General features: G+C 31.2%; 225 protein-coding genes, 1 pseudogene and 1 other annotated feature (2 of these 227 cut by a window edge). Of the genes and pseudogenes, 192 read left to right on the top strand and 34 right to left on the bottom strand.

All coding sequences use genetic code 11. From position 1 onward, the window contains the following. The 46 genes from DY249_RS07815 to DY249_RS07600 form a co-directional block, all read left to right on the top strand. Positions 1 to 764, top strand: the 3' portion of a protein-coding gene (locus DY249_RS07815) for a CinA family nicotinamide mononucleotide deamidase-related protein (RefSeq protein WP_115595770.1). The gene continues 457 nt to the left of window position 1, outside the view; 764 of the gene's 1,221 nt are visible here — the last part of the coding sequence; its start codon lies off the left edge, out of view; its stop codon occupies positions 762 to 764. After that, positions 742 to 1,710, top strand: coding sequence for a ParA family protein (locus DY249_RS07810; protein ID WP_115595769.1), 969 nt, complete (start codon positions 742 to 744; stop codon positions 1,708 to 1,710). Before DY249_RS07815 ends, DY249_RS07810 begins: the two co-directional genes overlap by 23 nt. Continuing rightward, entirely contained in the window at positions 1,711 to 2,682 is a 972-nt protein-coding gene (locus DY249_RS07805) for a ParB/RepB/Spo0J family partition protein (protein WP_115595768.1), read from the top strand. Then, on the top strand, positions 2,669 to 3,226 hold the full coding sequence (locus DY249_RS07800; protein ID WP_115595767.1) for a cyclodeaminase/cyclohydrolase family protein: 558 nt from the start codon (positions 2,669 to 2,671) through the stop codon (positions 3,224 to 3,226). Before DY249_RS07805 ends, DY249_RS07800 begins: the two co-directional genes overlap by 14 nt. After that, positions 3,226 to 3,699, top strand: a complete 474-nt coding sequence (locus DY249_RS07795; RefSeq protein ID WP_101539724.1) for a DUF4446 family protein — start codon at positions 3,226 to 3,228, stop codon at positions 3,697 to 3,699. The genes DY249_RS07800 and DY249_RS07795 overlap by 1 nt, the downstream gene beginning before the upstream one ends. Positions 3,700 to 3,833: 134 nt before the next feature. Then, positions 3,834 to 4,832 carry a phosphate acetyltransferase gene (pta, locus tag DY249_RS07790; protein WP_101539723.1) on the top strand — a complete coding sequence of 333 codons (999 nt, stop codon included), beginning with the start codon at positions 3,834 to 3,836 and terminating at the stop codon, positions 4,830 to 4,832. Positions 4,833 to 5,123: 291 nt separating this feature from the next. After that, the gene (locus tag DY249_RS07785; RefSeq protein WP_281269044.1) at positions 5,124 to 6,221 is read left to right on the top strand and encodes a DUF1538 domain-containing protein; all 1,098 of its coding nucleotides are present in this window, start codon (positions 5,124 to 5,126) and stop codon (positions 6,219 to 6,221) included. Beyond that, positions 6,197 to 6,313 carry a DUF1538 family protein gene (locus DY249_RS09540; protein ID WP_316126150.1) on the top strand — a complete coding sequence of 39 codons (117 nt, stop codon included), beginning with the start codon at positions 6,197 to 6,199 and terminating at the stop codon, positions 6,311 to 6,313. The genes DY249_RS07785 and DY249_RS09540 overlap by 25 nt, the downstream gene beginning before the upstream one ends. Continuing rightward, the gene (locus tag DY249_RS07780) at positions 6,313 to 6,588 is read left to right on the top strand and encodes a hypothetical protein (protein WP_115595766.1); all 276 of its coding nucleotides are present in this window, start codon (positions 6,313 to 6,315) and stop codon (positions 6,586 to 6,588) included. The genes DY249_RS09540 and DY249_RS07780 overlap by 1 nt, the downstream gene beginning before the upstream one ends. A gap of 9 nt (positions 6,589 to 6,597) precedes the next feature. Beyond that, positions 6,598 to 6,741, top strand: a complete 144-nt coding sequence (locus DY249_RS09355; protein ID WP_245943555.1) for a hypothetical protein — start codon at positions 6,598 to 6,600, stop codon at positions 6,739 to 6,741. 34 nt (positions 6,742 to 6,775) lie between these two features. Beyond that, positions 6,776 to 6,910 carry a hypothetical protein gene (locus DY249_RS09435; RefSeq protein ID WP_281269043.1) on the top strand — a complete coding sequence of 45 codons (135 nt, stop codon included), beginning with the start codon at positions 6,776 to 6,778 and terminating at the stop codon, positions 6,908 to 6,910. 91 nt (positions 6,911 to 7,001) lie between these two features. Then, complete coding sequence (gene trxA / locus DY249_RS07770) at positions 7,002 to 7,310, top strand: thioredoxin (RefSeq protein WP_101539722.1); 309 nt, start codon at positions 7,002 to 7,004, stop codon at positions 7,308 to 7,310. Next, the gene (locus DY249_RS07765) at positions 7,310 to 8,194 is read left to right on the top strand and encodes an NAD(P)/FAD-dependent oxidoreductase (protein ID WP_115595765.1); all 885 of its coding nucleotides are present in this window, start codon (positions 7,310 to 7,312) and stop codon (positions 8,192 to 8,194) included. Before trxA ends, DY249_RS07765 begins: the two co-directional genes overlap by 1 nt. A 124-nt stretch (positions 8,195 to 8,318) precedes the next feature. After that, positions 8,319 to 8,789 carry a MarR family winged helix-turn-helix transcriptional regulator gene (locus DY249_RS07760; RefSeq protein WP_101539720.1) on the top strand — a complete coding sequence of 157 codons (471 nt, stop codon included), beginning with the start codon at positions 8,319 to 8,321 and terminating at the stop codon, positions 8,787 to 8,789. Next, positions 8,790 to 10,799: an ATP-dependent zinc metalloprotease FtsH gene (ftsH, locus tag DY249_RS07755; RefSeq protein ID WP_115595764.1), complete on the top strand. Its 2,010-nt coding sequence runs from the start codon at positions 8,790 to 8,792 to the stop codon at positions 10,797 to 10,799. It abuts the gene before it with no gap. Positions 10,800 to 11,017: 218 nt separating this feature from the next. Beyond that, positions 11,018 to 12,007 (top strand): signal peptide peptidase SppA, encoded by a 990-nt coding sequence (sppA, locus tag DY249_RS07750; protein ID WP_115595763.1) that lies wholly within the window; start codon positions 11,018 to 11,020, stop codon positions 12,005 to 12,007. Beyond that, positions 12,000 to 12,473 carry an RDD family protein gene (locus tag DY249_RS07745; RefSeq protein WP_115595762.1) on the top strand — a complete coding sequence of 158 codons (474 nt, stop codon included), beginning with the start codon at positions 12,000 to 12,002 and terminating at the stop codon, positions 12,471 to 12,473. The genes sppA and DY249_RS07745 overlap by 8 nt, the downstream gene beginning before the upstream one ends. Positions 12,474 to 12,680: 207 nt before the next feature. After that, complete coding sequence (locus tag DY249_RS07740) at positions 12,681 to 15,209, top strand: ribonucleoside-diphosphate reductase subunit alpha (RefSeq protein WP_115595761.1); 2,529 nt, start codon at positions 12,681 to 12,683, stop codon at positions 15,207 to 15,209. Positions 15,210 to 15,608: 399 nt separating this feature from the next. Continuing rightward, the gene (locus tag DY249_RS07735; protein WP_115595760.1) at positions 15,609 to 18,641 is read left to right on the top strand and encodes a C1 family peptidase; all 3,033 of its coding nucleotides are present in this window, start codon (positions 15,609 to 15,611) and stop codon (positions 18,639 to 18,641) included. Between the two features lie 31 nt (positions 18,642 to 18,672). After that, the gene (locus DY249_RS07730; RefSeq protein ID WP_115595759.1) at positions 18,673 to 20,052 is read left to right on the top strand and encodes a CAMP factor family pore-forming toxin; all 1,380 of its coding nucleotides are present in this window, start codon (positions 18,673 to 18,675) and stop codon (positions 20,050 to 20,052) included. A gap of 46 nt (positions 20,053 to 20,098) precedes the next feature. Then, on the top strand, positions 20,099 to 21,478 hold the full coding sequence (locus tag DY249_RS07725) for a CAMP factor family pore-forming toxin (protein ID WP_115595758.1): 1,380 nt from the start codon (positions 20,099 to 20,101) through the stop codon (positions 21,476 to 21,478). Positions 21,479 to 21,549: 71 nt separating this feature from the next. Beyond that, entirely contained in the window at positions 21,550 to 29,463 is a 7,914-nt protein-coding gene (locus tag DY249_RS07720; RefSeq protein WP_115595757.1) for a lectin like domain-containing protein, read from the top strand. A 114-nt stretch (positions 29,464 to 29,577) separates the two neighbouring features. Further along, positions 29,578 to 30,636, top strand: a complete 1,059-nt coding sequence (locus DY249_RS07715) for a ribonucleotide-diphosphate reductase subunit beta (protein ID WP_101539711.1) — start codon at positions 29,578 to 29,580, stop codon at positions 30,634 to 30,636. A gap of 106 nt (positions 30,637 to 30,742) precedes the next feature. Then, positions 30,743 to 30,958: a helix-turn-helix domain-containing protein gene (locus tag DY249_RS07710; RefSeq protein ID WP_115595756.1), complete on the top strand. Its 216-nt coding sequence runs from the start codon at positions 30,743 to 30,745 to the stop codon at positions 30,956 to 30,958. A 483-nt stretch (positions 30,959 to 31,441) separates the two neighbouring features. After that, positions 31,442 to 31,579, top strand: coding sequence for a hypothetical protein (locus DY249_RS09535; RefSeq protein ID WP_115595755.1), 138 nt, complete (start codon positions 31,442 to 31,444; stop codon positions 31,577 to 31,579). A gap of 18 nt (positions 31,580 to 31,597) precedes the next feature. Next, positions 31,598 to 31,942: a DDE-type integrase/transposase/recombinase gene (locus tag DY249_RS09530; RefSeq protein ID WP_410050819.1), complete on the top strand. Its 345-nt coding sequence runs from the start codon at positions 31,598 to 31,600 to the stop codon at positions 31,940 to 31,942. Further along, a complete protein-coding gene (locus DY249_RS09525; RefSeq protein ID WP_115595754.1) occupies positions 31,914 to 32,060 on the top strand; it encodes an IS3 family transposase in 147 nt (48 codons plus the stop codon). Before DY249_RS09530 ends, DY249_RS09525 begins: the two co-directional genes overlap by 29 nt. Positions 32,061 to 32,376: 316 nt before the next feature. Beyond that, positions 32,377 to 32,976, top strand: coding sequence for a TetR/AcrR family transcriptional regulator (locus tag DY249_RS07695; RefSeq protein ID WP_101539705.1), 600 nt, complete (start codon positions 32,377 to 32,379; stop codon positions 32,974 to 32,976). Next, entirely contained in the window at positions 32,973 to 35,027 is a 2,055-nt protein-coding gene (locus tag DY249_RS07690; protein WP_115595753.1) for an efflux RND transporter permease subunit, read from the top strand. Before DY249_RS07695 ends, DY249_RS07690 begins: the two co-directional genes overlap by 4 nt. A 9-nt stretch (positions 35,028 to 35,036) precedes the next feature. Beyond that, positions 35,037 to 37,346 carry a coiled-coil domain-containing protein gene (locus DY249_RS07685; RefSeq protein WP_115595752.1) on the top strand — a complete coding sequence of 770 codons (2,310 nt, stop codon included), beginning with the start codon at positions 35,037 to 35,039 and terminating at the stop codon, positions 37,344 to 37,346. 242 nt (positions 37,347 to 37,588) lie between these two features. Next, on the top strand, positions 37,589 to 37,912 hold the full coding sequence (locus DY249_RS07680) for an ATP synthase subunit B family protein (RefSeq protein ID WP_101539702.1): 324 nt from the start codon (positions 37,589 to 37,591) through the stop codon (positions 37,910 to 37,912). After that, entirely contained in the window at positions 37,899 to 39,833 is a 1,935-nt protein-coding gene (locus DY249_RS07675; RefSeq protein WP_115595751.1) for a V-type ATP synthase subunit I, read from the top strand. Before DY249_RS07680 ends, DY249_RS07675 begins: the two co-directional genes overlap by 14 nt. Further along, positions 39,833 to 40,306, top strand: coding sequence for a V-type ATP synthase subunit K (locus DY249_RS07670; RefSeq protein ID WP_101539700.1), 474 nt, complete (start codon positions 39,833 to 39,835; stop codon positions 40,304 to 40,306). The genes DY249_RS07675 and DY249_RS07670 overlap by 1 nt, the downstream gene beginning before the upstream one ends. A gap of 15 nt (positions 40,307 to 40,321) precedes the next feature. Continuing rightward, positions 40,322 to 40,873: a V-type ATP synthase subunit E gene (locus DY249_RS07665; protein WP_115595750.1), complete on the top strand. Its 552-nt coding sequence runs from the start codon at positions 40,322 to 40,324 to the stop codon at positions 40,871 to 40,873. A 9-nt stretch (positions 40,874 to 40,882) separates the two neighbouring features. Continuing rightward, positions 40,883 to 41,944 (top strand): V-type ATPase subunit, encoded by a 1,062-nt coding sequence (locus tag DY249_RS07660; RefSeq protein WP_115595749.1) that lies wholly within the window; start codon positions 40,883 to 40,885, stop codon positions 41,942 to 41,944. Continuing rightward, on the top strand, positions 41,937 to 42,248 hold the full coding sequence (locus DY249_RS07655) for a V-type ATP synthase subunit F (protein ID WP_115595748.1): 312 nt from the start codon (positions 41,937 to 41,939) through the stop codon (positions 42,246 to 42,248). The genes DY249_RS07660 and DY249_RS07655 overlap by 8 nt, the downstream gene beginning before the upstream one ends. Before the next feature lie 11 nt (positions 42,249 to 42,259). Continuing rightward, complete coding sequence (locus DY249_RS07650) at positions 42,260 to 44,017, top strand: V-type ATP synthase subunit A (protein WP_115595747.1); 1,758 nt, start codon at positions 42,260 to 42,262, stop codon at positions 44,015 to 44,017. Continuing rightward, entirely contained in the window at positions 44,017 to 45,384 is a 1,368-nt protein-coding gene (locus DY249_RS07645) for a V-type ATP synthase subunit B (protein ID WP_115595746.1), read from the top strand. The genes DY249_RS07650 and DY249_RS07645 overlap by 1 nt, the downstream gene beginning before the upstream one ends. Before the next feature lie 9 nt (positions 45,385 to 45,393). Beyond that, positions 45,394 to 46,122 (top strand): V-type ATP synthase subunit D, encoded by a 729-nt coding sequence (locus DY249_RS07640; protein ID WP_115595745.1) that lies wholly within the window; start codon positions 45,394 to 45,396, stop codon positions 46,120 to 46,122. A gap of 409 nt (positions 46,123 to 46,531) precedes the next feature. Further along, positions 46,532 to 48,136 (top strand): Na+/H+ antiporter NhaC family protein, encoded by a 1,605-nt coding sequence (locus tag DY249_RS07630; RefSeq protein WP_101539693.1) that lies wholly within the window; start codon positions 46,532 to 46,534, stop codon positions 48,134 to 48,136. A gap of 98 nt (positions 48,137 to 48,234) precedes the next feature. After that, a complete protein-coding gene (locus DY249_RS07625) occupies positions 48,235 to 49,587 on the top strand; it encodes a hemolysin family protein (protein ID WP_115595743.1) in 1,353 nt (450 codons plus the stop codon). A gap of 217 nt (positions 49,588 to 49,804) precedes the next feature. Next, complete coding sequence (locus tag DY249_RS07620; RefSeq protein WP_115595742.1) at positions 49,805 to 51,550, top strand: peptide ABC transporter substrate-binding protein; 1,746 nt, start codon at positions 49,805 to 49,807, stop codon at positions 51,548 to 51,550. A 153-nt stretch (positions 51,551 to 51,703) separates the two neighbouring features. Further along, entirely contained in the window at positions 51,704 to 52,627 is a 924-nt protein-coding gene (locus tag DY249_RS07615; protein ID WP_101539690.1) for an ABC transporter permease, read from the top strand. Between the two features lie 2 nt (positions 52,628 to 52,629). Then, entirely contained in the window at positions 52,630 to 53,577 is a 948-nt protein-coding gene (locus tag DY249_RS07610; protein WP_101539689.1) for an ABC transporter permease, read from the top strand. A 6-nt stretch (positions 53,578 to 53,583) separates the two neighbouring features. Next, positions 53,584 to 54,573, top strand: coding sequence for an ABC transporter ATP-binding protein (locus DY249_RS07605; RefSeq protein WP_115595741.1), 990 nt, complete (start codon positions 53,584 to 53,586; stop codon positions 54,571 to 54,573). Positions 54,574 to 54,577: 4 nt separating this feature from the next. Continuing rightward, positions 54,578 to 55,684, top strand: coding sequence for an ABC transporter ATP-binding protein (locus DY249_RS07600; RefSeq protein WP_115595740.1), 1,107 nt, complete (start codon positions 54,578 to 54,580; stop codon positions 55,682 to 55,684). Between the two features lie 48 nt (positions 55,685 to 55,732). Here DY249_RS07600 and DY249_RS07595 read toward each other — a convergent pair whose 3' ends face one another. Beyond that, positions 55,733 to 57,391, bottom strand: coding sequence for an FAD-dependent oxidoreductase (locus DY249_RS07595; RefSeq protein WP_115595739.1), 1,659 nt, complete (start codon positions 57,389 to 57,391; stop codon positions 55,733 to 55,735). A 430-nt stretch (positions 57,392 to 57,821) separates the two neighbouring features. On the opposite strand from DY249_RS07595, the gene DY249_RS07590 reads away from it, so the two are divergent. The 8 genes from DY249_RS07590 to DY249_RS07555 all read left to right on the top strand — a co-directional run bounded on the left by DY249_RS07590 (position 57,822) and on the right by DY249_RS07555 (position 69,091). Beyond that, a complete protein-coding gene (locus DY249_RS07590; protein ID WP_115595738.1) occupies positions 57,822 to 59,567 on the top strand; it encodes an ABC transporter ATP-binding protein in 1,746 nt (581 codons plus the stop codon). Further along, the gene (locus DY249_RS07585; protein WP_115595737.1) at positions 59,567 to 61,288 is read left to right on the top strand and encodes an ABC transporter ATP-binding protein; all 1,722 of its coding nucleotides are present in this window, start codon (positions 59,567 to 59,569) and stop codon (positions 61,286 to 61,288) included. The genes DY249_RS07590 and DY249_RS07585 overlap by 1 nt, the downstream gene beginning before the upstream one ends. Positions 61,289 to 61,303: 15 nt before the next feature. After that, the gene (locus tag DY249_RS07580; protein WP_115595736.1) at positions 61,304 to 61,885 is read left to right on the top strand and encodes an MptD family putative ECF transporter S component; all 582 of its coding nucleotides are present in this window, start codon (positions 61,304 to 61,306) and stop codon (positions 61,883 to 61,885) included. Next, positions 61,886 to 62,587, top strand: a complete 702-nt coding sequence (locus tag DY249_RS07575) for an energy-coupling factor transporter transmembrane component T (protein ID WP_115595735.1) — start codon at positions 61,886 to 61,888, stop codon at positions 62,585 to 62,587. Then, positions 62,574 to 63,980: an ATP-binding cassette domain-containing protein gene (locus tag DY249_RS07570; RefSeq protein ID WP_115595734.1), complete on the top strand. Its 1,407-nt coding sequence runs from the start codon at positions 62,574 to 62,576 to the stop codon at positions 63,978 to 63,980. Before DY249_RS07575 ends, DY249_RS07570 begins: the two co-directional genes overlap by 14 nt. Next, the gene (locus DY249_RS07565) at positions 63,970 to 64,896 is read left to right on the top strand and encodes a helix-turn-helix domain-containing protein (protein WP_115595733.1); all 927 of its coding nucleotides are present in this window, start codon (positions 63,970 to 63,972) and stop codon (positions 64,894 to 64,896) included. The genes DY249_RS07570 and DY249_RS07565 overlap by 11 nt, the downstream gene beginning before the upstream one ends. 537 nt (positions 64,897 to 65,433) lie before the next feature. Then, positions 65,434 to 65,620 (top strand) — a binding site (T-box leader). A 47-nt stretch (positions 65,621 to 65,667) separates the two neighbouring features. Continuing rightward, complete coding sequence (gene thrS, locus DY249_RS07560) at positions 65,668 to 67,590, top strand: threonine--tRNA ligase (protein WP_115595732.1); 1,923 nt, start codon at positions 65,668 to 65,670, stop codon at positions 67,588 to 67,590. A gap of 139 nt (positions 67,591 to 67,729) precedes the next feature. Beyond that, positions 67,730 to 69,091, top strand: a complete 1,362-nt coding sequence (locus DY249_RS07555; RefSeq protein ID WP_115595731.1) for an MATE family efflux transporter — start codon at positions 67,730 to 67,732, stop codon at positions 69,089 to 69,091. A gap of 104 nt (positions 69,092 to 69,195) precedes the next feature. Here the strand turns inward: DY249_RS07555 and DY249_RS07550 are convergent, their stop codons facing one another. From DY249_RS07550 to DY249_RS07540, 3 genes are all read right to left on the bottom strand, one after another. Continuing rightward, positions 69,196 to 69,636 carry a DUF7916 family protein gene (locus DY249_RS07550; RefSeq protein ID WP_115595730.1) on the bottom strand — a complete coding sequence of 147 codons (441 nt, stop codon included), beginning with the start codon at positions 69,634 to 69,636 and terminating at the stop codon, positions 69,196 to 69,198. 81 nt (positions 69,637 to 69,717) lie between these two features. Then, positions 69,718 to 71,274, bottom strand: a complete 1,557-nt coding sequence (gene nagE, locus DY249_RS07545; RefSeq protein ID WP_115595729.1) for an N-acetylglucosamine-specific PTS transporter subunit IIBC — start codon at positions 71,272 to 71,274, stop codon at positions 69,718 to 69,720. A 105-nt stretch (positions 71,275 to 71,379) separates the two neighbouring features. Beyond that, positions 71,380 to 72,243 (bottom strand): hypothetical protein, encoded by an 864-nt coding sequence (locus tag DY249_RS07540; protein WP_115595728.1) that lies wholly within the window; start codon positions 72,241 to 72,243, stop codon positions 71,380 to 71,382. Between the two features lie 67 nt (positions 72,244 to 72,310). Here DY249_RS07540 and DY249_RS07535 point away from each other — a divergent pair, with 67 nt between their 5' ends. Together DY249_RS07535 and DY249_RS07530 are read left to right on the top strand one after the other, a co-directional pair. After that, a complete protein-coding gene (locus tag DY249_RS07535; protein WP_115595727.1) occupies positions 72,311 to 72,973 on the top strand; it encodes a hypothetical protein in 663 nt (220 codons plus the stop codon). A 79-nt stretch (positions 72,974 to 73,052) separates the two neighbouring features. Next, the gene (locus DY249_RS07530) at positions 73,053 to 73,985 is read left to right on the top strand and encodes a CPBP family intramembrane glutamic endopeptidase (RefSeq protein WP_115595726.1); all 933 of its coding nucleotides are present in this window, start codon (positions 73,053 to 73,055) and stop codon (positions 73,983 to 73,985) included. A gap of 64 nt (positions 73,986 to 74,049) precedes the next feature. Here DY249_RS07530 and uraA read toward each other — a convergent pair whose 3' ends face one another. Then, complete coding sequence (uraA, locus tag DY249_RS07525) at positions 74,050 to 75,318, bottom strand: uracil permease (RefSeq protein ID WP_115595725.1); 1,269 nt, start codon at positions 75,316 to 75,318, stop codon at positions 74,050 to 74,052. Between the two features lie 221 nt (positions 75,319 to 75,539). Between uraA and DY249_RS07520 the strand changes: the two genes are divergently transcribed. The 5 genes from DY249_RS07520 (at position 75,540) to DY249_RS07500 (ending at position 81,474) form a co-directional block, all read left to right on the top strand. Continuing rightward, positions 75,540 to 75,962 carry a PTS sugar transporter subunit IIA gene (locus tag DY249_RS07520; protein ID WP_115595724.1) on the top strand — a complete coding sequence of 141 codons (423 nt, stop codon included), beginning with the start codon at positions 75,540 to 75,542 and terminating at the stop codon, positions 75,960 to 75,962. 1 nt (position 75,963) lies between these two features. After that, positions 75,964 to 76,281: a PTS fructose transporter subunit IIB gene (locus DY249_RS07515; protein WP_101539670.1), complete on the top strand. Its 318-nt coding sequence runs from the start codon at positions 75,964 to 75,966 to the stop codon at positions 76,279 to 76,281. Between the two features lie 9 nt (positions 76,282 to 76,290). After that, entirely contained in the window at positions 76,291 to 77,520 is a 1,230-nt protein-coding gene (locus tag DY249_RS07510; protein ID WP_115595723.1) for a PTS fructose transporter subunit IIC, read from the top strand. After that, positions 77,517 to 80,078 carry a glycoside hydrolase family 38 N-terminal domain-containing protein gene (locus tag DY249_RS07505; protein WP_115595722.1) on the top strand — a complete coding sequence of 854 codons (2,562 nt, stop codon included), beginning with the start codon at positions 77,517 to 77,519 and terminating at the stop codon, positions 80,076 to 80,078. The genes DY249_RS07510 and DY249_RS07505 overlap by 4 nt, the downstream gene beginning before the upstream one ends. 169 nt (positions 80,079 to 80,247) lie before the next feature. Continuing rightward, complete coding sequence (locus DY249_RS07500) at positions 80,248 to 81,474, top strand: dicarboxylate/amino acid:cation symporter (RefSeq protein WP_115595721.1); 1,227 nt, start codon at positions 80,248 to 80,250, stop codon at positions 81,472 to 81,474. Positions 81,475 to 81,531: 57 nt separating this feature from the next. Here DY249_RS07500 and DY249_RS07495 read toward each other — a convergent pair whose 3' ends face one another. After that, positions 81,532 to 82,431, bottom strand: a complete 900-nt coding sequence (locus DY249_RS07495) for a lactate/malate family dehydrogenase (protein ID WP_101539666.1) — start codon at positions 82,429 to 82,431, stop codon at positions 81,532 to 81,534. A gap of 106 nt (positions 82,432 to 82,537) precedes the next feature. After that, positions 82,538 to 83,821, bottom strand: coding sequence for a glucose-6-phosphate isomerase (locus DY249_RS07490; RefSeq protein ID WP_115595720.1), 1,284 nt, complete (start codon positions 83,819 to 83,821; stop codon positions 82,538 to 82,540). A gap of 181 nt (positions 83,822 to 84,002) precedes the next feature. On the opposite strand from DY249_RS07490, the gene galE reads away from it, so the two are divergent. The 3 genes and pseudogenes from galE (at position 84,003) to rbr (ending at position 86,720) form a co-directional block, all read left to right on the top strand. Next, entirely contained in the window at positions 84,003 to 85,037 is a 1,035-nt protein-coding gene (gene galE / locus DY249_RS07485) for a UDP-glucose 4-epimerase GalE (RefSeq protein WP_115595719.1), read from the top strand. Continuing rightward, positions 85,034 to 85,951, top strand: a complete 918-nt coding sequence (locus tag DY249_RS07480) for a nucleotidyltransferase family protein (RefSeq protein WP_115595718.1) — start codon at positions 85,034 to 85,036, stop codon at positions 85,949 to 85,951. The genes galE and DY249_RS07480 overlap by 4 nt, the downstream gene beginning before the upstream one ends. Before the next feature lie 179 nt (positions 85,952 to 86,130). Continuing rightward, positions 86,131 to 86,720: pseudogene (rbr, locus tag DY249_RS07475) on the top strand (rubrerythrin). A gap of 233 nt (positions 86,721 to 86,953) precedes the next feature. Here the strand turns inward: rbr and DY249_RS07470 are convergent. Next, positions 86,954 to 88,882, bottom strand: coding sequence for a PTS mannitol transporter subunit IICBA (locus DY249_RS07470; protein WP_115595717.1), 1,929 nt, complete (start codon positions 88,880 to 88,882; stop codon positions 86,954 to 86,956). A gap of 17 nt (positions 88,883 to 88,899) precedes the next feature. Next, positions 88,900 to 89,952, bottom strand: a complete 1,053-nt coding sequence (locus DY249_RS07465) for a glycerol-3-phosphate dehydrogenase (protein ID WP_115595716.1) — start codon at positions 89,950 to 89,952, stop codon at positions 88,900 to 88,902. 254 nt (positions 89,953 to 90,206) lie between these two features. Between DY249_RS07465 and DY249_RS07460 the strand changes: the two genes are divergently transcribed. The 4 genes from DY249_RS07460 to DY249_RS07445 all read left to right on the top strand — a co-directional run bounded on the left by DY249_RS07460 (position 90,207) and on the right by DY249_RS07445 (position 94,883). Then, positions 90,207 to 92,180 carry a PTS mannitol transporter subunit IICBA gene (locus DY249_RS07460; protein ID WP_115595715.1) on the top strand — a complete coding sequence of 658 codons (1,974 nt, stop codon included), beginning with the start codon at positions 90,207 to 90,209 and terminating at the stop codon, positions 92,178 to 92,180. 3 nt (positions 92,181 to 92,183) lie between these two features. Then, positions 92,184 to 93,338, top strand: coding sequence for a mannitol dehydrogenase family protein (locus DY249_RS07455; protein WP_115595714.1), 1,155 nt, complete (start codon positions 92,184 to 92,186; stop codon positions 93,336 to 93,338). A 15-nt stretch (positions 93,339 to 93,353) separates the two neighbouring features. Further along, positions 93,354 to 94,076 (top strand): glucosamine-6-phosphate deaminase, encoded by a 723-nt coding sequence (nagB, locus tag DY249_RS07450; protein ID WP_115595713.1) that lies wholly within the window; start codon positions 93,354 to 93,356, stop codon positions 94,074 to 94,076. An 84-nt stretch (positions 94,077 to 94,160) separates the two neighbouring features. Next, the gene (locus DY249_RS07445) at positions 94,161 to 94,883 is read left to right on the top strand and encodes a CPBP family glutamic-type intramembrane protease (RefSeq protein WP_115595712.1); all 723 of its coding nucleotides are present in this window, start codon (positions 94,161 to 94,163) and stop codon (positions 94,881 to 94,883) included. Between the two features lie 33 nt (positions 94,884 to 94,916). Here DY249_RS07445 and DY249_RS07440 read toward each other — a convergent pair whose 3' ends face one another. The 9 genes from DY249_RS07440 to DY249_RS07400 form a co-directional block, all read right to left on the bottom strand. Beyond that, on the bottom strand, positions 94,917 to 95,288 hold the full coding sequence (locus tag DY249_RS07440) for a hypothetical protein (protein WP_147291905.1): 372 nt from the start codon (positions 95,286 to 95,288) through the stop codon (positions 94,917 to 94,919). Between the two features lie 50 nt (positions 95,289 to 95,338). Continuing rightward, positions 95,339 to 96,700: a PTS galactitol transporter subunit IIC gene (locus tag DY249_RS07435; protein ID WP_101539654.1), complete on the bottom strand. Its 1,362-nt coding sequence runs from the start codon at positions 96,698 to 96,700 to the stop codon at positions 95,339 to 95,341. A gap of 10 nt (positions 96,701 to 96,710) precedes the next feature. After that, a complete protein-coding gene (locus DY249_RS07430) occupies positions 96,711 to 96,995 on the bottom strand; it encodes a PTS sugar transporter subunit IIB (RefSeq protein ID WP_115595710.1) in 285 nt (94 codons plus the stop codon). Continuing rightward, entirely contained in the window at positions 96,996 to 97,469 is a 474-nt protein-coding gene (locus DY249_RS07425) for a PTS sugar transporter subunit IIA (protein WP_115595709.1), read from the bottom strand. It abuts the gene before it with no gap. A gap of 7 nt (positions 97,470 to 97,476) precedes the next feature. Then, on the bottom strand, positions 97,477 to 97,995 hold the full coding sequence (locus tag DY249_RS07420; protein WP_115595708.1) for a YjbQ family protein: 519 nt from the start codon (positions 97,993 to 97,995) through the stop codon (positions 97,477 to 97,479). Next, positions 97,992 to 98,690 carry a triose-phosphate isomerase gene (locus tag DY249_RS07415; protein WP_115595707.1) on the bottom strand — a complete coding sequence of 233 codons (699 nt, stop codon included), beginning with the start codon at positions 98,688 to 98,690 and terminating at the stop codon, positions 97,992 to 97,994. Before DY249_RS07415 ends, DY249_RS07420 begins: the two co-directional genes overlap by 4 nt. Before the next feature lie 18 nt (positions 98,691 to 98,708). Beyond that, a complete protein-coding gene (locus DY249_RS07410) occupies positions 98,709 to 99,542 on the bottom strand; it encodes a class II fructose-bisphosphate aldolase (RefSeq protein ID WP_115595706.1) in 834 nt (277 codons plus the stop codon). A gap of 8 nt (positions 99,543 to 99,550) precedes the next feature. Continuing rightward, on the bottom strand, positions 99,551 to 101,428 hold the full coding sequence (locus DY249_RS07405) for a BglG family transcription antiterminator (protein WP_115595705.1): 1,878 nt from the start codon (positions 101,426 to 101,428) through the stop codon (positions 99,551 to 99,553). A gap of 133 nt (positions 101,429 to 101,561) precedes the next feature. Then, a complete protein-coding gene (locus DY249_RS07400; RefSeq protein WP_115595704.1) occupies positions 101,562 to 102,794 on the bottom strand; it encodes an aminopeptidase in 1,233 nt (410 codons plus the stop codon). Positions 102,795 to 102,885: 91 nt separating this feature from the next. Here DY249_RS07400 and pepF point away from each other — a divergent pair, with 91 nt between their 5' ends. The 16 genes from pepF (at position 102,886) to DY249_RS07320 (ending at position 119,984) form a co-directional block, all read left to right on the top strand. Next, positions 102,886 to 104,685 carry an oligoendopeptidase F gene (pepF, locus tag DY249_RS07395; protein ID WP_115595703.1) on the top strand — a complete coding sequence of 600 codons (1,800 nt, stop codon included), beginning with the start codon at positions 102,886 to 102,888 and terminating at the stop codon, positions 104,683 to 104,685. Further along, positions 104,685 to 105,986 carry a M20 metallopeptidase family protein gene (locus DY249_RS07390; RefSeq protein WP_115595702.1) on the top strand — a complete coding sequence of 434 codons (1,302 nt, stop codon included), beginning with the start codon at positions 104,685 to 104,687 and terminating at the stop codon, positions 105,984 to 105,986. Before pepF ends, DY249_RS07390 begins: the two co-directional genes overlap by 1 nt. Beyond that, positions 105,970 to 106,632, top strand: coding sequence for a formate/nitrite transporter family protein (locus DY249_RS07385; RefSeq protein ID WP_115595701.1), 663 nt, complete (start codon positions 105,970 to 105,972; stop codon positions 106,630 to 106,632). The genes DY249_RS07390 and DY249_RS07385 overlap by 17 nt, the downstream gene beginning before the upstream one ends. A gap of 257 nt (positions 106,633 to 106,889) precedes the next feature. Further along, positions 106,890 to 108,326, top strand: coding sequence for an alanine/glycine:cation symporter family protein (locus DY249_RS07380; RefSeq protein ID WP_101539645.1), 1,437 nt, complete (start codon positions 106,890 to 106,892; stop codon positions 108,324 to 108,326). Between the two features lie 155 nt (positions 108,327 to 108,481). Further along, the gene (gene gltX, locus DY249_RS07375; protein ID WP_115595700.1) at positions 108,482 to 109,963 is read left to right on the top strand and encodes a glutamate--tRNA ligase; all 1,482 of its coding nucleotides are present in this window, start codon (positions 108,482 to 108,484) and stop codon (positions 109,961 to 109,963) included. After that, a complete protein-coding gene (gene cysS / locus DY249_RS07370) occupies positions 109,964 to 111,385 on the top strand; it encodes a cysteine--tRNA ligase (RefSeq protein WP_115595699.1) in 1,422 nt (473 codons plus the stop codon). It begins immediately after the preceding gene. Further along, positions 111,385 to 112,089 (top strand): 23S rRNA (guanosine(2251)-2'-O)-methyltransferase RlmB, encoded by a 705-nt coding sequence (gene rlmB, locus DY249_RS07365; RefSeq protein ID WP_115595698.1) that lies wholly within the window; start codon positions 111,385 to 111,387, stop codon positions 112,087 to 112,089. The genes cysS and rlmB overlap by 1 nt, the downstream gene beginning before the upstream one ends. Continuing rightward, positions 112,076 to 112,603: an NYN domain-containing protein gene (locus tag DY249_RS07360; RefSeq protein WP_101539641.1), complete on the top strand. Its 528-nt coding sequence runs from the start codon at positions 112,076 to 112,078 to the stop codon at positions 112,601 to 112,603. The genes rlmB and DY249_RS07360 overlap by 14 nt, the downstream gene beginning before the upstream one ends. Positions 112,604 to 112,710: 107 nt before the next feature. Beyond that, positions 112,711 to 113,712, top strand: a complete 1,002-nt coding sequence (locus DY249_RS07355) for a sigma-70 family RNA polymerase sigma factor (protein ID WP_420535466.1) — start codon at positions 112,711 to 112,713, stop codon at positions 113,710 to 113,712. Between the two features lie 144 nt (positions 113,713 to 113,856). Beyond that, entirely contained in the window at positions 113,857 to 114,729 is an 873-nt protein-coding gene (locus DY249_RS07350; protein ID WP_115595696.1) for a Rossmann-like and DUF2520 domain-containing protein, read from the top strand. Between the two features lie 2 nt (positions 114,730 to 114,731). Beyond that, positions 114,732 to 115,562 (top strand): 3-methyl-2-oxobutanoate hydroxymethyltransferase, encoded by an 831-nt coding sequence (gene panB / locus DY249_RS07345; protein ID WP_115595695.1) that lies wholly within the window; start codon positions 114,732 to 114,734, stop codon positions 115,560 to 115,562. An 88-nt stretch (positions 115,563 to 115,650) separates the two neighbouring features. Next, a complete protein-coding gene (locus DY249_RS07340) occupies positions 115,651 to 116,484 on the top strand; it encodes a nucleoside hydrolase (protein WP_115595694.1) in 834 nt (277 codons plus the stop codon). Beyond that, positions 116,481 to 116,999: an FUSC family protein gene (locus DY249_RS07335; RefSeq protein WP_101539637.1), complete on the top strand. Its 519-nt coding sequence runs from the start codon at positions 116,481 to 116,483 to the stop codon at positions 116,997 to 116,999. Before DY249_RS07340 ends, DY249_RS07335 begins: the two co-directional genes overlap by 4 nt. 69 nt (positions 117,000 to 117,068) lie before the next feature. Beyond that, positions 117,069 to 118,079 carry a CAP domain-containing protein gene (locus DY249_RS07330; protein WP_172540079.1) on the top strand — a complete coding sequence of 337 codons (1,011 nt, stop codon included), beginning with the start codon at positions 117,069 to 117,071 and terminating at the stop codon, positions 118,077 to 118,079. A 105-nt stretch (positions 118,080 to 118,184) separates the two neighbouring features. Next, a complete protein-coding gene (locus tag DY249_RS07325) occupies positions 118,185 to 118,844 on the top strand; it encodes a hypothetical protein (RefSeq protein ID WP_115595692.1) in 660 nt (219 codons plus the stop codon). A gap of 123 nt (positions 118,845 to 118,967) precedes the next feature. Continuing rightward, positions 118,968 to 119,984: a hypothetical protein gene (locus DY249_RS07320; RefSeq protein ID WP_115595691.1), complete on the top strand. Its 1,017-nt coding sequence runs from the start codon at positions 118,968 to 118,970 to the stop codon at positions 119,982 to 119,984. Positions 119,985 to 120,018: 34 nt separating this feature from the next. Here the strand turns inward: DY249_RS07320 and DY249_RS07315 are convergent, their stop codons facing one another. Together DY249_RS07315 and DY249_RS07310 are read right to left on the bottom strand one after the other, a co-directional pair. Further along, positions 120,019 to 121,545, bottom strand: a complete 1,527-nt coding sequence (locus tag DY249_RS07315; protein ID WP_115595690.1) for a ClC family H(+)/Cl(-) exchange transporter — start codon at positions 121,543 to 121,545, stop codon at positions 120,019 to 120,021. 19 nt (positions 121,546 to 121,564) lie between these two features. Next, complete coding sequence (locus tag DY249_RS07310) at positions 121,565 to 122,227, bottom strand: hypothetical protein (protein WP_115595689.1); 663 nt, start codon at positions 122,225 to 122,227, stop codon at positions 121,565 to 121,567. A 67-nt stretch (positions 122,228 to 122,294) separates the two neighbouring features. On the opposite strand from DY249_RS07310, the gene DY249_RS07305 reads away from it, so the two are divergent. From DY249_RS07305 to hemZ, 4 genes are all read left to right on the top strand, one after another. Next, positions 122,295 to 122,834 carry an ECF transporter S component gene (locus DY249_RS07305; RefSeq protein WP_115595688.1) on the top strand — a complete coding sequence of 180 codons (540 nt, stop codon included), beginning with the start codon at positions 122,295 to 122,297 and terminating at the stop codon, positions 122,832 to 122,834. A 42-nt stretch (positions 122,835 to 122,876) separates the two neighbouring features. After that, on the top strand, positions 122,877 to 123,296 hold the full coding sequence (locus tag DY249_RS07300) for a PPC domain-containing DNA-binding protein (RefSeq protein WP_115595687.1): 420 nt from the start codon (positions 122,877 to 122,879) through the stop codon (positions 123,294 to 123,296). A 7-nt stretch (positions 123,297 to 123,303) separates the two neighbouring features. Beyond that, positions 123,304 to 123,936 carry a CpXC domain-containing protein gene (locus tag DY249_RS07295; protein ID WP_115595686.1) on the top strand — a complete coding sequence of 211 codons (633 nt, stop codon included), beginning with the start codon at positions 123,304 to 123,306 and terminating at the stop codon, positions 123,934 to 123,936. A gap of 67 nt (positions 123,937 to 124,003) precedes the next feature. Then, positions 124,004 to 125,290: a coproporphyrinogen dehydrogenase HemZ gene (gene hemZ / locus DY249_RS07290; protein ID WP_115595685.1), complete on the top strand. Its 1,287-nt coding sequence runs from the start codon at positions 124,004 to 124,006 to the stop codon at positions 125,288 to 125,290. A gap of 79 nt (positions 125,291 to 125,369) precedes the next feature. Here the strand turns inward: hemZ and DY249_RS07285 are convergent, their stop codons facing one another. From DY249_RS07285 to DY249_RS07275, 3 genes are all read right to left on the bottom strand, one after another. Further along, a complete protein-coding gene (locus tag DY249_RS07285; RefSeq protein ID WP_245943554.1) occupies positions 125,370 to 131,228 on the bottom strand; it encodes a S8 family serine peptidase in 5,859 nt (1,952 codons plus the stop codon). Positions 131,229 to 131,249: 21 nt separating this feature from the next. Continuing rightward, positions 131,250 to 133,343 (bottom strand): hypothetical protein, encoded by a 2,094-nt coding sequence (locus tag DY249_RS07280; protein WP_115595684.1) that lies wholly within the window; start codon positions 133,341 to 133,343, stop codon positions 131,250 to 131,252. Between the two features lie 441 nt (positions 133,344 to 133,784). Then, a complete protein-coding gene (locus DY249_RS07275; protein ID WP_101539625.1) occupies positions 133,785 to 134,645 on the bottom strand; it encodes a C39 family peptidase in 861 nt (286 codons plus the stop codon). 180 nt (positions 134,646 to 134,825) lie between these two features. Between DY249_RS07275 and pepD the strand changes: the two genes are divergently transcribed. The 7 genes from pepD (at position 134,826) to sufU (ending at position 141,617) form a co-directional block, all read left to right on the top strand. Further along, the gene (gene pepD, locus DY249_RS07270; RefSeq protein WP_115595683.1) at positions 134,826 to 136,238 is read left to right on the top strand and encodes a beta-Ala-His dipeptidase; all 1,413 of its coding nucleotides are present in this window, start codon (positions 134,826 to 134,828) and stop codon (positions 136,236 to 136,238) included. 142 nt (positions 136,239 to 136,380) lie between these two features. After that, complete coding sequence (locus tag DY249_RS07265) at positions 136,381 to 136,647, top strand: HPr family phosphocarrier protein (RefSeq protein ID WP_101539623.1); 267 nt, start codon at positions 136,381 to 136,383, stop codon at positions 136,645 to 136,647. A 139-nt stretch (positions 136,648 to 136,786) separates the two neighbouring features. Then, positions 136,787 to 137,518 (top strand): Fe-S cluster assembly ATPase SufC, encoded by a 732-nt coding sequence (sufC, locus tag DY249_RS07260; RefSeq protein WP_101539622.1) that lies wholly within the window; start codon positions 136,787 to 136,789, stop codon positions 137,516 to 137,518. A gap of 3 nt (positions 137,519 to 137,521) precedes the next feature. After that, positions 137,522 to 138,934: a Fe-S cluster assembly protein SufB gene (gene sufB / locus DY249_RS07255; RefSeq protein WP_115595682.1), complete on the top strand. Its 1,413-nt coding sequence runs from the start codon at positions 137,522 to 137,524 to the stop codon at positions 138,932 to 138,934. Continuing rightward, the gene (locus DY249_RS07250) at positions 138,934 to 139,974 is read left to right on the top strand and encodes a SufD family Fe-S cluster assembly protein (RefSeq protein ID WP_115595681.1); all 1,041 of its coding nucleotides are present in this window, start codon (positions 138,934 to 138,936) and stop codon (positions 139,972 to 139,974) included. Before sufB ends, DY249_RS07250 begins: the two co-directional genes overlap by 1 nt. A gap of 1 nt (position 139,975) precedes the next feature. Next, positions 139,976 to 141,196 (top strand): aminotransferase class V-fold PLP-dependent enzyme, encoded by a 1,221-nt coding sequence (locus tag DY249_RS07245; RefSeq protein ID WP_101539619.1) that lies wholly within the window; start codon positions 139,976 to 139,978, stop codon positions 141,194 to 141,196. A 1-nt stretch (position 141,197) separates the two neighbouring features. Next, positions 141,198 to 141,617, top strand: coding sequence for a Fe-S cluster assembly sulfur transfer protein SufU (gene sufU, locus DY249_RS07240; protein WP_101539618.1), 420 nt, complete (start codon positions 141,198 to 141,200; stop codon positions 141,615 to 141,617). 478 nt (positions 141,618 to 142,095) lie between these two features. On the opposite strand, the gene arcA is transcribed toward sufU, so the two are convergent. After that, on the bottom strand, positions 142,096 to 143,328 hold the full coding sequence (gene arcA / locus DY249_RS07230; RefSeq protein ID WP_115595679.1) for an arginine deiminase: 1,233 nt from the start codon (positions 143,326 to 143,328) through the stop codon (positions 142,096 to 142,098). 898 nt (positions 143,329 to 144,226) lie between these two features. Here arcA and DY249_RS07225 point away from each other — a divergent pair. The 17 genes from DY249_RS07225 (at position 144,227) to DY249_RS07145 (ending at position 161,899) form a co-directional block, all read left to right on the top strand. Beyond that, positions 144,227 to 146,740 (top strand): ATP-dependent Clp protease ATP-binding subunit, encoded by a 2,514-nt coding sequence (locus DY249_RS07225; protein WP_115595678.1) that lies wholly within the window; start codon positions 144,227 to 144,229, stop codon positions 146,738 to 146,740. A 2-nt stretch (positions 146,741 to 146,742) separates the two neighbouring features. Next, complete coding sequence (locus DY249_RS07220; RefSeq protein WP_115595677.1) at positions 146,743 to 147,915, top strand: putative NPN-dependent ornithine cyclodeaminase; 1,173 nt, start codon at positions 146,743 to 146,745, stop codon at positions 147,913 to 147,915. Position 147,916: 1 nt separating this feature from the next. Beyond that, positions 147,917 to 149,011: a putative NPN-dependent ornithine cyclodeaminase gene (locus DY249_RS07215; protein WP_101539613.1), complete on the top strand. Its 1,095-nt coding sequence runs from the start codon at positions 147,917 to 147,919 to the stop codon at positions 149,009 to 149,011. A gap of 304 nt (positions 149,012 to 149,315) precedes the next feature. After that, positions 149,316 to 150,191: an ATP-dependent sacrificial sulfur transferase LarE gene (gene larE / locus DY249_RS07210; RefSeq protein WP_115595676.1), complete on the top strand. Its 876-nt coding sequence runs from the start codon at positions 149,316 to 149,318 to the stop codon at positions 150,189 to 150,191. Then, positions 150,181 to 150,927 carry a nickel pincer cofactor biosynthesis protein LarB gene (gene larB / locus DY249_RS07205; protein ID WP_115595675.1) on the top strand — a complete coding sequence of 249 codons (747 nt, stop codon included), beginning with the start codon at positions 150,181 to 150,183 and terminating at the stop codon, positions 150,925 to 150,927. Before larE ends, larB begins: the two co-directional genes overlap by 11 nt. Next, positions 150,928 to 151,767, top strand: a complete 840-nt coding sequence (larC, locus tag DY249_RS09430) for a nickel pincer cofactor biosynthesis protein LarC (RefSeq protein ID WP_115595674.1) — start codon at positions 150,928 to 150,930, stop codon at positions 151,765 to 151,767. It abuts the gene before it with no gap. A gap of 2 nt (positions 151,768 to 151,769) precedes the next feature. Beyond that, positions 151,770 to 152,186 (top strand): nickel pincer cofactor biosynthesis protein LarC2, encoded by a 417-nt coding sequence (gene larC2 / locus DY249_RS09425; RefSeq protein ID WP_172540100.1) that lies wholly within the window; start codon positions 151,770 to 151,772, stop codon positions 152,184 to 152,186. Between the two features lie 9 nt (positions 152,187 to 152,195). Continuing rightward, a complete protein-coding gene (locus tag DY249_RS07190; RefSeq protein WP_115595672.1) occupies positions 152,196 to 153,431 on the top strand; it encodes an ABC transporter substrate-binding protein in 1,236 nt (411 codons plus the stop codon). Beyond that, positions 153,424 to 154,386, top strand: a complete 963-nt coding sequence (locus DY249_RS07185; protein ID WP_115595671.1) for a FecCD family ABC transporter permease — start codon at positions 153,424 to 153,426, stop codon at positions 154,384 to 154,386. Before DY249_RS07190 ends, DY249_RS07185 begins: the two co-directional genes overlap by 8 nt. Beyond that, positions 154,379 to 155,116 carry an ABC transporter ATP-binding protein gene (locus tag DY249_RS07180; RefSeq protein WP_101539606.1) on the top strand — a complete coding sequence of 246 codons (738 nt, stop codon included), beginning with the start codon at positions 154,379 to 154,381 and terminating at the stop codon, positions 155,114 to 155,116. The genes DY249_RS07185 and DY249_RS07180 overlap by 8 nt, the downstream gene beginning before the upstream one ends. A gap of 62 nt (positions 155,117 to 155,178) precedes the next feature. Then, the gene (locus tag DY249_RS07175; RefSeq protein WP_115595670.1) at positions 155,179 to 156,120 is read left to right on the top strand and encodes a DMT family transporter; all 942 of its coding nucleotides are present in this window, start codon (positions 155,179 to 155,181) and stop codon (positions 156,118 to 156,120) included. Between the two features lie 123 nt (positions 156,121 to 156,243). Further along, positions 156,244 to 157,245: a LacI family DNA-binding transcriptional regulator gene (locus DY249_RS07170; protein WP_101539604.1), complete on the top strand. Its 1,002-nt coding sequence runs from the start codon at positions 156,244 to 156,246 to the stop codon at positions 157,243 to 157,245. After that, on the top strand, positions 157,232 to 158,125 hold the full coding sequence (locus tag DY249_RS07165) for a ribokinase (protein ID WP_115595669.1): 894 nt from the start codon (positions 157,232 to 157,234) through the stop codon (positions 158,123 to 158,125). Before DY249_RS07170 ends, DY249_RS07165 begins: the two co-directional genes overlap by 14 nt. Then, positions 158,122 to 158,514 carry a D-ribose pyranase gene (gene rbsD, locus DY249_RS07160; RefSeq protein WP_115595668.1) on the top strand — a complete coding sequence of 131 codons (393 nt, stop codon included), beginning with the start codon at positions 158,122 to 158,124 and terminating at the stop codon, positions 158,512 to 158,514. The genes DY249_RS07165 and rbsD overlap by 4 nt, the downstream gene beginning before the upstream one ends. An 8-nt stretch (positions 158,515 to 158,522) precedes the next feature. After that, the gene (locus DY249_RS07155; protein WP_115595667.1) at positions 158,523 to 160,004 is read left to right on the top strand and encodes a sugar ABC transporter ATP-binding protein; all 1,482 of its coding nucleotides are present in this window, start codon (positions 158,523 to 158,525) and stop codon (positions 160,002 to 160,004) included. Beyond that, the gene (locus tag DY249_RS07150) at positions 160,001 to 160,945 is read left to right on the top strand and encodes an ABC transporter permease (protein WP_115595666.1); all 945 of its coding nucleotides are present in this window, start codon (positions 160,001 to 160,003) and stop codon (positions 160,943 to 160,945) included. The genes DY249_RS07155 and DY249_RS07150 overlap by 4 nt, the downstream gene beginning before the upstream one ends. A gap of 9 nt (positions 160,946 to 160,954) precedes the next feature. Then, on the top strand, positions 160,955 to 161,899 hold the full coding sequence (locus tag DY249_RS07145) for a D-ribose ABC transporter substrate-binding protein (protein WP_115595665.1): 945 nt from the start codon (positions 160,955 to 160,957) through the stop codon (positions 161,897 to 161,899). Positions 161,900 to 161,970: 71 nt separating this feature from the next. On the opposite strand, the gene DY249_RS07140 is transcribed toward DY249_RS07145, so the two are convergent. Together DY249_RS07140 and DY249_RS07135 are read right to left on the bottom strand one after the other, a co-directional pair. Beyond that, a complete protein-coding gene (locus tag DY249_RS07140) occupies positions 161,971 to 162,231 on the bottom strand; it encodes a hypothetical protein (protein WP_115595664.1) in 261 nt (86 codons plus the stop codon). Next, positions 162,228 to 162,710 carry a dihydrofolate reductase gene (locus DY249_RS07135; protein ID WP_115595663.1) on the bottom strand — a complete coding sequence of 161 codons (483 nt, stop codon included), beginning with the start codon at positions 162,708 to 162,710 and terminating at the stop codon, positions 162,228 to 162,230. The genes DY249_RS07140 and DY249_RS07135 overlap by 4 nt, the downstream gene beginning before the upstream one ends. Positions 162,711 to 162,774: 64 nt before the next feature. On the opposite strand from DY249_RS07135, the gene nagA reads away from it, so the two are divergent. Further along, positions 162,775 to 163,902: an N-acetylglucosamine-6-phosphate deacetylase gene (gene nagA / locus DY249_RS07130; RefSeq protein ID WP_115595662.1), complete on the top strand. Its 1,128-nt coding sequence runs from the start codon at positions 162,775 to 162,777 to the stop codon at positions 163,900 to 163,902. Between the two features lie 141 nt (positions 163,903 to 164,043). Here the strand turns inward: nagA and DY249_RS07125 are convergent, their stop codons facing one another. Continuing rightward, complete coding sequence (locus DY249_RS07125; RefSeq protein WP_101539595.1) at positions 164,044 to 164,529, bottom strand: DUF6198 family protein; 486 nt, start codon at positions 164,527 to 164,529, stop codon at positions 164,044 to 164,046. A gap of 119 nt (positions 164,530 to 164,648) precedes the next feature. On the opposite strand from DY249_RS07125, the gene DY249_RS07120 reads away from it, so the two are divergent. The 20 genes from DY249_RS07120 (at position 164,649) to DY249_RS07025 (ending at position 184,632) form a co-directional block, all read left to right on the top strand. Beyond that, complete coding sequence (locus DY249_RS07120; RefSeq protein ID WP_115595661.1) at positions 164,649 to 166,508, top strand: BglG family transcription antiterminator; 1,860 nt, start codon at positions 164,649 to 164,651, stop codon at positions 166,506 to 166,508. 9 nt (positions 166,509 to 166,517) lie between these two features. Then, positions 166,518 to 166,970: a transcriptional regulator GutM gene (locus tag DY249_RS07115; RefSeq protein WP_101539593.1), complete on the top strand. Its 453-nt coding sequence runs from the start codon at positions 166,518 to 166,520 to the stop codon at positions 166,968 to 166,970. A gap of 15 nt (positions 166,971 to 166,985) precedes the next feature. Further along, the gene (gene srlA, locus DY249_RS07110; RefSeq protein ID WP_101539592.1) at positions 166,986 to 167,537 is read left to right on the top strand and encodes a PTS glucitol/sorbitol transporter subunit IIC; all 552 of its coding nucleotides are present in this window, start codon (positions 166,986 to 166,988) and stop codon (positions 167,535 to 167,537) included. 1 nt (position 167,538) lies between these two features. Next, a complete protein-coding gene (gene srlE, locus DY249_RS07105; protein WP_115595660.1) occupies positions 167,539 to 168,585 on the top strand; it encodes a PTS glucitol/sorbitol transporter subunit IIB in 1,047 nt (348 codons plus the stop codon). A 23-nt stretch (positions 168,586 to 168,608) separates the two neighbouring features. Next, positions 168,609 to 168,971: a PTS glucitol/sorbitol transporter subunit IIA gene (locus DY249_RS07100; protein ID WP_115595659.1), complete on the top strand. Its 363-nt coding sequence runs from the start codon at positions 168,609 to 168,611 to the stop codon at positions 168,969 to 168,971. A gap of 2 nt (positions 168,972 to 168,973) precedes the next feature. Continuing rightward, positions 168,974 to 169,786 carry an SDR family oxidoreductase gene (locus DY249_RS07095; RefSeq protein WP_115595658.1) on the top strand — a complete coding sequence of 271 codons (813 nt, stop codon included), beginning with the start codon at positions 168,974 to 168,976 and terminating at the stop codon, positions 169,784 to 169,786. Position 169,787: 1 nt separating this feature from the next. Next, positions 169,788 to 170,468 carry a transaldolase family protein gene (locus tag DY249_RS07090; protein WP_115595657.1) on the top strand — a complete coding sequence of 227 codons (681 nt, stop codon included), beginning with the start codon at positions 169,788 to 169,790 and terminating at the stop codon, positions 170,466 to 170,468. A 158-nt stretch (positions 170,469 to 170,626) separates the two neighbouring features. After that, positions 170,627 to 172,651, top strand: a complete 2,025-nt coding sequence (locus tag DY249_RS07085; RefSeq protein WP_115595656.1) for a BglG family transcription antiterminator — start codon at positions 170,627 to 170,629, stop codon at positions 172,649 to 172,651. 10 nt (positions 172,652 to 172,661) lie between these two features. Next, a complete protein-coding gene (locus DY249_RS07080; RefSeq protein ID WP_101539586.1) occupies positions 172,662 to 173,129 on the top strand; it encodes a PTS sugar transporter subunit IIA in 468 nt (155 codons plus the stop codon). A gap of 2 nt (positions 173,130 to 173,131) precedes the next feature. Continuing rightward, a complete protein-coding gene (locus DY249_RS07075; RefSeq protein WP_101539585.1) occupies positions 173,132 to 173,413 on the top strand; it encodes a PTS sugar transporter subunit IIB in 282 nt (93 codons plus the stop codon). Positions 173,414 to 173,424: 11 nt separating this feature from the next. Then, positions 173,425 to 174,780 (top strand): PTS galactitol transporter subunit IIC, encoded by a 1,356-nt coding sequence (locus DY249_RS07070; protein ID WP_115595655.1) that lies wholly within the window; start codon positions 173,425 to 173,427, stop codon positions 174,778 to 174,780. A 1-nt stretch (position 174,781) separates the two neighbouring features. Next, positions 174,782 to 175,441 (top strand): class II aldolase/adducin family protein, encoded by a 660-nt coding sequence (locus tag DY249_RS07065; RefSeq protein WP_101539583.1) that lies wholly within the window; start codon positions 174,782 to 174,784, stop codon positions 175,439 to 175,441. Positions 175,442 to 175,458: 17 nt separating this feature from the next. After that, the gene (locus DY249_RS07060) at positions 175,459 to 176,466 is read left to right on the top strand and encodes a dihydroxyacetone kinase subunit DhaK (RefSeq protein ID WP_115595654.1); all 1,008 of its coding nucleotides are present in this window, start codon (positions 175,459 to 175,461) and stop codon (positions 176,464 to 176,466) included. A gap of 5 nt (positions 176,467 to 176,471) precedes the next feature. Beyond that, the gene (locus tag DY249_RS07055; RefSeq protein ID WP_101539581.1) at positions 176,472 to 177,086 is read left to right on the top strand and encodes a dihydroxyacetone kinase subunit L; all 615 of its coding nucleotides are present in this window, start codon (positions 176,472 to 176,474) and stop codon (positions 177,084 to 177,086) included. A gap of 120 nt (positions 177,087 to 177,206) precedes the next feature. Next, positions 177,207 to 177,860, top strand: coding sequence for a fructose-6-phosphate aldolase (gene fsa, locus DY249_RS07050; protein WP_101539580.1), 654 nt, complete (start codon positions 177,207 to 177,209; stop codon positions 177,858 to 177,860). A 126-nt stretch (positions 177,861 to 177,986) separates the two neighbouring features. Then, positions 177,987 to 179,975 (top strand): transketolase, encoded by a 1,989-nt coding sequence (gene tkt, locus DY249_RS07045; RefSeq protein ID WP_115595653.1) that lies wholly within the window; start codon positions 177,987 to 177,989, stop codon positions 179,973 to 179,975. A gap of 230 nt (positions 179,976 to 180,205) precedes the next feature. Then, complete coding sequence (locus DY249_RS07040) at positions 180,206 to 180,955, top strand: DeoR/GlpR family DNA-binding transcription regulator (protein ID WP_115595652.1); 750 nt, start codon at positions 180,206 to 180,208, stop codon at positions 180,953 to 180,955. 11 nt (positions 180,956 to 180,966) lie between these two features. Next, positions 180,967 to 182,247: a four-carbon acid sugar kinase family protein gene (locus tag DY249_RS07035; RefSeq protein WP_101539577.1), complete on the top strand. Its 1,281-nt coding sequence runs from the start codon at positions 180,967 to 180,969 to the stop codon at positions 182,245 to 182,247. A gap of 1 nt (position 182,248) precedes the next feature. Further along, entirely contained in the window at positions 182,249 to 183,244 is a 996-nt protein-coding gene (gene pdxA / locus DY249_RS07030) for a 4-hydroxythreonine-4-phosphate dehydrogenase PdxA (protein WP_115595651.1), read from the top strand. 8 nt (positions 183,245 to 183,252) lie between these two features. Further along, a complete protein-coding gene (locus DY249_RS07025) occupies positions 183,253 to 184,632 on the top strand; it encodes a GntP family permease (protein ID WP_115595650.1) in 1,380 nt (459 codons plus the stop codon). Positions 184,633 to 184,695: 63 nt separating this feature from the next. On the opposite strand, the gene DY249_RS07020 is transcribed toward DY249_RS07025, so the two are convergent. Further along, positions 184,696 to 184,971, bottom strand: a complete 276-nt coding sequence (locus tag DY249_RS07020; protein WP_115595649.1) for a hypothetical protein — start codon at positions 184,969 to 184,971, stop codon at positions 184,696 to 184,698. Between the two features lie 438 nt (positions 184,972 to 185,409). Next, positions 185,410 to 185,547 carry a hypothetical protein gene (locus tag DY249_RS09195; protein ID WP_172540078.1) on the bottom strand — a complete coding sequence of 46 codons (138 nt, stop codon included), beginning with the start codon at positions 185,545 to 185,547 and terminating at the stop codon, positions 185,410 to 185,412. Positions 185,548 to 185,726: 179 nt separating this feature from the next. On the opposite strand from DY249_RS09195, the gene DY249_RS09520 reads away from it, so the two are divergent. From DY249_RS09520 to DY249_RS06985, 8 genes are all read left to right on the top strand, one after another. Then, complete coding sequence (locus tag DY249_RS09520) at positions 185,727 to 185,903, top strand: sodium/glutamate symporter (protein WP_101539813.1); 177 nt, start codon at positions 185,727 to 185,729, stop codon at positions 185,901 to 185,903. Between the two features lie 84 nt (positions 185,904 to 185,987). Further along, positions 185,988 to 186,209 carry a Rossmann-fold NAD(P)-binding domain-containing protein gene (locus DY249_RS09515; protein ID WP_115595982.1) on the top strand — a complete coding sequence of 74 codons (222 nt, stop codon included), beginning with the start codon at positions 185,988 to 185,990 and terminating at the stop codon, positions 186,207 to 186,209. Between the two features lie 10 nt (positions 186,210 to 186,219). Further along, on the top strand, positions 186,220 to 186,366 hold the full coding sequence (locus DY249_RS09190; RefSeq protein ID WP_172540077.1) for a hypothetical protein: 147 nt from the start codon (positions 186,220 to 186,222) through the stop codon (positions 186,364 to 186,366). Continuing rightward, positions 186,341 to 186,904 (top strand): NAD(P)-dependent oxidoreductase, encoded by a 564-nt coding sequence (locus tag DY249_RS07005; protein WP_172540076.1) that lies wholly within the window; start codon positions 186,341 to 186,343, stop codon positions 186,902 to 186,904. Before DY249_RS09190 ends, DY249_RS07005 begins: the two co-directional genes overlap by 26 nt. A 10-nt stretch (positions 186,905 to 186,914) precedes the next feature. After that, positions 186,915 to 187,595, top strand: coding sequence for an RraA family protein (locus DY249_RS07000; RefSeq protein WP_115595647.1), 681 nt, complete (start codon positions 186,915 to 186,917; stop codon positions 187,593 to 187,595). A 329-nt stretch (positions 187,596 to 187,924) separates the two neighbouring features. Continuing rightward, complete coding sequence (locus tag DY249_RS06995) at positions 187,925 to 188,488, top strand: chromate transporter (protein ID WP_115595646.1); 564 nt, start codon at positions 187,925 to 187,927, stop codon at positions 188,486 to 188,488. Further along, positions 188,478 to 189,035: a chromate transporter gene (locus DY249_RS06990; RefSeq protein WP_115595645.1), complete on the top strand. Its 558-nt coding sequence runs from the start codon at positions 188,478 to 188,480 to the stop codon at positions 189,033 to 189,035. Before DY249_RS06995 ends, DY249_RS06990 begins: the two co-directional genes overlap by 11 nt. Before the next feature lie 9 nt (positions 189,036 to 189,044). Continuing rightward, positions 189,045 to 189,980, top strand: a complete 936-nt coding sequence (locus tag DY249_RS06985) for a DMT family transporter (protein WP_115595644.1) — start codon at positions 189,045 to 189,047, stop codon at positions 189,978 to 189,980. Here DY249_RS06985 and DY249_RS06980 read toward each other — a convergent pair. The 4 genes from DY249_RS06980 to DY249_RS06965 all read right to left on the bottom strand — a co-directional run bounded on the left by DY249_RS06980 (position 189,977) and on the right by DY249_RS06965 (position 193,604). Continuing rightward, on the bottom strand, positions 189,977 to 191,212 hold the full coding sequence (locus DY249_RS06980; RefSeq protein WP_115595643.1) for a diphosphate--fructose-6-phosphate 1-phosphotransferase: 1,236 nt from the start codon (positions 191,210 to 191,212) through the stop codon (positions 189,977 to 189,979). The two genes, DY249_RS06985 and DY249_RS06980, sit on opposite strands and share 4 nt — an antisense overlap. A 77-nt stretch (positions 191,213 to 191,289) precedes the next feature. Next, a complete protein-coding gene (locus DY249_RS06975; protein WP_115595642.1) occupies positions 191,290 to 192,237 on the bottom strand; it encodes an alpha/beta hydrolase in 948 nt (315 codons plus the stop codon). 17 nt (positions 192,238 to 192,254) lie between these two features. Beyond that, entirely contained in the window at positions 192,255 to 193,055 is an 801-nt protein-coding gene (locus DY249_RS06970; RefSeq protein WP_115595641.1) for a Cof-type HAD-IIB family hydrolase, read from the bottom strand. A gap of 42 nt (positions 193,056 to 193,097) precedes the next feature. Beyond that, the gene (locus DY249_RS06965) at positions 193,098 to 193,604 is read right to left on the bottom strand and encodes a PTS sugar transporter subunit IIA (protein ID WP_115595640.1); all 507 of its coding nucleotides are present in this window, start codon (positions 193,602 to 193,604) and stop codon (positions 193,098 to 193,100) included. Between the two features lie 172 nt (positions 193,605 to 193,776). Between DY249_RS06965 and hcp the strand changes: the two genes are divergently transcribed. The 51 genes from hcp (at position 193,777) to DY249_RS06715 (ending at position 230,088) form a co-directional block, all read left to right on the top strand. Continuing rightward, positions 193,777 to 195,396, top strand: coding sequence for a hydroxylamine reductase (hcp, locus tag DY249_RS06960; RefSeq protein WP_115595639.1), 1,620 nt, complete (start codon positions 193,777 to 193,779; stop codon positions 195,394 to 195,396). Positions 195,397 to 195,538: 142 nt separating this feature from the next. After that, the gene (locus DY249_RS06955; protein ID WP_115595638.1) at positions 195,539 to 196,837 is read left to right on the top strand and encodes an L-cysteine desulfidase family protein; all 1,299 of its coding nucleotides are present in this window, start codon (positions 195,539 to 195,541) and stop codon (positions 196,835 to 196,837) included. Between the two features lie 68 nt (positions 196,838 to 196,905). Continuing rightward, entirely contained in the window at positions 196,906 to 197,553 is a 648-nt protein-coding gene (locus DY249_RS06950; RefSeq protein ID WP_115595637.1) for a Crp/Fnr family transcriptional regulator, read from the top strand. A gap of 43 nt (positions 197,554 to 197,596) precedes the next feature. After that, positions 197,597 to 199,072, top strand: coding sequence for a hypothetical protein (locus DY249_RS06945; RefSeq protein WP_115595636.1), 1,476 nt, complete (start codon positions 197,597 to 197,599; stop codon positions 199,070 to 199,072). Between the two features lie 60 nt (positions 199,073 to 199,132). Next, positions 199,133 to 199,666 carry a DUF4367 domain-containing protein gene (locus tag DY249_RS06940; protein WP_115595635.1) on the top strand — a complete coding sequence of 178 codons (534 nt, stop codon included), beginning with the start codon at positions 199,133 to 199,135 and terminating at the stop codon, positions 199,664 to 199,666. A gap of 59 nt (positions 199,667 to 199,725) precedes the next feature. Next, on the top strand, positions 199,726 to 200,517 hold the full coding sequence (locus DY249_RS06935) for a putative ABC transporter permease (RefSeq protein WP_115595634.1): 792 nt from the start codon (positions 199,726 to 199,728) through the stop codon (positions 200,515 to 200,517). Positions 200,518 to 200,566: 49 nt separating this feature from the next. Then, the gene (locus tag DY249_RS06930) at positions 200,567 to 201,325 is read left to right on the top strand and encodes a putative ABC transporter permease (RefSeq protein ID WP_115595633.1); all 759 of its coding nucleotides are present in this window, start codon (positions 200,567 to 200,569) and stop codon (positions 201,323 to 201,325) included. Between the two features lie 88 nt (positions 201,326 to 201,413). After that, on the top strand, positions 201,414 to 202,100 hold the full coding sequence (locus DY249_RS06925) for a response regulator transcription factor (RefSeq protein ID WP_115595632.1): 687 nt from the start codon (positions 201,414 to 201,416) through the stop codon (positions 202,098 to 202,100). A 79-nt stretch (positions 202,101 to 202,179) separates the two neighbouring features. Then, positions 202,180 to 203,040, top strand: coding sequence for a sensor histidine kinase (locus tag DY249_RS06920; RefSeq protein WP_172540075.1), 861 nt, complete (start codon positions 202,180 to 202,182; stop codon positions 203,038 to 203,040). A gap of 100 nt (positions 203,041 to 203,140) precedes the next feature. Next, complete coding sequence (locus DY249_RS06915; RefSeq protein ID WP_115595630.1) at positions 203,141 to 203,899, top strand: ABC transporter ATP-binding protein; 759 nt, start codon at positions 203,141 to 203,143, stop codon at positions 203,897 to 203,899. Further along, the gene (locus DY249_RS06910; protein ID WP_115595629.1) at positions 203,896 to 205,872 is read left to right on the top strand and encodes an ABC transporter permease; all 1,977 of its coding nucleotides are present in this window, start codon (positions 203,896 to 203,898) and stop codon (positions 205,870 to 205,872) included. The genes DY249_RS06915 and DY249_RS06910 overlap by 4 nt, the downstream gene beginning before the upstream one ends. 3 nt (positions 205,873 to 205,875) lie before the next feature. Beyond that, complete coding sequence (locus DY249_RS06905) at positions 205,876 to 206,277, top strand: DUF2599 domain-containing protein (RefSeq protein ID WP_115595628.1); 402 nt, start codon at positions 205,876 to 205,878, stop codon at positions 206,275 to 206,277. Between the two features lie 404 nt (positions 206,278 to 206,681). Beyond that, on the top strand, positions 206,682 to 206,993 hold the full coding sequence (gene rpsJ / locus DY249_RS06900; RefSeq protein WP_044565289.1) for a 30S ribosomal protein S10: 312 nt from the start codon (positions 206,682 to 206,684) through the stop codon (positions 206,991 to 206,993). A gap of 55 nt (positions 206,994 to 207,048) precedes the next feature. Beyond that, positions 207,049 to 207,684, top strand: a complete 636-nt coding sequence (gene rplC / locus DY249_RS06895; RefSeq protein WP_101539552.1) for a 50S ribosomal protein L3 — start codon at positions 207,049 to 207,051, stop codon at positions 207,682 to 207,684. 11 nt (positions 207,685 to 207,695) lie between these two features. Then, positions 207,696 to 208,319: a 50S ribosomal protein L4 gene (rplD, locus tag DY249_RS06890; protein WP_115595627.1), complete on the top strand. Its 624-nt coding sequence runs from the start codon at positions 207,696 to 207,698 to the stop codon at positions 208,317 to 208,319. After that, positions 208,319 to 208,612, top strand: coding sequence for a 50S ribosomal protein L23 (rplW, locus tag DY249_RS06885; RefSeq protein WP_101539550.1), 294 nt, complete (start codon positions 208,319 to 208,321; stop codon positions 208,610 to 208,612). The genes rplD and rplW overlap by 1 nt, the downstream gene beginning before the upstream one ends. Before the next feature lie 11 nt (positions 208,613 to 208,623). After that, positions 208,624 to 209,454: a 50S ribosomal protein L2 gene (rplB, locus tag DY249_RS06880; RefSeq protein ID WP_101539549.1), complete on the top strand. Its 831-nt coding sequence runs from the start codon at positions 208,624 to 208,626 to the stop codon at positions 209,452 to 209,454. A gap of 9 nt (positions 209,455 to 209,463) precedes the next feature. Beyond that, complete coding sequence (gene rpsS, locus DY249_RS06875) at positions 209,464 to 209,751, top strand: 30S ribosomal protein S19 (protein WP_101539548.1); 288 nt, start codon at positions 209,464 to 209,466, stop codon at positions 209,749 to 209,751. Between the two features lie 9 nt (positions 209,752 to 209,760). Next, positions 209,761 to 210,099, top strand: coding sequence for a 50S ribosomal protein L22 (gene rplV, locus DY249_RS06870; protein ID WP_101539547.1), 339 nt, complete (start codon positions 209,761 to 209,763; stop codon positions 210,097 to 210,099). A 9-nt stretch (positions 210,100 to 210,108) separates the two neighbouring features. Next, positions 210,109 to 210,855: a 30S ribosomal protein S3 gene (gene rpsC, locus DY249_RS06865; protein ID WP_115595626.1), complete on the top strand. Its 747-nt coding sequence runs from the start codon at positions 210,109 to 210,111 to the stop codon at positions 210,853 to 210,855. A 22-nt stretch (positions 210,856 to 210,877) separates the two neighbouring features. Then, positions 210,878 to 211,306, top strand: a complete 429-nt coding sequence (rplP, locus tag DY249_RS06860; protein ID WP_101539545.1) for a 50S ribosomal protein L16 — start codon at positions 210,878 to 210,880, stop codon at positions 211,304 to 211,306. A gap of 2 nt (positions 211,307 to 211,308) precedes the next feature. Beyond that, positions 211,309 to 211,515 carry a 50S ribosomal protein L29 gene (gene rpmC, locus DY249_RS06855; protein WP_101539544.1) on the top strand — a complete coding sequence of 69 codons (207 nt, stop codon included), beginning with the start codon at positions 211,309 to 211,311 and terminating at the stop codon, positions 211,513 to 211,515. A 5-nt stretch (positions 211,516 to 211,520) separates the two neighbouring features. Further along, entirely contained in the window at positions 211,521 to 211,781 is a 261-nt protein-coding gene (gene rpsQ / locus DY249_RS06850) for a 30S ribosomal protein S17 (RefSeq protein WP_115595625.1), read from the top strand. 18 nt (positions 211,782 to 211,799) lie between these two features. Next, positions 211,800 to 212,168 carry a 50S ribosomal protein L14 gene (gene rplN, locus DY249_RS06845; RefSeq protein ID WP_101539542.1) on the top strand — a complete coding sequence of 123 codons (369 nt, stop codon included), beginning with the start codon at positions 211,800 to 211,802 and terminating at the stop codon, positions 212,166 to 212,168. A 9-nt stretch (positions 212,169 to 212,177) separates the two neighbouring features. Further along, the gene (rplX, locus tag DY249_RS06840; protein WP_101539541.1) at positions 212,178 to 212,486 is read left to right on the top strand and encodes a 50S ribosomal protein L24; all 309 of its coding nucleotides are present in this window, start codon (positions 212,178 to 212,180) and stop codon (positions 212,484 to 212,486) included. A 15-nt stretch (positions 212,487 to 212,501) separates the two neighbouring features. After that, positions 212,502 to 213,047 carry a 50S ribosomal protein L5 gene (rplE, locus tag DY249_RS06835; RefSeq protein ID WP_101539540.1) on the top strand — a complete coding sequence of 182 codons (546 nt, stop codon included), beginning with the start codon at positions 212,502 to 212,504 and terminating at the stop codon, positions 213,045 to 213,047. Between the two features lie 10 nt (positions 213,048 to 213,057). Continuing rightward, positions 213,058 to 213,243, top strand: coding sequence for a type Z 30S ribosomal protein S14 (locus DY249_RS06830; RefSeq protein ID WP_101539539.1), 186 nt, complete (start codon positions 213,058 to 213,060; stop codon positions 213,241 to 213,243). A 17-nt stretch (positions 213,244 to 213,260) separates the two neighbouring features. Beyond that, positions 213,261 to 213,656, top strand: a complete 396-nt coding sequence (rpsH, locus tag DY249_RS06825; RefSeq protein ID WP_101539538.1) for a 30S ribosomal protein S8 — start codon at positions 213,261 to 213,263, stop codon at positions 213,654 to 213,656. A 10-nt stretch (positions 213,657 to 213,666) separates the two neighbouring features. Beyond that, a complete protein-coding gene (rplF, locus tag DY249_RS06820; RefSeq protein ID WP_101539537.1) occupies positions 213,667 to 214,206 on the top strand; it encodes a 50S ribosomal protein L6 in 540 nt (179 codons plus the stop codon). Positions 214,207 to 214,215: 9 nt separating this feature from the next. Beyond that, a complete protein-coding gene (gene rplR / locus DY249_RS06815) occupies positions 214,216 to 214,581 on the top strand; it encodes a 50S ribosomal protein L18 (RefSeq protein ID WP_101539536.1) in 366 nt (121 codons plus the stop codon). A gap of 13 nt (positions 214,582 to 214,594) precedes the next feature. Next, the gene (rpsE, locus tag DY249_RS06810) at positions 214,595 to 215,104 is read left to right on the top strand and encodes a 30S ribosomal protein S5 (protein ID WP_101539535.1); all 510 of its coding nucleotides are present in this window, start codon (positions 214,595 to 214,597) and stop codon (positions 215,102 to 215,104) included. 9 nt (positions 215,105 to 215,113) lie between these two features. Continuing rightward, complete coding sequence (gene rpmD / locus DY249_RS06805) at positions 215,114 to 215,296, top strand: 50S ribosomal protein L30 (protein ID WP_101539534.1); 183 nt, start codon at positions 215,114 to 215,116, stop codon at positions 215,294 to 215,296. 9 nt (positions 215,297 to 215,305) lie between these two features. After that, positions 215,306 to 215,800: a 50S ribosomal protein L15 gene (gene rplO, locus DY249_RS06800; protein ID WP_101539533.1), complete on the top strand. Its 495-nt coding sequence runs from the start codon at positions 215,306 to 215,308 to the stop codon at positions 215,798 to 215,800. A gap of 11 nt (positions 215,801 to 215,811) precedes the next feature. After that, positions 215,812 to 217,086 (top strand): preprotein translocase subunit SecY, encoded by a 1,275-nt coding sequence (secY, locus tag DY249_RS06795; RefSeq protein ID WP_101539532.1) that lies wholly within the window; start codon positions 215,812 to 215,814, stop codon positions 217,084 to 217,086. 3 nt (positions 217,087 to 217,089) lie between these two features. Next, the gene (locus DY249_RS06790; protein ID WP_101539531.1) at positions 217,090 to 217,752 is read left to right on the top strand and encodes an adenylate kinase; all 663 of its coding nucleotides are present in this window, start codon (positions 217,090 to 217,092) and stop codon (positions 217,750 to 217,752) included. Positions 217,753 to 217,858: 106 nt separating this feature from the next. Further along, the gene (gene infA, locus DY249_RS06785) at positions 217,859 to 218,077 is read left to right on the top strand and encodes a translation initiation factor IF-1 (protein WP_101539530.1); all 219 of its coding nucleotides are present in this window, start codon (positions 217,859 to 217,861) and stop codon (positions 218,075 to 218,077) included. A gap of 51 nt (positions 218,078 to 218,128) precedes the next feature. Next, a complete protein-coding gene (gene rpmJ, locus DY249_RS06780; RefSeq protein WP_101539529.1) occupies positions 218,129 to 218,242 on the top strand; it encodes a 50S ribosomal protein L36 in 114 nt (37 codons plus the stop codon). Between the two features lie 9 nt (positions 218,243 to 218,251). Then, complete coding sequence (rpsM, locus tag DY249_RS06775; protein ID WP_101539528.1) at positions 218,252 to 218,596, top strand: 30S ribosomal protein S13; 345 nt, start codon at positions 218,252 to 218,254, stop codon at positions 218,594 to 218,596. Positions 218,597 to 218,604: 8 nt separating this feature from the next. Continuing rightward, entirely contained in the window at positions 218,605 to 218,997 is a 393-nt protein-coding gene (gene rpsK / locus DY249_RS06770) for a 30S ribosomal protein S11 (RefSeq protein ID WP_101539527.1), read from the top strand. 12 nt (positions 218,998 to 219,009) lie between these two features. Continuing rightward, entirely contained in the window at positions 219,010 to 219,603 is a 594-nt protein-coding gene (gene rpsD, locus DY249_RS06765; RefSeq protein WP_115595624.1) for a 30S ribosomal protein S4, read from the top strand. A 37-nt stretch (positions 219,604 to 219,640) separates the two neighbouring features. Next, a complete protein-coding gene (locus DY249_RS06760) occupies positions 219,641 to 220,597 on the top strand; it encodes a DNA-directed RNA polymerase subunit alpha (RefSeq protein ID WP_101539525.1) in 957 nt (318 codons plus the stop codon). 9 nt (positions 220,598 to 220,606) lie between these two features. After that, positions 220,607 to 220,948 carry a 50S ribosomal protein L17 gene (gene rplQ / locus DY249_RS06755; protein WP_101539524.1) on the top strand — a complete coding sequence of 114 codons (342 nt, stop codon included), beginning with the start codon at positions 220,607 to 220,609 and terminating at the stop codon, positions 220,946 to 220,948. Between the two features lie 210 nt (positions 220,949 to 221,158). Continuing rightward, entirely contained in the window at positions 221,159 to 221,803 is a 645-nt protein-coding gene (locus DY249_RS06750) for an HAD family hydrolase (protein ID WP_101539523.1), read from the top strand. A 92-nt stretch (positions 221,804 to 221,895) separates the two neighbouring features. Further along, complete coding sequence (locus DY249_RS06745) at positions 221,896 to 222,741, top strand: MurR/RpiR family transcriptional regulator (RefSeq protein ID WP_115595623.1); 846 nt, start codon at positions 221,896 to 221,898, stop codon at positions 222,739 to 222,741. Next, the gene (locus DY249_RS06740) at positions 222,742 to 223,731 is read left to right on the top strand and encodes a MupG family TIM beta-alpha barrel fold protein (protein WP_115595622.1); all 990 of its coding nucleotides are present in this window, start codon (positions 222,742 to 222,744) and stop codon (positions 223,729 to 223,731) included. It abuts the gene before it with no gap. Continuing rightward, positions 223,706 to 224,587: an N-acetylmuramic acid 6-phosphate etherase gene (murQ, locus tag DY249_RS06735; RefSeq protein WP_172540074.1), complete on the top strand. Its 882-nt coding sequence runs from the start codon at positions 223,706 to 223,708 to the stop codon at positions 224,585 to 224,587. The genes DY249_RS06740 and murQ overlap by 26 nt, the downstream gene beginning before the upstream one ends. Beyond that, positions 224,588 to 226,057, top strand: coding sequence for a PTS transporter subunit EIIC (locus DY249_RS06730; protein ID WP_115595621.1), 1,470 nt, complete (start codon positions 224,588 to 224,590; stop codon positions 226,055 to 226,057). 256 nt (positions 226,058 to 226,313) lie between these two features. Next, positions 226,314 to 227,408, top strand: a complete 1,095-nt coding sequence (locus DY249_RS09185) for a PP2C family protein-serine/threonine phosphatase (RefSeq protein ID WP_172540073.1) — start codon at positions 226,314 to 226,316, stop codon at positions 227,406 to 227,408. Then, positions 227,409 to 228,041: a deoxyribose-phosphate aldolase gene (gene deoC, locus DY249_RS09180; protein ID WP_172540072.1), complete on the top strand. Its 633-nt coding sequence runs from the start codon at positions 227,409 to 227,411 to the stop codon at positions 228,039 to 228,041. It begins immediately after the preceding gene. Between the two features lie 8 nt (positions 228,042 to 228,049). Beyond that, positions 228,050 to 229,501 (top strand): alpha-amylase, encoded by a 1,452-nt coding sequence (locus tag DY249_RS06720; RefSeq protein WP_115595620.1) that lies wholly within the window; start codon positions 228,050 to 228,052, stop codon positions 229,499 to 229,501. Next, the gene (locus tag DY249_RS06715) at positions 229,498 to 230,088 is read left to right on the top strand and encodes a ribonuclease H1 domain-containing protein (protein WP_115595619.1); all 591 of its coding nucleotides are present in this window, start codon (positions 229,498 to 229,500) and stop codon (positions 230,086 to 230,088) included. Before DY249_RS06720 ends, DY249_RS06715 begins: the two co-directional genes overlap by 4 nt. 226 nt (positions 230,089 to 230,314) lie before the next feature. Here DY249_RS06715 and DY249_RS06710 read toward each other — a convergent pair whose 3' ends face one another. After that, a protein-coding gene (locus DY249_RS06710) for a CD0519/CD1768 family membrane protein (RefSeq protein ID WP_101539517.1) crosses the window boundary here: on the bottom strand, positions 230,315 to 230,686 show its 3' portion. Its footprint extends 768 nt past the window's final position; the window shows 372 of its 1,140 coding nt (coding positions 769-1,140); the start codon falls outside the window, past its right edge; the stop codon is at positions 230,315 to 230,317.

Genomic DNA, 230,686 nt, shown 5'->3' with positions numbered 1-230,686 from the left:
GACCACCTAACGAGATGAAACGTATGTTTGAAAGCGAAGTTGCTAAACATATAAGTAAAAATGCTATACTAAAATCTAAAACTGTAAAAATAGGCTTGCTAGGCGAGTGGGACATGGCAAGACGTATCGATCTAGATAGAACAGAACCTACAATTAGTCCATATATCACTGATGAAGGACCGATTTTAAGAATAACAGCAAAAGCTGATAACGAAAAAGAAGTTGATCGACAATTAGATATAGGCCTTGAAATTGTAAATGCAAGTTTGACTCCATATGTGATCACAACTGAAGATGTAAGAAAAGAAAAAGTTCTTATAGATTTATTAGAAGAAAGAAATGAAAAAGTATCTACAGCAGAATCTATAACTGGTGGTTTAATTTCTGCTTCTATTATAGATATCCCGGGAGCATCTAATGTCATTTCTGAATCTTATGTAACTTATTCAAATGAAGTAAAAGAAAAAGTATTGGGAGTTTCACGTGAAACAATTAAAGAGTACAGTGTAGTTAGTGAAGAAGTATTATCTGAAATGTTAGTAGGTTTATATAATAAAACAAATTCTAATTTATGCATAGCTACTACAGGATATGCTCATACAGGAGAAGTATGGATAGGTGTTTTATATAATGGAATGAAATATACAAAACTCCTACAATTAAATGGTGATAGAAATAGGGTAAGGCTTCGTACAAAAATAAAAGTTATAGATACAGCTATACTTGTAATGAGAGGTGAATATGAGAACAATATCGGTATTTAATCAAAAAGGAGGAGTAGGCAAGACTACTTCGGTTGTAAACCTTGCTGTTGCTTTAAATTATCTGGATAAAAAAGTCTTGGTAATAGATATAGATCCACAAGCAAATACCACCACAGGTTTAGGACTTGATAAATATAATATTGATAAATCTTTATATGAATTATTTTATGCTAGTGAAGATGATAAAAGTGAAAAGTTAAAAGAAGAGAATAAAGATAATTCACAAGAAGAAGCTTTGCAAGACGAAAATAATAATGAAGAATTAATTGAAAATGTTTCAGAAGTGGATACTGATGATTCTGCAGATGATTTAGAAGAGAGCGAAGATATAGAAAATCATGATAAAATAAAAAAAGAATCTATTAATATAGAAGATTATATAACAAAAACTCAGTCGGGAGTAGACATCATCCCATCAGAAGCAGCTCTTTCAGGACTTGAGGTAGAATTAGTTGAACTCGATGCTCTAGAACGTACAAGACAATTAAAAAATATAATAGATTTAATTGATCAAGATGAATATGATTTTGTACTTATAGATTGTCCGCCATCATTAGGATTGCTTTCTATAAACGCACTAGTAGCAAGTAATTCAATTATAATTCCAATTCAAACAGAATATTATGCCTTAGAGGGTGTAAGTGAGCTTATGAATACATATAATATGGTTAAAAAACAGTTAAATGAAGATCTTGAAATTGAAGGTGTTCTACTTTCTATGTTTGATAAAAGAGCTGTTTTATCATATGAAGTAGTAGAAGAAGTAAAATCATATTTTAAAACAAATGTATTTAGAGTAATGATACCAAGAAATCCAAGACTAGCTGAAGCGCCAAGTCATGGATTATCTACTATAGAGTATGATTCAAAATCACAAGGTTCTGTAGCTTATATTGCTTTAGCAAATGAAATAATTAAAAACGATCAAAATAGAAAGGATGCATAGATGTCAAATAAAAGAACCTTAGGCCGTGGCTTACATTCTTTGATTCCAGAAGTTGATGATAATGATAAAAAAACTCAAGGTACAAGTCGAAATTATTCTTTAAATAAAGATTATAACTTTGCTCTTAAAGATGAAGTAAAAAAATTAGAAGAACAAAAACCAGGCGATAAAATACAAAAAATAAGTCTTGAAAAGATAAAAGCTAGATCAAGTCAGCCGAGAAAATCTTTTGATGAAGAAGCTTTGAAAGACCTGGCAGCTTCTATAAAAGAATATGGCTTATTAAATCCTATTGTGGTTTCTAAAGTGGATGATAAATATGAGATTATAGCTGGTGAGAGAAGATACCGTGCTAGCAAAATAGCTGGACTAAATGATATAGATGCTATAATTAGAGATTATAATAATAAGGAAATAGAAATCTTATCCTTAATAGAAAATGTGCAAAGGGAAGATTTAAAGACTTTAGAAGAAGCTAGAGCCTATAAAAAATTAGCTGATGATCATCATATGACTCAAGAACAAATAGCAAAAACTATGGGGAAATCTAGATCATATATTGCTAATACATTGAGATTGTTAAACTTAGAAGAAGTAGAAAAGAAAGCCTTAGATGATGGTAAAATATCTCCTAGCCAAGCTAGAACTCTTTTATCAATTTCAGATGCAAACCAAAGAAGCCTAACATTAAATGATTTTATAAATGGTAGTACAAATATTAGAAAAGTAGAAAAAAATACAAGCAAGAAAAAATCTACTGATAATAATAAAAAAGAAGATGATGAAAATAAAACTTATGGACCAGATATTGATCAAATTCTAGTTGAAGATTTGGAAGAAAAATTTATGGATGAAGTTGGTTCTAAAGTTGCTATTAAAAAAGAAGGGAAATCATATAAATTAACTATTGATTGCTATAGCATAGATGATATAGAAAAAATATACAATAGGCTCAAAAATGAAAATAATTGATATGGATGTTAAGAATTTGCTTTTGCAAACTAGAAAAGCAGAAGCAAATCCAGGTGGCGGAGCCTTGCTCATATTAATTTCAAATTTAGCTATAAATCTATCATTAATGATGGATAAAAACAATTTTGAAATTAATAAAAATCTAGCTAAAGTTTCACGTGAAACATTATTAGAAATTTCGAAATCATATGAAACATATATGCAAGATGATGTAGACAATTTTAATGAACTGATGATAAAAATCAAAGAAGGAAATTCCTGTGAAGAAGATTTTTTAAAAGCTACTGATCCTTTATTAAATATGGTAGAAAAAAATATTAAGGGCCTAGAGCATATAAATTTCTTTTTAACTTATGGAAAAAAATCCACACTCACAGATGGGCAGATTGCAAATGACCTTCTATATCAAGCTATATTATCAGCTCTACCTACTATAAAGATTAACTTAGATTGCACAAGTAATAGTTATGATTTAGAATCTATAAAAGATAAGGCTAACAAAATCTACTTAGATAATCTAAATGCTATAGAAAGAAGGAAATAATGACAGCTGTTTATGTAATATTAGGAATTTTGGCTATTTTAGTTGTAGTAGAGTTTGCCATGATTCAATCTATGAATAACAAATTAAGAAGACAGAAAAACCGCTATGATCATTTATTAAGGGGTAATAGTGATGATTTAAACTTAGAGGAATTACTTTTAGCTTTAAATGATCAAATAGAATCTTCAAACCAACAATTAAGATCTGTTGATCAAAGATCATTAGAAGCAAAAGATTCTATTATGGGTGCTATATCAAATATGTCTGTAATAAGATATAATGCCTTTGATTATGGGACTAATGAACTTTCATTTAGCCTATGTATGTTAGATAATTTTCATAATGGGATAATTTTGACTAGTATATATGGTGCAGATGGTTCTACTATATATCTAAAGGAAATAACTAATGGACAAGCAAAATTTGAATTGTCAGATCATGAAGAGGCAGCTCTAAAGAAAGCGAAAGGTTAAAAAATAACTATATTACTATAGTATTTCGATAAAAATTGAAAAATATTTATCTTTTGCATGATATCTTTGTTATATTTTAACGACTTGGGTATAATATAGTTAAAAAGTAATATAAACATTATTAAGGAGGAAAAATGGCGAACTCATCAATTTTAGAAAGTGCTAGAGAGACCATTGAAGGAAAAAACTTAAAAATAGTTTTCCCAGAAGGAAACGATAAAAGAATTTTGGAAGCTGCTATTAAACATAACGAAGAAGGACTTCTTCATCCAATTATCTTGGGCGATAAAGGAGAAATTCAAAAGGTAGCTAACGAAAATAACCTAAAACTTGGGAAACTTGAAATTATAGATCCAAACTATGACGAAAATTTCGATAAATTAGCTGACTTATTTGTAGAAGCAAGAAAAGGAAAAGCTACAAGAGTAGATGCAGACTATATGCTTAAAAAAGATCATAACTACTATGGTGTTATGATGGTTAAAGCAGGTATAGCTGATGGTATGGTATCAGGTGCTGTAGGTACAACAGGAGATACTATTAGACCAGCTCTTCAACTTATAAAAACAAAACCAGGTGTATCAAGAGTATCAGGTGTAATGGTTATGATTGGACCTAATGGTGAACAATTAGTATTTGCTGATACAGCTGTAAATATTACTCTTGAATCACAAGAAATGGCAGAAGTTGCTGTAGAATCTGCAGAAACAGCTAGAGGATTTGGTATGGATCCACGAGTAGCTTTACTATCATTCTCAACAAAAGGTTCTGCAAGACATGACCTTGTTGACAAAGTTTCAAAAGCTACTAAAAAAGCTCACGAACTTAACCCAGATCTACCACTTGATGGTGAATTACAATTTGATGCTGCTATAGATCCAGCTACAGCTAAAAACAAAGCTCCAAAATCTGATGTAGCAGGTACTGCTAATGTATTTATTTTCCCAGACCTACAAGCAGGTAATATTGGATATAAAATAGCTCAAAGACTTGGTGGATATAAAGCTTTAGGACCAATCCTTCAAGGATTAAATGCACCAGTAAATGACTTATCTCGTGGATGTTCTACACAAGATGTTTACGAAATAGCAATAATTACAGCTAGCCAATCAGTAGATAGCTCAATATCTTAAAATTATTGACAGTTGATATTTATATAAAGAGACAACCTTATTAGGCTGCCTCTTTATTTTTAAAAATTTTTAAGGAGGATCCTATATTTTTAGATTATATAAAAGAAAACACTAAGGCGGTCCTGCCTATAGTGGTTTTAGTATTAATACTTAATTTTTTTGTCGGAGTTGGAAGTTCTTTACTTATTAATTTTCTCTTGGGATCCCTAGGAGTTATACTAGGATTATCTATATTTTTATCAGGAATTGATCTTTCTATTTCAAAAATCGGATTCAAAAATCGGAACTATGATGGGTGATTTTTTAGCTAGATTTAATAAAATTTTCAAAGTAGTGCTATTTGGCATTTTTATAGGCTTTGTAATTTCTATGGCAGAACCAGATTTATTAATTTTAGCGAGTCAAGTAACATATACAGTTGGTCTATCACCATGGATAATAGTTGCCATAATATCTCTAGGTGTGGGGATTATGATTTCTATTGGTTTATATAGAATTTTTAAAGAAATAAAGATTTCAAAAATAATGTGGATTCTATATATAACTATCTTTGCTCTAATGTTTATAGCAAGTGAAACTGGACATGCAATAGCCTTTGATGCATCGGGAGCAACTACAGGAGCAATGACAACTCCGTTTATAATAGCATTAGGACTTGGGGTTGCAAATTTAAAGGGAGATTATAGTGAAGATAACTCTTTTGGGCTAGTAGGTATAGCATCAACAGGACCTATAATCGCAGGTCTTTTGATGAGCTTATCCGTTGGAGATAATCTTTTGGAAATGGAAGCTACAGCTTATACTTCAGCTATAGCAACTTGCTTTAAAAATTCAACTTTTGCTATAGTACCTATAGCCTTAGTATTTTTTATAATAAATGCTAAATACTTTAAGACAGCAAAAGATGAATTTACAGAAATTTTACTGGGTCTATTTTATACTTATATTGGGCTAATAATATTTTTAAGTTCTGTAGAAGGCGGATTTATGGAACTTGCTCGCATACTTGGTGAAGGATTAAGAGATTCTAAGTTTTTGCCATTAGTTGCCTTTATAATGGGATTAGTCGTAGTATTGGCAGAACCAGCGGTTGCAGTACTGGCAGAACAAGTGGAAGATGTTACAGGTGGTTCTATTGCTAGAAAAAGTATTTTAAAAGCTTTATCAATAGGTGTGGCTACTGCTGTAATGCTTGCAATTATTAGAATAAAATTAGAAAATATTGCCCTATGGATGGTAATTGTGCCAGGATTTTTAATTTCTTTATTGATTTCTCTAAAAATCCCACAAACATTTGCAGGAATAGCATTTGACTCAGGGGGAGTTGCATCTGGACCGATGACGGCAACATTTATCCTTGCTTTTTGCCAGGAGTTGCAGGAAATGTAGCAGATGGTTTTGGAGTAATATCATTTGTTGCTATGATGCCAGTTTTAACAATTATGATTTTGGGATACCTTTATAAGAAAGGAGCAAATTAATGCAGCTTTTAAGAGCAATTTTGCCAAGAGGTAAGGGTAGTGAATTTATGAAAACCATAAAGGATGATGGAGCAATTGTCATTACCTGCTATTATGGTTATGGATCTGCCAGTGAAAGCATACAGAGCAAGTTAAAAGTAAATAAGATAAGAAAAGAAATTGTAATGGCAATATTAGATGATGAAAATGCAAAAATAGCTATGGATGAATTAGAAGAAAAGTTAGTTAAGATAAATACAGGGGTAGCATTTACATCACAATTAGAATATAAATGAGAAAGCAATTTGCAAAACGAAAGTAATTACCAAGCTCTTTATGTTATTATAGATAGGCATGAGGGACAAAAAGCAGTTGCCATTGCACAAGAAAATGGTGCAAAAGGAGCAACATTAATTCACGGAAGAGGCTCTGCAAAAGCATATTATTAAATATGAATGTGGAACCGGAAAAAGTATAGTGATAATGCTAGTAAAAAATGACATAGCAGAAAACATTAAAGAAGCTATATATGATAATATGAATTTAAATAAAGAAAATAAGGGTATAATATATTCGCTACCAGTTATGGAAGTTAGAGGTTTAGTTGAACAAAGCTAACTTATACGAATAAAGAAAGAACTAGCACGGAGTACTTGCAAGTTGAAAATAAAAAAACATAACTAAATATAGAATTATTAAGGAGAAAAACATGCGTGAATTAGATACATTAGAATTTAGAGATGAAGTTGAAGCTGGAAAAGGAATCTGCCTTGTAGATTTTAATGCAACATGGTGTGGACCATGCAAAATGCAAGCTCCAGTTTTAGAAGAACTAGCTAGTGAAGTAGATTATCCAATCTATGGAATAGATGTAGATGAGGCAGAAGAAATTGCAAGTGAGTACAATGTAAATGCAGTTCCTAGCCTAATGATTTTTAAAGATGGTAAATTACAAGAAACACTTGTAGGTTTTCAATCAAAAGAAGTTTTAGAAGAAGCAATAGGAAAATATTTATAATGAGATATGATTTAGCAGTTATTGGCGCAGGTCCAGCAGGACTTAGTGCTGCTTTAAACGCTAGTATTAGAAATAAAAACGTTATCGTATTTGGAACTGATTCCCCTGCTATATCAAAAACAAAGTGGATTAATAACTATCTAGGTTTTGAAAAAATTAGTGGTCAAGAATTAAATGAAAATTTTAAAAGATCTTTACAAGATCAAGATGTAGAAAGATCAACAGAAAAAGTTCAACAAATCTATGCCATGGGAGATTATTTTGCTATTATCCTAAAGGGAGAAAAGATGATCGAAGCAACATCTGTTATAGTAGCTACAGGCATTGAATTAAAAAAAGATTTAATTGGCGAAGATGAGTTTTTTGGTAAGGGTGTTTCATATTGTGCTACATGCGATGCAAGTTTTTATAAGGGGAAAGAAGTTGTCTTAATAGGCTACAATGAAGAATCAGTAGAAGAAGCAAACTACACTTGTGAAGTTGTAGACAAGCTTACATATGTAAATATGTATAAAGAAAACCCAGAATTAAATGAAGATATAGAAGTGATAAATGGAGAAATCCCTGTAGAATTTTTAGGAGAAGAAAATCCAACTATACTGAAATTTAAATCTGGTAAAGAAATTACTGCTGATGGATTTTTTATAATTCGTGATTCATCAAAGCCAGAAAGACTTGTTCCATCAATAAAGACTGACGAAGAACATATTATTACAGATAAAAATGGTCGTACAAATATTAGAGGACTCTACGCTGCAGGAGATATATCTGGTAGACCATATCAAATAAATAAAGCAGCTGGTCAAGGCCAAATAGCAGCTTTAGATGCAGCAAAATATATTAGCCTAGTAAAAGAAAATAAATTTGATAAAGATATGTGGTAAAATATATATAAGGATATACAATAATTTTTCTAATTAAAGTATATTAAAAATAATATTTTTTGATTGAAAAATCTAAAATAATATGTAAAATAATCTAATAAACTATATATACCCAGGAGGAATTATGGCAACAGAACATATTGATTTTTTTGAATTTAATAATTCAATTTTCTCCATGATTAGAGAAATATCTCACAAAATTGATATATTATTGCAAGATACAGCACAAGAATTAGGTATTACTACCTTGCAATTAAAGATGCTTATAACACTTTATGCTAACAAAGATGCAGTTTCTATAGGAAACTTAGGAAAGGCAATTGGTGTGACAGGCGGAAATATTTCAAATATTTGTAAAAAATTAGAAAAACAAGGATTTGTAACAAGAATTAGATCTGACGAAGACGAAAGAGTTGTAAATGTGGAACTAACTGATAAGGGACGCGATGCAGCTGAGAGAGTAGGTATATACTTCGATGAAATTAGAGCTGACATCCCTACTGATAAGATAGATGTAAATTTACAAACAATTATAGATGAATTACAAGCCCTTGAAGAACTATTAGATAATTACATCTCAAGGAGCGGACTATAGATGAGCGATAAAAAAAATAAATCTAATAGACCCCTCTTGTACTATTGGATTATTGCAATAATAATATATATTGTAATAAGATTTGCTCTAAATCCAGTCATTAGCCAAGATGGGGCTAAGGAAGTAAGCTATAGCCAATTTGTAACTATGATCGAAAATGACCAAGTTACAGAGGTTTCAAAAGATAAGACAAAATATACATTCAAAGCTATAGAAGATGGTAAAGAAAAAACTTTTGAAACAGGCTTATGGGAAGATACTGATATAACAGATAGACTCCTAGAAGCTAAGAAGAAAAATAAAAAATTAAACTTCTCAAAAGAAATAGAAACAACTATGAATCCATGGTTGACTATATTTTTAACATCAATCCTTCCATTACTATTAATTTATGCAATATTTTACTTTGCCTCAAGATCTTTAACAAAAACCATGGGTGGTCGTGGTGGCGCAGACTTTATGAATTTTGGCAAGTCAAATGCAAAAGTATACGTAGAAAATAAAACAGGAAAAACATTTAAAGATGTAGCCGGACAAGAAGAAGCAAAAGATTCCCTATTTGAAATAGTTGACTTTTTGCATAATCCAGGAAAATATAGGGAAATAGGAGCTAAAATTCCAAAAGGAGTGCTTTTAGTAGGACCTCCAGGAACAGGTAAAACCCTTTTAGCAAAAGCAATTGCTGGTGAAGCAAGTGTGCCATTTTTCTCAATATCTGGTTCAGAATTCGTAGAAATGTTTGTAGGTATGGGTGCTAGTAAAGTACGTGACTTATTTAAACAAGCTAAAGAAAAAGCACCATGTATAGTATTTATCGATGAAATAGATGCTATTGGCAAAAAAAGGGATACTGGTGGATTTTCTGGAAACGATGAACGTGAGCAAACTTTAAACCAATTATTAAACGAAATGGATGGTTTCGATGCTACAGAAGGTGTTGTACTTTTAGCTGCAACTAACAGACCAGAAATATTGGATCCAGCTTTGACACGCCCAGGACGTTTTGATAGACAAGTAGAAGTAGAATTACCAGACAAAAAGGGCCGCGAAGATATATTAAAAGTTCATGCCAAAAATGTTAAGCGTGAAGATGATATTGACTATGTAGAAATAGCTAGTAGAACTGCAGGTACATCAGGTGCAGATCTAGCAAATATAGTAAACGAAGGTGCCCTACGTGCAGTACGTGAAGGTCGTAAAAAACTAAGCCAAGAAGACCTAGAAGAATCGATTGAAGTAGTAATTGCAGGTCAACAAAAGAAAAATGCAGTTATTTCTGATGACCAAAAGAAAATTATTGCCTACCACGAAGTAGGTCATGCCCTAGTAGCAGCAATTCAAACTCACAAGACTCCAGTTACAAAAATAACAATTGTACCAAGAACTGGTGGAGCCTTGGGCTATACAATGACAGTTGATAAGGACGAAAAATATATCATGACCAAGCAAGAACTATTTGATGAAATATGTACCCTTGCTGGCGGACGTTCTGCTGAAGAACTAATATTTAATACCAAAACAACTGGTGCAAGTAATGATATAGAGCGTGCAACATCTATGGCAAGATCAATGGTTACAATCTATGGTATGGATGATGATTTTGACTTTATGCAATTAGAACAAATCCAAGGAAGGTATCTAGGAGGAGAAAGAAGCCTAATTGTTTCCGGTGGAACAGGAAATAAAATTGACGAAAAAGTTCAATCAATTATTAGCCAGGCTCACATGAGAGCGATTGAAATATTAAAAGAAAATATTGATAAGCTTCACGAAATATCAGACTTCCTACTAAAAGAAGAAACTATCACAGGCGAACAATTTATGGAAATATTAAACCGTAAAGAAACTGAACCAGTAGATAAAGAAGAAGTGAGAGAAAATACAGACGTAGATGTAAATGATTTAGATGATGAAGAAAGTGAATTAAAAGATCTACCACCAATAAATGAAAATCAAGATGATATACCGGGCGATGACCCAGATACCAATCCTGGAAGCGATAATATCTAAAAAAAGAAAACTGCCCACGATCTTGGGCAGTTTTTTATTTTGGATATAATATTACATAGATATGTAAATAGGCCATGCGGCCTATACATTACAATTATTTAGTGTTAACGATAACTGTCATGCACTATAATTATACTGAATATTACAAAGAAAACAATTATTAACTATGTTATTATATTAACGATGGTTTTTAATAAATTATTTCCAAAGGAGGAATTATGGAAAACAAGAACAAGAAAAGGTGGCTAGCAGCAGGATTAGCATTAATAGTATTTTTAATATCTGCATTTTCAGATGGAAGCAAAGATATAAAAGAAAGGCAAGAAGCTAATTTCTACGACCAAGCCCGTCAAAGATTGATGGGTGCAGAAGATGAAGTTTTGTATGGAACAAACAAAGCTCAAAGAATAATGGTTGTAAATGTTGATGGACTAATTGCAAATGATGATTCAAATGATTACATAGTAGAAAAACTAGATGAAGCTTTAGATGATGATACCATAAAAGGAGTTATCCTACATGTAAACTCTCCAGGTGGTTCAGTATATGCAAGTGAAAAAATAGCAAAAAAAATTGAAGAAGTAAAAGAAAAAAATATACCAGTATATTCGGTTATGCAAGAACTAGCTGCAAGTGGTGGCTACTATATATCAGCTCCTTGTGATAAAATATATGCTTCCAATGAAACATTTACAGGATCTATTGGAGTTATAATGCAATCTTATTCCTTAGAAGGATTATTTGAAAAATATGGTATAAAAGAACAAAATATAAAAACTGGCAAAATGAAAGATGCTGGATCTACCGGCCGTGATATGGATAAAGAAGAAAAAGAATATTTCCAAGGACTAGTTGATAGTGCTTTTTCAAGATTTGTAAAAGTGGTAGCAGATGGACGTGATATGAGCGAAGACGAAGTAAGAAAACTAGCTGATGGTAGAGTATACGATGGTAGCCAAGCTGTCAAAAATGGATTGGTAGATGAAATCGGTGATCTCGATGATGCCGTTGCTGATATTACTGAAAAAGGTGAATTATTCGATCCAATGGTTGTAGAAAAAAATGAATTAGCAAATTCATTTTCAAAATATTTCCCTGAATTTTCTACAAACACAGAAAATCCCAAATCCGACTTAGCTATCTTAAAAGAATTTATGGAAAGCGAAGGCAATAAGCCTATGTACCTATACGGAGCTTATAATGAGTGAGATAAGAATAGAAAATAAAAAACAAAACATTGTTAATTTTTATTATGCAGGTTTTTTTATAAGACTATTAGCGTTTTGTATAGATATGGCAGTTACTAGCTCTCTCGCTAATATAGTCAAAAATTTTATAGGTGAAGATTATCAAATAATAAATAATATCAGCCTTTACGGTATAATATTTTGGCTTATCTGCCTTTTATATTTTACCTTGATGACATATTTTAATAATGGACAAACTTTAGGAAAAATGATTACGGACATAAGAGTTATACCAACAAAATCCGAAAAATTAACTTTTGGTCAAGTTGTTTCACGTGAAACATTTGGTAGATATGTACAAAACAAATTTTTGTTTTTGTATTTATTAGTGGCTTTTGTACCAAAAAAGCAATCATTAATGGATATGATTTGTGATACAGTTGTGGTTAAAAACAGTGCCTATGAGTACTACTTAGCTAGCAAATAAATTTTATAAAAATATATAAATATATATAAACAAAAGCTTATATTGTGCAAGATGGCAGAATATAAGCTTTGTTTTTGTTTTATCACAACTTTAAATACCATACTACATATGGTATAATACCAAAGGTATTATAAGGCACAATACTATATATAGTATTGTGATTTATATAAAAAGAATAGAAGAAATAAAAAATAGAAAGCGGTAATTATGGATATTATTAAAAGAGATGGGACAAAAGTTCCTTTTGAAAAAGAAAAAATAGAACTAGCTATTTCGAAAGCATTTGCATCAGTGGATAGCTTAGTAAGCGATGAAAAACTATCACAAATGAGTGATAAAATTGTAGCTACCATCGAAGAAAAATATCCAAAAGATCACGTGGTAAGTGTAGAAGAAGTTCAGGATTTAGTAGAACTTACACTTATTGATGAAAATTATTATAGGGAAGTCAAGTCATTTATTTTATATCGTGCTAAACATAACATGGATCGTAAGGTAATGACTGATTTTGAAGAGTATATTACTGATAAAGAGATTTTAGATATACTTACTAAAGTTCAAAAAGAATTTGACAATCAAAGATATCCTATTGATTCCTTATATATGAAATTTGAATCATTTACCAAGGACAATATGAGTGAGGATGAACTATTAAGTGCTTTAACTCGTGCAGCAAGTGAATTAACTAGTAAGGAAACTCCAGACTGGGAGATAATTGCTGCAAGATTTTTGATGTATGAAATTGATCTTGAAATAAAGAGAAATGAAGAAAGATATGATATAGTAGATTTTAAATCAAAAATTGACTATCTAACAAATGCTGGACTTTATGGTCCATATATCAAAGAAAACTATTCATCAAAAGATATGGATGAATTAGAAGCTTACCTTAAAAAAGAAAGAGATAATTTATTTACTTATTCTGGACTAGATTTAGTTAAAAAGCGTTATTTAATCCATACTTTTACTGGTGATATTATTGAAAGTGTTCAAGAAATGTTTATGGGCATTGCTATGCACCTAGCAATTCCGGAAAAAGATAAGGTTGCTTTTGCAAAAAGACTTTATGATATACTTTCAACATTAAAAGCAACAATGGCAACACCAACCATGACCAATTCCAGAAAGTCATTTAACCAACTTTCATCTTGCTTTATAGATACAGTTCCAGATACACTAAAAGGCATTTACCGTTCAATTACAAATTTTGCTGAAGTTTCAAAACACGGTGGTGGCATGGGTCTATATTTTGGAAAAGTTCGTGCAAATGGATCTGATATTCGTGGTTTTGAAGGAGTTGCTGGTGGAGTTATCCGCTGGATAAGACTTGCTAATGATACAGCGGTTGCAGTTGATCAATTAGGTGTTCGCCAAGGAGCTGTTGCTTGTTACCTAGATATTTGGCACAAGGATATGCCAGAATTTTTAGGACTCAAAACAAATAACGGTGACGATAGGATGAAAGCCCACGATATTTTCCCTGGGGTTTGTGTGCCAGATTATTTCTGGAAATTGTGCCGAGATGATATAAACGCTACATGGTATATGTTTGATCCACATGAAGTTTTAAAAAAATATGGCAAAGCTCTTGAAGATACTTATGGTGATGAATGGCAAGAATTTTACCTAAAACTAGTTGAAGATAAAAATATATCAAGAAGAACTATGCCAGTAAAAGAAATGGTACGTTTATTAATCAAATCTTGGACAGAAACAGGAACGCCATTTGTCTTTAACCGTGATGCTGTAAATAAAATGAATCCAAATAAACACAAGGGCATGATCTACTCATCAAACCTATGTACGGAAATTGCCCAAAATATGAGTCAGTCAGAAACAGTTTCTACAGAAATAATAGATGAAAATGGTGATACAATTATAGTTAACAAAACAAAACCGGGTGATTTTGTAGAGTGTAATCTTGCAAGTTTAACACTCGGGAAAATTGATGTTACAGATCAAGAAGAATTAGAAGAAACTGTAAGAACGATAGTTCGTGCCTTAGATAATGTTATAGATTTAAATTATTATCCAACTCCTTACGCAGAAGTTACAAATAAAAAATATCGTGCAATAGGTCTTGGAACAAGTGGCTACCACCATATGCTAGTAAAAAATGATGTAAAATGGACAAACAGAGAAGCTCACGGAGAATTTGTAGACAAAGTTTACGAAGATATAAACTATTATGCAATTTTAGAATCAATGGAAATTGCAAAAGAAAAAGGATCCTACAAAGAATTTAAAGGATCTGATTGGCAAACAGGTGCATATTTTGAATTGAGAGATTATAATAGCGATCGCTGGGAAAAATTAAAAGAAAATGTTGCTATAAATGGCCTTAGAAATGGATATTTAATGGCAATTGCTCCGACAGGATCAACATCTATTATCTCAGGAACATCTGCAGGAGTAGATCCAATTATGAGCAGATACTTTCTAGAAGAAAAAAAAGGCGCTATAGTTCCAAGAGTAGCACCAGGACTAACAACAAAAACTTTCTGGCTGTATGAAAATGCCCATGATATTGACCAAAATATTTCAATGGAAATGGCAGGTGTCAGACAAAGACATATTGACCAAGCCCAATCCATAAATATTTATATCACTAACGAATATACTATGCGCCAAATATTAAACGTTTATATAAAAGCTTGGGAATCAGGAGTAAAAAGCATCTACTATGTTAGAGGTAAAAGTCTTGAAGTAGAAGAATGTGATTCTTGTGCAAGCTAAAACTAATACTCACCTTTAAGGTGGGTTTTTTTGTGGTAAAAATTATTTTATATCCTATTGAATAAATATTCTTTTAAAAAAATTAATTAAAAAATAAATGAATTTCATATATTATTTTTATTTATAAAGTGTTTAATTGTAAACATTCATTTTGCAATGTATATATATTAAAGTAAAAATTTTATTATAATGTTTCTAAAGTATCCATCAAAAAAATTATTTATTTAAAGATATAAATTTGATAAAAAAATGAGCAAACTTTGTATAAATTGTAAGAATAATGAATTATAAGGTTAAATTATTCAGAAAATTGCAGAAAGTGTGAAATAATTGTCTTGACAAAGTGAAGAATATTTTATATAAATTTAGTAGGATAATAAATAGGTCTTGGGGGAAATTGTGGTAAAAAATAGAAAACATGTCCTTTTGATGTTATTGTTTAGTATTTCACTCGTATTTACTATAAATACTCCAAAAGCAGTAGCCAGTGAGGATATTAATCAAGCAAAAGAAGACAATGAAGGATTTTCTTTAAATGATGAAAGTCTAAATCAAGAAATTATAATAAATCAGGTTCCAATAAATCCAGATTTTAATAAGCAAAGAGCAAGTGCTGATAGCAAAAATAATGGTGTAAATGTTGATCCTTTAAAAATTTATACTGATTATGATGCTATAGATAATCCATATCCAGATAGGCAAATGGCAAATTTTTTGCCAGCTAGTTTCGATTTAAGAAATGAAGGCAGAGTAACTCCTGTTAGAAACCAAGGGCCAAATGGGTCTTGTTGGGCTTTTGCAACTTATGGATCTGCTGAATCTGTTTTATTACCACGTGAAAACAATGATTTTTCCGAGAAAAATCTTAGAAATACTCACGGCTACGATTGGGGTCCAAAAGATGGTGGATCTTGTCAAATATCTGCAGCTTATCTTGCTAGATGGTCAGGTCCTATTTCTGAAAGAGATGAGCCATATAGCCCCTATGATTTTAATTCTCCTATTAATTTCACACCTGTAAAAGAACTTCAAAGTGCTATGTATATACCAGATGTTAGAAATGCAAATGATCTTGCAACTCTAAAACGTGCAATTATGGAATATGGTGCAGCATATACTACTGTAAATGGAGATGAATCTTTTACTAATTTTTATACTATGGGCCATAATAATTACGGAAATGGCTGGGGCAATCATGCTATAACTTTAATCGGTTGGGATGATAATTATAGTGCATCAAATTTTAAATGGGGTGCACCTGGTGATGGAGCATGGCTTGCTAAAAACTCATGGGGTTCCAATTGGGGCGGCATGGGTGGTTATTATTATATTTCTTATTACGATACTATTATTGGGACTAGTAACTGTATTTTTCAATTAAAAAATAAAGAAAGAAACAAATCAATTTGGTATTACGATCCTCTTGGAATGACTAGCAATATAGGGAATGGTAGAGTAGCTTGGTTTTCAAATGTATTTGGACCAGCTAGGGAAAATTTACAAATTTCAGAAGTTGGAGTCTTTGTTCCGACTAATAATATAGATTATGAAGTTTATGTAAACACAAATATTGGTGGAAATAGTGGATTTAATAACAGAATAAAAGTTGCCAGTGGCAGTATAAGATATGCAGGCTACACAACTATTAAATTTGATCCACAGCAAATTCCTCAAGGTGCATATTTTGCACCGATTATAAAATTTACAACTACAGGTTATAATTACCCTATCCCGGTGGAAACACCAATCTGGGGATACTCATCTAGAGCAAGAGCTTCTAGTGGCGAATCATTTATTTCCTATGATGGATATAACTGGTCTGATCTAACAAATCAAATGGCTAATACAAATGTTTGTCTAAAAGCATTTACAAAGCCAGCCGGTTCCTATGTTGATCCTGATTATAAGCCTGATCCTAAGATTGTAAAAATTTCCGAGATTAACCTAGATAAAGACAATATAGAATTAAAGGTTGGCGAAAAAGAAAGTATAAAAGCAGATGTTTTGCCAATAGAAGCTACAAATAAAAAGCTTACATACAGATCATCTAATCCATATGTAGCAAGTGTAAATACAAATGGAGAAATAAGAGCTATTAGAGAAGGAAAAGCAAATATTATAGTTTCTGCAAGTGATGGTTCAGGAATAAGCAAAAATGTAAGTGTTATAGTAAAAAAAGTAGACACTAGCTCAAATAATGAATTAGTAGTTGATGTTAATTTACCAAAAGATAAGGTAAAACTAAATGAATATCTAAAAGTTCACATAAATGTAAAAGATAAAAATAAAAGATCTTTAAAAGATGCTTTAGTAGAAGCACGTTTTGCAGATGGCAAAAAAGTGTCAGTCTATACTGATGGAAATGGAAATGTAAATATGTACATTCCAACTAACCATATTAAAGAAGATGGCATATATAAACTTGATATAAAAGTATCTGGAGATTCATTTAAGGATTATGAAAAATCTTTTGATATAAGTATGGGTGATAAGGAAAAAACAAAAGATCAAGATCCGGTTTTAACTATAAGTCCATCAAAAAGTGAATACGCAAAGAATGAAAAAGTAGAACTGAAAATATCAACAAGACTTGGGAAAAAAGCACTTGCTTATACAGATTTTGATATAAAAATCACCAGTCCAAACGGGAAAATTCAAAAAGGTTCTGGAAGAACAAATGAGCAAGGAATAGCAACTTATAATTATAGCCTAGATAAAGATAATACTAGTGGGCAATACAAAGTAGAAGTGATTGCACATTCAAAATCAAGCGGAGATTTTGAAGGTGAATCTAGTTTTAAGATAAATGAAAAAGAAGAAGGCATTTCAGTAGGCTTTAGCCAAGATAAAAAATTATACTACTTAGGAGATAAGGCAAATATAAAATTAACATTTAAAGATCAAAAGGGAAATCCTTTAAAGAATTATAAGTTTAATGTAAAGGTGACAGGACCAAATAATTTTAATCATACTCTCACAAAAACTACTGATTACTCAGCAAATGCTAATTTATTTATAAAACCGACTAAAACTATAGGACCAGGTACTTACAAAATAGAAGTTAGCGAGACTAGCGAAAGCAAAGATAAAATAAATGCATCATATAAGATAGATTTTATAGATCCAAATAAAAAACCAATCAATTTAGAGATTACAGGTTTTAATGATACTTACAAAAAGTATGCAAAAGTGAGCGGAACAGTTATTGCAAAAGATGAAAAAAATTATAATTTAAAAGATGCAAATATAACTTGTTTGCTTTTGGATAGTTCAGATAAAAAAATTAACGAAAAGACTTTTAAATCTTCCTATACAGGCAAAGTTACCTACAAAGCACCTAGCCTAAAAGAAGGAGATTATATTTTAAAAGTAAAGGTTAATAAATCTTCTTATGCAGATAAAGAAGATGAAATAAAATTTTCTGTAAAGTAAAAAGCTTAAAAAATTATAAAGGGAGGTAGTAATGAGCAAAAAGTACAAGATTTTTTCTACATTAACTTTAGCAACATTTTTATTCACTTCGGTGCCATTTTACTATTGTTCTAAGTCATATGCAGAAAGTATGGAAAGTGCAAGTGAAGAATCTATGGAAGTCTCTGATATTGAAAAAATAAACGAAGACTATGATCTAAGATTAAGTGATGTAGAATTAAGACAAGAAAGTTCGGTTTTAAAAGGTGCTAGAATTGAAGGTAATAAGGCCTACGAAATACCTTTGATGAGTCAGGCAGAAAATGAACTTATAGAATTATGTGAAGATAGAAATATAAATATACCACAAGGAGTAAATCCAGAAAATCCACAACAATTTTTCTACATTGGTTCAGTTGGAGTTCGTATCCAATTACTAAGAAAAGTTAGTCAATTTATAAATCAAATGACAACGGAATATATTTATAAAATCCAAGAAGCCCACAATAAGGCTGCACAAATATCATTTGAAGCTATTATGGTTGCTATAAATCCATTTAATGGCAGAAAAGATGTTTTAAATGCTATTGAAAAATTTGATGAAAATGCAGAAAAAATTAAGGATTATCGTGATTTAACCAGTGGTGACCAAGCTACTATATATGTAAAAAGATTGATGTATAAAAATATTGGTCAAGCAAGAAGATCACAGAATAAATATTTTGGCAAGGGAACTTATGGCATGCGTGGTAAGGAAGAATATATACAAAATATTTATAAAAATGAAGTAAATGATATTAATAAACAAGTAGGACAAAAAATAACCTTTGGTCAACTAGTAGAACTAGATGCTAGACTTAAATCTGCTACATCATCTGCACTTTTATCTAGCGAAATAATTGCAAATCCAAAATGGATTAGCGAAAATATTAATCCAGAAATCAATAAGCAAAATAAATTAAAAGCCCAATACAGAAGTAAAATAAGCAAGGAAGACTATGACGCATGGCAAGGATTTGTAAAAAAACTTACCGATAGAAAAATCGAAAGAAATCCTAGATACGATCGAATAGCCGAAGCTTGCTACGATTTATGGGATTTTGATGGAGAGCTTATAGCAAAATACCCAGAAATTTTAAATAAAGAGGTATTTGGAGATTTTAATCTTTATATACCAAATTCTTACATCGAACCTTACCAAGTTGCAGATATTAAATGGATTGTATCTCCAACATTTGATAAAATCCCTCAAGGCATGCAAGCACAAAGCTCTAATATTATAATCGGTTTTGGAGCCCAACAAGCTCACTATGGCAATTATAATAGCTATGTTACAAATAGAAGCTCTTTACGTGATGAAACTATAACTACTAATATGGATGGGTCAAATCCAGAAATGATTTATCCGGATTTTACCGATCCAAATAATTAGAGATTAGTTTTCATTAGTAAGTAAAAAAATATCAGGAAGGATAATTATGAAAAACAAAATTTTAGCATCTTTACTAGCTATGCTAATGCTAGCAAATGTAGGTGCACCAGCAATTTCAAGTGCAAGTAGCGAAAGCGAAGCTTCCTTAATGGAAGAATACCAAGATAATATTCCACAACTTTCAGAATCTGAAATGCTTGAAGGCGCTACAGTCTTAGAAGAAAACAAAGTTAAAAATGTTCCTTTAATGCAAGCTTACCAAGAAGATTTGGTAACTTTAGCAGAAGATAGAGCTTTTGAACTACCACCACAAGCTCAAAGATATAACCCAGATACAATCTATGACCTAGATTCTATAGCTCCTAGAATAAAACTTTTAGGACTAACAGGTATCTTTATCCATAGATGTTCAACAGAATTAATTTATAAAGTACAAGCAGCTCACAGCAAAGCAGCTGGAGAAGTAGCTATTGCTTTAGTAACAGCTTTTAACCCATTTGCATCAGTTGATGATATAGAAGCAGCTTGCGAAAGAATTTCAAATGTTATGGATGAATTAGTACAAATGCCAGACTTAACAGCTGATGACTTTGCAACAATTTATCTTAAAAGAGTATTTAACAAAGACGTTAGAGAAGCAAAAAAATTATTAAATAAATATTATAGAGATGATTTATCTGAAGTTGGAGTTAAAGGTAAAAGAGATTTTGTAAGAACTTCACTTATGCAAGAGATAAATGATATTGCTAAAAAAGGTAACAGCCAAATTCAAGTTAAAGATTTAATAGAACTTGATGCAAGATTAAAATCAGCTTGCCAAGCAGCACTTCTTGAAAGAGATATCTATGCTTCTCCAAAATGGTTAAGTGGAACAATTGATAAAGAAATAAGAGATGCACGTAATATAAAAAATAAAACAAGCAAATATCTAACAACAGAAGAAAGAAATGCTTTCGAAAAAGAATTAAGAAAAGCAACTGATGTTAGACGTGCAAAAGATGTTTCTTATCAAAGAGCAGCAGAAGGTGTTTATATTTTAAGAGATTATATCAATGAATTAAGAGCAAAACACCCACAAGAATTTGAATCAGTACTTGCACTTAGAGAAGGCGAAGCAATTTCTTGGAGAGAATTTAATGTTCAATCTGAAATCCCTGATCCTGCAAGAATAGCAAAAATTGTTTGGTTAAATAGCCCATCATTTGATTTCTTACCAGACGGATTTACTCCAAGTGATAACGAAGAAATCATAGTTGGCTATGGAAATAACGAAAATAAATTACAATATGGTTCTTATGAAACTTATACAAATAATAGAGATAGACTAAGAGCATCTGAAGAAATAGTAGCACCTGATTTTGGTGATGAAGGTCAAGAAAATAACCAAACAGTAAATGAAGGTTATCTAATTTTCAATTTTAATTAATAAATACAAAGAGTAATGTGCTTGTAAATAATAGAGGGCTTATGCCCTCTATTATATTAAGGGAGAAAAAAATGAAAAACAAAGCTAAAATTTTTTCTGTAATCTTATCTTTATCCATGATTACGCAAATAGCTTACCCATCATTTGCGACGGGAGAAAATAATAAAAACCAAAGTAACGACTTAGTAGAATTTAATGAAGTAGACAAAAATATAAATCCAAACAAGGAAGATGCTGACTTATACGAAAAGTCAATATTAAATGATAAATTTAATAACGAAGATCAAAAAGATAATCCGATAAAAAAAGACCCTTACGATATATATACAAATTATAGTTCTATAGATAGTAAAGCAAAAAAGAAAACTTTGCCAAGAAGATATAGCAGATTTAATAACTTTTTTACGATTAGTAATAAATATGATCTAAGAGATGAAGGGAAAGTTACAAGTGTAAAAGACCAAGGACCAAATGGATCTTGTTGGGCATTTGCAACTTATGGATCTGCCGAATCAGTTTTACTACCTGATGAGAGAATGGATTTTTCTGAAAAACATATGAGAAATACTCATGGTTTTGACTGGGGTCCTAGCGAAGGTGGAACAAGAACAGTTTCTTCTGCCTACTTAGCACGTAGATCTGGTCCTGTTTTAGAAAAAGATGACCCATACGATATTTTTAACGGAAATTCTCCAGAAGATTTGCCAGTAGCAAAAGAACTTACACGTGCCTACTTTTTACCAGACAAAAGAGATGCTACCGATAATGATGTTTTAAAGAGAATGATCATGGAAAATGGCGGTATTTACTCAGCTGTAATGGGTGGAGATGATTATTTAAATAAAAAAACTATGGCTCATTATTATAACGGAGGTCAAGCTCCAAATCACGCTATAACCATTGTTGGTTGGGATGATGACTATAGTAGAAAAAATTTTAAAACAACTCCACAAGGTGATGGTGCTTGGATTTGTAAAAACTCATGGGGAACAAATTGGGGTACCCAAGGTGGTTACTACTATGTTTCATATTATGACAAAAATATAGGAACTCAGAACTCCCAATATATTCTAAAAGATTTAAATCCAAACGAAAAAATTTGGCAATACGACAAACTAGGCATGACTAGCCAAGTAGGTCTTGGGGAAGAGTCTTACTATGCAAATGTATTTGGTCCAGTGAAAGAAGATACATATTTAACAAATGTAGGCTTGTGGACATCTGCAAATAATGCCGAATACGAAGTTTTTGTAAATACAAATATAGAAAATAACGGCGGACTAACTGATAAAACAAGTATAAAAACAGGTAAAATGGAATTTGCAGGTTATGAAAAAGTAAAAGTAGAAGATACTTTTATACCAAAAGGATCTAAATTTGCAGTAATTGTCAGAATGAAAACTCCAGGATATAAATATCCTATACCAATAGAAAGACCAATCAAAGGCTTTTCTTCAAAAGTTACCGCTGATCCAGGTCAATCTTTTGTAAGTAAAGAAGGCGAAAAATGGACTGATCTTACCGATCAAATCCCAAATGCAAATGTATCACTAAAAGCTTTTACTACCGATGCTGACCATATTGATGAAAATGACGACCAAAGTCAAAAAATCGAGTCTATAAATTTTAAAGAAAAAGAAAAATTAATGAAAATCGGAGATGAAGTTTCTCTTCCAGTTGCTATAAAACCTGCAGATGTAAAAGCAAGTGATTTAAGATGGGAAAGCTCCGATAGAACGGTTTGTGAAGTAGATAAAGCTGGTAAAGTCAAAGCGATTGGCTATGGTGAATGCGTTATAACTGCAAAAGCTAAAAATTCTAGCAAAGTTTTTGATACTATGAGAATAAAAGTAGATGAATCAAATGCAGAATTTAAAGCAAATATACATTCAGAAAAGCAAAGCTACTTGCAAGGAGAACAAGTAGGTATAAATATAGGTCTAAAAGACCAAGATAATAACCAAATAGTAAATAAAGATATAGTTTGTGAAATAGTAACTAGTCACAATCAAAAATTTAAATACGATTTAAAAACAAATCTAACAGGTGAAGCTAATTTTAATGTAAGACTTGATAATAGTGCTGCCATTGGTAAATATAGAATAAATATTTATTACAAAGATAAATTAATTGGTATAAATACCTTTAATGTAGAAAGTAAAGATTTCGCTCCAAGTATAGAAAACCCATTATTTGTTACAAATAGTTTGGATAAAGATAAGATCAGACCAAATGATAGTGTAAAACTTGTTTCAAAAGTTTGCGACAAATATGGAGAAATAAAAAGATACGCAAAAGTAAATCTAACAATAACTACTCCATCAAATAAAGAAATAAAGAAAAATCTTTATACAAACAAAGACGGAGAAGCAATTTTTGATTTATCAAAAGATAATTTTACAGAGGAAGGTAACTATAATTTAAAAGTAGATGCAAGCCTAAGTGGATTTGATCCATTTACTGAAAATCTAGATCTACTAGTAGATAGAAATACAGCTGAAATGGCAAAACTTGATTTTGACATAGATATGGCAAAAGATGAGTATATGGCTGATAAAGAAAGTGTAGATATGACTTTTAAAGTTAGCCATGAAGGAAAGGCAATTTCAGATGCAAATGTTAGATTAACTATAACTGATCCAAATCAAAAATCTTACGAATTAGATTTAAAAACAGATCAAGAAGGTAAAGCAGCATTTTCTATGGACATAACAGACAAAAATGCAACTGGTATGTACAAAGTAGACGCAACTGCCTTTAAAGATGGATATTATGATATAGAAAAATCTGATACTTTCTTTGTAAAAAAAGAAGGTAAATACCTAAATATCTCCTTTGAATCAGCTAAAAAAGATTATAAGCTAAACGAATCAGCTTATATAAAAGTTCAAGTAAAGGATGAAAATAACAAGCCAAAAAGAAATGCATCTGTGGAACTAAGTATAGTAGATCCAAACCAAAAAGAAACCAAAATCAAAAAGGTTACTGATTATAATGGCTATGTATTTATTTATATGACACCAAAAGCCTATACATCAGCTGGAGAATATTCTATAAGTGCTTATGCAACTGCATATAATTATCCGTCAACAAAGTCTAATTATAAAATAAGATTTGGTGAAGACAATCCTGATTATAAAGAACTAACAGTAGATGCAAAAAATAAAAAAGACCAATACTTTGTAGACGAAAAACCAGAAATTTCATTAATAAGTTTGGATGAATTCGGCAATACTGTAAAAAATGCTGATGTAAATATTTCTATAAAAACACCAGATGGCAAGGTGATTGTAGATAGAAGTAAAACAGATGATAAGGGAAAAGCTAATTGGGCTTACAATTTAAAATTAATACCTGGAAAATATGAAGTAAGCTTTAAGGCAGAAAAATCAAATTACAAGTCTCTTGCAAAAACAGTAAGTTTTGTAGCAAAAGAAAGACCAAAACTAACAAAATTAAAAGCAAAAGTTACTACTGACAAAAAAGTCTATGAAGATTTAGCTAAGGCAAAGGTAAATCTAGATCTAGAAGATGAAAAGGGCAATAAAGTAGATGATGCATATGTTAAAGTAGCTATTGCAAGTAAAACTGGCAAAAATCAAGAAAATTTAAAAACAGACAAAGATGGTCATCTATCTTTTGATGTAAATTTAGAAAATGAAGGTAAATACATTCTTAACTTTGATATTTCAAAAGATAAATTCGAAAGTAAAAAACTTCGCCAAGTGATTTTTGTAACTAATAAATCTATTGAAAAAACTAGCGAGGAATACATTGGCAAAATAAAGGCAAATGATGTAGGTGCTTATATTGAGAAAAATAAACCATTTATTCTAGATATAAGGGCAAAATCATCCTTTGACAGAGCTCATATCAAAGATTCATTTAACCTTGACTATAATGATAAAGATTTTGATGTTTTCTTAGATAGCATTAGCAAAAACTCTAAGTTATTTGTAGTTTGCAACAAAGCAAGTAATGATGACGTTTTAAAAGAACTAAAATCAAAAGGATTTAAATCAGTCCGTGTCATTGAAGAAGGCATGGAAGAATATATCAAGATAGCTGATATAGATAATGATTCCTACAACAAAAACCTTGCTTTAACTATAAAAAGAGAAAAAGAAATTTATAATCCTAAAAATGAACTAGCTTTCCAATTAAAATCATTAGATACAAATAATAACTATATTGCAAAAGCAAATGTAGCATATAAAATTCTTGACCTTGCTAATACAGTTTTAGATAGCGGTGAAATAAAAACAGACAATTTGGGAGAAGCAAATTTAAAAATAAAACTTGCTGATAATACCTATCCAGGTAAATATAAAATTATTGCAAAAGCAAGTAAAGATGGCTATAAAGACACAAATTCAGCTGTTGTTTTCAATATAGCAAGCAAAGAAAAGGCTGATAACTTTGCACCTTACGATACTGCAAAGAAAAATGCATATTTTGACCACTTAAAGGGTGACTTAGAAAATGAAAAAATCATTAAAAACCTATACGGCAAAAATATTTTAGCAGAAAATGTAAAAGACTTTGCAGGTAAAGACCAAATGATAGGCGATAATTTTGATCTAGATAAGCCAAGCTTAGTATTATTTGCAGGAGAAAAAGACCCAAGCTTAGAAAAATTTGCAAAATTATCTCACGATTCATATAACTTTATGAGAATAAGTCCAAAATTAGATATAGACTATTTAAAAGAAAATAATTTGAAACGACTTATATCATATAGTGCTATCGATAGTGAAAACAATCTTCGCAATGGAAAATTAAAACTTGGTAAGGGAAATAAAATTTTAGTTCTAAACGAAGATGGTAGAATAGTAAATCTTATAGATGAAAAAGATTTTGATAATATTAAAGAAATCCTAGCTAAGCAAAATATAAAAATCGTAGATACAAATGTAGACCCAAATGTAGAAGTAAATAGTAACGGCAAGGCAAATATTTCTATCAGCATTCCAAGTGCTCGCATAAAACGCAAAGAAGTTGTAGAAACAAATGTAGAAATTAAAGATAGCAAAACAGGAAAAGCTCTTGCAAATAGAAATATCAAATACACCTTGGTAGATCCTTTTGGCAGGAGTGTATCCTACAATAGGCAAACGGATAAAAATGGTAGACATATTTTTAAGATAGGAACCAATGATAAAACTTCTCTAGGAAAATATAAATTAAAAGTAGAATTGTTAGATGCAGATTACAAAAATACTTTCAAATTCTTAGAATATGAAATAGTAGATGCAAATACTCCAGATCTTTTACAAATGAAGGCAGATATTTCTACTAACAAAAGCAAATACGATTTGGGAGATAGCATAAACTTAAGTATTGTTGCAAAAGATTTAAATAATTCTTTACTAGATAAAGCCACAGCAAGTGCAGTTTTAATAGATCCAAGTCAAAAAGAAATATTTAATAAATCAGCAACTTCAGATGCTAAGGGTAATATAAAAATATCATTCCCAACTTCTGATGAAAATAGCCTTGGCAAGTATAAAATAAAGGTAAGAATAAACAGAGAAGGATTTAAAGAATACAAAAAAGATTTAGAAGTACAACTTGGTGATGAGCCTATAAATCCAGATCCTGATTCAGAGCCAGACCATAAACCAGATCCAAAACCAAGTCCAGATCCTGATTCAGAGTCAGAAAAACCAAAAAATCCTATAGATGTAGAAGTAAAAGGACAAAACTTCCCACTGTCATTTGAAGGTGCGAATGCCCTAGGATTTTTCGAGACAACAGATAATCTTACTATGATAAATCTAAAAGCTAGATATGGTAATACCTACAACAATCTAGTTTTATATGACAAAGATAATAAGCCTATAAAAATAGGAGACATCATCGATAAAAAACGTCCAAGTATTTTTCTGATGGGAGATAGGATTGATAAAAACTCTAGAAAAATGTTTGAAAATTCCTCAAATATAGATAATAAGGCCTTTAACTTTGTAAATGTAGTTACAAATGCAAGTGCAAAAGACCTTGAAACTATCAGTAGCGGTAAACTTTATAAAGATTCTTTCTATAGAGGAAACTCACTAAATGGACAATTTAGATCAAATAAAAACCAAGTAGTTGTTTTAGATAAAAACGGAGCAGTAATAAATGTATTCCCATATAAATCTAATTATGAATTACTAAGAAGATTTAATATGTTAAATGGATATTATGCTGATAATGATAATTACAAGGCTTTAAGCCTAGATAATTTCTCAAATAATTATCCAATTTCTTTTGATCAAAGAAAGAAAAGAGGAGATTATAAGGGCATGAGCGATGAGGAAATGAAATTTAATAGCAAATATGCCAATGATTTTTCAAAAGCAGTTCTTATAAAATCTGACAATAGTAGAGTGAAATTAAATAAAATTTCCAAAAAAGATATAAAAATTCTTCTACTAGGTGATTATAGAAAAGATGAAACTATTAAAATGTGGGATAATGCTCAATACATTGCTGATGGTGATTATGATTTAATAAATGTTTCCTATCTAGGTAGTCAAACAGCTATAAATGCTGAAAAAGCAAGATTTAAAAGTTTATATGATGTAAAAAAAGATATTTATGTATCAGCTTCATACAATACACTATTTAATGTACAAAAACCAACAATAGTAGTAATTGATAAAAATCAAAGATTTTTATTTAGTAAAGAATATAAGTCTAACGAAGACATAAAATATGTTATAGATAGGACTTTAAATACAAGCGCAGTTAACCAAACTATAACTGATTCTTATAAAGATATTGGCAACTACGATGTGCTAAATGAAATTCCTAAAAAAGAAGATGATCCAAATAAAATTTATCCAATGTCCTTTAACCAACGTAGTGAAAGAGGGGACTATAGAATCTTTGAGCCAAACGAAAAAGATGTCAACAAAAAATACTACGGTAAGGATATGAATCTTTATATGATGAATAGTATGGATGAAGAAAATATTTATATTAAAGATTTCTTAGATAAAAAAGTAAATGTTATGTTAGTAGGATCTCCACAGGATAATAAATCTAGAATAATGTGGAAAAATTCAGCTTACCTAAATACAGATAATATAAATCTAGTTAAGATTTCAAATTATAAGGCAATCGACGATCTAAACTATATGTTTAAATCCTATGATATGAACGATATAAAAAATAATTTCTACTATGGTGGAGCAAAATTTGATTTTGATAAAGAAGTTTCATCACCATATGTAGTTGTAACTGACGAAGATGGAAAATTATTATTTGTAAAAAGATATGCTACAAATGAAGATGTAGAATCTTTAGTAAATAGAGCGCTAAAAACAAAATATTCAGCAGAAGATGGATCTGATGATTTCCCACCAATATCAAGTGAAGTAATATCAAGTGACAATAAAGATCACGAGCCACAATATATAGCTCCTGCAAATAGTGAAGAATTAGCAAGTAATTTTCCTATAACTTTTAACCAAAGAGAAAATAGGGGAGATTACGATGGACTTTCAGCTGAAGAAAAAAATCAAAATCAAAAATTTTATGGTAGAGATATAAAAAACATAAATCTTCTAAGAAATGACAGCACTTATAAAAAAATTTCTGACATAGGCGATAAAGATTTAACAATTTATCTTTTAGGAAATTACAAAGAAGAAAGTTCATTTCAAATGTGGAATAATGCTCACCAATACGTAAGTGAAGATTTTTCAATAGAACTTTTAAATTATGCAGCAAGTCCAAAAATATTAAATGACTCTATAAAAGCTCATAATTTAGATTTAGGAGATATTTATACAAATGGATCAGTACTCGCGTATTTAAATAACAGAGTTAATAATACAATTATAGCTGTTGATAAAAATTCGAAAGTTATCTTTATAAAAAAATATCAAGATAACAACGATCTAAAATATGTCTTAGATAGATGTGTAAAGACTCAATATTCAAGTGACATTAAATCTAACCAAGTACCTGCCATCTATGATGTAAATTTAGATTAAAAGTAATATTTAAAACCTCTTAGTAAAAAGCTAGGAGGTTTTTATTTTAAATTTTTACTCTTATTCCCAATAAAGGTACAGTGAAACTAGCAGACATAAAATAAGGAGAGCACAATGGAAGATAGTAAAAAAACTGAAGTTGAAAAACGTGGAATTTTTAATGAAGGTGGAGATATAGATCTCGGCAAAAGAAAAATAATCCAAGGAAATACTACAAACTTAAATGACTTTAATAATTTGAAATACATTTGGACAAGCGATTGGTACCGTCAAGCTATGAACAATTTTTGGATACCAGAAGAAATTAATCTAAACCAAGACATTAAAGATTATAGAAATCTAGATGATGCTGAAAAATTTGCCTTTGATAGGATAATTTCATTTTTGACTTATCTTGATTCAATCCAAACTGCAAATCTTCCAAATTTGCAAACATATATAACAGCAAATGAAATAAATCTTTGCCTATCAATCCAAACATATCAAGAGTCTATCCACTCACAATCATATTCATATATTTTAGATACTATTTGTTCACCAGAAGAAAGAACAAAAATTTTATATATGTGGAAAGATGATGAACATTTATTGCACAGGAATGAATATATAGGTGAGCAATACAATGACTTTTTAGAAGAAGATGACGAATTTAACTTTATGAAAGCCTTAATTGCAAATTATATCCTAGAAGGTATTTATTTTTACTCAGGATTTTCATTTTTCTATAATCTAGGACGTAATGGCAAAATGCCAGGAACAGTCCAAGAAATAAGATATATAAATAGAGATGAAAATACACACTTATGGCTATTTAGATCATTAATAAATGATTTAAGAAAAGAAAGATCTGACTTATTTACACAAGAACATATAAAATATTACACAGCTATGCTAAAAGAAGGAGTAGATCAAGAAATAGCTTGGGGAAAATACGCTATTGGTGATAATATAGTAGGATTAAATGGTAAAATGATAGAAGATTATATTAAATATTTAGGAAACCTAAGAGCAAAAGGATTAGGTTTTGGCAATCTTTATCAAGGATACGATGAAGTACCAGATTCAATGAAATGGGTAGAAGAATATGCAGATCCAAACCAAGTAAAAACAGACTTTTTCGAAGCAAAAGTTTCAGCGTATTCAAAATCTTCTATAATTGAGGATGATTTATAAAATTAAATATAATTTTAAATTACAAATAAAAAAATACGAAACAGTATTCTTGTACTGACCCCTAAAAGTTGGACTAAGAAACCAACTTAAGGAGGTCAGTTTTTTAATGACAAAATATAGTACAGAATTTAAGATTAAAGTAGTAAAAGAGTATCTTAAAGGTAATTTGGGATACATAAATTTAGCTAAAAAATATAATATTTCAAATGAATCTGTTGTTAGAAGATGGGTCAATGCTTTTAAGATTCAAGGCTATGATGGTCTCAAAGTATCAAGAAAAAACAAGAAGTACTCTTTAGATTTCAAACTAACTTGTACTTAACAGGAGAATGTCCTATCAAAGCCTTGCTAATGAACTAAAAATCAACAACCCAAGCATAATAACTAGGTGGGTAATAAATTTTAGAGAAAAAGGAGTTGAAGGACTTAAACTAAAAAAAGAGAGGAAGATCTTCAAATATGGTCAAAGATAGTAAAAAGAAATCAATTAAAAAACTAAAAGTAAAGAAGAGATAGATGAGGTAGAAAAGCTAAAAGAGGAAAACTACTATCTTAAAATGGAAGTAGAAATTCTAAAAAAAAGATTCAATTCTCTCAAATGACACAGGAAGAAATAAACGAATATCTGAAGTCATTAGATCATTAAGAGATAAATTCAAGCTAAAGACTTATTAGAATAATTCAAACTTCCTAAATCAACCTACATATATTGGCAAAAACGTTTAGATAGACCGAATAAAGATGAACAAATAAAGAAGAAAATACTAGAAAAAAAAAAGACAATCCAAACTGTGGATATAGAAGAATGACAGCTATGCTAAAAAGATTAGGGTTTGTAATAAATAAGAAGAAGGTACAAAGACTAATCCAAAAATTAAAGCTTCAAGTAACAAACATCTCAAGAAAATCACGAAAATATTCTTCATATAAAGGAACAATATGAAAAGTTAGTGATAATGAAATAAATAGAAAATTCACAGTAGATGAGCCATATACACAAATAACAACAGACACAACAGAAATTAAATATCTAGAAAAAGATACGTCTGGAAATTACCAAGTAAAGAAAGTCTATTTAAATCCATATCTAGATATGTTTAATAGCGAAATCATATCCTATGAAATATCAAAAGAACCAACACTCACACCAATAATAAAAGCCTTAGAAGGAGCCATAAAAGTAACAAGCGTGAACAAAGGTAAGAGTATATTTCATTCAGACCAGGTAAGTAAAACAATATACATCAATATTAGAAGAAAAAAGAATAACTCAATCCATGTCAAGAAAGGGAAATTGTTTAGATAATTCACCTATGGAAAACTTCTTTGAACTACTAAAACAAGAAATATACTACGGAAACAAGTTCAAGTCATATGAAGAATTAAAATCAGTTATAGACAAATTGACAATTAAGATAGAATAAAAGAAAAGTTAGGATATTTAAGTCCAGTATAATATAGAAAAAATATTCAGCATAAAAAATTCCACCCATATGGGTGGAAAGGAATAATAAAATACCAGAACTAGTATAACTACCAGTCCTGGTATTAGGTTCAACTTTATGGGATCACCTTATTTTTACCTTATACTTTTTTTTATATAATAATGCTTAAAATTGCAGAGAATCAATTAAGACAAAAAAATTTTATTTCATAGTTGAACATTGTTCATTTAGGTGTAAAATATAAAATGTAACAACAGATGAACGATGTTCATTTTTTTAAGAAAGGGGGTTTTATATGACCACTGATAAGGTTAGTGGGAAAAAAGCAGACATCATGGAGGCTGCTCTTAGAGTTTTTAAGGAAAAAGGCCCTGACAAAGCATCTGTTCGTGAGATTATGTCTGAATCTGGCTACGGCCTTGGAACTTTTTATCTGTATTACTCGGATAAAAATGACTTAAAAGAGAAAATAGTCCTCAATAAGGCTATGGACATTATTATCAATGCTGAAAATAATTGTATAGGAAAAGATCCTGTTGGAAGATATATTTCTTTTGTAGATTACATAATTGATTATCTAATTGCCAATCCTTTTGAGCTTGATCTTTTAAGTAATAATATTACTTGTGCCTTATATGCTGAAATTGAAAATGATGGAATGCTTACTGAAGCTGATTCTACTTTACAATTTATTCTTAATAAATATGAGAATTTATTTTCAAAGTCTTATAGCGAATCTCAACAGCTATACATCTTGGCAATGACATTTGATATTATGATGTCTACTTGTAAAAGCGCCTTGATGGAAGATTCGATATTATCTATTGATGAAATGAAACCAGTTTTGTTTGCTGTTATTAGAAAAATTTTTAATGGAACAGGAGAAATCAAATGAGAAAAATTGCAAAATTTATTTCATACCATCCAAAATTAGTCTTACTTATTATGACATTATTGTTAATACCTTCATGGATTGGTTATGAAAAAACTGATGTAAACTACGATATTCTCTCCTACTTACCGGCTGACCTTGAGTCTACCCAAGGACAAGATATTCTAGATAAGGATTTTAAGAATGCTGCTACTGGTATGCTGATTTTAAAAGGCGATGACCATGATGCAGAAGAGCTTAGAAAGCAAATTCTAGAAATTGATGGTGTAGAAGATGTTATTTCTAAATCTTCTATTGTGGGAGATACAATACCAAATGACTTTTTGCCTGATGAAATAAAGGACACTTTTTATGCAGAAGATTCTACACTTTTAATGGTTAAATTTAGTGAATCTTCATCTTCATTTACTACAATGGAGGCTATTGATCAAATCAAAGCAATTGAGTCTAAGGAAAAATTCTTATCAGGTATTTCATCTTTAGTAAAAGATACTAAGGATTTGATAGACCATGAAACTCCAATATATGTAGCACTTGCGGTAGTTCTTGCCCTAATAGTTTTAAGTTTTACCAATGAGTCTACAATCATACCATTTTTATTTATGTTAAATATTGGTTATGCTATCCTTTATAACTTTGGTACAAATATTTTCCTAGGGGAGATTTCATATATTACAAAAGCTATAGCAGCCGTTTTACAATTGGCTGTAACTACAGACTATTCTATATTCTTATATCATAGATATGCAGAAAAGAAACAATCAAATGAAGATAATAAAGAAGCTATGTCAAAGGCTATTACAAGCACAGTTGCATCTATTTTTGCATCTTCATTAACTACTTTTGCTGGATTTTTAGTTTTACTTTTGATGAGACTAGGTCTTGGTAAAGATATAGGTCTTGTAATGAGTAAGGGTGTGCTTTTGGGATTAGTGTCAACAGTAGTTGTTCTACCTCCAATGATATTGATTACAGAAAAATGGGTCAATAGATTTAACCACAAGGTTTTACTGCCATCCTTTGAAAAAACTTCAAACTTTACTTTAAAATACAAAAAAACTTTATTTATTGTATTTTTGGCTCTTTTCATACCAGCAGTTTATGGGTCAACTCATACAGACCTTTACTACAACTTAGATAGGTCATTACCTCAAGATTTGGACTCAATAGTGGCCTTAAATAAAATGAAAAAAGATTATAATATGGCATCTACTCACTTTATAGTTGTAAAAGATGATTTGAGTAAACAATCTATAAATGGCATGATTGATGAATTAGAAGATTTAGATGGGGTAAATAATGTATTAAGCGTAAACTCTTTAACAGGTCTTACATTGCCAAGTAGTGTTCTACCAGATAAATTACAAGATAACTTTGTAAAAAATGGCTACCAAATGGTTATGTTAAACTCCGAATATCAAACAGCATCGCCAGAGGTTAATAAGCAGATTACAGAAATAAATAAAATTATAAAAGACCATGATCCAGATGGTTATCTGACAGGGGAAGCAGTTCTTACTGATGACCTAACAGAAATATCTGACCGTGACTTTAAAATGGTAAATATTGCATCCATTGGGGTGGTATTTATAATTATAGCAATAATATTTAAATCTTTTGCCCTACCAATCGTACTAATTGCGGCAATAGAGCTAGCTATACTTATAAATATGGGGCTTCCATTTTATATGGGCCAAACCATACCATTTATCACATCAATAATAATCGGTGTAGTTCAACTAGGATCTACTATCGACTACTCTATCCTAATGACAGATAGATTTTTATTCGAATACAAGAAAAATAAAGATAAAAACAAGGCTTTAAAAGTAGCGACAAAAGAGACAGCAAAATCAATTGTTACATCAGCCCTTGCGTTTTTTGCAGCAACTATTGGTGTAGGTATTTATTCAAAAATGGAGATAGTATCTACTATATGTATATTTTTAGCAAGAGGAGCAATAATTTCTATGTTAGTAATTATTCTTTTCCTACCTGCAATAATTAGTATAACATTCCCATTTATAAAGAAAACAACAAAAGGATTAAACTAGGAGGGAAATATGAATAAAAAATTTGTAAAAGTTCTTGCAGCAGTAACTGTTGGATCAGTACTGGCTAGCAACGTATCATATGCGGCTACAGAACCTGTAAAGAAAAATGAAACCATATATGTAACTCAAGAAAATGGCAAAATTACAGACGAAACTGCTTCAATCTGGCTAAATGGTGATGAAAATATAAAAGTAAAAGATAAATCAAACTTAAAAGATATTAAAAACCTTGAAACAGATGAGTCAGTTAAAGCAGATAATGGATATATCAATTGGGATTCAAAAGATAAGGATATCTACTACCAAGGGAAAACAGATAGTGAACTTCCAGTAGATGTAAAAATAACATATTACCTAGATGGTAAAGAATTAAAAGCTAGTGAACTAGAAGGCAAATCTGGACATTTAAAAATTGTTGCAGAAGCTACAAACAAAAAAACACAAACATCTGAAATTAATGGCAAACAAACAAAGATTTATTCACCATATGCAGTGGCAACTGCCATGATATTTGATAGCGAAAAAGTTACAAATATAAGTACAGATGACGGTAAGATTGTAAAAGATGGTAAAAACGAAATAGTAACAGGTCTACTAACACCAGGTTTAAAAGAAAACTTTGATGGTATCTTAGAAAAAGATAAATTAGATAAGTTTAAAGAAAAAATGGAAGTAGAAATGGATGTTACAGATTATAAGCCAACAGAAATTTATACTTTAATAAGCAATGAATTTTTCCAAGAAGATACAAATTTAGCATCTTTAGATGAATTAAATGATGGTATAGACAAGCTAGAAGATAATATGAATAAACTTGTAGATGCTTCTGATCAATTATCAAATGGTAGCAGACAAATCAACGACGGTATTAACCAATTAAGTGCTGGTGCTGGACAATTATCAGATGGCTCTAGCCAAATATTAGCTAATTTTGAAAAACTTTCTAATGCATTTGCAGATTTACCAAACCAAGTTTCAGTAATGACAAATGCAGTAAATCAATTAAGCGATGGTTCAAATAACCTAAATGCAGGTGTAAATAAATACACAGCTGGGGTAAGTCAAGTTAATGAAAATATGCCAGCCTTAAATCAAGGTGCTAGACAATTACAAGCGGGAGCTACAGAACTTGACGATGGTATAACAAAATTAAATCAAGCAACTAGTCAATTAAAAGAAAAAACAGCAATGGATCCATCAAAAAGCGAAGAAAAAACAGCTTCACTTACAGATTCCCTAAGCCAATTACAAAGTGGTTTAGATGAATTTGGTGAAGGAATTGCTCCGTTAGAAAAAGGAGTAGGTGAATTAAATACTGGACTTGGACAACTTACTGATGCATCAGAAACAATGAATAATAGCATTGGAGAAATTAGCAAAACAGCTAGCGGTATCAATATTCAAGGAAGCTTAGAAAACATCAACGCTCAAGCAAATGCCATTGATGGTGTAATTGCAAATCTAGAAGCAAGCAATGAAGATGGTTCATTAAATGGTCAAATTGAAAATCTATCAGCAATTAGAAACGGGCTATATGCAGAAGCTGAAAATTTAAAGACAAGTGCACAACTTAGTGGTGGAGTACAAGCGGGTCTTTCACAATTAAACGAAGCATCATCTGAGCTTACTGCAGGTATAAAACAAGCAAAATCTGGTTCAAATGAAATTTCTACAAAATTATCTGAATCAAAAGAAGAATTACAAACAGCATCAACTGGACTTTCAGCAGGTGTAGAAAAAATTTCTAAAGGATTCTCACAATCTAACCTTGCAAAATTACAAGAATCAATTGCTATGTTAGATGATGCAACAAGTCAAATCAAAGAAGGATCTAGTAAATTAAAAGAAGGAACTATCCAAAACACAGCAGGAGTTGAAAAATTATCAGGTGCTATTAATCAACTTGATGAAAACTCAGCACAATTAACAGATGGTTCACAAAAACTTTCAAATGGACTAGGTGAATTTAAGAAAAGATCTCAATCATTAAATCAACTAGCAAATATAAATGAAACAGCTATAAATCCTCTAGCAGCTGCTTTAAGAAAATTAAATACAGGTCTAACACAACTTGATGAATCCACTGGCCAATTAAAAGCAGGTAGCGATAAATACCAAGCAAGTTACAATGAATTTGCTAAAGGTCTAAAAGATTATAAAGCACAAGGAATAGATGAGTTATCAAATAAAACAAAAGATGTTCAAGAAGTAAGTGACATATTAGATCAAATGTCTAAACTATCTAAAGAAAATAACTCAATTTCTGGAAGCACAGATGACTTTGAAACAAGATCAAGAATAATCCAAAAAATTAAATAATAAGATAAAAGAGTGGACCTAAATTATTAGCATTTAGGTTCGCTCAATTTTTATAGAAAATTAGTAAAAGATATTTACTTGTCATCCGTATTGGGTATTTAAAATATATGTGTAAAAAACATATAAGTTTATGCTAAAATCTCCACTGTATGATCAGTAAAAGATTGATAAAAATTTAATTATATCTATTTTTACACAATATTTATGGTATAATCTAAGTAATGTTATTTAGGGGGTGAAAAATGGCAGATGATATTTTAATAAAAATCAAGGAGGCTGAAGAATCTGCTTCTAAAGAAGTAAGTGATGCGAAAGCAAGATCACAAGAAATCATTAGAAAAGCAAAAGACGATGCCGATATTGAGTATAAGAGAATAATCTCTGATACTAACAAAAAAGCTCAAAGCCTCATTGATGAAGCAAATCGCAAGGCCAAAATTGACAAAGAACCTACTTTGCAAAAGGCACGCGAAGCTTCAAGTAATATTTTAAACACCAGTAACAAAAATGTTGAAGTCATTATAAAAACTTTGACAGAAAGGATTGTAAAAGATGGCAATAGTTAAAATGGATAAGTTTAACTTGCTAAGCTTTGACTCTGATAGAGACAATCTCCTTAACACTTTGCAAGGTTTTAACTATGTACATTTTAACGATTTGGTAAAAGAATCTGATGATAATTACCTAACTGAAGTTCGTGAAACAAAAAAATTAGCTGAAATTGATGAGTCACTAAATAAGGTTAATTATGCAATAGATGTAATTAGAGATTACACAAAAGATTTACCTGATGAATTACACGATAAAGTAAGTGACTTATCCCTTGAAGAGGTTAATAAACGTGGAGCAAACTTCACTTTTGATTTAATTTATGAGAAATTAAGAAATCTAATTACCAAACGTGAAAAGCTTGTACAAAGTAGGGATAACCTAAACCAAAAATATGATGATTTATCTCCTTGGCAAGATATAAATGTCAATGTCGGTAAACTTTATAAATCAGACAGGTTCTTCTTAGAAACAGGAACTATTTCCAATAAATTTTATGAAGATTTGCAAAAAGCCCTAGTAGAAAGAAACCTAGATGGTACTTTGGTTTATAAAATAGGTGAAAGAGATGCTAACTTATATGTAGTTGCTATTTCTACAAATAAAGAAGCTAACGAATTTTCTGATATTTTAAGAGAATTTGGATTTACCAGAGTGAAAATTGCTGCAGATAATGAAGTTAATACATATTTAACTGATTTAAGTAGCCAAAAAGATGAAATAAATGCTGAGATAGAGGCAGTAGATAAAGAAATAACTGAATTTAAAAAATACTTGCCAGACCTTTACATTTACCAATCTTATATAACTAACTGCAGGAAAAAACAAGCTTCAAGTGAAAACTTCCTTAAAACTCGTCAAATGAATATCATAGAAGGCTATGTGCCTAGTGATAGAAGTAATGAATTCAAGGCAGACCTAGATAAGGTGTTGGGAGATAGATATATATTAGATATAATTCCAGCAGAAAAAGATGATCCTAATGTGCCAATAATTCTAAAAAATAATAAATTAATAGAACCTTATGAAAGTGTTGTTGCAACCTATGCTTTGCCAAAATATAGTGAGCTAGACCCAACAGCAATAGTAGCACCTTTTTATACAATTTTTACAGGATTTATGATAGGTGACTTAGGTTATGGACTTCTTGGAGTTATTGCAATTTTACTTGCACTAAAACTAAAGGAATTCCCAAAAGAAACAGAACAAACATTAAAATTATTCTTAAGAATATCCATATCTGCATGTGTATTTGGGTTTATATTTGGTTCGGTATTTGGTGGTATAATCGATGTACCATTTGGCTGGGTAGATACAACCCAGGATATTAACCAACTTATAACTCTAAGTATTATCATCGGAGCAATAAGTTTATTCTTTGCACTAGGTGTAAAAGGATTTATGTCAATCCGTGATGGACATCCAGATGCACTAGTCTTCGATGTATTTAGTTGGTATATGGCAGTAGGTGGAGCAATAGCTCTAGCACTTACAAAAAGTCCTATAGCTAAATGGATTATGATTGCAGGAATGATAATGATAGTTTTATTTGCAGGACGTGATAAAAAATCATGGGGAGCAAGAATTGCAAGTGGTACCTATGAACTTTACGGAATTACTTCCTGGATTGGAGACTTTGTATCATTCTTAAGACTTATGGCCCTAGTTTTATCTGGTGGATTCGTAGCCTATTCTGTAAACTTAATTGTAGAAATGATGGCAGGCAGTGGTATAGGCGGACTTATTGGAGGAATTATAGTATTTATAGTGTTCCAACTATTTAACATGTTCCTTTCATACTTATCAGCTTATGTACACTCACTAAGGTTAATTTATGTAGAAATGTTTAACAAGTTCTACGAAGGTGGCGGAATTAAGTTCCGTGAGATGGTTGAAGACACAAACTTTATAAATATCATTAGAAAAGGAGAAAAATAATGAGTGAATTTTTTATTGAAAACGGTGGAACAGTATTTGCAGTATTAGCAGCAGCTCTTGCAACACTTTTAGCAGGTATGGGATCTGCAAAAGGTGTAGGTATGGCAGGTGAAGCAACAGCAGCATTAACAGTAGACGAACCAGAAAAATTTGGTAAAGCACTTGTACTACAACTTTTGCCAGGTACCCAAGGTCTTTATGGATTCGTAATTGGATTCTTTATCTACCAAAAAGTTATTGGTGGGGATGCTCTTTCATTTGAACAAGGACTTTACTTACTAATGGCAGCTCTTCCGGTAGCAATCGTTGGTTATGCTTCAGCACAAAGACAAGCTAGAGTAGCTATTGCCGGTGTAAATATCTTAGCTAAAAACGAAGATGAATTCGTTAAAGGTGTTGTTTACTCAGTAATGGTTGAGTTATACGCAATCTTAGGCTTTGTAATCTCTCTACTACTAGTACTAAACGCATAATATTAGGAAAAGATTATGAATAATCTTGAAGTAATATTAGAATCAATTATTAGTGAAGGAAAAACTGAAAGTCAAAATATATTAGATGATGCAAATGATAAAGCCCAAAGAATTCTAAGTGATAAAAAAAGCGAAGCAGATAAGAAAGCTTCTGAAATAATGGCAACAGCACAAAAAGAAGCAGAAACTATCAAAAGAAACGAAGAAGTTTCAGCAAATCGTGAATCACGTGATATAGAAATAGCAGCTAAAAATGAAGTTATAGATCAGATTGTAGGTAAATTACTAGATAATTTAAAAAAATTAGATAGCGATTCTTATAAGACATTTGTAGATAATACTCTAAAAAAAGCTGGTATTTCAAATGGAGAATTAATCTTATCTGAAACTTACAAAGATGCTCTAAAAGATGCAGACTTTGGAAACTTAAAAGTCTCAGATCAGACAGTTGAGGATGGTTTTGTAGTAAAATCTGGCAAAATCGAATATGACAACAGATTTTCTTCAATAATAAAATACAACATTGATGATATAAGAAAACAAATTTCAGATGAAATATTTAACTAAGGAGGGTTTATGAATAGAGATAACTATATAGGTGGATCTATCTCAACTAGAATACACGAAAATAACCTCCTTACTAGAAATGATCTAGAAAGATTAAATGATTATGATTCAGTAGATGAAGTCTTATCTGCATTAAATGACTCTTCCTACAGAGAAAGCATCCAAGAACTAAATCGTCCAGAAGAATACGAAAAAATCTTGGATGATGAGCTAAAAAATTCCTATGAACTTATAGAACAGACTGCAGGAGATGAAAAACTTTTACAATATTTTAGAGAACGATACAATTTTCATAATCTAAAAGTTATAGTAAGAGAAATTGTTCAAGAGGAGTCTTATGCCAATTTATATAGCGGTATAGGAAATATAGACCTAGCTTATATAAAAAGACAATTATCAAGCGATAATATAGAACTAGGATTTTTAGAAAGTCTAGATATAGAAGGATATGAACCTTTTAATAAATCTTTGAATGAAAACGACATTTATGTAGATTATGCTAAAGAAGCTTTAAATAAGTTTAGGCAAACAAATAATCCGAAAGATATTGATATTAGCCTTGATAAGTCATACTACAAGAAACTTTTAATAGATGCTGAAGATATAGATTTAGATGAGCTAAAAAAATATACAAAAGAGAGAATTGATTTAATAAATGTAAAAACTCTTTTGCGTATCAAAGCTCAAGCAAGCGAAGCTAGTGACTTGGAAGATGCTCTAATCAGTGGAGGATATATTGATCCAGAAAGATTAGTAGAACTTGCACCAGCAGATGTAAACCATATCGTGGTTAAACTCGCAAATGAAAATATAAATAAATATTTAGTGAGATCCTTGGATGATGAAAAATCTTTAGACCAGAACTTACTAGATTTAGAAAAAGCAATTGATGATCACCAAATGGATTACTCTAGACTTGCAAAATCTATGACTTACGGCCCGGAAGTTTTGATGAATTATATAATCTCAAAAGAGAGTGAAATCAAAAACTTAAGGATCATTCTAGTATCAAAACTAAATTCATTACCAAAAGAATTTACATTAGAAAGGTTGCGTGAGACTTATGCATAGGGTAGCGGTAATTGGTGATAAAGACTCAGTTCTTGCCTTTAAGGCACTCGGTGTAGAAGTATACACAGTTATAGATGGTGAAGAGGCAGTAGATACTATAAATACTCTTGCCAAAGAAGATGTTGGTGTGATATTTATAACAGAAAAATTTGCTCAAGAGATTCCATCTACAATTGACAAATATAGAGATCAAATGACTCCAGCTATCATTTTAATCCCTGGAAACAAGGGATCAATGGGTATAGGTCTTGCTGATATTAATAAATCAGTAGAAAAGGCTGTTGGAGCCAATATTCTAAATTAAAGGAGCTTAATTTGAAAGAAGGTAAAATTACTAAAGTATCAGGACCATTGATAGAAGCTAGCGGATTATCTGATGCTAATATCTATGATGTGGTTGAGGTATCAAAAGATAAGCTCATCGGCGAAATAATTGAGATGAGAGGAGATGTTGCAAGTATTCAGGTTTATGAAGAAACAACAGGAATAGGACCTGGAGACCCAGTAGTTTCTACAGGACATCCTCTATCAGTTGAACTTGGACCTGGTATGCTTCGCCACATGTACGATGGTATTCAAAGACCACTTGAAAAATTAGAAGATTTAGCTGGAAACTTCCTAAAAAGAGGGGTTACAGCACCAGCTTTAAATCGTGAAACAAAATGGGAATTCGAACCAAAAAAAAGTGTAGGCGATGAAGTTGTTGCAGGAGATATCCTAGGAACAGTAGAAGAAACAAAGGTACTAACACATAAAATCATGGTTCCATATGGAATCAAAGGAAAATTAAAAGATATAAAATCTGGAGAATTTACTGTAGAAGAAACTATTGCAGTAATTGAAACAGAAGATGGCGATAAAGAAATAAATATGATTCAAAAATGGCCAGTAAGAAATGCTCGTCCATCAAGAAATAAACTAGATCCTGATGAACCACTTATTACAGGTCAAAGAGTAATCGATACATTCTTCCCAGTTGCAAAAGGAGGTACATCTGCAATCCCTGGACCATTTGGTTCTGGTAAAACAGTAGTACAACACCAAGTAGCAAAATTTGCCGATGCAGACATGGTAGTTTATGTAGGTTGTGGTGAACGTGGTAACGAAATGACAGACGTACTTAACGAATTCCCAGAACTAATAGATCCTAGAACAGGCGAATCAATCATGGAGCGTACGGTTCTTATTGCCAACACATCTAACATGCCAGTAGCAGCCCGTGAAGCAAGTATTTATACAGGAATTACTCTTGGAGAATACTTTAGAGATATGGGTTACAATGTAGCTATGATGGCTGATTCAACAAGCCGTTGGGCAGAAGCTCTTCGTGAAATGAGTGGTCGTTTGGAAGAAATGCCTGGAGATGAAGGTTTCCCAGCATATCTTGCATCTAGAATTGCAGATTTCTACGAAAGAAGTGGTAAAGTTGAAGTTTTAGGAAATAGAGATGAAGAAGGATCATTAACAGTTATAGGAGCTGTAAGCCCTCCAGGTGGGGACCTATCAGAGCCAGTTACCCAAGCTACTCTACGTATAGTAAAGGTATTCTGGGGACTAGATTATGACCTATCTTACCAACGTCACTTCCCAGCTATTAACTGGTTGACATCCTATTCTTTATATCAAGATAAGATGGATAAATACATTGATACAAATGTCAATGAAAACTTTTCAACAATGAGAAAACGTGCAATGAGCTTGCTTGCTCAAGAATCATCTTTACAAGAGGTTGTAAGACTAGTTGGACGTGATGCACTTAGTGATGATGACAAACTAAAACTTGATGTTACAAAATCAATCAGAGAAGACTACTTACAACAAAATGCCTTCCATGATGTAGATACATTCTGTTCACTTAACAAACAAAACATCATGCTAGACTTAATCCTTCATAACTATGATAGATCATTAGAAGCTTTAGCAAATGGTGTTGAGCTTGATAAAATAGAAGGTCTACCAGTTCATGAAAAAATCACTCGTGCAAAATTTATTCACGAAGATGAAATAGGCAAATTGAAAGACATCAAAGCAGAAGTTGACGAAGAAATCAGTCAATTATCAAGGGAGGCATAATGTTAAAAGAATATAAAACAGTAACCGAAGTTGTTGGACCTCTTATGCTTGTCGAAGGTGTAGAAGGTGTCAATTTCGATGAACTTGTAGATATTGAAATGCACACTGGAGAACGCCGCCGTGGTCGTGTTATAGAAATCGAAGAAGGTCGAGCTATGGTCCAACTTTTCGAAGGATCAACAGGTATCAACCTAGAAGCTACTTCTGTGAGATTTTTAGGTCGTCCACTAGAACTTGGTGTATCAGAAGATATGGTTGGTCGTGCCTTTAATGGTTTAGGCGAACCAATCGATGATGGACCAGCTATAATTCCAGAAGAAAAACGTGATGTAAACGGTACAGCTATAAACCCTGTAAGCCGTGACTATCCATCAGAATTTATCCAAACTGGTATTTCAACGATTGACGGACTAAATACACTTGTACGTGGACAAAAACTTCCTATTTTCTCAGGAAACGGACTTCCACACAACCAAGTAGCAGCACAAATTGCCCGTCAAGCTAGAGTACTTAATGACGATGAAGGATTTGCGGTAGTATTTGCAGCTATCGGTATTACATTTGAAGAAGCACAATTTTTCCTAGATGACTTTAAAAAAACTGGGGCGCTTGATCGTTCAGTATTATTTATGAATCTTGCCGATGATCCAGCTATCGAACGTCTATCTACACCAAAAATGGCTTTAACTTGTGCAGAATACCTAGCATATGAAAAAGACATGCAAGTACTAGTAATCATGACAGACATGACAAACTACGCAGAAGCTTTACGTGAAGTATCAGCTGCTCGTAAGGAAGTACCAGGACGTCGTGGTTATCCAGGATATTTATATACAGATCTTTCTACAATTTATGAAAGAGCTGGAAAACTTCGTGGCAAACCAGGAACTATTACACAAATTCCAATTCTTTCAATGCCAGAAGATGATATTACTCACCCAATTCCTGACCTTACAGGCTATATTACAGAAGGACAAATTATCCTAAACCGTGAATTGTATAACCAAGGTGTAGAACCACCAGTATCAATTCTTCCTTCACTTTCTCGTTTGAAAGATAAGGGTATTGGTAAAGGAAAAACTCGTGAAGATCATGCTGGCACTATGAACCAAATTTATGCAGCATATGCTTCAGGTGTTGATGCCCGCGAATTACAAAAAATCTTGGGTGACTCAGCACTTTCAGACGCAGACCTTGCTTTTGCAGAATTTGCTAAACAATTTGAAGAAAGATATATTAATCAAGGATATTACACAAATAGATCCATCGAAGAAACTCTAAATCTTGGTTGGGAATTATTAAAATTAATTCCAAAATCAGAACTTAAGAGAATTGATGATACCCTAATTGAAAAATATATGGATTAGGTGATAAAAATGGCAAGACTAAAAGTAACGCCAACTAGGATGAATCTTAACACCTTAAAAGAAAGGCTTGGCACAAGTAAGCGTGGTTATAAATTATTAAAAGATAAGCAAGATGAGCTTATGCGTCAATTTATGATTTTAATCCGCGAAAACAAAACTTTAAGAGAAGAAGTAGAAAAAGAACTATCTGATTCTTTTTCTGACTTCCTTATTGCAAGTGCCTTTATGAGCCCAGAATCAATGGAAGCTAGCGTTAGCTTTCCTACACAAAAAGTTGGTGTTGATATAGGTGTTAAAAATGTCATGAGTGTTAGAATTCCAGAAATGGAATTTAAGGTAGAAGAAAATAAAGACGCAAGTATGTTTTCCTACGGTTATGCTGAAACATCAGCAGGACTAGACCAAGCTATTTCTGGTCTAAATGATGTTATGGAAAAACTTTTAAAACTTGCAGAACTTGAAAAAACTACCCAGCTTATGGCAGATGAAATAGAATCTACACGTAGACGTGTAAATGCTCTAGAATATCGTACTATTCCAGACTTGGAAGAAACTATTAAATACATTAGAGCAAAATTAGAGGAAAACGAGAGAGCTACTATCGCAAGACTAATGAAAGTTAAAGATATTATCTCAGATCCTGATGTTACAGATACTTTAGATGAACCAGGATTTAGAGAAGGCAAAGATCCAATTGGTCCAAAAGGCGATAGCAGGCCTACTCTATCTAAGGAATAGTAAGAATCCTATTTTAGTATAAAAATGTAATTACGATAGTATTTTAACAATATCAAAGGCTAGCGTAATTGCTATACTTACTGGACTTATTTTCCTAAATGCAAAAAGCTAAAAGAAATGGAAGAAGAGGACCATGGGTCTTCTTTTTTTGTGCTTATAACTCTATTGTTATAAAAGCTACAAAATTGTTAAGACAATTTTATATAATTTTAAACTTAAATATAGTTAATAAAGGCACTTTTATATACAAAAAAAATAAGTATAATATAATGCATACGTCAAAATATTTGAGTTTAATTATAAGTGATTATAACTTTAGCAAATGAACTTGTAACTTATGCGAGATCTTTTGCTAATTATATATGAAGGATATTCTTATAAATATTTAAAACTCATAGAGAGGTTTTTTATGGATACTAAAAAGTTAAAACCAGCCCTGGCAATTGCCTTGCTATCTGTAGGGCTTGCTATATATATTGCAATAACAGGAAAAACTACTGAAGCGAGTATTTGGTCACTTTTTCCACCTTTAGTAGCTATTTTTGTAGCATTATTTACAAAAGAAGTATTCTCATCTTTATTTTTAGGGATTGTTACAGGGGCAATTTTATCATCAAGCGGATCATTTGGAGTTTTTCTAAATAATTTAGTTCAAGAAGGATTTATTACTTCTATTTCAGGAAGTTCAGGAATTTTTATATTCTTAGTAGTTCTTGGAATAATGGTTGTACTTATAAATTATTCAGGAGGATCCAAAGCATTTGGAGATTGGGCTAATTCCAAAATAAAGACTAGAAAAGGCTCACAACTTGCTACATTTTGCTTGTGTATAATGCTATTTATTGATGATTATTTTAATTGTTTAACAAGTGGATCTGTTATGAAATCTATAACTGATTCCCACAAGGTATCAAGAGCAAAACTTGCTTACATAATAGATGCAACTGCGGCTCCTGTTTGTATGATAGCACCTATCTCTTCATGGGCTGCTGCTGTTTCAGGATATGCCGAAAATAGTCATATGTCAGGTATAGAGTTATTTGTAAGATCAATTCCTTTTAACTTTTACTCTCTTTTGACCTTGGTTTTTGTAATAAATATTATAGCCTTTGACAATGATTTTGGTCCAATGAAAAAATACGAACAAAGAGCTATAAAAGAAGGAAATCTAGGTATTAGTAAGGATGTTGCTACTGATGATTTAGATCAAAATTTAAATGGATCTGTAATTGATTTGGTTTTTCCTGTATTAGTTTTGATTATTTCTTGTGTGATTAGTCTAATTAATGTAGGTGGGTTTTTCGATTTAAATAGTCCTTTTTATCATGACTTTGTGAATGCTTTTGCCAACACAGATTCATCAATAGCTCTTGCTATGGGATCTATTATTGCGCTAATAATCACTATAATATTTTTTGTAGTGAAAAAATCTATAACATTTGAAAAATCGATGGATGCTATTTCTGAAGGATTTTCTTCAATGGTAGCAGCTATTTTGATCTTGACCATGGCGACAAGTTTAAAGAATATATCTAATGACCTATTGGGGTCGACTCAATATGTAGGTGGACTTATGGAAAATGTTGCAGGAAGTTTAAATTCATTTTTGCCAGTTGTAATTTTTATAGTTGCAATATTTCTTGCCTTTGCCACAGGAACAAGCTGGGGGACATTTGGAATTTTGATACCAATTGTTGTATCTATGTTTGAACCGACAGATCCAATATTCTTTATAGGCATATCAGCTACTCTTTCGGGGGCAGTATGCGGAGATCATTTATCTCCAATATCTGATACAACTATAATGTCATCCACAGGGGCAGGTTGTATTCATATTGATCATGTTAAAACTCAATTACCTTATGGTATGAGTGTTGCAGCTATATCTGCAGTAGCATATATCATAGCAGGATTTACTCATTCAGCTCTTATATCTTTATCTTTTGGTTTGATAGTAATTTTTGCCTTGATGTATATATTAAAATTAAAAAATAAAAAAGAGCTCAGCCTGTAATTTGAGGTGAACTCTTTTTTTGTATATAATTGTTTTGACAATAGCAAAAATAATGTATATAGTCATTCTTAGATAAAAAAAGAACGGAGAGAATATAAATGGATCAAGGCCCCTACCATAGCTTAATTACAATTCTTATTATAATATTATTTTTAATAATTAATGGTACTTTTACAGCCATTCACACAGGATTAATTACATTAAATCCAATGAAGTTAGAGGAAGAGAAAGAAAATGACACAAAAACTAGGACTATCTTAAAGATTGTATCGGATCAAGATAGACTAAATCAATCTTTCGACATAATAAATATAATATTATCCCTTTTAACTATTGCTTACATTTCAAAAAGATTAAGTGATATAAGTACTGATGGATTTTTCTTTAATGGAAAGTTATCTTTAAGTTGGATGACTTTTATTGAAATAGTTTTATACTCGATTATAAAAGTTATATTTGTGGATAAGATTCCACAAAGAATTGGTGTAAGATTTCCTATGAAAATAACCAGATACACTGTAGGCCTTACTATGTTTGTCATGTTTTTGACCAAACCTTTAGTTTCTATAACTATATCTGTAACAAACTTTTTTATGAATATCTTTGGTATAGAAGCAGGAACCGTCGAAAAAGAAGTTACAAGCGAGCAGATAAAATCTATATTCCAAGTTGGAGAAAATCAAGGTATCATCCGCCCTATGGAATCAAAAATGATCCATTCCATTATGGGCTTTGATGATTTAATTGCAGAAGAAATAATGACAGCAAGAACAGATGTTTTTATGATAGACGTAAATGATGATCAAAGAACTTGGTTAGACGAGTTTACAAAGATAAAACATTCTAGAATACCTGTTTATGAAGACGAAGTAGATAATATCTTGGGTATACTTTATACCAAAGATTACTTATTAGAAGCAACCAGGGTTGGGATAAAAAATGTACACCTAAAAAGTCTAGTAAAGCCTGCTTATTTTGCACCCGACAAAATTGAAACAGATAAATTATTTGCTGATATGCAAATAAAACATATTCATATGGCAGTTTTAATAGATGAATACGGTGGGTTTGCAGGAGTAGTAACCATAGACGACCTTCTAGAAGAAATAGTAGGAGATTTAGACGATGGAGTAAATCTTTCAAGCGAATTTAGAGAAAATCGTAAGGGAGTTTATGTTGTAAAAGCTTCTATGAATATCAAAGACTTAAATGAAAAAATTCCTATGGATATAGATGAGGAAAATGAAAACTTTGATTCCCTAGGTGGCTTTATAATAGATTCCCTAGGTTATATTCCAGAAGAAGGAGCAAACGAAACCCTTATTTATAATGGCTATGAAATCAAAATCCTATATATTGAGGATAATAGGATAAAAGCCTGTAGGATTAGAAAACTAAAAGATCAACAATATGCCAATGACAATGAAATATTAGAAGAATCTGATAATTAAAAATCATCCCTTGTGGGTGATTTTTTTGTACAAAAATCTATGGATTTATAAATAATACATAGCTTAAAAGAACGATTGTAAACTCAACAAGTAAATACATATTTATAATATTTTTTTAAAATAAATAAAAAAATACTTTACAAAAGGCATAACTTGTATTAGAATATCTATAACAATGTATCGCTCTAATACATTAGTAAACTAAATGGAGGAAGAGATGAAAAATCGAAAGTTAAGTTTAAGTATTCTTTTATTGTTTATGCTTGTAGCATTTACAGCCTGTGGCGGCAATAATGATCAAGCTAAAGAAAAGAATGAAGAAGTAGCAAGTACACAAAATCAAGATTCAGAAGATAAAAACCAAGCAGAATCAAAAGAAAAAGAAGAAAGTAAGGAAAATAGTGACAAAGAAGCCCAAGGAGAAAAAATACTAAGAACAAATAACTCCTCAGAACCAGCTTCTTTAGATCCAGCTCTGGCTAAAGGTACTCATGAGTCATGGATTTTACAACACGCATTTACAGGTCTTATGTCTTATGATGAAAATGGTGATTTAGCACCAGCTATGGCTGAATCATACGATGAATCAGACGATGGACTTACATATACATTCCACATAAGAGAAAATGCAAAATGGTCAAATGGAGATCCAGTAAAAGCAAGTGATTTTGAATATGCTTGGAAAAGAGTAGTAGATCCTAAACTTGCATCTGATTATGCTTACCAAATTTCAAACTATGTAGTAGGGGCTGAAGAATATCTAAACGGTGACGGATCAGCAGATGATATAGGAATCAAAAGTATAGATGATAAAACTCTAGAAGTAAAACTTAAAAAACCATCACCATACTTTTTAGGGTTAACAGCATTTTATACCTTATATCCAGTAAATCAAAATGTTGTTGAAGCAAATGCTGACTGGGCAAAAGACCCAACAAATACAGAGTTTGTATCAAATGGTCCTTTTAAGATAACAGGCTGGGATCACAATCAAAAAATCACTCTAAGAAAAAATCCAGATTGGTATAGAGCTGATGAAGTAAAACTTGATGGTATCGACTTAGATATAATTGAAGAACAAAATACACAATATACTAAATATGAAGGTGGCGAATATGACTTTATTATAAATCCACCAACAGCAGTAGTAGATAAACTTATCAAAGAAGATAATCCAGAACTAATAATTGGTGGAGATGTAGCAACATATTATTACCAATTTAATAACAAAGAAAAACCATTTAACAATGCAAAAGTTAGAAATGCCTTATCTATGGCTATTGATAGAAAAGCTATAGTTGAAAATATCACAAAAGGTGGACAAATTCCAGCAGAAGGTTTGGTACCATTCGGATTTTTAGACCCAGACGGCAAAGAATTCAGAGATAGAAATGGCAATCTAATTAAAGAAGATAAAGAAAAAGCTAAAGATCTACTTGAAGAAGGACTTGCTGAAGAAGGCATGAAATTAGAAGATTTGAATGGAACAGTTATATTATTTAATACAAACGAAGCTCACAGAAATATAGCTCAAGCTGTTCAACAAATGTGGAAACAAGCCTTTGGTGTAGACTTCCAATTAGAAAATGCTGAATTTAAAGTAGTTATCGATAGAAGAAAAAATGGTGATTATAAAATTGCTAGGGCAGGCTGGGTAGGAGATTACCTAGATCCAAATACAATGCTCGATATAATGATGACTGATAATGGAAACAATGATGTATTCTACTCCAATAAAGATTTTGATAAGTTAATGGCAGAAGTTGGTGATTCAGCTGATAATGAATTTAGATTTGAAAAAATGGCAGAAGCTGAAAAAATATTAATAGATGATATGCCAATCATACCAATTTATTTCTACACTCAACCATATATGCAAAAACCATATGTTAGTGGAGTTTACAAAACTAGCATAAACTACCCAACATTAACATTTGCAGATATTGATCTTTCTCAAAGATAAAATGATAAGAGTCTAAAAGTTATATATTTAGTAAAAAATCGATAAGATTAGCATTACTGTTCTAGGGTGGAAAAATTCACCCTAGACCTCCTCCTTGCTAAGTTCAATCGGTTTTTTATTTTAATACAAATTATTTAATGGAAGGGGATAATAATGAAAAAATTTATTGGAAAGAGACTTATACTTGCAATAATTACTATGTGGGTGATTATTACAGTAACTTTTATTATGATGCATGCTGTCCCGGGAGATCCATTTTCCAAGGAAGGTAGGATGCCAGCAGCAGTTTATGACTCATTAAATAAAAGATATGGTCTAGATCAACCTCTCAGCACTCAATATTCCATATATTTAAAAAATGTAGTTCATGGAGACCTAGGTGATTCTATGTATTCTAGTGCAGAAAATGTAAATCAAATGATAAAAAGAGGAGCACCAGTATCTGCTAGACTTGGTTTACAAGCTTTTATTATTGCTATGATTTTAGGACCACTTTTTGGTTCTATAGCAGCCCTTTATCAAAATAAGGCACCAGATTACATAATGATGATTATAGCTCTTATAGGTATTTCTGTACCGAGCTTTATTTTAGCTACTATATTTATAAAATTTATAGCTCAAGAATCAGAATTTTTCCCAATAGGTGGCTGGGGTTCGTTTAGGCATACCATCTTGCCATCTTTAGCACTTTCATTTATGCCAATGGCATCTAGTGCTAGACTTATGAGATCATCTATGCTTGAAGTTTTAGGACAAGATTATGTAAAAACAGCAAAATCAAAAGGTCTTTCTAAGATTAGGGTTATAATGAACCATGCGGTTAGAAATGCAATCTTACCTATAGTTTCTACAATGGGTACTACTCTTGCAGGACTCATTACAGGATCTTTTGTAATTGAAAAAATATTTGGTATACCAGGACTTGGTGCATTTTTTGTAACATCTATAGGAAATAGAGACTATACTCTAATAATGGGAACAACAATTTTTTATTCATTTATTCTAATAATTTTACTTCTTATAGTTGATATTCTTTATGGAATAATTGACCCTAGAATAGATATAGCGAGGAACTAAAAATGGAAAAGAATATAGAAACTTTAAAACTAACTCCTGAATCTTTTAGACCTGTAAAAAAAGATACAGATAAAGAAAAAATAACACGACCAACTATAGGTTATTGGTCAGATGTTTTTAGAAGACTTAGGCAAAATAAATTGGCTATGCTAGGAATTTTTATAATCATAGCTTTATTAATAATGGCTTTTGTAGGACCAAAGTTTACTAATGTTGATTATGCAGAGCAAAACTTTTTAAAAATTAATAGTATACCTGATGATGAGAACTGGTTTGGAACTGACGAGTTGGGTCGTGATTTATTTACTCGTGTGTGCTATGGTATAAGATACTCACTTTTAATAGGAATACTTGCAGCAGCGTTTGATTTTATTATAGGTGTAACTTATGGAGGTATAGCAGGTATGGCAAGTCCTAGAGTGGATTCCATTATGATGCGTATTGCTGAAATTATATATGCTATTCCCTATATGCTAATAGTAATACTAATTTCAGTAACTTTTTCATCCCAACAAGGTGCATCATTGCTTACCTTGGTAATAGCAATGAGTATAACTGGATGGGTTCCTATGGCACTTTTAGTACGTGGTCAAGTTTTACAACTTAAACAATCAGAATATGCTTTGGCATCACGATCTCTGGGTGCTTCACCATCATATATTCTAAGAAAACACATTTTACCAAATACACTTGGTCCAATTTTAGTAAATCTAACTCTTACTATTCCTCGTGCTATATTTTCAGAAGCAACTTTATCATTTTTAAGTTTAGGGCTTCAACCACCTCAACCTTCACTAGGAGTTTTAGCAAATGATGGTTTAGCTGTAATGGGCATAGATTTGTATTATCAAATATTCTATCCAGCATTGATTATATCTTTAATTATGTTTGCCTTTAATGTGCTAGGTGATGGATTGCGTGATGCACTAGATCCAAGGCTTAGAAAGTAGGTTAAGATGGAAAATTTATTAGAAGTTAGAGATTTAAAAGTATCATTTCAAACTTTTTTTGGTGAAGTAGAAGCTGTTAGAGGCATTTCCTATAATCTAGAAAAAGGTAAAACTTTGGCTATAGTTGGAGAATCAGGATGTGGTAAATCTGTTTCAGCAAATGCAATAATGCAACTTTTACCAAAACCTCCAGTTTTATATAAGGGTGGAGAAATAGTTTTTAAGGGTGAAAATCTTTTAGAAAAATCAGAAAAGGAAATGACAAATATCCGTGGCAATGAAATCTCCATGGTGTTTCAAGATCCTATGACCAGTCTAAATCCAACAATGAAAGTTGGAAAGCAAATAGTAGAAGGGCTAAAACGTCATAAAAAAATATCCAATAGTGAAGCTAGGCAAATAGCCATAGAAATGCTAAAAAAAGTAAGTGTTCCACAAGCGGAAAAAAGAATTGATCAGTATCCTCATGAATTTTCAGGTGGTATGAGGCAAAGAGTAATGATAGCTATAGCAATGGCTGTTAGACCGGATCTTTTAATTGCTGATGAACCTACTACAGCCCTAGATGTGACAGTCCAAGCTCAAATTTTAGACCTCATGAAAGAAATACAAAAGCAAGAAGGCAACTCAATAATAATTATCACTCACGATTTAGGAGTTGTGGCAGATATGGCTGATGATATTATTGTAATGTATGCAGGGCAAATAGTTGAAGAAGGTTCGGTAGATGAGATTTTTAACAATCCTAGCCATCCTTATACTCGCAAATTATTAGAAGCTGTACCAAAGCTAAATATGAATAGAAATGAAGCGCTAAATGCTATTGAAGGTACACCACCAGACTTATATAAACCACCTTTAGGTTGTGCATTTTTTGATAGGTGTGATGAGGCAATGGTAGTTTGTGAAAAAAATATACCTGATTTTTATAATATTAAAAAATGTCACTGCAGCAGATGTTTTAAAAAACACCCTTCTTATATAGAAATGAGATAAGCAAATGACAAAAATTAATGAAAATAAAGAAATTATTAGAGAAACTGACCACTTATCAGTAGTAAAAGTTAATGAAGAAGAAATATCTGAAAATTCTAAAGATGATCTACTAAAGGTAAAGAGTACTAATAAAAATATTTATGATAAGGATCCAATAATAAAAGTAAATTCTATTTCAAAGTTTTTTAAAGTTGACAAGGGACTTTTGCATGCTGTAGATGATTTAAGTTTTAATATATATCCAGGAGAAACTTTTGGATTAGTAGGAGAATCTGGATGTGGAAAGTCTACTGCAGGTAGGACTATCCTTAGACTCTATGAGCCAACAGGAGGAGAAGTTAACTTTAACGGTGTAGATATCTATAAGCTTAAAAACCGCCAAATGAAAGATATTCGCCAAAAAATGCAAATGATCTTTCAAGACCCTTACGCTTCCCTAGACCCTCGTATGACAGTAGAAGATATCATAGCTGAACCCCTTGAAATTTATAACATAGGAACTAAGAGTGAAAGAAAAGAAAAAGTTATTAGCCTATTAAAGCTAGTAGGACTTAGTAGCGAACATGCTCAAAGATTCCCTCATGAATTTTCAGGTGGCCAAAGACAAAGAATTGGTATTGCAAGAGCCCTAGCCCTTGATCCAGACTTTATAGTCTGTGACGAGCCAATATCAGCCCTAGATGTTTCTATCCAAGCTCAGGTTGTAAACTTACTAAAAGATTTACAAAATGAACTAGGACTTACACTTTTATTTATAGCCCATGACTTATCAATGGTAAGGTATATTTCTGATAGGGTAGGAGTAATGTATCTAGGACGCATGATGGAATTATCAGAGTCTGATGAACTTTACGAAAATCCCCTACACCCATATACCAAAGCCTTATTATCAGCAATTCCTATAGCTGATCCTGAAGTTCAAAGGAGCAAGGAAACTATAAAGCTAGAAGGAGATGTACCAAGCCCTATAAATATAGGTGGCGGATGCAGATTTGTAGATAGGTGCCCTTATGCAAAAGATAAGTGTAGGCAAGAAGATGTAGCCCTAGAAGAAGTAAAACCAGGGCATTTTGTAGCCTGCCTTAGAGTTAGAGAAATAAATAATATATAAATTTATCCCTACAAAAGTATGTTATAAACTTTTGTAGGGATATTTTTATTAACAAAGCATGTTTAATTTAAAGTAATCATCATATTTTCTAAAATAAAGTAAGCCACCATCTAACATATAAATATTATTGTAGGCAAAATTATTTAGCATTTTTATCATATTTGAGCTAGTAACCCCAGTTTCATCGTAAAATAGGATCTTCTTATCTTTAGGAAGTTTTTCGTATTCATCTCGTAATTTTTTGCCTTCAAAAAGTTTTGCTCCCTTTATGTGGCATTCTTCAAAGGCACTTTTATTTCTTATATCGATTATTTCATAATCATCCTTAGTAGTACAAAAATCAGAAAATTTTACGTGTGGCAAGCGACCTTTGCAAATATTTATAGATTGGTTAGCTATGACATTATTTATATCTTCAGTTGTAGAATAATAAGGCTGGTAGCCTAATTCTAGGTCGTGCAAATCAGTAATTGTTCCACCCATTTTTATAAGAGTACCAATGACATCGATTCTTTTATCAACAATCCCCTTGCCCACTGCTTGGGCACCATAAATTTTGCCAGTTTCCTTTTCAAAAAGTAATTTCATATAAACCATTTCTGAACTTGGCATAATCCCTACCTTATCAGAATGGGAGATAAGGGTTACATCATAGTTATAACCTAGTTTTTGCAGAGTTTTTTCATTTAACCCAGTCATACCAATATTTAAATCAAAGGATTTGATTAAAAATGTTCCTATATATTTTAAGGGTTCTTCATCTTTGCCTAATAGGTGACCTGCTAAAAATTTGGCTTGTCTATGGGCTGGCCAAGCTAATTTTAGGTTTTGCTTTTCATTTGTAATAAAGTTTGTAATATCAATAGCATCACCTATGGCATAAATACTTGGATCGGTAGTCTGATAATTTTCATCAGTTACTATTGATCCCTTGTCGGTAATTTCTAGCCCTGCATCGACAGCAAGTTTGTTATTGGCAGCCATGCCTAGGGCAAGGATTACCATATCGGCCTTTACTTTTTTACCGGAGGCAAAGACAACTTCATTATCTCTGATTTCTACTAGTTCTTTTTCATGAATGATGTTTACATTATTTTCTTTTATATTTTCTTCTATAAAAGGTGCTAGTTCATCATCTATCATCCCTAAAATCTTACTTCTGACAAACATAGATACATTTGTATCTTCTAGCTCATTTAGGGCGTGAGCGGCTTCAATAGCGATAAATCCACCACCAGCTACTAAAATATTTTTGGCATCATTTTCTTCATAATAGTTTCTGATATTTTCTACATCCATAACATTACGGATAGTAAAAACATGGTCCTTATCAGTGCCTTTTATAGATTGTGGGATATTTGGATGGGCACCTGGAGCTAAAACTAGGTAGTCGTAAGTTTCGTTAAACTCCTTATCACACCTCTTGTCTAAAACTGTGACATATTTTTCTTCGCGATTAATACTTATAACTTCATGATAATTGTAAGCATCGATATTATAGCCTTTTTTAAATTTTTCACTATCCCTGTGGACTAAAAGGCTGCTATCTTTTATTTCGTATGATAAATAATAAGGCAGCTCACAATTACCAAAACTCATATCCCTATCTTTTTCAAACATTACTATTTCAACATCTTCATCTAAGCGGCGTAGAGATGTTGCAAAAGTTGCACCGCCAGCTACCGCTCCTACAATTACTACTTTCATATGCACATCCTTCATTTTTCATTAGAAACTTTTTAGATATTTACCCAAATGTTGCAAACTTAATTTTTATTAGAGTCTAATATTTTTAATATAATTAATGCTACAACCATAAATTTTGATGGATATTTCATTTCTTAAATTTGTACTAATACTATTTCTTTAATTATCAAGTATTATAAATTTTCATTTATGATAGCTGCTAAACCCAAGCTTTTGCTAATTTTTATAGTCTATTGAGGTAAATCTGTCTTATATTAATATTTTTTAAGAACTAAAATCTCAATAATAATTTATATAAGTTATAAAATTTCATAAAAAAAACGAAGATTTTTGAATATAATACGATTTTTGGCAAGTGTAAAAGAATATTTTTGATATACTATATATTGATAACGATTATCAGTATATATTATTTATAAGGAGGTATATTTTGAAAATATATAAAAAATTATTTTCTTATATTCCAGACAAAAAAATTAATGGCGTTTTATCAGTTATTTTTACAGCTTTGGGGTGCTTAATCCAGTTTTATGCTTATTATTTGATTTGGCAAATAATTGAAAGTGTTTTTACAAAAGGAAATTTTTTAGATGTAAAATCTAGTGCATCTTTTGTATTAAATTTGTTTATAGTACAAGCTATATTATACATTGTAGGCACTTGGATGAGTCATTTAGCAGCTTTTAGTTTAGAGACGAGGCTTAGAGAAAAAGGAATTAAGAATTTAGTGAATGCTTCAAATACTTTTTTTGATACTCATCAGTCGGGAGAAGTTAGAAAAATTATAGACAACAATGTCGAGCAAACTCATATGAGTGTGGCTCATTTAATACCTGACCATACAGCGGCAATTATTACACCAATACTATTACTAATCTTGGTTTTTAATATAGATCTTTATCTAGGCATATTTTTTGTGATAATTGTGTTAATATCTATGTTTTTACTTTACAAAATGTCTGGTGAAAAAGATTTTACTATAGCTTATATGAAAAAATCTGATGAACTTAATGGACAGGCTGTTGAGTATGTCAGAGGATTGCCAGTTGTAAAGATTTTTAATGCTCCACTCATAGGCTTTAAAAAGCTATATAGGACTATTAACGACTATAGAGATATGGTTTATGAATATTCTATGTCTTGTAGGTTGCCTTTTGTAAGCTTTCAGTGGGTATTAAACATATTTATCATCACGCCTATATTTATTGCCATTTACATGGTAAAAAATGGAGCAGATCCTTATCTTTGGTCTGCCAAAATTTTGTTTTTCACATTGTTTATGGGTTTATTTTTCTCGGATTTGATGAAGATAATGTATGTAGGTTTGTACAATGTAGAGGCCAATACAGCAGTTGACAATCTTGAGAGTTTATTTGACGAGATGAAAGATAATGCGATTACTTATGGTAATGATGAATTTATAGAAAATTATTCTATAGAATTTAAAAATGTAAGTTTTTCTTATGACAAAAAGACTAAGGTTATAGACAATTTATCTTTTAAATTAGACCAGGGTAAAGTTTATGCCCTAGTAGGACCATCTGGAGGTGGCAAATCAACTATTGCAAAACTTATTTCTTCTTTATATCCTATAGATTCTGGAGAAATTTTAATTGGCAATAAGAATATTTATTCTTATAGAAGAGAAACTTTAATGGATAATATTGGCATGGTTTACCAAAATCCAAAACTATTTCAAGGAATTTCAATTTTTGAAAATGTAAAACTTGCCAAAAAAGATGCATCTGACAAGGAAGTTTATGAGGCTTTAAGACTTTCTAAGTGTGATCAATTCATAGATAAGTTTGAAGATGGATATGATTCTATAATTGGAGCAAGCGGGGTCAATTTATCTGGTGGAGAGATACAAAGAGTGTCTATAGCAAGGATATTTCTAAAAGACCCTAAGGTCATTATTTTAGATGAAGCATCAGCTGCAGCAGATCCAGAAAATGAATATGAACTTCAACAAGCTTTCAAAAGTCTAATGGAAGGCAAAACAGTTATTATGATTGCTCATAGACTGTCATCTATTCGTGGAGTTGATGAGATATTAGTAGTTGAAGACGGAAATATAATTGAGCGTGGAAGCCACGATTATTTGATGGAAAAGGAGGCTAGGTACAAACAATTTGTAGATTTGTATGATGAAGCCAACCAATGGAGGATAAGCTAATGAAAGATTATTTAAAAAATAGATTTGCCCTAACAGATGAGGGTGCAAAGGGAACGTCGATAGCTATTTTTTATTCCACCCTTAAAAACCTATCTTTTATGTTGCCTATATTTTTGCTAATGTATACAATCCAGGGTTTGTTGGGTCTTGGGGACTTTTCTCTTAAAGCTACTATAATATCCTATATTATTATAGCTTTTATAATGGTCTTGGTACTTGATAAGGATTATAAGACAACCTATAACGAGACATATAAAGAAAGTGCAAATTTAAGGGTTAGTCTTGCTGAAAAATTAAAAGATTTGCCCCTATCATTTTATGCTAGCCACGATCTTACAGATTTATCCCAAACTATAATGAAGGATGTAGAAACTATAGAACACTGTCTAAGTCATTCTATCCCAGGTTTTTATGGTTTTATAATTAGTTTTTGCATCGTTTCAATTTTGTTATTAATAGGAAATGTTAGACTAGCCTTGGCTATAATTATTCCAATTTTAGCAAGTATATTATTGACATTTTTATCTAAAAACAAGCAAAAAAAAGCTACAGGTAAATATTACAAAGATCAAAGAGAATCTGCTAGGATATTTCAAGAGCTTATAGACTCATCTACAGAAATCAAAGCTTATAATTTAAGCGAAAGCAAAGAAAAACAAGCAATTCACTTTGTTAATAAGCTTGAAAAAAACCACGTTGCTACTGAAATTTCTCAAGTTATACCAGTAACACTTTCACAAATAGTGGCAAAATTTGCCTTAGGTTTTGTCATGTATTTTGGCTTAAAAGAACTTAATGAAGGAAATATAAATATTTTATACTTTTCCGGCTACTTATTTGCTGCGGCAAGGCTAATAGATGGAGTAGATCAATTTACAACATTCTATGGAGAATTTATGTATATAGATTCACCAGTTGAGAAAATCAAAGCTATTGAATTGGCAAATATGCAAAAGGGTCACAGAAGTGATTTGAAATCTTTTGATATCTCTTGTGAAAATCTCGAATTTTCTTACAAAGATGGCAAGAAAGTAATAGATAATGTTTCCTTTAAAAGTAACCAGGATAAAGTAAGTGCCTTAGTAGGACCATCTGGTTGTGGGAAAACGACATTACTTCGACTTTTATCAAGACTTTATGATTATGATAAAGGCAAGATAACTATAGATGGCAAAGAAATTAATGCCATAGATACTAAGGATTTATTTAGCCATATATCCATGGTATTTCAGGATGTAATATTATTTAATGGAAGTGTTATGGATAATATAAGGCTTGGAGATTTATCCGCAAGTGACGATGAAGTTTTGAAAGCTGCAAGGCTTGCCAATTGCGACGAGTTTGTAAACAAACTTCCAATGGGATATAAAACTCTAATTGGAGAAAATGGGTCAAACTTATCTGGAGGAGAGAGACAGAGAATTTCAATAGCTAGGGCATTTTTAAAAAATGCAGAAATAATTTTATTAGACGAAATAGCAGCTTCTTTAGATGTAGAAAATGAAAAGTATATCCAAGAGTCTTTAAATGAACTAACAAAAAATAAGACAGTAGTGCTTATATCTCACAGAATGAAGTCAATTCAAAATGTAGATCAAATTATAGTTATGAATGAGGGGAAAATCGAAGCTTTAGGAACTCATGAATATCTTTTGGACAATAGTAAAACTTACGCAAAAATGATAGAAAGCTCAAGGCTTTCTGAGGAGTTTGTATACTGATGGAGGTTTTTATAAGTGAATAAATTTAATGTACGAGATTTAGTAAATGCAGGAGTATTTTCTCTTTTAGTCGTTATGGCAGTATGGGTTGCTGGCATGATAGGTTTTATACCTGTGCTCATGCCTCTTGTCCCTTTTGCTTGTTGTTTGTTATCAGGACCTATTTTTATGCTCTATTCAACTAAAATAGATAAATTTGGTATGATTTTGATAATGGGCATTATTTTTGGCTTGGTATTTTCTTTAAGTGGTCATGGCTCTCTTGCTTTTCCACTCATTGTTCTTATTGCTTTAGTTTCAGAATTTATAATGAAAAAAGGTAATTACAAAAGCATAAAATATGCAAGGTTAACTTATATGTTTTTTTCATTATTTTCTGCTGCTAATCTATTACCTTTATATATAGCTAGAGATTCTTATAAAGAGAATTTGATAAGCCAAGGTTATAAAGCAGACTTTGTAGAAAAGTTAATGTCAGTAATGCCTACTTGGTCATTTGTTCCAATTGTTGCTCTTGGTGTATTAGGTGCTTATTTAGGTTGTACGCTAGGAATAAAAATACTTAAAAAACACTTTATAAAAGCAGGAATGGCATAGATGAAGCTTGATTTTAGAACAAAACTACTTTTAACTATAGTAGTAGGAGTTGTTGTAATTGAAGGGAGCCTAGTACATAACTATTATTATTTAGGAATGTTCTTGTGCTTCTTACCTTATATTTTTGCCTTGGTAGATAAAAGATGGTCAATGCTTATAAAGGGAGTAGTAGTAAATACTCTCGCCATTGTAGGAAATAAATACTTATTAATACTTCCTCAAAATATACGGACTATGATATTAAACTTGTATTGTGGAATTACTATGAGCGTTCTACCAGGCTTTATGATGGGTTATTATACAATCAGCACTACTACTATGAGTGATCTAGTCTATGCTCTAAAAAAAATAAAGTTTCCTGATTATATAATAATACCTATTTCAGTTATGTTTAGATTTTTTTATTCCATAAAAGAGGACTATCAAAAAATAAATGAGGCTATCTATATGCATGGATTGACGGCTAAAAATTTCTTTAAAGATCCAGCTAGGATTTTGGAATATAAATTTGTTCCCTTGCTAATGATAACCTCACAAACAGCTGATAATGTATCAATATCTGCAATGACAAGAGGGATGAAAGTAGGATGTGAACGTTCTAGCATTTCAAATACTAGACTTAAATTTTTTGATTATGTCTTTTTAGTATTTTCCTTGCTTTTAATAATTTTATTTATAAGGGGAAAGTATGCTAGAATTTAAAGATTTTGGATTAGACTATGAAGATGTTGACAAAAAAAGTTATAAGATATTAGAAAATGTCAATATAAATTTTGAAAAAGGCTCTGTGAATGTAATAACTGGGGAATCCGGCTCTGGTAAGTCATCGATTATTAAAGCTATCAATGGAATAATTCCTGAGATTGATAAGGCAAAATTGAGTGGGAAAATTGAATTAGATGGTAAGAATCTAGTAGATATGACCATAGCAGATAGAAGTAAGTTTATATCTACGGTATTTCAAAATCCTAAAAATCAATTTTATGCAGTAAATTCTCTTGATGAGATAGCTTTTGCTTTGGAAAATAAAAATATAGAAAGAGATGAAATATTTCAAACTATTGATAGATATAGCAATATATTAGGTACAGAAAAACTTCTTGATAAGGACTTATTAAAATTATCAGGTGGACAGAAACAATTAGTGGCAATTACTTCTGTAGCAGTTTTAGATAATGATATATATGTATTTGATGAACCCTCAGCCTCTCTTGATAAAAAAGCAATTGAAAAGCTAGCAAATGTTATTAAAATCTTAAAATATATGGGTAAGATTATAATTATCGCTGAGCATAGACTTTATTATTTAAAAAATATACTAGATAAGCTTTGTATAATTAAAGAAAATAATCTTATAGAATATGATAAAGAAGAAGTAAATAATGATTTGATAAAGACTTATAATCTAAGAAGATTAGATGAAATAGGGATTAATGAAATAAAAAATGAAAAATGGACTAGAAAGTCTTTAGATGATAAGTCATATGATCATAATCATGCATTAAAATGTATTAATTTTTATTGCAAATATAAAAATAGTAAGCGAGTTTTATTTGACTTTAATATTTCTTTTGATCCTGGGATATATTTTATAATTGGTAAAAACGGCATAGGAAAAACATCCTTTATTAGGAATTTGTGTAAGCTAAATAAGAGGCAAAAGTCTTTAGTTTACTATAAAGGTCAGAAAATTAAGTCAAGTGGAGATTATATATCCCTTGTAATGCAAGATGTAAACTATCAGCTTTTTACAGAGAGCGTATATAAAGAGATTTCAATAGTTACAGAGGATGAGAAAATAAAAGATGAAAGTCTTTCTAAACTTGGCTTAATAGATAAGAAAAATATGCATCCTCAAAGCTTATCTGGCGGACAAAAACAAAGGCTTGCCTTAGCTTTAGCCTATGCAAGCCCAAAGAAAATTGTTATCTTAGATGAACCTACATCTGGTCTTTGTATGACAAATATGAAAAAGACAATTGAAATTATTAGAGATATGAAAAATATGGGCAAGATCGTAATAATTGTAACCCATGACTATGAATTTATAAAGATGGTCAATGAGAATGTAGTGGAGTTTTTAAATGGCAGTTAAGGGTATTGAAAGTTGGGGATTTAAACTTTATCCTTCAAAAGATAAAGATATTTTTGATTATGAATCTATAGAATCTCCAAAGAATAAAATGAGATCTTACTTAGTATTTCCAGGAGTTTATGTAATATATATAGACTTTAAAGAAAAATATAGTGTGGAAAATTCTATTAAAAGTGGGAACTATGGCTTTAGAATCGCCTACTCTTATGAAGGCAATTATTTTACTTATATAAATAACAACAAGGTTTTAATTAATAGGCAACTTTTTATAGGAAAGTATATCCCTAAAGCTCGTGAGTCTTATACGGATAGAGAAAAGACTACAGCTTTTAATATAGTCATTAATCCTGATCAGTTTGATATGAGTAAAGACTATTACAAAATTTTACAAGTATTTGTTAATAAGTTCAAAAATATAAGTGATGTAGGTTGCATTTTATCGGATAAGAACTTAATAGATGTTGCAAATCAGCTTATTTTATATCTTAGAGAAGAAGATAAAAATTTAATTGCAATAAAAACTTTAGAGTTGATTTGTTTAATATCCTACAGGAAAATTAGCGATAATAGAAATAGATACTATAAAAAACAAGGAGAAAGTCAGATACTTGAAATCGAAAGCTATATTAGAAAAAATTTAGCTAATGATATTAATTTGGATTTGTTAGTAGAAAAGTTTAAAATATCAAAGTCTAGCTTAAACAATAAGTTTATAAGTGAATTTCAATATACACCTATGAGATATTTAAATACAATTAGAATGATGAAAGCTCAAGAATTGCTTATAAATACAAATAAAGAAATAGGTCAGATAGCAGAAGAATTAGGATTTGCTGAACAATCAAATTTCGCTAGAAATTTCAAAATTTATTCAGGCTTGTGTCCTAGCAAATATAGAAAAGTTTATAAAAAATAAGTAGCAATGCTTTTACTAGCTATGGGCTTAAATGCTCTAAGTACAATGGCAAATTAATTTGCATCAGTTAATGATAAAAACTCAGCAGTAACTGATAAAGAAGTAAATAATAAAAATAAAGAATTAATAAAAGTAAGTGAACAAGTGGAAAAAATAACAAGAAGAAGTAGAAGAGTCAGAATCTGTACTAGATAAGGCTAATACTTCAAAAAAAGAAGCTAATCAAAAAGTAAAAGAACTTGAAAAAAATAGATGAATTAGAAAAAAATCCAATAATATATATTTCCCAAAAATTGTATTTTACTCGTAAAATTAAAAAAATATTTTAAAATTTTAAAAAATATAAAATAGAGTCAAGTAGTTAAGATTTTTATGAGCTAATGTAGAATAGTATGATTTAAAAGTTGAAAGTTCTTTTATTATAGATTAGCTTTCTTGTAAATATTTGCCGATTATGATTTAAAATAAAGAAATTTAATTGGACCATATCAATAAGGAATTTGCAAACTCTTATTTTTAGGGTAAACTATTTATAGAATATTAACTAAGATAGGGATAGTAGTAATTACAAATACTTACAGAGAAAGATGGTAGCTGAGAAGTCTTAGTCTAGTAATTTATGAAAACCACCCTTGAGTTTTTTAAGAAATTAAAACGTCAGTCGCGTTAAGACTTTAATGAGCACAAATTTTAGGTGGAACCACGGATATAACCCGTCCTTTTATCGGTAACGATAAGGGCGGTTTTTTTGTGGAATAAAAAGGAGAGATTATGATAAAAATTACATTACCAGATAATTCGGTAAAAGAATATGAAGCTGGAGTAAGTGTTGGCCAAGTTACAAAAGATATATCTGAAGGACTATATAGACAAGCCCTTGGTGCAGTTGTAAATGGTGTAACACGTGGCTATATGGAACCAATCAATGAAGATAGTGACTTTAGAGTAGTAAAATTTGATGATCCAGAAGGAAAAGAAATATTCTGGCATACATCAAGCCACGTAATGGCTGCAGCGATAGAGGCTTTATGGCCAGATACAAAATTTGCCATAGGACCTGCAATAGCTGATGGTTTTTATTATGATATGGAACTAGACCACAGATTTGTTCCAGAAGACTTTGAAAAAATTGAGAAAAAAATGCTAGAAATAGCTAAAGCTGACCACAAAATGGAAAGAATCGAAATTTCCCGCACAGAAGCTTTAAAAATGTTTGAAGAAATGGGTCAAGATTACAAAATCGAACTAATCAATGACCTACCAGAAGATGAGTTAATCACTCTTTATAAAATGGGAGATGTCTTTGTTGACCTATGCCGTGGTCCGCACTTAGAATCTACAAAAAAAATCAAGGCAGTAAAACTAAAAACTATAGCAGGTGCCTACTGGAGAGGTGACTCTGATAGACAAATGCTTCAAAGAATCTATGGAATTTCTTTTGAAAAAGCAAAACAATTAGAAGAATGGGAAGAATTACAAAAAGAAATCGAACGTCGTGATCATAGAAAGATTGGACGTGAAATGGATTTATTTAGTTTCCATGAAGAAGGACCAGGATTTCCATTCTTCCATCCAAATGGAATGATTCTTATGAACGAACTTCTTGATTGGTGGAGAGGTGTTTTAGATGAACGTGGATACGGAGAAATAAAAACTCCACTTATCATGAATGAAGAATTATGGCATAGATCAGGTCACTGGGACCACTACAAAGAAAATATGTATTTTACAAAAATAGATGAGGAAGATTATGCTATAAAACCAATGAACTGCCCAGGATCAGTTTTAACATACGCATCAAACCAACATTCTTATAGAGACCTACCAATTAGGCTTGCAGAATTTGGTCAAGTACACAGACACGAACTATCAGGTACACTTCACGGCTTATTTAGAGTAAGAACATTTACTCAAGATGATGCACATGTATATTGCTTACCTAGCCAAATCAAAGACGAAGTTTACAAAATGATAGACCTAGCTGACCTACTTTACTCAACATTTGGATTTAAATATTCATTAGAATTATCAACAAGACCAGATGACTATATGGGAGAACTCGCAGATTGGGATTTTGCAGAAGAACAACTTAAAGCCGCCCTCGAAGAACGCGGTATAGATTATGAGTTAAACCCAGGTGATGGAGCATTTTATGGTCCAAAAATTGATTTCCACCTTTTAGATGCAGCAAAAAGAGAGTGGCAATGTGGAACTATCCAATTAGATTTCCAATTACCACAAAACTTTGATTTGACATATGTTGATGAAAATGGTGAAAAACAAAGACCAGTTATGCTTCATAGAGCTTTATTAGGATCTGTAGAAAGATTTATAGGTGTACTTACAGAACACTTTGCAGGTAGATTCCCACTATGGTTAAACCCTGAACAAGTAGTAATTATTCCTGTTTCTGATAAATTCCTAGATACAGCAGAAGATCTTAGAAAAGAAATAAAAGAAGCTGGATTTAGAGTAAGCATAGATGAACGTAGCGAAGGTGTTGGATATAAAATCAGACAAGCTCAATTAATGCGTGCAAATTATATGTTAGTAGTTGGAGAAAAAGAAGAAGAATCAAAATTACTAACAGTAAGAAATAGAGATGGAGAAGAAACTCCAGAAGTATCAGTTGAAAGCTTTATAGAAAAATTAAGTGAAGAAAGAGATAATAAGTCAGTAGATTCTATTTTTTAAAAAGAAATTTATGAAAAAAGTCTAGGAAAACATTCCTAGGCTTTTTTACTTTAGCAGGTCACTATTGACAGAATTTAGCCATTCGGGTTTATTATATAAGCTTAAATATAATTTATAATTATTTTTTTAGGGAGTTTTTATGGAAGAAATAAAAATAAATGAAAATAAGTTAGGGACAATGCCTATAAATAAACTTTTGTTAGAAATGGCCATACCAATGGTAATTTCTATGCTAGTGCAATCTATTTATAACATAGTAGACTCTATGTTCGTAGCTCAAGTATCAGAAGATGCACTAACAGCGGTTTCGCTAGCATTTCCCGTACAAAATATCTTAATTGCCTTTGGAGTAGGTATAGGAGTAGGAGCATCGGCTTTATTAAGTAGATTCTTGGGAGAAAATAACCGTGAAAAGGTAGGATCAGTTGCCCTCCACGGTGTAGCAATTTCTGGAATTACATATTTAGTATTTGCAATTATTGGATTATTGTTTACTAAAGGTTATGTAAACCACCAAGGACAAAATGCAGTGGTGAGCCAATATACCAAAGAATACCTATACATAGTAACAATTTTTAGTATAGGAATATTTTTTCAAACTCTTGCTGAGAAACTTTTACAAGCTACTTCTCTTACTAAATTTACAATGATTACTCAAATGTCAGGGGCTATATTAAATATAATACTTGATCCTATACTAATATTTGGATTATTTGGTTTTCCAAGATTAGAAGTAAAGGGAGCAGCCATAGCAACTGTAATAGGACAAGTATTTGGAGCTCTAGTAGGTTTTTATTTCAACAAAACTAAAAACCATGACATAAAGTTTACATCAAAAAAATTCAAATTCCATGGAGATATAGTAAAGCAAATATTTTGGATAGGACTTCCAACTATAGTAATGAATACTATAGGATCTTTAGTAGTATTTGCCCTAAACACTATTCTTAAAAGCTTTGGATCTAGTTCAATAGCAGCCTACGGAGTAATGTTTAAATTCCAATCATTTGCATTTTTACCAGTATTTGGTATCTCAAATGCACTAACAACTATAGTTTCATATAACTATGGCGCAAGGAAAAAAGATAGGATAAAAGAATCCATAGCCCTATCTATAAAAAGTTCCTTTGTTCTAATGGCTATAGCAGTATTAATAATGTGGATATTCCCGCAACAGCTACTAGGAATGTTTAATGCAACAGACAATATGATAGAAATCGGAGTGCCAATGATGAGGATAGTTTCTCTATCATATCTTGTAGCAGTTCCAGCTATAGTTGCAGTAGGAGGAGTTTTCCAATCCTTAGGAGATTGGCAAATAGCAATACTACAATCATTTTTAAGACAATTTATAATCCTTATCCCAATATTTTACCTATTATCAAGAACGGGAAATCTTAATGTAGCATGGTGGGCATTTTTCATTGCTGAATTTACAAACTCTGTTTTATGTATGTTTATACTAAGAAAGGAAATAAGAACAAAAATAGATGTCCTATAAGAATAAAAAAAGACAGTAGCTATAAGCTGCTGTCTTTTTTTGGAAAAAACTTGATTTTTTCTATATATAAGTAGTAGATGGATAAGAGCACAATAAAATAAACTTTACTCATTCCTAATAATAGAAGAACTCATTTGATGTGTTTGCCACTTTACTCCTCTTATAGCAACTCCCATTGTGTAAATATTTTCTGGTAGTGATATGTCGTTAATTGCATCTCCTATGTGTTGGAGGAGAGTGCAGTTTGCCTTTGCTGCTAGCGCTATTTGATGAATTGTATCTTTATCGGAGGTTGTGTCTATTGAGGACATTATTAGAACTTTTTTATCTATTTCTCTATTTTGATTGTAATCCCAAACATAGTACGATATTTTTTTAAAATCTTCTTCATTAAAGTGTGGGATGGTGTAAGGGGCTGGGATAAGTAATATATTTGTGCCAGCATTTATAAATTCTTTAGCAATTTCTATATTAATTACGGGTTCATCTGTGCCTGCAGCATGTATTTTGCCTGCTATTACAAGTTCTTTGAAATATTCTTTCACCTTTTAGTTAAGTGTATGTCATAATAATACACAAAAAAATCAGCAAGCTACCGCCTGCTGATTTCGTGTTTATTTTCGATTTTATTTATCTAATAATTTTACAAATTCATCGTGTACTGCTTGTACTTGTGGACCTATTATTACTTGGACTGCTTTTGGTCCTGGTTTGATTAGGCCTGCTACTCCTGCTGCTTTGATTTTTTCTTCATCAACTTTTGCTGGGTCTTTTACTGTAAGTCTTAGTCTTGTTGTGCAATAGCTTGTTGTATCTATATTTTCCGCTCCACCTAAGCCCTCTAATATTTTTCTAGTAGTATCAGAGTATGAACCTTTTACTGTAGCATTTTGTTCTGCTTTTTCCTCAGCTTCTGTTTTATCAGCTGTTGAAACTCTGCCTTTATCTTCTGTTTCTATAACTTTTGCATTATTTGCTTTTTGAGATTTTGCTGTTCTACCAGGAGTAGCTATATCCCATTTGTCGATTAATGCTTTAAATATTAAATAGTATAAAACAAAGAATACTAGACCCATGATAATTAAAATCCACATATTATTTCTCATAGGATTTTTAGATGATAGGAAAAAGTCTATAAGTCCTGCTGAGAATCCAAATCCTGCATAGGCTTGTAGTTTAGCTGCTACAAATACTGAAATACCTGTAAGTAATGCATGGATAAAATATAATTGTGGAGCTGCAAACATAAATGCAAATTCAAGAGGCTCTGTAACTCCTGTTAGGAATGACGCTAATGCACCTGCTATCATTAGAGCCTTGATAGTTTTTTTATTTTTTTCATCAGTTCTTTGAGCCATAGCAAGGGCTGCACCTGGCAAACCAAACATCATGATTGGGAAAAATCCTGCTTGATACATACCTGGATGATAAGTTGCAGTAATAGTGTCTTGAGCGTTGTTTAAGAAGTTTGGTATATCATTTACACCAACAAGGTCAAACCAGAATACTTGGTTTAATGCGTGGTGAAGACCTGTTGGGATTAAAAGTCTATTTGCAAAACCATAAATACCTGCACCTACCGCTCCAAGACCTAGTAAGAATTCACCAAATGTTGCTAGAGCTGAGTAAATTATAGGCCATAGGAACATTAAAATAAGTGAAGCAATTAGAGCGTAAAGAGATGCCATAATTGGCACAAGTCTTCTACCTGAGAAGAATGCTAAGAAATCTGGAAGACGTGTTTCGTGGAATCTATCATAAGCCTTACCACCTAAAACACCTGATAAGATACCGATTAAAACATTACCATTTCCGATTTTACTAAAGGCTGAGAATTGGAAAGGATCATTTGCTTGCCAAGCTTCCAAATCTAGACCGCGTAGTTGGGCAACAGTTTCTGGGGATAACATTTTTGAAAGTGTCAAAAATGCCACAAGACCAGCAAGAGCACTAGCTCCGTGATTTTCTTTGGCAATACCAAATGCAACACCAACTGCAAAAAGAATACCAAGATTATCCAAGATTGCCCCACCAGCTGAGATTAAAAATGCTGCAACAGGTGAGGAAGCACCCCAGCCATCTGGGTCAATTAGATATCCTATACCAAGAAGCAAGGCAGCCAAAGGCATAACCGCAACCGGTTGCATTAAGGATTGACCTAATCTTTGTAGTTTTTCTTTCATAAACTACCTCCTAATAAAAATTAATAATCCATAAATGATAAATAAAATCGTTTACATATTTATATTATCATAATTTCAAATATATGAAAATGTTTTTCTAAGCTTTTAATGAATTCCTATAAAAAGATAATCTAAAAACTTAACCTTGATCTTGTATAAAAATTCTCCTATTATAAATGTTGAAAGTACGCCTATGATAGTAATTACGAAAGGACTTGCATTTATTGCTGATTTTAATAATACATATATAACTTTATATGGGTAAAGATAGGCAAAAAATAGGTATCTTTGTCGATTTACACATTCAACATCCAAGCTTTGTTTAAGTATTAAGTAAGTTAAGATAATTGTAGAAAGATAAAAACCTGGATAGTAGTTTAGGTAAATATATAGGTAAATTTCTCCTGCTAAGAATAAAATACCTAAAAACAATAAAAAATTATTAAATTTTACTGCAGGTTTTATTCTGGCTGCCATTACAAAAAAGAAAAAATATACTAATAGATCTTTGTAATAAAAGTCAAAGGGAATTATATCACTATTTTGCATAACATAGTAGAGTATAAGAGCTGCTACTCCAAATCCTAAGCTAGCTTTGCCACCTACTATGCGGGATAAGACAATTTCTATTACAAAAAAGCAAATTACTACAAAAATCACATCATATAAATTTGTTATTACATAAAGTAAATCATGTAATCTTTGTTTTTCAAAAACAAATTTAAAGTCACGCATAAAAAATATTAAAAATCCACTAAATAAAATGAGTGGAATAGCCATTAGTAAAACTTTTTTAGTTTCCATAAAGGAAATTAAATATGACAAATAGCCTATCAAGTAACAATTGATAAGCATTAGCAAAACTTCTCCATTTACTTTCAAACTGTTAGCTAAAAATGGTATGAAAAATGAGAAGACTAAAAGTATTGAGGCTATTAAATCCATTAAATTAATTTTAAAACTTTTCATAATTCTATCTTATCATATTTATTAAAAATGTATAATACATGGTATAATTAATGTTGAAGAGGAAATTATGGCAAAAACAGCAAAAAAAGCAAGAAGAAATCATCATAAAAGATCAAAAAAGCGTAGCCTTTTCATATTTCCTTATGTGATTATGGCTCTAATTATAATTGGCATACCTTTTTGTATATATCAAATATATGTTTCTAATATAAATAGAACTGTAGATTCTCTAGAAACTGCAATAAAAACATATGATACTGAATATATAGAAGAAAAAACTGACCGACTTCCAATTATCCTTGATGTATTGAGGACTTCTTACTCAGATGATGGGCAAAAACAAAAAGATTTTTATGACAATAATTTTGAAAACTTACAAATAGAAATAGAAAATCAAGAAAAAAGACCACACGGTAAGGAAGTAAAACTTAAAATCACTAATGTAAATTACATAGATGTCTATGAAAAAATAGATGATAGTGAAGATGACGAGAAAATCCACGCTGATTATATGGCAGCTCTTTCAGATCCTAATCAGGAGAGAAATACTAGAGAAGCTACTATATTTTTAAATAGAAAATTAAACGGCTATAGTATAAGTGAATCAAGAGATTTTATAAACGCTATTTTAGGTGGGGCTTTGGAATATGCAGATGACTTTGATAAGGATAGCAAGGATTCTTCTGCACAGCCAACAGATACTATGAATGATGCAATAAAAGATAATTGACACGGAGATTTCCGTGTTTTTCTTTGATTAAAAATATAATTTAGTTATAATTATATTATTAAATATAACGGAGAAAAGAATGTTTGAAGATAATTTATCTATAAGGGAAACTAAAAAAGTTCAAAAAAATAGGAACGCAGTACTTGTAACAATTTTTCTACTTTTTATAGTAACTTTGCCTCAAATTTTGCTAGGAGTTATAGTAATACCTGGAGTACTCCAAGGAGTAAGGCCAGGGCCAGAGGAAATTGCTAGGCATATGTCAGCAGATGCTTATATACTAAGTGTTCTTTACGGGACGATTTTAGCAAGCATTTTATTTTACTTATTTGCAAGAAAATATCTAAATAGAAATAATGCTTCACTTGGTCTAAAAAGTAATGATAAGCTAAAAAACTATATAAAAGGGGCTATTATAGGTTTGATCATGATGACTGGTGTATTTTTGCAGCTAAAAATATATGACCAAGCTCAAATAAGTTTAAACTATAAAAATGTATCACCTGCAATATTTTTTGTATTTTTAATTGGATGGATGCTCCAAGGATTTAGCGAAGAATTGATGTGTAGGTCTATACTTATGAATTATTTTGCAGCATATAATGGTGTAAAGTCTGCAATTATTTCAAATAGTCTTATATTTGCCATTATGCACATAGGAAATCCTGGATTTGGATTACTTGCCTTTATAAATCTTTTTTTAATGGGGGTAATATTTTCGCTTTTATTTTACATATCAGATGATATATTTATGCCAGCTGCTGCCCATACATTCTGGAACTTTTCCCAAGCTAATATATATGGCATAAGCGTATCTGGACTTTCCCAAACCAGCACAAACCTTATAAAGACAAAACTTGTAGGGAATTCATATTTAACAGGAGGAGCTTTTGGAGTAGAAGCTAGCTTTCTAACTTTATGGATAGAAGTAATGGTAGTTATAATTTTTATAAATGCTGCTAAGAAAAAATCAAAGGAAGAAGCAAGCAAATTTTCTTTAGAAAATAATTAAAAGACTGGCTTATAGAAGATAATTCTGTAAGCCAGTCTTTTATTGAAATATAAATATTTATATTTTATTCCAAATTAGACCATCCAGCTTTTTTTATCAAATGTATTAGTAATGATAATATAACAGCAACGACTGAGGAAAGTACCATTCCGCTTAATTCTATAGATCCAAACTGAATTGCTAGTCCACTAAGTCCTGCAATAAATATTACAGACGTTAATATTAAATTATCACTTTTTGAATAATCAACCTTTTGATCAACTAAAAGTCTTATCCCACTTGTACCAATCATCCCATAAAGTAAAAATGTAACTCCACCTATAACATTGCCTGGGATGGTAGAAATAAGGGCGGATAGGGGCCCTATAAATGCCATTAAAATTGAAATTACAGCAGCAGTTCCTATTACCTTTATAGAATAAACTCCAGTTATGGCCATAACTCCAATATTTTCACCATAAGTTGTAGTTGGAACACCACCAATTAATCCGGAAAGTGCAGTGGAAAAGTTATCTGCAAATATAGAACGATGAAGACCTGGGTCTTTTAATAAATCCTCACCAATAATATTGCTAGTAACAACTTGGTGGCTAATATGCTCAGCGGCAATTACAAGTAAGACAGGGAGCATAGCAAAAATTGCTTCTGGTGAGAATTTGGCCAGCTGAAATTGTGGGAGAGTAAAAAAGCTTGCTTCACGAACAGGAGTTAAGTCTACTTGACCGTTAAAATAAGCTACGATGTAGCCGACAATAATTGCAATTAATATAGGAATAGTAGACATAAAACCTTTAAACATTATCGAGCCCAAGATTGCTGTAAGAAGGGTGACTAAAAACACTAGCCAATCAGCACTTGTAACAGTATCAGTCATAAGATTTGCACCGATAGTCCCGCCAGAAACAGTATTTGCCGCAAGCTCAAAACCAATTAGAGCTACAACCGCACCCATAGCAGCTGGTGGCAGCACTACATCTATCCAAGATGTGCCAAATTTATAAATTATATAAGAAAGCAAACACCCTAAAATACCAACAGCTACAAAAGCCCCTTGGGCATATTCAAATCCTTGAGACTCTATAATAGCAATACCTGGTGCAAGAAAAGCAAAAGAAGATCCCAAATATGCTGGAGCCTTGCCCTTAGTTATCAAAATAAAAAGTAAAGTACCAATACCATTCATCAAAAGAACAATGCCGGGATTGATGCCAAATAATATAGGAACCAAAACAGATGCACCAAACATAGCAAAAGTATGCTGCAAGCCTAAAGGAATTAGCATCTTTTTAGGGACATCATCACTGACATTATAAATTCTCTTTTTATCATTCATCAAAAACCTCCTTATTTTATTCCAAATCTTCAATATTTTAGAACACTTTTGGAAAAATGTCAAATTTTTTATATAATGTAAATAAAAAAACATTGCTAATTATTTGAGCAAACGTTGTTTTTGAGTTATATTTTCTTTTTTGGATAATATAAAAAATACTTGAAAAGTAATTTCAATTTAGATAAATCAATATGCTATAATATATTCAGAAAGGAGAAAATATGGATAGAAAAAACGTTATCATAAACTTAGATTTAAAAAATCAAGATGATGTCTTAGATTATTTATCTAAAAAAGCGTGTGAGTTAGATATAGCTATTGATGCAGAAAGTATTAAAACTGATTTGATTAATAGAGAAAAAGTAATGAGCACTGCTTTAATAGAACCTCTTGCCATACCACATTCTAAAAGTAAAAATGTCTTAAAAAATACAATTATATTTTTAAGATTAAATGACTTTATTGATTGGTCTGATTCTAAGGTTAATATTATAATTGGTATTTTTAGTAAAGAAGAAGGTGGAGAGCATATCAATACTTTAGCAAATCTATCAAGAAAATTAATTGATAAAGAATTTTTAAAATTTTTACAGACAGCAAGTAAGGACGAAATTTACGAAAATTTAAAGGAAGTAGGGGAATAATATGAAAAAATTTGTTGGTTTATGTGCTTGTACAATGGGACTTGCTCACACATTTATGGCAGCTCAATCAATGGAGGATGAAGCTAAAAAAAGAGGATATGAAACAAAAGTTGAAACTCAAGGATCAGATGGGATTCAAAATGAATTGACAGCAGAAGATATTGCTAATGCAGATATAATTTTATTATCCACAGCTATTACTCCACAAAATATGGAAAGATTTGAAGGATATGAAATATATGAAGTTCCTTTAGCTGAAGCTATTAAAGATATTAAAACAGTTTTTGATGATATAGAAGAAGATTTATCTATAAATTAGGAGGATGATATGCCGGTTACTAAAAGAACGGTTGGAGATAGCAATGGCACAGTAAAAAAATCAACAGTTACAAGTAAAAATTCTAATTCAAAGTTTAGTCAATTTCAAAAACATCTAATGACAGGTATTAGCTATATGATTCCTGTTTTGATAATGGGTGGGTTATTGGGAGCCTTATCACAGTTAATACCTTATATGTTTATGGGAATTGATCCTTCAATGTCTATAGTAGATGCTATTAATACTGGTTCTTATACTGTTAGTTCAGAAAACTTACTGAAATTTGCTTACATACTGCAAACATTTGGCTTTACATTATTTGGATTTGCTATACCTATATTTGCAGCTTTTGCAGCCCAATCTATCGGAGGTAAAACTGCTCTTATTTGCGGATTTATTGGTGGTGTAGTTGCAAATAATCCTATAGAAACATTAACTATGGTAGATGGAGCTTATGAACCAGTAGCACCAGCACCATCAGGATTTTTTGGAGGTTTATTAATAGCCTTTCTAATAGGATATTTTGTTAGATTTCTAAATAATCATATAAAAGTAAGTCATAACTGGATGGCATTTAAAACAACATTTTTAATACCTTTAATATCAGTATTGGTTACAATGATACTAATGATTTATGTAATTACCCCTATAGGATCTTCATTAAATCAATCTGTGGAAAGTTTATTAACCAGTGCTGGAAAAAGTGGAGGAATAGTCTATGCAATATTACTTTCTCTAACTACCGCATTTGACCTAGGAGGTGCAGTTAATAAGGCTGCAGGTTTTGTTGCTACAGGTCTTGCTGTAGACAGAATAATGCCACTTACAGCCAGAGTTATTGCAATAGTAACTCCATCAATTGGTCTTGGTTTAAGTGCTCTTTTAGATAAATACATTGTAAAAAGAAGAGTTTACGATAGGCAACTACGAGAAGCAGCTAAAACATCTATATTTTTAGCTTTTATGGGCATAAGTGAGGGTGCTATTCCCTTTGCCTTAGAAAATCCTGCATTTACTGTTCCTTTATATATGATTGGTGCTTTAATTGGAGCTTTAGTTGGTGTTGGCTTTGGGGCTGTACAATGGTTCCCAGAATCGGCTATTTGGGCGTGGCCACTAGTTGAAAATATAGTTCCATATGTAGCAGGGATTTTGGTTGGATCTATGTTTATTGCTATTGTCAATATTTTTTATAGAAACAATCAAATTAAAAAAGGTAAATTGGTGGTTCAAGAATGACTGATATAAAAGTAATAGCTCACACCCATTGGGACAAGGAATGGTATTTTACAGATAATAGATCAATGGTTTTTTCACTAATTGATTTTGACGAAATAATTGATTACTTATCTAATCATGATGATATCAGCACATTTTTACTTGATGGTCAGACATCTATAATCGAAGATTATTTACGCTATAGATCTGAAAATAAAGATCAACTTAAAGAACTTATATCTAAAGGTAAAATTATTACAGGACCATGGTACACACAAAGTGACACTTTAGTCATATCTGGAGAAAGTTTGATAAGAAATTTACAAATTGGTATGAAACAAGCTACAGATTTAGGAGGCTATCAGTCTATAGGTTATCTTCCAGATAGCTTTGGTATGAGTGAACAAATGCCATTATTATATAATCAAATGGGTTTAAAATATGCTTTTTTTAGAAGAGGTATAGCTGATCATTTGATTAAAGATAGAGAATTTAATTGGATTAGTCCAAGTGGTGAAAGTGTTAAAGCATTTAATTTATACCACTATGGAATTATGGCATATCCACCAAATGAAGATGATGGATCATATATTGAGGAACTTGTAGATAAATTAAAAAAATTTGGGAATAGAAAACCATATATTTTATTTAACGGTGAAGATCAAAAACCAATCAGAAAAAATATAGCAAAAATAATCCAAAATAGTGATTATGATATAGAGATAGATTCTCTAGAAAATTCACTAGATGAAGTTTTTGCAAATGCAAATGATTTGGCAGACTACACTGGAGAGTTTACCTTTGGACAACATTCAAGAATCCATAAAAGTATATTTTCTACAAGAGCAGACTTAAAAATTAAACATAACAGACTAGAAAGATATTTATCAGAGTTTATTGAGCCTTTAAGTGCCATAAGTTATAAACTTGGCTTAAGATATGAAAAAGAACTGATAGAAGAATGTTTTAAGTTAATGTTGCTTAACTCGGCTCATGATAGTATTGGCATGTGTAACTCTGATAAGACTAATAATTTTATAGAGAATAGGTACGATAAAGTTAATGATATTTCAAGCAATCTTGCTGATTCTATAATGAGAAGGATTGGAGATGGAGTAAGTTTAAGTCCATTTAGTTTTCAAGTATATAACACTCTTCCATATGAAAGAGAAGAGTATATAAAATGTGACATTTTAACACCATTTAAAGATTTTATAATTAAAAGAGATGGGAAAGATATTGCTTTTGAATTAATAAACATACAAGAAGATCAAACAAATTTGGATAAGTCTATTAAAGAAATAGGTGTAAATAATAAAATATCAAGTGGTTTAAACTTATATGATAAAATTTATCGTGCTAAAATCTTGATAAAAGATAGGATAATTCCTATGGGCTACCAAACTTATGAGATAAAAAATAGTTCTAAAAATCAACTAAAAGATTTATTTTCCTATGATAAATTTATAGAAAACGAGTTTTATAAGATACATGTAAATGACAATGGTCAAATTATTATTGATGGAGATTCAAATATAAATAAAATATACCTTGAAGATAATGCAGACGAAGGTGATAGCTACGATTATTCTTCAGTTGACAAAGACTTATTTATTTCAGAAGGTAAGGTTTTAGATATAAAAGTTAAAAAAAGTGATATGTACCAAAATATAAGTTATAAATTAATAAGAAAAGTTCCTTATGATTTAAAAAATAGACAATCAAGAATTTTAGATAATGAACTTATATCTTACCTATCAATAACTCTTTATAAGTCTAAAAAATATATAGAATTAAATTATAAAACAAATAATAACGTTATAGAACATAGAGATAGGGTAGTTGTAGATACAAAAATAAAAACTACTAGTTCAATTGCTGACCAACAATTTGGGACTATTGTTAGAGAAACTGATTATAGTAAATACAAAAATTGGCTAAAAGAAGGCTGGGATGAAAAACCTAGAGGAATTGAACCTATGATTTCTTTTGCTGCGCTTGACTCAAATCAAACTGTTTGCGGTGTATCAGATGGTGTAAGAGAATATGAAATTTTAGATAATAATAAAATTGCTTTTACTATGTTTAGGTCAGTTCCTTATTTAGGAAAAGCAAATTTAAATGATAGACCAGGTAGAGCTTCAGGAGTCCACGAGATACAAATGGGTCACGCTTTATTAGACACAGAAATAGAAACAACACTTTATATATGTGATATAGAAAATGATTACTTTAAAATGCATGATTTTTCTAAAAAAGTTTTAAATAAAGCTATTTCTTATCAAGCAGGAGAAATATATGATAATACAGACCATTTTGTAATCAGTAAAAATTATAATTTCCAAAGCAATTACTCACTATTAGAAGTTGATGGCGCTATTTTTTCTAGCTTAAAGCAAGCTACTAATGATAATGATTTAATACTAAGATTATATAATCCATATAGAGATAAGGATATTAATTTTAAAACTAATATTGATAAATTAGACTTTGTTAAAGCTGATGAAACAAGTAAAGATCAAGCAAATAATTTCATCAGACCATGTGGGATAAAGACTATAAAAATAAAAAATCAGTAGTATAAAAATAAATAAAATTGATTAAAAAATCGACTTTCAAAAGCTAATTTGAAGTTTTTGAAGTCGTTTTTTTTCAATTAAAAATTTAATTTTTTAATTAAAATATCTTTACAAAATAGAGAATTGACAGTAACATATATATAATTTATGAAAAGATAAGGAGATTTTTATGGAAAAACAAACTCACAAAAAATCGCACTTGACTAGGAATATTTTTATCGCCTTAGTCGCTGCAATTGTTCTTGGTTTGCTACTACAAAGTCAAGCTGAATTTTTAAACACTTATATTAAACCAATCGGAGATATTTTTCTAAACTTATTAAAATTTATTGTTACACCTATTGTTTTATTTTCTATTATGGGTGGAATTATCTCTATGAAAGATATTAAAAAAGTTGGCGAAGTAGGTGTTTTTACTATTATTTATTATTTTTTCACCACTGCTTTTGCAATCACAATTGGTCTTGTTTCTGCTAATATCGCAAAAAGATTTTTCCCTATTATTGCTACAACAAATCTTGAGTATTCTCTTGAGAATGAAGTGTCTTTGATGGATACTTTTGTAAATATTTTCCCAAATAACTTTTTAGCTCCTATTGTCGAGGCAAATATGCTTCAAATCATTGTTATGGCTATTATTCTTGGTTTTTCTATACTTTTAATTGATAAAAACAAACAAGCTAAAGCTATAGATGCTATAGATATTGTAAATGACATCAATATGAAAGCTATGGAACTTATTTTAAAACTTTCTCCAATTGGAGTTCTTACTTTATTAATGCCTGTAATTGCTGAAAATGGACCTATGATTATCGGTTCTCTTGCAAGCGTGCTTTTAGTTGCATACTTAGCTTATATTTTCCATGCTGCTATTGTCTACTCATTTACAGTAAAGACTATGGCAGGTATTAGTCCTATAGAGTTTTACAAAACTATGGCTTCAGCTATGATGTTTGCTTTTTCATCTGCATCTAGTATGGGTACTTTGCCAATAAATATGAAATGCTGCGAAGAACTTGGCGCAGACCATGATGTAACAAGTTTTGTATTGCCTTTAGGTGCTACAATAAATATGGATGGCACTGCAATTTATCAAGGTGTTTGTGCAGTGTTTATTGCTTCTTGCTATGGTATTGATATTACTTTAGGACAAATTATTACTATAGTTTTAACAGCTACTCTTGCATCAATTGGTACAGCTGGTGTTCCAGGATCTGGTATGATTATGCTTGCTATGGTTTTACAATCAGTTGGACTTCCTGTTGAAGGTATTGCTCTTGTTGCAGGTATTGATAGAATATTTGATATGGGTAGAACTACTTTAAATATCACAGGAGATGCTACTGCAGCTTTAATCAACTCAGCAAGACTTAGAAGAAAAGGGAAAATAGCATAAAATTTTATAAATAAAAAACAAGCCCCAAAAAAGGGCTTGTTTTTTGTTTGATAATTATTATGGTCTTGTATTTTTAATAGTTTCTACTGAGTGATTCCATTTTTCTTGTTCTATTTCGTTAAGCTCTAATAAAACTTCTCTTATTATTCCATCTTTACCAACTACTGCTGGATGTCCTATATAACAACCTGCTTCGCTAGAGTATGAGGAAACCGGTAGGATTGTTTTACTATCATTGAAGATAGTTTCTACTATGATTGCAGCAGCATTTGCTATACCATATGATGTATACCCCTTGCCTTTTATAATTTCGAAAGCTTTCATTCTTGAAGCTTCTTCTATTTGATCAAAAGTTTTTTCATCTAGGATTTTATTTATAGATTTAGACGCTATAGAAACTTTTGACCAAGCTATAAATTGGCTATTACCATGTTCTCCAATTACATATCCATCTATAGAATTTGGGTCAAGTCCTACATACTTTGCTACTGCATTTTTCATTCTAGCAGTATCAATAACTGTACCGGTTCCTATAACTCTTTCTTTTGGTAGATCTGTTAGTTTCTGCATGTATTCAGCTATGACATCGCATGGATTTGTTATGGAGACAATAATACCTTTAAATCCAGAATCTTTAATGATAGGAGCCCATTCTTCTACACAAGTTTTTGTATATTTGAATTCTTCCAGTCTATCGCTATTATTTTGTAAGATAGTAATATCACCAGGAGCAAAGATTATTATGTCACTATCAACTAAATCTGATTTTTCTCCAGCTAATAATTCTATATTTCCGTTACGTCTTACCATGCCATCTCTAAGATCGTTTATTTCTGCATTAACTAGTCCATCTTTTTTATCAAATAGAGCAATTTCATCACATAGCTTTCTCTCGACTAGGGTGTGGGCTACAGTAGCTCCAACATTTCCTAAACCGATAATTGATACTTTTTTCATTATTCCTTCTTTCTATCTTTTCATAAATTATATATATTATTTATTATAGAACAAATTTAAAAAGATTAACAGTGTAAATTTACACGGTTAACCCTTTTTTTAAAAATTATTTGTTTTCGTAACCAGGTTTACCAAGTAGCTTAAACATTTGTGCCTTGTATTCTTCAACACCTGGTTGATTAAATGGATTTATACCCATCATGTATCCACTTACACCAACTGTTATTTCAAAGAAATAAAATAATTCTGCAAGAGTTTTTGCACTTACATTTTCTATTTTGATTCTAATATTTGGAACATTTCCTTTTACGTGAGCAATAGTTGTTCCTTCCATAGCTTGAGTATTTACATAATTCATGGTTTTGCCAGCCAGGTAGTTTAAGCCATCTAAATTATCGATATCTTCTTTTATCTCAATATCATTATCGTAATTTTCAATTTCTAGAACTGTTTCAAAAAGATTTCTTCTGCCATCTTGGATCATTTGTCCTAAAGAATGGAGATCTGTTGAGTTATTTACTGAAACTGGGAATAGACCCTCTCCGTCTTTTCCTTCTGATTCAGCAAATAATTGCTTCCACCATTCTGCAATGTATTGGAGTTTTGGTTCGTAATTTACTAAAACTTCGATAGCTTTGCCATCTTCATAAAGCATATTTCTAATTGCTGCATATTTTATGGCATCGTTATTTTCAAAATCGGCTTTGGTGTATTTTTCTCGTCCAGCTTTAAATCCAGCCATAAATTCGTCAATATCGATCCCGTTTGCTGCTAGGGGCAAAAGTCCAACTGCAGAAATGACTGAAAATCTACCACCTATATCATCTGGCACTACAAAAGTTTGGTAACCTTCTTTTGTTGCGAGGTCTTTTAAAGCACCTTTTTTTCTATCAGTTGTAGCATAAATACGGTCTTTTGCTTCTTCTTTGCCGTATTTCTCTTCTAAGGCCTCTTTCAAAAATCTAAAGGCAATAGCTGGCTCTGTTGTTGTACCTGATTTTGAAATTACATTTAATGAGTAATCTTTATCTTTTAGATAATCCAAAAGTTCTGCCATATATTGACCGGAAATTTGGTTGCCGGCATAGATTAGCTTTACTTTTTTGTTTGATTCAAAATAATTATCTAAAGCAAAATCTATAGCCTTAATTCCAAGATATGATCCGCCGATGCCGATTGAAACCAAAACATCGCTATCGGATTGGATTTTTTCTGCTGCTTTTTTTATTCTATCAAATTCTTCTTTGTCATAGTCAACCGGTCTATCAATCCAGCCTAAAAAATCTGCTCCTTCACCTGATTCATCCATAAGTGTATCAAAGGCATCTAAAGCTTTTTGCTTATAGTTATCCAGTTTATCAAGATTTACATTTGTGTAATCAACTTTCATTATTATCCTCCGTAAAAACTATATTCTTCTTTATTATATACCCATAGCCATAATAGTTAAAATTTTTATAAAAAAGTATCTTATGATAATATATGAAAGGATTTAGACTTTGTTGACATAAAAATTTATAATATCTATAATAATGATAAGTTAGGCAAATATGCAAAAATGGGAAGGATTTATGAAAAAACGTGTTTTATTAACAGGAGGAGCAGGATATATCGGCAGCCATACAGCCGTAGAACTTTTGGAAAACGGCTATGAAGTTATTGTCTACGATAATTTATCTAATTCTTCAAAAATAGCCCTAGATAGGGTAGAAGAAATAACTGGAAAAACTTTAACTTTCTATAAGGCTGATATACTTGATACAGAGTTTTTAAAAAAAGTTTTAATAGATGAAAAAATAGATGTTGTAATCCACTTTGCAGCTTTAAAAGCTGTAGGTGAGTCAGTAAAAAAACCACTAAAATATTACCACAACAACCTTACAGGTACTTTAAGCTTACTAATGGCCATGGAAGAAGTAGGATGTAAAAATATTATATTTAGCTCATCTGCAACAGTATATGGTGATCCTGAAAAGACGCCGATTACTGAAGATCAGCCAAAAGGATTTTGTACTAACCCTTACGGATGGAGTAAGTCTTTTATGGAGCAAATAATGATAGACTTGCACACAGCTAATCCAGATTTTAAAGTTGTTTTGTTGCGCTACTTTAATCCTATCGGTGCTCACAAATCAGGATTAATTGGTGAAGATCCACAAGGCATACCAAATAATTTATTGCCATATATTTCTCAAGTTGCAGTGGGAGAACTAGAATATGTTCATATCTTTGGAGATGATTATAAAACCCACGATGGAACAGGAGTTCGTGACTATATCCACGTTGTAGACCTAGCTAGAGGACATGTAAAAGCAGTAGAAAATATTGAAACTCTAAATGGAGTTGAGATTATAAATCTAGCAACAGGCAAGGGATACTCAGTATTTGATGTTATAAAAGCTTTTGAAAAAGTAATAGGAAAAGAAATTCCTTATAAAGTTGAAGATAGACGCCAGGGAGACATAGATGAGTCATTTGCAGATGCATCAAAAGCTAAGAAAGTTTTAGGCTGGCAAGCAGAATACGACATAGAAAGAATGTGCGAAGATGCATGGAGATGGCAAAAAAATAACCCCCATGGTTATCAGAGAAAGGAAAAAATATGAAAACTACCCTAGTAGTCATGGCAGCAGGAATTGGCTCGAGATATGGGGCAGGTATAAAACAACTTGCGAAAATGGATGAAAATGGCTATACAATTATAGACTATTCCATTTATGATGCCAAAGAAGCTGGTTTTGACAAAGTAGTCTTTATAATTAGACCAGATATAAAAAAAGATTTCAAAGAGATAATAGGCGATAGGATTTCAAAAATTATAGAAGTAGACTACGCTTATCAAACACTAGACTTAGGAGAAAAATACCAAGTACCATCAGACCGTAAAAAACCTTGGGGAACAGTTCATGCAGTTTTGGCAGCCAAAGATTTAGTAGATGAACCATTTTTAATAATAAACGCAGATGATTATTATGGTAAAAATGTATTTAAAGATTTTCACAAATTTTTAACAGATACCAATAATCAAAAAAAAGGTAAGCTACAAATTGCCATGGCCGGTTATAAATTAAAAAATACACTTTCAGATAACGGTTCAGTCACTCGTGGAGTATCTGTGGGTAACAAAGACAATAAATTAGTAAAAATTATCGAAACCCATGAAATAGCTTTAGAAAAAAATGGCAAAATATCTAGCAAAGAAAACTTAGACAGTGATCTATTAAATTTAGAAACAATAGTTTCAATGAATATGTGGGCAACCTTCCCAAGATTTATAGACCTTTGCCAAGAATATTTTGAAAAATATTTAGAAAAAAACAAAAACAATTTAGAAGAAGCAGAATATGTCTTACCAGAAATGATAGGTGAATTTTTACAAGAAGATATTGCACAAATAACTATATTGCCAACAAATGATAAATGGATAGGCATCACCTATAAAGAAGACCTAGAACCTGCTCAAGAAGAATTCAAAAAAATGTTAATAAATAAAGACTATCCAGAAAATATTTGGAAGTAAAATTAGAAAAAAGTCCTTTAAATAGGACTTTTTTTATTTAGTGTAGAAAAAGGATTAGTAATGATAATCATTATTCATCATACTAAAATATTTAGAATAAAATTTGACAAAGTTTTCTTCTAATTATATAATCATTATAGAAATTACATAGTAAAAAATTATTCCAGGAGGAAATACATATGAGTTTAAAAGGTACAAAAACAGCACAAAACTTAATAACATCATTTGCAGGTGAAAGCCAAGCAAACATGAGATATACATTAGCAGCAAAAGTTGCTAAAAAAGAAGGATACGTTCAAATTTCAAGAATTTTTGAAGAAACAGCAATGAATGAAAGAGAACATGCTGCAAGATTTTTTAAATTCTTAAGAGAAGAATACAAACTAGAAGAAATCGAATTAAACGAAAACTATACAAAATGGCCAGTAGTATGGCATGATACATTAACAAACCTTCAAGGTGCAATCGATGGAGAAAATGACGAAGCAGAAAATATGTATCCATCATTTGCAGATGTTGCAGAAGAAGAAGGTTTCCCAGAAATCGCAAGTGCATTTAGAAACATTGCAAAAGTAGAAGAAGCACACAGAAATAGATATCAAAAATTACATGATAATGTAGAAAATGGTACAGTATTCAAAAAGACGAAAAAGTTATTTGGATGTGTGGAAACTGTGGTTTCTTAGTAGAAGCAAAAGAAGCTCCAAAAATCTGCCCAGCATGTGCACACCCACAAGAATACTTCGAAGTAGCAAGATTTAATTACTAAAATAAATAAAAAAGCAAGCCTGTTTTATTTGGGTTTGCTTTTTTTGATTTAATTTTAACTGCTATTATCCAAGCAATAAAAATATAAGATATTTTATATAATAAGTTAAATAGTATAATAATAAGATAAAGTTAAGCGGAATGTTTCTATAATAGTATATAAATTACATTCCGCTTAAAATAATATTCAATTTGTTTAAGTTTTACAAGCTTATTTTTAAATTAACTTAATGTTTAATTTTCTAAATCTTCCAAAACATTTTTCATTTTTTCTTTATCATCTAAGGCTATAAATTCATTTACTTTTTCTTCTGTGTCAAATTCTGTAGCTAATTTTGCCAGAATATCTAAGTGTTCGTCTCCTTTTCCAGCAATACCGATGATTAATTTTACATTTTCGTCATTCCACTTTACACCGTTTTTGCAAACTAAAATTACAAGTCCTGTTTTTAGAATCTCGTTTTTATATTCAAATGCTCCATGAGGGATAGCAAGACCATTGCCCATGTTGGTGTGGAATTCTTTTTCCTTTTCAATCATACCATCTAAATATCTCGGTGTAGTATAAGCACCATCTACGAAGAGTTTATTAATTAATCTTAAAGCCTCCTCACGTGTTTTAATATCATCTGAAATTATGATATTTTCTAATGGAAGTACATTAGCTTTTTTACTATCTGTAGCTTGATTATTATTTTTGCTTGGCTCATAATTTACACTTTCATCTTCTGATATATATTTTTTGTTTACATCATTGTTTTCTTTTACAACCTTCACTACATCATTAAATTCTGGTGGGTTAATGTAGGAAGAAATAGACATATGATATTTTTCTGGCTTTGCTTTCATAGCAAGCTGTGTAAGCTCTTTGTGAGTTACAACTATATCTGCATCATTTGGAATATTTTGTAAAGCAGTGTGAACAACTTCGATATTATATCCAGCTTCTTTTAATTTCTTTTTAAGGGATGATGCACTCATTGCAGAAGAACCCATACCCGCATCACAAGCTACAACTATTTTTCTAATAGGACCGTTAATTGTATTATTATTTTCAATTACATTTATACTTGAAGTGGATCCGTCAGAATTTACAACTACTTCTTCTTCCACATAATTTTTGTAATATTTTTTTACAAAAATAGAAGCAACTAGGAAAGTTACTAAAGCACTAACACCTACCGTTAAAATGGCACCCAGGTATTTGCCTTTTGGGGTAAGAGCAAAGACTGAAATAATTGATCCCGGAGATGGGGTATATACTGGTCCATAATTTGTAATTTGCATGGTAATTATAGCTGCAATACCACCTGCTATATCTGCAAGGATTAAAAGTGGGTTAGCTAGTACATAGGGGAAGAATATTTCGTGGATTCCACCTAAAAAGTGGATTATCAAAGCTCCAGGTACTGTTTCTTTCATTTCTCCTTTACCAAAAAACCAATAAGCAAGTAGGATTCCAAGACCGATTCCAGGATTTGGTATAATCATAAATAGTGGTGAAAAACCTTGACTAGCTACTTGTTCAAGTCCGATTGGAGCAAGTATTCCGTGGTCAATTACGTTATTTAAAAATAATACTCTGGCAGGTTCTATAAATATTGCGGATAGTGGTAACAATTTGTGATCCATTACCCAAAGTACACCGTTTGAAAGGCCTGTAGTAATTCCTTCCATAATAGGCTCAATAAATAAAAAAGATAGGATACAGAAAATTCCACCAATGATACCTAGAGAAAAGTTATCTACTATCATTTCAAAACCTGCATGGACTTTACCATCTATGGCTTGGTCAAATTTTTTGATAATCCAACCGCCAAGAGGTCCCACAATCATAGCGCCCAAAAACATTGCAACGTCAGCACCAACTATTAATCCAAAAGTAGCAAGTGCTCCTGCGACACCACCTCTTTTGCCATAAACTAATTCTCCACCTGAGTAACCGATTAAAATTGGTAAAAGATTTTGTAAAAGTGGATCTTTTAATTGGATGATTTTTTCGTTTGGATGCCAGCCAGTATCTAAAAATATAGCGGTGATAAGACCAAAGGCTATAAAAGCACCTATATTTGGTATTACCATACGGGATAAGTAACCCCCAAACTTCTGGAATTTAGCTTGAAATCCTGAAGCTTTTTTTGTATTTACTTGTGTGTTTTCCATACTCTTCCTCAGTAGCCTTAATTATCTAAATCTTCTTGGTTAAATTTATTCCATGGAATATTTAACTTTGCACCATTTGCAATCATGTTATAAATGTGCATTAAAAGTGGGAATTTATCTTTTTTAACTTCGTCTTTATCAGCTAAAACTGTAATAGCTTCTCCCATTCTTTTTGCAATCACAACTGATTCTAATGTTACTCCAGCAAGTTCCTCCATAGCTTTTTCATAAGAATAGCCACGACCTAAAAGTGTACCGATTCTTCTGGTTCTACCACCAAAAATTGTTACATATAAGTCACCAACACCAAGTTCAAGTTGATTTTTATCCCCATTAACAAGTTCTAATAGATCACCCATTTCGCGAGTTGATTGAGCAAATAAAGCTGCTTGTGGATTATAGTGGTTTACTCCTTCTTTGCCTTCTTCAGTTTCTGCAATGCCAACTGCAAGAGAAACTGCTAGGGCATAAGCATTTTTAAGGGCAACAGAAAGTTCTACTGCGCGTACATCTTTGCTGATTGAAACGTGGTAATAATCATTGGCAAAGGTATCTCTAAAGAATTTTAAATCGTCAATATTTGTCCCGCAAAAACCTACTAGAGAATGGTGTTTGTCTGCTAGCTCATAGGAAGTACATGGGCCACCTACTGCACAAATATCTCTTTTTATACCTTTTTTAGCAAGTTCTTCTTCCCAATATTCTGGATAAGACAAAAGTGAACCGTCTTCTTTGTTTATCATTCCTTTAGTAACTGATAAGACTGGAAGTTTTGGGTCTAATTTTGGATATATTTCTTCTAAAAACCAATCTACACCGAAAGAAGAAACTCCACAGATAACTGCATCTGCACCGTCTAAACCTTCTTCTAATTCATCATAGTAATACCATTTAAATCCATCTGGTAATTGTCTTTTCATATTTAAATGGTAACCATCTTCTTTGGCTCTTTTTACTATTTCATCATCTAAGTGGGTACCTACTATTCTTATTTCGTGTCCATTATCATAAGCTGGAACAGCTAAGGCTGATGCCATCATTCCAGCACCTATAAATGTTAAAGTTGTCATAAATCCTCCTAAAATATTGTTAAAAGTTAAAATAGATACTTATTGAAAATTGCCTATTTTATACCTTTTATTAAAAAATATTATAACAAAATGTAAATGCCTAAGCAAACATTTTCATGATAAGTTGTGGTTATTTGATGTTATATTTATAGTTATTTTAATATATTTATAACAATAAAAAATATCGTAGTAAAGGTATAAAGCAGAACTTAAAAAGGTATAATATAAGTAAATATCTTTAAGAGGAGGATAAGATGACAGAGAAAAAATCTGCTAGATCTAAAGTTCAAAATTTTGGATCATTTTTATCGAGCATGGTAATGCCGAATATAGCAGCCTTTATAGCGTGGGGCTTTTTAACCGCACTTTTCATACCAGATGGATGGATTCCAAATGAAAATTTTGCGACCTTAGTAGACCCTATACTAATTTATGCTATACCAATGCTTATTGCTTATACTGGAGGAAATATCGTTAACCCACGTATGGGTGGTGTTGTTGGAGCTATTGCAACTATGGGAGCAATAGTTGGGAGTGAGCAAAAAATGCTTGTTGCTGCTATGGTTTTAGGACCACTTTCAGCATGGCTTCTTAAAAAAATCCAAGATGCCTACGACGGACATGTAAAAAGTGGTTTTGAAATGCTTGTTAACAATTTTGTTGCAGGATTTCTAGCTCTTGGACTTTCACTTTTTGCTTATGTGGCTATAGCACCGGTTATGGAAGGATTACTAAATATACTTTCAACTGGAGTAGATTGGTTAGTTCAGAGACGTTTATTGCCATTAGTTCACATATTTGTAGAACCAGCAAAAATTTTGTTTTTAAATAATGCTATTAACCATGGTATTTTTACACCAATAGGATTGAATCAAGTAGAAAAGGCTGGTAAGTCAATGCTATTTATGATTGAATCAAACCCAGGACCTGGTTTTGGAGTTTTGCTTGCCTATATGATTGCAGGTAAGAAAAATGAGAAAGCATCAGCATTTGGTGCTTCAATTATCCAAGTATTTGGCGGTATCCATGAAATATATTTCCCATATATACTTATGAATCCAAAACTTTTAATTGCTACAATTTTAGGTGGTATGAGCTCTACATTCCTATTAGAATTGCTTAATGGTGGGCTTGTAGCATCACCATCTCCAGGATCACTTATATCTTGGATATTACTAACCCCTAAAGGATCATATTTACCAACAATAATTGCCTTTGCCGTTTCAACAGTAGTTTCTATGATTGTTGCTCTTCCTATAATCAGAAATGCCAAAGATACTGGTAAATCATTGGATGAAGCAACAAATGACATAAAAGATACAAAAGCAAACAAAACTGTAGCAAAAAGACCAGCAAATACAAACCTTGCTGATACAAAGAAAATTATTTTTGCATGTGATGCTGGAATGGGATCATCCGCTATGGGAGCTAGTATCTTAAAGAAAAAAGTTAAGGAAGCGGGACTTGATGATATAGAAGTAAGAAATGTAGCTATTCCACAAATCCCAGATGATGCTGATGTAGTAATCACACACGAAGATTTAACAGAACGTGCTAAACAAAAAAATAATAATGCTTACCATGTTTCAGTTAAAAACTTTATGCAAGCTCCAGAATATGATCAGCTAGTTACTGATATTAAAGAAGCCAGAGCCAATGGAGAAGCTAAAACAAAATCAACAGAAAAAATAGAAAATCAAACGGTAAGTCCTGATAAAGAGGAAGTAGAAACTGTAGTTTACAGTGCAGATGGCAAAAAAATATCAGATAAAAAAATAGAAGAGAAAACTAATAATAATTCCTCAGTTCTTAAAAAAGAAAACATTCTTTTAAATCAAAAATTTAATTCAAAAGAAGAAGTTATCAAAAAAGTGGGTAAGATTATGCAAGAATCAGGATATGTAGATAGTGAGTATACAAAAGGTATGCTTCAAAGAGAAAACGAAGCTCCAACCCACTTTGGAATAGGACTTGCTATCCCTCATGGTACAAATGAAACAAAATCAGCAATTAAAAAATCTGGCTTAGTAGTATTTACCATTCCAGAGGGTGTAAAATGGGATGATGAAACCGTAAAATTAGTGATAGGTATTGCAGGTGTCGGTGATGAGCACCTAAGTATCTTATCAAATGTAGCTACAAAAATAGATAATGAAGAAATAGTAAATGACATTGTAGAAAATAAATCACAAGATGAAATTTATGAAATTCTAACAAGTGAGGTTTAAAAAATGAAATTAGCCATACAATTTGGAGCAGGAGCAATCGGTAGGGGACTTTTAGGAAAAGTCCTCCACGATTCTGATTATCATGTGCTTTTTGTAGATGTTTACCAACCAATAGTTGATAGAATAAATGAAGACGGATATTACACAGTAGAATTATCTGATCATGATTTTGAAAGTAAAAAGATTGATAATGTTTCAGCTCTATGCTCTACAAATGATGAAGATTTAGAAAAAATTTATGAAAAAATAACCGAAGCAGAGATAATCACAACATCAGTTAGGGTAGAAAACCTAGATTCTACTTCAAAGATAATTGCAAAAGGGCTAGAGAGAAAATATCCAGATGACAAAAAAGTAAACATTATGGCCTTTGAAAATGCTTATAGAGCAAGTGATATTTTAAAAGAAGATATTATAAAAAACTCTACCTTAAGTGCTGAACAAATTGAAGAAATAGCAACCTTTCCAAATACTGTAACAGATAGAATTGTTCAAAATAAAGAAGTGGATGGCAAGCCAGTTGTAGAAATTTCCGATGATTTTGAAGCTGTAATTGAGCAAACAAAACTTTCTGATCCAAACTCAAAACCAGTAAAAGATGCAGAATATACAGATGACATCGATAAAATGCTAGAAAGAAAATTATTTCTAGTAAATGGAGCCCATGCGGCAACAAGTTATTTTGGTTACAACAAAGGCTATGAGATGATGAATGAAGCTTTTGATGACCCAGAAATTTTAGCGGATGTAAAAAATCTTATGACAGAATCTGGCGATGTTTTAGTAAAAGAACACGGCCTTGATAAGGATGAGCTAGAAAAATTTAAAGAAAGCAAATTAAATAGATTTTTAAAAACAGCCTCCCATGATACTATTGAAAGGGTGGGACGTGATCCAGTTAGAAAACTAGGAGAAAAAGATAGACTGGTAGCACCAGCAATAAAAGCATATGATAATAATATGCCATTTGAGAACTTGGCAAAAGCAATAGCTTATGCTTTCAAATATGATGAAGCAACTGATGAAAAAGCTCAAGAGATAAATGAATTTATAAAAGAAAATTCAATTAAAGATGCTATTGAAAAATATACAGGTATTAAAGAAGACAAAAGAAAAGAATTATTTGATAAAATAGTCTCAGAATATGAAAAGATATAATATATAGGGGGAAAAATGAGAGTAATAGTAGCAAAAGATTACGATGAAATGAGCAGAAAAGCAGCAGATTTAGTAATTAGTCTTATGCAAGAAAAACCACAACTTAAATTTGGTCTTGCAACAGGCTCAACACCAGAAGGTCTTTATAAAAATCTTATAAAAGCAAACAAAGAAGGTGAAATCAACTTTAAATACGCAAGCTCAGTAAATCTTGACGAATATGTAGGAATTGATAAACAAAACGATCAATCATATCAATATTTCATGAACGATAGACTATTTGACCATGTAGATATTGATAAAAGTAAGACACATCTACCATTTGCACCAGAAGCAGATGAAAAATATGCAAAAGAATATGATGAACTTTTAGATAACTTTGGACCACGTGATATTCAAGTTTTAGGAATAGGACCAAATGGACATGTGGCATTCAATGAACCAGATGAGAAACTAAATCAAAGAACATCAATTATAAAATTAACAGATGAAACAATAAAAGCAAATTCAAGATTTTTTGATAGCGAAGATGAGGTACCAAAATACGCAGTATCAATGGGGATGGGAGATGCATTCAATGCTAAAACACTAGTAGTAATGGCAAGTGGAAAAAATAAACACGATGCAGTAAAAAGATTACTAGAAGAAGATAAGATTTACCCACAATTCCCTGCAAGCTTCCTTAAACTACATCCAAATGTATATTTATTTGTTGATGAAGAAGCTTATAATGGCTAAGAAATAAATCCTACCAGCCCACTACTTTATGGGCTGGTATTTTTTTGCTAAAATGTAGGTGAAAAATGTTTTGGAGGTTATTTGGTGAAAAGTCAGAGATTAAAATTATTTTTTATTACAATTATTTTTATACTTTTAAGCTCTTTTGCTGTAAAATTTTTTGCTCCCTTATTTTTAGGGATAATTATTGCTGCAATTTATTTATTGATTAAAAATAAGGATAAACTGACAAAAAAAGATTTAATAGTAGCAGCAATTATGTCATCCCTTGGTTCACTTAACATCATTTTTATAGAAAAATCTTTGCTTGCCATTGCCTTATTTGTCATTATTTTTATTACATATTTAGGAGCTGTAACAGTTTTTAAAAACTTTTTAGGATGGGATAAACTTTTAAGTAAAAATTGGAAAAAAAGTTTGATAATTGCAATAGCACTTGGCCTAATTCTAGGATTTATAAATTTAGGTGGAGCGGAAATTAAAATAAAGGACCCAACAATCACCCCACTTCTCATTGGCCTACAAGCAGGAATCATGGAAGAAATCAGCTTTAGATTTATTTTATATGCCCTTAGCATTTATATTTTAAGAGATAAGGAAAAAAATATTGTAGATAAAATTTTGATTTACGCACTAATGACCCTTCCACACGCAATAGCCCATGGATTTGATATAAGAAACTTGATTGGAGCTTGGATTGTTTTTGCAATGCCACTAGCAATCCTTCAAAAAAAATTAGACCTAACAAGTTCAATTACAACACACTTTATAATTGATTTGATTAGATTTGTTTGTCTTGGGGGATAAAAAAAGCAAGGAATATTTTTCCTTGCTTTTTTGTTAGTTAGTTTTTAATTTTAATAACTCCTCTAATAGTTGATTATTATTTTCAAATTTTGATAAGTTAATATAAAACTTATATTTTTGATTATCAATAGTTTGAATCCACAAATAAGTTTCAACATCTATTGAATATTGTTTTAAATAGAATTTTTTTATATTTTTATACTCAAAACTAGTCATCTTATCTTTTGAATAAAACTCTATAGACTTATCATTAAAGCAGATTTTATATGGATGTTTTTTGCCAATGATTCTATTATTAAAATTATATATTGATACAATGAAAGCTAATATGGCTAGAATTGTGTAAGTTTGCTTGATAATTAAAAATGAAGATATTATAGCAAAAGCTAGATAAATATATCCCATAATATAAATATCAAAATTATAACTTTTGGAATTATAACTATAACACATAATTAATTATTTTCTAATTCATTAGCTTCTTTGATGATTCTTTTTCTATTCCATAAGGCTAATGCTATAGCAAATATTGAAACAAGAACTATACCTATTGTTCCAAATCTATTTACATTTACTAGTGCCCATGTTAGAGGACTTGCTCCATCACTGATACATGAAATCATATTAGCACCTTCTGGCATTTGAAAGCCAACGTTCATAGCTGCTTGCGTTATTAGCGGAGCTAGGTCTGTTGAAATATATAATCCAAATATTAAGAAAATTATACCAATAAGTAAGGTTCTAAATCCATTATTATTTACAATTGGAGCTATTAAAAGAATCATAAATGGTAGTACAGATAAATCTGTAAATGGCATAACTTTATTGCCTGGTAAAGCTATTGCAAGAATAAGGGCAAGAGGCATCAATAAATAAGCTATAGTTAAAGTTACTGGATGACCAACTCCTATTGCTGAGTCAAGACCTATATACATTTTTCCCCTATTAGAAAAACGTTTTTTTATAAATTCACCAGCAGCTTCGCTGATTGGTTCTAGACCCTCCATTAACATTGCTGCCATTTTTGGAATTAGAACTAAAACTGCTCCAAGTGATACTCCAAGTCCTAATACTCCTGCAACATCATAACCAGCAACGATTCCTATTACTAAACCAATAATAGATCCTATCATCATTGGTTCTCCAAGAATACCAATTTTTTCTCTTAAATTTTCAAAATTAAAATCAATATCACGAACTCCTGGAATTTTATCTATAAGCCAGTTAAAAGCCATAGCAATTGGTGCATATGCGGTAGAGAAACCATGTGGTAATGATACTCCTGGTATGCCCAAAGACTCTTCTACTTTTCCCGCGGTAATATCTGCTAAGACCATTATTATAATCATATTTATTATTGCAGCTATCATTCCAACAGCAAAACTTCCTGTATAGATTGCTGTTAGTGCTCCTGTAAAAGCGAAGTGCCAGTAGTTCCATATATCGACGTTAAGAGTTTGAGTTGTATTTGTTAAAAGCATTAGAAAATTAACTAAAACTCCGACTGGTATAATTAGAACCCCTATTTGAGATCCTAAAGCAATGGCAGCAGCAGCTGGCCAGCCAACATCTATTACTGACAAGGCTAAGTTATATTTTTCTACCATTGCTTGAACGGCTGGTGATAAAGAAGTACCTAATAACTGATTGATTACAAGGTTTAATCCAACAAAACCAATGCCTACTGTAAGTCCTGCTTTTAAACTTTTAGAAAATCCTAATCCAAAAATCAAACCTAAAACGAGGATTACAAGTGGCATAAATACTGAAACTCCAAGACCTTGGAGCCGGTCGAAAAATCCAACTATATAACTCATATATGCTCCTTTATTTTTTCATTAAATCTAATATCTCTTTTTCTGTGGCTTCTTTTCCCATTCCTGTTAAAAAAGGAACACCAGAAATAAAATCACAATTTAAGTTGCTAGGTTTAGCGGTGGTTGCTATTAGAAAATCCGCATTATCAGATAAGCTTGGTGTTTCACTGATTTTACATTGTTTGATTGTATATTGATTTTCATATCCATTTTGATCTAATAGATTTTTAATCTTTGTAATTACTGCTGTTGATGTTGCTATTCCTGCTCCACATGCTACTAATATTTTTTTCATTTATATGCTCTCCTTTAAATATTTATTAAATGTTTCTTCTATTATATCATCATTCTTACATTCTAAGAGTGTGTTGACTTTCTCTTTATCTTGAAAAAGCTCTATCAATGCTTGTAAATATGGTACTTGGTTTTCCTTGTTCTTAATTGCAAGCATAACAATTATATTTACATCTGTGTATAATCCTTCTGATGCCATCTGCTCAAATTTAACTGGCTTTTCTAAAATGTTTATAAGTATTGCTTCATTAATTACATGTTCAGGGTCGGTATGGGGGATTGCTATCCCATAATTTTCAAATTTTAATCCAGTAGGAAAAGATTCTTCACGTTTCTTTATTGCTTCAATATATGATTCTTTAACTAAGCCTTTGTTTAATAATATTTTTGCTGTTTGATTTATTGCATCATAATTATCAATAAATTCTTTGTCTGTTTTTTCTCCTATGATTTTTAAACTATCTTCATTTAACATTTTTATTTTAATCCCCTAATATTACAATTTTACATTTTCTATCTCTAGGTCTTGTTGTATCAAAGTCTACAAAATAAATATATCCTGTAGTCCCTACTCCTAATTTTCCATCTTCTACTACAAATGTTTCACTTGATCCTAATATTGTTGACTTTAAATGTGCGTCTCCATTCCATAATGCTGACCTATCTCCATTTGGGAGGTATTTTTCTGCATTTGACCATGATTCTACTGCTTTATAGTGATCTTCTCCTGGATAAATATATTTATCTGCACTATCATGATCTGGTATTATTTTTCTTAAAACATTATTTAGGTCTTCTTGGAGGGATTCTAGCCCGTTTTCATTTACATCATGGGCATATTCTTCAAAAAATACTGAGCAGGTTGTATGTGGACTTACTACTACGCATATTCCATTTTCTATTTTGCTATAAGCTATGGCTTCTTTTACTTCTTCAGTGATATTTAGATAGGTGGGTTCATTGCCTTTTGACTGTAGGTCTATTGTTTTTATATAAGTCATTGTCTCTCCTCATATGCTTTTACACACGCTTCTATCATATCTTTTAGCATTTGTTTTGGATTTTCTGCTTTTACTATGCCACTTGTACATCCTGTCCCGTCTGCACCTAGAGAAATTGTTCTATATACATCATCCGCTGTGCTTATGCCTGCTGCTTGCATTACCAAAATTTCTTCGTTTACTTCTCTTATTGCTGTATTTGTTTTTTTAATGTAGCTTTCATCACTAACTTTGCCTGTTCCTATTAGTTCACTTGGTTCACAAAGTATAACTTCTGGGTCTAATTTTGCTATTGCTTTTGCTTCTTCTAGACTATCTGCACAAACTATTGTTGATATATTATTTTCTTTTGATCTTTTTATAGATTTTGATAATTCAGAAAGTGTTTGTTGGTGTTCTGCATGGTTTAGGAATGTTGCTTTAACTCCTATATTAGCTAGTGATTCTGCTGTTATATATCCCATACCTCTTCCAAGTTCTATTCCGTCCATATGTTGAGCTGATATTTTTACTTTTTCTGTAATCTTTACCATATTTGAAAGATCTGCAAAAGGGCCTGTGACTAATATTGATATTTTTTCTTCATATTCTCTTGCTAATTCTTCTGCAACTTCTACTAAATCGTATAATTCTTTTCCATATAGATATGATTTTGGATTGAATATGAAAAATGGTTTTTTTATTTTCTCATTCATTTTTTTCTCCGTATCTTTTTATATGCTTTTTGTTTCGAATACTTCGTAGTAGTGTTCCAAGACTTTCTTCATTGCTTTATCTGCTGCATATTTCATTTCAATATAGTTTTTAAAGCTTCCTTCTTTTATTGTATTGTAGGCTGCTGTTACGAAGTCTGTATATATATTTATTTTGGATATTCCATTTCTTGCACATTTATTTAGGTTTTCATCTCCAGAGGAAGATCCTCCATGTAAAACTAATGGTATATCTACTAATTCGTCTATTTCTTTTAATCTTTCAAAGTTTATTTTTGGTTCACCTTTGTAAAGACCATGTGCGGTTCCTATTGATATTGCTAAGGAATCTACTCCTGTTATTTCAGCAAATTCTTTTACGTCTTTGGTTTCTGTGTATATTGAATCTGTTATTTGGGAAGCTTCTGATTTATCGTTTGCGCCAACATGGCCTAACTCTGCTTCTACTGTTATATTATGTTTATGTGCATAATCTACTATTTCTTTGGTGATTGTAATATTTTCTTCAAATGGCTTTTCTGATGCATCTATCATTACTGAACTAAATCCTAAATCTATGGCTTTGTACACTGTCTCTTTATCTTGACCATGATCTAGATGTAGTATTACTGGTGCTTTAGATTCTTCTGCTAAATATTTTCCGAATGTAGCAGCTTCTTCTAATGATAGGATATCAGCATGGGATTGAGCATAAGATAGTATCAATGGGAGATTTTTTTCTTCTGCTGTATTTACATATACTCTTGCTGAGTTATTATCGATAAAATTAGTTGATGGTATTGCAAATTTTTCTTTTTTTGCTTTTTCTAATGCTTTTTTTGAATTAACTAACATTTTTACCTCTAACTTTCTAGGAATATATTTTTAAATTCTTCTATATTATTTGATTTTGTAGATTTTTCAATTAACTCTGCATTGTTTAAAAATCTACCCAAATTATCTAAAAATTTCGATTCAAAGTTTAAATCATTGCCAAAAAAGATTGATATTACTAGATTGACATTTACTTCACCCCACGAAATCTTATTTTTAGGAATTAGTATTATACAAAAGCTTTCCTTGCTATATTTATCTAAAATATGCGGTATAGCTACATTTATATATGCTGTTGGACCTAACTCTTCTCTTTTTTTAAACTGATCAATCAAATAATTTTTTTCTAGTTTGCTTTTCTTAAAAGCATAATCTGCTAGTATATTAATTGTTTGATCAATGCTATCAACATCAATATCTTTTAAAAATATTGAATTTGAAAATAACTTGTCAATTTCATTTAAAGTTTGCCTATTAAAGATATTATCAATATTTTCAAAATCTCTTTGCTTGAATATTACATCAACATATACAATGGGGGTTGTTGTTTTTTCTTTTATATCTACAGATGAGACTATAAAGTCAAAGTTATCAAGCTTATATAATTTTAATCTGGATAAATTTGTTAAAGTTAGATTTTCGATTTGATCTTTATATTTTCTTTCTAGCTGACTTTTCATCATCTGTGCAGATGAATTCCCAGATCCGCATACAACCAATATGTTTCTTTTTATACCAACGTTATAATCCATTGCACTAGCAATATGCAGAGCGATATATCCTATTTCATCATCTGAAAGCTTAGTTTTTAGTCTTTTATTAACAGGCTGAACAGCAATTGTTGCAAGCATGAAAGCAACCTGATTTTCTTTTATATCATCTAAGATAGGGTTTTTCATGTTTAAACCGTATCTTATTCTTTCAATTAGAGGACCTAGGTGTAAGGATAAGGCAAAAAATAAATCTATGTTGGATCTAAAATCATATTTTGTAACATCATAAACTTCATCAATCATTTGCTGAGCGATTTCAGAGATTTCAGGGGATACTTTCTCATAATTAGTAACAGAGTTTTTAGTAATCATATGCATTGTTAAATATAGGATTTCATCTTTTGGAAAATCTAAGTCTAATTGACTACTAAGTTTTGCAACTATGAGATTTGCCATGCTAAACTCTTCATATGATATTACTCTCGTGGAAAGTTCTTCAGGTACTTTTACATATTTACCTTCGCTTATACGCAAGATAGAAATATAAATGTGAACAACCAAATTTTTAAAATTCGCATAGGGCATATAAAATGTTTGTGGAAATTCTATCCCATTAATAACTTCTTGAATGGTATTAAATAATAATTCATCCTCATCATTTCTAAATAAATTTGGATCTTCTCCAATTTCATGTCTTAAAGCGAGTCTAATATTTTTTTCTTCTCCAACTACTTTCATACCATAATAGGGTTTGCTAATCAGCTTTAGATTATAATTTCTTAGGATATCTCTAACTTCTTTAATGTCTTTATTAATTTGCGAATGAGAGACGTAGTACATATCTGCAAGTTCTTGTTGTTTCAAATAAGAATTTGAAAAAAGCATTAATTTTATTATGCTCTCAATTCTTAACTTCTTATTACCGCTCTCATGGTGATAGTAAGCGTATTTATACCAATCAGTCTTTAAAAAACTTTTAAAAGTTGAGTTGTTTGTTATTTTAAACTGGTATCCTTTTCCTGGCTCCGATTTAATTATCGCCCCTTCATCACATATAATAGAGTTTAAAGTATTAATTTCTTTTTGAGCACTTTTTGAACTCAAACCCACTGATTTCCCTATATCTTCAGAAGTATGGAACTTATAATCTGTTGTAAGAAAATCCAGAATCTGTTTTGCTCTAGTTTCGATCATATTAATCACCTTTTAATACAGTATAACAAATAGATATAAAACATCCACACAAACATTTTCCTTAAGTTAGAAAAAATTAGTGGTATGAAATAAATTGGCTTAGAATTTTCTAAGCCAATTTATAAAATCATTATTAAATTGCCCAGTTTCCATTTTCAAATATTGGAAAGGCTTCATCGTTTTTGTAGCCTGTGATTTTTAAATCACTTGCGCCAACCATAAAGTCTTCGTGGATTAGGGAATCATTTATTCCGCGATTTTTTAATTCGTTTTCTTCTAAATCTGCTCCTCCTACTACATTTGTTGGGTAAGCCTTACCTAGAGCAAAGTGGCAGGATGCGTTTTCGTCAAAAAGGGTGTTATAAAATAATATATTTGAATTGCTAATTGGACTATCATATGGTACTAAGGCTATTTCTCCTAAGTATTTACTACCTTCATCACTTTCTAGCATTTTTGCTAGAGTATCTTTGCCTTTTTTAGCATCAAAATCGATTACTTTTCCATTTTCAAAAGTAAAGTTAAATTCATCTATTATTACACCATTATAAACTAATGGCTTTGTTGCAAATAATTTTCCATCCACTGCGTCAAACTGTGGTGCAGTAAATACTTCTTCTGTTGGCATATTTGGAATAAATTGATCATTTTTTTCATTTTTTGAACTAGCAGACATCCAAATATGATCTTTAGGAAGTTTTACCCAAAGATCTGTACCATTTGCTGACTTATAATGTACCTTGTCAAATTGGTGGTCATTTAAATATTTTGCTTTTTCTTCTAGGGAGTTTATGTGATATTCCCAGTTTGTTTTTGTTTCTTCCCATGATTCTTCTACACGGCTGACATCTAGGATTGTATCCCATAGTTTTTCGTAAGCCTCTTTTTCATTTAAATCTGGAAAGACTTTTGCTGCCCATTTTTTGGTTGGAACTGATATTACCAGCCAGCTAACTATATCATTCATAGAATATTTGACAAATTCTTTTGTCTTTTTAGAGTTTTCTTTAATAGCTTCTGAAATTTTGGCTTCATCTAGACCGTTTAATAGGTCTGGGTCTTCGGCATATATTGAAATTCTATTTGATTTTTTATTTGCTATTTGGTATCTTAATTTTTCTATTTTCCAGTCTGGAACTTCGTTTAAAGTTTCTTGGTCTTGATTTTCATAGCTTAGTCTTGTGATGGCATCATCACGCCAGTCAATTGATACATTTCTTGCCCCTTTTTCGTAGGCTGCTTTTGTGATTAATCTTGCAAGTTCTGGATTTTCTACTGGTGCATTAATTACCACATCTTCTCCAGCTTGAACATTTACTCCAAAATCTACTGCAAGTTTTGCAAAATTTTCTATTCTGTTTTTCATAAATCCCTCCTTTTGTCATTATACCTTTAGGATTTTTATGGTAAAATAAAATACATATAAATGTATAAATAATTATTTAAGGAAGGTTATCATGAAAAAAAGATATGAAGTTGATATAGATGAAACTTGGGCTATAGAGGAACTTTTTGAAAGTGATGAAGTTTTTTTAGATAGCCTTGAAGAACTAAAGAAATTATCTAATGATTTTGCAAATAAATACAAATCTTTAAATTCAACTGAAGAAATTTTTGAAGCTTTAAAAGCTTATGGAGAAATTGCAGCTTTAACAGATAGATTAGGAACTTTTGCAAGTATTACAACGGAAGTTGATACAAGTGATGCGAATGTTATGAAAAGATTTGCAAACTTTGTTAATGAAATGAGCAAAATTGATGCTAACTTAAGTTTTTTCGAATCTATGCTTGCAAAAACAGATACAAGTTTATTAGAAGAGGCAAAGAAGAATCACTCAGAATATAAATATTATCTAGAAAGAGTAATTGCTAATTCAAAATATTTACTTTCTGATGAAAGTGAAAAAGTTTTGGCAAATCTTCTGCCAACTTTTGATGCACCATACAAATCTTACAGCGATATCCGCTATGGAGATATGGATTTTGAAGATTTTGAATATGAAGGTGAAAAAATTGTTTTAAACCATAATACCTTTGAAGAATTTTTAGAAGCTGACCCACGCGATGATTTGCGTAGAGAAGCTTTTGATAGATACCATAAAGAACTTGGAAAATACCAAAATTCAGATGCTTCTGTATATATAAATCATGTTGAAAATGAAAAAAGATTAGCAGATATTCGAGGCTATGATTCGGTTTTTGATTATTTATTAAGCCGTCAAGATGTGGATAGAGAAATTTACGAAAATCATATTAATATTATTATGGATGAACTTGCTCCTCATATGAGAAAGTATGCAAAAATCATCCAAAAAGTATACGGACTAGATGAAATGACCTATGCTGACCTAAAACTATCTATAGATCCAGAATATGAACCAGAAGTTTCTATAAAGCAGGCTCGCGCTTATATTGTAGAAGGGCTTTCAAATCTTGGAGAAGAATATGTAAGTGTTTTAAATCGTGCTTTTGATGAAAGATGGATTGATTATGCTCAAAATATAGGCAAACGCACAGGGGCTTTCGCCACTGGACCTTATGGTTCACATCCGTTTATAATGACAACTTACAATAATAAAATGAGCCAAGTAATGACTTTAGCCCACGAACTAGGACATGCTGGTCAATTTTACTATTCAAATAGCAATCAAAACGCATTAAATAACGATATGTCTATGTATTTTGTAGAAGCACCATCAACTGCCAATGAAATTACCATGGAAAGATTTTTACTAAATAAAGCTAAAGATGATCGCGAAAAGCTTTGGGTTCTTGCTACAATGATTTCAAAAACATACTACCACAACTTTGTAACTCATTTTATAGAAGCTGCCTTCCAAAGAGAAGTTTATAGGAAAGTAGAAGCAGGGGAAAACTTAAGTACAGATGATTTAAGCCAATTATTTACTGAAACTTTAGAAGAATTTTGGGGAGATTCTGTAAAACTTATAGATGGAGCAGAGCTAACTTGGATGCGCCAACCACACTATTACATGGGACTTTATCCTTACACCTATTCTGCAGGACTTTCTGTAGGAACAATTATTTCAGATAAGATTGTAAATGGAGATGACAAAGACCGTAAAAATTGGATAGAAGTTTTAAAACTTGGTGGATCAGTAAGCCCAATTGATCTAGCCCATGCTGCTGGAGTTGATATGACTACAACTAAACCAATTTCTGAAACTATTGAGTTTATAGGATCATTAATTGACCAAATAGACGAACTAGCAGAAAAACTAGGAATGTACAAATAATGTATAAGAAAAAAGCAGAAGAACTTTTCGATTATACCGTAGATATCAGACGCAGGATGCATGAAAATCCAGAATTGTCTAGCCAGGAAGATGAAACAGTAGAACTTGTAATAAAGGAACTGGAAAAAATCGGCATCGACTATGTAGAAGTTAAAAACGGTGGGGTATTAGCTTTTGTAGAAGGGAATAGAAAAACTGATGACCCAAAGACAATAATCATAAGAGCGGACCTAGATGCCTTGCCTTTTAATGAACCAGAAAAAAATTTAAAAAATAAACGTCTAGTAAGAAGTAATAAAAAAGGTGTCATGCATGCTTGTGGTCATGATGGTCATACAGCTATGGCACTTACTAGTGCAAAGATCCTATATGAAAACAGAGATGATTTTTCCGGTAAAGTTATATTTTGTTTTGAAAGATCTGAAGAAACAGGTGAAAATTGTAAATATATAATGGCTTATTTGGGTAAGAATGAAATAAATATCGATACTAGTTTTGCCATACATGTTGCTTCAGAATACGAATCTGGTGTAATGGCAATCAAATCTGGTGGGATAAATGCTGGTCCTATGATGTTTGATATAACTATAAAAGGAGAAAGTGGACACGGATCACGACCATATTTAGCAAATAATCCCTTAGATTGTTTTGTAGATATTTACGAAGGATTAAAGTCACTTCGCATGGACAAATTCTCTCCTTTTGAACCAATGACATATTCTATAGGTGTAGTTGAAATGGGTAATCAATTTAATCAAATACCAGATAAGCTTAGATTTAAAGGAAGTGTTAGGTTCTTTGATAGAAAAGAAGTTGGCTATAAATTTTATAGAGAATTTCAATCACTAATTATAAATAAAGTTAAAGCCCACAATTGTAGGGTGGTTTTTAATACTTATTCAAGACCACACTTTCCAATTATAAACGATGAAGATTTAACTGGTCTTGCCAATGAAGTGATTAAAGATGAACTAGGAGAAGGATTTGTCACTCGTGCAAATCCATCTATGGGTTCAGATTCATTTGCAGTTTATACTGCTCAATGGCCAGGATTATATCTAATGCTAGGCATAAGAAATGAAGAATTAGGATCGGGTGCTGCCTTGCATAGCACTATGTTTGATTTGGATGAAGAAGCTTTAAAAAATGGAGTGGCAGCTACAGTAAGATATGTCGTAGAATACTTAAATAGTGGTATCAAAGTAGAAGATGGTCCTTATAAAAATAATATAAAGGGCTTATTTATAGAAGAAAGCAGGTCTCAAGAAGAAATCGAGGAGATTTATGACACAATCGCGTAAACGAACTTATAGACATAAAACTATTATTTATGGCATAATGGCTGGAGTAATGGTTGGTTTTGGAGGTATAGCTTTACTTTCGGTAGATAATCCATACCTGGGAGCTTTTTTATTTGCAGGAGCACTTTTTATAATTTTAAGCTTACAATATAACTTATTTACTGGTATGGTTGGATATTATTTCTATAATGAAAAGAAAGCATACTTTAAAAAGCTACTTATAGTATTAATAGGAAACTTAATTGGAACTTTTGTAATTGCTATGCTTATTAGAGCTACTAGATTTGGACCGGAATTAATGGAGCAAGCTCAGCTAAAAACACAAGTTAAATTAAATGATAGTCCTTTATCATTATTTATACTGGCATTTTTCTGTAATATGTTTGTTACAAATGCAGTTCATCAATTTAAGTATAACCGCTATCAAGTAGGCAAATATTTAGCAATATTTATTTCGATAATGACATTTGTACTATCAGGTTTTGAACATAGCATTGCAGATAGCTTTTTTTTCTTTTTAGCAGGTGAATTTAACCTATTAGCTCTTAGAGATTTCTTCATAATCCTAATAGCAAATATTTTAGGTGGGCTAATAATACCAACCATAAACTTGCTATATGATGATTCATTTAGATTAGCAGGTTAAAAATCAAATAAAAATGAATTTTAAATATAAAACTCATAAAATCTGTTTTGGATTTATGAGTTTTTCTTTGGGAAAAAATATAATAATACTAGATTTGGATTTATAATAATTATAGCTTATCAAAAAATTAATAAATATTTTGCTTGTAAAAAATATATTTGTATTGGTATAATATTAGCTAATATAATTGAAAAAATAATAAACTTTATTAATGGTATAAAATATAGGTATATTGTTAATAAAAATAGGAGGAAATTATGGAAACTTTTGGAAGAATTACCAGTTTTCTAAGTGATTTTATTTACACTTGGATGCTTATTCCCTTGTTACTGGGCCTTGGCCTATATTTTACAATAAAAATAAAAGCGGGACAGATTACAAATATTGGTCATGCTAATAGATTAATAACTGCAAAGCCAAAAGATGAAAAGTCTATATCCCCCTTTAAAGCGTTTACAATTTCTGCGGCCAGTCATATTGGTACAGGAAATGTTGTAGGAGTTGCTGCTGCAATTTCTGTTGGAGGTCCAGGTGCTGTTTTTTGGATGTGGATTACTGCTTTAATTGGTGGTGCATCTGCCTTTGTAGAAAATACTTTGGGTCAAATTTTTAAAGAAAAAAATGAAGATGGTACTTTTAAAGGTGGGCCAGCTTTTTACATAAATAAAACTATGAAAAAACCAGCTTTGGCAAATTTATTTTCTGTTATAATCTGTATAGTTTATGGTTTTATGTTTAATGCCATGCAATCAAATACTATTGCATCTGGTTTTGCAAATTCTTTTAATACTAGATCTTGGATAATAGGTCTTATTATAATTATATTAACAGGATTTGTAATTTTTGGAGGACTTCAAAGAATATCTGATATTACTTCATTAATAGTGCCAGTTATGGCAGTTGCTTATTTAGCTCTTGTACTTTTTATTTTAATTACAAATATAACAAAAGTCCCACATATGTTTAATCTTATTTTTAGTGAAGCTTTTAATATGCGTGCAGGATTTGGTGGACTTTTTGGAACAGCCATTTTAAATGGTGTAAAACGTGGACTATTTTCAAATGAGGCTGGTATGGGTGCTGTACCAAATGCTTCATCAGTTGCTGATGTCTCTCATCCAGCTAAACAAGGACTTATCCAAGCTTTAGGTGTATATCTTGATACAATTTTGATTTGCTCTGCAACTGCTTTTGTAATTATAATTTCTGGTGAAGGTATTTATCTAAATCCAGACCTTCAAGGACTTGAAATAACTCAAGCAGCACTTGCAAACGAGATAGGACCTTGGGCTCAACACTTTTTAACTATTTGTGTTCTTATGTTTGCTTTCTCTTCTATAATAGGAAACTATTATTACGGAGAAAATAATATAAAAGCTATGGATCTTGGAAATAAGGGACTTACGGTTTACAGAATTTTGGTATTAATGTTTGTATTTTTAGGCTCAATAGGAGATTTTTCTATTGTTTGGAATACAGGCGATGTTTTTATGGGTATCATGGCAGTAATAAATCTTATTATACTAATGATAGTAGGAAAATGTGCCGTGGCAAGCTACTATGATTATAAAAAGCAATTAAACGAAGGTAAAGATCCAGTATTTAATCCGAGAAATATAAAGGAACTTCATCCATATTTAGATGAAATTACTGCTTGGGATGATCCGGAAACTAATATAAATAATAGAATATAGGACTTATTAAAAATCTTATTGACAAAGTTGATTTTTGGAGTATACCGTGTTATACTTAAATAAGTTAAGTAGGGAAGGGAGTGTTTTGCACTCCCTTTCATTATCTAAAATAAATAAAAGAATATGATTAAAAATTGAGAAAAGAAGGAGTTAACATGAGCGATGTTAGAGTAAGATTTGCTCCATCTCCAACCGGTTATCTACACATCGGTGGGCTTAGAACTGCATTATTTAATTATTTATATGCAAGACATACAGATGGGACAATGATTTTAAGAATAGAAGATACCGATAGAACCAGATTTGTAGAAGGAGCTTTAGAAAATTTATTAAAAGCCCTTGACTGGTCAGGTGTAGAAATTGATGAAGGTGTAATGCTTGATGAAAATGACCAAGTAACTGAAAAAGGAGAATATGGTCCATATATCCAATCAGATAGGGTAAAAGCAGGCATTTATAACAAATATATAGAAAAATTAATCGAAGAAGATAAGGCGTATTACTGCTTCTGCTCTCAAGAAAGAATCGATAAAGTGCGTGATAGACAAAAAGCTGATGGACTTACACCAAAATATGATGGACTTTGCAGATCCATTCCATTAGAAGAAGCAAAAGAAAGAATTGCTAATGGTGAAGAATATACAGTTAGATTAAAACTTCCAAAAAATCGTGAAATCTCATTTGAAGATAGAATTAAAGGAAAAATCACATTTAATACAGACGATATGGATGATCAAGTTCTTATCAAACGCGATGGCTTCCCAACATATCACTTTGCAGTAGTTGTAGATGACCATTTAATGAAAATAACTCACGTAGTTCGTGGTGATGAATGGATATCATCAACTCCAAAACACGTTTATCTATACGAAGCTTTTGGCTGGGATGCTCCAGAATATATCCATCTACCAACCGTATTAAATGAAGACCACAAAAAATATTCAAAACGTAATGGCGATGGTATGGTAGAAGACTTTATAGCAGAAGGATATACACCAGAAGGACTTATTAACTTTCTAGCTTTACTAGGATGGTCACCAGACAGTGAAGAAGAAATCTTTACTATGGAGGAACTAGCAAAACAATTTGATTTTGATAGAGTAAATAAAACTGGTGCTGTTTTTGATAAGAGAAAGCTAGACTGGGTAAACGGTCATTATGTACGTGATCTATCAGTTGAACAACTTGCAAAAGAAATCAAACCATTTATGGTAGAATCTGGAATGATCGATGAGAATTATTCAGATGAAAATTTAAATTTACTTGCAGAAACATGGCAATCAGCAATTGATAAATTCTCTGATGCACCAAAACTATCTAAAAATTATTTCTTAGATGAAAGTGAAATAGAATGGGATGAAGAAGCAAGCGAAGTATTAAAAGAAGAAAATACTAAAAAATTAGTTGATGCATATTTAGAGAAACTAGGCGAAGCTGATGAAATCGACGAAGAATTTGCAAAAACTATTATGAAAACTATTCAAAAAGAAACAGGTATTAAAGGAAAAAACCTTTGGTTCCCAATTAGAGCAGCAATAACAGGATCAGTACACGGCCCAGATTTATCAAATGTAATGTTATTAATGGGCAAAGAAAAAATTGAAAAAAGATTAAATTACGTAAAGGAAAATTTTTAAATGAAAATTCATAACACGCTCACAAGAAAAACAGAAGAATTTGTCCCAATAGAAGAAAACAAAATCAGAATGTATGTCTGTGGGCCCACTGTTTATGATTATATGCATATAGGAAACGCTAGACCTTTAGTAGTATTTGATACCTTTAGAAGATATGCAAGATTTAGAGGCTATGACGTTACTTATGTAGTAAACTTTACAGATGTTGATGATAAAATTATAAAAAAATCTATCGAAGAAAATATTACTACAAAGGAAGTTACAGATAGATATATAGCTGCATTTATGGAAGATGCCAATGATTTAAATCTTGATGAAGAACACACGATCCATCCACGTGCTACAGAAGTGATGGATGATATTATAAAATTTGTAAGTGATCTTATAGATAAAGGTGCAGCTTACGAGTCAGATGGGGATGTATATTTTAGAGTAGAAAAAGCAAATGATTATGGCAAACTTTCTGGCAAAAATGTAGAAGATTTAATTCATGGGGCAAGCAATAGATTAGATAATGCTGAAGCTAGCAAAAAAGAAAGTCCACTAGACTTTGCCCTGTGGAAGAAAACTAAAATAGACGGTGAAGTATCTTGGGATTCTCCATGGGGAGCTGGTCGCCCAGGTTGGCATATAGAATGCTCAACTATGAATAAAAAAATATTGGGGGAAACAATCGACATCCATGCAGGGGGAGAAGACTTAGAATTCCCTCACCATGAAAATGAAATAGCCCAATCAGAAACACTAAATGAAAAAACATTTGCAAACTATTGGATGCACAATGGCATGATCCAAGTAGATGGTACCAAAATGAGTAAGTCACTTGGAAACTTCTTTACCCTTCATGATATCAAAAAAGAATACGACCTAATGGTCATTCGTTTTTGGCTACTTACAACCAATTACCGTCAACCAATCAATTTTACTCGTGAAATTATTGAAGGTGCTTCAAATTCATTAGATAGAATAAATAACGCAGTATTTAGGCTAGAAGATTTGGATAAAAATGCTAGTCAAGATGAAATTTTGGATGATGAACAAATTTTATTAAATGAGCTAAAGGAATTTGAAAATAGATTTATAGAAGTAATGGACAATGATTTAAATACAGCAGATGCCATTACAGTATTATTTGAATTAGTTAAATTTGCCAATATTAAAGTTTCATCAGAAAATAGCAAGCAATTAATAAAAGCAGTTTTAGATGAAATATTATCATTAGAAGAAGTTTTAGGTATACAAAACCGCCAAAAAGTAAATGCAAATGTGGATGAAGAAAAAATCTTAAATTTAATCGAAGAAAGAAATCAAGCTAAAAAAGCAAAAGATTATGCAAAAGCAGATGACATCCGTGATGAATTGGCACAAATGGGAGTAGCTATTAAAGATACCCGTGAGGGCGTAAAATGGGAGCTGCTCTAATGGATAAAATTTACGGTAGAAAACCAGTTTTAGAAACCATAGATGCAGGGCTAAATATACACAAAGCCTATATTATGGATCAAAAAACTCCAATTGTAGCAAAAATTGTTGATAAGCTTACTAAAAACAATGTGCCAATCAAATACGTTGACAAAAATTTTTTTGAAAATGTAGATATGAACCACCAAGGTGTGATGATTGAGGTGGATTCATACAAATACGCTGATCGTAGTGAATTAGAAAATGCAAATAGACTTATACTTTTAGATAAAATAGAAGATCCACACAATTTGGGAGCTATAATCAGATCTGCAGAAAGTTTTGGTTTTGATGGTGTAATCATCCCAGAACATAGATCTGCTAAAGTTACTCCAACAGTGTATAAAACAAGTGCAGGTGCAATTAATAATATAAAAGTAGTTATGGTAACTAACTTAAATCAAACAATTGAAAACCTAAAGGAAAATGGATTTTGGATTTATGGTCTAGCTGGAGAGGCTAGTGAAAATATTGCTCAAACAAATTTAACTGGAAAAGTTGGCCTAGTTGTTGGAAATGAGGGAGACGGACTAAGCAGATTAGTAAGAGAAAACTGTGATGTCTTAGTAAAAATTCCTATGCTAGGTAAAGTAAATTCTCTAAATGCATCTGTAGCATCAGCTTTAAGTATGTATGAGGTTTTAAGGCAAAATGGCTTTAAATAGAAGAAATATCACAATAATTGATGGCTATAATGTTATAAATGCTTGGCCAAATTTATCTGATATTTCAAAAACATCCCTAGAAACAGCAAGAGTTAAGCTGATAGATGAACTTGCGGAATATAAATCTATGTCCGGTGAAGAGATTGTCATAGTTTTTGATGCCTATAATTTAGATAGACCAAAAGAAACTATCACAGAAAAATATGGGATGAAGATTGTATACACCAAAAGATACCAAACAGCAGATACCTATATAGAAAAACAAATTCTAACAATAGGTCACAAGCACAATTTAAAAGTGGTTACAGATGATGCACAAATCCAAGTACTTGCTTCAAACAAAGGAGCAACAAGGATAACATCCAGAGAACTTAAGGCAGAGATATTTAATAATAGAAGAAAAATAAATCGAAGCAAAAAGCAAGATTTTAATAGAAATTTCGATTCATTTCCCTTATCCAAAGAAATGATAGAAAAAATTGACCAAATCAAAAAGGATTTGGATAAAGATTAAGACATAAAGGTAAAATAAATTCAAAATAAGGGTGACATATGGATAAAATAAATTTAAAAGACGAAAGGGTAGTTGAAAGGATACGCTCTTTCTTTAACTCAGAAGATATGGGTAAAGAAGAAATAGCTAGTGTCCTAGAAGAACTATCCGATGATGAAAGAGAAGAGTTAATAGACTTTATCGAGCAAGAGGAAATAGTAGAAGATGAAGTTTACGATGAAAAAGATGATATAGATGAAGACGATGATATAGATGAGGATGACGATGAGGAAGAAAGCAAAGTAAAAAGAATCGAATCAACTGCCATCACACCAATAACTCGTAGTGACATGATGAAAATGTCAGATTTAACAAACGAGGAAATCGTAGAACAATTTCAACTAGGCAATCAAAACGCTCTTGCAGCTTTAGTAGAAAAGAACCAAGGTCTAGTTAGAAGTCGTGCTTCATATTTTTATAGGTCACATGGAAATGATTTAGACTTAGAAGACTTAGTCCAATCAGGAATGCTCGGCATGATAAGAGCTGCAGAAAAATTTGACCTTTCACTTGGATATAAATTTACAACATATGCCTACAAATGGATAGATAAGGCTATCAGAAAGGCCATCAATAAAGAAGGTCACACCATAAGAATACCAGCAGGAAAATATCTAAAACTTAACAAATTAAAGCAAATATTAAAGGCCAATCCAGAAGCAAGTGATGAAGAAATTTACAAAATTTTAGAAAAAGAAGGTATAGATAAAAAGCAAGCCGATGATTTGTTTTTAATCAACCGTAACCAAGTAAATTCTACATCATTAAATATCAACTTAGATAGTGAAGACTCTACCGGAGATGAGCTAATGGATATGGTAGGGGATGAATCAACCCCAGTTGATGTTTTAATTTTAGAGCGTGATATGGAAAATTTCCTAATGCAAGCCCTAGACCAACTTACAGAACGTGAGCGACAAATAATTATTTATCGCTACGGTCTAGATAACGAAAAACCAAAAACCCTAGAAGAAATAGGATCTATCTATGACTTATCCAGAGAAAGAATAAGACAAATAGAAAACCAAGCCCTAGGTAAATTAAAAGAATATTCAGATGCTGAAAACTAGAAGGTGCGAGATTAATCGCATCTTTTTTTATTTACAAGTATGATAAATTTATATCAATATTTTAAAATTTATGTTACTATAATAAGTAAATAGGTTTTTAAATATAATTTTACTTATTTATTATAAAAGGAAAGGAGGGGTTATATGTATAAAGCGGCAATCATAGGCGCTGGGAAGGTTGGCACTTCTTTAGGACTTTATTTTTTTGATAACAATCATATAAGTCTTGAGGGATATTATAGCAAAAGTAAAAAAAGTGCAGACTATAGCGCAGGACTAACCAATACTAAGTCTTTTAAAAATTTAAAGGAATTAGTTGATAACTGTAATATTATTTTTATAACCACTACAGATGATCAGATTCTAAATGTATGGGAAAATTTAAAAAAATATAATATAGCAGGCAAGATAATTTGTCACTGTAGTGGGAGTCTAAATTCTCAGATATTTTCAAGAAATAAGTTGGATTTTCACCCTATTTCTATGCATCCTATGCTTGCATTTTCTAGTAAAGAAAATTCTTATAAGGATTTAGATGGATCCTTTTTTACATTAGAAGGTGATAAGAAGGCTCTAGAGATATTTACTAAAAACCTTGATAGACTGGGTAATCCTTATAAAATAATAACTACGAAAGATAAAAGTGGCTATCATTTATCTACTGTTTGTATAAGTAATATGGTAGTAGGTCTTTCTTATATGGCTGAGAAAATATTAAGATTTTATGGATTTACAGATAAAGAATCATTAGAAGCCTTAGAGAGCTTGGCTAAAAAGAACATGGATAATATATTTGCTAAAGGAGTAGTTAATTCACTAACTGGCCCTATAGAAAGAGCTGATATAAACACTATTAGTTCTCACATAAAATATCTTAAAGAAAATGATATCTATATAGAGAAAGAAGTTTATCTTGATATAAGTTTATTATTGATTGAAATAGCAAAAGAAAAAAATCCAAATAGAAACTATGATAATTTAAGGTCTAAATTAGAAAAAGAAAAAGGAGAAAATTAAAATTGAAAAATACTGCATTGACTTTTAAAAAAGCAAAAGAAGATGGCGAAAAATTAACTATGATAACTGCTTATGACTACACAACAGCTAAGCTAGTAGAAAAGTCTAATATAAATTCAATCCTAGTAGGTGATAGTTTAGGGATGACCATGCTTGGACTTGAGGATACCCTTAGTGTAACAGTGGAAGATATGATTCATCATAGTAAGGCTGTAGCTCGTGGAGTAAAGGATACTATGGTTATTTGTGATATGCCATTTATGTCATATACCAATACAGATATTGCAAAAGCTGTAGAAAATGCGGGTAGGCTTATGAGTGAAGGTAGAGCAAATTGTGTAAAACTAGAGGGTGGAACAGAAGTAAAAGAAATAATAAAAGCTATTGTAGATGCCAAGATACCAGTATGTGCTCATATAGGATTGACTCCTCAATCTATCAACTCTCTAGGTGGGTTTAAGGTTCAAGGTAAGGATATAGAAACTGCTAAAAAGTTGATTGCAGATGCTAAGGCAGTAGAAGAAGCAGGGGCCTTTGCTGTAGTTTTAGAATGTGTACCAAAAGGATTAGCAACTAAGATAAGCAAAATGCTCAGTATACCAACTATAGGAATAGGTGCAGGTGATGGATGCGATGGGCAAGTTTTAGTTTATCAAGATATGCTTGGAATGTACGATGACTTTACACCCAAATTTGTAAAGCACTTCGCTAATATAGGGGAGGATATAGTAGAGGCATTCAATCGATATGATAAAGAAGTAAAAGAAGGTATTTTTCCAACAGATGATCACAGTTTTAAAATAAAAGAAGATGTACTTAATCAAATTATATAAATGATAATTATGTTATAAATTGATTCAGTTAGGTCCACAATATGGTAAAAATTTATAGCCTTAGTATAGTAAAAAAAAGTGAGGTATTATGGATTACGAAAAACCATTTATTTTTATAGATACAAATTTTGGACTTGATGAAGCTTTAATGATAAAAATGGCATTTAATTCTTTTGATTTTGAAATTCTTGGTATGTCTACATCTGATGGTAAGATGAATCCAGTTTTAGCGGCAGAAAATATTGTAGGACTTTCAACTGAAGAAGGACTATTTTTGCCAGTTGCTGCTGGCAAGCCTTTTAGTGATTACCATCATTTAGATAAGGAAATTTTTTCTACAACAAAGGACTATATAGAAAAAATGCCAGCCTATGAAAATATAATTGATAAGGCAGAAGATTGCGGTAGACTTGATATAATCGCCACATCAGGACTTACAAATATTGCAAAAGCCCTAGAAGAAGCTCCAGAAATAGAAGATTATATCTCCCATATTTTTATTCTGGGTGGAGAAACAGATGAAGAAGTTTCAGGTACTTTCATCGAAGATCCCGAAGCTGTTGATAAAATATTAAATACAAGCATAGATTTATTTTTATTGCCTTTAGGGATAGCAAATGAGCCACTTCTTTCAGATGATATGATTGCTAAACTTTATGGTAAAGATAAAAATCTAGACACTATTTTAGATGAATTTAAAAATGAACCTTTAGAAAATAGACTACTAAAAGCTCCGCTGCTTTTATACCTAACCCAAGCACCAGAGGCCTTTATTTTTGAAGAATCCGGTTTTGGTGTTATTACTAGTGATCTTGAGGGAGAAGTGGGTAGTCTTTATAGAACAAATAGTCGTAAAAAAAATTATAGAGTTACCAGGGTAAATGAAGAAGTCTTTTACGATTTTCTTCTAGGTAGTCTATGAGTTTTAAACCACCGGGCTTAAGAATAATAAAGACCTTTGTTGCAGTTACTATGGCTATGCTTATTTCTGCTCATAGACCTGGCGATGGACTTCCTTTTTATAGTGCAATAGCTGCTATTATTTGCTTAAAATCAGATGTAGAAGGTTCGAGAGAAATAGGTGTAAACAGAATAATTGGTACATTTTTAGGTGGTTTTTGTGGACTTATTTACCTTTTATTAGTTCCAGCAAATAGCTTACCTAAAAATTTAGAAATACTTTTAATAAGTTTTATAGCATCATTTATAATCTGGATAATGGCCCTTGCCAATAAACCTAAGGCGATTTCTATAATGGCCATAGTTTTTTTATCCATTACTATAAATCATGGAACTGACACTATGCCTTTCTTATTTGCCCTAAATAGAACTTTAGATACTATGGTTGGGGTAATATCTGCAATTATAGTTAATCGGTCAGACTTTGAATTTAGAGATAGGCATAGTCCGCCTTATTTTAAAAAAGATAAAAAATGAATTTTCATATAAATTCTGCTAAAAATCTAGTATATAATATATACAAAATAAATGTTTTTAGGAGATTGTATGAAAAATATTAAAAAATTAGCCCTATCCATTGCTATCTCTTTTGCCCTTTTAGGAGCAAATCCAGTTTTTGCAGCTACTAGATTAGATTTGGGTGTAAACACAGGAAATGTTAGTTTTAGTGAAGGAACCTTTAATTTAAGCCAGGATGAAAATCTTAAAAACCAAGTTTTAGCAGAAGCGCGTGCTATAAGATCTAGACTATGGGATGAAAACATTCTATATACTTTGGATGAAAATTCAAATTCAAAAAGCGAACGTCTACAAGATGTTGTAAAAGCAAATGGTTATGCAAATAAAGAAGCTTACGTAAATGGATTAACTTGGTCAAATGACTTAGAAAAAATTGCCATCCAAAGAGCCTACGAGCAAACCCTAACAGGTCTATCCCACCAAAGACCAGATGGGTCTAGTATGAGTACATCAGCCACAATAAATGGTATCCACCCGGGTGCAGAAATTTTGGCATCAAGTACAGATAGCCAAAATCCAAAAAAATCTTTTGGTCAATGGTCTTTTGAACCATCCAAGAGAAAAAATAATAAGTCAGAATATCAACTGCTAAAAGAAGCTAAGGGAGTAGCAAACGCTGATAATGGTCATCTACACATAATACTTGACCCGGAATTAAAACACATCGGTTTTGCAGCCCTTAATACAAATGCTAAGTGGAACTATGGAGTTGGAATATTTGATTTTGCTATTTCTGGTAATAACCAAGCTTCAGCAAACTTAGTAGGTAGTTTTAATATCTATGCAGGAGATATTAAAAGTGCTCCAAAAATAGAAAATAAAACAGTAGCACCAGCAAAAACAACAGAATTGACAGCCGCAAGTGTTGAAAAATTAAGAACTTCAGTAAGCAATGCTAAAAGAACCATAGCAGGGGCAGAGTTATTAATGAAAACAATGCCAAAATTTGCTAAAGAAAATGGGGACAAAATCAATGAATTAATAGCAAATTCACAAAAAATAATTGACCAAGCAGAAAAAATCTTAGCAAAATATTAAGACCAATTTAAAAGACAGATTGTATCTGTCTTTTTTTAATGTAAGTATGTTTTTAATAATTAATATGTTAAAATATTATTAATAATACATATTAAAGGAGAAGATATGAAAATAAAAAAGATATTGCCAAAAGCCTTAGCAGTAGCTATTTTAACATCAACGCTTGCAAGCACAAGTTTTGCTAGTGGTAGTGTAAATACAAATTCAGGTCTTTATAGGTCAAGAAGAACAAGACAAGCTTATATGAATCTAACAGCAGATCAAAGACGCGAGATAGATGCCATCAACACTAACAACAACACTCAAATAACCATAAAAGAAGTTAAAGCCCATGGTAAATATAAACTGCCAATAGTAAAGGGTCAAAATTATTTATATGCATTTATGGATGATAGAAATAATAATGGCATGGTAGGAGAAAATGATAAGGATGCTGTAAATAATCCAATCTCAGCAGAAAAAGAAGTGGCAAGAGAAGAAGTTTTGGAAAAAGAAGCTATCACAGAACTGCCTGAAACCGAAACAACTACTAGCATAGAAGGAGTAGATGAAGAAAAAGAAGCAAATATAATTCCAGCAGAGTATCTAGATAGGCTAGAAGAATCCTTAAAGAAAGCTAAACAAACCATATCAGCAGCAGAAGTATTAACCAAAACCATGCCAAGATTTGCCACAGAATATGGGGAAGTACTAAATAAATTAATAGAAGACCAATATAAGATAATAACTAGAGCAGAAAGCATCTTACAAGCCAATGGTAGGTAAGTGTTGAGAAATTATCACTTTATTTTTAAAAAAGTAAATAAACATAAAATTATAGATAACAAATATGTTATTTTATAGATTAATTGGTTAATATATTAATATAATAAAATTTAAGGAGTATATATGAATAATTTTAAAAAGATAACAGCTGCAGCCCTAGCTATTTCGTTTTCTTTTTTAGGGGCTGGTGTAGTTGGTGAAAGTAATGTAAGTTTTGCAAGTGAGAATAAAAATGCGCCAAAGGTAAATTTAGATATTCAACCATCTAATGCGCCATACCAAGAGAGTGTAGTAACTTTAAATCAAAATGATGCAACTAGACAAGCAGTTTTAAACCAACTCAGAGATGTAAGATCCAAAGCTTGGGATGAGAACTTAAAATTACAATGGGATGATAACGGTAATACTAAAAAAATAAGAGATATTTATAATGAATTTACCGGAGATTCTAATGATAAAGAAGGATATGTAAATGCATATGGGTATAGTTTGGAACTTGAAAGATTAGCATTACAAAGAGCATACGAATTAAGTTTAACTGGGGATAGTCAAGAAAGACCAGATGGCACTCGTTATGAAACTTTAAATTATAAAGGACTAAATTTAGGCCTTCATTCTTGGGTATATGATGATTATGAAAATGATATATCTCCAGAAATTCTATTCGATACTATACTTTATAAAGATATAGAGAGCGGTAATGGTTATAAGAGATTTATCGAAACAAATGGCTCATATGAAACCACAGGTTCGGTGTATGATATGCTAATGTTCCAACCAACATTTATGGGAGTTGGCTATGGACAAGTTAAAAACCCAGAAACCGGTAAAAATATTGCAGTAATCGCATATGACTTAGATCCATTTTTCTTTGTTAACGGTCCTAAAAAAGTTGATTATGTTGGCGATTACACAATGAGCTTTGGTAATCCAAATTTCAAACAATTTTCAAAAGAAAGATTGGATAAACTAGAAAAATCAGTTAAAAATGCAAAAGAAACTATTGAAGGCGCAAAAATTCTAATGCAAAAAATGCCAAAATTTGCCAAAGAACATGGCAATGAACTTAATAAATTAATTGAAAAACAAAATAAAATTATAGATAAGGCTGAAGCTATTTTAAGAGCAAATGGTAGGTAAGAAAAACGAGCTTATATGCTCGTTTTTTTTATTTTTATTCTATTTTTAAATACTCATCTATTTCCAAAGCATCTTCTGTATTTAGTAAAACTGTTATCTTATCTCCAAGTAAAATTTTGTCTTCTGCATTTGGTACAAATTCTTTGTTGTCCCTTTCTATAGATATAATTAAAATGTGTCTTGGAAATTTTATTTCCTTTAGTTTTTTATCAATTACATCTAATCCATCTACTATTGTGTATTCCAAAATAGAATAATTTCCTAGGTCTGTTTCATTAGGAACTAGTAAGTTTTTATCTTCTAATTGTCTTTCGAAAAGTGTTTCATAAATTGGGTCTATCTCTAAAGATTCTGCTACATAATAAGAAACTATTACTACAATTGATAAGGCGATTAAGTGCTGAAAGCTTGCAGCCATTTCTGAAACCAAAATTACTGAAAGTATAGGACTTCTAACAACTGAGGCAAGTATTCCACTCATGCCCAAGATTATAAAGTTTATGTAATATTGATCTACATTTATGCCATTTTCTAGCATGGCAAATATTAAAGCCCCACAGCTACCGCCGATTACAAGAACTGGTAGAAATATACCACCTTGGACTCCGGATCCGTAGCAGAATGTTGTATAAAATAATTTTAAAATTAGAATTGCGAGTATATATTTAACAGGGAATCTCTTATGAGCCATCTGTTCTAAAAGTCCGTGTCCACCTCCAGTTACTTCGTAAAATGTAAATCCTATTACAATTGTAACAGCCATTAGTAAAGTGTATTTTAAGATTTTTGAATCTATTTTTTTAAATAAATTTTGGCACTTTACTATCATTATATTGTAGAAGCTACCTATGAAACCTGTTAAAATACCTATTAAAATAGCTACCCAAATAAGACGCATTGGTAGAGATTTAGTAACTGCAAATGAAAAGGAGCTTTCTGCTCCCATTATTACAAAAGAAACGTAATTGGCAATTATTGATGCTATAAATGCGGGCAAGAGAACATATTTTGAATATGTTTTATGAAGCTCTTCTATAGCAAAAATACAACCAGCCAATGGTGCATTAAAGGCTGCGGCAAGACCTGCTGCTGCTCCAGCAGTGATCATATATTTAATTTCATCAGGTGGTCTTTTAAAAATTTTACCTATAAATTTTGCACTTGCACCACCCATTTGTATGGATGGACCTTCTCGGCCTAGAGAAAAACCCATAAGATTTCCAAGGCTTCCACCTACTATTTTTGAAATAATGGTTGGCCACTCATTCATTTTAAATTTTCCTAGGATTTCACCGCGTATTTGTGGTATACCGCTGCCTCCAGAAAGAGGAGCCCATTCTAGTAATTTGCTAATTAGAAATGAGATTATAATAGCCATAGTTAATAAAATAATGACTGATTTAAAATCAAAATTACTATATAAAACTTTCCTGCTGCTGTCCATTTTGGAAATTATAAATCTATATAGGACAGAAAAAAGTCCGGCGAAAGTACCTACAATCACCGAATCGGTTAGCATTCTAAATATTAATTTTCTATTATTATTAAATTCATTTTTCATTCTTACACCGGATATTTATTTAATTTTTTGGGAAAATACGAAAGTTTATTCCGTTTATCATTTCTACATCATAGGGACTATCAGCAAAATACCCTTTTAAAAATGCATATCTGTAATCATGGTAGTTAGACTTTTCATCGTTTAAATTTATATTATCATTATTACTTATTTCAAAACTTTCGTGATGGTCATGGTTATGGCCACCTTGACAAACATTATCCTTGGAATCTTCTGGATTTATGGTTTGACTTTCATATTTACTATGCAAATTGTTATTAGTTATTAAATATAAATCGCCGTTGTTATCTATTTGGGCAGCAAGTCCTCTATCGCAAGGCATACCGTCTAATAAAAGCATATTTAGATCTGTAAATACACTATTAAAGTTAGAAAAATCTTTCCCTTGGGCATTTATTTTGCCAAATTCATACAGTTTTTCTTTGGTATTTTCACTGTTATTTAAGGCATAGTTTAACCTATTTTCTACTACATCTATTTTAGAATCAAGCCAGCCGTGGATATTTTCTTGATCGATTAGATCTTCTAAAGGATCAGTTGAAACTGCTTTATTTATTTTATCGACTTTGCTTGTATCTCCATCTAAAAGATAATTTGTTATTTTATCTTGAAATTTTATTTTTTCATACATCATATAATGTATTGGTCCTAAATTTTCACTCATTTATATCACCTCTATTATATTCTACTGGTTATTTATATGATATACTATAATTAATCTAGGAGGACTTATGAAAAACTTAACGACAAAAAAACTTACATATGTGGCACTTTTTGCTGCTCTCACCTTTGTTTCCAATTATTTGCAAATACCTATGGTAACTCCCTTTGGCAATACGCGTTTTCATTTGGGAAATGTTTTTTGCTTATTATCTGGAATTATTTTAGGTCCTCTGTATGGTGGTCTAGCTGCAGGCCTTGGACCAGCTTTATTTGATCTTTTTGATCCAATTTATTTTACATCCGCGCCAACTACTTTTATAAATAAATTTGCTATGGCAGCTGTTGCTGGTTACTTTTTTTATAAAAAAATAGATCGAGAGAATAAAGCTAGAATTGTTATTGCTTCTATTTTAGGACAATTAACCTATATTATCCTATATTTGGTCAAAACTTTTATTGAAGATTATTATGTACTAAATCTTACAAAAGTAGCTACAATGACAGAAATAACTCAAAAAGCAAGTGTTTCATTAGTTAATGGTATAATTTCTGTAATTTTTGCATCTATACTTGCCATACCTCTTTTAAAAGCAGTCAAATTTGAATAGTAAGCTTATTATTGGGTATCTATTTTTTTAAGAGGTGACTTTATGGATTATAAGAGATTTGGCAATAAAATTGTCCTTAGATTAAAAAAAGGCGATAAGATTATAGAATCAATTAACAAATTAGCAGAAGAAGAGGATATTAAAGCAGCTCATTTTCAAGGAATAGGGGCTGTAAATGAATTAAAAATTGGGGTTTTACATCCAGGAAAAGATGATTATGAATGGGATATTTACAATGAAGATTTGGAAATAACATCTTTAATTGGAAATATTACTATATTTGAAGAAAAACCATTAGTTCATACTCATATTACTTGTGCTAAAGAAGGATCACAAGTAATGGGAGGTCATTTAGAAGAAGCTACTTGCTCATTTACAGTAGAGATTTTTATAGATGTTATTGATGGTAAATTAGAAAAGAAAGCTGACTCTGATCTTGGAATAAATATTATAGAATTTTAGGTGGAATATGCAAACTAGAGAAAAAATATTTGGAATAACTTGCCCAGCTTGTGGAGATACTTTTGAAAAAGAAATGAATACAGCGGTTTTTTCTGCAACAGAGGATAGAGAACTTATACTAACTAATCAATTTGGCATTCAACATTGCCCAAATTGTGGACATGAATTTGTATTAAATTATAGATTTGCCTATACAGATGATGAAATTAAATTTATGATAGTAAATGATCCTCAATTTGTAGATGGCAAGGCAAGACTAGCTTTTAAATCAAGTTTAACTTTACTCGATAAATTTCATAAAGAAGAACAAGAAAAATACCTTACAAGAATGACAAGTGATATAGAAGAATTACGTGAAAAAATAGTTATATTTGAAAATTATTTGTCAGATAAGGCTATAGAAATCATGAAATACATCTTACTAGAAAGCAATGAACTAGCATTTGACCATGATGATGTGATTTCATTTAGATTAGTAGATGGAAACACATATTTAATAAAAACCACTGATGGTAAGGAATATACCCTAGGTTTTGTAAGAGAAGTATATGATAAAATAATTAGCCAGTACGATGGATTATTTGATGCGGAAAATGCTGAAAAAGTAGATAAAAATTGGGCTTATGAATTTTTAAAATAAACTTAAATTTAACCTTAAATTACAGTAAAATTTAAGGTTTTTTTATTGTAAAAGGTATAATTGTACCATGAAAATTTACTTGGAAAATGAAAACAAAAGAAAAAGTGTATATGATATTTTAAATATATTTTACGATGATAGCGAAATAATATTTGCCAATGAAGGTGATATTTTAATATTAGAAAATAAAGTGATTTTTAATAAAAAGAATTATGATTATAAAGATAATTATCAGCTTAAATCTACTTTGTATAACATATTAGTAAAAAAAACTAGCTACAAATCTCCTTGGGGAATGCTTACTGGATCAAAACCATCCAAGCTTTTGCAAAAGCAAAGTCCAGATCAGATAAAAGAAAAATACTTTCTTTCAGATGAGAAACTTAATTTACTAGTAGATATCAAAAATGAACAAGATAAATTGAGATTTAATAAAGATGATTTCAATTTATATATAAATATTCCCTTTTGCCCTAGTAGATGTGATTATTGTTCTTATCCTACACTAATTGGTCCTGACCATGATAGGTCGACTTATATCGATACTTTATGTCATGAAATTGATATGATAGATTTACCTAAAGATCTTGATTCAATTTATGTAGGGGGCGGGACACCATCAGACCTATCCCTCTATGACTTTGAAAAATTATTAGATAAGATAAATGAGAGATTTTTCTCATTTGAGTATATCTTTGAAGCTGGTAGAGAAGACACACTTGATGAGAAAAAACTTAAGCTACTTAGCAATTATGGAGTTACAGGTATTTCTCTAAATCCACAGACATTTAATAAAGAAATAATAAAATCTGTAGGACGCGCTTATGATTACAATCATTTTCTAAAAATGTATGAAAAAGCTCGAGAATTAGGATTTATAATTAATATGGATTTTATAGTTGGACTTGTTGGAGAAAGTGCAAAAAATTTTGAGAAAAACTTTGAGATATTAGAAAAACTTCAGCCAGATAATATCACATTTCACGCTTTGGCTACAAAATCCGGTAGCAAATACAGGGAAAATAATAAAAAAGGTTCCATAGAAGATGCATTGATAATTAGCAAGACCATAAAAGATTTTACAGAAAAAAATTATTATAAAGCCTACTATCTCTACCGTCAAAAAAATATTATTTCTAATTTGGAAAATGTAGGATATCAAAAAAATAATACAGCCCAAAGATACAATATAATTATTAATGAAGAATTAGAAAATGTCATTGGCCTGGGTATGAACGCTAATACTAAGCTTATGAATGGTAAAAAATATCGCAATGCTCGTAACTTACGTGATTACACAGAAAATATAGAAAATATTATAAGGGATAAAAATATGATGATTGAATCAAATTAAAAAAGCTGACAAATAAATGCCAGCTTTTTATATTAAGTAACAAGGAACTTTTTAATCTTAAATTACTAAAAACTTATGTTTACTGAATATCTTTCCAAATAGCAGTAACTGTAATATTATCGTTTACTGTTATTTTATCTTTTGGATTATTTATATCTTCATTTCCAGATACAAGCCATCCAGCAAATTCTTTGCCATCTGGAGCTATGAATGTATTTTCAGGAAGGCTTATTTCGCTTCCTTTCACAACTTGCATTTCTGGAATCTCTCCATCCGCTCCATTGGATTCAAAATTTAAAGACACATAATCTTTTTCTTTATCTTTAAATACTGGTGTGATTTCTATATTTGCTTGAGTATTAAAAGTAAAACCTGGTTTTTTGATAGCATCTCTAACTTTCCATCCAGCGAATTCTTTTTCCTCAGGTATTGCGCCTTCATATTCTGGAAGAGTGAAGTCTTCACCTAAATTTACTTCATTTGTAGTAGCATTTACTAAGACCTCTACTTTTGGATTTTGGACATTTTCTATTTTTCCTGTATTTAAGTCAAGCTTATAAATTTGTACTTTGGTATTCCTTGCATAATCAGTTGCAATAACTTTAATTTCTACTTGATCAGGATTATTGTAATTAGCATAAGAATTTAATAAGCTATTAGCTTGGTATTCTTTTCCATTTACTAAAATTGATTTTTGTTGAATTCTTCCAGGATTTCCACTATCTATCTTATCTGTTATAGATAAATTTACTTCCTTATCTTTACCGTCAATCTCATATTTTAGTCCGATACTGTTATCGAGCTTTTCATCTGTTAATCTAATTTCTGGTTTAGTATTGTCAATAAATATCTTGTATTGTGATCTAATACCTTCTGGCTCACCGTTACCTATATAGTCTTTGGCAGCCCAATCCATGATATCACCATCGTTAGCATCTATTTTTACTTCGAAGTCTTTGGAATTATCACTGTTTAGATCTCCATAAATTAAATATTGATCAACTATGGATTCATTTATTCTAAAGTTCCAGTTAAATCCACCTTTATCACCTACTTTTCCTCGTAAAATTAGTGGACTTTTTCTAATGTAAAGTTCTCCATAATTAGCGTTATCTTCATTTGTATAAGGATTAAAGCTATCATTATCCATATCAAGTTGGACTTTATCTTTATCTATATATACAATTTTGCCAATTTCTTCTACTAAATTTTCATCATTTAGTATAGCTTCTCCATTAGAATTTTTTTCTAGTTTATAGACTTCATATCTTAAGATGGTAAAGCCTTGAAGAGTCTTTATATTAGCTGTTTTAGTTGCTACATCTTTACTATCGTTAGTATATATATTTGATGATAAGGCTTCTAATCCGGTTTTTCCAGGATTTATAGATATTATTTTAACTGCATATCCATTTTTAATTTTTAAATTATCACTTATTTCATAATAAATATTGCCAGCCTCATCGGTTTTCTCTTTTAATCCATGATTTAGGTCAGCTCCGCCAAGCTCTATGATATTTCCATAATTAGATTCGACAGTTGGTATTTTATCTTCTGTCTTCTTAGAGATTTTTTCTTTAGGCATTCTTATATAGATACTTTGGCTGCTACCATTTTTATCGGTTACGTATAGTTCTATATCTCCCTTATAATCAATACCTTTATTATTATCGACATCATTTATATTTGCCCATAGATTGAATGACATTGACTTATCTTTTTCGTTATATGTTGAGGGGATAGTCTTCACTTGGCCTAGCTTGTTAGTTTTTTTCATAGCAGTAGATCTAAAGTAGATTTTAGCATCTTTACTTACGTTTTTGACTACACCTTCTATATCAAATCCACCATTTGCATTTAATATAATCTTTCCTATATAGTTATGATCTTTAAAATAATCTAGGGAATTATCTACAAATTCCATCTTACTTCCATCAAGATATTTACTTGGAAGTCCATATTCATCTATGGAGTTTTCATCTCCATAATCGTAGCTTTCTTCTTTTATACCAGTTAACGGATTTTCTTTTTTGATCTTTTTTACTTTTATAATTCTATTTAGATCTTCATTATCAAGTGATTCAATAGTAGATTTAGTAGTATCTATATTAATACTTGGTTTTCCTTCTAAATTAGCAGAGCTATTAGCTTCATTTTTATCTGATTTTTTTTCACTTGTATTAATATTTTTTAATAACTTGGCGTCTATTTTTCCTGCTGAATTTTTTTCTTCAATATAGTCATCTATATCAGGATCGTAGGAGCTTTTTACAGTAGAGTATCCTAGTTTGCCGTTTATAATTTTTTTGTCAAATTTAACTTGATATAAATCAGTAAAGTTTGAAGCTCCATCTAAAGCAGCAATTTCTATTGTCTTTCCTAAAAGATTTTTATTAGCTCCCAATATTTTATAACAGCTGTTACCATCTTTATCTAGTTTAAAGCCGTTATATTTATTTTTTTCTCCAACATTTACTACTTTAAGTTTATCTAATATTTCGCCATTTTCATCTACAAAGGCAGCTCCTGCAAACCATACTTTGTTAGGAACTTCTTCAAATTTTTGAGGATTTTTTTCTTGTTCTCTGGTAAAGATAGTTTCATTTTTGTAGGCTTCTTTTTGCTTATGGTAGCTATCCTTTATTTTAAGTCTTATTTCATCAGGGTTAGATGCATCAACAGATACAATCTCAGGTGGAGTTCTATCTATTTTTACTGGAATATAGGAGATCTGATATGGATAATCAGGGGTTAGTCTATATTCAAATTTATAGAAATATTGCCCTTCTGCTATTGGCTCAAATTTACCTTCAACATAATTTTTATCGTATTTATCTACTGAATGAGGATTATAGATTAATCCATCCCATCTCAGATCACCATAAACTTTTAGCTTAGAACCCTTTATACCTTTTGAGTCATTTCTTTTAGAGTTTAAGATTCCCTTTATAAAATGATCTACATCGAGTACTTTTAAATAATTTTGATTTTTGGGATTATCACTGTTTACTATAGAAACTTTAGCATCAGCTGCAGATCTTAAAATGAGTGGGCTTGGAGTAAGGCCTCTATCTGTTTCATAATCTTTGATAAGTTTACTTTCTCCAGTGGATTCTAGATCCCAATCTTGTGAATTGTTAAAGGCAAATAAATCTGGGTCTTGATCTAAGCTCTTATTATCATCTTCTCTATTTTGGATAACTCCTGCTGGTTTAAATAAATCTATGCCGTGTTCTCCTCCTCGACCTCTATTTAAGGTTCCAGGTATTTTTGGATTGCCTTCATCATCATAACCTACAATGCCCTTTGAACGAGATCCATCTTCCCAAGCCCATTTATCGATTATAGGTTCATTATTCCAGTCTCCAGCAAATCCCATAAATGGCATAGATAGAGAAGGTTGAGGATTCTTTCTAGTATTTTCTTTTTCTTCTTTTGACTCAAAGTTTATAAATCCTTCTATGAATTTATTTTTGTTAGCAAGGCTTCCAACGTCAAGGCTTGCACCTAAACTATAAGATCCTCTTGCAGGAATTACTATTTCGTTTTTAGCGAAGGTTAGCTTAGCTCCGTCAACTTTTTTTGGATGAATTTCATTAACTGTATGAATTCCAGTTTTGGACTTTTCATCATATTCTTCATCTAATTTTTTTACTTTAATCTCTCCATCTGTAGTAATAGGGGAGGATGATACTTTAAGAGTGATATCCCTATTAGTTGGATTATCAATATTAATTCTGAAATCTTTTTTCTTAGTTTTTATTTCCTTTAGAGAGACAGCTCCATAAGAGTTTGTTTGACCACTAGAGTCCTTTAGATCATAAGAAATTACTAAATTATTTTTAAGAGCTTTCTCAACATTGATAAGTCCGGAACCTTGTTGTCTAGGTGATGCGTAAAGATAAGTTCCATTTTCTTCTGTTTGAGGATCTATCATAGGAGTGGATGTTATTTGTAGCATTATTTTTGTAAGGGATACCAAATCTATTCCTCTACTCTTAATAACTGTTTTTTTGACCATTTCTTTTAATTTAGGTCTAATAATAACTGTTGAACCTGATACTACTGGAGTAGCCATTGACGTACCTGACATATATTGATAGGTATCTTTTCCGTCTATTTTATTTAGAGTTGAGTATATATTTTTACCTGGGGCAGATACATCTGGTTTTAACATTAGATCTACTCTAGGTCCCCATGAAGTAGATCCGGCAGGAACATTAACATCTTGCCAAGGAATTTTTTTATCTAAAAATTTAATATTAAGTTCTTTTTCCTCTCCTACTTTAGGTTTTAGAGAGTTATATAGATTCATATCTATTCTATAGTCTGAGTCTTTTTTAGATTTGATATTAACCTTGTCGGAGCTTCCAGTTAGCATTGACCATAATTTTATACCGTCCATACCAGATATAGAAAATACTTGTACTTTTGTAGCCTCATCTTCTTCATAACCCATAGCTGGAAGGCTTTCCCAATCATCACGGTTATAGTAAGATACAGTATTTACAACTATAACTCCAGCTGCTCCTTTATCAGCTGCTTTTTTAAAAGAATATTTTAAATCTTTTGTGTATATTCTATCCATGATTACAATTTTATCTTTTAGGTTTTTGCCAGCTATATCATCATCTTGACACTTGCCTAAATAAATAAATTTATACTTGTCTTTTTTAAAACTATTAGGATCAAAAAAAGCTCCTATTCTGGAATATCTAAAGTCGTTTCCACCAATATTTACTCCATCAAAATTGATTTTAGTATTTCTGGATGAGCCTACTGCTATGGCATCTTCGTGGGCTGCTGTTCTAGTTACATTTCCAGTATCTGTCATATTTAAGGCATTGTTTGCATATCTATCCCAAGAAGAATTAGATGCGGAAGTTGCATAATTACCAGTTGCAACGCAAACTGGAATGCCATGATTTCTTAGAGTTCTGATTGCTTGCCAATATTTTTCTCCCTTAAGTCCAGTACCTGTAAAACCTGAGGATATAGAAATTACATCTACATCATGTTTTATACAATCTTCAAAGGCATGGAACATAGTTTCATCTCCAGCAAAACCCTCACTAGCATCTGAGTACATCTTATAAGAAAACAATTGAGCATTAGGGGCAATACCTCTGATTCCCTTACCTTTATTAATATCTTCCATAGTATCATTAGCAGCTAGAATTCCTGATATATGCATTCCATGAGGATCGTGATAATCTGAACCGTCATCGTATTTTTCAGTTGTTATTTTTCCTCCATTTAGATAATTTACTGAATGTGGAACCTTTTCTGAAATATAGAAGTTCTTATCGGCTTCTGATAAGTTATCTAATTTTACCTTGGCGACTTTTTTTGCATCATCATCGAGTCTCATTGCCTTATGGCTTGCATCCATACCTGTATCTATATTGGCTATTACCATGCCTCTTCCATCATAATTTTTGCCGAGATTGGGATTTATTGCATTGATATTTTTAAGATAGTTACTTGCCTTGTCTACCTTTACTAGGCTTCTGGCATTTTCCATTAAAGGATTGAGTTTTTCTGATTTTTCTACATCTGCAACTCCTTTAATAGTTTTTATATAATCGATGTTTTCTGGATAAGTAGAGATTGCTAATCCGTTGAATATAATATTATATTCGTAAAGGATTTTGGTATCCTTGATTGAGTTTAATACTTTTTTTATTTTATTTTTATCTGCATTCTTATTAAATTCGATAAAATATACTTCTTTTTCAATATCTGCCTTTATACTAGCTTCGCTAGATAAATAATCATCGATAATTTTGCTCTTTTTCTGCTTGCTTCTATTAATATTTACCAAATCACTATTTTTTTTAGGATTTATTGTTTTTGATGCAAAAGATGGGCTTACAAAGCTAAGTACCATTGATAAAGCTAAAATAAAGGATATAGATTTATTATGATTTTTTTTCAATATATACCTCCATAACTATTTTTAATTATCTATTTCTAGAATCTTACAATATTCTTTTAAAGCCATTTTTCCTTTTTCACGCAATGACTCAGATTGCTTTATCATTTCTCTTAACTTGTCAGAATATTTTTTGCTTAAACTTGAAGTATTAGATAATAAATGTTGGAAAACATCACATGTAGATTGATTTTCGAATATAGCTTGTTTAAGATTATGGTAATCATTAATAAGATCTTCTTTAAGATACCAACCTTCTTTAATATATTTATAGCAATCTGGAACATAAATTAGAGAACGATTATTATTCAAGCTATTAGAATTTTCGTGACTTCCTTTATTTTTATCAATAGTTTCTTTTGATGCTTCTGATGTATCATTATTATTTGTTTCATCTTTAATAGATGAATGATTATCTATTTTTCTAGACTTATCACTATCAATTATGTGGGTATCATCTATATTAGAGCCTTCATTCTTCTTTCTTGAATTATTCAAATCAATGGCTTCGTTATAGATTTTATAAATGTCGCCGTTAGATTTAGCCAAGTTAATTCTTTCTAAGTACTTTTCTTTTTCTGCATTTGTTAATTTAGATAAGCTTAATAGATTATCTAAAAAATCTTTTTTGTAGTCTTCATCTATATGATTTTCTTTTTTATCATTATTATCATCTAGCTCATTACTAGTTTTATCGTTAGACTTTTGATCCGAATTATCAGTAAGATTATCAATAGCTTTATTGTTATCTTTATGATTTGAACTATCAGTGGACTTATCATTTGGATTATCAATAGTCTTAGATTTAGACTTTTTATAATAATAAATTTTACTAGAGTTAGAATAGATAACAGGATTTTCATTGATAATTACATAGGATAGGTTTAAGTCATTTAAAATTTTGTCATTTTCTTTAACATCTTTATATGTTTTTAAAATATTTCCGTTTTGGTCGTAGGTTGTAATGTCTATGATCGATTGATCGCCTATTCTTTTTACTTGTACTTTTTGTTTCTTATCTTTACCTACATAATATTCAAAACTTTCACCATTTTCTTTAAGAATTTTATAATTTTCGCTAAATTTATCCAAACCAGTAGACTTGCCAGTATACTCATATGTTATTCCATCTTTGTTAATATTCTTAGGAGCTTGTGGAGGCGTGATATCCTGTCCAAAGAAACCAGAAGCGACAACAGGAGAATGAATATCATTATCAGTATCTGCGTCTAAAAAATGTGTAGTATGATGAGCTCTTAGGGGTATGTCATAAGTTGTAGTTTTATTATCTTGACTTTCTACATTATCGTTTTCTTTTACAATGCCAAAAGTACTTTCTCCAGTGTTTTTCTTATCTAAAGCTGAAATTTCTAATTCATTTCTAGAAATGTTTGTAGCTAATTTTCTGATATTTAATTCACCGTTATAATCGATTTTATAGACTTTTTCAAATTCTTTTCCTTCACTATCAAATTTTTTTAAATGAACGTAAACTTTTTGATAAGGGTCATTTCTATCAATATAAAAAGTATAAGTAGCTCTATCTTCGTTATCTTCTCTATTATTTTTATATTGACCAAATACATAGTATTTGTCTTGATCTATTTTATCTAAGGGTATGTAACTTGGATAAGTAGGATCTTTCACAACAGTTATTAAATTTTTATCTTCAGTTTCTTCCACCTTAGCATCGCTTAAAATTTGTGGATCCTCAGTTGGATTTTCCTCATTTTTAGTATCACTATTACTTATATAATCTTTAGTATCATTGTTACTTATATTATTTTTCTCACTGATATTTGTTGGAATATTATCAGTAGTCTCATTATCAGTTGATACTTTTTCTTCGATCTTATAATCGTTTTTACTGGTATTATTATTTTTTACATTTTCATCGTTTTGGTCTATATATGTTGCTTGTGTATTGCTATTAGAAGAAAAGTCATTTTTAGATACTGATTTCTCATCAACCTCGTCTGCTTTAAAGCTATTTAAATTATAGTCTGTATTGAAATCTTTTTCTTCACTTGCGAATACACTTGATGGATTTGAAAAAATTAGCATCAAGGCTAGGACGCTGGTTAGCCTATATTTATTCGAATTATTTATATTATTCATTAAATTCCTCTCTTTATATTTTTTTATTTTTGCTTGTTGCATAATATTTTTATAAAAATCATAAGTTAAAAAATAGTATGGCCATACTTATTTAGTTTATATATAAACAATTTTATTTAACGTAATGATTTTATAAGTAATATTATAATATAAGTAACAAAAAAATTCCAACAAAAAAATAAAAAGATTAGGCTGACCTAAATAATTTTTATGATTTGTTCTTACGATGAAATTATTTAGAAAATTTTTTAAATTAATTTGAAATTATTAATTTAAACTTATAATAAAGCTAGCTTGACTTAAAATTATTATAGACATACAAGGATAAGATTTGAGTATGATGAAGAAAAGTATATTATAATGGCTAATAGAGATTATATAAAAAACATTAGCCATTAAATTTAAAATATACGTATAATTAGATTATCAAATAGATTTTCCTTAATAGACTAGCCAAATATGAGCTATTTGATTTTGGATTTGATTAAATGACCAAGATATTTGGCTTTTTTTAATGCTATTAGGATCGTTTATTATAAATTTACCATTTTGATAGGAGTCAATAATAACTATATGACCAAATAGAGTAAAATAGCCTCTAGTAACTGAAACTATCAAAGGACCATAATTTAGAGCTTCTATCATAGCATCTTTATCATTTGAGATATCGACAACTCTATATCCATATTTACTAGCCTCATCGTTAAAAAATGACCGGGAGACTCCACTTGCATCCATATATGCATTGGCATCTATGGAAATTTTATCTGGAGTTATAGAATTATCACCTGTTAAGCGAGCTAAAGCCATAGCCATAGAAGTTGGTCCACAACCAGCAATTCCTACATTTGACTGACCAAGTGAATTATAAGCCCATCGATTGTCCCATTGAAGAAAGTAAGGTGTTTTTCTATCTAGATTTACAGACTCACCAGGATAAAACTCAAAATTCGTAATTCCGTTTTGATAATTATAAACAAAATCAATTGTATCTGGGTCATTTCCTGCTAAATAGAGCATAGTATCAGGCAAATTATCAAAATTATCATAAATCCACTCGGCTTTATTATTCCCGGAATCTGTTTCTTTTTTTAAGTTCTTTCTAAGAGTATCAAAATCATCTGTTTTTAAATTTTTATCAGTGATCAAATCCCCTAGGCTAATCTTATTAAAAAAGCTAGAACTATCGGATAGATTACCACCATTGATTTTTTCTCTAACAAATAAAATTATTATTATAATAATAAGTAATTTAAATATTTTTTTTCTTTTTTTAGATTTTCCAGATTTTCTTTTGTACATATTGTAAAAATTCTCCTTATTGTACTATAAAGTAAATTACACTAAAGAATATCTTCCGTCAATATTTAACGAAGTAAAAAAGCTAGTTAATATAATAATATTTTAATTTAGAAATTAAATTGGGTAAATAAGTTTATAAATGAGTATAATATATTAAACTGATTTTAATGGAGGTTAGTTATGGAAATTAAAGATTTAAAACCTGAACTTGTTTGGAAATTTTTTAGTGAACTTAGTGAAATTCCTAGAGGTTCTGGAGATGAAAAAGCAGTATCTGATTATTTGGTAAATTTTGCCAAAGAAAGAAACTTAGATGTACGTCAAGACGAAGCTTTAAATGTTATTTTCAAAAAAGATGCAACAGCAGGATACGAAGATAAAGAAACTGTTGCCCTACAAGGACATATGGATATGGTTTGTGTAAAAGAAGATGATTCAGACCATGATTTTAGCAAAGATCCTATCAAATTATTAATCGATGGTGACTGGGTAACAGCTGATGGCACAACATTAGGTGCTGATGATGGTATGGGTGTTGCACTAATACTTGCAATATTTGATGATGAAAAAGTAGAACACGGTCCACTAGAAGCTATTATTACAACTGGTGAAGAAACATCAATGGTTGGAGCAAATGCTCTTGATGCATCAGATATTAATGCAAAATATTTAGTAAATATCGATACAGAAGATGATGGTATTCTTACAGTAGGTTGTGCTGGTGGATGCGATTTGGAAATCAGCTTTAAAAAAGAAAAGGAAGCTAGCCAGGGTGAATTTTTAAAACTTGACTTAAGAGGATTTGAAGGCGGTCACTCAGGTATGGAAATAGATAAAGGTCGTTTAAATGCTATAAAAACTCTTGGTAGACTTTTAGTAGATATAGAAGGTCTTCAAATTGCAGAATTAAATGGTGGAGTAAAAAGAAATGCTATAGCAGCAACTTCACAAGCTGTATTTGCAGTAGCAAATAAAGATAAAGCAAAAGAAATTATCGAACAAAGAATAGCTGATATACTAAATGAATCAAAAGATACAGATCCAAACGGTCAAATAAAATTAGAAGATGCAAGCTTTGATGGAGAAGTATTAACAGCAGAACTTTCTAAAAACATTGCAAACACTCTTTATACAATACCAGATGGTTTGGTTAAAAAATATAATGGAGAAATAATTACTTCTTCAAACATAGGTGTACTTGAAGAAGATGACAATGAAGTAAAATTTTCTTGTATGGCTAGAAGTCAAATAGATTCTGCTAAATTTAATAGAGCAGCTATTGTAGAAAAAATTGCAAGACAATTTGGCGCTGATTGCAAGCAGTTAAACTCTTATACTGGATGGCAAAGAGAAGAAACAAAACTAATTGATATTGCAAATGATATATGGAAAGAACAAACTGGTTCAGAAATGACAATAGAAACTACACACGGTGGTCTAGAATGTGGATTATTTAAAGGAATTATGCCAGATGTAGAAATGTTATCATTTGGTCCTACCATATTAGGAGCTCACTCACCATCAGAAAAAGTAAGCATAGAGTCAGTTGAAAAAAATTACAAATTCTTAATAGAATTGCTAAAAAGAATCTAATGTATAATCCACCCACTATGGGTGGATTTTTTATTTACTTATGTAATTTGCTTTACTAAAATACCTTCGGAAAATGTTTGCATTTTCACAAATTATATTGTAATATAAGTACAGAAGAACAAACCTAAAAAAAGGAGGTACTATGTACGAGCAAAAAGTTACACTAACTAATGAAATTGGCTTGCATGCTAGGCCTGCATCAATTTTCATAAGGGCAGCCGTGAAATTTCCTTGCGATATCACAGTTGAAAAAAACGGAAGAAGCTATAATGCCAAGTCAATAATGTCAGTTCTTAGCATGAGTGCTTCTAATGGTGATGAATTAATAATAAGAGCTAGTGGAGATAGCGAGGAAGAAGCAGTAAAAAGCCTTGTCGAAGTTATAGAGAATAAGATTAATAATCAATAAAATATTCACGAGCCAAGGCTCGTTTTTTTATTGCCTAAAAAAGGTACAATGAGTAAAGAATCATAATGATTGATAATTCCTAGTAAAGTAGTATATTTTAAATGAAATTTACTACTAAATTTATAAAGAAGAGGTACAAATGTCTGAGTTATTAAAAATTGAAAATCTACATGTATCAGTAGAAGATACAGAGATTTTAAAAGGTATAGATCTAACAGTAAACAAAGGTGAAGTTCATGTTGTAATGGGATCAAATGGTTCTGGGAAATCAACTTTGATGAATACAATTATGGCAAACCCTGTTTATGAAGTAACAGAAGGAAAAATATATTTTGAAGGCGAAGATATTACAGAAGAATCTGTAGATAAACGCGCACGCCGTGGTATATTTATGTCTTTCCAACATCCTGATGAAATTCCAGGTGTAAAATTAAACGACTTTTTAAGAATTTCTGAAGAACAAATTACTGGTGAAAAACCACAAATGCTTAAATTTAGCAAGCAATTAGCAACAGAAATGGAAAACTTAAATCTTTCTGAAGATTATGCTAGTAGATATGTAAATGTTGGCTTTTCAGGTGGTGAACGTAAAAAATCTGAAATTTTACAACTAAAAATGCTAAATCCAAAACTAGCTATGCTAGATGAAACTGACTCAGGACTAGATGTCGATGCAGTAAGAATTGTAAGTAAGGGAATTAAAGATTATTTATCAGAAGATAATGCTGTAATAATTATTACTCACCATAGAGAATTATTAGAAAATATAAAAGCTGATTATGTTCATGTTATAAAAGATGGAAAGATCGCACATGAAGGCGATGATAGTCTAATGGATGAAATAGAAAAACGCGGATACGAATGGGTGTAAAATATGCCAAGTAACAATATAGAAGAGAAATTAAAAGAACTTGATCGTGGGTTCTATGATTTTATAGATGAATTTACCTACGATAAAATAACAGAAAAAGGTATCAATGCTGATATCGTAAATGAAATATCTCGTGAAAAAGGCGAACCAGATTGGATGAGAATTAGAAGATTAAAATCATTAGAAATCTTTAATCAACTAGAAAATCCAACTTGGGGACCGGATTTATCAGAGTTAAATGTAGATGACATTACAGCCTATGTAAAACCAAAAACAGATAAAAAATCAAATTGGGAAGCCCTACCAGAAGAAATCAAAGCAACCTTTGATAGATTAGGTATTCCACAGGCTGAACAAGAATCCTTAGCTGGTGTTGGTGCCCAATACGATAGTGAGGAAGTATATTTCTCTATTCAAAAACACTTAGAAGACCAAGGTGTTATATTTATGGACTTCGCAACAGCCCTAAAAGAACACGAAGATTTAGTTAAAGAATACTTCCAAAGAGCAATCCCACCTACACTTCACAAATATGCAGCCCTACACGGTGCAGTTTGGTCTGGCGGATCATTAATTTATGTTCCAGAAGGTGTGAAAGTAGATATTCCACTTCAATCATATTACAGATTAAACGCTCCAGGAGCAGGACAATTTGAACATACAATGATTATTGCAGAAGATAATGCAAAAGTTCATTTTATTGAAGGATGCTCAGCACCTAGATATAACGTTGTTAACCTACACGCAGGATCAGTAGAAATTTTCGTTGGAAAAAACGCAGAAGTAAGATTTTCTACCATAGAAAACTGGTCAAGAAATATGTATAACCTAAATACTAAACGTGCTATAGTTGATGAAGGCGGAAAAGTAATTTGGGTATCAGGTTCCTTTGGATCAAAAGTTTCTATGCTTTATCCTACATCTGTTTTAGCTGGAGAAGGTGCTAGTGCAGAATACACAGGTATTACCTTTGCATCTGACGGTCAATACATTGACAATGGATGTTCAATGATTCACCTAGCTGCAAACACATATTCAACAGCCCTTACAAAATCAATCACCGCAGGAACTGGCAAATCAATGACTAGATCCCTAGTTCAAATGAAAAAAAACGCTAAAGGCAGCCGTTCTACAGTAGACTGTGAAAACTTAATGCTAGGAGAAAACGCTCAATCAGATACAATTCCAGTACTAGATATAAGAAATGATGATGTAGATTGTGGCCACGAGGCAAAAATTGGTTCCCTAAACCAATCACAAATATTTTATTTAATGAGCCGTGGTATTCCAGAAGATGAAGCGAAATCAATGATTGTTCGTGGATTTGCAGAGCCAGTTAGCCGCGAGCTACCACTAGAATACGCAGTTGAAATGAACCACCTAATAGATATGGAACTAGAAGGAGCAAACGGTTAATGAGTAGACTAAATGAAATGAGAATGTACACTTGGAATTCTCAAGGGCTAAACTACGTTGATACAAATCTTGGCCTAAAAGAAAAACAAGAGTACTTTAAAAATAGTGAAGGCGAATCAATTAAGGACTTAGAAGATGCTTTTAAGGCTTACGAATATGGCCTTTCAGATGAAACAAAAAGCGAAAACAAAGAATTTAGAAACTTTAGCATCTACCGTGATGTAGAAGGTAAAAAAGATTTTGAATCTATTGAGTTAAAACTTGATGATGAAAATAATATTTTAGTAGCAGGCATTGATATCAATGCTCGTGAAAACTCTGAATCTTCATTTTTAATATCAGCCCTAGGTGAGGGAGAAAATTTATATTTAAACTCTCAAGTTAGGGTAAATGTAGAAAAAGATGCAAAAGTAAAATTAGTTGTAGTTACAAATTTTGGAAAAGATTCTACTAATCTACAATCTATCAATACCATTGTAGGAGAAGATGCGGTTTTAGATATTTCTTACATTGAAATAGGAGCTGACTATTCAATAGTAAATGTAAAAAATATTTTAAAAGGAGATAGAGCACAAGTAATAGAAGATGGAATATACTTTAAAGAAAAAGATCAATTCCTAGATATACTTGCGAACAATGACCATTATGGAAATGATACTGATTCAGATGCTATGTTTAATGGGGCATTAAAAGATAATGCCCACAAAAACTGGAAGGGTGTTGTAGATCTAAAACACGGTTGCTCTAAAGCAGATGGCAAAATTGGAGATTATTCAATGATGTTTTCTGATAATGTAAAAAATAAAACTGCCCCAATCCTTCTTTGTGCAGAAAAAGAAGTAGCAGGTAATCACGCAGCAAGTGTTGGACGACTAAATAAAGAAATGCTATTTTACATCATGAGCCGTGGTTTTGATAAAAAACAAGCGGAATCAATGATGCTAGAAGCAACATTCTCAAAAGCCCTTGATAAAATTGAAGATGAATCTTTAAGAGATGAGCTAAAAGAAACAGTTCATAAAATGAATACAAGGAACTAAAATGGATATAGAAAAAATTAGAGCTGACTTTCCTTACCTAGATAGCAAAAATGTAGGTAAGGAAGTTATCTACCTTGATACAGCAGCAACAAGTCAAAAACCAAAACAAGTTATAGAAGCTGTCGACAGATATTATAAATATCAAAATGCTAATCCTCACAGAGGGGCTCATTATCTAAGTTATGTGGCAACTGAAGCTTATGAAAATTCTCGTGATTATATCAAAGAATACATAGGGGCGAATCATCGTGAAGAAGTGATCTTTACAAGAAATGCCACAGAAGCTTTAAATTTGATAGCTTATTCCTATGCTTTAGATAATTTAAAAGCAGGCGATGAGATTTTAATTACTATTTTAGAACACCATGCAAATCTAGTACCATGGCAAATTGTAGCTAAAAAAACGGGAGCAAAACTTGTTTATGCATATTTAAATGATGATTATTCTTTAGATTATGACGATTTAAAAACAAAAATCAACGAGAAAACAAAAATTGTTTCCTTTACTGGAGCAAGCAATGTCACCAGTGAAATAATCGATGTTAAAAAAATCGTAAATCGGGCTCATGAAGCTGGAGCTATTGCAATTGTAGATGGAGCCCAACTAATCCCACATTTAAAAACAGATGTAGCTGATTTAGATTGTGATTTTCTAGTGTTTTCTGGTCATAAACTTCTTGCACCAATGGGCATAGGAGTTCTTTATGGTAAAAAAGAAATTTTAGAAAAAATGCAACCATTTAATACAGGCGGGGATATGATCGAATATGTTTATGAGCAAGACGTAACTTTTGCAGAGCTTCCTTACAAATTTGAAGCAGGTACACAAAATGTAGGTGGTGTTATAGGTCTTGCTGAAGCCATAAAATATATGGAAAATATCGGTGTTGAAGAAATTTATAAATACGAATCAGAGCTAACCCGTTATGCTTACGATTTGATAAAAGATATACCAAATATCAAAATTTTCTACCCAGAAAATGCAAAAACAGGTGCAGTTTTATCATTTACCTTTGAAGATATCCATCCACACGATATAGCAAGTATATTAGATAACAAAGGAGTGGCAGTTAGATCTGGACATCATTGTGCAATGCCACTTCACAAGTATTTAGAAGTAAGTGCCACAGCACGTGCAAGCTTTGCTTTTTACAATACAAAAAAAGAAGCAGAAATATTTGCAAAAGAACTTTTAAATGTTAGAAAGGTAATGGGTTTATAATATGAATATGGAAGAAATTTATAGTCAAATAATTTTGGATCATTCTAGAAACCAAGCTAACAAACACGAATTAGAAGAAGCTGATATAAAAGAACCAGGTCATAATCCATCTTGTGGAGATGAGATAGTCTTAGAACTAAAAACAGATGGAGATAAAATCGTAGATGCAGCATTTACAGGAGATGGTTGTGCCATAAGTCAAGCTGCAACAAGTGTAATGTGCGATTCTATTATAGGAAAAACTAAAGAAGAAGCCAAAGAAATGGCTGATATTTATATTAGAATGATCAAAAGAGAAGAAGTAAGCGATGAAGAACTAGAAAAATTAGGAGATGCAGTTGCCTTTATAAATATTCAAAATATGCCACAAAGAGTAAAGTGCGCCTTACTTTCTTGGAAAACTCTAGACCAAGTTATCTAATATGGATAAAAAGAATTTAGAACAGTTAGAGTTTCTAACAAGTGTAATAACAGCAGTTTTATTACTGGTGATAACTTACTTACAATATCAAAAAAATCGTCCATTTTGGTGGTTGATTTTAATAGTATCAATATTTATGGGAGCAAATGCTTACATGAAGTATAAAAAAATAGAACCTAAGAAATGAAACTATTTAGAAGCTTACCCTATTAAGTTGGACTAAAAACTAACTTGAATAGGGTAGTTTTTTATTTTACTATATTAAATAAGATAGTAATACATAATTTATTTAGAATATAGCTATCTTTAAATTTAATTCCTAGATAATGAGATGGTAAAAAGTCCCCAAACTATTAGGGTTTGGGGACTTGATTTTATTTGGTTGACTAAGATTAAGTTATTTTATTTATTTGATAAATTATAGAATATGAACGTCATTTATTATTTCTAAGAGTCTTTGATATAACTTTAATTATATTTATATATCATCCCTCCACAAAGGCATTGACATACATCTAGGACCACCTCTACCTCGGGAAAGTTCACTTGATGGAATGACGTGGACCTTTATACCATTATCCTCTAAAAGCCTATTTGTTACTTTATTCCTAGAATATACGATAACTTCTCCAGGAGCTATTGCAAGTGTATTAGCTCCATCACTCCACTGCTCACGTGCACCTGCTATTGGATCATTTCCTCCACATCTTATCAGAGTAACTTTATCAAGCCCTAATGCTTCTTCTAATATCTTATCTAATTCTAAGCTCTCTTTTTTTATTTTTATATCATTTTCTTTAGATTTTGTTAAAGAATATACTGTTAAAGGTCCTTCTATTTCTGGATGTATGGTAAATTTATCATAATCTAGCATTGTAAATACAGTATCTAAATGCATAAATGCTCTTTTATTTGGTATTTGTAAGGCTAAAATTTTCTTAAAAGATTCATTATTTGCGAATATTCTTTCTGCAAGCTTTTCTATAGAAGGTGCATCAGTTCTCTCAGATATACCTATGGCCAACACTTCTTTAGATAGGATAAGTTCATCTCCACCTTCAATTACACTTGTATCATCCCTGTTATACCATAAAGGAATTTCAGCATCTTTGAATCGTGGGTGATATTTTAAAATATATTTGGCAAAGATTGTTTCTCTTTGTCTAGTTTCATTTCTCATCCTATTTAAAGATACACCATGTCCAATATTTGCTGCAGGATCTCTAGTAAAATATAAATTTGGAAGAGCATCGGAGATAAATGGATTAGAAGCTTCTACCATATCTGATAAACTTGTTTCACTATAGTTTGGAATATTAACTTTTTTGATGCCTTCCATCATATTTAAGACCATATTTTTATTGGTATCGATGTTCATTAGAAAGTCTTTTACGAGTTTTTTGCGAATATTTCCGTGTATATTGGCTTCTTTTATAAATTCATCTACAAATTCATTTTTTATTTTTTTATCAGTTATAGCTTCTGCTGCAAGATCTTCTAGATATAAGACTTCTATACCATTATCTATTAAAATTTTTGCAAATGCATCATGTTCATAAGTCGCGATATCTAGAAACGGAATATCATCAAAAAGCAGTCTATCTAAAGCATCTGGAGTTAAATTTTCGATTTCTCTTCCAGGTCTATGCAACAAAACTGATCTTAACTTGCCTATTTCAGAATAAACATTTATAGCTCTTTTACTCGACATTTTTTCTCCTTTAAAACAACTTATTTTATAGAACTCTTGTTCAAATATAAATATATTTATCATCATTTTATCATATCTTTACACAAAATGAGAAGATTTATTTGAGATTTATAGCTTATAAAAAAGCGTTTTATATGATGAATGAAAAATAATACTTTGACACCTAAAGCAAAATAAGCTCGTGTGTAAATAAATCAAATGAAGTTTGATATTCTAACCGTTTTCTTAGTCTATTATTTAGCTTCACTAAATTTTTTATTCAATTCTTCATTGTTTATTTTTACTAAATCTGTTTTATTAGATAGTATTATCTTAGTAATTCATTCGTATTTTTATTATTTTCTTTGGTAGAGCACTATACTTTATTATAATCTTTCATATTATCATTATTTTTAACTGCTTACTTATAGTAAACTCTGTGATAGGAGATAATGGGACGAATTGTACAAATAATTTGTAAATGTCCTAGTCTTTCTAATATTGATAAAAAAATTACGAAGTTTTTAGTTTTTTTAGCAAATTAGATAAAAAATATTGGAAATCGTTTTATTTTATGTTATACTACATATAGGCAAAAGCCAAAATCATTCTACAAGAAGTGGGAAATACAGTATTTTAAAGTGATTTTTACTTAAAATATAGATTTAATATACACTCAAACCCCAAACTTACATATTAAATAAGGTTTGGGATTTATTTAGTTTATAAATAATAGCTAGGAATTACTATAAAAAACATATAATTTGGTTTCTGCCGAGTCAATTTGTTTCTATACCTGAGAAATATTTTTATTAATGGGTAAAAATTCATATGGAATAGATAAATATTTATCTATCGTTAAATTTTAATCTAAGAAAAATTTTGATATTTTTCATGGCATTTGGAGGTAATTAACTTAATGGATATAAAAAAGTACTCGCAAGCAGCAGTTGATGTTATTAATCATGCAAATAAAATTGCAATAAGATATGGCAATTCTGAAGTGACAGATTTGCATTTATTATATGCAATTTTACAAAATCCTAACAATCAAATAGAAGAGTTTTTAAAAGAATCATCAGTTAATTTCCAACAACTAAAAGATGACGTGGAAAATGCATTGACTAGGATTAGAAGTGCAAAGGGTGTTTCAAATCTTTATGTAAGTAGATCGTATCAAAAAGTTTTATTAGTAGCTGAGGAACTTTGTAGAAATTTATTTGAAGAAAAAATAAATTTAGATCATATTTTCTTGGCTTTGCTAAAAGAAACTGAGACTACAAGTTCAAAAATTTTAGGAAAACATGATCTTGATTATGAAAACTTTATGCAATTTGTTTCAAGAAAATTTAATGAACAATTTTTAAATGGTATAGCCAAAGAAACTATTGCAAGTCTTGAAAAATATGGACGAAATCTTACAAAAGAAGCTATTGAGGGCAAACTTGATCCAGTAATTGGTAGGGGAGAAGAAACTCGAAGTTCTATTCGTGTGTTATCCCGTAGAATAAAAAATAATCCGATATTAATCGGAGAAGCTGGAGTTGGTAAAACTGCCATTGTGGAAGGTATTGTCCAAAGAATTGTAAAAGGCGATGTTCCTGACAATTTAAAAAACAGGATAGTTTTCTCCTTAGATATGACTTCTCTTGTAGCAGGTACAAAATTTAGGGGAGATTTTGAAGATAGATTAAAGAAAATCCTTGAAACTGTAAAAGATTCAGATGGAAAGATCATTTTATTTATAGATGAAATCCACAATATAATTGGAGCTGGAAATACTTCTGGAACCATGGATACTGCAAATATCCTAAAACCAATGCTTGCTCGTGGCGAGATTTTAATAATAGGTGCAACAACTATAGAAGAATACAAAAAGTATATAGAAAAAGACGGTGCATTGGATAGAAGATTCCAAAAAATTATTGTAGATGAGCCAAGCGTTGAAACATCAATATCAATATTACGAGGCATAAAAAGTAAATATGAAAAACATCATATGGTAAAAATTTCTGATGCTGCTCTTGTAGATGCAGTAAAATTATCAAAAAGATTTTTATCTTACAGAAAATTACCAGATGTTGCCATAGATGTAATAGATGAAGCTTGTGCATTAACACGAATGACCAAAGATCAAAAGCCTGTTGAGATAGACAATTTAAACCGTGCATTAATCCAAGCTGAAACTGAAAAAATTGCCTTAATGGATGAAACAGACAACATTTCACGTGATAGAGTCCTAGAAAAAGAAAAAGAAATTGAAGATCTAAAGGCTACTTTAGAAGAAAAAACTCAGTTATACGAAAAAGAAAAAGAAAGACAAGAGCAAATTTTACTTTATGAAAAAGAACTTGAAGGAATAATAGCTGACATCGAAATGGCTCAAAATGAGCATAATATCGATGAATTAGATGAAAAAATGAAGTCTAAAAAGCTAGTGGAGGGTAAACTTTCTAAATTAAATGACAAAGAAGCTTATTATCCGCTAAGTACTAGTGTAACAAGTTCTGAAGTAAAAGAGATAGTTTCCAAATTATCAGGAATGCCTAAGGTAAAACTACAATTAAATAAACTTGAAAACCTAGATGAAATTAGAGGAAAAATGAAAGATGAATTTGTAGGTAATGATTATATGATTGATAAAATCATAGATACCTATCTAATTTCAGAAGGAGGTTTGTTTGAAAGAACAAAACCAATTGGTAGTTTTTTAATAGGCGGTAGCGGCGCTGGTAAAAGTTATATAGCAGAGCTAGTTTCAAAGTATTTGTTTGATGGAGAAAGCAGCTTGTTAAGATTTGATATGGGAGAATTTACCGAAAAATCAGCAGTAACCAAGCTAATAGGAGCTCCTCCTGGATATGTCGGATATGAAGTAGGCGGTGTGCTTACTGAAGCTATAAGAACAAAACCATATAGCGTTGTAGTATTTAATAATATCGAAAAAGCGAATGTAGAAATTCAAAGCTTAGTTTCGCAAATACTTAGCGAAGGAAAGCTAAAGGATAACAAGGGTCGCGACATCGATTTAAAAAATACAATGATTTTTTTAACTACTTCTGAAGAAAATAATAATTTAGAAAACAATATCTCGGGTATAAATAATGTAGTGGATTATGTTTTTTATCTTAGAGAACTAGAAAAAGATTCTATAGATAAGTTGATAAAGATTAATTTAGACAAATTAACAGATGATTTAAAAGAAAACCGTATCGAGCTTTTATTTGAGGATAATTTTATAAAAAATCTATCAGCCTTTGCAGTCAAATACGATATGGATATTCGAGACATCAAAAAATTTATCGAACAAGAAATATATCTAGAAATTTCTAAGAAGATTTTAGAAGAAAAGTCAGATAATCCATTAGAGTTAAAACTAAAATTTGAAGATGAAAAACTAGAACTGACAGCAAAAGAAAAAAATTGGAGGTAAATATGAGTTTTCAAGCACCAGAATATGTTTGTCCAGACTTTTCAGATGAAAAGTTCAAAAACGCACAAGATGTAAAACTAGGTAAAGTTGAAAAAGACGGTGTAGCACCAGATAATTTTTATTTAACAACTTATATGCCAACTTACTACAAGAAAGATGGAGAATGGATATTACCAGATCATAACTCTATTAACTGTGTAGCAGTAGTTGATGGTGATGATGTAGTTGTAAAAGAAATTAGAAACTTAAAAGAAGGGGATCAAGTAGTTTTAGGCGGCGAAGATGAAGTAGCTAGTGGAATTTTCGTAAATAAGGATGCCTTCCCAGAATCAGTTTATTCTACACCAGGAAAATCAGTAGAAACATCATTCTCATATGATTATGATAAATTATTTGATTTAATGGAACATGAACGTGATAGCGAAGATGGTTATATTGTTTGGGTACTAGGACCAAGTGTTGTATTTGACTATGATACAAGAAATGCGTTAAACAAACTTGCTGAAAATGGATATATTAATTGCCTACTAGCTGGAAATGCTATGTGTACACACGACCTTGAAGGTGGATTCCTACAAACAGCATTAGGACAAAATATCTACACACAAGAAAACCAACCAATGGGTCACTATAACCACTTAGACTTACTTAATGAAGTAAGAACAACAGGTTCTATCAAAGAATTTATTGCTGGTGGAAATGTAAAAGATGGTATCATCAAAACACTTTCTGATATGGACATTCCATTTGTACTTTCAGGATCAATCAGAGACGATGGTCCACTTCCAGAAGTACACGGGGATACAGATGACGCTTTAGATGCAACAAAAGAACAACTAGATAAAGCAACAATGGTTATTTGTATAGCTACAATGCTTCATAGTGTATCAGTTGCAAACATGACATCTAGCTACATTAAAAGAGATGATGGAACAGTTTCACCAGTATACCTATACTCAATAGATGTTACAGAAAATGTAGTTCATAAAGTTGGTGCTGCAAGAGAATACATGGGCTTTGTTCCAATGGTTACAAACGTACAAGACTTCGTAGTAAATTGTGAAAAAGCATTAGTTTCTCCAGCACAAGGAGTAATGTCTGAAGATATGGAAATTCCTGAAACTGCAAATGTAGAAATCACAGGAGACCAACAACAAAGCAAGGAGGAATTATAAGATGAAATTTGAAATGCCACAATATCATCATCCTGATTTTGATCAAGATTTCTTAAAAGAAGCACCAAATGTTAAACTTGAAGAAGTAAAAGAAGACGGACTTAGCCCTCGTCATTACCATGCTTTATCTGTTTATCCAGAATATTTTAAAGTTAATGATAAATGGGTACTTGCAACAGAATCAAGAATGGATACTGTTTGTGTAGTAGATGATACACCAGGTAAAGAAAGTGTTGATATAGTAGAATTTAGAAACCTTAAAAAAGGTGATAAAGTTGCTATAGGACGTACAGAAGATGCATCAGAAGGTATTTATGTATGGACACAAGGATTCCTTGAAGCTGGAGATCACAAAGATACATTTGCTTTCCGTGCAGGACGTTCTAGAGAAACAGCTTTCTCAATGGATTATGATAACTTATATGAAGTTTTAAAATATGAAAAAGAACACAATGGCTATGTAACAATAGTTGTAGGTTCTGCTATTGCATTAGATAGAGATGCTAGAGCTGCTTTACAAAGACTTGTAGAAAATGGATATATCAATGCTATTTTCTGTGGTACAGAGACAGCTGCATTTGACCTTGAACGTGGATTATATGGCACAAGCTGGGGTCAAGAACACTTTGAAAAAGAACAAAATACAACAAGAAATTTATTTGAAACAATAAATTTAGCTCGTAAATATGGTTCAACAAAAGCACTTGTAGAATCTGGTCAAGTTAAAGATGGATTTATCAAAGCTTGTATCGATAACGACGTTGACTTTGTAATCTCAGGAACAATCCGTGATAGATTAGGACTTCCAGAAACAATCAACAACGTTTACGATGCACAAAATGCAATGAGAGTTCACTCAAGAAAAACATCTACAATGATTATGCTTTCAGCAATCCTATTTACAATTGCAACAGGTAATATGACTCCATCATACAACGAATTTGATGGTGAAGTAAGACCAGTTTATATGTACACAGTAGATATCCAAGAATTTGCTGTAAACAAACTTTCAGATAGAGGTACTGTAACAGCAGTTTCAATGGTAACAAATACTCAAGACTTTATCAGAAACGTTGACCGCGCTTTAAATAACTAATTAATAACTAAAAGGTTTTTATAAATGAGCTTGACAAGTGCTCTAAATTAAAATATTAAAAATAAATATTTTATCAAAACTTGATTCACATTATTAGGCTGATTTTGCACTTAAATTTGTAGAATCAGCCTTTTTATTTGATATTTGCTATTTATAAAAAATCCTTAATAGCTGCATAATTAACCATTAGTATTCATTTATAGTTATGTAAATTATTTAAACTATGATAAAATATTATTGTAAAATGTCAATAATGCTACAAATTTATTTGTAATTGTAGCTTAATATAAAGGGAGGATTTTTTATGGAAAGTACAGTAACAAGCATTAGTACTGAAAAAAAAGAAAAGCTTGATAATATAATAAAAGATTTGCTAAAGGATAAGATGGTTTTAGCATTTTCAGGTGGTGTAGATAGTACACTTATCTTAAAACTAGCATCAGAACTTAGAGAAAACAAAGATGATGTAGTAGCAATGACTTTTGTAACAGAGTTCTCTCCAAAAGATGAGCTAGATGAATGTGTAAGATTAGCAGAAGAAATGGATGTAGAACTTCACATTGCAAATGTAAGTATCATGGATAATGAGAAACTATTAAATAACGTAAATTACAGATGCTATCATTGCAAGGGAGGTCTTTTTGAAAATTGCTTTAACTTAAAAGATGAACTTGGCTATGGATATGTAGTAGATGGTACAAATTTAGATGACTATCAAGTATTTAGACCAGGTATTAAAGCTTTAAAAGATCTTGGAGCAAGATCACCACTATATGAAGCTGGACTTAGCAAAGCAGAAGTACGTGCTTATTCCAAAGAACTAGCTATAGAAACCCACAAAAAACCATCAAAACCATGTATGGCAACAAGATTTCCATACAATACAAGAATTGATATAGATAAATTCCCTATGATTGAAGAAGGAGAAAGCTATCTAGAAAGTTTAGGATTTGATGTAAATAGAGTTAGAGTTTATGGAGACAATACAAGAATAGAAGTAGAAAAAGATAAACTAGGTCAAGTATTTGAGCATGCTGATGATATTGTTAAAAAATTTAAAGATTTAGGATTTAAATATGTAAATATAGACCTAGAGGGGTATAGATCTGGTTCTATGGATGAAGTTGTAGATGATGATTTGAAGACAGAAGTAAATCCATGGTTAGCTAATGAACAATAAAGAATTTTTAGAAAAAATAAAAAATGAAGAAATATCTATAAATGAGGGTCTAGATTATTTAAAAGATTTTAACTATAAAGATTTAGACTTTGCAAAATTAGACTTTCAAAGAAAAGAACGCCGCGGTTTTGGCGAGACTATATTTTGTGAGGGCAAAGAAGACTTTGCCCTTGCACAAATTTATAAGTCTTTTAGTGATCGTAAAGAATCAGTAATAGGGACAAGAGCAACTCCTAGCCAATATGAAAAAGTGCTAGAACTTGTACCAGAAGTGACATATGATCCTACTGGCAGAATAATTTCCCTAATTTATGATCAAAGTCCAAAAGTTGGAAATGTTGCCATTTGTACTGGAGGCACTGCTGATTTAAAAGTAGCAGAAGAAGCAAGAATAACAGCTGAGTTTTTTGGAGCAAATGTTAGTAAATTTTATGATGTTGGAGTTTCGGGTCTTCATAGGCTAACTTCAAAAATTGATGAAATAGCAAAAGCAAATGTAATCATTGCTATAGCAGGTATGGAAGGAGCACTTCCAACTGTAATAGGTGGTTTAGTAAATAAACCGATTATAGCTGTACCAACATCTATAGGATATGGAGCAAATTTTGAAGGGCTTTCTGCTTTACTTACTATGTTAAATACATGTGCAGAAGGTGTAAATGTTGTAAATATAGACAATGGTTATAGTGCAGCTTATAATGCTTGTCAAATTAATAAATTAATTGAGGAGAAGTAAATGGATTTATATTTTGAAATGAACTCTGGAATTGCAGGAGATATGACAATTGCTGCCCTTCTAGATTTAGGAGCAAGCAAGGAAAAGCTAGTAAAAGCAATTGAATCTATGGGTATAGATGGTTATGAATTAGTTTTTGATAGAAAAATCAAAAATAATATAGATGCTAATAATTTTGATGTTATTTTAAAAAATCAAGATGAGGGCCATAGCCATGACCACAATCACTCCCATGATCACGAACAAACACATGAACATGTAGATGAAAATGGAAATAAGTATAGCCATTCTCATGCTCACCATGACCATAGCCATAGGCATTTGAAAGAAATCACAGAATTAATCGATAAAGCAGATATCTCTCAAAGAGCAAAAACAGATGCCCTTGGTATTTTTGATATAATAGCAGATGCAGAATCAAAAGCCCATGGTATTGATAAATCAGAAGTTCACTTCCACGAAGTAGGAGCTGTCGATTCTATAATTGATATTGTAGGTACAGCTGTTCTTATAGATGATTTAGCTGTGGAAAATATTTATTTTTCAGACCTTAGCGAAGGATATGGCTATCAAATGTCATCTCATGGACAAATGCCAATACCAGTTCCTGCCGTAATAAATATATTATCTGCTTCTGACATTAATTTAAAATTATTAGATGAAGAAGGTGAACACGTAACACCAACGGGAGCTGCCATAGTCAGATATTATGATAAAGGTGAAAAAATAGATAGCTTTAAAGTTAAAAAAGTAGGACTTGGAGCTGGCAATAAAGATTTTGCTAAATATACAAATATTCTTCGTGTAATGGAAATTGAAACTAGTAAAAAAAAACATTAGAGATATTAGAAACTAATATTGACGATAGTACAGGTGAAGTTTTAGGATTTATAGTAGATGAGTGTATGAAATACGCACTAGATGTATTTTATACACCAATATATATGAAAAAGAATAGACCAGCCTATAAGCTATCAATAATTTGTGATTTAGAAAATGAAAAAAAGATTGAAGATTTAATTTTTAAACATACTACAAGTATAGGTATAAGGAAAATACCCATTAAAAGAGATATTTTAGATCGCAAAAAAGACACAATCATTTATAAAGGCAATAGATACCAATATAAAATTGTAAGTCATAATGGTAAAGATTATGTATACCCAGAATTTGAATCAGCAAGAGAACTTGCCTTAAATGAAGATATAGGTATTAAATCTGCCTTTGACTTACTAAAAAAATTATATTACAGAAAATAGGGAGAGATTATGAAATATTTTAAAACATTACTGTTATCTTTAGTGCTAATTTTATCTGGATGCACAAATAATCAACAAGCAAAACCAGAGGATAAAGCAGCTACTGAATCTAATAAAGAAGTTCAAACAACAAAAGAGGATACTGATAACAAAGATACAAAAGAATCTGCCAATAGTGAAAACGATAACTTTGATAAAGAAGGATATCCTAAAGTGGTTACTGATTTAGATGGCAATGAAGTAACTTTAGATAAGCCACTAGATAAAGTAATCATCCAAGGTTCTGGTTCGGGTGGTCCATTTAATATAATGATGTATTTGGATAAGGATAACTTCCTATCTAAAATTGCAGCTATGGATGATGGAGTAAAAATTAATAGAAATGATTTTTACAAACGATTAGAAGAAGTTATGCCTGAGATAGAAGATGTTCCTAGAATTAGTGATTTTATGGACAATGATTTTTCTTATGAAGCTATTTTAAATTCAGATGCAGACGGGATTATAGCTCCAATTAGTTATAAAACACAAATTGATTCTATTAAAGATAAGATTGATATACCTGTTTTTTATATAGACTATCATTCTCAAGATCTAGATAAACACTTACAATCTACTAAATTAATAGCTGATGTAACAGGTTTAGATAAAAATCTAGATGAATTAACAGATTTTTATGAGTCTAGAGTAAGACCTATAGTAGAAAAAGAATATGCAGAAGAAGAAAGACCCGTAGTTTATTTAGAGCATGGTTATGATGGTGAGGAACAATATGGCAATACATATGGTTCTAATATTATGTGGGGAAAAATAATTGGTGATTGTGGTGGACATAATATAGGTACAGATATACTTAAATCAGATGAAGCTGCTCCTATATCAAGTGAATATTTACTTTCTAGAGATCCTGAAAAAATTCTAATAGCAGGCTCTATATGGAAAGAAAAGCCTCACTGCATGAAGATGGGTTATAACGTAAAACCTGAAGAAGTTAAAGAAAAATTAGATAAATATAATACACGTGCAGGGTGGTCTGATTTATCAGCAGTTAAAGATCATGAACTATATGTTATTAGCCACCAATTAGTACGTGATATGAGTGACTTTTATGCATATGAATTTTTAGCAAAAACCTTCCATCCAGATGATTATAAAGATTTAGATCCAGATGAAGACTTAAAAGAATTTTATGATAAATTCATGCCAATTGATTTAGAAGGTACTTGGTCTTATAAATATGAATAATAGAAATAAGAAAATCTTCCTTTCTATAATTATATTAATAATAGCAGGTGTAATAGATTTATTTATTGGAGATAGCAAAATTGCTTTAAGTGATCTTTCAAATTTAAGTAAAGTACAAAGAACAATTTTGTTTAACATCCGCTTACCAGAAGTTCTAACATCTATTGTTGTAGGTCTATCTTTAGGACTTGGTGGAGCTATTATGCAGACCATTTTAAATAATCCACTAGCAGATCCCTTTACCTTAGGAATTTCATCTGCTGCAGGATTTGGAGCAAGCCTATTTTTACTTTTGGGCTTCTCCCTTTCCTATGTTGCTTTTGGATCTATTATATTTTCTTTAGTATCAATGATATTAGTGTTTTATGTATCAAAAAAGAAGGCCATGAATACTGAAGATATGATCCTAGCAGGTATAGCTATAAAATTCTTTTTTGATTCACTGACATCTTTGCTACAATATTTAGCGACAGATGAGGCCTTATCTTCCATAGTATTTTGGCTTTTTGGAAATGTTACAAAGACATCTTTAAAGCAAGTTGGAATAATTTTATTTGTATTAGTCGTTATTCTTGTATTTTCTTTAAAAGATTCGTGGAAGCTAACAGCTATGCGTTTTGGAGAAGATAGAGCTATGGCTATGGGAGTTGATATTAAAAAGCTAAAAGTAAGAACTTTTATTTTGGTTTCTATACTTGCAGCAGTTTCAGTATCTTATGTAGGAATAATAGGGTTTTTAGGTATTTTGGCACCACACTTTGCAAGGAGATTGGTAGGAGAAGATCAGAGATATTATTTAATACTATCAGCTGTTGTTGGGGCAGTTCTTTTGGTGATTTCATCTATGATTTCAAAAATAGTTAAACCTGGAGTGGTTATACCTATTGGTATTATTTCATCAATTATTGGATTGCCACTGATCTATGTAATGCTTTTTGGAGTCAAGAATGATTGATATTAAAAATCTAACAATAAATTATGATAAAGAAGTCATAGACAATATTAGTTTTGCAATACAGCCTGGAAAAGTACATGTACTTATGGGTAGAAATGGGGCTGGAAAATCCACTATTTTAAATGCTATCAGTGGATTAGTCCAATATGATGGAGACATCATAACAGATGGAAAAATTTCTTACCTTAATCAAAATATAAATACCAAAGTTAATTTTACAGTTTTTGAAACCATTATCCTAGGTAAAGTAGAAAATTTAAATTTTAAATTAAAAGAAGAAGATATAAAAGATACTTATGAAATAATGAAACTTTTAGATCTTACAAAATTTAAAGATAAGAAGATAAATAAAATGAGCGGAGGAGAAGTACAAAAAGTACTTATAGCTCAAGCACTTATAAGCAAACCTGATATTCTACTTTTAGATGAACCTGTAAGTGCACTTGATCTACATAATCAATATGAGATTCTTGCAATTATAAGAAGGCTAACAAAAGAACTTAATCTTACTACTCTTATAACCCTACATCAGATGGAATTAGTAGAAAGATATGCTGATAATATTATTTTGATAAATGATGGTAAAGTATATGGAATCGGAGATAAGTATAAGATATTCACTAAAAAGATGTTTGAAGAAGTTTATAATATAGATGCAAATATAAATGAAGTGGATGACAATTTATTATTTTTATTCAATATTCATCCTGATAAAAGGGTAAATATATAAAAGGAAAAGCTAATAAACAACAAATGATATATTTAAATGAGTATATATCAATAGGAGGGGACATGACAGATAAAAAGAAAACACATGATAAGAGTAAACTAGCCAAACTTGGCTTGCTTATCACAGCAATCCTATGGGGTTCATCCCTAACGGTAGTAAAAGGTGCAGCAGATACCTTTAATCCAAACTTTATATTAATGTGCAGATTTGGATTATCAGCAATTATTTTAGCAATTATTTTTAATAAAAAGCTTAAAAAAGCAACAAAAGAAGATAAAAAAGCAGGATTTATAGTAGGTATATTTCTATTTATGGCTTATTCATCTCAAACCTTAGGTGTTACATATGCCGATCCGGGAAGAAGTGCTTTCTTATCAGCTTCTTACTGTGTAATTGTACCATTTTTATCATGGGCAGTTACTAAAAAAAGACCTGATAAATACAATATAGGAGCCGCAATAATAGCTGTAATAGGTATTTACTTAATTTCAAAATCAGGTGTAGATAAAGGAACATCAATATTAGATGCAAGTCCAGAAATGAAAATGGGTGATGGACTTGCCCTACTAAGTGGGTTCTTATTTGCAGCACACATAGTAGCAGTAAATTACTTTACAAAAGGTAAAGACCCAATCCAAATGACTATTTACCAATTTACATCTGCAGCAATATTATCTGCGATTGTAACATTATTATTTGAAGATAATTCACACTTAACATTAGCTTCATCTAGGCCAGTATTAGAATTGTTATACTTAGCTATATTCTGTACAACAGTAGCCCTATTACTACAAAATATAGGACAAAAATATACAGACGATTCATCAGCGGCAATTATCCTAGGATTTGAATCAGTATTTGGTATCTTAATCCCGGTATTACTTGGTATAGAATCACTTACAACTTATTCAGTAATAGGATTTATACTAATGTTTGCAGCAATAATGATTTCAGAAACTAAGCTATCATTCTTGCACAAGGACAAAGCTAAAAAAACAGCTTAATAAATTGACCCCAAAATCATTTAGATTTTGGGGATTTTTTTTGAAAATATTTATCAAACTTATTGACAATATTTTTTGATAGTGTTATCATATAGACGATTAAAACGTTTTAATGAGGGTGATATGACAAATATTAAGGATGTGGCAAAAGAAGCTGGCGTATCAATTACAACAGTTTCTATGGTTTTAAATAATACTGAAAATAAAATATCACAAGCAACGAGAAAAAAAGTATTAAAGGCTGCAAATAATTTAAATTACAAACCAAATAGCTATGCCAAAGCCTTAGCTAGTAAAAAGAGTAATATTATTATGGCTATAGTTCCAGACATAAATAATCCTTTTTTTTCTGAGCTAGTAAAGGAATTAACGCAGTTTGCCCAAGAATATTCATATTTTTTGTATATCCATAATACTAATAATCAAAAAATAAAAAATCAAGAGTTCGAAAAACTTTTAGTAAGTAATTTTTTTGCAGCAACCCTAGTGGTTGATAGAAATGTAAAAAATTTAGACGAAGACTTGGTTAAAAAACATAATATTATTTTTTTAGATGAAGTAGACTTTGCCAGTAGAAATACTCAAATAGTTACAGGTAATAATGAAATTGGTGGATATATAGCTATGGAATATTTAATAAAACGTGGTTTTAAAAATATCGGACTTTTAATAGGACCTAGGTCAACAGCAAATTCATCTAGAAGACTATCAGGAGCTATAAAAGCTGCTATGAATTATGATATATACATAGATCCAAAAAATATTATTCATGGAGATTACACATATGAAGAAGGATATGCAACTGGAAAATTTTTCAAAAAGAGAAATGTTGATGCCATTTTTTCCTTTGCTGATATGTCTTCTTATGGTTTGATAAACTATTTTCTAGAAGAAGGAATAAAAATACCAGAAGATATTTCTTTAATTAGCTACGATAATTTATTTTTAAATAAAATCATCACACCCAAACTCACATCAGTAGATCAAAATTTAAGAGAAATTGCTAAAAATGCAATAATGATAGCTGACGAACTTATAAAAAATGATAAGGTGCAGGAAAAAATAATGATCAAACCTGAAATTGTTGAAGGAGAAAGCGTAGGTTTTAAAAATGAAAATAATTAATTTTGGCTCTTTAAATATAGATATTTTCTTTAGAGTAAATCATATAGTAAAACCCGGCGAAACCATAAGTGCTCAAAGTATTGAAAAAAGAGCTGGTGGCAAAGGCTTAAATCAATCAATAGCTTTGGTGAAAAATTTTGATAAAGTTTATCATGCTGGTAGTGTCGGCAGTGACGGTGCTTTTTTAAAAGAATACTTAAAAGGTGAAGGAATTGATACAAGTTTTATAAAAGAATCTAAAAATCCAACTGGAAATGCTATTATACAAGTAGATGACAAGGGTGAAAATTCGATAGTTTTGTATAAGGGAGCAAATTTTGATAATGATAAAGAATATATAGCTCAAGTTTTATCAAAATTTGATAAAGACGATATTCTAGTATTGCAAAATGAAATAAATAATATGGAATATATCATCGATATGGGTTATAAAAAGCAAATGAAGCTAGTTTTAAATCCATCTCCTATTACAAAAGAAGTTAAGAAATTTGATTTAAATAAAATAGATTTGCTTTTGGTCAATGAAACCGAAGCCAAAGAAATAACAAATTGTCAAGATATAGATCAAATTATAGAATATTTTAGAGAAAATTATCCGGATTTAAAAGTGGTTATAACTTTAGGATGCAAGGGATCTATATTTGTAGATAAGGAAAATAAAATTTTCCAAGAAGCTTATAATGTAGAGGCAGTAGATAGTACAGGAGCTGGAGATACCTTTACGGGATTTTTTGTGGCAGAGTTTTATAAAAATAAAGATGTAAAAGATTGCTTAAAACTTGCAACAAAAGCGTCTGCTTTGTCAGTAACTAAACAAGGAGCAAGCATTTCTATTCCAAATATTGAAGAAGTAAAAAAATTTGATGAGGAGGATTTATGAAAGAAAAAGGCATATTAAATAGTGAGATTTCAAAAAGATTATCAGATCTAGGTCATACAGATTTAATTGCAATTGGAGATTGCGGATTGCCAATTTATCCAGAGAAAAAAATTGATTTAGCTTTAAAACTGGGAGAACCTAAATTTATAGATGTTCTAGAAACCTTGTTAGATGACTTTGGTTGTGAGCACTACATATTAGCTAGCGAAATAAAAGAAGAAAATCCAGACCAAGAAAAAGCTATAAAAGACCTTTTAAAGGGTGTATCAAGCGAATATATAAGTCACGAAGATTTTAAGAAAAAGCTTGATGATGTCAAATTTGTAATAAGAACTGGCGAAAATACCCCATATTCAAATATAATTTTAGAGTCAAAAAATATCTTTTAGGAGCATATATGATAATAGAGATGAAAGATATCTACAAGTCCTTTGGGAAAAACGATGTACTAAAGGGTGTAGATTTTAATCTAGGTCAAGGAGAAATCCATGCTCTAGTTGGAGAAAATGGAGCGGGCAAATCCACCTTAATGAATATTTTATCAGGAGTTTTAAATAAAGATTCTGGTAAAATTTTAATAGATGGAAAAGAAGTAGACATAATAGATACAAATGTTGCTAAAGAATATGGAATTAGCTTCATCCACCAAGAATTAAGTGACTGGCCAGAACTAAGTGTTATGGACAATATTTTTATGAATAATGAGCTTGGTAAAGGTTTATTTTTGGATAAAAAAACCATGCGTAAAAAATGTGTCGACTTGCTTGATAGATTTGATTTAAATATAAATCCAGATACCAAAGTTTCCAATTTATCAGTTGGTCAAAGGCAAATGATGGAAATAGCAAAAGCAAACCTAAATAAAGTAAATGTGCTTATTTTAGATGAGCCAACAAGTGCTTTAACCAACAACGAAATCGAAAAATTATTTCAACTAATTAACAAGCTAAGAGATGAAGATGTATCTATGATTTATATTTCCCACCGTATGGAAGAAATATTTGCCTTGACAGATAAAATAACTGTAATGCGTGATGGTAAATCAGTTGCCGTTATGAATACTAGTGAAACTAGTGAAAAAGAAGTAGTCTCTCACATGGTCGGTAGAGACATAGGTGACTTTTATCCAGAAATGGATGCTGAAGTTTTAGATGTAAAAATAGAACTTAAAAACTTTTCAAGAGAAGGTTACTTTGAAGATATAAATATAGCTGCAAAAAAAGGTGAAGTACTGGGTATATCTGGACTTATGGGCGCAGGCAGAACAGAAATAATGAGAGCTGTTTATGGATTAGACCCTAAAGATAGCGGCGAAATATACATAGATGGCAAAAAAGTAGAAATTACAAAACCAATAGAAGCTATAAACAATAAAATTGGCTTTGTAACAGAAAATAGACAAGAAGAAGGTCTTGTACTAGATGAGTCCATAAGAGAAAATATTTCTCTTTTAAACTTTAATAAATTTAAAAATAAATTATTTTTAGATAGGAAAAGAGAAAAAGATTTATCGAATTCCTTAGTGGATTCATTTAGAGTAAAAACTCAATCAACAGAAAGCAAGGTGCGTGACTTATCAGGTGGTAACCAACAAAAAGTTGTTTTTGCCAAATGGTATGCCATAGGACCTGAAATTTTAATTTTAGATGAACCTACCAAGGGGGTAGACGTAGGTGCAAAAAGAGAAATATATGATTTGATCAAACAATTAACCCATAAGGGAGTTTGCATTATATTAATTTCAAGCGATCTTCCTGAATTATTATCTCTTTCTGACCGTATATATGTAATTCATGAAGGAAAAGTAAATGGTGAGCTTTTAAGAGAAGAAGCTGATCAAGAAAAAGTAATGACTCTTGCCACAGGAGGAAATCTATGAGTAATTTCAAAACAAAAATGAAAGAAAATCAAAATTTAGGAACTATACTTGCTCTAATTATACTTATGGTATTTGTAAGTATTTTAAATCCTGCATTTTTACAATCAAACAACTTATTAAACTTAATGAGACAATTAATTATAAATGGATTCATTGCCTTAGGAATGACATTTGTAATTCTGACAGGAGGTATAGATCTTTCAGTAGGATCGACCCTTGCCCTTACATCTGCAATTTTTGCAGGACTTTTACAAAATGGAATGAATACAGGACTTGCAATTTTAATTGCTCTAGTTCTTGGTTTAGTTTTAGGCTTACTAAATGGAATTTTAATTACAAAAGGAAAGCTTGCTCCATTTATAGTAACTTTGGCAACAATGACTATTTTTAGAGGACTTACTTTAGTTTATACAGATGGTCGTCCTATAGCAGGACCAAGAGATGATTTTGCCTTTAAGTTTCTAGGAAAGGGTCAATTTTTAGGCATACCTTTCCAAGTGATACTATTTATCCTAGCCTTTTTAGTTTTGTGGATGATTTTAAATAAAACTGCTCTTGGCCGTAAAATCTATGCAGTGGGGGGCAATGAAAAGGCAAGTTTTATTTCAGGTATTAATATAGATAAGGTTAAAATTTGGGTGTATGTGATTTCTTCACTAATGGCTGTATTATCAGGTTTAGTTTTGACATCTAGATTAAATTCTGCTCAACCAACAGCAGGTGCAGCTTACGAAATGGATGCTATTGCTGCAGTTGTACTTGGTGGTACAAGTATGACTGGTGGAAGCGGATCACTTACAGGTACTTTAATCGGTATTTTAATATTAGGTGTACTAAATAACGGACTTAATTTATTGGGAGTTTCAAGTTTTTATCAACAAATCGTAAAAGGAATTGTAATTTTGATAGCAGTTCTTATCGACCGTAAGAGAAACAAATAGGAGAGTAATATGAAAACAATTAGAAAATATTTATCAATTGTACTTGTAGCTTTATTTGCATTTACAGCTTGTTCTTTAGAGGGGGAGGACAATAATACAAGTACAGAGAATAAAACTGAATCAAAGGAAACAGCAGATAAAAAAACAGATGAAAATATGAAAATAGGTGTTTCACTTTCAACACTTAATAATCCATTCTTTGTATCAATTAGAGAAGGTATAGAAGAAGGTGCAGGAGATGATGCAGAAACGGTTATTTCTGATGCACAAAATGATTCATCAACACAAAGTAACCAAGTAGAGGATTTAATCACTCAAGGAGTAGATTTAATAATTATAAATCCAGTTGATTCAACAGCTATTGCATCATCAGTAGAAAAAGCAAATGAAGCAAATATTCCAGTTATTTGTGTAGATAGAGGTACAGATTCAGGAGAAATCGTAAGTTTTATAGCAAGTAATAACGTTGAAGGCGGAAAACTTGCAGGAGAATATATATTAGAAAAAGTTGGAGAAGATGCAGAAGTTGTGCAATTAGAAGGAATTCCTGGAGCAAGTTCTACTCGTGAAAGAGGAGAAGGATTTAAAGAAGCAACAGATGGAAAAATCAATCTTGTAGCTAGCCAAACAGCAAACTTTGATAGAGCAGAAGGGCTTACAGTTATGGAAAACTTACTTCAAGCTCATCCAGATGTAAAAGCTGTTTTCTGCCAAAATGACGAAATGGCATTAGGTGCAAGCGAAGCAATCAAAACATCTGGTAAAGACATAGTAGTAGTTGGATTTGATGGAAATGAAGATGCCATAAGTGCAGTAGAAGATGGATCGCTTTCAGCAACAGTTGCTCAAAAACCAAAAGAAATGGGTAAACTTGCAATCGAAACAGCTATCAAATATCTAAAAGGTGAGACAGTAGACGAACAAGTTGATTCACCACTAGAATTAGTAAAATAATTTTAAAACAAAATCCCAATAAATCCCATATAAAAAGAGCTGGTAAAAAATTGCCAGCTCTTATATTTATCCTATTTTTTAAGTTCTTCTAAAAAATCTACTTTTTCGCTATCAACTACCCTAGATGGAATTCCGATTCTAGATTCTTCTCTTACATCTTTGTAACCATCTAAAGTGTCACGATATTTTAATAGTCTTTTTAGATTTGGCAGACTTTCAGAAATATTTACTATTTCTATACCATCATATTTATCAGGATTTGCCTCATAATCTTTAAATACTCTTTGGCAATGTGGGCATTTGTCACTTACAAAAATTTCTGTCTTGCTCATTTTTTCCTCCTATAAGTTACATAAGAAAAATTTATTTCGTTTTCTTCATATTCTTTAGATTCACTTATTATCTCAAAATATGGGTCTTGGTCAAAATTATGCAAATAGGTATCAGCATCTTTTTTTGCCTTTATTTTTGTAATAATAGCTTCATCTACATAGGACAAAAATATTTCTACTATTTCAGATCCACCTATTACAAAAACTTCTTTATTACTATTTTTAATATAGGATAAAATATCAGCTGGATTATTAAATATTTTTGCATCATCTGCTTTGTAATCAGAATTTCTAGTTAAAATTATATTTTCCCTATCTGGCAAAGCTTGACCCATTGATTCATAAGTATTTCTACCCATTATTACAATATTGCCTATAGTTATTTCTTTGAAATGCTTTAAATCTTTTTTTAGGTGAAAAAGCATTTCGTTATCTTTTCCAATTCCCCAATTTTCGTCAACTGCTAGTATTAATTTCATTTTTCTAACCCCTAGACTTATAATACCCATCATCAATGGGTAAAATACTAGAAAAGGAGAGAATATGTTTTATAAAGCAGATTATATTATTTTAGAAGATAAAGTTTTAGAAGATTATTATATGGAAGTAGAAGATGGAAAAATAAAATCATTTTCTAAAGAACAACCAAAAGAATTTGAAGATTCGGGAGGAATAATTGCCCCAGGTCTAGTAGACACTCACATACACGGCTACCATGGAGAAGATATCATGAATGCCAAAAAAGGTGCTTTAGAAATTATTTCAAAAGGCCTTTTAGAAACAGGAGTTACAAGCTTTTTACCAACAACTCTTACAGATTCTACAGAAAGATTAGATGAGGCATGTCGAGTAGTTGGGGAAGAATATAAAGAAGTTACCGGTGCAAAGGTGCGTGGAGTATTCTTAGAAGGCCCATTTTTTACAGAAAAATATAAGGGTGCACAAAACGAAAAATATATGTCAGACCCAGATATAGAAAAACTAAAAAAATGGAAAGACTTATCAGATGGATTAGTAAATAAAATTGCCATAGCTCCAGAACGAAAAGGAGTAGCAGATTTTATTCACAAGGCAAATGCGATTGGAGTTGCAGTAGCCCTTGGACATTCCGATGCAAGCTATGAAGATGCCATGGCTGCAGTAAATGAGGGTGCAAATATTTTTGTCCATACCTATAACGGCATGAGCGGCCTCCACCACAGAAATCCTGGTATGGTAGGTACAGCTATGAATTCAGATGCCATTAGCGAATTAATTTGCGATGGTCACCACGTAAATCCAACTAGTGCAAATATTTTGATGGATGTAAAAGGACGCGATAAAATAGCCCTAATAACAGATTGTATGTCAGCAGGTGGTATGGCAAATGGTGATTATAAACTTGGTGAATTCGATGTAGTAGTAAAAGATGGAACAGCAAGGTTAAAAGAAGGTGGCAACCTAGCAGGATCAATCTTAAAATTAAAAGATGCAGTGAAAAATGTAGTAGAATGGGAGATTGCCGACTTATTTGAAGCCATTCAAATGGCAAGTCTAGTACCAGCAAAATCTGTTGGCATAGATGATGTATGTGGAAAATTAAAAATAGGCTATGATGCAGACTTTATAGTTCTTGATGATAATCTAGATTTGAAAAGTACTTATTTAAACGGAGAAAAAGTTTTTGGATAAAGTTAATTGCCCTTATAAGGGCGATTCTTTAATTTAAATCAAAATTAATTTTAAATCTATTTAAAATATTTTTAGTAGAAATTTTTGTAAAAAAATCAAACAAAGACCACATCAAAATAAAATTAATAACAGTGCCAAATCTCAAATGGGCTTTTCCAAGAATCCCATTACTATACAGACTCCATCAGTAATTATCCTAAAAAATCCTAAGCTAATCTTAGGATTTTTTTTATTTATAGTAAGAAACAAAGAGTTATAAACAGAAAGCCCAAGATTGACATTAGCATAAAGTGAAACATTAAAAGCCATAATGATATTAGCTAAAACTAATAAAATGATCTTGGAAGAAAAATCAGCCATAAAGCCTATCACCGAAAGATTGATAACAGTATCCATGCTAATCATTGTCCTATTAAGGAAAAATATCAAAACCAAAATAATAGCGTTAATAATTGGATAAATATATCTAAAATAAATTCCAGAAGTATTACAAACTCCAATAATAAACGAAGTAAAAAGATCAACGCTCAAATAAGTACTACGCATCATACCAATAGAAATACCAATAAATATAGTAGCCACAAGAGTAATACCAACTCTAGTGTAAAATTTATCAAAAAATTTCATAAAATCTCTTTTTATTATACTCATTGACATATAATTATATTAATTATTTTCTATACGAAGGAAAAAGTTAATATTAATTATTTTCTTTATATCTTTATAATAATAAATAGGAGGAAATAATGTGGGAGAAATTAGATGATAGAAAAATTCTTATGTTGTCTGCACTTGAAAAAAGCGATGTTTCTATCATTGATTTATCAAATGCTCTTTCGGTCTCCGAGAAGACAATAAAAAATGAAATACAAATACTAAATCACGAACTCAAAGATGGTGCTTATATTTATTTGAAAAATGGTTTGATATCATTATTTATATATAATCTTGACAATTATAACACTATAAAAAATAAAGAGATATTATCAAAAAATGATTTTACTAATCCAAAATTAAGAATTTTTAATATTACAAAAAAATTGCTTAATTACAATGACGTTCAGTTGGACGATTTAGCAGAAGAAATGAATATTTCTAAGTCTACTCTCACAAAAGACATCAAATTAGCTAATGAAGGATTAAGTCAGTATGGTTTAAAAATTTATGGTAAACCAAATGTAGGAATTAATCTAATGGGAGAAGAGTTAGATAAGAGATATTTCATTTTAGAAAACCAATATGACTATATTATTGGGAAAGCTAAATTCGAAGATGAATACAATATATTTTTATATAATTTATTAATAAGATATTTCATAAATGAAGATACTTATCAAAATCTTATAAAGTTTTTTCATATTTCCTTAGATAGATTAAGGAAAGGAAATACTTTAGAATTTAATTTTGATAAAACTGCTTTATATGGCTTTGAAGACTATAATGAAATTTCGCAACAAATAAAAATTTATGTAAGTAAGATAGAAGAAATAAGACTATCAAATTCTGAAATAAATTTTATACTGATCCCTTTATTGGCTAATAGGACATCCTCACACATAAATTATAATTCAGATGAAATAGTAGGAATAAGCGATCTGACTAATAAGATTTTTAAAAGAATAAAAAATCAAATGGATATAAGTGTGGATTTGGGAGAAATAACAGAAAACTTTACTTATCACATATATTATTTATTAAATCGTATTAAACTAAATTATAATATTGAAAATCCTCTTAGTGAAACTATTAAAAATGAATACAAAGTTGCTTATAAAATGAGTGAGATTGCTGCAGAAGTGATATTTGAGGAAAAAAATAAAGTAATAAATGAATCTGAAAAAAGTTTTTTAGCCTCTTATTTTCAAATTTATTTATTTGATAAATTAAATTCATCTCCAGTTAATCAATTTAATATAGCTATAGTTGATAAGAATAAAAAAGAAGCAGTTGAAATATTACCTTTAATTCAAGAGAGATTTAATAGAATAAATGCTACAGATTACTTTAGAAATGTTTCAGAAATGCCTTTTAATAAGAATTATGACTTGATACTTACTACAGAACCTATACATTCTAACAATGTTCTTTATATACCTAGTGGTTTTTATAATAAAAAACTCATACGAAAAGAATTGGATGATTTCTACTTTAAACAAAGCGTTTTTAAAAAAGATAAAAGTCTGAAATCTTTAATTTTTACTGAACTTAGAGAAAATAATTTTTATATTGGTCAGAGTAAAGATTACGAAACAAATTTAGTGAGAATGTTAGAGTATCTTGAAAAAATAGAAATCGTTGATGAAGATTTTACAAATGCTATATTATTGAGAGAATCAGAATCTTCTACTAAATTTTCCGATCAATTAGCGTTTCCTCATGTAAAAAGCAATGAATTTATATTGAGTTTGGGTTTATTTCCAAATTCGCAGATAAAAGTCATTATTATAGTGGGAATTCCAAGTGATGATGACACGTTAATTATTAATTTATATGATGAAATTGTTACTCTTGCTACTGACAATGACTTTTTAAATAATGTAGATAAAGTAAAAAATTATAGGCAACTTATGGAATTTATTATAAAAGATACAAAATTATTTAGATAAGGAGAGTATATGGAAAAAAGTTATATAATTATAATTCTATTTTTAGGGGTGATGTTCTTACTTCAATATTTTTTAACTTATTTACAAATGAATTCGTTTAAGAAATATTTTAGAAAATTTATTAAAGTTGGAAAAGTTGCAATAGGAATAAAAAAAGGAGGACTTAGATCTGGTTCAATAGTTATGTTTGGAGTAGATAATAATGGAATAATTAGAAACGCCGCATTTATTAACGGAATAACTGTATTTGCCAGATTTAAAGAAAATTTTGACTTTAACAATATTAATATAAAAGATATTGATAAAGAAGTGTTGACCGGAACAAAATTCCCTAAAAGTTTAAAGCAAGCTATATTAAACGCTAAAGATAATTATATAAGGGCAGAAAGAGGAGAAGAAACTCCTATGGAAAAATCGCCATTTCAAAAATTAAGCGGGCTTATGAAAAGGGGAGCAGCATAATTATAAGGAGATACTATGAATTTTTTAGTTAATTTAGCACAAGGCTTTATTCATTTATTTGAACTTGGTGCAGAAACGTTTGTAAGTTGGGTGGGTGGAATAATACCAAAAGTACTATTGCTTTTAGTATTTATGAACTCTTTAATAGCAATTATAGGTCCAGAAAAAATAAACAAATTTGGTAAAGTTGCTTCAAAGAATAAAATACTGGCATATGGAGTACTCCCATTTGTATCAGCTTTTATGCTTGGTAATCCTATGGCATTATCAATGGGAAAATTTTTACCAGAATACCAAAAACCATCATATTACGCATCAGCAGCATATCATTGCCATACAAATAATGGTATATTTCCACATATTAATCCGGGTGAATTATTTGTATGGTTAGGAATTGCACAAGGAGTTGAGAAACTTGGACTTGATACAACTCCATTAGCTATTAGGTATATGCTTGTAGGTTTAGTTATGAATTTCTTTGCAGGATGGATTACAGACTTTACAACTGTTTATGTAGAGAAACATCAAAATAAAAAATTAGATAGAAAAGTAAAAGCGGAGGCATAATATGGCAAAAGTAAAAGTAGTAAAGGGATCGGCAGGATATGGCGGACCATTAGTAATTGGTCCTGAAGGCGATAAGAATGTGCTATTATTTATTACTGGTGGAGGCGCAAAGCCTCCTGTGGTGGATAGAATAAAAGAACTTACAGGATGTGAAATTGTCAATGGGTTTAAGACATCAGTTCCAGAAGAAAGAATATTTGCAGTAGTTATTGATTGTGGTGGAACATTAAGATGTGGAATATATCCTAAAAAAGGGATACCAACTCTTAATATAAAACCAACAGGAAAATCTGGACCACTCGCTCAGTATATAAACGAAACAATTTATGTATCTGATGTCGGACCAAAGCAAGTTTCTCTCATTGAAATATTATCTGATGATAGCAATAAATCATCAACAGAAGAAAATACTAATAAAGTTTATGAAACAAGCGAAGATAACACTGATACAAAAAGTAATGAAACAATAACATATACTAAAGATAAAAAAGTTTCACAAACACTTGCAGAACAAAGTGATAATAGCTTTATACAAAAAGTAGGTATGGGTGCTGGAAGGATAATAGATATATTTTTTCAAGCAGGTAGAGATGCAGTGCAAACAATGTTAAACACAATAATTCCATTTATGGCCTTTGTAGCAATGCTAATTGGTATTATTCAAGGATCTGGATTTGGAGATTGGTTTGCAAAATTACTTATTCCATTAACTGGAAATGTAATAGGCTTAGTAATTTTAGGATTTATTTGTTCTATACCTGTACTTTCAGCTCTATTAGGACCGGGAGCTGTAATTGCTCAAGTAATTGGAACTTTAATAGGAGCTGAAATAGCTAGGGGAAATATTGCACCAAGTCTAGCTTTGCCTGCACTATTTGCTATAAATACACAAAATGCTTGTGATTTTATACCTGTTGGTTTAGGATTGGCAGAAGCGGATGCAGATACAGTTGAGGTTGGAGTTGTTTCGGTAATGTATTCAAGATTTTTAATTGGGGTACCTCGAGTGTTGATAGCATATTTAGCTAGTATTGGTTTATACGCATAGATAAAGAATAGAAAGGATTGATAATGAAAATAATTTATGAAAATACAGTAACTAACATTGGAAATTCTGCAGATGAATTTGGGAATGAAATGATAATATTTTTTGGGGATAATGCTCCAGAAGAATTAAGAGATTATTGCTATTCGTTAGAGATAAAAGATACAGATGGAGACATTAAAGCTGGAGATCATATTGATATTGATGGTGTACAATCCAAAATATTAGCTGTGGGAGATGAGGCTCAAGTAAATTTAGAAAGCTTAGCACATTTAACAGTAAATTTGAGCGGAAATATAGATGATTTATTACCTGGAGCTATAGTCACTGAGAAAGTAGATATTCCTGATTTAAAAATAGGAACGGAATTTAGAATTTTGGAGGATTAATAATGAGTTGGTTAGCTTTAGAAGAAAAAGTTGTTTTAGTTACAGGGGCAGCGTCAGGTATAGGTAAAACAGTAGTTGAAGGATTATTAGGAGCAAATGCGAAAGTAGCTGCAACAGATATAAATGATAATAAGCCAGATTATGCGAATGAATCAGATGAGAGTTTATTATATACACATTTAGATGTAACTAACAAGGAAGATGTAAGAAATGTAATAGACAAGACAATTGAAAAATTTGGTCATCTAGATGCCATAGTAAATAATGCTGGTATAAATATACCAAGATTATTAGTTGATCCTAAAGATCCTCATGGTAAATATGAATTAGATGATAAGGTTATAGACTTGGTTACAAGTATTAACTTTAAAGGATTAATTTATTGTGCTCAAGAAGCAGCTAGAGTATTTGTAGATCAAGGGCATGGAGTTATTATTAATATGTCTAGTGAATCTGGACTTGAAGGTAGTGAAGGACAGTCAATATATGCAGCTACAAAAAATGCTGTAAATTCATTAACTAGAAGTTGGGCTAAAGAATTAGGAAAATACAATGTAAGAGTTGTAGGAGTAGCACCAGGAATACTGGAAGCTACAGGACTTAGAACGCTAGAATATGAGGAAGCTTTATCCTATACTAGAGATATAACAGTAGAAAAACTTAGAGAAGGTTATAAAAGCACAAAAACAACACCGTTAGGAAGAAGTGGAAAGCTTACAGAAGTATCAAACTTAGTATGCTTTTTAGCAAGTGATAGGTCTTCCTATATACATGGTGTTACTATAAATGTTGCGGGTGGAAAGACTAGAGGTTAATATGCATTTATTAATAGACGATGCAAATATTGAAAATATAAAGTATTTGTACAATTACTATCCAGTATGTGGAGTTACAACAAATCCCAGTATACTTTTTAAAAATAATAAAAATCCTTTAGAAACTCTAGAAGAGATTAGAGAATTTATCAGAGAAGATGAGCTTCATATACAAATTTTATCGGATGATGCTGAAAATATTGTAAAAGAAGCAAGAATACTAAAAGAAAAATTTGGATCAAATACTTTTATAAAAATTCCTACAAATAAAGAAGGCTTAAAAGCTATTAAAAAATTAAAAAGTGAGCAAACAAATATAACTGCAACAGCAATTTATAGTCCGACACAAGCATTTTTAGCTTCATTAGCAGGAGCGGATTATGTAGCTCCATATGTAAATCGTATAGATAATTTGGGTTATGATGGTGTAGAAACAACAATTAAAATTCAAAATATTTTAGAAAAAAATCAAACAGATACCAAAGTTTTAGCAGCAAGCTTTAAAAATACAAACCAAGTCTTAAAATTAGCAGAATATGGCATATCAATTGCAACCTGCTCTTATGAAGTTTTTGGAAAATTTATTGAGGATAATAATGTAAACAAAGCTGTAGAAGATTTTGTAAATGACTTTAAGGCAATTGATAAAGATAGGAGAACTTGGACTGATTATCTAGGTTAAAAATTTAATTTAAACAAATATTAAATATTAATAACACATGAAAAACTTTTAAAAAGGATGCGTTTTCATGTGTTATTTTACTTTAATCAGCTAATACAAATTCCTTCTTATATGCGAAGTGATTAAGTATTGAGTGAAATTAGGAAAATGTTATACTAATGATAACAGATGGGGGAGGTGAAGAAATTAATAAACGTAGATTAGATATACTTATGATAGTTCTAGATAGAAGAGCTATTAATGTTAAAGAGTTATCAAAAAAGTTTAATGTTACAAGAAGAACTATTCAAGAAGATTTAAAAATTATTAGTAATTTCACTAAGAAATATTGGGACTTTAATTTAGCTACTACTGATGGACTTGTTAATTGTGGCGAAAATAATAACTTGTCTAAGTTTAGAATTTATAATCAATTAGATTTTAATAATTATACTTTAAACAAGGATGAAAGAATATTAGTTGAATATTTAATTCTGTCTACTTCTAACAATTTTATAACTTATACTGATATATCGGAGATAATGTATGTATCTAGATCAACTATAGTAGAAGATCAGTATCAATTAGGTGGGTTGTTAAAAAGTTATGATGTAGATTTAGATGCTAAAGCTGGATATGGAATTAGAATTAGTGGTAATGAATTAAGTATACGAAGTATATACACTATTATAGTTACTGAGTATATATATCTTATATGCATGTATTTTAATAGCAATTATTTTAAAAGTAACTTAAGTAAAGCAGATATCGATGATAACCTTAAGGCTATTGATAATATTATTGGGGATATAGAATATAACAATAGTATTATATTTGATGATAATTCCTTCGCAAAACTAAGATATTTGTTAGAATTTATTATAGTTAGAGAAAAAATGGGATTTTCATTATATGATATAAAAGGTTACGAAAGTTCTAACAAATTAGGATTTCAAATTTATGATAACTTAGTAAAGTTATTCAATCTTGATTATAGTTCAAGTGAAAAGGTTTTTATATCACATTTTGTAGATTATTTAGGTTTTAAGAATATTAACTTAAATGATAACGTACAACTCAGTGTTCAATTTTTAACAAGAAAGTTAATAGGAAAACTATCTGAAAGCTTAGAATTACCTTTATATTTAGACTATAAATTATTTGAAAGTTTATCTATGCACCTAGATAGAATTAGTAATAAGCCTATATATAAAATAAATGATTATAACATTGATCTAAATAACTATTTTCATGACAATAGCTATGTCGATAAAGTTTATGATGCTGTAAAGTCAACTGTATTTATATTAGAAGATTATTTTAAAAGAAATATAAGTGACTCTGAAATTACATTTATAGTTATATATGTATGTGCTTCTATTGAAAGAATTAAATATCAAAAAGCAAAAGAATTGTCTATTTTAGTTATTTGTAATTATGGTATAGGAACAAGTGAATTAATAAAGCTACAGTTAGAAGAAATGTTTTCTTTTAAAGAGATAGAAGTTACATCAAGTCATCAATTAGATAGATTAGATATAAAACAGATTGATCTAATACTTTCTACAACTATTTTAAATAATGAACAAATAAACTATTTGAAAGTATCACCTGTTTTAACTACTGATGATTATGAGCATATTTCAAATGAAATTTTAAAAAAGATAAGTTTTACTAATATTAAACCTCACAAGCATACTAATATTTATAAAGTAAGTGATGAGAAAAAGAACAAGTCTAAAGGCATAGATAATTACTTAACCTATGATTTTATAAATATAGTAGAGGATGTATATGATTGGAAAGAATCTATAAAAATCGCTGCAAAACCATTAGTTAGTAAAGGTTTCATAGATGAAAAATATATTCAAAGAATGATAGGTAACATCCAGAAAAATGGACCATATGTAGTAATAAACAAAGGATTTGCTCTACCTCATGCTGATAAAACAGGAGTTGTAAAAAAGACTTCATTTTCGTTCTTGAAACTAAGAAAACCTGTAATATATAATGCCGGAGAAATGGATCCTGTGAAATATATTTGCGTACTAGCAGTAAATGAAAATGAAGATCATACTAAAGCGTTATTTGAATTAGTTAATTTATTTCAAGTTGATAGTTTTAATAATGAGTTAAATGAAGCAAATACAGTTGATGAAATAGAAAAAATAATTTTTAAATATGCAAAAATTAATCACAATTAAGAGGTGAAAAGTGGAAGATAATATTTTAATTGATGAAAAGTATATTCACATAGATTGTGAATACGATAATAAAGAAGATCTATTAAAGTATCTAACGGATACGATGTTAGAAGATAATGTTATTAAAAATACATTTTATGAAAATATATTAGCAAGAGAATTTAAATATCCTACAGGTCTAAATACTGGTGTGATAAAAGTTGCGATACCACATACAAATCCAGAACACGTGAATGAAGCAGCTATAAGTATTGCAACACTTAAAAATCCTATAAAATTTAATAATATGGAAAATTCAAACGAAGAACTTTTTGTAGATTTGGTTTTTATGCTTGCTGTTGATAATCCAGAAAAACAAGTACCTTTATTAGTAAAACTTATGGGGATTTTTAGTCAAAGTGATAAGCTAAAAGAAATTAAAGAATCAAAGGATAAAAGTGAAATTAAGAAAATTATGGAAGATTTATTGGAGGAATAATTATGAAAAATATAGTAGTGGCATGTGGATCAGGAGTAGCAACAAGCCAAACTGTGGCATCAAAAATAAATAATATGCTAGAAGATGATGGAATAAATGCAAAAGTAGAAGCGGTAGATATTAAATCTCTAGATAATATTATTGATACTGTTGACGTGTATGTATCAATAATGTCAGCTGAAAAAAAATATGATAATATACCAACAATAAATGGTATTGCTTTTCTTACTGGAATGGGTATGGATGAAGAATATAAAAAATTAAAACAATATATAAGTGAATAGGGAGCTACGCTATGTTTCAAAATATCATTGATTATATATTAGGATTGGGAGCAGCGATATTTTTACCGATTATAATGATTATAATTGGTTTGATATTTAAAATGCCAGCTAAAAGAGCTATTTTAGCTGGTATAACTTTAGGTGTTGCTTTTACAGGAATGAGCCTAATTCTTGATTTTATGTTCGGGACAATAAGCCCTGTTGCACAAGATTTAGTGACTAGAACAGGACTTGAATTAAATGCTGTTGATGTTGGTTGGACACCAATGAGTGCTATCGCATGGGCTTGGCCATATGCTTTATTAATGTTCCCAATTCAAATTATTATAAATTTATTAATGATTGGATTTAAATGGACAGATACTTTAAATGTTGATATGTGGAATGTATGGGGAAAAATTTTTACTGCAACAATGGTTCAAGCTATTTCTGGAAGTTTAGCTTTTGGATTTATAGCTGCAGCTATTCAAATTGTTTTAGAACTAAAAATTGGTGATGCTAACAAAGAAAAAATAGAAAAAATCACCTCTATACCAGGTGTAACTTGCACTCATTATATGACAATTCAGTGTGCTTTAATGGAACCTATTAATATATTATTAGATAAAATACCTGGATTGGGTGGAAAAGTTTTTGACTCAGATAAATTGAGAAATAAAATTGGTATTTTTGGAGAAAACAGTGTTATGGGATTAATAGTGGGTTCACTATTAGCTATAATAGCTGGATATAGTCTTTCAGATGTTCTTAATATTGGAATTAAAGTTGCTGCATCCTTAGTACTTTTTCCAATGGTAGCAAAACTATTTATGCAAGCTCTTCAACCTATTTCTGATTATGCTAGCACATATATGAAGAACAAATATCAAGATAGAGAGATTCATATCGGATTAGACTGGCCATTTATGGCTGGAAGATCTGAGATTTGGGTGGTATCAATTATACTTGTACCATTAGAAATTATATTAGCATTTTTGTTTGCAAAGTTCGGATGGAGTTCAGTTTTACCACTTGCGGGGATAGTAAATGTTATAGTTGTAGTTCCTGCGTTAATAGTTACTAATGGAGATATTATTAAAATGCTTATACTATCAATTTTATTTACACCAGCATATTTAATAGTATCTAGTCAATTTGCACCAGCTGTAACAGATTTGGCAAGAGCTGTAGGTACTATTGATATACCATCTGGTCAATATATAACATACTTTGGTGTTGAAGCTCCAATATTTAGATGGGCAATAAGTAAAGCTTTTGCAATGGATGTAGTTGGAATAATTTTATTAATAGTTGTAATAGCTTGTATTATCTATTATGTAAGAAAGTGGACTCAAAACACTAAAAATAAAGTAACTATGGAGGTTTAAAATGTTAGAAAATTTAAAAGATAATGTTATAAAAATTTCTAGAGATGCTCAAAATAAAGGTCTTTGTCAACCAGGATCAGGTAACTTTAGTGAAAGAGATAAGGAATCAGGATATGTTTGTGTTACACCTGCAGCTATAGATAGAATGAAATTGAGAACAGATGATATTATAGTTGTTGATTTAGATGGTAACGTTATTGAGGCGAAAAATGGAACTAGACCATCAAGTGAAACTATGATGCATCTTCAAATATATAAAACTAGGGATGATATTTTCGGTGTCGCACACACACATTCAAAATTTGCAACTACCTTCGCAGTTTTAAATAAAGAGATTCCAGCGATAGTTTATGAGTTAGCATCTATGGGTTTAAAAGAGGCAAGAATACCTGTTGCTCCGTTCGAAACACCTGGAACTCCTGAACTAGCAAAAAGTGTAACGGAATCTGTAAAAATTTCTAATGCTTTTTTAATGGAAAAACATGGCGCAGTAGGTATAGGAGAAGATTTAGAAAAAGCATATTTAAATATGTTATATTTAGAAGATATAGCAGAAATATACTTTAATACTTTGCTTGTGAATCAAGGAAAAGAACCGGATTCATTTACACAAGATCAATTTGATGCTTGGAAGTATCCTGAAAAATTAAAAATTGATTAAGTATAAAGGAGATAAATATGAAGAAAATTATTAATAAACCAGAAGATTATACTGAAGAATTTGTTAGAGGAATAATTAAAGCTCATTCAGATCAGTATAAGCTATTAAATGATGACTATCGAATGCTAATCAGGTCTAATTCTAAAGATGAACCTAAGGTAGGGATTGTTACAGCTGGAGGAAGTGGTCATTTGCCTCTTTTCTTAGGATATGTGGGAGAAAATATGTTAGATGGTTGTGCTGTTGGCAATGTGTTTGCATCACCATCTTCATCAAAAATGGAAGAGCTAATTAGATACTGTGATTCTGGTAAAGGGGTTTTATGTCTTTACGGAAACTATGGTGGTGATAATTTAAACTTTGAAATGGCTACAGAAATGGTGGAATTTGATGATATTGAAACTATCCAGATTAGAGTAAAAGATGATATTGCTAGCGCAAGTGAAGATAAAAAAGATACACGTAGAGGTGTAGCTGGCATAGTTTACGCTTATAAAATAGCAGGAGCTGCAGCTGGTAGAGGATATGACTTAGAAAAAGTAGCAGAAATAACGAATAGAGCATTAGATAACATAAGAACTATGGGTGTAGCTCTAAGCGCTACTATAGTACCTGAGGTTGGCGAAGCAACATTTAATATTAGCGAAGATGAGATAGAAATAGGCATGGGTATACATGGTGAATCTGGGATAGAAGTTAGAAAAATGATTTCTGCAGATGAAATAGCAGAAATTCTTGTTGAAAAAATATTGACTGAAATAGAGCTTTCAGAAAATGATGAAGTAAGTGTTTTAATTAATGGTTTAGGTGCAACTCCACTTGATGAACAATATATAGTTTATAATAAAGTTTATGATATATTGGATGAAAAGAAAGTTAAAATTATCCAACCTCATATAGGAAATTTTGCTACATCTATGGAAATGTCTGGATTATCTATTACTATATTTAAATTAGATTCAGAACTAAAAGAATTACTTCTTGAAGTAGCATCCACTCCTTTCTATACAAATTATAATAGGTGATATAAATGGAATCAAAAGATATATATGAAATAATATTAATAATACGTGATTTAATAGATGATAATAAATCTTACTTAGTTCAATTAGATCAAAAATTTGGAGATGGTGACTTAGGAGTGTCTATGTCTCAAGGTTTTAATGGTATTATAAATTCCTATGAGGATAATGAAGATTTAGGAAGGTTATTACTAAGTATAAGCAAAAGTTTCAATGAATCTGCTCCATCATCGTTAGGAACTATCATTTCATTTGGAATTATGGGTATGGCAAAATACTTAAAAGGAAAAAATGAAATAGATAGTGAAGAATTATACTATGCATTAGTTAAAGGAGCAGAAAATATAGAACATAAGGCACATTCTAAAGAAGGTGAAAAAACAATCGTAGATTCTATAAGGCCAGCTTTAAAGAGAGCAGAACCATATAAGTCAGATGGGTTTAAGATTTTTACTCGAAAACTAATGGAAGGATCAGCAGAAGGTGCTATTGCAACAAAAGAAATGGTTAGCAAACATGGTAGAGCAGCTTATCATAATGAAAAAACGTTAGGACATATTGACGGGGGTGCCTACGTAGGAAAATTAATATTTGAAGCAAATTCAAACTATTTTAATAAATAACTTAAAATATTGACCATCTATTATAGTAGGTGGTCAATTTATTATAATAATTGTTTACGTTTTCTTATTAAACATTCTAATGGTATAATATCAATAGAATCATTCAAAAGGAGTTTGATAATGAAATTTTTCTTAGATACTGCAAACGTTAACGAAATTAAAAGAATTAATGATCTTGGGCTTGTTGATGGGGTTACTACTAATCCTTCTTTGATTAACAAAGAGGGACGTGATTTTAAGGAAGTTATTTCTGAAATTACTGAACTTATTGATGGACCTGTTTCCGCTGAGGTTACTTCTTATGATTATGAGGGGATGGTTGAGCAAGCTCGTGATCTTTCTAAATGGGCTAATAATGTTGTTGTTAAAATTCCTATGACTGAAGATGGTTTAAAAGCTATCCATACTTTAAGTAAAGAAGGAATTAAGACAAATTGTACATTGATTTTCTCTGTTTCTCAAGGAATTATGGCTATGAAAGCTGGAGCTACTTTTATTTCTCCATTTATGGGTAGAGTTGATGATATGGGTGAAGATGGTGCACGATTAATTGCTGAACTTCGTGATGTAATAGATATTTATGGCTATGAATCAGAAATTATTGCTGCAAGTATAAGACATATTAATCACCTTGAAAAAGCAGCCTTAGCTGGTGCTCACATTGCAACTATTCCTGGTTCTTTATTTGAAAAATTATGGACACACCCACTTACAACTGCTGGTATTGAAGCATTTGTAAAAGACTGGGATGCTTTTGAATCTAGAAATAAATAGTAAATAAGAGTCAAAGAAACTTTCTATTTTGCTTAATAAATTTAATTGATATTAAAAATCTCTTGATGTTATAATATAATCAAGAGATTTTTTTGAAATTTTGTTTTTAATTTAAAAGGAGAGATTATGTTTAATAAAAATGATGAACGTGCAATTAGTGCTATTCGTGCGCTATCTATTGCTCAAATTGAGGCTGCAAATAGTGGCCACCCAGGGCTTCCTATGGGTGCCAGTCCTATGGCTTATGTTTTGTGGAATAAATTTTTAAAGGCTAATCCTAATAATGCTAACTGGTTTAACCGTGATAGATTTGTATTATCAGCAGGTCATGGTTCTTCTATGCTTTATTCTTTACTACATTTATCAGGATATGATGTTGGTATTGATGATTTAAAAGATTTTAGGCAATTGGGTGCAAAAGCTGCAGGTCACCCAGAACGTGGACATATTGATGGAGTTGAGGTAACTACTGGTCCTTTAGGACAAGGTTTTGCTCAAGCTGTTGGTATAGCTATGGCTGAAAAACATTTGGCAGCAATGTATAACAAGGATGATGCACAAATAATTGATCACTACACATATGTACTTTGTGGTGATGGTGACCTTATGGAAGGCATTTCTTATGAATCAATGAGTCTTGCAGGTCATTTAAATCTTTCAAAACTAATAGTGCTTTATGATTCAAATGATATATGCTTAGATGGTGCTACAAATACTACTTTTTCTGAAGATATTAAAAAACGTGCAGAAGCTTTAAATTGGAACTATCTAAGAGTTGATGATGGTAGAGATTTAGATCAAATTTATGAAGCTATCAGCAAAGCTAAGGGTAATATACAAGGTCCAACTATTATAGAAGTAAAAACTATTATTGGATATGGTTCTACTAACCAAGGTACAAATAAAGTTCACGGTGCACCAATTGGGAAAGAAGAATTTATAAAAGCAAAAGAAATTTATGAATGGACTGAAGATGACTTTAATATCCCAGATGATGTTTATGATACCTTTAAAGAAGGCATTGTAAAAACTGGTGAAGAAGAAAATCAAAAATGGGATGATTTATTAGATAAATATCAAGAAAAATATCCAGAAGATTATAAAAATCTAATGGCAGGTATCAATCGTGAATTACCAGAAAACTTTATAGATGAAGTTAAAAAATATTCAAGTGAAGATAATGCTCTTGCAACACGTGCATCAAATGGTGAAATTATCCAAGATTTAGCAAAAATTACTCCAAATTTCTGGGGAGGATCTGCCGACTTATTCTCATCAAATAAAACAAATATTAAAGACACAGTAGCATTCACAGATAAGACACCAGAAGGACGCAATGTTTGGTACGGAGTTCGTGAATTTGCTATGGCTGCCATAGGAAATGGTATTATTGCTCATGGCGGTACATGGCATCACGTTTCAACATTCTTTGTATTTACAGATTATTTAAAACCAGCAATTAGACTTTCTGCTCTATCAAAATTGCCATTAACATATGTGATGACTCACGATTCTATTGCAGTTGGTGAAGATGGTCCAACACACGAGCCAATAGAACAATTAGCAATGATTAGATCAATTCCAGATTGCATTATGATAAGACCAGCTGATGCAAATGAAACAAGACTTGCTTGGAAATACGCTCTAGAATCTCAAGAAAAACCAGTAGTGATGGCTCTTACTCGTCAAAATGTAGGAAACTTAGAAGAAACTGAAAACATTACAGATATTAATAAGGGTGCTTACATAATTAGTGATTGTGAGAAAACTCCTGATTTAATCTTAATTGCAACAGGTTCTGAAGTAGAACTTGCACTTGAAACAAAAGCATTATTAAAGGATAAAAATATACGAGTAGTTTCAATGCCTTCTATGGAATTATTTAGAGAACAAGATGAAGCCTATAAAGAAGAAATTTTACCAAAAGAAGTTAAAAACAGAGTTTCAATTGAAATGGCATCTACCTTTGGATGGGCAGAATGGACTGGTACAGATGGATTAAATATCGGTATCGATACATTTGGTTTATCTGGAAAAGGTAATGAAGTTACAGAAGAATTTGGCTTTACTGCTGAAACTATTGTAGAAACAATTAATAACAAATTTTATAAATAAGATTTATGGAAAACACCTCCATGCTATTTATTGGCTGGAGGTGTTTTTTATTTGTTATTTTATAAGTAATCAAGACTTATCATTAGTTTGATTACCGTCAAAAAGTTATAAAAATAGAGTATACATTTAAAACAAAAGTTTAAAAATTAACAAAAGAAAACATTTGCACTGTTGAAAACTTGTGCTATAATGAAAACAGAATAAAACGAAAGGAAACGTAATTAAACAAAATGTTTACTGATGAGCGTCATGCTTATATCTTAAATAAAATTCAAAACAACGATAGAGTTAGCGTATCAAATCTATCTAAAGAACTAAGGGTATCTGAAGTAACGATACGTAAAGATTTAAATTTTCTTGAAGGTCAGAATTTGCTGAAAAGAACTTATGGAGGTGCTGTAGCTCCTCTAAATCATGTAATAGAGCTAGGTATAGAAGAAAAGTCTGAAAAAAATATTGAACAAAAAGATTTTATAGCTAATAAAGCTAGCCAACTAATAGATGATGGACTAAATATTTTCCTAGATGCGGGTACCACAATTCAAGCTATACTTCCATATTTAAATAAGTATAAAGATTTGAATATAATAACTTATGATTTAGAAATAGCTTATAGATTATCTAAATCCAAGGATATTAACACTTATTTGTTAGGCGGATATATAGACACTAAGACAAAAACTTCTATGTCGATAGAGGGATATGATAATTTAGAAAAAATCCACGCTGATTTAAGTTTCATAGGAACGGATGCTTTTGATCAAGATTTTGTATATTCCACAACGGAAAATAAAGCAAAAATCAAAAATCGAATGATACTCAACTCACAAAAATCAATCCTACTATGTGATAGCTCAAAGTTTCATAAAAAGGGCTTATATTCTTTTAATAAAACGGATAATTTTGACTATATAATTACGGATTCATCCAATGATGAATTGAATAATTATATAAAGTTGAATAATATAAAAACATTGTAAAGGAGGGAATAATGACAAGTGTTTTAATAATTGCAGATGACTTGACTGGTGCAAATGCAAATTGTGCCTTGATGAAAACAATTGGTTTAAGGGCTGCTAGTATTACAGCGTCAAAACTTGATAATCTTCCTCAAAAAATGGATGCAGTAGCATTTACTACTGACTCAAGAGCTATGAGTAAAGACCATGCATACAAAAGGGTTTTTGACAAAGTAAATAAATATAAAAATGACTCGATTGAACTATACTCAAAGAGAATAGACTCGACCCTAAGGGGTAATTTAGGATCTGAGCTAAAAGCCTATCAGGATGCACTTGATAATAAAAAGCTAGCAGTTTGTGTACCATCTTTTCCAGATTCAAAGAGAATAGTCATAAATGATTTTATGTATGTAGATGGTATTCCACTGATGAATACTGACGCTGGGAAAGATTCTAAAATATCAGCAATTAGTAATAAGGTGACTGAGAACTTTAAAAAAGATTATGAAGGGGAAGTAGTTCATATCTCTATAGAAGAAATAGAAAAAGGTATAGACCATATTAGAGATATAATAATCGAAAACAAAGATAAAGATTTGTTAATATTTGATTCAATAACAAATGATCAAATATCACTAATTGCTAAAGCCAGTCTGGATAGTGGAATCGATTTTATGAGTGTTGATCCAGGTCCCTTTACTAAAGAGCTTACAAAGTTATTATACAAAAGTCAAAGTATTAGCACTAAGGCGATAGCGGTGATTGGATCAGTAACAAATGTCACCATGAAACAAATGGCAGAACTTAAAAAGAGATTTGATTATTATCAAGTAGACGTTGATCCTCTTAAGCTTATTAATATAGATCAAGCGATTGTTGAAATTGAAAATAGTGTTAATGAATCTTGTAAGAATCTAGATAAATATGACCTCATAATTATAACAACAACCCCGGAAAGCATAGAGGATAGACTGAATTTAAAAGAAATCTCTGACCAGTTTAATATAAGTATAGACGACTTATCCTTAATGATATCTAGAGGATTAGCAAAAATTGCAAAAGAAGTAGTGATAAAAGAATCATCCATTTCAGGAATATTTTCATCAGGAGGTGATGTTACAGTAGCGGTTATTGAAGAGTTATTAAGTGATGGAATAGAAATAAGAGAAGAAATACAGCCATTGGTTGCTTATGGTAGGGTCATAAATGGATTAAAACCAGACTTGAAACTAGTAAGTAAAGGTGGAATGGTTGGTAATGATATTGTCATGGCTGAGTGTATACAAAGAATTTTAAATGAAGGAGAATAAAATGCAAAAAAGTACTATAGCAATTACATTAGGTGATCCAGCAGGAATAGGTCCAGAAATCGTTGCAAAAACATTTGATAAGAAAGAATTATATGATGATGCCAAACTGGTTCTTGTAGGTGATAAGTTTGTATTGGAAAAAGCCTTAGAAGTAACAGGACTTGACTTAAAAATAAATGTCATAGAAAATGTTGAAGACGGTATATACGAATATGGGACTATCGATTTGATAGATTTAGGTCTTATAACAGAAGACTATGCATTTGGTGAAGTAAATGCTAAATGTGGAGAGGCTTCTTATCAATATATTAAAAAAGCTGGTGAGCTAGCTATGGAAGGCAAAGTTGAATCCGTAGCTACATCTCCAATAAATAAAGAGTCTTTAAGAGCCGCAGATGTGCCATATATAGGGCACACTGAAATGTTTGAAGATATATCTGGTGTTCACGATCCACTTACAATGTTTGAAGTAGAGGGTCTTAGAGTGTTCTTCTTATCTCGCCACTTATCTTTAAGAGATGCTATTGATCAAGTTAAGTACGATAGAATCCTGGACTATATTGAAAGATGTACTGAAGCAATGAAGAGACTAGGATTGGAAGGAACTCTTGCAGTAGCCGGTCTTAATCCTCATTCAGGAGAACATGGTTTATTTGGTATGGAAGAGGTTGAAGAGGTTACACCTGCAATAGAAGAGGCACAAAAAAGAGGTTTTGATGTAGTAGGACCAATAGGAGCAGATTCTGTTTTTGCTCAAGGTCTACAAGGTAAATACGGAGCTGTTTTATCTTTATATCACGATCAAGGTCATATTGCGACAAAGACATACAACTTTATGAAAACTATATCTCTAACTAACTCAATGCCATTCTTGAGAACATCAGTGGACCATGGTACAGCTTATGATGTAGCTGGTCAAAATATTGCTTCAGAAGTAAGTATGGTAGAAGCGGTTAAATTAGCCGCAGTTTATGGACCAAACTTTAGAAATAACTAGGAGATAGCATGGGAGATTCAAGAATAATTATTTCGTTAATATTGGGGTTGATAATTTTAATCATCCTAATAATGAAAACTAAAATCCATACCTTCTTAGCTCTCATTATAACAGCATTATTCATTGGAATAGCTGGTGGAATGCCTTATGATGAAGTACTAAACTCCGTGACAGGAGGGTTTGGAGGAACTTTAGGATCCATAGGTATCATCATTGGTTTTGGCGTTATGATGGGGCAGATATTTGAAATTTCAAATGCAGCAAAACGCATGGCAAGTACTTTTATCAAAATTTTTGGTAAGGGGAAAGAAGATATTGCAATGGCAATCACTGGATTTTTGGTATCAATCCCTATCTTTTGTGATTCGGGATTCGTAGTTTTATTTCCAATAGCAAAAGCTTTATCCGCAACTACTAAAAAATCTGTAATTACTTTAGGATTGGCTTTAGGTGGAGGACTTGTAATTACTCATACTGTTGTTCCACCTACACCAGGACCAGTAGGAGCGGCTGGTATATTCGATGCCAATGTAGGATCACTTATCTTATGGGGAATAATAGTTGCAATTCCTATGGTAATAGCCATGCTAGCTTATGCAAGATGGTACGGAAAAAAACTATATCAAATCTCTGATGAAGATGGAAGCTGGATTAGACCTACAGATCAAGCAGATAGCTCAATCCAAGAATATGAATTTGACGAGACAGAAGCTATGCCAACTGCTTCCAAAGCTTTTATGCCTATTATTGTTCCTATAATATTAATACTGATAAATACTATAATAGGAGCTCTGTCAAAAACTAGAGGGCTTGAAATTACTGGTATATATGCTGTTCTATCATTCCTAGGCACTCCAATAGTAGCCGTAGGTCTTGGTTTAGTAATTGCTATTATAACACTTACAAAGGGTTTACCTCGTGAGGATGTAATTAAAGAACTAGAAGTAGGTATCCAGTCTGCAGGTATTATTATTTTAGTAACCGGAGGTGGGGGTGCACTAGGAAGGGTATTAACTGATTCTGGTGTTGGAAACCAAATAGCAGAATCCATTGCAAGTATGAATATAAATCCACTATTACTTCCGTTTATAATTTCTACAATTATTAGATTTATTCAAGGATCTGGGACTGTAGCTATGCTAACAAGCGCTTCTATATCAGCACCAATAGTATTATCTCTTGGAGTAAACCCAGTATTTGCAACTCTTTCAGCTTGTGTAGGTTCACTATTCTTCTCATACTTTAATGATTCAATGTTTTGGGTAGTAAACAGATCATTAGGATTGAGTGATGCTAAAGAGCAACTTAAGGGTTACACTGTAATTACAACAATAGCATGGGCTGTTGGATTTATAACAATAGTTATTCTAAATGCATTCTTTGGGTAGATGAAATTATAAAAATCATAAATACGCGATAACCCCACAATTTTTAAGATTGTGGGGTTTACTTTACCCATAAAACTCTACCATATCATCAACTACTCCCCTAAACCACTCATTAGTCTCATATTTTTCAGTCTTATATACCAAATAAATTTTATAATCAGGGAAATTATCTTCTCTGAAATATTCTGGATCTAGGTTTTTAGGGATTAGGTCTATGAAGGATTGGGGTACTAGTAGCCATTGGTTTTTCTCTAGGGTTAGGAAGGTTGTGAGTACTGAGTCGGTGTCCATATGGTAAATTTTATTGGTTGAAAATTTCTTTTCTATAAAGCTATCCACATTGTATCCCCGAGGTATACTTATGTAGTCTTCTATTTTTAATTAGCTAAACGGATTATCTTCTTTTTTATTTTCATCATATAATTTGAATATGTAAAATGGAATGCTTAACAGCTTAATAGTTTCAATTCCTGTGTATTTGAATTTTTTTAAGGATATACCTATATCAATCTTATCTTCATAGATATCATCAAATATTTCTACTGAGTGTCTATTCCTGCTTTCAAATAGGACATTTGAATCTTGTTTTTGTAGGTAGGCTATGGATAGATTGCATGATGCTATTGGTTGCAGCCAAAGTGATTTTCTTTTATTAGACTTTGATTCTCCTTATTTCATAGCATCAGTTATTTTTTATATTCTTTGGCTAGGGGGAGAAAAACCTCTACGCTTTCTGTTAGTTCTATTTTATTTTGTCCTTTTAGCTTAACGAAAACCTTATAGCCCAAATAATATTCTAGTTGTCTTAGTCGAGTGCTGATTGTAAGATTGGGATAAGCATAGTTTGGCTGAGGCATCGGTTATATTTCTAGTTTCTGCTATTAGAAAAAATGTTTCAATCCGTGATTCTTGCATAATATTTCCTTTAATATAAGTATTGTAGCCTCATTTAGCTTAAATATCAAAATTATTGATATTTAATATTTATTCGATCTATTTTACTGTATATAAGCGATTTGATAAAATATGAGTAAGAAATCGTTTTTTTTGTACGATTCAATTTTTATGAGGAGTTTTTATGTTAATTAAATTAAATTTGGTTATTATTAGATCTTGCTCTACCATTACTAGTATTACTATTAGTTCAAACTATATTTGTAGCACTTATCAATTACTTTGTAACATTCAAAGTCCTTGGTAAAAACTATGAAGCAGCTGTAATGAGTGCTGGTATGTGTGGGATAGCAATTGGTTCTACACAAACGCTGTAGCAAACATGGACTCAGTTATAGTTGATAATGGTATAGCACCAATCCCAATGGCAATTCAAATACTATCCTAGGAGGGAAAGATGAATTGACCCTATACCAGATGAAGCCTTAGAATATGCCTACGACAAGCCTGATGAGATTATTAAGTGGGATGAGTTTAGCGATGAGGACCTAGAGTCTTTTGAAGCTTGTATTATCAGAGTTTATAAACTTGATAAAGAAGCTATTGATAAGATGCCAAATCTAAAAATCATTGCTAAACACGGGGTTGGTGTTTATAGCATCGACCTTGATTATGTAAAATAAAGGCATTAGTGTGACTAATACTCCAACTGCAAACTCAAATTCAGTTGCAGAACTAATCATTGGCCTTAGTCTAGCAGTGTCAAGAAAGATTGTATATAGCCACAAGATGGTTCTTGAGGGTGTAAATAGGATTGCTACACCAGATTACAGAATTTGAACTATCTGGTAAGACTCTAGGTACCATCGGTCTTGGAAATATCGGAAGTATAGCAGCCGATACCTTCATCAATGGATTTGGTATGAAAGTATTGGTATATGACCCATATATCTACGATAGCCAATGTGCTGAGCATGGTCTTACTAAAGTAGAAAATCCAGAAGATTTATTAAATGAATCTGATATTATCAATATTTCAGTACCACTTACAGATGCTACTGAGAATATGATAGCCAAAGAGCAGATTGATCTTATGAAGAAAAATGCGATTATAATCAATGCTACTAGGGGTAAGATTGTAAATGAGGTTGACTTATACGATGCTCTAAAGGCTGGCAGAATTTTTGGGGCAGCTATGGATGCATTTGAAGTAGAGCCAGTCAAAAAAGATAATCCATTATTAACATGTTACAATTTTATAGCTACATCACACAATGGTGCAAATACAGTAGATTCTTTGATAAGAATGGGTACTGGAGCTATTGATGAAATTGTAAGAAAGAAAAACGGCGAAGATAACCACCACGTAGTGGTATAAGGATGATTAAATGAGAACAGGTAGCGTAATTAACTTAAAATTTGACAGACCAGACGAAAAATTAGTAGAACTATTTAGAGACTTACCAGTAGCAAATATAGACGATGCTCTAGGTAGAATGTCAGCTGTAGACCAAAACATCAGACCTGTAAACGATGTTCAGTTATTAGGACCTGCATTTACAGTAAAGGTAGCTCAAGGAGACAACCTATACTTCCACAAAGCTCTAGATTTAGCTAAACCAGGAGATGTTATAGTAATAGACTCTATGGGAAGCAAGGACCGTGCAATCTTTGGAGAACTAATGGCTAGCTACTGCAGACAAAGAGGTATTGCTGGAATCATCACAGATGGTCCAATAAGAGATATCGATGATATAGCTTCTTATGATGATATGTCAGTATACTCAAATGGTGTAGTGCCAAATGGTCCATACAAAAATGGTCCTGGTGAAATCGGTACAACAATCTCATTTGGGGGTCAAGTTGTAAGACCTGGAGACATCATTGCTGGAGACAAAGATGGTATTGTAGTAATTAAACCAGAAGAAGCAGAAGAGCTTGCAGAAAAAGCAAGAGCTATTAATGAAAAAGAAACAAAAATCATTGAAACAATGAAAAACGAAGGCACATATGAGAGACCATGGGTTGACGAAACTCTAGCAAAACTTGGTGCTGAAACAATCGAATAATCAATAACCTATATGCACGCTTTATGCGTGCTGAGAGTGTAGACAAACTCCAAAAACGCTCATCGGACTACAGAAATTGATAAATTCATAATCTTGAAATCTTAAAATCGCAAACTCGCTAACGCTCAAACAGTGCGATTTTCATCAGATTTCTTCAATTTGAATTTATGGCAATTTCTTTCGTATGAATCGCTTATTTTTGGAGTTTTCTACTTTGTCATCAGTCTGTGCACGCTTTATGCGTGCTTTTTGTTTTCTTTATTTATCTTAAATAGTATGATGATTTAAGACTAGATAATACTTTGAGAGATATTAGTAAAGAAGGATTTATGGATCGAAAAAATAAATTGTGGCAGCTTTTTAAGTCTACCTTGTATTTATCAGCTTTTACCTTTGGTGGAGGCTATGTTATTTTGTCATTAATGAAAGAAACTTTTGTTGAAAAATTGGGCTGGATAAATAAAGATGAAATGTTAGATATGACAGCTATTGCTCAATCAGCTCCAGGTGCAGTTGCTGTAAATGCAGCAGTTGTAGTTGGTTTTGAAACTCTAGGATTTCCTGGTATGTTTGTAGCAATTCTTGGGACAATTATCCCACCACTTTTAATTATCAGCTTAATTTCCATGGCCTACCAGGCTTTTATTTCTAATACTTATATAGCTTTGTTTTTAAAAGGTATGCAGGCTGGAGTTGGAGCCTTAATAATTAAAGTTGTTATAGATATGGCTAAGGATTTACTAAAGATAAAATCCCCTGAAGTTCCTATAATCATGGTTTTAAGCTTTATTTTAGGATTTTTCTTTGATGTAAATGTAGTTTACATTATTATGGGACTTATTATAATCGGTGTAATATACACTTTTTTAAAAAGAGGTAGTCATGCTAATTAAATTATTTTTAAGTTTTCTAAAAATCGGATTATTTTCTTTTGGTGGGGGGTATGCAGCCTTGCCTATAATTCAAGAAGAAGTTGTAGATTTAAATAATTGGTTATCCTTAAGTGAGTTTAATGATTTGATTACCATATCTCAAATGACACCTGGACCTATTGCTATAAACTCAGCTACCTTTGTTGGTAATCGCCTGGCAGGATTTCCTGGAGCCCTTGCAGCAACTCTCGGTTGCGTTTTGCCATCTGCTATAATTGTTGGAACTATTTCTTATTTTTACAAAAAATATAAAAACTTAGATGCCATGACCAATGTCCTATATTTCCTAAGACCGGCTATTGTATCTATGATTTTAATAGCTGGAGTACAAATATTAAGGACTGCCTTTTTTGATACAAATGCTATTAGTCTTGCAAATTTAGACTATCTTATGGTAACTATTTTTGCGATATCTCTTTTTGTCATGTTTAAACTTAAAACCGATCCTATAAAAATAATGCTAGCCAGTGGAGCGGTTTACTTAATCATTTCTGTATTATTATTTTAAGGAGGTTTTATGCTAGAAAAATTAAAAGATAAAAAAACTGCAATCATTGCAACACTTTTTGCAATGTTTTTGTGGGGCTCAGCTATGCCAGTTATAAAAACTACTTATAAAGAAATGGGAGTTGCAGCATCGAATACGGGTGCACAAATACTGATCGCAGGCTTTAGGTTTTTTCTGGCAGGAGTTTTAGCTTTTATTTATTTTAGATCTTTTAATGAAGAAAAATTAGATAAAAAAAATATAAATATAAAATACATTATAATACTATCATTGATTCAAACATCTATCCAGTATATATTTTATTATGTAGGGATGAGCAATACTAGTGGTGTAAAATCATCTATAATACAAGCTACGAATTCTTTTTTAGTAGTTATTATCTCTATTATTATGCTTCCTAATGAGAAGATAAATTTACAAACTATAATTGCTATTATATTAGGTACTTTGGGAATAATAGTTGTAAATGGTGGTTTTACCAATATGAGTAGTGAATTTAAATTTATAGGAGAAGGATTTATTTTAATAGCTACTACATTTAATGCTTTATCTTCAGTTTTTGTTAGAAAGTATGGAGCAAGTCAAAATGAAATGTTTACTACTGCGAGTCAATTTATTATTGGATCTATTATCCTTATAGTAACTGGTTTATTTACAAAAAAAATTAGTTTAACTGTAACTCCTCTTGCAATTATTTTAATAATTTATGGTGCTTTTATTTCTGCTACAAGCTATATAATTTGGAATACGGTTTTAAGATATCATTCTGCCAATGAAATGGGAGTATACAAATTATTTGTACCTATATTTGGATCCTTGCTTTCAGTTTGGGGTTTACATGAAGACTTTACTATTGACTTATTGATTGGTTTGATTTTAGTTATCTTAGGTTCAATTGTTCTAAACTTGGATACTAAGAATAATAAGAAAAAGACCTCTGTTTAGAGATCTTTTTCCATAATAAAGTCTTTAAGATTAACAAAAACTGGTAATCCATTTTCATATTCTTGTTTAACTTCACCATTTATTAATGGTAAGGTGTATGCTATTATTTCTTTTTCTAGGTTTTTTTCATCCTTTATCCAAGCTTGTGGGATTTTCTTTTCTTTATTAGCTATTTTTTCGGGATTTACTGCTTGATAAGAAATATCGTAATCTTCTCCTTTTTGCCTATTTAAAATAGGAATGAGATTTGTGCTTTCAATAGAAAGTTTTGCTGCTAAAGATCCTAGTTCATAAGCCTCTTTCGAATCAGTTTTACTTATCAAAATATTGCTCCTTTGGACTATATTTAGTTCAACAGCTCTTGATTTTATATTTAATTTATTTCTAACTATATCAGCTAGCCTTGAAGCGACTCCTGCTACAATTTTATGATTAAATCCATCATCAGTATTAGAGAACATATCTTTATTTAGTTTATCTTCTGTATCCATAAATCCTTCTGCTACTGCAACTATTAGATTATTTTCACTTTCTAATTCTTTTTTTATTTCATAAATGATTTCATCTAATGATTTCTTTTCTTCTGGCAAGTATAAGAGATTTACAAATTTTTTATCTTTTTTATAATTTGATACCAAGGATGAAGCTGCTAGCCAACCTGCATTTCTGCCCATTATTTCAACAAATGTTACAGATTTAAGATTATAAATATCTACATCAGCTCTAAGGGATTGTATGGTGGTATTTATATATTTTGCAGCGGATCCAAATCCTGGTGAATGATCCATTTCACAAAGATCATTGTCAATAGTTTTAGGACAGCCTATAATATTGATATTTTTTATAGACTTGTTTTTCATATAGGAATTTAATTTCATTACTGTATCCATGGAGTCATTGCCACCGATATAGATTAAGCTTGAAATGTCTAATTTTTTTAAATTATCAAATATTTTTTCGTAAATTTCATCATTAAAAGATTCTGGGAGTTTGAAACGGCATGAACCCAAAATAGAGGATGGCCTAGCCATTAATTTCTTATCAATGTTGTTACTTACAAATCTTTTTTTATCAACTTCTTTTATATTTCTATTAATTATTCCTTCAATACCATTTATAGAAAGAAAAATATTATCGAAATCATTTTCTATAAATGAGGATATGGCACCAGCAAGTGATGAATTTATAACACTGGTAGGACCACCAGATTGTGCAATTATTGCTTTTTTCATATCTACCTTTCAAAAAAATTCAAGTAATAGAAAATCTATTATGTAACTATCTATAATTATATTAAATTTCTTAGTAATTATAACATTAGCTCATCTAAGAATCCAAATATTTTCTTATAATAAATATCCGAATCATAAAGTTTGCTTTCAGCGTGTCCTGCTCCTTGTGCTATGTAGATTTCTTTTTTGGCTTGGTGGGATTTGTATAAAGACTTGCACATTTGTAAAGGGACTATTTCATCTTTCCCTCCATTTATAAAGAAGACTGGTATTTTTGTCTTTTTCATAGAATCTATATTGGATTTGAATAAATCTGCACCGATTATTGGCTTTATGAAGAGGTTTGCTAGAACAGCTATTATTTTAGTTAAAAAACTTAGTTTTTTGGGAAATTGATTGACATATACATCATAATAACTTGTATAGCCACAGTCTTCTATGCAAGCTATGATATCTTTAGGATTTTCACCTGCTAAAAACATTGCGCTGGCAGCACCTAGGGATTCTCCGTGGAGAATTATTTTTGCTTGAGGATGTAGAGTTTTTATCCATTTTATCCATGATTTTAAATCTTCTTTTTCTTTTATACCATAAGTTGTAAAAATACCTGCACTATTTCCGTGGCCTCTAAGGTCGGGTGCTAGTACTGAAAAACCATGTTTGTAATATTTATCTGCTATTGTAAACATAGTTTTATTACTAGCTGTGTAACCATGGATTAATATGACCCGCATATTAGGATTATTGCCTAGAAGGTATGATCCAGCTAGTTTTGTTTTATCAAAACTATTTATAAATACATCATCCATTATATATGCATAGTGATTTACTATATCTAGGACTTTTTTTCTATCTTCAAAATGTTTTTGTCCATGATGTTCCTTGGCATTTTCTTTTATATCGGGTCTATAATCCATATTGCCTAATTTTGCATTTAGCCAAGTATTTAGTTTTGCTATGTGGCTAGTTGTTATTATAATTGCTGAAATTATAATGATAGCAATTAATATTTTAATTATTTTCATAAGCCTCTCCTAAAGACTTATTCTAAGATAAATTTCTCCAAATAATCTGCTATACCATCTTCATCATTTGATAGGGTAATATAGTCTGCTATTTCTTTTATCTTTTCTACTGCATTGCCCATAGCAACCCCAGTGCCTGCTACTTCTATCATGGTTTCATCATTTAATTCATCTCCAAAGGCAATTATATCCTTTTGGTCAATACCATAATAATTTGAAATTTCTAATAAGCTCTCACCCTTTGAAAGACCTTGGGGCATGATTTCGTAATATATTCTTTGGCTTCTAACTTGGGCGGTAGTTGCCCCATATGTATCACTTAAAAATGGCAAGTATTCTTCTAAGATTTCTGGATCACTTGCAAAGATTATTTTATTGGGACTAAAGTCTATATTTTCGCGCAAACCTTCTACAGCTTCTGTATCTACTTTAAGTAGGTCTCTTTCATAATCTAAAAATTTATTTTGCCTATCAGATATAATGTAATCTTCTTTTGGAATTATTATTTCTAGAGGCAAGTCTTTAGTTTTTGCTAATATTTCCTTGGCTAAGTTTAAATCCAAAGTGTGGTTTGAAATTACTTCTCCTGTTGCAAAATTTGTAATTGATCCTCCATTATAATTTGAAAGGAGTCCGCCGTATTTTTCAAATTCTAATTCTTTGGCTATGTGAATTACAGCTGCGGTAGGCCTGCCAGAAACTATAACTACTTTATGACCTGCTTCTCCAGCCCTTATTAGAGCATCTTTGGTTTTTTCAGAAATTTCATTATTACTGTTTAAAAGTGTCCCGTCTACATCTACTGCTATTAATTTCATATTATTTTCCTTAATTAATAAAAAGGTATCAATGCTGATATCTTAAATTTTTCTAACTTCAATTAATTCATCATCTTGGTTTATATGACCGATTTTTAAAATATTGATTTCATATCCATCTGGATTTGTGATTATAACTGGTGATTGGGTAGATTTTCCGTTTGCTTTTATTTGCTCAATGTCAAATTCTAAAAGTAAGTCACCTTTTTTTACATTTTCATCTTGTTTTAATTTTATATTAAATGGTACTCCTTCAAGCTCTACTGTATCAAGGCCGATATGGATTAAAATTTCAAGACCGCTTGCAGAAGTGATTCCTAAAGCGTGTCCTGTATCAGCGAGCATAGAAACATTGCCATCAACTGGCGCGAATATTTTTCCTTCACTTGGAACAATCATAGTTCCTTTTCCTACAATTTCCTGAGCAAATACTGGATCTTCACATTCTGCAATATTTTTTACTTCTCCAGTCATTGGTGCATATATTATATCTGCACTTACTTGTGCACTTTCTTTTGATTTAGATTTAAATTTATCAAAAAATCCCATATTCTCCTCCTTAAATTGGATAACTTTTTTATATTATACCCATTACTTTTTCATAATTTTTTTGAAAATAAAGCGTTATTGTAACATATGTTACCGATTTTTATAAAAATATATCCTATAATAAGACCATAAGAGATATTTAACAAATAGAATTTACAAAAGGAGTAATAATATGTTTTGTTATCAATGTCAAGAAACAGCGAAAAATCAAGGATGCACTGTACAAGGTGTTTGTGGTAAAAAAGAAGATACTGCAAATAGTCAAGATTTATTAATATATGTAACAAAAGGTCTTGCTGAAGTAGCTAATAAAATCGGGGAAGACAATGATAAAGTCTATGATAGAATTTCAAATAATTTATTTATAACAATTACAAATGCGAACTTTGATACTCCAGCTATTATGGAAGTTGTAAAAGAAACTATCAAAATGAAAGATGAACTTTTAGAAAAAATAGATAATAAAGAAGATTTATCTGACTTTGCTCTTTACTCATCAATGGATGATGATGAACTTTCTCGTAAGGCTATAGAAGTTGGTGTTTTAAATATAATGAACGAAGATGAAAGAAGTCTAGTTGAGCTTTGTACATATGGATTAAAAGGAATGGCTGCATATAACCATCATGCAAATGTACTTGGCTATAAAGACCATGAAGTTGATAGATTTATAGCTCAAGCTTTAGAAGAAACTACAAAAAAAGATAAAGAAGTAGCAAGCTTAATAGATCTAGTAATGGCTACTGGAGAACACGGTGTAAAAGCTATGGGTCTTTTAGATAAGGCAAATACAGAAAGCTACGGCAACCCAGAGATTACAGAAGTAGATTATTCAGCAGGAAACAAACCAGGAATTTTAATTTCAGGTCACGATTTACACGATATGAAAATGCTACTTGAACAAAGTAAGGATAGCGGAGTAGAGATTTATACTCACTCAGAGATGCTTCCAGCAAACTACTATCCAGAATTCAAAAAATATGATCATTTTCACGGAAATTATGGTAGCAGTTGGTGGCACCAAAATGAAGAATTTGAAAGCTTTAATGGTCCAATCTTAATGACAACTAACTGTATAGTACCAATGAAAAAAGATAATACTTACCAAGATAGAATGTTTACTACAGGTAATGCAGGTTATCCAGGATGCAAACATATTGAAGTTGATGAAAATGGCAATAAAGATTTTTCAGAAATAATTGAATTAGCAAAAACTTGTAGAGCTCCAGAAAATCTAGAAGATTTAAAGGTGACAGGTGGTTTTGCTCACAATCAAGTTATTCAACTTTCAGATAAAATTGTTGAAGAAATCAAAGCGGGCAATATTAAAAAATTCGTAGTAATGGGTGGATGCGATGGTAGATTTAAGGAAAGAAACTATTATTCAGAATTTGCTGAAGGACTTCCAGAAGATTATATCATCCTAACTGCAGGTTGTGCTAAATATAGATACAATAAACTTGGTTTAGGCGATATAAATGGTATCCCAAGAGTGCTTGATGCAGGTCAATGTAATGACTCATATTCCTTAGTTCAAATTGCACTAGCATTAAAAGATGCTTTTGGATTAGATGATATAAATGACTTACCAATTGAATATAACATTGCTTGGTATGAACAAAAAGCAGTAATAGTATTACTAGCACTTTTAAGCCTAGGAGTTAAAAATATCCACCTAGGACCAACACTACCAGCATTCTTATCACCAACAGTTGTAGATTTCTTAGTAGAAAACTTCGGTATCGCACCAATTTCTACAGTTGAAGATGACCTAACAACAATGACAGCCTAATAAAAAATATAAGGATCAGGTTCTTTTAATAGAACCTGATTTTTTATATATAATTTTTTTTCTTAATAAACTTATATAAACAATGAAATCGTTTGCTATAAATTATACTTTTTATTATAATACTTAGGGAGGCATAAAAGAGATGGATAAGAGTATAGAAAATGAATTAATAAATATTGTAGGTGAAGATTCTACTAAAGCCATCGGTTGTACAGAGCCAGTAGCAGTTGCCTATGCAGCAAATATAGCTAGTGATTACTTAAATAAAGATGAAATTTCTAAAATTAATTTAAAAGTAAGCAAAAATATTTATAAAAATGGTAAGGCAGTAAAAATTCCAAATACAGGAGACCATGGTTTGGACTTAGCAGCTAGTCTTGGTGCTTTTACAAAAAAAACTGATAAAGCTTTTTTAGTTTTTTCAAACCTTACTGATGATGAGATAAAAAAAGCTAGAAATTTTGTTAGTAATAATTTAGTTGTAAATATTAGAGATTTATCTAATGAGTATCTTGATGAAAATTTACCAGATATATACATAGAAGTTACATTAAAAACTGCAGATGATGAAGTTACAGCGATTATTTCTCATTCTCATTCTCATATAAGTAAAGTTATAAAAAATGGTAAAGTCATTATGGACAATCCATTTGTAGATGCAGAAAAGTCCACATTTTCTATAAAAAATATGTCTTTTAAAGATATTGCGAATATAGTAAGAGAAATAGATATAAAAGAAATTGATTTTGTATTAGAAGGTGTTGATGTAAATTTAGATGCAGCAGATGAAGGACTTAAGGGATATGGTATGGGTCTTGGCAAAAAATTAAATGAACTTAAGGAAAATAATATTTTGCCAGATAATTTTATTACAGACACTAGAATTTTGACAGCAGCTGCAGCAGATATGCGTATGGGTGGAGGTCCACTGCCAATAATGACTTCTGGTGGCAGCGGCAATCAAGGAGTAGGAATTACTTTACCAATATATATGATAGCTAAAGAAGAAAATTTAGATGATGACACTTTGGCGAGAGGATTATTTTTTGCCCACATTATAAATAGATATGTAAAAGAATATGCAGGGAAATTATCTGGACTTTGTGGTTGTGCAATAGGAGCTGCTATCGGCTCTTGTGCAGCAATTGCCTTTATGCTAGGTGGTGGTGAAGAAGAAATAGCTGGAGCGTGTACAAATATTTTTGCAAACATTACTGGGATGATTTGCGATGGTGCAAAGGAATCTTGTTCTATGAAGCTTTCAACAAGTGCTGAAGAATCAATAATTGCTGCATATCTAGCTTTAAATGGAGTGGTAAGCCAAGCAAATGTAGGTATAGTTGGAAAAAATATCGAAGAAACCATTGCAAATATAGGCAAACTTTCCCACCAAGGTTTTAAAACTGCAGATGAAGTAATTCTAGAAATAATTGATAAATAATTATTGGATTTTTAAAAGGTGCATTGCAAAATAATGCATCTTTTCTTATACTTAAAATGAGGTGAAATATGGATTTAAGGCAGATACCTATTTTTAAAAACTTATCTGATGAAGATTTGAAAACATTGACCCAAAAAACAAAATTTGAAGAAAAAGTATTTGAAAAAGATATGCAGATATTTACTGTAGGTGAAGTTACAGGAAATATGTATTATCTAATCGAAGGTAGCATTTTAGTATATAAAATAGATCCAAATGGCAAAAGATTTATCATAAGAAAATTTAATAAGCCCTCTATATTTGGTGAAGTTTATTCTTACTTTGAAGAAGCTTTTGATTTTTCAGCTCAGGCTGAAACTAAGTGCAAGGTTTTGATAATTCATGATTTTAAAAAACTATTTGAGATAAATAGCCCTTATAATTTTTTAATCTCATATATTAATTTAGTTTCCAAAAAGTGCCTGCAACTAAGTAGATCAAATCAAATTACATCCCAATCAACTCTAAGGCAAAAAATTGCGAAATATTTGCTTGTCCACGAAGAAAATGGACTTGTAAAAATAGATTTATCCCGTGAAGAATGGGCAGATATTTTGGCTACTACGAGACCGTCACTTTCTAGAGAACTTTCAAAAATGATAGATGATGGACTAATTGAAATAAAAGATAAAAATATAAAAATTATAAGTCGATCTAAGATTGCTGATATTACTTAGAATAATTTGGGGTATTAGTGGATTATAGACTAAGGAGAGAAAAATGAATTTAGATAAAGAAATTGAAACAAGTTATCCTGATTTGAAAAAATCTGAATTACAAGTGAAACTAGGAAAACTAAGCAGAATTTGTCAAAATTTAGGTGTTCCAATTTTAATTATGGTTGATGGTTTCGAATCATCTGGCAAGGGTTATGTAATAAATGAACTAACTGAAGAACTAAATCCAAAATATTTTGATGTAGAAGTTTTTGAAAAAGATGATGACTATGATAATAAATTCCCTTTTGCAAAAAGATTCTTTGTAAATGCCCCTAAAAAAGGGCACATCAAAATTTTTGATAGGTCATTTTACTATAAATTATTTGATGATGTAAAAATTAGTAGTAAGGATTTGAATGCAAAAATTAGATCTTTAGAAAAAATAGAAAAGATACTCTACGATGATCAAACTATTATCATTAAACTTTTCTTAAGTGTAAGTGAAGATGAGCAGAAAAAACGTATTGATGATCTAAAGAAAAGCAACCAAAAAAGTTTTTATCTAACACAGTCAGATATAGAACAAAACAAAGATTACAAAAAATATAAAAAACATTTTGAAAATGTGCTAGAAAAAACAAATTTTTCCTTTAGTCCTTGGACTATTATAGATAGCAATAATCTAAAAAAAGCATCTAAAGAAGCTCTCTATCAAGTTATAGAAAGCTTAACTATAGGACTTGAAAGAGCATCAAATCAAAAATTAGACAGTGAAAACAAAGAAAGGTCTTTTGATAATCCAGTACAGATAATCGAAAATTTAAACCTTGATAAAACTATATCTGAAGATGATTATAAGGAAAAGAAAACAAAATTACAAAAAGAAATTAGAGATGTACTTTTTGAATTTTATAAACGCGGTATCTCTACGGTTTTAGTATTTGAAGGTGTAGATGCAGCCGGTAAAGATGGCGCAATCGAACGTTTAGTAAAAAAAGTAGACCCAAGGTTATACACAGTTCAAGCTATTTCTGCACCAAGTAAGGAAGAATTAGATCATAATTACTTGTGGAGATTTTATGAAAAATTGCCAGAAGATGGCTACGCAGGAATATTTTCTAGATCTTGGTACGGCAGAGTTATGGTAGAACGAGTAGAAGGATTTGCAAAAACAAACGAATGGGATAGGGCCTATGATGAAATCTTAGAGTTTGAAAAAGAAATAACAGATCACGGCTCCATGGTAATGAAATTCTTTGTGACAATAGATAAAGATACCCAATACCAAAGATTTATGGATCGTGAAAATAATCCTGATAAAAATTATAAAATTACAGATGAAGATTGGCGCAATCGAGACAAATGGGATGCATATATAGAGGCTATGGATGAGATGCTTTATCGCACAAATGTAGACTATGCCCCATGGATAATAGTAGAAGGAAATCAAAAACATTATTCAAGAATAAAGGTTATGGAAGAATTTTTAAAGCAAGCAAAAGACCATTTAAAAAAATATGATAAGAACAATAACTAATAATTTTTTATTTTTAGAAAGAGGTATAATTAGCTCTGAATTATTAAAACTGGAGAAATCATGAAAAATAAAAAATTGATATTATTGGCAATGCTTTTAACCTTACAAGCTCCCCTAATGGCTTGTGGTAATAATACTGCTGGAGAAAAAAAGCTAGAAACACCAACTAAAAAAGAAATAAAAGAAGCGGAAAAAACAGGTGATCTGGCAGTAGAACCAGAACCAGCTAATGAATTAAGAAACAAAGATTCTGGAGAAAAGGGGATTTACGACTTGGAATTTGGCTATCTACCAGAAAATTTTGTTGAAAATTTCAGGAATGAAAAATATGATTTAAGAACAGCAGAGTACAAAGCAGATAAAAACCCTGCTAAAAAAATTACTATTCAAATTACACAAAAAGATAAAAGATTAAATGAAATTATAAAAGTGCCAGAGGATGCTGAAGATATTATAATCGAAAAAAATACTGGAAAATACTGGGATGATGGATCCTTTAACTATATAGTAATCAAAGATGGCAAAAATTATATTTATACCAGAAGCACTTTGGATAAGCAAGAAGCTATCAAAGTAATTGAAGAAATAAAATAAATTCGTAGAATATACTCTTAAGAAGACATTCTTAAGAGTTTTTTTATTTGAGGAAAATTATGCAATATTACATAAGTTATTTTTTTGTTTATGCCATCATAGGATGGATAATAGAAGTTTCCTTTCATGTTATAACCAAAGGGAGATTTATAAATAGAGGATTTTTTAATGGACCTTATTGTCCTATATATGGATTTGGAGCCATAGCGGTTATTTCGATTTTAAATGTAGTTGGAGACGACAATAAATTATTTTTATTTTTTATGGCTATGATTATAGCAACCCTCTTAGAATTGATAACAGGAGTGATTTTAGAAAAAATATTTCATAAGAGATGGTGGGATTATACCAGCTATAAATTTAATTTTCACGGCTACATATGTGCAGAATTTTCCCTGGTTTGGGGAGCAATCTGTTTTATTTTATATGAAGCGATCCATCCACTAGTTAAAAAAGGTATTTTTGCAATACCAATAAAAGTTTTAATTGTGATAAATGTAATAATGTGTGTAATGTTTATAGTAGATTTTATCTCTACCATTATAACGATTATGGGACTTAACAAAAAGTTCAAATATATCGAAAATCAATCAAAAGATATTAGAAAAGTTTCAGACGGTATAGGACAAAAAGTTGCCAATCAGACATTCAAAGCCCTAGATAAGAAAAAAGAACTAGAAAAATCTAAGTTCGGAAAAGAATTTGACGAAAAAAGTGCAGAATTTAAAGCGTTTTTTGACTCCTTTGGAGAAAAAAGACTATTACGTGCATATCCAAATTTATTAAAAGATTTAGAAGAGAAATGGGAAAAAATAGACTTTAAGAAAAGAAAAAACAATAAGTTTGATTAAAGAAAAAATTCTCTATTAAAGCTAATTTAATCCTCACATAGGAGCATATATGCTGAAAATTTATATAATTTATTTTTTTATCTATGCAATAATAGGTTGGATACTAGAAGTAGCCTATAATGGCATAAATGCTGACGAATATATCAACTGTGGAGTATTAAACGGTCCTTGGTGTCCAATATATGGTTTCGCAGCGATTTCTATATTAATTTTATTAAGAAAAGTAGATACAAATAGCAAAATATATTTATTTGTTGCATCAATGATAATAGCAAGCTTAATTGAATTAATAACAGGATTTATTTTAGAAAAATTATTTAATAAAAAATGGTGGGACTATTCAGATAAAAAATTTAACATTGGAGGATATATTTGTGCAGAATACTCACTTCTCTGGGGAGCTTTGTGCTTTATCTTATATGAAACTATTCATCCAATGATAGCAATTCTAGTAAGATCTGTGCCTAGAAAAATTTTAATAATTGTAAATATAATCATAGCTATAATATTTATACTAGATGTAATTTCAACAATAAATACAATCCTTGGTATCAATAAAAAATTTAAAGAAATAGAAGAATCAAAAGAAAAACTAGGAGAAATTACGACAGACATAGGAGAAAGGATTGCCAATAAAGGGATAGCCACAGCAGAAAAAACAGTAAATAAAAGAAAGGAATTCGACCAACGCAGCATAGAATTTAAGCAAAACTTCCAAAAACAGGGTGAAAAGAGAATTCTCAAAGCCTTTCCAAATTTAATTAAAGATTTGGAAGATAGGAATTATGATTTTTCTGATTTGGAATGATAAATATATGAAGCTACTGAGAAATTAATCTTGGTAGCTTTTTTTAATTGAACTTTTTTAGGATATAATCATAGCAAAGAGGTGGATTATGGATAAGTTTAAGATTTTTATTATAGAAGATGATGATGTTATAGGTAATTCTCTTAAAAAATTTTTGGAAAATTGGTCTTATGATGTTTATCTGGCAGACGATTTTGAAAAAGTTTTTGACCAGTACAAAAATATTGATCCTGCTATTGTCCTAATTGATATTTCTTTGCCGTTTTTTAATGGCTATTATTGGTGTGAAGAGATTAGAAAGGTTTCAAATGTGCCTATTATCTTTATTTCATCTGCAGATGAAAATTTAAATAAAATTATGGCTATGAATATGGGTGCTGATGATTATATTACAAAACCCTTTGATTTGGAATTGCTCCTTGCAAAAATAAAGGCTCTTTTGAGGAGATCTTATGAATATACTGATTCTTTAGATAATATAGCTTATAAAGACATTATTATTGATAGGGATAAGATGTTATTGATTTTTGAAGGTGGTGAGATAAGTTTAACAAAAAATGAGTACCTTATTTTAGAAATGATGTTTGCTCAACCTCAAAAAGTTTTCAGACGAGAGGAATTTATGGACAAGATTTGGCAAACCGATGAATTTATAGATGATAATACTCTTACTGTAAATATAATGAGACTTAGGAAAAAGCTTGAGAATATTGGGCTAAATGATTTTATAAAGACTAAAAAGAAGGTGGGTTATTATATTGAAAGAGATGTATAGATTCTTAAAGTTGAAGACCCATAGCTTAATAATATTTATAGTTTATATTAGCTTTCTAATTGTTAGTAGTCTATTTGGCTTGAATAGAAATTATATCTTGTATATTATCTTAGTTTCAATATTTATATTTTTAGTGGATATGCTTATTTCTTATAGTAAATATAAAAACTATACCAATGAATTAGATTTGTGGGTAAGGGATATTTCTTCAAAAAAACCAGATATTATAGAAGCTACAGATTTTGCAGAAACAATGATTGCTTTAAAAGAGAAAAATACAGATATGGAAAATGCTTTTGAGTTGAAGATGAAAGCTTTCAAAGATTATATCACTATATGGACTCATCAAATCAAAACTCCATTATTTTCTTTAGATTTAATTTTAGACGATCATCCGGTGGATATATATGCTGCAAAAAATGAAGTTTTTGAAATAGAAGAGTATATAGATACTCTTTTATCGTATATGAGACTAGAATCGCTTTCTACAGATTTTGTTTTTGAAGATTTAAGTCTTGACAAATTAATATCATCATCTATAAAAAAATATTCTAAAGTTTTTATCAAAAGAAAGAACAAAATAAATTTTGATCCTACTAATTTATATTTAACAACAGATAAAAAGTGGTTTGCTTTGATAATAGATCAGATTTTGTCAAATTCCAATAAATATACTCAGAATGGGACAATCTCTATTTATATAGAAGATAAAAATTTAATTATTAAAGATACTGGTATAGGTATTAGAAAAGAAGATTTGCCCAGAGTTTTTGAAAAGTCATATACAGGTTATAATGGTAGAATTTACAAAAAATCTACTGGTATAGGATTAAATTTGGTAAAAACTACTGCAGAAAATTTGAGCATAGATGTAGGTATAGATTCAAAAGTAGATGTGGGGACAAAAGTAATATTAAATATCGGCCGTGTACTAAACTAACAAATTGTCACTTTAAGAAGAAATTTGTTAGATTAATCCAAGGATTTTTATTTTTTTCTATTGTAGTATATAGAAAAAGATATGAAAGGAATATGATTTTATGTTACTAGAAGTTTCAAATTTAAAAAAAGTATACAAGACAAGATTATCAAGCAATGAAGTACATGCTTTAAATAATGTAAATTTTTCAGTAGAAGAGGGAGAATATATAGCGATCATGGGTGAATCTGGGTCAGGTAAAACAACTCTTTTAAATTTACTTGCTCTTTTGGATAAGCCTACGGCAGGCAAAATTATTTTGGAAGGCAAAGATTTTTCTACTATAAATGATTCTGAAATATCAAAATTTAGGCGTGATCACTTGGGATTTGTATTTCAAGATTTTAATTTGCTAGATACCCTAACTCTTAAAGAAAATATTTTATTGCCCCTAATTTTAGCAGAAGAAAATCCTAAGACTTTTGATAAAAGAGTAGATGATATAACTAAAGCTTTAAGGATAAATGAACTTTTAAATAAATATCCTTATGAAGTATCTGGAGGGCAAAAGCAAAGATGTGCAGTAACCCGTGCACTGATAACAAATCCCAAATTACTTTTAGCAGATGAGCCAACAGGAGCGTTGGATTCAAATTCTTCTAGAGAACTTATGGAAGTTTTTAGTAAGCTAAACGAAGATGGTCAAACTATTATAATGGTTACTCACTCCATTCAAGCGGCTGCAGAAGCAAAAAGAGTTTTATTTATAAAAGATGGAAAGATCTTTCACGAGATTTACAATTCTGGATTTTCAAAATTTGAAATGGGAGAAAAAATTGCAGATACCATGCAAATGCTTCAAAGAGGTGAGATAAGATGAACTCACTTTATAAAAATCTCGCCGAAGATGGAATAAGAAGACATAAAAGACTCTATTATCCATTTATAGGAACTACGGTGTTTTTTATAGTTTTAATAAACTTATGTCTATCTATAAGTGCCGATCCTGTTATAGAAACTTTTTTTGGGGCAACTACAATAGGAACACTTATGGATCTTGGTTCTATAATACTATTGATATTTGCCTTACTTACGATTTCGCAGAACTATAACTTTATTCAAAAGAATAAGGCAGATGAGTCGGCTCTATATCTGATGCTAGGAATGGAGAAAAAGCATTTAATAAAGATATATCTTCATGAACTATTGATTTTATACTTAAGGTCACTAATAATAGGCACTCTTATATCACTAATATCATATAAATTAGTTTTTGCTGGATTTTTGAAATTGATGAATTCTGATATTAATGTATTAGAAAGTGGGATTTTTCCAGTAATACAACCACTGGTGCTTACAGCTTTAATATTTTTAGCTATATTTGCATTATTACTTTTAAAACAAATTTTTAAGAATAGGAATTTTACTCCTATTAATTATATGCAAGAGTCGAAAGCAGGACAAAAAGCTCCTAAACATCCTGCTATTATAGGAATATTAGGGATTATTTGTATAGGTCTAGGGTATTATATAAGCCTTAGCACAGATAATCCTATGAAAGCTTTTAGATTATTTTTTGTAGCTGTCTTGCTAGTAATTTTAGGAACATATCTTGCTTTTTCTGTAATAATATCTGGAATATTAAAATTATTACAGAAAAATAAAAGATTTTATTACAAAAAATCAAACTTTACAGCAGTTTCTGGTTTGATTTATAGAGTGAAAAATAGTGCTAATACTCTTGCTAGTATTGCTGTCTTATCAACCATGGTAATAGTTGTTTTAACTTCGGGCTTTTCCCTTTATTTTGGAACTATTAAAATGCAAGATCAACTGTATCCAACTGATTACAAAATGAGCTTTCCTAAAAAAGAAGAAAGTTTAGATTATTATGAGAAATTAGTAGCAAACGCATTAAAAGAAGAAAATAAAACTGCTAAGATAAATTCTTTTAAGTCAAATTGTTTTATTATAGATAAAAATGGAACTATAATTACCAAACGTGATTCTGAAGCTACTCTTGAAGAAGAGTTTGGAGGTTCTAGTTTTCTAGGACTTTATCTTGATGAAAATTCTACTTATAATTTTAATGGAGCTGATGCTATACTCTTATCAGATGATCAAGATTATAATATAACGAAAATTGAAGGTAAAGATTTAAAAATTAACAAGGAAAAAGAAGAAAATTATTCTACGAAATTTCCTTCTACTGATATAACTATGACAAATACCTCTAAACTTGTTTTTAAAGATCCTAAGCTTTTTAAGGAAGTGACAGATAGTCTAAAGATAAGTGATGATCCTAGGTATGACGAAAATTGGAATATAACTTTTGATGTAGATGGACCATATGATCCACAGTTAAAGGAAAATTTGTGGAAGAAATTTGCTGATAAGCTATCAGATCAGTGGTTTTCTTTAAGTGACGGTAAAGCTGATAGGGCAGAATTATTAGCTATGTATGCGGGAATATTCTTTGTAGGTATTATCCTAGGTTTAGGATTTTTAGTATCTACAGTACTAGCTATTTATTACAAACAACTTTCTGAAGGTCTTGATGATAGAGCAAGGTTTAAAACTATGAGACAATTGGGTATGACTGATAAAGAAGCTAAAAAAAGTATATCTAAGCAAATGGGCTTGGTATTTTTCTTGCCTTTAGTATTTGCCTTTATCCATTCACTTTTTGCTTTGCCAATAATCACTGAATTTTTAAAAATGCTTGGACTTACAAATACAGGATTATTTATAAAATGTCTATTAGCAGTATTTGCAGCCTATATACTTTTCTACCTTATTACATTTAAGATGACGGAAAAAACATATAATAACATAATTTTAAAAGAAAGATAAAAAATGCGTAATAAAAAATTATATCTTTATATACTTTTGGGAGCATTAATTTTGGTCTCCTGCCAAGAGGATAATGATATTAATAAAAGTAAAAGTTGTTCAGCAGATAAAGATGAATTAAATAAATATGAATATTTTAATAATATAAAGTGGATTAATAGAGATGGGGTATGGTCATTATCTGTTTCTCCTAAAAGATCTCTTAGGTTATCAGTTAGCAAAGATGATATAAAGAAGTCTTGGCAAGAGTTAAAAGAAAACTGTTCTAATGATTACAGATGGCCAGATTCTAATAAAGAAGAAGTATTTTATCAGCAGTACAAATGTCACTTTAACAAAGCTAAGGTAAAAAAGAGACGGAATTTAGAACCTGGCAAAGACTCTATAAATTTTTTGTGTAATTGATAAAAAAGCTCCTTAACTAACTAAGAAAGTTTTACTTAGTTTTTAATGGAGCTTTTTAATATTTTATGTGAAACTTCTAAAAATTATTCCAAATATTTATTTGACTTTCTATAATTAGCTGGTATACTAACAAAATATTGCACAGAAAATGCTCGGAAATAAAGCTTTCATCATAAGTTTTATGTATTTATATAAATATATATAAAAGTTTGTAAAAATTGACAAAAGCTCTTGATTTTAAGGTGTTTTTAGTGTATTATATTAGGGTGCTTTGAAGCAAGATGTTGCTTGTGGCCAAGGCCAAGCTATGAGGGAACTCTTGTCTAGCAAGTTTAGAAATAATTCTAAGCGGTTTCCACACACATTAAACGCCCGGAGGCGTGGTATAGAAAGAGAGAGGAAAAATGGCTAATCAACAAAAAATCAGAATTAGACTTAGAGCTTACGATCATGAAGTTATCGATAGCTCAGCAGAAAAAATCGTAGAAGCGGTTAAAAGAAGCGGAGCAGAAGTATCTGGACCAATTCCACTTCCAACAGAAGTAGAAAAGATTACAATCTTAAGAGCGGTTCACAAATACAAAGACTCTAGAGAACAGTTTGAACAAAGAACACACAAAAGATTAATCGATATCATTAATCCAAATGCAAAAACACTTGATGCACTTAAGAAATTAAACTTACCTGCAGGTGTTGATATCGAAATTAAGTTATAATAACTGTAATTAGAATGATTGGATAATCAATCCGCTGTAATTAAGGAGGTACTCAATGAAGAGTATATTTACAACAAAAGTAGGCATGACTCAAGTCATCGATGAAGACGGAGTTATCACTCCAGTTACTGTTCTAAAAGCTGAAGAAAATGTAGTTGTACAAATCAAAACTGAAGAAACAGACGGTTACAACGCAGCACAAATCGGCTATATGGACAAAAAAGAAAAAAATGTCAAAAAACCAGTAAAAGGTCACTTTGACAAGGCAGGCGCATCTTACAAAAGATACTTAAAAGAAGTCAACTATGGAAATGACCCAGTAGACCTAACAGTAGGTGATACAGTAGCAGTAGATATCTTTGAAGAAGGCGAAATCGTAGACGTTGTTGCAACAAGCAAGGGTAAAGGAACCCAAGGTGCTATTAAAAGATGGAACTATGGTAGAGGTCCACAATCTCACGGTTCTAAATCTCACAGAGTAGCAGGTGCTCGTTCAGCAGGTTCAGATCCAGCAAGAGTATTTAAAGGTAGAAAAGGCTCAGGAAAAATGGGAAATGAAAGAGTTACTATCCAAAATTTACAAGTGGTTAAAGTAAATACAGAAGATAGTTACATCCTAGTTAAAGGTGCGGTTCCAGGACCTAAAGGCGGACTTGTTCAAGTAAAACAAGCAGTTAAGGGCCAAAACTAAGGAGGAGTTAGATGCCTAAAGTTAATGTTTTAAACATAAAAGGAGAAAATGTTGGGGAATTAGAGTTAAATGAAACTCTATTTAACACTGAGATAAGCGAACATGCTGTATATGAAGTAGTTAAAAACCAACTTGCAAATAAAAGACAAGGTACACAATCTGCTAGAACACGTGCTGAAGTACGTGGAGGTGGACGTAAACCATTTAGACAAAAAGGAACAGGAAGAGCTCGTCAAGGTTCAATAAGAGCACCACACTATACAGGCGGTGGAGTTGTATTTGCACCAAAACCAAGAGACTATAGTTATCAAGTTCCTAAAAAATTAAGAAGAAAAGCACTTTACTCAGTTCTTACTTCAAAAGTAAACGACAACGAATTAATAGTTTTAGACAGCCTATCATTTGAAGCACCTAAAACAAAAGAAGCAGCAAATATATTAAATGCAATCGATGCTGGTAAAAAAGCCTATGTTATAACAGCTGAAAATGATAATATTGTTTATAGATCATTTAGAAACATCGAAGGCGTTGATGTAGCAGCTGCAAATCTAATCAATGTTTATGATTTAGTAAGACATAACAAGCTAGTAATTACAAAGGATGCAATTGCTAAACTTGAGGAGGTATTTATATAATGAAATCACCTTATGAAGTAATTAAAAGACCAATTATTACAGAAAAAAGCATGAGCTTACTTGATGAAAACAAATACACTTTTGAAGTAGATAAAAATGCAAACAAACCAGAAATTAAAGCTGCTATCGAACAAATTTTTGACGGTGTAAAAGTTAAAAAAGTTAGAACCATGAACTATGAAGGTAAAAAAGTAAGAACTCGTCATGGTATCGGTAAAAAAGCTGACTGGAAAAAAGCTGTTGTAACACTAACAGATGACAGTGCAGAAATCGAATACTTCGAAGGTTTATAAGGAGGATTTAAATGCCTAGAAAATTAAAACCAACTTCAAACGGTCATAGAAATATGTCTGTTTCAACATTCGAAGAAATTACAACAAACAGACCAGAAAAATCACTTTTAACAGATTTAAGATCCAAAGGTGGACGTAACAATACAGGTAGAACAACAGTTCGTTTTAGAGGCGGTGGAGTAAGAAGAAAATACAGAATCATCGACTTTAAAAGAAACAAAGATGGTATTCCAGCAACAGTAAAAACTATCGAATACGATCCAAATAGATCAGCAAACATTGCTCTACTTTCATATGCAGATGGTGAAAAAAGATATATTTTAGCTCCACGTGGACTAAAAGTAGGAGATAAATTATTATCTGGAACAGATGCAGATATTAAACCAGGTAATGCACTTGAATTAAAGGACATTCCAGTAGGTACTACAGTACACAACATCGAAATGAGACCAGGACAAGGCGGAGTTTTAGTAAGATCTGCAGGAGCAGGTGCACAACTAATGGCTAAAGAAGGAAACTTTGCAACACTTAGATTGCCAAGTGGTGAAGTAAGACTTATCCATTTAGGATGTAAAGCAACAGTTGGTGTTGTAGGAAACTCAGAACATGAATTAGTAAGATTAGGAAAAGCTGGTAAATCAAGATACCTAGGACGTAGACCACACGTAAGAGGATCAGTAATGAACCCAGTAGACCATCCACACGGTGGTGGTGAAGGTAGAACACCAATCGGTCGTCCATCACCAATGACACCATGGGGTAAAAAAGCTATCGGTGTTAAAACACGTAATAACAAAAAATCTTCTACACAATATATCGTAAGAAGAAGAGATGAAAAATAGGGGGATATAATGGCTAGATCACTTAAAAAAGGACCATTTGTCGATGATCATTTAATGAAAAAGATTGACGAATTAAATGAAAAAAATGAGAAAAAAGTTATAAAAACTTGGTCAAGACGTTCTACAATATTCCCTGAATTTGTAGAACATACAATAGCAGTTCACGATGGAAGAAAACACGTGCCAATCTATATTACAGAAGATATGGTAGGACATAAACTAGGTGAATTTGTTCCAACAAGAACTTTCAGAGGCCATGCTAAAAAAGCTACTGAAATGAAATCAAAAATGCGTTAGGAGATGACAATGGAAGTAAAAGCAACAGCTAAATATCAAAGAATATCTCCTCTTAAAGTAAACTATATTTGTAAAGAAATTAGAGGTAAACAAGTAGACGAAGCACTAAATATCTTAAGATTTACAAACAAAAAAGGTGCTAGATTACTAGAAAATGTACTTAAAAGTGCTATAGCAAATGCTGAAAATAACAATGGATTAGACAGAGAAGATCTATACGTAAAAAACGCATTTGCAAATGATGCTCCAACAATGAAAAGATGGCATCCAAAAGCTAAAGGTGCAGCTTACCCAATACTAAAAAGAAGTAGCCACATCGGTGTAATTCTTGAGAATATAGAGGCATAGGAGGAAAAAATGGGCCAAAAAGTAAACCCAAAAGGATTTAGAGTTGGTGTTATAAGAGATTGGGATTCAAAATGGTTTGCAGACAAGGAAGAATTCTCAGATCTATTAGTAGAAGACTATAACATCAGAAAAGTAATAAAAAAAGAAGTTTATGATGCAGGTATTGCTGATATCGAAATAGAACGTGCAGTAAACAATCTTAAAATCACAATCTATGCTGGAAAACCAGGAATGGTAATCGGTAAAGGTGGAGCAGGAATCGAAGAACTTAAGAAAAAAATCGAAAAAGTTGCTCCAGGCAAAAGAACAATCATAAACGTTGAAGAAATTAAATACCAAGATTTAAATGCACAATTAGTAGCAGAAAATATTGCATCAGCATTAGAAAACAGAGTGGCATTTAGACGTGCTATGAAACAACCAATCCAAAGAACAATGAGAGCTGGAGCTAAAGGTATCAAAACAATGGTATCAGGTAGACTTGGTGGAGCTGATATGGCTAGAAGTGAAGGATATTCAGAAGGAACAATTCCACTTCAAACACTAAGAGCTGACATTGACTATGGATTTGCTGAAGCAGATACAGAATATGGTAAGATTGGTTGTAAAGTTTGGATCTATAAAGGCGAAGTCCTACCAGGACAAAAAGCAGTTAGAGAACCAAAAATGAAACAAAGACCAAATAATAGAAACAAAAAAAGAAGAAACAATAATAGACGTCCTAACAGAAACGCAAACGAAAATACTAACAAATAGTATTATATAAGGAGACAAACTTATGTTAATGCCTAAAAGAGTTAAATATCGTAGACAACACAGGGGCAGAATGAAAGGTGAAGCTCAAAGAGGAAACCAATTAGCTTATGGTGAGTATGGATTACAAGCACTAGAACCTACTTGGATGACAGCTAACCAAATCGAGGCTGCTCGTCGTGCGATGACAAGATATATAAAAAGAGGTGGTCAAATCTGGATTAAAGTATTCCCAGATAAACCAGTATCAAAAAAACCTGCAGAAGTAAGAATGGGTTCTGGTAAAGGTGCTCCAGAATATTGGGTAGCAGTAGTAAAACCAGGCCGTGTACTATTTGAAATGAGTGGGGTTAGCGAAGAAGTTGCAAGAGAAGCAATGAGACTTGCTGCGCAAAAACTTCCAGTAAAAACCAAATTCATTAAAAGACTTGAAGTTACAGGTACGGAGGAATAATAATGAAAGCAAAAGAAATCAGAAATTTATCAGACCATGATTTAGATAAACAATTGTATGATTTACAAAGTGAGCTTTTTAATCTTCGTTTCAGACTTGCAACTGGACAATTAGAAAATCCATCAGCAATAGGAAATGTCAAAAAAGACATCGCAAGAGTTAAAACAATTCAAACTGAAAGAAAGCTTAATATAAATAGGGAGGCTTAAATTTCATGGAAAGAAACAGTAGAAGAGTAGAACGTGGTGTTGTGGTATCTGATGCGATGGATAAAACTATTACAGTTTTAGTTGAAGAGAAAATTTCACACCCAGTTTACAAAAAAAGAATTAATAGAAGTAAAAAATACAAAGCTCATGATGAAAATAATGAAGCTAAAGTAGGCGATGCAGTAGTAATAATGGAAACTCGCCCTCTATCAAAAACAAAAAGATGGAGACTAGTAAGAGTAGCCGAAGCTGCTGAAATTGTTTAATAAGTTAAGGAGATAGTCATGATACAACAAGAAACTCGCATGAGAGTTGCAGATAACTCCGGAGCACGTGAATTACAAGTAATCAAAGTTCTTGGCGGAACTGGAATTAGATATGCAAATATAGGTGATGTTGTAACTTGTTCAGTAAAAAGTGCAACACCCGGCGGAGCGGTAAAAAAAGGTGACGTTGTAAAAGCTGTAATTGTTAGAAGCAAAAGAGGCTTAAAAAGAAGCGACGGATCAAAAATTAACTTTGATGAAAACGCAGCAGTAATCATAAAAGATGATAAATCACCAGTAGGAACCCGTATATTTGGACCAGTAACTAGAGAATTAAGAGGGGAAGGATTCATGAGAATTATATCCCTAGCTCCAGAAGTACTATAGGAGGAAGTTATGCACGTTAAAAAAGGCGATAAAGTTCAAATTATATCAGGCCAAGATAAGGGTCATGTTGGAGAAGTATTAAAAGCTTATCCAAAAGAAAATAAAGTAGTAGTTGAAGGTGCTAATGTTAGAGTTAAACACCAAAGAGCAACTCAAATGGGTGAAGAAAGCGGCAGAATCGAAAAAGAGTGCCCAATTGATGCTTCAAAAGTACTTTTATATTCAGAAGAACTTAAAAAAGGTGTAAGAACAAGCAAAGTACTTGAAGATGGCAGAAAAATAAGAGTAAGCCATAAAACAAACGAAAAATTCGATTGAGTTTAAGGAGAAATTATGGCAAACAATAGACTAAGAGAAAAATACGAAAATGAAGTAGTAAAACAGTTAATAGAACAATTTGGCTATGAAAATGTAATGCAAGTACCAAAACTTGAAAAAATCGTAATTAATGTTGGTCTTGGAGAAGCAAAAGATAACCAAAATCTATTAAATTCAGTAAAAAATGAACTTGCATTAATTACAGGTCAAGTACCAGTTGAAGCAAAAGCAAAAAAATCAGTTGCTAACTTCAAGCTAAGAGAAGGACAAGCTATTGGTGCTAAAGTAACATTAAGACGTGATAAAATGTATGACTTCCTAGATAAACTAATTTCTATTTCACTACCACGTGTTAGAGACTTTAGAGGAATAAATCCAAATTCATTTGATGGACGAGGAAACTATTCACTAGGTATCAAAGAACAACTGATATTCCCAGAAATCAAATACGATGATGTAGATTTCTTACACGGAATGGATATTACTATAGTTACTACAGCACAAACAGATGAAGAAGCTAAAGCATTCTTACAATTAATGGGAATGCCATTTACAAAATAAAGGAGTAAAAATGGCTAAAAAGTCAATGATAGCTAAACAAAAAAAACATCACAAATATTCAACACAAGAATATAACAGATGTAAAATTTGTGGTAGACCACATGGTTACCTTAGAAAATATGGAATTTGCCGTGTATGCTTTAGAGAACTAGCAAACGAAGGTCAAATTCCAGGAGTAAGAAAAGCAAGCTGGTAATTAGGGAGGATAATATTATGATGACAGATCCAATTGCGGATATGCTAACAAGAATTAGAAATGCGGTTAAAGCAAATCATAAACAAGTAAGCTTACCATCTTCTAATGAAAAAAAAGCTATTGCACAAATTCTTCTTGATGAAGGCTTCATAAACGGATTTAATGTTGAAGAAGACAACAAACAAGGAATTCTTACAATAGACTTAAAATATACAGAAAACGGTGAGAAAGTAATCTCAGGACTAAGAAGAATAAGTAAACCAGGCCTTAGAGTTTATGTAAAAGCAAACGAAGTGCCTAAAGTACTAAACGGTCTTGGAACAGCAATTATTTCAACATCAAAAGGACTTTTAACTGACAAAGCTGCAAGAAGTGAAAACATCGGTGGCGAAGTTATTTGTTACGTATGGTAAGGAGAAATATATGTCAAGAATAGGTAAACAACCAATTGAAATACCAAATGGAGTTTCAGTTGTTATTGATGGACAATCAATTAGAGTTGAAGGACCAAAAGGAAACTTAACTCAAGAATTTCCCAAAACAATTGAAATAGTAGAAGAAGATAACCAACTACTAATTAATATTCCAGAAGATTATACAAAACAACAAAACATCGACCATGGTTTATTTAGATCACTTATAGCTAATATGGTACAAGGCGTTACAGAAGGATTTAGCAAAACACTTCAAATCGAAGGTACAGGTTATAGAGCATCTAAACAAGGAAACAACCTTGTAATGAATTTAGGATTCTCTCACCAAGTAACAATGCCAGATCCGGAAGGAATCGAAACTGAAGTACCAAATGACAGAACAATAATTGTAAAAGGAATTGATAAACAATTAGTAGGATTACATGCAGCTAATATCAGAAAATGGAGAAAACCAGAACCATACAAGGGTAAAGGTATCAGATATGAAGGCGAATATGTAAGACGTAAAGTCGGTAAAACAGGTAAGTAGGAGATATAAATGGCTAAAGATAATAAAAGACAAAGACTTCAAACTCGTAAAAAAAGAGTTAGAGCAAAAATCAGCGGTACTCCTCAAAGACCAAGACTTTCCGTATATAAATCAAATGCTAACATTTATGCACAAATTATTGATGACGTAAATGGACTAACACTTGCAAGTGCAAACACACTACAAAAAGATGTAGCTGAGGGTTTAGAAAGTAAATCTAATATAGAAGCTGCTAGAAAAGTAGGAGAAACAATTGCAAAAAAAGCAACAGAAGCTGGAATAACAGAAGTAGCTTTTGATAGAAATGGTAACTTATACCACGGAAAAGTTAAAGCTTTAGCAGAAGCTGCAAGAGAAGCTGGTCTTAAGTTTTAATAGGAGGATTTAGATGAATTATTTATTAAGAAGTGAAGTAGAAAAACTAAACCTCGAAGATAGAGTAGTTGCTATAAACAGAGTTGCAAAAACTGTAAAAGGTGGACGTAACATGAGATTCTCAGCACTTGTTGTAGTAGGAGATTCTAACGGAGTCGTTGGAGTAGGAACAGGAAAAGCTACAGAAGTACCAGAAGCAATTAGAAAAGCAACTGAAGATGCAAAAAAACACATGATCCACGTTCCATTAGTAGGAACAACAATCCCTCACAGAGTTGAAGGAGTAAAAGGTGCTGGACATGTATTACTAATGCCTGCCATAGAAGGTACAGGAGTTATCGCTGGTGGTCCAGTTCGTGCTATCTGTGAACTTGCAGGTTATAAAGACATCAGAGCTAAAAATCTAGGAAGCAGCAATCCTAGAAATATCATCAACGCATGTCTAGAAGCATTTTCAAACATGAAAACTGTAGAAGAAGTTGCTAAACTTCGTGGTAAATCGGTAGAAGAATTCGATTATTAAGGAGAGAGTATGGCACAATTAGAAATCAAACTTAAAAGATCTTTTATCGGTAGAAAAGATGATCAAATTGCAACAGCAAAAGCCCTTGGACTTAGAAAGATCGGTCAAAGCGTTGTAAGAGAAGATAATCAAGCAGTAAGAGGAATGATTAATAAAATTCCATTCATGCTAGAAGTAAAAGAATTAAACTAGGAGTGTAAGATGAAATTACATGAATTACAACCTAATCAACCTCTAAAAAAGAAAAAAAGAAAAGGTAGAGGTCCAGGTAGCGGAAATGGTACACGTGCAGGTCGCGGTCAAGATGGTCAAAACTCAAGAAGCGGCGGTGGCGTAAGACCAGGTTTCGAAGGTGGACAAATGCCACTATACAGACGTCTTCCAAAAAGAGGATTTAAAAATATCAACAAAAAACAATATGAAGTTATAAATGTTGAAACATTAAATGTCTTCGAAGACGGTACACAAGTAACACCAGAATTACTATTTGAAAACAAACTACTAAATAAAAATAAAGCAAAAGATGGAGTTAAAATCCTAGGTGATGGAGAACTTACATCAAAACTAAATGTAAAAGCTCACAAATTCACAGCAAGTGCAAAAGAAAAAATTGAAGCGGCTGGTGGATCAGTTGAAGAAATAGAAGTTAAAAAATGGGTAAAACCATCTAAGAAAGAAACTACTAAAGAAAATTAAGAAGGTGAGCAATGCTAGAAACAATAAGAAAAGCATCAAAAGAGCCAGAGATTAAGAAAAAGTTTTGGTTTACAGTTCTTATGCTTGTAATTTACAGGCTAGGAAATAATATTCCAATACCATTTATTGATCAAGAAACTCTTAAAAATGCTTACTCATCTGTGGAAGGTACCTTAGTTGACTACCTAAATATGTTAACAGGTGGTGGACTATCAACCCTTTCAATCTTTGCCCTAGGGGTACAACCATACATTACAGCTAGTATCGTAATGCAGCTTTTAACAGTTGTAATACCAAGACTTGAAGAGTTAACCCGCGAGGGTGAGCAAGGACGTAAACAAATACAAAAATATACCAGATATATGACAATAGTTCTTGCAATATTCCAAGCAGTAGCAGTAACAAACGGATTATATGGAGCAGCATTATCAAATGCAACAACATTCCAAAAATTCGTAATGAATGTCATACTAATTGGTGGAACAATGTTTGTAACTTGGATGGGTGAAACCATAACAGAAAAAGGTCTAGGAAATGGTACAAGCCTTTTAATCTTTATGGGCATTATAGCATCTTTTCCAAGGACCATATCAAGATGGCAAGACCAAGTTCACTATGGACTTGTAGGCTATTTACCAATTATTATTATGGTTATACTAATAATCTTAATAGTAATTTCAGTAGTGTTAATTTCAGAAGGCGAAAGAAAAATACCAATCCAATATGCCAAAAGAGTTGTTGGACGTAAAATGTACGGTGGTCAATCTACTCACATCCCAGTAAAAGTAAATATGGGTGGAGTAATGCCAATAGTATTTGCATCAGCAGTACTTGCAATACCATCAACAATTAGTCTTTTCTTTGGAAATGGTGGACAAAGTGGTATAACAAACTTCTTCCAAAACACAACTGGAGGGTTTATTGTATATTTGATTATTCAATCAGCCTTAATCCTAATATTTGCCTATTTCTACAATCAAATTCAATTTAATACTGTAGAATACGCAAAACAGTTGCAACAAAATGGTGGATTTATACCAGGTATTAGACCGGGTAAACCAACTAGTGAATATCTAGCAAAAGTTGCAACAAGAATAACATTTATAGGATCAATTGCATTAGCTCTACTAACAATCATTCCAGCAATTGCATCAAAATTATTAGGACTATCCCTATCATTCGGTGGTTCATCAGTAATTATCGTAGTAGGTGTAATAATTGAAACAATAAAACAATTAGAAGCAATGATGACAATGAAACAATACAAAGGGTTTTTAAATAGGTAAAAGATGAATATTATATTGTTAGGACCCCCAGGAGCAGGTAAGGGTACACTTTCAAAAAAAATTATAGAAAACTTAAATGCAGTTCAAATTTCTACAGGAGACATTTTTAGATACAATATCAAAAATGAAACTCCTCTAGGAGTAAAAGCAAAAGGGTATATGGACAAGGGTGAACTTGTTCCAGATGAAGTAACTATCGACCTACTCTGGGATTATTTTGATAAATTAGAAAATAATGAAGATAGCGAACTACTAGTACTATTTGATGGCTTTCCAAGAACATTAAATCAAGCAAAAGCACTTGATAATGGAATGGATGAACGTGATCAAAAAATTGATGGTGTAATCTACTTTGATGTAGACTACGATACACTTATTAAAAGAACAACAGGTAGACGTGTATGTCCAGAGTGTGGAGCAACATATCATATAGAAAACCACCCACCAAAAGTGGAAGGTATTTGTGATAAATGCGGAACACAACTTATTCAAAGACAAGATGATCAGTTAGAAACAGTTAAAAACAGAATTGATGTTTACAATGAACAAACCGCTGTACTTATTGATTATTACACAAATAAAGGTATATTAAAGAGTATTGACGGAACAAAAACTGTTGATGAAATATTTGATGAATTTAGCGATAAATTAGGAGAACTTAACTAATTTATGGTTGAAAGAAGAGAAAATAAAGAATCTCTTTAGGCCAATATGTCTTATAAAAGAGATCGAAGTTTAAGGACATATTAGAAAAGATAAGGAGGTTCTATATATGTCAAAAAAAGATGCTATAGAAGTTACAGGAGTAGTTAAAGAAGTACTCCCAAATGCAATATTTAAAGTAGAATTAGATAATGGACACGAAATCCAAGCCCATCTATCAGGCAAACTACGTATGAACAGCATAAGAATACTAGAAGGAGATAGTGTTACAGTAGAATTATCTCCATATGACCTTAGCCAAGGAAGAATTACTTGGAGAAAGAAATAATTTCTTAGAAATTATTTCTTTTGGTACACAACCAGTAGATAAGGAGACAAAATGAAAGTCAGAGCATCAGTTAAAAAAATGTGCGATAAATGCAAAATTATCAAAAGAAATGGTAAAGTTATGGTAATTTGCGATAATCCAAAACATAAACAAAGACAAGGTTAGGAGGGTTTAATGCCAAGATTAGCTGGTATAGATTTACCTAGAGAAAAAAGAGCAGAAATAGGCCTTACTTATATTTACGGTATCGGTCGTGCAACTGCAAATGAAATTTTAAAAAATACAGGAATCAACCCTGATACAAAAATGAAAGATCTTACTGAAGAAGAACTAGGTCAAATACGTGAACAATTAAACAATTACACAATAGAAGGTGATTTACGTCGTGAAACATCTATGAATATTAGAGCATTACGTGAAATCAACTCATACAGAGGAAATAGACACAAAGCAGGCCTACCAGTAAGAGGACAAAACACAAAAAATAACGCAAGAACTAGAAAAGGAAGAAGGGGTTAAGGAGAACAATGGCTCAAAAAGGAAAAACATCTCGTAAACGTAGAGTTAAAAAAAATGTTGAACGTGGCCAAGCTCACATTAACTCAACATTCAATAATACAATGGTAACAATAACTGATATGCAAGGTAATGCATTATCATGGGCTTCAGCTGGTCAATTAGGATTTAGAGGAAGCAGAAAATCTACACCATTTGCAGCACAAGAAGCAGCAGAAACAGCAGCTAAAAAAGCAATTGACCAAGGTCTAAAAACAGTAGAAGTATATGTAAAAGGCCCAGGTAGCGGACGTGAATCAGCAATCAGAAGCTTACAAGCTGCAGGACTTGAAGTAACAATGATTAAAGATGTTACACCAATTCCACACAATGGATGTAGACCACCAAAAAGAAGAAGAGTTTAATAAGGAGAAATTATGGCAGTATCAAAAGATCCAGTTTATAAAAGAGCAAGAGCTTTAGGAATTTCTCCAGCATACCTAGGATATACAGGTGAATCAAAAAGAACATTACCTCAAAGACGTGGAAAAATGTCAGATTACGGTATGCAACAAAGAGAAAAACAAAAAGCTAAATTCATCTATGGAATGAGCGAAAAACAATTTAGAAGCTACTATGAAAAAGCAACTAAAATTGAAGGACAAACAGGTGAACAATTAATCGTTCTTTGTGAAAGAAGACTTGATAACATTGCGTTTAGATCAGGACTAGCAAGAACAAGAAGAGAAGCAAGACAAATTGTAACTCACGGACACCTAACAGTAAATGGTAAACAAGTAGACATCCCATCATACTTAGTAGAAGTTGGTGATGTAATCGAAGTACGTGAAAAATCTAGAAATAATGAGTTATTTAAAACTATCAAAGAAACAAATTCAACATTTGGAGTAGTTGATTGGATGAGCTCTGATCTAGAAAACTTAAAAGTAACTATTGACAGACTTCCAACAAGAGAAGAAATTGATATCCCAGTAGAAGAACGTATGATCGTAGAGTTCTACTCTAAATAAAAATTAAGAACTAACAAGTTAGAACTAAGGAGTTACCATGATCGAAAAATTAGATACAAATATAGAAATACTCGATATAAACGAAGGCGATCATTACGGCAAGTTTGCCCTATATCCACTCGAACGAGGCTATGGTACAACCATTGGAAACAGTATGAGAAGGGTGTTACTTTCATCCTTACCTGGTTCTAGCGTCTCAAAAATTCTTATCGAAGGAGTCCTTCATGAATTTTCCACTATAGATGGAGTAGTAGAAGACGTTCCTGAAATAATTTTAAATATCAAAGGTCTAGATATAAAAAAACACAGTGATGAAGATGTAACACTATTTTTACAAATAGAAGGACCTAAAATAGTAACAGCTAAGGATATAAGCAAAGATAGCTCCATTGAAATTGCAAATCCAGATCATTACATTGCAACAGTAAATGATAAAGCAAATCTATTTATTTCACTTGAAGTTACAAACGGCAAGGGATACCAACTAGCAGACCAAAATAAATCTGATTCAGATCCAATAGGCACAATAGCCATTGATTCATCATTTACACCAGTAGAAAAAGTAAATTACTATGTAGAAAATACAAGAGTAGGAGAAGCTACTGACTTTGATAAACTAATTATCGAAGTATGGACAAATGGAACTATAACACCACAAGAAGCTCTATCAGAAGGAGCAAATGTACTTATAAATGACTTTAAATACTTTAAAGACCTACCAAATGTTTCATTTATAGAAGAAGAAGATAGAGTAGAAGAAGTAGAAGAAGTTGTTGAAGATAATACAGATCAAATGCTTGAAAAAACTATAGAAGAAATGGACCTATCCTTACGTTCATTTAATTGCCTAAAAAGAGCAGGATTTGATACAGTTGGTGAAATAGTAGAAAAATCTGAGGCAGAACTAAAATCAATTAAAAATTTTGGTAAAAAATCATTAGAAGAAGTAAAAGACAAGGTTCATGAAATGGGACTAAGTCTTAAAGACGAATAGGAGGTAAAAATGGCTAATAAAAGAAAACTTGGCAGAAGAACTGACCATAGAAATGCCATGCTAAGAAACCAAGTGACTTCTTTATTCGATAACGGTAGAATTGAAACTACAGTTACAAGAGCTAAAGAAACACAAAAAATGGCTGAAAGAATGATCACTCTTGGCAAAGATGGATCACTTCAAGCAAGAAGACAAGCAGCAGCCTATATTTACAAACCATCAACAGTTCAAAAATTATTCGACGAAATAGCACCAGAATATGAAGAACGTAACGGTGGATATACAAGAGTACTAAAAATGGGACCAAGAAGAGGAGACGGCTCAGAAAGAGCTATCTTAGAGCTTGTTTAATAAATAAGCCTGTCCGGCTAGGAGAGGACCTGTGTAGAGTAATCGCAGGACGAAGTCCGAGAAAAACTGTTTAGTACTAATAGAATAAATTTTAAACGATTAATAAATTTTATATAAAAAACTTCTAGCATCTTTGCGAACGCACAAAGGTGCTTTTTTGTTTGCCATTTTTAGGGTAAAATTTTACATAATACTTAAAAGGAGTAAAAATTGAAATATAAGATAATAATATTTGATATGGATGGACTTATGCTAGATACCGAAAAGTTCTATTATGAGTCTTGGTTTAAATTTAGTAAAGACTATGATTTTGTATATAGTAATGAAAAAAGAAAGTTACTTGCTGGTATGAATGGACCTACAATAAGAAATATTATAGCTAAAGAACTAGGCAGTGAACAAAAAGCAAAAGAATTAAGGGAAAACTTAGAAAATTATAGGAGAGAGTATTTTTTAAATTTTAAAGGAGATTTAAAAAAGGAGGGTCTTATAAACTTATTAGATTATTTAAAAGAAAATGAAATTGATGCTGTTGTTGCTTCATCAAGCTCACGTGAAAAAATATCTTATCTACTAAAAAATCAAAATATAGATCGTTATTTTAAGTTTGTAGTATCAGGGCATGAAGTAGAAAATGGCAAACCAGATCCAGATATCTTTATAGAAGCTTTAAATCAAGCTGGATATAAAAAAGAAGAAGCTCTAATACTAGAAGACTCATACAATGGTTACAAGGCCGCAAAAGCAAGTGGTATGGACTATATTATAATTCATGATTCAAGTTTTGAAAAAGACTTTGATGCAGATTGTGAAGCTTCTAACTTAAATGAAGTAATAAATATAATAGGTGAATAAAAAAAATATTTAATGATTACAAACTTATATTGAAATATTTATTTAATATACTATAATAAGATTAAGAAAAGCTTTTCATTAAAGAGGTGGACATGGATTATTTAATAAAAATAAATCAATCAAAAAGTGAATTTACTCCATCTGACAAAAAAATCGCAAGATATATAATAAATCATCCTAAGGAAATTGTTAATAGCAATACATCAAAGCTAGCAGAAGTTATTGATACATCTCAGTCAGCTATTGTTAGATTTGTAAAAAAAATTGGCTACAGAGGATATGTTGATCTAAAGGTAGATATTGCAAAGTCATTGGAAGCTGATAATGATATTTTGAAAGATGAAGTTATTGCAGAAAGTGATGATATAGATCAGATAATAGAAAAAACAAAAAATAATGTCCTAACAGCTGTTGATAAAACTTATACCTTGTTAGATGTAGGTACTTTAGAAAATGTAGTAAATAAAATTAATAAAAATAATTCTATATATCTGGCAGGTGTAGGTAGCTCTGGACTTGTTTGTGAAGACTTACTATATAAATTTCAAAGAGCTGGTAAGATTGCTTTTTACCAGCAAGATCCTCACACAAATATGGCTCTTTTAACAAATATAAAAAATGAAGATGTTTTAATATGTATTAGTTATTCTGGTACTACCAAGGAAATTTTATTATCAGTAGATTACGCAAAAAAAGTAGGAGCGACAGTTATTAGTATAACAAAATCTGCCAATAATATTCTTGCTAGAGCATCAGACGAGGTCTTATTAATACCCGCTATCGAAAAAGAAATGAGATTTGGAGCAGTATCGTCAAGGTTTTCATCACAAATTATCACAGATATTCTTTATTATGGCTATGTTGCTAATAATATGGACCAAGTTTTAGATAATATGAAAGTTTCAAAAGAACTAACAAATAAGCTAAAGGATAGATAAATGATTGGGTTTTCAACATATTTTGAAGAAAAAATAGACTATAGAAAAATTGTAGAAAATAATAAAGAATTTGATTTTCTTTTTACATCCCTACACTATCCTGCAAGTGACGAAACTTATAAGGATTTTTTAAAACTTTATGACTTATGTTCGGCAAATAATATTAGAATATGCGTTGATATAAATAATAAAACTTTAAAAAATCATCCTAAGCTTGCTGATATGAATCTTATATTAAGGTTAGATTTTGGTTTTTCCTATGAAGAAATCGCAAAACTTTCTAAGAAAACTGACCTAGCTATAAATGCCTCAACAGTTACTCTAAGCTTTTTAAATGAACTGAAAAAATCGCATATAAACTTAGAAAGAATAATAGCAATTCATAACTATTATCCCCTAGAATATAGCGGATTATCAGAAGGATTTTTTGTAAATCAAAATAAAATGTTAAAAGATTTTGGAATGAAAGTTGGAGCCTTTGTTCCAGGCAATGAACAATTGCGTGGACCGGTTTATAAGGGACTTCCAACTTTAGAAGAAGATAGGTATCAAAATCCCTATCAAGTTTTTGTTAAACTACAAAGAAAATATGATTTGGATTTAATTTTATTAGCAGAAGATGTCGAAAAAGACGATAAAGAATTTATTAGCAAATTTGCTAAAAAAAATATTATAACTTTGCCAACCGCTTTTAAAGATGAATATAAAAAAGTAGAAAGCATAAAAGTTAGACCAGATATTAGTGACTATCTTATAAGAAATGAAAGAGAAAAAAAAGAAATTGTACCTACAAATCCTCAAATGATAAAATGCGGAGATATTGTAATTTTAAATGACCTTTCAGGTCGCTATGCTGGGGAAATTGAGATAATAAAAAAAGACCTGGGTGTAAGTAAAGAAAGAAATATAATTGGAAGAATCGATAAAAATTACGAAAATATAATCTTTTATATAAAAGGAGGAGATGAGATTGAGTTCTACAGAGGATAGAAATCCCAATAGCTATGATTTGGATCTAAAATCTACAAGAGAAATTTTGGATATTATTAATGGGGAAGATCAAAAGATAGCTATAAAAGTAAATGAAGCTATGGATCAAATAGAAGTCTTGGTCGATGAAGTTATTAAAACTTTTAATAATGCTGGCAGGTTATTTTATCTAGGAGCTGGTACTAGTGGCAGACTAGGAGTTTTAGATGCATCGGAAACAGTACCAACTTTTTCTGTAGATCCCAAAATGGTAACAGGTCTTATAGCTGGTGGAGATAATGCACTGAGAAATCCTATCGAAAATGCGGAAGATTCTAAAGATGCTGCTAAAATCGACTTGCAAAAAGAAAATCTTACAGAAAATGATTTTGTAATAGGAATTGCCGCTAGTGGTAGGACTCCATATGCCATAGGAGCTATTGAATATGCCAAGGAAATTGGAGCGAAAACTGGATCTATAGCTTGCAATAAAGAGGCAAAAATTTCTTCCTATGCAGATTTTCCAATAGAAATTGAAACAGGAGCAGAAGTCTTAAGTGGCTCTACTCGTATGAAAGCAGGTACAGCTACAAAGCTGGTTTTAAATATGATCACAACTACTGCTATGATAAAAATAGGCAAAGTTTATGACAATCTAATGGTAGATGTGAAACCAACTAACGAAAAGCTAGTAGATAGGGCAACAAAAATTATCAGCGAAATAAGTGGTTGTGATTATGAAAAATCAAATGAATTGCTAAAAGATGCTAATAATAATGTAAAATTAGCTATTATCATGGCTACAAAAGATGTGGACTATGAAAAAGCAAGTGAAATCTTGGAGAAAAATAAAGGGTTTATAAGAGAGGATTTATAAATGGATAATAATAATTTAGCCAAATTATTAATTGATGACTTTGGAGGTAGTGGCAACCTAATAGAAGTTATCAATTGCATGACAAGAGTCAGAGTAAAAGTAAAAGACGATAGCAAAGTGGACTATGAAAAAATCAAAACTCGTGAAGGTGTAATGGGAGTTGTAAGCGGAGATCAAATCCAAGTAGTTCTAGGACCTGGCAAAAGCGAAAAAGTTGCAAAAGCCATGGCAGCAATTTCTAATACAAAATTATCTGAAGAAGCCGCAGCAAGTAAAAATCAAAGTAAAGAAAAAGATAAAGAAAGACTAGAAAGAACCACTAAAGAAAATAAAGAAGCTTATAAGTCAAAACAAAAACAAAGTGGATTTAAGAAATTTACAGCAGCCATAGCTTCTATATTTGTACCACTTATACCAGCCTTTGTTGGTGCAGGACTTATTGGTGGTATAGCGTCAGTTTTATCTAATATGCTAACTGCTGGTTCAATTAGTGGGGACAATGTTACAAACTTAATTCAAGTGTTAAATGTAATGAAAAGCGGTTTATATGCTTATTTAAATATATTTATAGGTATAAATGCTGCAAAAGTTTTTGGGGCAAATGAAGGTCTTGGAGGTGTAGTAGGTGGTATGGTTTATCTAGCAGGTATGAATCCAGATATGCCAATTAACAATTTATTCTTAGGAACACCACTATCAGCTGGTCAAGGTGGAGTAATTGGTGTTTTAATTTCAGTTTATTTACTTAGCAAAATTGAGAATGCCCTACACAAAGCTATTCCAGACTCACTTGATATTATTTTAGTACCAATGTTATCTCTACTAGCAGTAGGTCTTTTGACAATGTTTATAATAATGCCATTTGCAGGACTTATTTCAAATGGTCTTATAGGATTTATAGATGGAGTAATTAATATTGGTGGAGCTATTTCAGGATTTATTCTAGGAGCTTTGTTCCTACCAATGGTAATGCTTGGACTTCACCAAATACTAACACCAATCCACGTTGCAATGATTGAACAACAAGGAGCAACTTATCTTTTACCAATTCTTGCAATGGCAGGAGCAGGACAAGTAGGAGCCGCCCTAGCAATCCTTGTAAAATGTAGAAAAAACAAACAAATTACAACCATTGCCAAAGGTGGACTACCTGTAGGATTTTTAGGAATTGGTGAACCACTTATTTATGCTCTAACCCTACCAATGGGCAAAGCATTTATTACAGCTTGCATAGGCGGTGGAATCGGTGGAGCAGTAATTGGAGCAATTGGTGGCATAGGCTCAACAGCAATTGGACCATCAGGTCTTGCTCTTATACCATTAATTTACAATAATAAAGGGTTAGGATATCTCTTAGGGTTGATATCAGGATATATTGGAGGATTTGTTTTCACATATTTCTTCGGAATAGATGAAAAATATATAAATGGCGCAGCTCTAGATGGTTCTAGTAAATTTGAATTTAAATAAGAATAATATTTAAAAATAGTTTAATATAAAGATAGCTCTATTATAAGCTATCTTTTTTTAAAAAATATTAAAAAATGTTTAAATTTAAAAGTTTTGGGAACAAAAAATATTTTTGTGTTTCTTGATTTACAAAATATTGCAAATAAACGTTAAAATTTCAAGCTTTGTGACAAGTAAAATTATTTGATAATTAAATAATAAAATGATATAGTTATTAATAAGTAAGTTTAGATTTTCAAAAAAAGGGACGGATTATATGGAAAAAGCACTTGTAGATAAATTAAACGAATCAAATTTTGCAGTGTTCAATTCAATGGATGATTGGGTGCGTATTGTTGATCCTGATGGTCAAGTAATTTTTATTAACCAATCTTTAAAAGATGCCAGAGAAAAGTCCGAAGATTTAGAAATATACCTACATGAAAATCTACCCTTAAATTTATCTTCTGAAAATGAAGCCATTAGAGATACAACAGTTGTCGAAGAAAAATTAATTTCTAATAGATATTATAGCATCAAAGCATCACCTATTTTTATAGATGATAGCTATACTGGTATAGTTGAAGTTTTTCGAGATATTACCCGAGAAACTATGATGAAAATTGAACTTTTTGATGCAAATAGATCTATGCTAGACGATATTAGATTTGTTAGGAAAGTCCAATCATCTATCATACCCAAAGATCGTATTTACGGTAACTTATATTTGAATGGTATATATATTCCAAGTGAGAATGTCTCTGGTGACCTATATGATATAGTTAAGATTGATGATAATAAATATGCTTTCTACATTGCAGATGTTATGGGGCATGGAGTAAAAGCATCTATAATGACTATGTTTATTAAAGTTTCAATATTTTCTATTTTCGATAAACATCCGGATTTTACACCATCAGACGCTCTTTTAAAACTACGCAAAAGATTCTTTGAACTTGAAATGGATTCATCTCAATATTTTACAGCATGGCTAGGTATATTTGATTTTAGGGATAATAGTTTAGTTTATTCTAATGCTGGTCATAATTGCCCACCTATGATGTATAAAAAAAATAGTGGACAAAGTGAGTTTTTGCATGCAAATGGTAGAATGATTTCAAATATAATTGAGCCGGATGTCTACAGTGAGAGAAAAACTATCCTTAGCGATGGTGATAAAATTTTATTTTTCACTGATGGTGCGATAGAAGCGAGTAATGAAGATAAAAAAGAATTTGGTTTAGAAAAATTACAAGCAACTTTCTGTAAATACAAGGATTTAAATAAGATTTATAAAGAAATCGATAATTTTACCTGGGGAGAGCAAGAAGACGATATAACCCTAGCAATGATTTCATATAAGGAGAATTAAATGCAATTAAATAGACTTATTGACCATACAAATTTAAAAGCTGATGCAACAACAGCACAAATAAAAAAATTGGTGGATGAAGCAATAGCAAATGATTTCTTTAGTGTATGTGTAAATTCTTCATTTGTAAAGTTTATAAAAGAATATAATGATCAAGTAAGAATTGCTACAGTTGTAGGATTTCCCTTAGGTGCCATGGCAACTCGTGCAAAAGCTTATGAAGCAAAATGTGCCATCGAGGATGGTGCAAGCGAAATTGATATGGTATTAGAAATTGGTCGATTAAAAGAAGGCAACTATGAGTACGTACTAGAAGATATAAAAGCAGTTAAAGAGGCTTGTGGTGACAAAGTTTTAAAAGTAATCATAGAAACCTGCCTTCTCAATGAAGAAGAAATTGTAAAAGCTTGTGATCTTTCAGTAAAAGCTGGTGCAGATTTTGTAAAAACTTCTACAGGATTTTCAACAGGAGGAGCAAATGCAAGCGATATAGCTCTTATGAGAAAAACAGTAGGACCAGATGTTGGAGTAAAAGCAAGTGGTGGCATTCATTCTAAGAAAGAAGCTTTAGAAATGGTAGAAAATGGTGCAAGTAGAATTGGTGCAAGCCAATCAATAGATATTTGCAAATAGGAAAAAATATGGCAAACGAAGTAATGATGCAAGCCTTCGAATGGGATACCCCATCTGATGGCAGTTTTTATAGAAATCTAGTTAAAAATGCAAAAAAATTAAAAGAAAATGGAATAGATGCACTTTGGCTACCACCAATGACCAAGGGTGGGTCAGATATGGATGTTGGCTATGGAGCATATGACCTTTGGGATTTGGGAGAATTTGACCAAAAAGGAACAGTAAGAACCAAATATGGCACAAAAGAAGAATTGCATGAGGCAATTGATGCCCTTCATGATGCAGGCATAAAATGCTATGCGGATGTAGTTTTAAATCACAAGGGTAGTGGAGATGAAAAAGAAAAATTCCAAGCCATAATGGTTGATCAAAACAATCGTAATCAAGACGTTTCAGAAGCACATGATATACAAGCATGGACACATTTTACATTTCCAGGTAGAAAAGGAAAATATTCTGAAATGCAATGGCACTGGTATCATTTTACAGGTGTAGACCATGATGATCTAACAGATACATCTGCAATTTATCGAATAGTTGGAGAAGGTAAATATTGGGATAAAGATGTTTCTAATGAAAAAGGAAATTTTGATTATTTGATGAATAACGACATTGATCACAAGCACCCAGAAGTACGTGAAGAGTTATTTAAATGGGCTGATTGGTTTATAGGTGAAACCAAAGTCGACGGATTTCGTTATGATGCTTTAAAACATATATCAGAAAGCTTTATCAATGATCTTTCCAGTCATATAATAGACGAAAAAGGCATAGATAATTTTTATTTATTTGGAGAGTTTTGGCAATATTCTAAAGAAACTATCGAAGAGTATCTAAAAACTACAGACTATCAAGTAGATCTATTTGATGTCCCATTGCATTTTCATATGGAAGAAGCAAGCAAATCCATGGGCAATTATGATATGAGAAAAATATTTGATAATACAATCGTAAAAGATTTCCCAGAACAAGCGGTAACATTTGTAGATAATCATGATAGCCAACCAGGTCAAGGATTAGAATCTTGGGTAGAAGATTGGTTTAAAGAAATAGCCTATGCTTTGATATTATTTAGAAAAGATGGGTATCCATGTGCCTTTGCCGGAGATTATTACGGTTTATGTGGACCAGTAAAAAAAGATCCTCTAGAAGAAATGATAAATAATATGATAAGAGTTCGTAAAAATTATAATTATGGCGAGCAAGATGATTATTTTGATGATCCAGCAGTTATAGGTTGGGTAAGACGTGGAGATGATGAACACAAGCCGCTTGCCGTTTTAATTTCTATAAGAGATATGGCAGAAAAACAAATGCATGTGGGAGAATCTGAAGCAGGAGCAAGCTATGTAGATCTTTCTGGAAAAAATGAAGATGTAATAATTGATGAACAAGGAAACGGAGTATTCACAGTTGGCCCAGGACAAGTGACATATTGGGCAAACAAAGAAACGCTATGAAATATTACGCAGTAAAAAAAGGCAGAAATCCTGGGATATATACATCCTGGGATTCTTGTTTAAAAGAGGTAAAAGGTTATAGTGGAGCAATTTATAAATCTTTTAAAACCCTAGATGAAGCAAACAAATTTATGGAAGGTCAAAAAGAAGAAATAAATATAGGAAAAAATGCAGTAATTGCCTATGTAGATGGTTCATATAATCAAAAAACAAAAACATATGGGGCAGGAGTGGTATATATAACAGCTGCGAATGAAATAGAGCTAATGAAAACTTTTGATGATGCCTACTATAGCCATAGGAATGTCGCAGGTGAAGTAAAAGCAAGTGAACTTGCCATAGAAAAAGCTATAGAAGATAAAAAAAATCAAATAATAATATATCACGACTACCAAGGCATTTCATCTTGGGCAACAGGTGAATGGAAAGCTAATAATGATTTGACAAAATCTTATAAAAAATTTATTGAAGAAGCTAGAAAAAATATAAAAATAGATTTTGTAAAAGTGAAAGGTCATTCCAATGATAAATATAATGATAGAGCAGATGCTTTGGCCAAAACTGCTTGTGGGATTTATATAAAATAATAATTTAGAAATAATATCTAGCCAGTTAAATGGAGGGATTAGAAGAACCCCTCCATTTATTATTTTTATTTAAAATAAAATAAAAATATATATACTAGTTTAAAAACTTATAAAATTTTATAAATAAATGTGATTTTTACAATATATTAATGATATTGATTTTATTAGCTATAATAGTTATAATTTTATAGTTTTATTGAAAGAATTTTGTATACTTATATATTAACTACATGAGCATAAATAATAAATGTGCTGATACTCCAGCGACTATTCCACCTATTGTATGAGAAAGAATCGCAGAACCTGTTAATTCTTTTGTTCCAATTGCATCCATCATAGCAACGTGTGTTGATAGATAACCTGACCAACACATACAAATAGCTGTAAATACTGCTAGATCATTTGTAGTTGCTAGATTATTTTCAACTAAATTTTTAACAAGTCCCATAGCTGCACCAGCAGATCCTAAAGCTGTTATTGGAACAGATATTGATTCTGAATAATTAAAGCCAAATAATGGATTTAATATAAAGGATAATTTATTTCCAATCCATGGGAAAACAGCAACACCCTCATTGGCAGCACCTGTATATACACC

The organism is Anaerococcus octavius, from assembly GCF_900445265.1.
Classification (GTDB): Bacteria; Bacillota; Clostridia; order Tissierellales; family Peptoniphilaceae; genus Anaerococcus; species Anaerococcus octavius.
Note: the sequence above shows the minus strand (reverse complement) of the source record. Positions and strands in the feature narration are given on the sequence as shown.

Bases quoted from the DNA above. Each gene is read 5' to 3' on its own strand.
- DY249_RS07810 (WP_115595769.1), top strand. From the start codon at position 742: ATGAGAACAATATCGGTATTTAATCAAAAAGGAGGAGTAGGCAAGACT.
- DY249_RS07805 (WP_115595768.1), top strand. From the start codon at position 1,711: ATGTCAAATAAAAGAACCTTAGGCCGTGGCTTACATTCTTTGATTCCA.
- DY249_RS07800 (WP_115595767.1), top strand. From the start codon at position 2,669: ATGAAAATAATTGATATGGATGTTAAGAATTTGCTTTTGCAAACTAGA.
- DY249_RS07795 (WP_101539724.1), top strand. From the start codon at position 3,226: ATGACAGCTGTTTATGTAATATTAGGAATTTTGGCTATTTTAGTTGTA.
- pta (WP_101539723.1), top strand. From the start codon at position 3,834: ATGGCGAACTCATCAATTTTAGAAAGTGCTAGAGAGACCATTGAAGGA.
- DY249_RS07785 (WP_281269044.1), top strand. From the start codon at position 5,124: ATGGGTGATTTTTTAGCTAGATTTAATAAAATTTTCAAAGTAGTGCTA.
- DY249_RS07780 (WP_115595766.1), top strand. From the start codon at position 6,313: ATGCAGCTTTTAAGAGCAATTTTGCCAAGAGGTAAGGGTAGTGAATTT.
- DY249_RS09435 (WP_281269043.1), top strand. From the start codon at position 6,776: ATGCTAGTAAAAAATGACATAGCAGAAAACATTAAAGAAGCTATATAT.
- trxA (WP_101539722.1), top strand. From the start codon at position 7,002: ATGCGTGAATTAGATACATTAGAATTTAGAGATGAAGTTGAAGCTGGA.
- DY249_RS07765 (WP_115595765.1), top strand. From the start codon at position 7,310: ATGAGATATGATTTAGCAGTTATTGGCGCAGGTCCAGCAGGACTTAGT.
- DY249_RS07760 (WP_101539720.1), top strand. From the start codon at position 8,319: ATGGCAACAGAACATATTGATTTTTTTGAATTTAATAATTCAATTTTC.
- ftsH (WP_115595764.1), top strand. From the start codon at position 8,790: ATGAGCGATAAAAAAAATAAATCTAATAGACCCCTCTTGTACTATTGG.
- sppA (WP_115595763.1), top strand. From the start codon at position 11,018: ATGGAAAACAAGAACAAGAAAAGGTGGCTAGCAGCAGGATTAGCATTA.
- DY249_RS07745 (WP_115595762.1), top strand. From the start codon at position 12,000: ATGAGTGAGATAAGAATAGAAAATAAAAAACAAAACATTGTTAATTTT.
- DY249_RS07740 (WP_115595761.1), top strand. From the start codon at position 12,681: ATGGATATTATTAAAAGAGATGGGACAAAAGTTCCTTTTGAAAAAGAA.
- DY249_RS07730 (WP_115595759.1), top strand. From the start codon at position 18,673: ATGAGCAAAAAGTACAAGATTTTTTCTACATTAACTTTAGCAACATTT.
- DY249_RS07725 (WP_115595758.1), top strand. From the start codon at position 20,099: ATGAAAAACAAAATTTTAGCATCTTTACTAGCTATGCTAATGCTAGCA.
- DY249_RS07720 (WP_115595757.1), top strand. From the start codon at position 21,550: ATGAAAAACAAAGCTAAAATTTTTTCTGTAATCTTATCTTTATCCATG.
- DY249_RS07715 (WP_101539711.1), top strand. From the start codon at position 29,578: ATGGAAGATAGTAAAAAAACTGAAGTTGAAAAACGTGGAATTTTTAAT.
- DY249_RS07710 (WP_115595756.1), top strand. From the start codon at position 30,743: ATGACAAAATATAGTACAGAATTTAAGATTAAAGTAGTAAAAGAGTAT.
- DY249_RS09535 (WP_115595755.1), top strand. From the start codon at position 31,442: ATGACAGCTATGCTAAAAAGATTAGGGTTTGTAATAAATAAGAAGAAG.
- DY249_RS09525 (WP_115595754.1), top strand. From the start codon at position 31,914: ATGTCAAGAAAGGGAAATTGTTTAGATAATTCACCTATGGAAAACTTC.
- DY249_RS07695 (WP_101539705.1), top strand. From the start codon at position 32,377: ATGACCACTGATAAGGTTAGTGGGAAAAAAGCAGACATCATGGAGGCT.
- DY249_RS07690 (WP_115595753.1), top strand. From the start codon at position 32,973: ATGAGAAAAATTGCAAAATTTATTTCATACCATCCAAAATTAGTCTTA.
- DY249_RS07685 (WP_115595752.1), top strand. From the start codon at position 35,037: ATGAATAAAAAATTTGTAAAAGTTCTTGCAGCAGTAACTGTTGGATCA.
- DY249_RS07680 (WP_101539702.1), top strand. From the start codon at position 37,589: ATGGCAGATGATATTTTAATAAAAATCAAGGAGGCTGAAGAATCTGCT.
- DY249_RS07675 (WP_115595751.1), top strand. From the start codon at position 37,899: ATGGCAATAGTTAAAATGGATAAGTTTAACTTGCTAAGCTTTGACTCT.
- DY249_RS07670 (WP_101539700.1), top strand. From the start codon at position 39,833: ATGAGTGAATTTTTTATTGAAAACGGTGGAACAGTATTTGCAGTATTA.
- DY249_RS07665 (WP_115595750.1), top strand. From the start codon at position 40,322: ATGAATAATCTTGAAGTAATATTAGAATCAATTATTAGTGAAGGAAAA.
- DY249_RS07660 (WP_115595749.1), top strand. From the start codon at position 40,883: ATGAATAGAGATAACTATATAGGTGGATCTATCTCAACTAGAATACAC.
- DY249_RS07655 (WP_115595748.1), top strand. From the start codon at position 41,937: ATGCATAGGGTAGCGGTAATTGGTGATAAAGACTCAGTTCTTGCCTTT.
- DY249_RS07645 (WP_115595746.1), top strand. From the start codon at position 44,017: ATGTTAAAAGAATATAAAACAGTAACCGAAGTTGTTGGACCTCTTATG.
- DY249_RS07640 (WP_115595745.1), top strand. From the start codon at position 45,394: ATGGCAAGACTAAAAGTAACGCCAACTAGGATGAATCTTAACACCTTA.
- DY249_RS07630 (WP_101539693.1), top strand. From the start codon at position 46,532: ATGGATACTAAAAAGTTAAAACCAGCCCTGGCAATTGCCTTGCTATCT.
- DY249_RS07625 (WP_115595743.1), top strand. From the start codon at position 48,235: ATGGATCAAGGCCCCTACCATAGCTTAATTACAATTCTTATTATAATA.
- DY249_RS07620 (WP_115595742.1), top strand. From the start codon at position 49,805: ATGAAAAATCGAAAGTTAAGTTTAAGTATTCTTTTATTGTTTATGCTT.
- DY249_RS07615 (WP_101539690.1), top strand. From the start codon at position 51,704: ATGAAAAAATTTATTGGAAAGAGACTTATACTTGCAATAATTACTATG.
- DY249_RS07610 (WP_101539689.1), top strand. From the start codon at position 52,630: ATGGAAAAGAATATAGAAACTTTAAAACTAACTCCTGAATCTTTTAGA.
- DY249_RS07605 (WP_115595741.1), top strand. From the start codon at position 53,584: ATGGAAAATTTATTAGAAGTTAGAGATTTAAAAGTATCATTTCAAACT.
- DY249_RS07600 (WP_115595740.1), top strand. From the start codon at position 54,578: ATGACAAAAATTAATGAAAATAAAGAAATTATTAGAGAAACTGACCAC.
- DY249_RS07595 (WP_115595739.1), bottom strand. From the start codon at position 57,391: ATGAAAGTAGTAATTGTAGGAGCGGTAGCTGGCGGTGCAACTTTTGCA.
- DY249_RS07585 (WP_115595737.1), top strand. From the start codon at position 59,567: ATGAAAGATTATTTAAAAAATAGATTTGCCCTAACAGATGAGGGTGCA.
- DY249_RS07575 (WP_115595735.1), top strand. From the start codon at position 61,886: ATGAAGCTTGATTTTAGAACAAAACTACTTTTAACTATAGTAGTAGGA.
- DY249_RS07570 (WP_115595734.1), top strand. From the start codon at position 62,574: ATGCTAGAATTTAAAGATTTTGGATTAGACTATGAAGATGTTGACAAA.
- DY249_RS07565 (WP_115595733.1), top strand. From the start codon at position 63,970: ATGGCAGTTAAGGGTATTGAAAGTTGGGGATTTAAACTTTATCCTTCA.
- thrS (WP_115595732.1), top strand. From the start codon at position 65,668: ATGATAAAAATTACATTACCAGATAATTCGGTAAAAGAATATGAAGCT.
- DY249_RS07555 (WP_115595731.1), top strand. From the start codon at position 67,730: ATGGAAGAAATAAAAATAAATGAAAATAAGTTAGGGACAATGCCTATA.
- nagE (WP_115595729.1), bottom strand. From the start codon at position 71,274: ATGAAAGAAAAACTACAAAGATTAGGTCAATCCTTAATGCAACCGGTT.
- DY249_RS07540 (WP_115595728.1), bottom strand. From the start codon at position 72,243: ATGAAAAGTTTTAAAATTAATTTAATGGATTTAATAGCCTCAATACTT.
- DY249_RS07535 (WP_115595727.1), top strand. From the start codon at position 72,311: ATGGCAAAAACAGCAAAAAAAGCAAGAAGAAATCATCATAAAAGATCA.
- DY249_RS07530 (WP_115595726.1), top strand. From the start codon at position 73,053: ATGTTTGAAGATAATTTATCTATAAGGGAAACTAAAAAAGTTCAAAAA.
- uraA (WP_115595725.1), bottom strand. From the start codon at position 75,318: ATGAATGATAAAAAGAGAATTTATAATGTCAGTGATGATGTCCCTAAA.
- DY249_RS07520 (WP_115595724.1), top strand. From the start codon at position 75,540: ATGGATAGAAAAAACGTTATCATAAACTTAGATTTAAAAAATCAAGAT.
- DY249_RS07515 (WP_101539670.1), top strand. From the start codon at position 75,964: ATGAAAAAATTTGTTGGTTTATGTGCTTGTACAATGGGACTTGCTCAC.
- DY249_RS07510 (WP_115595723.1), top strand. From the start codon at position 76,291: ATGCCGGTTACTAAAAGAACGGTTGGAGATAGCAATGGCACAGTAAAA.
- DY249_RS07505 (WP_115595722.1), top strand. From the start codon at position 77,517: ATGACTGATATAAAAGTAATAGCTCACACCCATTGGGACAAGGAATGG.
- DY249_RS07500 (WP_115595721.1), top strand. From the start codon at position 80,248: ATGGAAAAACAAACTCACAAAAAATCGCACTTGACTAGGAATATTTTT.
- DY249_RS07495 (WP_101539666.1), bottom strand. From the start codon at position 82,431: ATGAAAAAAGTATCAATTATCGGTTTAGGAAATGTTGGAGCTACTGTA.
- DY249_RS07490 (WP_115595720.1), bottom strand. From the start codon at position 83,821: ATGAAAGTTGATTACACAAATGTAAATCTTGATAAACTGGATAACTAT.
- galE (WP_115595719.1), top strand. From the start codon at position 84,003: ATGAAAAAACGTGTTTTATTAACAGGAGGAGCAGGATATATCGGCAGC.
- DY249_RS07480 (WP_115595718.1), top strand. From the start codon at position 85,034: ATGAAAACTACCCTAGTAGTCATGGCAGCAGGAATTGGCTCGAGATAT.
- DY249_RS07470 (WP_115595717.1), bottom strand. From the start codon at position 88,882: ATGGAAAACACACAAGTAAATACAAAAAAAGCTTCAGGATTTCAAGCT.
- DY249_RS07465 (WP_115595716.1), bottom strand. From the start codon at position 89,952: ATGACAACTTTAACATTTATAGGTGCTGGAATGATGGCATCAGCCTTA.
- DY249_RS07460 (WP_115595715.1), top strand. From the start codon at position 90,207: ATGACAGAGAAAAAATCTGCTAGATCTAAAGTTCAAAATTTTGGATCA.
- DY249_RS07455 (WP_115595714.1), top strand. From the start codon at position 92,184: ATGAAATTAGCCATACAATTTGGAGCAGGAGCAATCGGTAGGGGACTT.
- nagB (WP_115595713.1), top strand. From the start codon at position 93,354: ATGAGAGTAATAGTAGCAAAAGATTACGATGAAATGAGCAGAAAAGCA.
- DY249_RS07440 (WP_147291905.1), bottom strand. From the start codon at position 95,288: ATGGGATATATTTATCTAGCTTTTGCTATAATATCTTCATTTTTAATT.
- DY249_RS07435 (WP_101539654.1), bottom strand. From the start codon at position 96,700: ATGAGTTATATAGTTGGATTTTTCGACCGGCTCCAAGGTCTTGGAGTT.
- DY249_RS07430 (WP_115595710.1), bottom strand. From the start codon at position 96,995: ATGAAAAAAATATTAGTAGCATGTGGAGCAGGAATAGCAACATCAACA.
- DY249_RS07425 (WP_115595709.1), bottom strand. From the start codon at position 97,469: ATGTTAAATGAAGATAGTTTAAAAATCATAGGAGAAAAAACAGACAAA.
- DY249_RS07420 (WP_115595708.1), bottom strand. From the start codon at position 97,995: ATGACTTATATAAAAACAATAGACCTACAGTCAAAAGGCAATGAACCC.
- DY249_RS07415 (WP_115595707.1), bottom strand. From the start codon at position 98,690: ATGAATGAGAAAATAAAAAAACCATTTTTCATATTCAATCCAAAATCA.
- DY249_RS07410 (WP_115595706.1), bottom strand. From the start codon at position 99,542: ATGTTAGTTAATTCAAAAAAAGCATTAGAAAAAGCAAAAAAAGAAAAA.
- DY249_RS07405 (WP_115595705.1), bottom strand. From the start codon at position 101,428: ATGATCGAAACTAGAGCAAAACAGATTCTGGATTTTCTTACAACAGAT.
- DY249_RS07400 (WP_115595704.1), bottom strand. From the start codon at position 102,794: ATGAAAAACAGAATAGAAAATTTTGCAAAACTTGCAGTAGATTTTGGA.
- pepF (WP_115595703.1), top strand. From the start codon at position 102,886: ATGAAAAAAAGATATGAAGTTGATATAGATGAAACTTGGGCTATAGAG.
- DY249_RS07390 (WP_115595702.1), top strand. From the start codon at position 104,685: ATGTATAAGAAAAAAGCAGAAGAACTTTTCGATTATACCGTAGATATC.
- DY249_RS07385 (WP_115595701.1), top strand. From the start codon at position 105,970: ATGACACAATCGCGTAAACGAACTTATAGACATAAAACTATTATTTAT.
- DY249_RS07380 (WP_101539645.1), top strand. From the start codon at position 106,890: ATGGAAACTTTTGGAAGAATTACCAGTTTTCTAAGTGATTTTATTTAC.
- gltX (WP_115595700.1), top strand. From the start codon at position 108,482: ATGAGCGATGTTAGAGTAAGATTTGCTCCATCTCCAACCGGTTATCTA.
- cysS (WP_115595699.1), top strand. From the start codon at position 109,964: ATGAAAATTCATAACACGCTCACAAGAAAAACAGAAGAATTTGTCCCA.
- rlmB (WP_115595698.1), top strand. From the start codon at position 111,385: ATGGATAAAATTTACGGTAGAAAACCAGTTTTAGAAACCATAGATGCA.
- DY249_RS07360 (WP_101539641.1), top strand. From the start codon at position 112,076: ATGGCTTTAAATAGAAGAAATATCACAATAATTGATGGCTATAATGTT.
- DY249_RS07355 (WP_420535466.1), top strand. From the start codon at position 112,711: ATGGGTAAAGAAGAAATAGCTAGTGTCCTAGAAGAACTATCCGATGAT.
- DY249_RS07350 (WP_115595696.1), top strand. From the start codon at position 113,857: ATGTATAAAGCGGCAATCATAGGCGCTGGGAAGGTTGGCACTTCTTTA.
- DY249_RS07340 (WP_115595694.1), top strand. From the start codon at position 115,651: ATGGATTACGAAAAACCATTTATTTTTATAGATACAAATTTTGGACTT.
- DY249_RS07335 (WP_101539637.1), top strand. From the start codon at position 116,481: ATGAGTTTTAAACCACCGGGCTTAAGAATAATAAAGACCTTTGTTGCA.
- DY249_RS07330 (WP_172540079.1), top strand. From the start codon at position 117,069: ATGAAAAATATTAAAAAATTAGCCCTATCCATTGCTATCTCTTTTGCC.
- DY249_RS07325 (WP_115595692.1), top strand. From the start codon at position 118,185: ATGAAAATAAAAAAGATATTGCCAAAAGCCTTAGCAGTAGCTATTTTA.
- DY249_RS07320 (WP_115595691.1), top strand. From the start codon at position 118,968: ATGAATAATTTTAAAAAGATAACAGCTGCAGCCCTAGCTATTTCGTTT.
- DY249_RS07315 (WP_115595690.1), bottom strand. From the start codon at position 121,545: ATGAAAAATGAATTTAATAATAATAGAAAATTAATATTTAGAATGCTA.
- DY249_RS07310 (WP_115595689.1), bottom strand. From the start codon at position 122,227: ATGAGTGAAAATTTAGGACCAATACATTATATGATGTATGAAAAAATA.
- DY249_RS07305 (WP_115595688.1), top strand. From the start codon at position 122,295: ATGAAAAACTTAACGACAAAAAAACTTACATATGTGGCACTTTTTGCT.
- DY249_RS07300 (WP_115595687.1), top strand. From the start codon at position 122,877: ATGGATTATAAGAGATTTGGCAATAAAATTGTCCTTAGATTAAAAAAA.
- DY249_RS07295 (WP_115595686.1), top strand. From the start codon at position 123,304: ATGCAAACTAGAGAAAAAATATTTGGAATAACTTGCCCAGCTTGTGGA.
- hemZ (WP_115595685.1), top strand. From the start codon at position 124,004: ATGAAAATTTACTTGGAAAATGAAAACAAAAGAAAAAGTGTATATGAT.
- DY249_RS07280 (WP_115595684.1), bottom strand. From the start codon at position 133,343: ATGAATAATATAAATAATTCGAATAAATATAGGCTAACCAGCGTCCTA.
- DY249_RS07275 (WP_101539625.1), bottom strand. From the start codon at position 134,645: ATGTACAAAAGAAAATCTGGAAAATCTAAAAAAAGAAAAAAAATATTT.
- pepD (WP_115595683.1), top strand. From the start codon at position 134,826: ATGGAAATTAAAGATTTAAAACCTGAACTTGTTTGGAAATTTTTTAGT.
- DY249_RS07265 (WP_101539623.1), top strand. From the start codon at position 136,381: ATGTACGAGCAAAAAGTTACACTAACTAATGAAATTGGCTTGCATGCT.
- sufC (WP_101539622.1), top strand. From the start codon at position 136,787: ATGTCTGAGTTATTAAAAATTGAAAATCTACATGTATCAGTAGAAGAT.
- sufB (WP_115595682.1), top strand. From the start codon at position 137,522: ATGCCAAGTAACAATATAGAAGAGAAATTAAAAGAACTTGATCGTGGG.
- DY249_RS07250 (WP_115595681.1), top strand. From the start codon at position 138,934: ATGAGTAGACTAAATGAAATGAGAATGTACACTTGGAATTCTCAAGGG.
- DY249_RS07245 (WP_101539619.1), top strand. From the start codon at position 139,976: ATGGATATAGAAAAAATTAGAGCTGACTTTCCTTACCTAGATAGCAAA.
- sufU (WP_101539618.1), top strand. From the start codon at position 141,198: ATGAATATGGAAGAAATTTATAGTCAAATAATTTTGGATCATTCTAGA.
- arcA (WP_115595679.1), bottom strand. From the start codon at position 143,328: ATGTCGAGTAAAAGAGCTATAAATGTTTATTCTGAAATAGGCAAGTTA.
- DY249_RS07225 (WP_115595678.1), top strand. From the start codon at position 144,227: ATGGATATAAAAAAGTACTCGCAAGCAGCAGTTGATGTTATTAATCAT.
- DY249_RS07220 (WP_115595677.1), top strand. From the start codon at position 146,743: ATGAGTTTTCAAGCACCAGAATATGTTTGTCCAGACTTTTCAGATGAA.
- DY249_RS07215 (WP_101539613.1), top strand. From the start codon at position 147,917: ATGAAATTTGAAATGCCACAATATCATCATCCTGATTTTGATCAAGAT.
- larE (WP_115595676.1), top strand. From the start codon at position 149,316: ATGGAAAGTACAGTAACAAGCATTAGTACTGAAAAAAAAGAAAAGCTT.
- larB (WP_115595675.1), top strand. From the start codon at position 150,181: ATGAACAATAAAGAATTTTTAGAAAAAATAAAAAATGAAGAAATATCT.
- larC (WP_115595674.1), top strand. From the start codon at position 150,928: ATGGATTTATATTTTGAAATGAACTCTGGAATTGCAGGAGATATGACA.
- DY249_RS07190 (WP_115595672.1), top strand. From the start codon at position 152,196: ATGAAATATTTTAAAACATTACTGTTATCTTTAGTGCTAATTTTATCT.
- DY249_RS07185 (WP_115595671.1), top strand. From the start codon at position 153,424: ATGAATAATAGAAATAAGAAAATCTTCCTTTCTATAATTATATTAATA.
- DY249_RS07180 (WP_101539606.1), top strand. From the start codon at position 154,379: ATGATTGATATTAAAAATCTAACAATAAATTATGATAAAGAAGTCATA.
- DY249_RS07175 (WP_115595670.1), top strand. From the start codon at position 155,179: ATGACAGATAAAAAGAAAACACATGATAAGAGTAAACTAGCCAAACTT.
- DY249_RS07170 (WP_101539604.1), top strand. From the start codon at position 156,244: ATGACAAATATTAAGGATGTGGCAAAAGAAGCTGGCGTATCAATTACA.
- DY249_RS07165 (WP_115595669.1), top strand. From the start codon at position 157,232: ATGAAAATAATTAATTTTGGCTCTTTAAATATAGATATTTTCTTTAGA.
- rbsD (WP_115595668.1), top strand. From the start codon at position 158,122: ATGAAAGAAAAAGGCATATTAAATAGTGAGATTTCAAAAAGATTATCA.
- DY249_RS07155 (WP_115595667.1), top strand. From the start codon at position 158,523: ATGATAATAGAGATGAAAGATATCTACAAGTCCTTTGGGAAAAACGAT.
- DY249_RS07150 (WP_115595666.1), top strand. From the start codon at position 160,001: ATGAGTAATTTCAAAACAAAAATGAAAGAAAATCAAAATTTAGGAACT.
- DY249_RS07145 (WP_115595665.1), top strand. From the start codon at position 160,955: ATGAAAACAATTAGAAAATATTTATCAATTGTACTTGTAGCTTTATTT.
- DY249_RS07140 (WP_115595664.1), bottom strand. From the start codon at position 162,231: ATGAGCAAGACAGAAATTTTTGTAAGTGACAAATGCCCACATTGCCAA.
- DY249_RS07135 (WP_115595663.1), bottom strand. From the start codon at position 162,710: ATGAAATTAATACTAGCAGTTGACGAAAATTGGGGAATTGGAAAAGAT.
- nagA (WP_115595662.1), top strand. From the start codon at position 162,775: ATGTTTTATAAAGCAGATTATATTATTTTAGAAGATAAAGTTTTAGAA.
- DY249_RS07125 (WP_101539595.1), bottom strand. From the start codon at position 164,529: ATGAAATTTTTTGATAAATTTTACACTAGAGTTGGTATTACTCTTGTG.
- DY249_RS07120 (WP_115595661.1), top strand. From the start codon at position 164,649: ATGTGGGAGAAATTAGATGATAGAAAAATTCTTATGTTGTCTGCACTT.
- DY249_RS07115 (WP_101539593.1), top strand. From the start codon at position 166,518: ATGGAAAAAAGTTATATAATTATAATTCTATTTTTAGGGGTGATGTTC.
- srlA (WP_101539592.1), top strand. From the start codon at position 166,986: ATGAATTTTTTAGTTAATTTAGCACAAGGCTTTATTCATTTATTTGAA.
- srlE (WP_115595660.1), top strand. From the start codon at position 167,539: ATGGCAAAAGTAAAAGTAGTAAAGGGATCGGCAGGATATGGCGGACCA.
- DY249_RS07100 (WP_115595659.1), top strand. From the start codon at position 168,609: ATGAAAATAATTTATGAAAATACAGTAACTAACATTGGAAATTCTGCA.
- DY249_RS07095 (WP_115595658.1), top strand. From the start codon at position 168,974: ATGAGTTGGTTAGCTTTAGAAGAAAAAGTTGTTTTAGTTACAGGGGCA.
- DY249_RS07090 (WP_115595657.1), top strand. From the start codon at position 169,788: ATGCATTTATTAATAGACGATGCAAATATTGAAAATATAAAGTATTTG.
- DY249_RS07085 (WP_115595656.1), top strand. From the start codon at position 170,627: ATGATAACAGATGGGGGAGGTGAAGAAATTAATAAACGTAGATTAGAT.
- DY249_RS07075 (WP_101539585.1), top strand. From the start codon at position 173,132: ATGAAAAATATAGTAGTGGCATGTGGATCAGGAGTAGCAACAAGCCAA.
- DY249_RS07070 (WP_115595655.1), top strand. From the start codon at position 173,425: ATGTTTCAAAATATCATTGATTATATATTAGGATTGGGAGCAGCGATA.
- DY249_RS07065 (WP_101539583.1), top strand. From the start codon at position 174,782: ATGTTAGAAAATTTAAAAGATAATGTTATAAAAATTTCTAGAGATGCT.
- DY249_RS07060 (WP_115595654.1), top strand. From the start codon at position 175,459: ATGAAGAAAATTATTAATAAACCAGAAGATTATACTGAAGAATTTGTT.
- DY249_RS07055 (WP_101539581.1), top strand. From the start codon at position 176,472: ATGGAATCAAAAGATATATATGAAATAATATTAATAATACGTGATTTA.
- fsa (WP_101539580.1), top strand. From the start codon at position 177,207: ATGAAATTTTTCTTAGATACTGCAAACGTTAACGAAATTAAAAGAATT.
- tkt (WP_115595653.1), top strand. From the start codon at position 177,987: ATGTTTAATAAAAATGATGAACGTGCAATTAGTGCTATTCGTGCGCTA.
- DY249_RS07040 (WP_115595652.1), top strand. From the start codon at position 180,206: ATGTTTACTGATGAGCGTCATGCTTATATCTTAAATAAAATTCAAAAC.
- DY249_RS07035 (WP_101539577.1), top strand. From the start codon at position 180,967: ATGACAAGTGTTTTAATAATTGCAGATGACTTGACTGGTGCAAATGCA.
- pdxA (WP_115595651.1), top strand. From the start codon at position 182,249: ATGCAAAAAAGTACTATAGCAATTACATTAGGTGATCCAGCAGGAATA.
- DY249_RS07025 (WP_115595650.1), top strand. From the start codon at position 183,253: ATGGGAGATTCAAGAATAATTATTTCGTTAATATTGGGGTTGATAATT.
- DY249_RS09195 (WP_172540078.1), bottom strand. From the start codon at position 185,547: ATGCAAGAATCACGGATTGAAACATTTTTTCTAATAGCAGAAACTAGA.
- DY249_RS07000 (WP_115595647.1), top strand. From the start codon at position 186,915: ATGAGAACAGGTAGCGTAATTAACTTAAAATTTGACAGACCAGACGAA.
- DY249_RS06995 (WP_115595646.1), top strand. From the start codon at position 187,925: ATGGATCGAAAAAATAAATTGTGGCAGCTTTTTAAGTCTACCTTGTAT.
- DY249_RS06990 (WP_115595645.1), top strand. From the start codon at position 188,478: ATGCTAATTAAATTATTTTTAAGTTTTCTAAAAATCGGATTATTTTCT.
- DY249_RS06985 (WP_115595644.1), top strand. From the start codon at position 189,045: ATGCTAGAAAAATTAAAAGATAAAAAAACTGCAATCATTGCAACACTT.
- DY249_RS06980 (WP_115595643.1), bottom strand. From the start codon at position 191,212: ATGAAAAAAGCAATAATTGCACAATCTGGTGGTCCTACCAGTGTTATA.
- DY249_RS06975 (WP_115595642.1), bottom strand. From the start codon at position 192,237: ATGAAAATAATTAAAATATTAATTGCTATCATTATAATTTCAGCAATT.
- DY249_RS06970 (WP_115595641.1), bottom strand. From the start codon at position 193,055: ATGAAATTAATAGCAGTAGATGTAGACGGGACACTTTTAAACAGTAAT.
- DY249_RS06965 (WP_115595640.1), bottom strand. From the start codon at position 193,604: ATGGGATTTTTTGATAAATTTAAATCTAAATCAAAAGAAAGTGCACAA.
- hcp (WP_115595639.1), top strand. From the start codon at position 193,777: ATGTTTTGTTATCAATGTCAAGAAACAGCGAAAAATCAAGGATGCACT.
- DY249_RS06955 (WP_115595638.1), top strand. From the start codon at position 195,539: ATGGATAAGAGTATAGAAAATGAATTAATAAATATTGTAGGTGAAGAT.
- DY249_RS06950 (WP_115595637.1), top strand. From the start codon at position 196,906: ATGGATTTAAGGCAGATACCTATTTTTAAAAACTTATCTGATGAAGAT.
- DY249_RS06945 (WP_115595636.1), top strand. From the start codon at position 197,597: ATGAATTTAGATAAAGAAATTGAAACAAGTTATCCTGATTTGAAAAAA.
- DY249_RS06940 (WP_115595635.1), top strand. From the start codon at position 199,133: ATGAAAAATAAAAAATTGATATTATTGGCAATGCTTTTAACCTTACAA.
- DY249_RS06935 (WP_115595634.1), top strand. From the start codon at position 199,726: ATGCAATATTACATAAGTTATTTTTTTGTTTATGCCATCATAGGATGG.
- DY249_RS06930 (WP_115595633.1), top strand. From the start codon at position 200,567: ATGCTGAAAATTTATATAATTTATTTTTTTATCTATGCAATAATAGGT.
- DY249_RS06925 (WP_115595632.1), top strand. From the start codon at position 201,414: ATGGATAAGTTTAAGATTTTTATTATAGAAGATGATGATGTTATAGGT.
- DY249_RS06915 (WP_115595630.1), top strand. From the start codon at position 203,141: ATGTTACTAGAAGTTTCAAATTTAAAAAAAGTATACAAGACAAGATTA.
- DY249_RS06910 (WP_115595629.1), top strand. From the start codon at position 203,896: ATGAACTCACTTTATAAAAATCTCGCCGAAGATGGAATAAGAAGACAT.
- DY249_RS06905 (WP_115595628.1), top strand. From the start codon at position 205,876: ATGCGTAATAAAAAATTATATCTTTATATACTTTTGGGAGCATTAATT.
- rpsJ (WP_044565289.1), top strand. From the start codon at position 206,682: ATGGCTAATCAACAAAAAATCAGAATTAGACTTAGAGCTTACGATCAT.
- rplC (WP_101539552.1), top strand. From the start codon at position 207,049: ATGAAGAGTATATTTACAACAAAAGTAGGCATGACTCAAGTCATCGAT.
- rplD (WP_115595627.1), top strand. From the start codon at position 207,696: ATGCCTAAAGTTAATGTTTTAAACATAAAAGGAGAAAATGTTGGGGAA.
- rplW (WP_101539550.1), top strand. From the start codon at position 208,319: ATGAAATCACCTTATGAAGTAATTAAAAGACCAATTATTACAGAAAAA.
- rplB (WP_101539549.1), top strand. From the start codon at position 208,624: ATGCCTAGAAAATTAAAACCAACTTCAAACGGTCATAGAAATATGTCT.
- rpsS (WP_101539548.1), top strand. From the start codon at position 209,464: ATGGCTAGATCACTTAAAAAAGGACCATTTGTCGATGATCATTTAATG.
- rplV (WP_101539547.1), top strand. From the start codon at position 209,761: ATGGAAGTAAAAGCAACAGCTAAATATCAAAGAATATCTCCTCTTAAA.
- rpsC (WP_115595626.1), top strand. From the start codon at position 210,109: ATGGGCCAAAAAGTAAACCCAAAAGGATTTAGAGTTGGTGTTATAAGA.
- rplP (WP_101539545.1), top strand. From the start codon at position 210,878: ATGTTAATGCCTAAAAGAGTTAAATATCGTAGACAACACAGGGGCAGA.
- rpmC (WP_101539544.1), top strand. From the start codon at position 211,309: ATGAAAGCAAAAGAAATCAGAAATTTATCAGACCATGATTTAGATAAA.
- rpsQ (WP_115595625.1), top strand. From the start codon at position 211,521: ATGGAAAGAAACAGTAGAAGAGTAGAACGTGGTGTTGTGGTATCTGAT.
- rplN (WP_101539542.1), top strand. From the start codon at position 211,800: ATGATACAACAAGAAACTCGCATGAGAGTTGCAGATAACTCCGGAGCA.
- rplX (WP_101539541.1), top strand. From the start codon at position 212,178: ATGCACGTTAAAAAAGGCGATAAAGTTCAAATTATATCAGGCCAAGAT.
- rplE (WP_101539540.1), top strand. From the start codon at position 212,502: ATGGCAAACAATAGACTAAGAGAAAAATACGAAAATGAAGTAGTAAAA.
- DY249_RS06830 (WP_101539539.1), top strand. From the start codon at position 213,058: ATGGCTAAAAAGTCAATGATAGCTAAACAAAAAAAACATCACAAATAT.
- rpsH (WP_101539538.1), top strand. From the start codon at position 213,261: ATGATGACAGATCCAATTGCGGATATGCTAACAAGAATTAGAAATGCG.
- rplF (WP_101539537.1), top strand. From the start codon at position 213,667: ATGTCAAGAATAGGTAAACAACCAATTGAAATACCAAATGGAGTTTCA.
- rplR (WP_101539536.1), top strand. From the start codon at position 214,216: ATGGCTAAAGATAATAAAAGACAAAGACTTCAAACTCGTAAAAAAAGA.
- rpsE (WP_101539535.1), top strand. From the start codon at position 214,595: ATGAATTATTTATTAAGAAGTGAAGTAGAAAAACTAAACCTCGAAGAT.
- rpmD (WP_101539534.1), top strand. From the start codon at position 215,114: ATGGCACAATTAGAAATCAAACTTAAAAGATCTTTTATCGGTAGAAAA.
- rplO (WP_101539533.1), top strand. From the start codon at position 215,306: ATGAAATTACATGAATTACAACCTAATCAACCTCTAAAAAAGAAAAAA.
- secY (WP_101539532.1), top strand. From the start codon at position 215,812: ATGCTAGAAACAATAAGAAAAGCATCAAAAGAGCCAGAGATTAAGAAA.
- DY249_RS06790 (WP_101539531.1), top strand. From the start codon at position 217,090: ATGAATATTATATTGTTAGGACCCCCAGGAGCAGGTAAGGGTACACTT.
- infA (WP_101539530.1), top strand. From the start codon at position 217,859: ATGTCAAAAAAAGATGCTATAGAAGTTACAGGAGTAGTTAAAGAAGTA.
- rpmJ (WP_101539529.1), top strand. From the start codon at position 218,129: ATGAAAGTCAGAGCATCAGTTAAAAAAATGTGCGATAAATGCAAAATT.
- rpsM (WP_101539528.1), top strand. From the start codon at position 218,252: ATGCCAAGATTAGCTGGTATAGATTTACCTAGAGAAAAAAGAGCAGAA.
- rpsK (WP_101539527.1), top strand. From the start codon at position 218,605: ATGGCTCAAAAAGGAAAAACATCTCGTAAACGTAGAGTTAAAAAAAAT.
- rpsD (WP_115595624.1), top strand. From the start codon at position 219,010: ATGGCAGTATCAAAAGATCCAGTTTATAAAAGAGCAAGAGCTTTAGGA.
- DY249_RS06760 (WP_101539525.1), top strand. From the start codon at position 219,641: ATGATCGAAAAATTAGATACAAATATAGAAATACTCGATATAAACGAA.
- rplQ (WP_101539524.1), top strand. From the start codon at position 220,607: ATGGCTAATAAAAGAAAACTTGGCAGAAGAACTGACCATAGAAATGCC.
- DY249_RS06745 (WP_115595623.1), top strand. From the start codon at position 221,896: ATGGATTATTTAATAAAAATAAATCAATCAAAAAGTGAATTTACTCCA.
- DY249_RS06740 (WP_115595622.1), top strand. From the start codon at position 222,742: ATGATTGGGTTTTCAACATATTTTGAAGAAAAAATAGACTATAGAAAA.
- murQ (WP_172540074.1), top strand. From the start codon at position 223,706: ATGAGATTGAGTTCTACAGAGGATAGAAATCCCAATAGCTATGATTTG.
- DY249_RS06730 (WP_115595621.1), top strand. From the start codon at position 224,588: ATGGATAATAATAATTTAGCCAAATTATTAATTGATGACTTTGGAGGT.
- DY249_RS09185 (WP_172540073.1), top strand. From the start codon at position 226,314: ATGGAAAAAGCACTTGTAGATAAATTAAACGAATCAAATTTTGCAGTG.
- deoC (WP_172540072.1), top strand. From the start codon at position 227,409: ATGCAATTAAATAGACTTATTGACCATACAAATTTAAAAGCTGATGCA.
- DY249_RS06720 (WP_115595620.1), top strand. From the start codon at position 228,050: ATGGCAAACGAAGTAATGATGCAAGCCTTCGAATGGGATACCCCATCT.
- DY249_RS06715 (WP_115595619.1), top strand. From the start codon at position 229,498: ATGAAATATTACGCAGTAAAAAAAGGCAGAAATCCTGGGATATATACA.